This window comes from Zhongshania sp., assembly GCF_047636175.1.
Classification (GTDB): domain Bacteria; phylum Pseudomonadota; class Gammaproteobacteria; order Pseudomonadales; family Spongiibacteraceae; genus Spongiibacter.
Genome location: NZ_JBLIKC010000004.1, coordinates 1 through 181,878, shown reverse-complemented (window position 1 = coordinate 181,878; position 181,878 = coordinate 1). Strand labels below are relative to the sequence as shown.

The 181,878-nt window shown below is 48.8% G+C and carries 147 protein-coding genes, 1 tRNA gene and 3 pseudogenes; 111 read left to right on the top strand and 40 right to left on the bottom strand.

The genetic code is table 11. The annotated features are described in order from the left end of the window. Window positions 1-152 precede the first annotated feature (152 nt). The 3 genes from ACI955_RS03665 to ACI955_RS03655 all read left to right on the top strand — a co-directional run bounded on the left by ACI955_RS03665 (window position 153) and on the right by ACI955_RS03655 (window position 2,089). Entirely contained in the window at window positions 153-467 is a 315-nt protein-coding gene (locus tag ACI955_RS03665) for an Arm DNA-binding domain-containing protein (protein ID WP_415242385.1), read from the top strand. 46 nt (window positions 468-513) lie between these two features. Further along, complete coding sequence (locus ACI955_RS03660; RefSeq protein ID WP_415242376.1) at window positions 514-1,314, top strand: tyrosine-type recombinase/integrase; 801 nt, start codon at window positions 514-516, stop codon at window positions 1,312-1,314. Window positions 1,315-1,420: 106 nt separating this feature from the next. After that, window positions 1,421-2,089 carry a TraI domain-containing protein gene (locus ACI955_RS03655; protein ID WP_415242375.1) on the top strand — a complete coding sequence of 223 codons (669 nt, stop codon included), beginning with the start codon at window positions 1,421-1,423 and terminating at the stop codon, window positions 2,087-2,089. 561 nt (window positions 2,090-2,650) lie between these two features. Here ACI955_RS03655 and ACI955_RS03650 read toward each other — a convergent pair. Continuing rightward, on the bottom strand, window positions 2,651-3,673 hold the full coding sequence (locus tag ACI955_RS03650; protein ID WP_415242374.1) for a HupE/UreJ family protein: 1,023 nt from the start codon (window positions 3,671-3,673) through the stop codon (window positions 2,651-2,653). Continuing rightward, window positions 3,670-4,629, bottom strand: coding sequence for a peptidyl-prolyl cis-trans isomerase (locus tag ACI955_RS03645; protein ID WP_415242373.1), 960 nt, complete (start codon window positions 4,627-4,629; stop codon window positions 3,670-3,672). Before ACI955_RS03645 ends, ACI955_RS03650 begins: the two co-directional genes overlap by 4 nt. Window positions 4,630-5,055: 426 nt before the next feature. Between ACI955_RS03645 and ACI955_RS03640 the strand changes: the two genes are divergently transcribed. The 7 genes from ACI955_RS03640 (at window position 5,056) to ACI955_RS03610 (ending at window position 16,732) form a co-directional block, all read left to right on the top strand. Next, window positions 5,056-7,347 carry a TonB-dependent receptor gene (locus ACI955_RS03640; RefSeq protein WP_415242372.1) on the top strand — a complete coding sequence of 764 codons (2,292 nt, stop codon included), beginning with the start codon at window positions 5,056-5,058 and terminating at the stop codon, window positions 7,345-7,347. A 24-nt stretch (window positions 7,348-7,371) separates the two neighbouring features. Beyond that, entirely contained in the window at window positions 7,372-9,405 is a 2,034-nt protein-coding gene (locus ACI955_RS03635) for a DUF3604 domain-containing protein (RefSeq protein ID WP_415242371.1), read from the top strand. A 35-nt stretch (window positions 9,406-9,440) separates the two neighbouring features. Then, a complete protein-coding gene (locus ACI955_RS03630) occupies window positions 9,441-11,480 on the top strand; it encodes a DUF3604 domain-containing protein (protein WP_415242370.1) in 2,040 nt (679 codons plus the stop codon). Window positions 11,481-11,491: 11 nt separating this feature from the next. Continuing rightward, window positions 11,492-12,946: a flavin-containing monooxygenase gene (locus tag ACI955_RS03625; protein ID WP_415242369.1), complete on the top strand. Its 1,455-nt coding sequence runs from the start codon at window positions 11,492-11,494 to the stop codon at window positions 12,944-12,946. 81 nt (window positions 12,947-13,027) lie between these two features. Then, window positions 13,028-13,993 carry an alpha/beta hydrolase gene (locus ACI955_RS03620; RefSeq protein ID WP_415242368.1) on the top strand — a complete coding sequence of 322 codons (966 nt, stop codon included), beginning with the start codon at window positions 13,028-13,030 and terminating at the stop codon, window positions 13,991-13,993. 42 nt (window positions 13,994-14,035) lie between these two features. Beyond that, the gene (locus tag ACI955_RS03615) at window positions 14,036-15,073 is read left to right on the top strand and encodes a glutathione S-transferase family protein (RefSeq protein WP_415242367.1); all 1,038 of its coding nucleotides are present in this window, start codon (window positions 14,036-14,038) and stop codon (window positions 15,071-15,073) included. Between the two features lie 324 nt (window positions 15,074-15,397). Then, the gene (locus ACI955_RS03610) at window positions 15,398-16,732 is read left to right on the top strand and encodes a spinster family MFS transporter (protein WP_415242366.1); all 1,335 of its coding nucleotides are present in this window, start codon (window positions 15,398-15,400) and stop codon (window positions 16,730-16,732) included. 318 nt (window positions 16,733-17,050) lie between these two features. Here the strand turns inward: ACI955_RS03610 and ACI955_RS03605 are convergent, their stop codons facing one another. Then, window positions 17,051-18,691 (bottom strand): AMP-binding protein, encoded by a 1,641-nt coding sequence (locus ACI955_RS03605; protein ID WP_415242365.1) that lies wholly within the window; start codon window positions 18,689-18,691, stop codon window positions 17,051-17,053. A 305-nt stretch (window positions 18,692-18,996) separates the two neighbouring features. Here ACI955_RS03605 and ACI955_RS03600 point away from each other — a divergent pair, with 305 nt between their 5' ends. From ACI955_RS03600 to ACI955_RS03575, 6 genes are all read left to right on the top strand, one after another. Next, on the top strand, window positions 18,997-21,114 hold the full coding sequence (locus ACI955_RS03600) for a 3-hydroxyacyl-CoA dehydrogenase NAD-binding domain-containing protein (protein WP_415242364.1): 2,118 nt from the start codon (window positions 18,997-18,999) through the stop codon (window positions 21,112-21,114). Window positions 21,115-21,180: 66 nt separating this feature from the next. Next, the gene (locus ACI955_RS03595) at window positions 21,181-22,362 is read left to right on the top strand and encodes an acetyl-CoA C-acyltransferase (RefSeq protein WP_415242363.1); all 1,182 of its coding nucleotides are present in this window, start codon (window positions 21,181-21,183) and stop codon (window positions 22,360-22,362) included. 74 nt (window positions 22,363-22,436) lie between these two features. Beyond that, a complete protein-coding gene (locus ACI955_RS03590) occupies window positions 22,437-24,221 on the top strand; it encodes an acyl-CoA dehydrogenase C-terminal domain-containing protein (RefSeq protein WP_415242362.1) in 1,785 nt (594 codons plus the stop codon). Window positions 24,222-24,262: 41 nt separating this feature from the next. Further along, entirely contained in the window at window positions 24,263-24,919 is a 657-nt protein-coding gene (locus ACI955_RS03585) for an enoyl-CoA hydratase-related protein (RefSeq protein WP_415242361.1), read from the top strand. A gap of 163 nt (window positions 24,920-25,082) precedes the next feature. Then, complete coding sequence (locus ACI955_RS03580) at window positions 25,083-25,340, top strand: NAD(P)H-dependent oxidoreductase (protein ID WP_415242360.1); 258 nt, start codon at window positions 25,083-25,085, stop codon at window positions 25,338-25,340. 10 nt (window positions 25,341-25,350) lie between these two features. After that, complete coding sequence (locus ACI955_RS03575) at window positions 25,351-25,686, top strand: NAD(P)H-dependent oxidoreductase (protein WP_415242359.1); 336 nt, start codon at window positions 25,351-25,353, stop codon at window positions 25,684-25,686. An 89-nt stretch (window positions 25,687-25,775) separates the two neighbouring features. Here ACI955_RS03575 and ACI955_RS03570 read toward each other — a convergent pair whose 3' ends face one another. After that, complete coding sequence (locus ACI955_RS03570; protein ID WP_415242358.1) at window positions 25,776-26,783, bottom strand: AraC family transcriptional regulator ligand-binding domain-containing protein; 1,008 nt, start codon at window positions 26,781-26,783, stop codon at window positions 25,776-25,778. A gap of 138 nt (window positions 26,784-26,921) precedes the next feature. Between ACI955_RS03570 and ACI955_RS03565 the strand changes: the two genes are divergently transcribed. From ACI955_RS03565 to ACI955_RS03535, 7 genes are all read left to right on the top strand, one after another. Continuing rightward, window positions 26,922-28,871 (top strand): PQQ-binding-like beta-propeller repeat protein, encoded by a 1,950-nt coding sequence (locus ACI955_RS03565; protein WP_415242357.1) that lies wholly within the window; start codon window positions 26,922-26,924, stop codon window positions 28,869-28,871. A gap of 4 nt (window positions 28,872-28,875) precedes the next feature. Continuing rightward, entirely contained in the window at window positions 28,876-30,252 is a 1,377-nt protein-coding gene (locus ACI955_RS03560) for a DsbA family protein (RefSeq protein ID WP_415242356.1), read from the top strand. A gap of 33 nt (window positions 30,253-30,285) precedes the next feature. Beyond that, window positions 30,286-30,537, top strand: coding sequence for a DUF1145 domain-containing protein (locus ACI955_RS03555; protein WP_415242384.1), 252 nt, complete (start codon window positions 30,286-30,288; stop codon window positions 30,535-30,537). After that, complete coding sequence (locus tag ACI955_RS03550; RefSeq protein WP_415242355.1) at window positions 30,534-30,698, top strand: hypothetical protein; 165 nt, start codon at window positions 30,534-30,536, stop codon at window positions 30,696-30,698. Before ACI955_RS03555 ends, ACI955_RS03550 begins: the two co-directional genes overlap by 4 nt. A gap of 14 nt (window positions 30,699-30,712) precedes the next feature. Continuing rightward, window positions 30,713-30,979 (top strand): hypothetical protein, encoded by a 267-nt coding sequence (locus tag ACI955_RS03545; protein ID WP_415242354.1) that lies wholly within the window; start codon window positions 30,713-30,715, stop codon window positions 30,977-30,979. Further along, a complete protein-coding gene (locus tag ACI955_RS03540) occupies window positions 30,918-31,583 on the top strand; it encodes a hypothetical protein (RefSeq protein ID WP_415242353.1) in 666 nt (221 codons plus the stop codon). Before ACI955_RS03545 ends, ACI955_RS03540 begins: the two co-directional genes overlap by 62 nt. 264 nt (window positions 31,584-31,847) lie before the next feature. Then, window positions 31,848-34,178, top strand: a complete 2,331-nt coding sequence (locus ACI955_RS03535) for a TonB-dependent receptor (RefSeq protein ID WP_415242352.1) — start codon at window positions 31,848-31,850, stop codon at window positions 34,176-34,178. Between the two features lie 368 nt (window positions 34,179-34,546). On the opposite strand, the gene ACI955_RS03530 is transcribed toward ACI955_RS03535, so the two are convergent. Further along, window positions 34,547-35,344 carry an SDR family oxidoreductase gene (locus ACI955_RS03530; RefSeq protein WP_415242383.1) on the bottom strand — a complete coding sequence of 266 codons (798 nt, stop codon included), beginning with the start codon at window positions 35,342-35,344 and terminating at the stop codon, window positions 34,547-34,549. 298 nt (window positions 35,345-35,642) lie between these two features. On the opposite strand from ACI955_RS03530, the gene ACI955_RS03525 reads away from it, so the two are divergent. The 16 genes and pseudogenes from ACI955_RS03525 (at window position 35,643) to ACI955_RS03450 (ending at window position 52,851) form a co-directional block, all read left to right on the top strand. Beyond that, window positions 35,643-36,713: an MBL fold metallo-hydrolase gene (locus ACI955_RS03525; protein WP_415242351.1), complete on the top strand. Its 1,071-nt coding sequence runs from the start codon at window positions 35,643-35,645 to the stop codon at window positions 36,711-36,713. Window positions 36,714-36,757: 44 nt separating this feature from the next. Further along, on the top strand, window positions 36,758-37,615 hold the full coding sequence (locus ACI955_RS03520; protein ID WP_415242350.1) for a type 1 glutamine amidotransferase domain-containing protein: 858 nt from the start codon (window positions 36,758-36,760) through the stop codon (window positions 37,613-37,615). 2 nt (window positions 37,616-37,617) lie between these two features. Continuing rightward, window positions 37,618-37,995, top strand: a complete 378-nt coding sequence (locus ACI955_RS03515) for a hypothetical protein (protein ID WP_415242349.1) — start codon at window positions 37,618-37,620, stop codon at window positions 37,993-37,995. 1 nt (window position 37,996) lies between these two features. Then, the gene (locus tag ACI955_RS03510) at window positions 37,997-39,808 is read left to right on the top strand and encodes an arylsulfatase (RefSeq protein WP_415242348.1); all 1,812 of its coding nucleotides are present in this window, start codon (window positions 37,997-37,999) and stop codon (window positions 39,806-39,808) included. A 65-nt stretch (window positions 39,809-39,873) separates the two neighbouring features. Then, window positions 39,874-40,245 (top strand): DUF2147 domain-containing protein, encoded by a 372-nt coding sequence (locus tag ACI955_RS03505; RefSeq protein WP_415242347.1) that lies wholly within the window; start codon window positions 39,874-39,876, stop codon window positions 40,243-40,245. A 137-nt stretch (window positions 40,246-40,382) separates the two neighbouring features. Next, a complete protein-coding gene (locus tag ACI955_RS03500; RefSeq protein WP_415242346.1) occupies window positions 40,383-41,159 on the top strand; it encodes an enoyl-CoA hydratase/isomerase family protein in 777 nt (258 codons plus the stop codon). An 87-nt stretch (window positions 41,160-41,246) separates the two neighbouring features. Continuing rightward, the gene (locus tag ACI955_RS03495) at window positions 41,247-41,924 is read left to right on the top strand and encodes an acyl-CoA dehydrogenase family protein (RefSeq protein WP_415242345.1); all 678 of its coding nucleotides are present in this window, start codon (window positions 41,247-41,249) and stop codon (window positions 41,922-41,924) included. Next, window positions 41,867-42,361, top strand: a pseudogene (locus ACI955_RS03490) (acyl-CoA dehydrogenase family protein). Before ACI955_RS03495 ends, ACI955_RS03490 begins: the two are co-directional and overlap by 58 nt. 708 nt (window positions 42,362-43,069) lie before the next feature. Beyond that, window positions 43,070-43,567, top strand: a complete 498-nt coding sequence (locus tag ACI955_RS03485; protein WP_415242344.1) for a spore coat protein U domain-containing protein — start codon at window positions 43,070-43,072, stop codon at window positions 43,565-43,567. A 532-nt stretch (window positions 43,568-44,099) separates the two neighbouring features. After that, window positions 44,100-44,591, top strand: a complete 492-nt coding sequence (locus ACI955_RS03480; RefSeq protein WP_415242343.1) for a spore coat protein U domain-containing protein — start codon at window positions 44,100-44,102, stop codon at window positions 44,589-44,591. A gap of 82 nt (window positions 44,592-44,673) precedes the next feature. Beyond that, window positions 44,674-45,354, top strand: a complete 681-nt coding sequence (locus ACI955_RS03475; protein ID WP_415242342.1) for a molecular chaperone — start codon at window positions 44,674-44,676, stop codon at window positions 45,352-45,354. 19 nt (window positions 45,355-45,373) lie between these two features. Further along, window positions 45,374-47,716 carry a fimbria/pilus outer membrane usher protein gene (locus ACI955_RS03470; RefSeq protein ID WP_415242341.1) on the top strand — a complete coding sequence of 781 codons (2,343 nt, stop codon included), beginning with the start codon at window positions 45,374-45,376 and terminating at the stop codon, window positions 47,714-47,716. Further along, the gene (locus ACI955_RS03465) at window positions 47,713-48,180 is read left to right on the top strand and encodes a spore coat U domain-containing protein (protein WP_415242340.1); all 468 of its coding nucleotides are present in this window, start codon (window positions 47,713-47,715) and stop codon (window positions 48,178-48,180) included. The genes ACI955_RS03470 and ACI955_RS03465 overlap by 4 nt, the downstream gene beginning before the upstream one ends. Before the next feature lie 876 nt (window positions 48,181-49,056). Beyond that, a complete protein-coding gene (locus tag ACI955_RS03460; RefSeq protein ID WP_415242339.1) occupies window positions 49,057-51,333 on the top strand; it encodes a hypothetical protein in 2,277 nt (758 codons plus the stop codon). Window positions 51,334-52,266: 933 nt separating this feature from the next. After that, complete coding sequence (locus ACI955_RS03455) at window positions 52,267-52,401, top strand: hypothetical protein (RefSeq protein ID WP_415242338.1); 135 nt, start codon at window positions 52,267-52,269, stop codon at window positions 52,399-52,401. 60 nt (window positions 52,402-52,461) lie between these two features. Beyond that, on the top strand, window positions 52,462-52,851 hold the full coding sequence (locus ACI955_RS03450; RefSeq protein WP_415242382.1) for an aldehyde dehydrogenase family protein: 390 nt from the start codon (window positions 52,462-52,464) through the stop codon (window positions 52,849-52,851). 372 nt (window positions 52,852-53,223) lie between these two features. Here ACI955_RS03450 and ACI955_RS03445 read toward each other — a convergent pair whose 3' ends face one another. Together ACI955_RS03445 and ACI955_RS03440 are read right to left on the bottom strand one after the other, a co-directional pair. Continuing rightward, window positions 53,224-53,763, bottom strand: coding sequence for an FMN-binding protein (locus tag ACI955_RS03445; RefSeq protein ID WP_415242337.1), 540 nt, complete (start codon window positions 53,761-53,763; stop codon window positions 53,224-53,226). 22 nt (window positions 53,764-53,785) lie between these two features. Then, window positions 53,786-54,685, bottom strand: a complete 900-nt coding sequence (locus ACI955_RS03440) for a DUF6662 family protein (protein ID WP_415242336.1) — start codon at window positions 54,683-54,685, stop codon at window positions 53,786-53,788. 436 nt (window positions 54,686-55,121) lie between these two features. On the opposite strand from ACI955_RS03440, the gene ACI955_RS03435 reads away from it, so the two are divergent. The 6 genes from ACI955_RS03435 to ACI955_RS03410 all read left to right on the top strand — a co-directional run bounded on the left by ACI955_RS03435 (window position 55,122) and on the right by ACI955_RS03410 (window position 61,918). Beyond that, window positions 55,122-55,925 carry an enoyl-CoA hydratase/isomerase family protein gene (locus tag ACI955_RS03435; protein ID WP_415242335.1) on the top strand — a complete coding sequence of 268 codons (804 nt, stop codon included), beginning with the start codon at window positions 55,122-55,124 and terminating at the stop codon, window positions 55,923-55,925. Window positions 55,926-55,951: 26 nt separating this feature from the next. Next, a complete protein-coding gene (locus tag ACI955_RS03430; RefSeq protein ID WP_415242334.1) occupies window positions 55,952-56,824 on the top strand; it encodes a crotonase/enoyl-CoA hydratase family protein in 873 nt (290 codons plus the stop codon). Window positions 56,825-57,082: 258 nt separating this feature from the next. Then, the gene (locus ACI955_RS03425; protein ID WP_415242333.1) at window positions 57,083-58,660 is read left to right on the top strand and encodes an acyl-CoA carboxylase subunit beta; all 1,578 of its coding nucleotides are present in this window, start codon (window positions 57,083-57,085) and stop codon (window positions 58,658-58,660) included. Window positions 58,661-58,695: 35 nt separating this feature from the next. Next, window positions 58,696-59,847: an acyl-CoA dehydrogenase family protein gene (locus ACI955_RS03420; protein WP_415242332.1), complete on the top strand. Its 1,152-nt coding sequence runs from the start codon at window positions 58,696-58,698 to the stop codon at window positions 59,845-59,847. A 265-nt stretch (window positions 59,848-60,112) separates the two neighbouring features. Beyond that, a complete protein-coding gene (locus tag ACI955_RS03415; RefSeq protein ID WP_415242331.1) occupies window positions 60,113-61,129 on the top strand; it encodes a nucleoid-associated protein in 1,017 nt (338 codons plus the stop codon). 129 nt (window positions 61,130-61,258) lie between these two features. After that, window positions 61,259-61,918 carry an alpha/beta hydrolase gene (locus ACI955_RS03410; RefSeq protein ID WP_415242330.1) on the top strand — a complete coding sequence of 220 codons (660 nt, stop codon included), beginning with the start codon at window positions 61,259-61,261 and terminating at the stop codon, window positions 61,916-61,918. A 103-nt stretch (window positions 61,919-62,021) separates the two neighbouring features. Here ACI955_RS03410 and ACI955_RS03405 read toward each other — a convergent pair whose 3' ends face one another. Continuing rightward, window positions 62,022-63,899 carry an N-acyl-D-amino-acid deacylase family protein gene (locus tag ACI955_RS03405; protein WP_415242329.1) on the bottom strand — a complete coding sequence of 626 codons (1,878 nt, stop codon included), beginning with the start codon at window positions 63,897-63,899 and terminating at the stop codon, window positions 62,022-62,024. Between the two features lie 18 nt (window positions 63,900-63,917). Beyond that, entirely contained in the window at window positions 63,918-64,535 is a 618-nt protein-coding gene (locus ACI955_RS03400) for a TetR/AcrR family transcriptional regulator (protein ID WP_415242328.1), read from the bottom strand. 149 nt (window positions 64,536-64,684) lie between these two features. On the opposite strand from ACI955_RS03400, the gene ACI955_RS03395 reads away from it, so the two are divergent. After that, entirely contained in the window at window positions 64,685-65,581 is an 897-nt protein-coding gene (locus ACI955_RS03395; RefSeq protein ID WP_415242327.1) for an alpha/beta fold hydrolase, read from the top strand. 66 nt (window positions 65,582-65,647) lie between these two features. Here the strand turns inward: ACI955_RS03395 and ACI955_RS03390 are convergent, their stop codons facing one another. The 4 genes from ACI955_RS03390 to ACI955_RS03375 form a co-directional block, all read right to left on the bottom strand. Continuing rightward, a complete protein-coding gene (locus ACI955_RS03390) occupies window positions 65,648-66,589 on the bottom strand; it encodes a DMT family transporter (protein ID WP_415242326.1) in 942 nt (313 codons plus the stop codon). Window positions 66,590-66,724: 135 nt separating this feature from the next. Next, window positions 66,725-69,028: a helicase C-terminal domain-containing protein gene (locus ACI955_RS03385; protein ID WP_415242325.1), complete on the bottom strand. Its 2,304-nt coding sequence runs from the start codon at window positions 69,026-69,028 to the stop codon at window positions 66,725-66,727. Next, the gene (locus ACI955_RS03380) at window positions 69,025-70,707 is read right to left on the bottom strand and encodes a VRR-NUC domain-containing protein (protein ID WP_415242324.1); all 1,683 of its coding nucleotides are present in this window, start codon (window positions 70,705-70,707) and stop codon (window positions 69,025-69,027) included. Before ACI955_RS03380 ends, ACI955_RS03385 begins: the two co-directional genes overlap by 4 nt. Before the next feature lie 267 nt (window positions 70,708-70,974). Further along, entirely contained in the window at window positions 70,975-71,979 is a 1,005-nt protein-coding gene (locus ACI955_RS03375; RefSeq protein ID WP_415242323.1) for an AraC family transcriptional regulator, read from the bottom strand. A 124-nt stretch (window positions 71,980-72,103) separates the two neighbouring features. Between ACI955_RS03375 and ACI955_RS03370 the strand changes: the two genes are divergently transcribed. From ACI955_RS03370 to ACI955_RS03360, 3 genes are all read left to right on the top strand, one after another. After that, on the top strand, window positions 72,104-73,324 hold the full coding sequence (locus tag ACI955_RS03370) for an acetyl-CoA C-acetyltransferase (protein ID WP_415242322.1): 1,221 nt from the start codon (window positions 72,104-72,106) through the stop codon (window positions 73,322-73,324). Between the two features lie 82 nt (window positions 73,325-73,406). Continuing rightward, window positions 73,407-75,548: a 3-hydroxyacyl-CoA dehydrogenase NAD-binding domain-containing protein gene (locus ACI955_RS03365; protein WP_415242321.1), complete on the top strand. Its 2,142-nt coding sequence runs from the start codon at window positions 73,407-73,409 to the stop codon at window positions 75,546-75,548. Window positions 75,549-75,794: 246 nt separating this feature from the next. Then, window positions 75,795-76,931 carry a CaiB/BaiF CoA transferase family protein gene (locus ACI955_RS03360; RefSeq protein WP_415242320.1) on the top strand — a complete coding sequence of 379 codons (1,137 nt, stop codon included), beginning with the start codon at window positions 75,795-75,797 and terminating at the stop codon, window positions 76,929-76,931. 180 nt (window positions 76,932-77,111) lie between these two features. On the opposite strand, the gene ACI955_RS03355 is transcribed toward ACI955_RS03360, so the two are convergent. Further along, window positions 77,112-78,764: an AMP-binding protein gene (locus tag ACI955_RS03355; RefSeq protein WP_415242319.1), complete on the bottom strand. Its 1,653-nt coding sequence runs from the start codon at window positions 78,762-78,764 to the stop codon at window positions 77,112-77,114. Between the two features lie 1,033 nt (window positions 78,765-79,797). Here ACI955_RS03355 and ACI955_RS03350 point away from each other — a divergent pair. The 3 genes from ACI955_RS03350 to ACI955_RS03340 all read left to right on the top strand — a co-directional run bounded on the left by ACI955_RS03350 (window position 79,798) and on the right by ACI955_RS03340 (window position 84,559). Continuing rightward, a tRNA-Arg gene (locus ACI955_RS03350) sits at window positions 79,798-79,883 on the top strand. 675 nt (window positions 79,884-80,558) lie between these two features. Beyond that, the gene (locus ACI955_RS03345; protein ID WP_415242318.1) at window positions 80,559-81,611 is read left to right on the top strand and encodes a metallophosphoesterase; all 1,053 of its coding nucleotides are present in this window, start codon (window positions 80,559-80,561) and stop codon (window positions 81,609-81,611) included. A 1,355-nt stretch (window positions 81,612-82,966) separates the two neighbouring features. Continuing rightward, the gene (locus ACI955_RS03340) at window positions 82,967-84,559 is read left to right on the top strand and encodes a lysyl oxidase family protein (RefSeq protein ID WP_415242317.1); all 1,593 of its coding nucleotides are present in this window, start codon (window positions 82,967-82,969) and stop codon (window positions 84,557-84,559) included. Window positions 84,560-84,748: 189 nt separating this feature from the next. On the opposite strand, the pseudogene ACI955_RS03335 reads toward ACI955_RS03340, so the two are convergent. After that, window positions 84,749-84,817, bottom strand: a pseudogene (locus ACI955_RS03335) (hypothetical protein); the annotation flags it as partial. Window positions 84,818-85,385: 568 nt separating this feature from the next. Here ACI955_RS03335 and ACI955_RS03330 point away from each other — a divergent pair. Next, the gene (locus ACI955_RS03330) at window positions 85,386-86,426 is read left to right on the top strand and encodes a medium chain dehydrogenase/reductase family protein (RefSeq protein WP_415242316.1); all 1,041 of its coding nucleotides are present in this window, start codon (window positions 85,386-85,388) and stop codon (window positions 86,424-86,426) included. Between the two features lie 102 nt (window positions 86,427-86,528). On the opposite strand, the gene ACI955_RS03325 is transcribed toward ACI955_RS03330, so the two are convergent. The 5 genes from ACI955_RS03325 to ACI955_RS03305 all read right to left on the bottom strand — a co-directional run bounded on the left by ACI955_RS03325 (window position 86,529) and on the right by ACI955_RS03305 (window position 90,700). Next, on the bottom strand, window positions 86,529-87,200 hold the full coding sequence (locus ACI955_RS03325) for an RluA family pseudouridine synthase (RefSeq protein WP_415242315.1): 672 nt from the start codon (window positions 87,198-87,200) through the stop codon (window positions 86,529-86,531). 158 nt (window positions 87,201-87,358) lie between these two features. Then, window positions 87,359-87,583, bottom strand: coding sequence for a DUF3820 family protein (locus tag ACI955_RS03320; protein ID WP_415242314.1), 225 nt, complete (start codon window positions 87,581-87,583; stop codon window positions 87,359-87,361). Further along, entirely contained in the window at window positions 87,573-88,229 is a 657-nt protein-coding gene (locus ACI955_RS03315; RefSeq protein ID WP_415242313.1) for a TetR family transcriptional regulator, read from the bottom strand. The genes ACI955_RS03320 and ACI955_RS03315 overlap by 11 nt, the downstream gene beginning before the upstream one ends. Before the next feature lie 165 nt (window positions 88,230-88,394). Beyond that, window positions 88,395-89,519: a fatty acid desaturase family protein gene (locus ACI955_RS03310; protein WP_415242312.1), complete on the bottom strand. Its 1,125-nt coding sequence runs from the start codon at window positions 89,517-89,519 to the stop codon at window positions 88,395-88,397. Window positions 89,520-89,563: 44 nt separating this feature from the next. Further along, window positions 89,564-90,700: a ferredoxin reductase gene (locus tag ACI955_RS03305; protein ID WP_415242311.1), complete on the bottom strand. Its 1,137-nt coding sequence runs from the start codon at window positions 90,698-90,700 to the stop codon at window positions 89,564-89,566. Window positions 90,701-91,103: 403 nt separating this feature from the next. On the opposite strand from ACI955_RS03305, the gene nadA reads away from it, so the two are divergent. Then, complete coding sequence (gene nadA / locus ACI955_RS03300; RefSeq protein ID WP_415242310.1) at window positions 91,104-92,147, top strand: quinolinate synthase NadA; 1,044 nt, start codon at window positions 91,104-91,106, stop codon at window positions 92,145-92,147. 107 nt (window positions 92,148-92,254) lie between these two features. On the opposite strand, the gene ACI955_RS03295 is transcribed toward nadA, so the two are convergent. Next, complete coding sequence (locus ACI955_RS03295; protein ID WP_415242381.1) at window positions 92,255-93,688, bottom strand: M48 family metalloprotease; 1,434 nt, start codon at window positions 93,686-93,688, stop codon at window positions 92,255-92,257. Between the two features lie 159 nt (window positions 93,689-93,847). On the opposite strand from ACI955_RS03295, the gene ACI955_RS03290 reads away from it, so the two are divergent. The 5 genes from ACI955_RS03290 to aceF all read left to right on the top strand — a co-directional run bounded on the left by ACI955_RS03290 (window position 93,848) and on the right by aceF (window position 102,843). Beyond that, window positions 93,848-94,078, top strand: coding sequence for a sulfurtransferase TusA family protein (locus ACI955_RS03290; protein WP_415242309.1), 231 nt, complete (start codon window positions 93,848-93,850; stop codon window positions 94,076-94,078). A 42-nt stretch (window positions 94,079-94,120) separates the two neighbouring features. After that, complete coding sequence (locus ACI955_RS03285; RefSeq protein ID WP_415242308.1) at window positions 94,121-95,218, top strand: AI-2E family transporter; 1,098 nt, start codon at window positions 94,121-94,123, stop codon at window positions 95,216-95,218. Between the two features lie 26 nt (window positions 95,219-95,244). Continuing rightward, on the top strand, window positions 95,245-98,094 hold the full coding sequence (locus ACI955_RS03280) for an insulinase family protein (protein WP_415242307.1): 2,850 nt from the start codon (window positions 95,245-95,247) through the stop codon (window positions 98,092-98,094). A gap of 381 nt (window positions 98,095-98,475) precedes the next feature. Continuing rightward, on the top strand, window positions 98,476-101,121 hold the full coding sequence (gene aceE, locus ACI955_RS03275) for a pyruvate dehydrogenase (acetyl-transferring), homodimeric type (RefSeq protein WP_415242380.1): 2,646 nt from the start codon (window positions 98,476-98,478) through the stop codon (window positions 101,119-101,121). A gap of 21 nt (window positions 101,122-101,142) precedes the next feature. After that, window positions 101,143-102,843, top strand: a complete 1,701-nt coding sequence (gene aceF, locus ACI955_RS03270) for a dihydrolipoyllysine-residue acetyltransferase (RefSeq protein ID WP_415242306.1) — start codon at window positions 101,143-101,145, stop codon at window positions 102,841-102,843. A 145-nt stretch (window positions 102,844-102,988) separates the two neighbouring features. Here aceF and ACI955_RS03265 read toward each other — a convergent pair whose 3' ends face one another. Then, window positions 102,989-103,465 (bottom strand): Lrp/AsnC family transcriptional regulator, encoded by a 477-nt coding sequence (locus ACI955_RS03265; protein WP_415242305.1) that lies wholly within the window; start codon window positions 103,463-103,465, stop codon window positions 102,989-102,991. Window positions 103,466-104,134: 669 nt separating this feature from the next. On the opposite strand from ACI955_RS03265, the gene ACI955_RS03260 reads away from it, so the two are divergent. The 9 genes from ACI955_RS03260 (at window position 104,135) to ACI955_RS03220 (ending at window position 116,988) form a co-directional block, all read left to right on the top strand. Continuing rightward, window positions 104,135-104,389: a hypothetical protein gene (locus tag ACI955_RS03260; RefSeq protein ID WP_415242304.1), complete on the top strand. Its 255-nt coding sequence runs from the start codon at window positions 104,135-104,137 to the stop codon at window positions 104,387-104,389. A 444-nt stretch (window positions 104,390-104,833) separates the two neighbouring features. Continuing rightward, the gene (locus ACI955_RS03255; protein WP_415242303.1) at window positions 104,834-105,034 is read left to right on the top strand and encodes a hypothetical protein; all 201 of its coding nucleotides are present in this window, start codon (window positions 104,834-104,836) and stop codon (window positions 105,032-105,034) included. 201 nt (window positions 105,035-105,235) lie between these two features. After that, the gene (locus tag ACI955_RS03250; RefSeq protein ID WP_415242302.1) at window positions 105,236-108,712 is read left to right on the top strand and encodes an indolepyruvate ferredoxin oxidoreductase family protein; all 3,477 of its coding nucleotides are present in this window, start codon (window positions 105,236-105,238) and stop codon (window positions 108,710-108,712) included. Window positions 108,713-108,744: 32 nt separating this feature from the next. Continuing rightward, the gene (locus tag ACI955_RS03245) at window positions 108,745-109,800 is read left to right on the top strand and encodes a Glu/Leu/Phe/Val family dehydrogenase (RefSeq protein WP_415242301.1); all 1,056 of its coding nucleotides are present in this window, start codon (window positions 108,745-108,747) and stop codon (window positions 109,798-109,800) included. 538 nt (window positions 109,801-110,338) lie between these two features. After that, entirely contained in the window at window positions 110,339-111,748 is a 1,410-nt protein-coding gene (locus ACI955_RS03240; RefSeq protein ID WP_415242379.1) for a circularly permuted type 2 ATP-grasp protein, read from the top strand. Beyond that, window positions 111,748-112,680, top strand: a complete 933-nt coding sequence (locus ACI955_RS03235) for an alpha-E domain-containing protein (protein WP_415242300.1) — start codon at window positions 111,748-111,750, stop codon at window positions 112,678-112,680. Before ACI955_RS03240 ends, ACI955_RS03235 begins: the two co-directional genes overlap by 1 nt. 224 nt (window positions 112,681-112,904) lie before the next feature. Continuing rightward, window positions 112,905-115,430, top strand: coding sequence for a circularly permuted type 2 ATP-grasp protein (locus ACI955_RS03230; protein ID WP_415242299.1), 2,526 nt, complete (start codon window positions 112,905-112,907; stop codon window positions 115,428-115,430). Then, window positions 115,427-116,377 carry a transglutaminase family protein gene (locus tag ACI955_RS03225; RefSeq protein WP_415242298.1) on the top strand — a complete coding sequence of 317 codons (951 nt, stop codon included), beginning with the start codon at window positions 115,427-115,429 and terminating at the stop codon, window positions 116,375-116,377. The genes ACI955_RS03230 and ACI955_RS03225 overlap by 4 nt, the downstream gene beginning before the upstream one ends. Window positions 116,378-116,643: 266 nt before the next feature. Beyond that, the gene (locus ACI955_RS03220; protein WP_415242297.1) at window positions 116,644-116,988 is read left to right on the top strand and encodes a PBPRA1643 family SWIM/SEC-C metal-binding motif protein; all 345 of its coding nucleotides are present in this window, start codon (window positions 116,644-116,646) and stop codon (window positions 116,986-116,988) included. Window positions 116,989-117,054: 66 nt separating this feature from the next. Here the strand turns inward: ACI955_RS03220 and ACI955_RS03215 are convergent, their stop codons facing one another. Next, window positions 117,055-117,420: a DUF3703 domain-containing protein gene (locus tag ACI955_RS03215; protein WP_415242296.1), complete on the bottom strand. Its 366-nt coding sequence runs from the start codon at window positions 117,418-117,420 to the stop codon at window positions 117,055-117,057. A 240-nt stretch (window positions 117,421-117,660) separates the two neighbouring features. On the opposite strand from ACI955_RS03215, the gene ACI955_RS03210 reads away from it, so the two are divergent. From ACI955_RS03210 to ACI955_RS03170, 9 genes are all read left to right on the top strand, one after another. Continuing rightward, a complete protein-coding gene (locus ACI955_RS03210; protein WP_415242295.1) occupies window positions 117,661-118,521 on the top strand; it encodes an SDR family NAD(P)-dependent oxidoreductase in 861 nt (286 codons plus the stop codon). A gap of 153 nt (window positions 118,522-118,674) precedes the next feature. Continuing rightward, on the top strand, window positions 118,675-119,508 hold the full coding sequence (locus ACI955_RS03205; RefSeq protein ID WP_415242294.1) for an alpha/beta fold hydrolase: 834 nt from the start codon (window positions 118,675-118,677) through the stop codon (window positions 119,506-119,508). A 2-nt stretch (window positions 119,509-119,510) separates the two neighbouring features. Next, window positions 119,511-120,299 (top strand): fumarylacetoacetate hydrolase family protein, encoded by a 789-nt coding sequence (locus ACI955_RS03200; protein WP_415242378.1) that lies wholly within the window; start codon window positions 119,511-119,513, stop codon window positions 120,297-120,299. 45 nt (window positions 120,300-120,344) lie between these two features. Next, a complete protein-coding gene (locus ACI955_RS03195) occupies window positions 120,345-121,262 on the top strand; it encodes an acetaldehyde dehydrogenase (acetylating) (protein WP_415242293.1) in 918 nt (305 codons plus the stop codon). A 12-nt stretch (window positions 121,263-121,274) separates the two neighbouring features. Then, a complete protein-coding gene (gene dmpG, locus ACI955_RS03190; RefSeq protein ID WP_415242292.1) occupies window positions 121,275-122,303 on the top strand; it encodes a 4-hydroxy-2-oxovalerate aldolase in 1,029 nt (342 codons plus the stop codon). A gap of 129 nt (window positions 122,304-122,432) precedes the next feature. Continuing rightward, window positions 122,433-123,554: a helix-turn-helix transcriptional regulator gene (locus ACI955_RS03185; RefSeq protein WP_415242291.1), complete on the top strand. Its 1,122-nt coding sequence runs from the start codon at window positions 122,433-122,435 to the stop codon at window positions 123,552-123,554. Window positions 123,555-123,595: 41 nt separating this feature from the next. Continuing rightward, the gene (locus ACI955_RS03180; protein ID WP_415242290.1) at window positions 123,596-124,351 is read left to right on the top strand and encodes an SDR family NAD(P)-dependent oxidoreductase; all 756 of its coding nucleotides are present in this window, start codon (window positions 123,596-123,598) and stop codon (window positions 124,349-124,351) included. Between the two features lie 156 nt (window positions 124,352-124,507). Further along, window positions 124,508-125,230: a YebC/PmpR family DNA-binding transcriptional regulator gene (locus tag ACI955_RS03175; RefSeq protein WP_415242289.1), complete on the top strand. Its 723-nt coding sequence runs from the start codon at window positions 124,508-124,510 to the stop codon at window positions 125,228-125,230. Between the two features lie 352 nt (window positions 125,231-125,582). After that, window positions 125,583-126,374, top strand: coding sequence for a PhzF family phenazine biosynthesis protein (locus ACI955_RS03170; RefSeq protein WP_415242288.1), 792 nt, complete (start codon window positions 125,583-125,585; stop codon window positions 126,372-126,374). 9 nt (window positions 126,375-126,383) lie between these two features. Here the strand turns inward: ACI955_RS03170 and ACI955_RS03165 are convergent, their stop codons facing one another. Next, window positions 126,384-127,259, bottom strand: a complete 876-nt coding sequence (locus tag ACI955_RS03165; protein ID WP_415242287.1) for an AraC family transcriptional regulator — start codon at window positions 127,257-127,259, stop codon at window positions 126,384-126,386. Between the two features lie 205 nt (window positions 127,260-127,464). Between ACI955_RS03165 and ACI955_RS03160 the strand changes: the two genes are divergently transcribed. From ACI955_RS03160 to ACI955_RS03110, 11 genes are all read left to right on the top strand, one after another. After that, window positions 127,465-128,883 carry an aldehyde dehydrogenase family protein gene (locus ACI955_RS03160; RefSeq protein ID WP_415242286.1) on the top strand — a complete coding sequence of 473 codons (1,419 nt, stop codon included), beginning with the start codon at window positions 127,465-127,467 and terminating at the stop codon, window positions 128,881-128,883. 71 nt (window positions 128,884-128,954) lie between these two features. Then, a complete protein-coding gene (locus ACI955_RS03155; RefSeq protein ID WP_415242285.1) occupies window positions 128,955-130,115 on the top strand; it encodes an acyl-CoA dehydrogenase family protein in 1,161 nt (386 codons plus the stop codon). Continuing rightward, window positions 130,112-130,903: an enoyl-CoA hydratase gene (locus ACI955_RS03150; protein ID WP_415242284.1), complete on the top strand. Its 792-nt coding sequence runs from the start codon at window positions 130,112-130,114 to the stop codon at window positions 130,901-130,903. The genes ACI955_RS03155 and ACI955_RS03150 overlap by 4 nt, the downstream gene beginning before the upstream one ends. Then, entirely contained in the window at window positions 130,903-132,024 is a 1,122-nt protein-coding gene (locus ACI955_RS03145) for an enoyl-CoA hydratase/isomerase family protein (protein ID WP_415242283.1), read from the top strand. Before ACI955_RS03150 ends, ACI955_RS03145 begins: the two co-directional genes overlap by 1 nt. Window positions 132,025-132,139: 115 nt before the next feature. After that, the gene (gene mmsB, locus ACI955_RS03140) at window positions 132,140-133,024 is read left to right on the top strand and encodes a 3-hydroxyisobutyrate dehydrogenase (RefSeq protein ID WP_415242282.1); all 885 of its coding nucleotides are present in this window, start codon (window positions 132,140-132,142) and stop codon (window positions 133,022-133,024) included. A 198-nt stretch (window positions 133,025-133,222) separates the two neighbouring features. Beyond that, window positions 133,223-133,753, top strand: a complete 531-nt coding sequence (locus ACI955_RS03135) for a shikimate kinase (protein WP_415242281.1) — start codon at window positions 133,223-133,225, stop codon at window positions 133,751-133,753. 123 nt (window positions 133,754-133,876) lie between these two features. Then, a complete protein-coding gene (locus tag ACI955_RS03130) occupies window positions 133,877-134,374 on the top strand; it encodes a 6-pyruvoyl trahydropterin synthase family protein (protein WP_415242280.1) in 498 nt (165 codons plus the stop codon). 135 nt (window positions 134,375-134,509) lie between these two features. Continuing rightward, a complete protein-coding gene (locus tag ACI955_RS03125) occupies window positions 134,510-135,214 on the top strand; it encodes an SDR family NAD(P)-dependent oxidoreductase (protein WP_415242279.1) in 705 nt (234 codons plus the stop codon). A 363-nt stretch (window positions 135,215-135,577) separates the two neighbouring features. After that, entirely contained in the window at window positions 135,578-137,500 is a 1,923-nt protein-coding gene (locus ACI955_RS03120) for a PrkA family serine protein kinase (RefSeq protein ID WP_415242278.1), read from the top strand. A gap of 31 nt (window positions 137,501-137,531) precedes the next feature. After that, a complete protein-coding gene (locus ACI955_RS03115; RefSeq protein ID WP_415242277.1) occupies window positions 137,532-138,755 on the top strand; it encodes a YeaH/YhbH family protein in 1,224 nt (407 codons plus the stop codon). Continuing rightward, window positions 138,752-140,269: a SpoVR family protein gene (locus tag ACI955_RS03110; RefSeq protein WP_415242276.1), complete on the top strand. Its 1,518-nt coding sequence runs from the start codon at window positions 138,752-138,754 to the stop codon at window positions 140,267-140,269. Before ACI955_RS03115 ends, ACI955_RS03110 begins: the two co-directional genes overlap by 4 nt. A 71-nt stretch (window positions 140,270-140,340) precedes the next feature. Here ACI955_RS03110 and ACI955_RS03105 read toward each other — a convergent pair whose 3' ends face one another. After that, window positions 140,341-141,156 (bottom strand): enoyl-CoA hydratase-related protein, encoded by an 816-nt coding sequence (locus tag ACI955_RS03105; protein WP_415242275.1) that lies wholly within the window; start codon window positions 141,154-141,156, stop codon window positions 140,341-140,343. Window positions 141,157-141,423: 267 nt separating this feature from the next. Here ACI955_RS03105 and ACI955_RS03100 point away from each other — a divergent pair, with 267 nt between their 5' ends. Then, complete coding sequence (locus tag ACI955_RS03100) at window positions 141,424-141,714, top strand: DUF6482 family protein (protein ID WP_415242274.1); 291 nt, start codon at window positions 141,424-141,426, stop codon at window positions 141,712-141,714. Between the two features lie 751 nt (window positions 141,715-142,465). Next, window positions 142,466-143,599, top strand: coding sequence for a CaiB/BaiF CoA transferase family protein (locus tag ACI955_RS03095; protein WP_415242273.1), 1,134 nt, complete (start codon window positions 142,466-142,468; stop codon window positions 143,597-143,599). 202 nt (window positions 143,600-143,801) lie between these two features. Here ACI955_RS03095 and ACI955_RS03090 read toward each other — a convergent pair whose 3' ends face one another. Further along, entirely contained in the window at window positions 143,802-145,109 is a 1,308-nt protein-coding gene (locus ACI955_RS03090; protein WP_415242272.1) for a DEAD/DEAH box helicase, read from the bottom strand. Window positions 145,110-145,382: 273 nt separating this feature from the next. Between ACI955_RS03090 and ACI955_RS03085 the strand changes: the two genes are divergently transcribed. The 6 genes from ACI955_RS03085 (at window position 145,383) to ACI955_RS03060 (ending at window position 151,412) form a co-directional block, all read left to right on the top strand. Next, window positions 145,383-146,747, top strand: a complete 1,365-nt coding sequence (locus tag ACI955_RS03085) for a wax ester/triacylglycerol synthase domain-containing protein (RefSeq protein WP_415242271.1) — start codon at window positions 145,383-145,385, stop codon at window positions 146,745-146,747. Continuing rightward, window positions 146,744-147,934, top strand: a complete 1,191-nt coding sequence (locus ACI955_RS03080) for an alpha/beta fold hydrolase (RefSeq protein WP_415242270.1) — start codon at window positions 146,744-146,746, stop codon at window positions 147,932-147,934. Before ACI955_RS03085 ends, ACI955_RS03080 begins: the two co-directional genes overlap by 4 nt. A gap of 745 nt (window positions 147,935-148,679) precedes the next feature. After that, window positions 148,680-149,117, top strand: a complete 438-nt coding sequence (locus ACI955_RS03075; protein ID WP_415242269.1) for a hypothetical protein — start codon at window positions 148,680-148,682, stop codon at window positions 149,115-149,117. Continuing rightward, a complete protein-coding gene (locus ACI955_RS03070; RefSeq protein WP_415242268.1) occupies window positions 149,102-149,758 on the top strand; it encodes a hypothetical protein in 657 nt (218 codons plus the stop codon). Before ACI955_RS03075 ends, ACI955_RS03070 begins: the two co-directional genes overlap by 16 nt. Window positions 149,759-149,921: 163 nt before the next feature. After that, window positions 149,922-150,131 (top strand): penicillin-binding protein, encoded by a 210-nt coding sequence (locus ACI955_RS03065; protein WP_415242267.1) that lies wholly within the window; start codon window positions 149,922-149,924, stop codon window positions 150,129-150,131. A 354-nt stretch (window positions 150,132-150,485) separates the two neighbouring features. Then, entirely contained in the window at window positions 150,486-151,412 is a 927-nt protein-coding gene (locus ACI955_RS03060) for an SDR family oxidoreductase (protein ID WP_415242266.1), read from the top strand. Between the two features lie 208 nt (window positions 151,413-151,620). On the opposite strand, the pseudogene ACI955_RS03055 reads toward ACI955_RS03060, so the two are convergent. Both ACI955_RS03055 and ACI955_RS03050 read right to left on the bottom strand, forming a co-directional pair. Then, window positions 151,621-151,881: pseudogene (locus tag ACI955_RS03055) on the bottom strand (integrase core domain-containing protein); the annotation flags it as partial. A 299-nt stretch (window positions 151,882-152,180) separates the two neighbouring features. Continuing rightward, complete coding sequence (locus ACI955_RS03050; protein ID WP_415242265.1) at window positions 152,181-152,321, bottom strand: transposase; 141 nt, start codon at window positions 152,319-152,321, stop codon at window positions 152,181-152,183. A 347-nt stretch (window positions 152,322-152,668) separates the two neighbouring features. Between ACI955_RS03050 and ACI955_RS03045 the strand changes: the two genes are divergently transcribed. The 3 genes from ACI955_RS03045 to ACI955_RS03035 all read left to right on the top strand — a co-directional run bounded on the left by ACI955_RS03045 (window position 152,669) and on the right by ACI955_RS03035 (window position 156,707). After that, window positions 152,669-155,332 (top strand): TonB-dependent receptor, encoded by a 2,664-nt coding sequence (locus ACI955_RS03045; RefSeq protein WP_415242264.1) that lies wholly within the window; start codon window positions 152,669-152,671, stop codon window positions 155,330-155,332. Between the two features lie 230 nt (window positions 155,333-155,562). After that, window positions 155,563-155,874: a thiamine pyrophosphate-dependent enzyme gene (locus ACI955_RS03040; RefSeq protein ID WP_415242263.1), complete on the top strand. Its 312-nt coding sequence runs from the start codon at window positions 155,563-155,565 to the stop codon at window positions 155,872-155,874. 116 nt (window positions 155,875-155,990) lie between these two features. Beyond that, window positions 155,991-156,707, top strand: a complete 717-nt coding sequence (locus ACI955_RS03035) for a GDSL-type esterase/lipase family protein (protein ID WP_415242262.1) — start codon at window positions 155,991-155,993, stop codon at window positions 156,705-156,707. A 502-nt stretch (window positions 156,708-157,209) separates the two neighbouring features. On the opposite strand, the gene ACI955_RS03030 is transcribed toward ACI955_RS03035, so the two are convergent. Both ACI955_RS03030 and ACI955_RS03025 read right to left on the bottom strand, forming a co-directional pair. Continuing rightward, a complete protein-coding gene (locus tag ACI955_RS03030; protein ID WP_415242261.1) occupies window positions 157,210-159,342 on the bottom strand; it encodes a pyridoxamine 5'-phosphate oxidase family protein in 2,133 nt (710 codons plus the stop codon). Between the two features lie 134 nt (window positions 159,343-159,476). Further along, window positions 159,477-160,097 (bottom strand): glutathione S-transferase family protein, encoded by a 621-nt coding sequence (locus ACI955_RS03025; RefSeq protein ID WP_415242260.1) that lies wholly within the window; start codon window positions 160,095-160,097, stop codon window positions 159,477-159,479. Between the two features lie 136 nt (window positions 160,098-160,233). Here ACI955_RS03025 and ACI955_RS03020 point away from each other — a divergent pair, with 136 nt between their 5' ends. The 4 genes from ACI955_RS03020 to ACI955_RS03005 all read left to right on the top strand — a co-directional run bounded on the left by ACI955_RS03020 (window position 160,234) and on the right by ACI955_RS03005 (window position 163,548). After that, window positions 160,234-161,115, top strand: coding sequence for a LysR family transcriptional regulator (locus tag ACI955_RS03020; RefSeq protein ID WP_415242259.1), 882 nt, complete (start codon window positions 160,234-160,236; stop codon window positions 161,113-161,115). Between the two features lie 425 nt (window positions 161,116-161,540). Beyond that, window positions 161,541-161,822, top strand: coding sequence for a hypothetical protein (locus ACI955_RS03015; RefSeq protein WP_415242258.1), 282 nt, complete (start codon window positions 161,541-161,543; stop codon window positions 161,820-161,822). A 29-nt stretch (window positions 161,823-161,851) separates the two neighbouring features. Then, window positions 161,852-162,247: a hypothetical protein gene (locus tag ACI955_RS03010; protein WP_415242257.1), complete on the top strand. Its 396-nt coding sequence runs from the start codon at window positions 161,852-161,854 to the stop codon at window positions 162,245-162,247. A gap of 122 nt (window positions 162,248-162,369) precedes the next feature. Continuing rightward, entirely contained in the window at window positions 162,370-163,548 is a 1,179-nt protein-coding gene (locus ACI955_RS03005; protein ID WP_415242256.1) for a saccharopine dehydrogenase family protein, read from the top strand. A gap of 383 nt (window positions 163,549-163,931) precedes the next feature. Here ACI955_RS03005 and ACI955_RS03000 read toward each other — a convergent pair whose 3' ends face one another. Both ACI955_RS03000 and ACI955_RS02995 read right to left on the bottom strand, forming a co-directional pair. Then, window positions 163,932-164,699 carry an SDR family oxidoreductase gene (locus ACI955_RS03000; RefSeq protein ID WP_415242255.1) on the bottom strand — a complete coding sequence of 256 codons (768 nt, stop codon included), beginning with the start codon at window positions 164,697-164,699 and terminating at the stop codon, window positions 163,932-163,934. Continuing rightward, window positions 164,696-165,319: an aldehyde dehydrogenase family protein gene (locus ACI955_RS02995; RefSeq protein ID WP_415242254.1), complete on the bottom strand. Its 624-nt coding sequence runs from the start codon at window positions 165,317-165,319 to the stop codon at window positions 164,696-164,698. The genes ACI955_RS03000 and ACI955_RS02995 overlap by 4 nt, the downstream gene beginning before the upstream one ends. Before the next feature lie 118 nt (window positions 165,320-165,437). Here ACI955_RS02995 and ACI955_RS02990 point away from each other — a divergent pair, with 118 nt between their 5' ends. From ACI955_RS02990 to ACI955_RS02980, 3 genes are all read left to right on the top strand, one after another. Further along, the gene (locus ACI955_RS02990; RefSeq protein ID WP_415242253.1) at window positions 165,438-166,460 is read left to right on the top strand and encodes a MarR family winged helix-turn-helix transcriptional regulator; all 1,023 of its coding nucleotides are present in this window, start codon (window positions 165,438-165,440) and stop codon (window positions 166,458-166,460) included. Between the two features lie 15 nt (window positions 166,461-166,475). Further along, the gene (locus tag ACI955_RS02985; protein WP_415242252.1) at window positions 166,476-167,201 is read left to right on the top strand and encodes a sterol desaturase family protein; all 726 of its coding nucleotides are present in this window, start codon (window positions 166,476-166,478) and stop codon (window positions 167,199-167,201) included. A gap of 183 nt (window positions 167,202-167,384) precedes the next feature. Beyond that, a complete protein-coding gene (locus tag ACI955_RS02980; RefSeq protein ID WP_415242251.1) occupies window positions 167,385-167,651 on the top strand; it encodes a hypothetical protein in 267 nt (88 codons plus the stop codon). A gap of 48 nt (window positions 167,652-167,699) precedes the next feature. Here the strand turns inward: ACI955_RS02980 and ACI955_RS02975 are convergent, their stop codons facing one another. The 4 genes from ACI955_RS02975 to ACI955_RS02960 form a co-directional block, all read right to left on the bottom strand. Further along, the gene (locus tag ACI955_RS02975) at window positions 167,700-168,524 is read right to left on the bottom strand and encodes an SDR family oxidoreductase (protein WP_415242250.1); all 825 of its coding nucleotides are present in this window, start codon (window positions 168,522-168,524) and stop codon (window positions 167,700-167,702) included. Between the two features lie 134 nt (window positions 168,525-168,658). Next, window positions 168,659-170,131: an aldehyde dehydrogenase family protein gene (locus ACI955_RS02970; protein ID WP_415242249.1), complete on the bottom strand. Its 1,473-nt coding sequence runs from the start codon at window positions 170,129-170,131 to the stop codon at window positions 168,659-168,661. Further along, complete coding sequence (locus ACI955_RS02965; protein ID WP_415242248.1) at window positions 170,128-171,027, bottom strand: NAD(P)-dependent oxidoreductase; 900 nt, start codon at window positions 171,025-171,027, stop codon at window positions 170,128-170,130. Before ACI955_RS02965 ends, ACI955_RS02970 begins: the two co-directional genes overlap by 4 nt. A 159-nt stretch (window positions 171,028-171,186) precedes the next feature. Beyond that, entirely contained in the window at window positions 171,187-171,567 is a 381-nt protein-coding gene (locus ACI955_RS02960) for a cytochrome P450 (RefSeq protein ID WP_415242247.1), read from the bottom strand. Between the two features lie 1,185 nt (window positions 171,568-172,752). On the opposite strand from ACI955_RS02960, the gene ACI955_RS02955 reads away from it, so the two are divergent. The 3 genes from ACI955_RS02955 to ACI955_RS02945 all read left to right on the top strand — a co-directional run bounded on the left by ACI955_RS02955 (window position 172,753) and on the right by ACI955_RS02945 (window position 175,799). After that, a complete protein-coding gene (locus tag ACI955_RS02955) occupies window positions 172,753-172,995 on the top strand; it encodes a nuclear transport factor 2 family protein (protein WP_415242377.1) in 243 nt (80 codons plus the stop codon). A 594-nt stretch (window positions 172,996-173,589) separates the two neighbouring features. Next, window positions 173,590-173,769: a DDE-type integrase/transposase/recombinase gene (locus ACI955_RS02950; protein ID WP_415242246.1), complete on the top strand. Its 180-nt coding sequence runs from the start codon at window positions 173,590-173,592 to the stop codon at window positions 173,767-173,769. A gap of 470 nt (window positions 173,770-174,239) precedes the next feature. Next, window positions 174,240-175,799: a CotH kinase family protein gene (locus tag ACI955_RS02945; RefSeq protein ID WP_415242245.1), complete on the top strand. Its 1,560-nt coding sequence runs from the start codon at window positions 174,240-174,242 to the stop codon at window positions 175,797-175,799. A 469-nt stretch (window positions 175,800-176,268) separates the two neighbouring features. On the opposite strand, the gene ACI955_RS02940 is transcribed toward ACI955_RS02945, so the two are convergent. Next, window positions 176,269-176,571 carry a tyrosine-type recombinase/integrase gene (locus ACI955_RS02940; RefSeq protein ID WP_415242244.1) on the bottom strand — a complete coding sequence of 101 codons (303 nt, stop codon included), beginning with the start codon at window positions 176,569-176,571 and terminating at the stop codon, window positions 176,269-176,271. Window positions 176,572-176,895: 324 nt separating this feature from the next. Between ACI955_RS02940 and ACI955_RS02935 the strand changes: the two genes are divergently transcribed. Both ACI955_RS02935 and ACI955_RS02930 read left to right on the top strand, forming a co-directional pair. After that, on the top strand, window positions 176,896-177,417 hold the full coding sequence (locus ACI955_RS02935; protein ID WP_415242243.1) for a GNAT family N-acetyltransferase: 522 nt from the start codon (window positions 176,896-176,898) through the stop codon (window positions 177,415-177,417). Between the two features lie 309 nt (window positions 177,418-177,726). Next, window positions 177,727-178,203, top strand: coding sequence for a nuclear transport factor 2 family protein (locus ACI955_RS02930; protein WP_415242242.1), 477 nt, complete (start codon window positions 177,727-177,729; stop codon window positions 178,201-178,203). 1,233 nt (window positions 178,204-179,436) lie between these two features. Here ACI955_RS02930 and ACI955_RS02925 read toward each other — a convergent pair. The 3 genes from ACI955_RS02925 to ACI955_RS02915 all read right to left on the bottom strand — a co-directional run. Continuing rightward, entirely contained in the window at window positions 179,437-179,922 is a 486-nt protein-coding gene (locus ACI955_RS02925) for an acyl-CoA thioesterase (protein ID WP_415242241.1), read from the bottom strand. A gap of 329 nt (window positions 179,923-180,251) precedes the next feature. Then, the gene (locus tag ACI955_RS02920; protein ID WP_415242240.1) at window positions 180,252-180,899 is read right to left on the bottom strand and encodes an alternative oxidase; all 648 of its coding nucleotides are present in this window, start codon (window positions 180,897-180,899) and stop codon (window positions 180,252-180,254) included. Between the two features lie 416 nt (window positions 180,900-181,315). Then, a partial coding sequence (locus ACI955_RS02915; protein ID WP_415242239.1) for an ATP-binding cassette domain-containing protein occupies window positions 181,316-181,878 on the bottom strand: 563 nt, incomplete at its 5' end.

The window sequence follows — 181,878 nt, the reverse complement described above, 5'->3', positions numbered from 1 at the left end:
TATCGAAAGAGACATAGGTTTGCCGGAGGATGACTGCATTGCCATTCCTTTAGCCTCGGGAGGTAAGTCCTATGGGTAAGGTCAGAGCTCGTGAATAAAATGGATGTTTATTTTTCGATTTTAGAGTCAACGGTGCTCGCTGTCGCGAGTAGATCACTCTCCACGACACTAACGCGAATCGTCGTAAGGTGGAAAAAGTCCTCGAGCGTATTGAGCGTGAAATCGTGGCGGGGACATTTGATTACGGTACGTTCTTTCCAGGTAGCGGCAGGGCAAGCCAGTTCGGAAGCCGCCCATCGACTCCCTCAGTCGGTGTAATACCTGGTGTTGGTCGCGGTGATATAGCTGCGGCTCTAGTTCCACCAGCGGTAATGGAGCGTGCTACTCCAACATTTTCTGAGTTCACTGAAGTTTGGTTAACGGAAAATGACGCTGTCTGGCGCAGGAACACCATGATCTCCACATAAGGTACATGTTAATGGTTATCTGCTGCCGCGTTTTGCTGAAAAGCAGATGCACCAGATTCTGAAAGCAGACTGGTTAGCGTTTCGGGCTGATATCGCTAAAACCGGTGGCAGTATGAAGAAGCGAACGCTTTCAGCAAAAACCGTCAATGAGATTATGCAGATACTAGGAGCGATTCTTGCTGAGGGAGCGGATCGTTACGAATTCCCTAATCCTATGCAAAACGTAAAACGACTTAAGACGCAGAAAGTCCATATCGATCCACTGTCGTTTGATGAAGTGGAAAAATTCATCTCCAGCGTCCGTGTGGATTATAGGCAGTACTTTATTGTGCGCTTTTATACCGGACTGCGAACAGGAGAAGTCCATGGTCTCCAGTGGCGCTATATAGATTTTGAGCGCCGTGAAATCTTGGTGCGAGAAACCTACAGTCACTTAGGTCGTGCATACGCCAAAAATGACGGCTCACAGCGCAAAGTCCATATGTCAGAACCGGTCTATCAGGCTTTAAAAACGCAATATGAAGCGTCTGGTCATCTCAGTGAATACGTGTTCTGCACGCGCATAGGTACGCCTATAGATCCGCTTAATGTGAATAAACGGATTTGGAAGCCAACCCTAAAATTATTGGGAATGAAAGACCGACGTTTTTATCAAACCCGCCATACCGCGGCAACGCTCTGGCTAGCTTCTGGTGAGGCGCCAGAGTGGATTGCCAAGCAGATGGGCCATACCAGTACCGAGATACTGTTTAAAGTCTACTCACGCTACGTTCCAAACCTAACCCGACAAGATGGGTCAGCCTTTGAGCGGCTGCTGCTTCAACGAATGGTAGGGGTGGCGCAATGAAGAGATCCTAACGACTACAGGGCAGCAAGTAGCTAATAACGACAGGGTACGGTCCCGCGAATGCTCTCGTGCTGAGAGAAGTTCTTTAATAGAAGAGGCACGCCGGTTGAAGGGGATTCAATTCAGAGTAATACGCCGCACCGACAAACTTGATCGTGCGGGTCGAGCTTGCTTGCGTCTAGAGCTAGGAAACTTATCAGGAACAGCAACGGCGTTCATTCGCCATGATGAGTTTGCGGCGCATCAACGTAATGTACATCATGGCGATATTGTATTAATAACCGGTGAGCTACAAGAGATGGCTGATCGATTTTTGATTCGCATCGATGAAATTTGTAGGGCTCACTATAGTTGCATACGACCAACGGCGCTGTTGCCTAAAGAGTGGGTACTGCCAAACTTTACACCACAGCTTCGTACCGTCATTCGGCATTGGCTTGGTATATCCAGTCCCGCATTAAAACGTTTCATGGCTGATGTGTTTCTGGATGCTAGCAATGCACTGGGGTTTCTCAATGTGCCCGCAAGTAAGCGCTGTCATCATGTGTATCAAGGCGGGTTACTAGATCACACTGCGGACATGCTTTTAAAACTTGAGGAGACAACATGGTTTCAGGAGCGAGTATTTCAGCGTGATCTAGCGACGGTGTTGGTCGTTCTGCATGACATAGGTAAAACCGTCACGTTCTTTGGGAGAAATCATTCGAGCAGGGCAGAACATCAGTCCGTGAAATGGCTGCACTGGAAATGTTGGCTGCGCCTCTTGCGACGTTAGAAATGACAGATCCGATCGCAGCCAATTTAATTCGTGGCTTTTTCAAGCCTCGTGATTGGTATCCCAAAAAGCGCGATCCGATTTACAAGCTCGTCAGTTCGTTTGATCGCGAGAGTGCTAATTTCTTAACTGGTGGGCCGTTATGAAAAGTACGCCTATACCGTTAAGCCGATTTAAACGAGAGTTAAATCAGGTTATGCGTAACTTAGAAAGCGGGTTCGTTAGTAGCTACGTCGTTATACGGAAAGGTAAGCGGGTAGCTTATGTTATTAAATATGAGATATATCAAGAGTGGTTGTCTATGATTGAGCCTATTGAGGATCGTCTAAAATGATGGGCTTGTCTTGGTAGGTCATACTGAAGCTGCTGCTTCATACTTCCTCCGATGGTTAATTTTTACCATGCGGAGTGTCTACAGTGATAGGGGCTATTTAGTATTCATTGCGCACCGGAAGATTTGCGTGAATGGCGGTGACTTCTTCTTCGCGATAGATGTTTCGCTGTGATATTGCTGTATGAGAAATCTTGTCAAATTTAAACTGAAATTCGACACTCTGATGCTTAAAATACGTTACTTACAATCTCTGAACCGCGATCCAAGCACCAATAAACTGAGACGCCACCTATGGCGGTAATAGTTGCTAATTCAGTGTAATTGTATATTTGTTCAGATTGTTGTCGCACCAAATAAAAAGTAATAGAAACGACGCCAACAAATGCGAGTTGTCCAAGTTCTATGCCCACATTAAATGCGAGCAGCGCCGATACCACATCACTAGCCGGTATACCTATTTCTTGCAATGCGCCGGCAAAGCCGAGGCCGTGTATTAGGCCAAAAAGACTAGCGACTAACCACGGGTGTCGTTTAATGTAGGGCTGCTTATCACTAAGCCTAGGTCGGCTTAATTCCAGCGCTAGAATCAAAATAGTTGCTGCTATAGACAGTTCAACGAGTGGGGGCCAAACCGTTATTAACTCAAAGCTTACCAAGGCTAAGGTTACGCTGTGCCCCAAAGTGAAAGCGCTTACGGTTTTCACTACCCCTAGCCATGAGCCTGCAAGTAATAATAGCGCAGTAACAAAGAATAAATGGTCGGTGCCTCCCAGAATGTGCTCGAATCCCAAACCAATATACTGAATAAATACTGACTCATCGTTATTCGTTTTTGGCACACTATACTTTGGAACCTCGGGGGTGAGCACAACTTGCTGTAAGTTTCCGGTTAAAGGCTGAAAGCGCAGCATTGCAATAGTTTGACTCGCGGCTAGTGCGTTCACTGCGAGGGTTTTACCATTAAGTCCACCGTCACAAGTTGCAAACCAGCGCCGCTCTAGCTTGGTATTTTCCTGAGCTATACTGGGGGTGTCACTTTGGCAAGACTCTGGAAGTATAGGCTCTGGTGAGACTTTCGCACCCATAGGGGTCCGCCATAGTACTTGATAATGATCGGCTTGAACTTCATCGATCTGTAATAGTGACGGTGCTAGTTTATCGGCAAGGGAACTTGCACTAAATAAAACAAAATAAATAGCGAGTGTTAGCGTAGCGGTAAAACCGCTTACACGTTTCCGGTTGGCTGTCACTGGGTTTCAACCTCATACTTATTTATTAGTGCTGCTGTGTATTTTTTTAGCGCCTCATCTTCCGCATCGCGGATATAGTCGTTCTCGAGTATATTTTTTACGTCGCTAAAACTTCTGTAGGACGCTTCCTCTAAGTTAATGACTTTGACGAGATGCGCACCATAGGCTGAATTTAGTGGACCAAACCAGTCGTCTTGAGTCTGGCCAGACCTTAGAGTCGTCGCGAGGGATTGCGCAAATGATTCGCCGAAAATACTCTGCAGCTTGGCTAAACTCATCAAAGGCTGCTTATTGCCGAGCATAAAGTAGTCGCCAAGGGCGAATGCTTGCTCATCAGTAATTGATTCTTCGGTTAACTGCTTTTGGACTGAAACTACGCGTGCCCCAATGGTCGCAGTGTCGGCGCGATCTTTGCTGAAATAAAGATGGGAAATTGCAATGCGCGGCTCGAGTCTCCATCGCTCTGGGGATTCGCGATAGCGGGTTTCTAACTCAGCTTCGTTAATTTTTATCATGGGGTAGGCGAGCCCGCGGCCAATTGTTTCCATTTTTTGCACCAGGGCTTGACGGATGAGCGTGTCATTTGTGTGTAAATTAAGGTTGAAAGCGGTGCTGATTTTTTCTGAATCACTACCATCAACGCCAAGAAAATTTGCACTCATCAGCAAGTGCTGTCGCACAACTGAGTCGCTCAAGTGCAGTTTATGGCGTAAAGCTTCAGCGAAAAGCACGCGCTCGGTGAGCTCGCGCTTAGCGATCACTGCGCGCTGTTGATCGTTAGGGTAGGAGCCATAGCGACTTGCCCAGTCAGCATAGCTCGCGTTCAGTGCGGTTTCGCTAGGCGCTGCAATACGATAAGAATCCTGCCAAGCGAAGTAATAGTCGCCCAGCCAAAGTACTAGCCCCAGCACGCAAAACCTAAGTAGGGGAGCGCGCGCCACTAAGCATTTAGACATTCATTACCACACTTCTTGGTATTTGGGTTTATACGTGTTTGCGTTGTAATAGGAATCTTATCAAGCAATGAAACGCTTATAGAGCTTGCCGGCGTTTTGTCCATAAGAAATTTTCTCGCGGAGCCTTGACTCATGCTGAGTGCCCCGAATACTTGCAATGGCTGAAGGCCGTTGCTGATTGCCGCTTACATATATAGAAGCACGGTAGGGCAGCGTATAGCTTTAAATCCACGTTTAGTGGCAATGTACACTACGACTTCGACTGTCTAAGGATCATAATCGGCCAAGCAGAGATGACCGATTATGATCCCCTTGGTCGTTTGGCGTTAACTTATACTTCATCGCAATCAGGGGTGTTATGAACTCCCTTTTAAATTGGCGAGGCCTGATTTCGCTTGTATAAAGTTGTTGTTGAGGACCTAAATAATGAAAATATTTCGCCATTCAATACCGAAAATTGCCTTTTCCACTGCGTATTTATCCATAGCAGCGCTGCCTGTAGCTGCACAGGATACTGATAGCGCGAACGCAGGTAAAGAAACACGATATGCGCTAGAAGAAGTTATGGTAACGGCGCAGAAACGTTCAGAAAATCTTCAGGATGTCCCCCTTTCGGTATCTGTCATGAGCGGTGATGAAGTCCGCGAGAAAGGTTTGAAGAACCTCAATGAAGTGTCGTTGTACGCCCCAAATACCCGTATAACTGCGGGTGGAAACGGCGGCTCGGTGAAAATGCGGGGCTTGGGGTCAGGTAATAACTCCGGGTTCGAGCAGGCGGTTGCCTTCGTCATCGATGGCGTTTATTACGGCCGAATCAATTACATGCGCAGCGGGCTGGTAGATTTAGGCGGCATTGAAATTTTACGAGGGCCTCAGGGCACCTTAATGGGCAAGAACGCGATTGCGGGTGCGGTCAATATGAGTACCCAGAACCCACATCAGGAATGGGAGCTCGATTTGGCGTACGGTGTAGGCGATCGCAATCGTAAAGTCACTACCGCTATTGTGAATGCCCCACTCATTGATGATGCCTTAAGTCTGCGATTGGTCGCAAAGACTGAGCGTCAGGAAGGTTACTACGAAAATGCCACCCTCGATCGCGACTCCCAGGGCTTAGACAGCGAATTATACCGAGTGAAGATTGGCTTTGATGCCATCGAAAACCTCAGTGTGGTCGCCAACTACGAAGAATCTAGCTATAGCATTTTCGGCGCTTCACTGGAAATGCTCAAAGCTACCGAAGGGACGCTTCGAATCAATCGGGAGTATGAACCGGATTTTGAAGCAGAGGCTGACTACCGGAATTGGGGTAATAGTGACAGCCCGTCGATCAATGAAATTCGTATCGGCACCATAAAAGTCGACTACGATTGGGGCGACTATATTCTGACATCCATCAGCGGGTGGTCTGATCTGTTTAATACATCGACTATTGATGCCGATGCCGGCCCAATCCCTTTCATCTCCAGTGCCAGTGATGACGACTACGAGCAGTACAGCCAGGAATTTCGAATCACCTCCCCTGCAGACGGAGCTTTCGACTATGTCGCTGGGCTGTTTCTGTTTGGCACCGAGTTTGAAAATGACTCTGATCTGGGACTTAACTCTAGCTTAGCGCCCATTGTTTTGGCGTCACAGCGCAATCCTAATTTGGTTTTGCCTGGTTTCAGTAACAGCCCCACTTTCTCCCGTACTATAGATGATCACTCCATTGGGGTCTTTGTGCAGGAAACCACATCCGCAGCCTTATTCGGTCAGATGCGTTGGCGCATATTCGATTCCAGAATGACGCTCATGGCTGGGCTTCGCTATTCTTATGAAGAAAAGGAAGCCTCCATGGCCAGGCGTTTTGAGGGCAACTCCACCTTCTTCACGAGTGTCCAAGGGCATGAAGAGTTTGAGACCGACGCCAAGCGCATTGAGCGCGATTTCTCTCCGAAGCTTTCGGTAAGCTATGCCCTTAGTGATGACGTCAATGTCTATACCACCTATGCCAAAGCCTTTAAGGGTGGTGGCTATAATGCCGCCGCCAACACTGCTGATGAGTTTGAGTTTGATGAAGAGCAAGCCGACACCTACGAACTTGGCATTAAGGGACAGCTGCTCGATGGCATGCTCCGCCTCAACTTTGCCACCTTTTATACAGAGTTCACGGGCTTGCAGGTATCCAGCTTTAACGGTGACAGTTTTATCGTGAAAAATGCTGCCAACGCCACAACTCAAGGTATCGAGCTTGACACTACTCTACTTGCCGCAGCCGGGCTCATCGTCAAGTTTTCCGCTGGCTACACCGATGCACGCTACGACAGTTTCACTAACGCATCGTGCCCCGTGGGACAAAACCCGCCCTGCGATTTATCCGGTGAGCGGCTGGATAAAGCGCCCGAGTGGACTGGCACCCTCGGTTTTAATTACAACCTACCCCTAGGTGACCTCCCAATTGAGTTCATGCTAGGTGCTGACGCCACTTATCAGAGCAGCCAATTTACCGCTGGCGACAATGATCCGGAGTCAATCGAGCCCAAGTACGTGAAGTACAATGCCCGCCTTGGCATACAGGCAAGCAATGGTAGCTGGCAACTGCTGCTTGATGGCAAAAACCTGTCGGATGAAAAAACACTGATCTCCACGGCAGACGTACCCGTCCAGCCCGGTAGCTATATGGGTGTATACAACGAGCCCAAGGCTGTGTCCCTTGATTTCCGTATTCGTTACTAAACACCTTTGAGTAGGCCGCTTCTTATGTTGAAGAAAATCGTATTCACTTTTCTGGTACTACTGCTAGTTGCTACCGGTTTTGTCTGGGTCAAGTTTATCGGGCCATTGCAAGATGGTGCCGATCGCTTTGGCCCAGCCACGGCCCCTCGTGATGCCGCTTTGCAGGACGACAGCAAAATAAATATACCGGCGCCACAGACAGCGCAAACACAGCCAGTGCCAAACCCCAATATGAATTTGTATTGGGGTGAGCTACATGTCCATACCAGCGAGAGTTTCGATGCAACGCTGTTTGGTAATACCTTTGGTATTGAAGATGCTTACCGCTTTGCAAAAGGTGAGCCGCTGACCAACGCCGGTGGCGAGCTCATGCAGCTTGCTCGGCCCTTGGATTTTGTCGCGATCACCGATCACGCTGAGGGCTTTGGTACCCGCACTCACTGCGGTAATCCCGGACTGTCGTTAATCGATCGTGGCCTCTGCTGGTTTTTTAATCTGCCTAATCCGAGAATTTTTCAGATCTTTGCTGGCGCCGCTCGTGGTACTGCAGAGCTTGGTGACACCTCAAAGCCGGCCGGTGTTTATCAACAAACGGCACGGACACCGCTCAGTTCCGGTGCATTTCCTACCTGCAAATTAGGCGATGGTACGCCCGAGCGATGCTATGAAAATGCCAAAACCGACTGGGCGCGTTATATCGAACTCGCTGACCGCTACTATGAACCGGGCACATTGACCACGTTCGTTGCCTATGAATTTTCACCGGGTATGCCTGATCAGGGTAAGCATCACCGCAATGTAGTATTTCGCTCTAGCGTAGTCCCAGAACGGGCCACTTCTAGTCTAGATGTACCCAACGCCATCGAACTTTGGAAGGCACTGGAAGCCGACTGCGGTGTTGGCTGTGACTTTTTGACAATGCCGCATAACCCCAACAAAGCGTGGGGCCTGACTTATTCCCGCTACACCTGGGATGGCAAAGAGTACGGTGAAGCAGATTGGCGCTTGCGCCAGCGACGCGAACCGCTGGCAGAAATATTCCAGGTCAAGGGTGCGCAAGAATGTGCCCTCGGCGTGGGTGCCACCGACGAAGAGTGCGCCTTCGCGCAGGTGTTTGATCCGTGCTTGCCCGGCGAAACTACCGGCTGCGCTTTCCAGACGGGCTTTGTCCGTCAGGGGCTCAAAGTCGGCTTGGAATTAGAGAAGGAACTCGGCTTTAATCCCCTGCAAGTGGGTTTCATTGCGGCTACCGACAGCCATAATTCCAATCCCGGTGATGTCGAAGAGTGGGATTTTCGCGGCGCTGTCGGTGCCGTTACCTCATCGGCGTATCGTCGCCTGAGAGACGACGCCCCCGAAGGCGAAAAAGCCTACAAATCCACGCTTAAAATTAATACCTCGGGTGGTCTCGCTGCGGTCTGGGCGCCGGAAAATACCCGTGAAGCAATTTTCGACGCACTTGCCCGTCGGGAAACCTACGCTACTTCGGGACCGCGCATGGGTATCCGTTTCTACGCGGGCTGGAACATCGACCAACAGATTCTTGACAGCTCAGACCCGGTTCCGCTGCTGCTGAAAAGGGGTGTACCAATGGGCGGCGTGCTAACAAGTAATGCAACGCAAACTGACTCGCCTGGTTTCTTTGTCTCGGCAAACAGAGACCCCCTCGACGCGCCGTTACAGCGTATCCAAATGATCAAGGGATGGATCGATGATAATGGCCAAACCCATGAGAAGGTAGTGGATATTGCCTGCGCCGATGGCCTGGCGGTTGATCCTTTAAGCGGTCGCTGCCCAGATAACGGTGCTAGCGTCGATCTGGAAACGTGTAAATTCAGCGAAGGCTCCGGGGCCAATACACTGAGCGCGGTCTGGCATGACCCCGACTACGAGCCGAGCCAGAGTGCCTTTTATTATACTCGTGTGCTAATGAACCCGACCTGTCGTTGGTCGAGCTATGACGCTATCCGCTTAGGTCAAACGCCGGACCCGCGCGTACCGACCACTATCCGCGAGCGCGCTTGGACGAGTCCGATCTGGCTTAGCCCCAATAAATAAGAACGTAAACCGAAAAAATAATTGAGACCACACTGATGATTTTTCGTACTGCTCTGATCTCTGCTACTGTACTGCTTGCGGCTTGCTCGGGTGATTCACCGAGCGCTGAAGAGCGGGCAGCGGCGCAGGAATACTATCGCACCACCAATACGGTAATACCTGCGGTGGATAAAATAATGAATTTTCCACCAGCCCCGCAGGCTAGCGCTGAGCGGCCCCCTGCAAATCCCGATCGCAATGCCTATTTCGGCGACTTGCATGTGCATACCACGTATTCCTTTGATGCCTCTGCGTTTGGTACCACGGCGACTCCTGCCGACGCCTATCGCTATGCTCGGGGTGAGATGATACTCCACCCGAGCGGCTTTGAGCTTCAACTGAAGCAGCCGCTGGATTTTTACGCGGTTACCGATCACGCGGTTTTTCTCGGCCTCATCAACGAGGCGGCGGATACCAGTACTGCGTTTTCAACGCAGGATGTCGCAAAGCCCTACCACGATATTAATGCCTCGGTCGGCGGCGGTCTGTTGGACCTATCAAAGCGATCAAAAATCTTTTTTAACTTTATCAGTGACGTGATAATTCAGGTGCGTGACGGCAGCATAAAAGATGCCGAAATAAACAATATCAGCGGTAATGCTTGGCAGGAAACCGTCAAGGCGGCCAATGCGGCCTACGAGCCCGGTACCTTTACCACCTTTGCGGGTTATGAATTTACCACCTCCACTGCAGTGCAAGCCAACCTGCACCGCAATGTTATTTTTCGTGGTACTGATCGTCTTCCTGCAGTGCCTTTTTCACGGTTGAACAGTATAAATCCGGAAGGCTTGTGGGACTGGATGGACGGCTTGCGCGCGCAGGGTATTGAGAGTCTGGCTATTCCCCACAACAGTAACGGCTCCGACGGCGCAATGTTCGAACTCATTGACTGGGCTAGAAATCCCATAGACGCTGACTATGCTCAGCAGCGCATTCGCAACGAACCCTTGGTGGAAATCACCCAGATTAAAGGTACATCAGACACTCATCCATTACTTTCGGAAACCGACGAGTGGGCTAGTTTTGAAATTCTAACATCTCAGCCAGCCACTAAACTGCCCAGCGCGCCCCCTGGTAGCTATGTGCGCGATGCCTGGTTACGGGGTTTGGCACTGGAAGAAAAGGGTGCCGGTAACCCCTATAAATTTGGGGTGGTGGGGTCAACTGATACGCATATCGGCGCTGCTTCAATAGACGAGAGTAATCACTTTGGCAAGGTTGGTATTTTTGATTCAACAGCGGAAAAACGTGGCTCTGTGCCCGCCAGCTGGTTATATGGCACTGCGCTGAAACTGGCCGCTCCAAATATGCTGACTGAGGTCGAAGGTGAAACCTATTTGGCAATGCAATCCTACGAGCAGTGGTCAGCTTCGGGTCTGGCTGGCGTGTGGGCCGAGGAAAATACGCGGGAATCGATATATGCGGCGCTGCGTCGTAAGGAAACCTTTGCCACCAGTGGGCCCCGGATCCGGGTGCGGTTCTTTGCTGGCTATGAACTGAGCGATTTGTCACTGGATAGTCACACGCTTATTGGTGATGCCTATCGTAGCGCCGAGGCCATGGGTGGCAATCTGCAGGCAAAGGGCGAGCAGCAGCCGACATTTTTGGCATGGGCCGTGGCCGATGCCAATACACAACCACTGCAGCGCTTACAGATCATTAAAGGCTGGCTGGAAAACGGTGAGCACCGCGAGCGGGTATATGACGTTGCTTGCCCGGCCGGGCTAAAGATCGACCCCAATACCCAGCGCTGTCCTGATAATGGCGCTCGCGTTGATCTCAGCGATTGCTCAACCACCGCTGGGGTCGGCGCGGCAGAACTGAAAACACTTTGGCGCGACCCTGATTTTACGCCTGGGGAAGACGCCTTCTATTACGTACGGACACTGGAAAATCCAGTGTGTCGCTGGTCAACTTGGGATGCCATTCGAAGTGGCAACAAACCACGACCAGACTTGCCGTCAACTATTCAAGAGCGCGCTTGGTCATCGCCCATCTGGTATAGCCAGACTGCCGCGCTTTCACAAATTAAATAGGACATAACACCATGAACGAGCCAAACGACTTCGTCGATGTTCTCATCATCGGCGCGGGTCTGTCGGGGGTGGGTGCTGCTTGCCAGTTGCGTCGCCTCTGCCCAGAGCGAAGCCTGCGAGTTTTTGAATCTCGTGCTGCCAGTGGCGGCACATGGGACCTATTCCGCTACCCTGGCATACGTTCCGACAGTGATATGTACACCTTTAGTTATGGTTTTAAACCTTGGCTAGATGACTCAGCCATTGCCGATGGCGATAAAATCCGCGCCTACATTCGCGAAGCCGCGGCCGAGTTCGATGTTGAAACCCATACCCGCTACCTACACAAAGTAGTGTCTGCCAATTGGTCTTCTTCCGACAAGCGCTGGTTGGTCACCGCTGAGCGTAGCGATACCGGCGAGCGGGTAAGCGTTAGCTGTCGGTTTGTATTTAATTGCTCGGGCTATTACGATTACGATGAGGGTTACACACCGGAATTCGATGGCACTAAGGACTTCTCCGGACAAATAATTCATGCCCAACAATGGCCAGAGGAGCTGGACTACCGCGGCAAACGGGTCGTCGTTATCGGCAGTGGTGCCACAGCCATTACCTTGGTGCCCACCATGGCCAAAGACACGGCCAGCATTACCATGTTGCAGCGCAGCCCAACCTATATAGCGCATGTTCCGTCGGAAGATCCGACCGCCAGAAAGCTAAAAAAATGGCTACCGAAATCTTGGGTTTTTCGATTAATGCGTTGGAAAAAAGTGGCATTTCAACTCTATATTTACCGCTTGTCCCGCAAAAATCCCGAGATGCTGCGTAAATTTTTGCTCGGTCTGCTGCGTAAAGAGCTGGGGCCAGACTATGACATCGGCACCCATTTTACACCGCACTACAACCCTTGGGATCAGCGTCTGTGCGCGTCTCGCGATGGCGATTTATTTGCGGCCATTCGCGAGGGGCGTGCCGAGGTGGTTACCGATCACATAGACCATTTTAATGAACAGGGCATTGCCTTGAAATCAGGTGCACAGCTAGAGGCCGATATCGTGGTGATGGCAACCGGCCTCAATTTGAAGTTTGCCGGCGGTATCGCCTACAGCATTGATGACAAGATACTCGATTTTAAAGAGCATTTTATTTACCGCGGCATGATGTTTTCGGATGTGCCGAACATGGCGTTTACCGTCGGTTATACCAATTCGTCATGGACGCTGAAGGCCGATCTTGTTAGCGCCTATGTATGCCGGCTGCTCAATAAAATGAAAAGCACCGGCAAAGACTCGGCGACACCGCGCATCAATGGATCTCTAGAAGAAGCGCCCCTACTTGATTTTGATGCAGGTTACGTAGTGCGCAGCAGATCCGAGATGCCCAAGCAAGGTGATCGCTTTCCGTGGAAAATGTACCAGAATTACATCAAAGATTTTATCAGCATGCGCTTGGGTAGATTGGATAAGAACGAAATCGAATTGCGGTAGTGGCTCAATGGTTTGCGGCATTAGAAAAATGTCGCTTACTCACTCGCGCTCCACACACTTTGTTACAGCTTTGGAATAAGTATGTCGATATTGCTTTGGATTGTCTTGCTGCTTTTACTATTGCTTCATGGCTACCGTGAATATTGGTGCAGACGCGATCTGCCACAGATCCATAAGGGTGAATTTGACGGCGCACTGATGAAAGTGGGTAGCACTTTCATCGCAAGGCGCCCAGCGAAAAATGGCAGCACTCGTACTCTTATTTGTTTTCCTGGTTTTTTGGAAGATATGCGTTATTTTCAAGATGTCTACAAAGATAGCGACGCTGAACTGATTCTACTTAATAATGCGAATTATCATTGTCCGTTTTCTATGGACGATATTACCGAACTCGATTGGCCTAAAAATCCCTATACGCTTGGCACTATCGAACACGATGCATTCTACATGGGTAATGCTCTTGAGCGACTGGCTTCCGGCCACGAGATTTGTCTACACGGTCATTCCCGCGGCGGCGCTGTGGTCTTGGAAACGGGTCGTCAGTTCCCAGAGCTGACGAATTCGAAAACGCGGTTAGTCCGAGCACTTCTCGAAGCCGCAGTTCTTCCTCAGGCTCGTACCGTAGGTAACGGTTCTGAGCCTTTGCCTCATAAGCTTCAATGTTATTTTATTCCGATTTATTTCGGCTTATCTCGCAATATTAGCGCAGAAAAACTACTCAAGTTGCCAATGATGCGGCCTACAACCACACTGAAAACAGATCTTTGTCTTTCCGTCTTCAGTGTTTCCCGCAGCTATGCGACCTGTGTGGCTAACGTGCGATCGATTTTTGCATGGCAACGTTCGACGCAATTTGATGTGTATGAAAATTATAAATTCTTGACGGTGGTATTGGGTGAACGAGATACCACTTTAGATTTAAAAAGCATGAAGGCCAGCGCCTTGCAGGGCCAGCAGCGCAATAGCGGCCTTAGTATTCTTCAAACGGAAGGCACAAACCATTTTGTTAGTCTCGAGCGGCCAGAGCTAATCCGGGCGATTCACTGACAACATTGGCCGACGCGCCGTTGGAAATAGAGGATTAATCTCATGGTTACTCAAAAGCCGATTCAGTTGATAGGCGGCACCGGGTCCCCTTACACACAAAAGATGGTGGCCCTGCTGCGCTACCGGCGCTTGCCTTATGCCGTGCGGTGGGGAATGCCCTCGGAGGTTTGTGAATCGCTGGGCGTGGCGAAGCCCAAGCCAATCTTTGAACCGACGTTTTTTTTCGAAGAAAGCGGAGCCACAATAGCCGTATGTGATTCAACGCCGATTATCCGCCGTTTAGAGGCTAGCTACAGTGGTCGATCGGTACTGCCCACTGACCCTGCCGTGGCCTTTCTCGATTATTTGATTGAAGACTTCGCCGATGAATGGTGTACCAAGTACATGTTTCATTATCGTTGGCACGCAGCGCAGGACGCGGACAATGCGGGCATACTATTGCCGCTTAGTATGAGCGTTAGTATGCCAGAAGAGTCTCACCAAGAGTTCAAAAAGTGGGTTGTAGATCGCCAGGTCAGTCGCCTTTACGTTGTGGGTTCTAATGACATTACCGCACCGGTGATCGACGCCAGCTACCGGCGCTTTCTTGCCGCCATGGAAAGCCATTTGGCCAATCAAAATTTTATGCTGGGTAAGCGTCCTGGCGCTGGTGACTTTGGGCTGTTCGGTCAGTTAAGCCAATTGATTGGTTTCGATCCCACGCCAAGGGCGATTGCTCATGAGGTTTCGCCACGCACAGTTGCTTGGGTCGATCTCATGCGCGATCAGAGTGGCCTGGAGCCCACAGAGCAGGATTGGATCCGGCTGGAGGATCAGGTCGATACATTGCGCGAGCTGTTAAAAGAAATCGGTCGCATGTACGCCCCAGCGCAATTGGCCAACGCCCGCGCCGTGCAGGCAGGAGAAAAAACCTGGGAGTGCGAGATCGATGGCGTAGTCTGGACTCAACAGTCTTTTCCTTATCAAGCGAAGTGCTTGCGCTGGACTAACGAGCTCTACCGGAGTGTGAGCGACAAAGATCGCGCAAGAATCGACTTCCTACTTGAGGGTACTGGTGTTGAGACTATGTTGTCACTCTGAATTCACAACGCGGCTTTGCTTAATCAACTTCGACTAAGCCGTGTCGGTTGACAGAGTGGGGCTAAGTAACCAGAGCTAAGCAACCAGGCTCAACCTAGTTACGAAAAAAGTCTACATGGGAAAATACCCATGGCTAATATGGCCGAATATGATTCTGTAATAATTTGGCTCAACCCTATACTTGTCTGCATTGATCTGTCCAAGTTTAAAAGTAGGGAAGCCTAGATAAATAATCGTTCACGAGGCTGCTTCTAGCATAGACAAACTTCGTGAGGCTTGTTTGATAAGCGAAAAGATTGGAATGACTCAGCCGGACATTGAACGATGAATGAGGCTGATTGGAATCAAAAAATAGGATGGACCATGAATAATCAGACAGGCAGTGCAGGGGCATCCGGCGCTGGTATATTGACTACTGGCCAACCCTTGGCGGGTCACCGCACAGCGCTGACTTTACTCGTTCTGGCTTACACCCTGTCGATGTGCGACCGGATGATTCTATCAATTCTTTTTCCGGATATAAAAGCAGAATTTGGTTTAAGCGATAGCCAATTGGGTTTGCTGGGAGGGCTTTCCTTCGCCCTGTTTTACGCCATCATGGGGCTGCCAATTGCGCGCTTGTCTGACACACACAGTCGGAAGCGCATCATTATTATCAGCCTCGTTATTTTCTCTTTGATGACAGCCTTGAGCGGCCTGGCCGCCGGCTTCATCAGTCTTCTTTTAATGCGGATCGGTGTCGGAGTGGGTGAAGCAGGCGTAAACCCTGCCAGCCATTCTATTGTTGCTGATTATTTCCCGCCGAAGCGCCGTGCTTTCGCTATGGCCACCTTAATGCTGGGCGGTAGTTTCGGCATGATTCTTGGTTTTGTTGGCGGTGGTTTTATTGCCGAGGCCTATGGTTGGCGCATTGCCTTGGTATCGGTAGGCGTTCCTGGTTTGTTGTTGGCATTTTTTATGGCCAGATTTCTGCAAGAACCTGCTAGGGGGAGTTTCGAAGCAGAAACGCCGCCACCGCCACCGCCCATCCTCACCACAGCCGCACACCTGTGGGCCAACCCCGCTATGCGCCACCTAATGGCTGGGGGGGTCGTGGCTGGGCTGATGTCCTATGGTCTTACCCAGTGGTTACCAACGTTCTTCATAAGAACCCATGAGCTCAGTCTATCCCAAGCCGGTATGATGATTGCTGGCGTGTTTGGCATTTCAGGTGCTATCGGTGCGCTGGCCGTGGGCAAATTTTTTGATCGACTTTCCACCCGTGGTTTTCAATACGGCCTGTGGATGCTTGCCCTCGTTCCGTTCGTTTCCATACCACTATTCATCTTGGGACTTTTCGCTGACAACCTGACCATTGCAATACTGCTATTCATCATTCCGGGCTTTTTCGCGAACAGTTTTATGGGGCCGTCGCTGGCCATGGTGCAAACCCTGTCGCCGGTGCACATGCGTGCTGTTTCCTCTGCGATCATGATGCTGTGCCTCAATCTCATTGGTCTCGGCTTGGGCCCGCTGCTGGTAGGTGTGCTCAGCGATATGCTCAGCACCGTCTATGGTGAACGCTCGTTGGGTGTTGCGCTGGCCTGTTTTGGGCTCTTTGCTTTCTGGGGCTCTGTGCACTTTTGGCTTTGCGGTCGGGCCATAGCTAAGCAGCTGTGAGCACAAATTAGTTTAGTAACGCTGATCAATGGTCAGTATTATCATGCGGGTGCGCGTGAAGACATGCTCAGCAGCAATGCTATTCAGCTAATTGAGACGCGCTAAAAATAATTAGTGAATTTATGAAACGTAAAAATAATTATCTTGTACTGGCGATTATCAGCTACGCTGACGTCTGCAGTATTCGGTGCTGGTTAATTACGCCGCAAAAATATAAAAATAGGGCCGCACTCTACAATAGTGAAAATAAGGCAAAGCGCTCCGAATGCAGGGCGGGCTGATAAAGCCCTGTATTTTCCTTTCGTGGATTTGTCAGGCTTAGCGCAATTCACGCCGTAAAATTTTACCGACATTTGATTTAGGCAACTCATCGCGAAACTCGATAAACTTAGGCACTTTGTAGGCGGTGAGATCTTGACGACAAAATTCTCTAAGCGCGGATTCCGTTAAGCCAGTATTTCTGTATACCACAAAGGCTTTTACGGCTTCGCCTGAACGCTCATCCTTAACACCTACTACCGCGCATTCCAGTACATCGGGATGACTGCACAAGACGTTCTCAATTTCATTGGGGTAGACATTAAAACCGGACACCAAAATCATATCTTTAATACGATCGACGATTTTATAGAAACCGTCATCAAGTTCCACGGCAACATCGCCGGTTTTAAAGAAGCCTTCGGTGTCGATCGCCTCATTAGTCGCTTCCGGACGTCCCCAGTAGCCCATCATGACTTGAGAGCCGCGTACCCAAATTTCACCTTCCTCACCTTGGGCCACCTCATTGCCAGAGGCGTCCATGAGTTTTACTTCCTGAAAACCCACGGCTTTACCCGCACTGCCAATGCGGCGGGTGGAGGGTGTGTTCAGGGTTAGGTTGGCCGTGGTTTCAGAGAGGCCGTAACCCTCAACCAGTTTGGAGTCTGTTCTGCTTTCCCATTGTTGGGCAACGTCAGGCACCAGCGCCGCGCCACCGGCAATGGTCCACTTTAGGTGTGACCAGTCGACATCATCAAACTTTTCATTGGCCATTAGGCCAACCAGCATGGTGTTCACGGCGGCAAAGCCATTGAATGGCACAGACTTCATGGTATCCAGTAAACCATCAAGATCACGCGGATTGGGGATAATGACCGAGCGGCCGCCAGAGGCAAAATTACCGCATAGATACACGCTAAAGCCGAAGATATGGTACATCGGCAGTGGCGCAATCAGCAGGCCAGTGAAAGGTTCATCGCCATCTTTCTCAAGGTGCTTTTTAGACTGCGCAACGCAGGCAATAATATTGCCATGAGTGAGCATGGCGCCCTTGGCAACACCCGTTGTACCGCCGGTATATTGCAGTACCGCTAAATCATTCAGTGTGGGGCGAACCTGGGGTAATGCTTTACCTGCGCCTAGATCGATGGCGGTTGCTAAGCTGAGTGATGTCACCGAGTCGTCGAGATTATTGGCTGTTACGGATGCTGCGTTTTGCTGCGTGTTTATCATGTCGAACGCGTGGGTAGTGATGAGTAACTTGATGTCGGTGTCTGGAATAACCTTTTTTGCCGCTGCAATAAAATCACTGAGCATCACCACTGCTTTGGCGCCACTGTCTTGAAACTGGTGGCGCAACTCTCTTTCGGTATAAAGCGGATTGGTATTCACCAGCACCAAGCCCGCGCGCAGAATGCCCCATGCAGCGACGGGGTACTGAATCAGGTTAGGCAGTTGAATGGCTACCCGGTCGCCATGCTCTAAACCCCCATCACCGCGCAGATAAGCCGCAAACTTAGCTGACTTCTCATCTATCTCACGAAAAGTGACGTCTTGCCCCAAGCAGGTAAAGGCGATCCTGTCGGAGAATTCAGTACAAGCCCTCTCGAACAGATCCAGCACCGATGTGTAATTTTCATCATTGATTGCGTTAATTTGCTGGCGGGCGAAATCGAAGCGAGGGTCGACGGAAAAACTCATAGTATGGCGCTCTTTCGGTTTGTCTAATTTATGGAATTATTAAAATTATTTACTTTATAGCTAGCATAGCAAGGTAATTCAATAACGGGCATTTTAGGGAATCATATTCAGCCAAACCATTGCTTGGCTCGTTACTAATATCAGCCCTATATTAGATTAGCTGGCCGAATATGATTCCTATATTTTGCTTAGCCCAAGGTAATCTTTTCGTTATAGCAAGAAGCTTATAGCGGAGGAGCCCCATGACAATCCTCCAGTAGTAAAGTCTGACGTAATCCATCATCGATTTTTATAAAGGACCATCCATGAATACGGTTGTTAGCTACCAAACCAAAGACGCTATTGCCATCCTTACTTTGAATAGTCCACCCGTAAATGGCTTGGCTCAGACAGTACGTCAGGGTATTAAAGACGCTTTTGAAAAAGCAACGGCCGACGATGACGTTAAGGCGATGGTCATTACCTCGTCTGGAAAAATATTCTGTGGCGGCGCAGATGTAACTGAGTTTGGTTCGCCGTTGGCCACTGCGAGGCCGATACTACCCGAGCTTTTTAATCAATTAGAATCATCATCCAAACCTATTGTTGCGGCCATTAATAGCCTGGCGCTCGGCGGCGGCTGTGAGCTTGCTCTGGCCTGCGACTACCGAGTTGCCCACGCCAACGCCAAAATCGGCCTACCGGAAGTTAAATTAGGATTGATTCCCGGTGCGGGCGGCACCCAGCGTTTGCCGCGTATAGCCGGTGTTGAAATGGCCTTGCAAATGATTGTTTCGGGGGAGTCTGTCAATGCCGAGCAAGCCTTAGCCAGCGGTATCGTTGACGCCATTATTGATGCAGACATTCATTTCTTAGATGCCGTAATTGATTATGCCAAATCCTTGGTGGCCAATGGTGCAGCCATTAAAAGCTGCGCTGATTTACGTATTGATACAAGTAAGGTAGATGATAATTTCTTCAACGACTTTCGTAAAAGTATCGCCCGTAAAACGCGTGGCTTCTATGCGCCAGAGTGTGCAATTAAAGCGGTAGAAGGCGGTTGTGAGTTGTCATTAAATGAGGGGCTCGCTTTAGAAAAGGCACTGTTTATACAGTGTTTGGAATCTACACAGGCTCGCGCTCAACAGCATCTATTCTTTGCCGAGCGTGCAGCCACCAAAATCCCCGGCATCAATGCCGCAATACCAGCTCGTGCTATCAGCAAAGTTGCGATTATTGGCTCCGGTACCATGGGTGGCGGTATTGCCATGAACTTCGCCAATGCCGGTATCGAGACCACTATTTTGGATTTAAATGCCGAAGCATTAGAACGCGGCATGGGTGTTATTCGAAAAAACTACGAAGTTTCTGCCAAGCGAGGTCGATTGAGCGCTGCGCAAGTTGAAGAGCGTATGGCATTGTTGAAATCGACCTGCGATTACAGTGATCTTGGCGATATGGATCTCGTGATCGAGGCTGTTTTTGAAAATATGGACGTTAAGAAAAAGGTCTTTAGCGCGCTGGATTCGGTTTGTAAGCCCGGTGCGATCCTGGCGACGAATACCTCTACGCTTGATGTTAACGAAATCGCCGCTATTACGTCCCGTCCTAATGATGTAATCGGCCTGCACTTTTTCAGTCCCGCCAACGTAATGAAACTGCTGGAAATTGTTCGCGGCGCCGACACCGCTGACGATGTGTTAATTACTGCTATTAATCTAGCGAAAACGATCCATAAAGTGCCCGTTGTTGCTGGTGTTTGTTGGGGATTTATCGGTAATCGCATATTAGAACCCTATGCTCGTGAGGCAATGCGTCTAATGCTAGAAGGCGCCAGCCCGGCACAAATCGATAGAGTACTTTACGACTTTGGTTTGGCCATGGGCCTACCCAGCATGATTGATCTCGCGGGTATCGATGTTGGGTATCTTGTCAGGCAGGGCAACGTACAAGCTTGTTATGGTCGTGATCCCAGCTACGCAATAGTATGTGATGAATTGTACAAATTAGGTCGTTATGGACAGAAAACTGGCCGAGGTATGTATATCTATGAGGGGCGAGATAAAAAAGAAGATCCCGAGGTTGTTGCGCTGGCAACACGACTTGCGAAGGAGCACGGCATAAGCCAGCGCGAGATCTCTGATCAAGAGATATTGGAACGCACGATTTACATGCTGATTAACGAAGGGGCTCAAGTACTCGAAGACGGTATTTCCTACCGCTCGGGCGATATCGACACGGTTTACTGCAATGGCTATGGCTTTCCCGCGCACCGTGGAGGCCCCATGCAATACGCCGATGAAATTGGCCTGCAAACCGTGGTTGATGCCCTCGAAAAATACCGTGTTTCACTCGGAGAGTATGGGGAAGAGTGGTTTAAGTCCGCACCTTTACTGAAAAAACTGGCTGCTGAGGGAAAGTCGTTCAAAGAATTCTCACAATAAGTTTTTGTCATCCGCTGAAGACGTTAGCACTAGTATTTAGACCACTAACATATAGAGAGAAAAAAAATGAAAGAAGCTGTCATTGTTTCCGTAGCACGCACCCCGATCGGCAAAGCCTATCGCGGTGCATTCAATAATTTAGAAGCGCCAAGTTTGTCGTCCTATGCGGTTGAAGCTGCTGTTAACCGCGCGGGGATTGATCCAGCTGAAATTGATGATTGTGTTTGGGGCGCTGCGATTCAACAGGGTACTCAAGCCTCTAACTTAGGCCGTAATGTCGCTATGGCTTCTGGTTTACCCCTGAGTGTGCCCGGCGTGACTATTGATAGACAGTGCTCGTCAGGATTGATGGCCATTGCGACCGCCGCCAAACAAATTATTTGCGACGGTATGTCAGTGGTGGTTGCGGGTGGTTGTGAATCGATAAGTCTAGTACAAAACCAAAAGATGAATTTGGAACGTGTGCTTGACCCAAAGGCCGTCGTCCACGCACCTAACTTGTTTATGCCGATGCTGGATACCGCAGAAACTGTCGCCAAGCGTTACAACATATCTCGTGAGGCGCAGGACGAATACGCCTTACAATCGCAGCAGCGTACTGCAGCCGCTCAAGAAGCGGGTAAGTTCGACGACGAAATCGTCGCGGTAAGCGCAACTAAAGCGGTTTTTAACAAAGAAACCAAAGAGACCACGTTCGAACAAGTCACGTTAACAAAAGATGAAGGCAACCGTCCCGACACCAATATTGAAGGCCTTAATAAGCTCAATACAGTGCTTGAAAACGGCACCATTACCGGTGGCAACGCGTCACAACTTTCAGATGGCGCGGCTGCCCTGGTAGTAATGGACCGTGCTCTGGCCGAAGAACGTAATCTCAAACCACTCGGTGTTTACCGTGGTATGAGTGTTGCGGGTTGTGAGCCTGATGAAATGGGTATTGGTCCCGTATTTGCTATTCCTAAATTGCTTAAGGCCAATGGCTTGACCATGGACGATATTGGTCTCTGGGAGCTGAATGAAGCCTTCGCTGTGCAGGTTATTTATTGTCGCGATACCTTGAGTATTCCTAATGATCGTCTCAATGTAAACGGCGGTGCAATTTCAATTGGTCATCCCTACGGCATGAGTGGCGCGCGTATGGTGATGCACGCCTTAATTGAAGGTAAGCGTCGTGGTGTTAAATATGTGATTGTGACTATGTGTGTCGGTGGCGGTATGGGCGCAGCAGGCTTGTTTGAGGTCTTATAAGCTAAGTTAAGTTCTTAGTAAATGGAGGCGAAAGCCTCCATTTTATTATTGCGTAAACACAAGGTATTGCAACGATGACATACAAAGCGCCGCTCAGAGATATTCAATTTGTCATGAATGAAGTATTGGACTATCCCGCTCATTACCAAACCTTTGCTGAAGGTCAGAATGCGACCCCGGATTTGGTAGAAGCTATTCTTGGGGAGGCAGCCAAATTTGCCGAGCAGGTCTTGTCGCCACTTAACGTAGTGGGAGATCGTGAAGGATGCCGAAACAACGACGGACAAATTACCACTCCCCCCGGTTTTAAAGAGGCTTATCAGCAAAATATTGAAAGTGGCTGGCCTTCATTGGCTTTTCCCGAAGTCTATGGCGGACAGGCCCTGCCATCCTCTTTGGGTCAAGTGGTTTCTGAAATGCCGGCGGCAGCAAATCATGCTTTTTCCATGTATACGGGTCTGACCCTGGGGGCGATTGCGACCATTACTGCCCATGCCAGTGATGACTTGAAACAACGTTTTATACCGACAATGGTAACAGGCCAGTGGTCTGGCACCATGTGTTTAACCGAAGCCCATGCCGGCTCTGACCTTGGCTTGCTGCGAACTAAAGCCGAGCCCAATGCCGACGGCACATATAGTATTACCGGCAGCAAGATATTTATTTCCTCTGGGGATCACGACCTAACCGACAACATCATTCATATTGTATTGGCACGTTTGCCTGACGCACCCAAGGGTGTTACAGGGATCTCGCTGTTCGTCGTGCCAAAATTCAAAGTGGATGCTGATGGTAATGTAGGTGAATTCAATAATGTGCGCTGTGGTGCCATTGAAGAAAAGATGGGCATTCATGGCAACGCCACCTGTGTCATGAATTTTGATGGCGCTGAAGCTTACTTGATAGGTAAGCCCAACAAGGGTATGGCGTGCATGTTTACCTTTATTAATGAATCCCGATTGGGCGTTGCTGTTTCAGCTCAGGCACATATCTATGCATCATTTCAGAAGGCCTTGAATTACGCCAGAGAGCGCCTGCAAATGCGTGCCCCCCAGCGCAAGTTTTCTGAAAAAGCCGCGGACCCCATCGTTGTGCATCCCGATGTGCGCAGAATGTTACTGACTCAAAAAGCATTTGCTGAAGGGGGTAGATTACTGAACTATCGCTGTGCGCAATTACTTGATATTACCCATGGTGCGGGTAGTGAAGAAGAAAAGCAGCTTGCCAATACCTTGCTCGCGGTTTTCACGCCGATCGCTAAAGGTTTCTTAAGTGAAGTCAGCTTGGAAGCAACCAGCTACGGCATACAAATTCTTGGCGGTCATGGTTTTATCAAAGAGTCCGGGCTGGAGCAGGAATACCGGGACACTCGTATCACCGCTATCTATGAAGGGACTACCGGGATTCAGGGCTTAGACCTACTGGGTCGTAAAATTCTCGGTTCTGGCGGAAAAATACTAGAGCCATTTGTTGAAGAAATTCGCAGTTTTTGTACGAACAATGTAAAGAGCGCTTATGTTACTGAAACCGAGGCCAGTTTAAATCAGTTGCTAGATTTAACCGATATTATTGGCGCCGCCGCAGCTGAAAATCCGGATGAGGTTAATGCGGCGGGTGTCGATTACTTGATGTTTGCCGGTTACGTCACCCTGGCATACTGTTGGGCACGAATCGCAAAATCTGCCAAGACCGCTATCGACAGTGGCGGTGCCGACAGCGGCTTTTATCACGCTAAGCTGCACACCGCACGTTTCTATTTTGAGCGAATTTTGCCTCGTACACAGACGCTGGCGACCACTATTCAGTCCGGTGCTAGTAATCTGATGGCGATTGACGAGCAATACTTTGGCGACTGTTAGCGATTCAATTTGGGAGTCTCTGATTAATTGGGAGAGAACATATGATAAACCTCTGTAAAGATGGGGATATTTATACCCTTAGGATGAACAACGACGCCAATACCATTTGTCTGGATTGGCAGGCACAGATGCTGGATGCGCTGATTGAGGTAGAGAATAACTGCGCTAAGGGAAGCGCTTTAATCATGACTGGCGAAGGCAAGTTCTTCAGTAATGGTGTGAATATTGACGCCATGAGAAAATTTAATAAAGCCGAAATGGAAAAATTCGCTCAGGCAATGCTCGAAATTCATCGGCGCATGGTGATGCTTCCCTGTCCTACGGTGGCGGCAATTAACGGCCACGCTTTTGCTGGTGGGGCCTTTCTGGCGATGTCCTTGGATTACCGCATAATGCGAGAAGATCGCGGTTGGATCAGCATTTCGGAAGTTGACGCAGGCGTTGCCATACCCTCGGCAATGATGGCTATCCTGCACGCCAAACTTCCGCCCGCCACAGTGCGTGATGCTGCGCTGACCGGTAAGCGCTATACGGCTGACGAGGCAATTGTGGCGGGGTTGGTTGACAGTAAATCCAGCTCTGAAAGCTTACTGGATTCTGCAGCAGAACTGGCGACTAACCTGGCATGTAAAGACCCAGGTATTTTCAAAGAAATTAAACAGACATTGTACGGGGAGCTCGCTGCACAGATGGTATAGCTAATAGTGACGTTGGGATTGTGTAGTTTTAATCCATATTATTAGAAAAGATAAGTTGGTAATTATGGCTGTATTGATTGTTCACGCCCACCCAGAACCGAAATCTTTTTCAAGTGACTTGTACTTAGACGCAAAACGTTTCTTTGAATAAAAGGGTGACTCGGTGCAGGCTTCGGATCTGTATGAGATGAATTTTAATCCCGTTGCCTCGTCAGAAGTTTTTGCTGAGCGTGCGGATCCTGATTGTTTTAACTACGCGCTTGAACAGCGAAAGTCCGTACCTGTAGGCACTATTTCGACGGATGTCAAAATTGAAATCGATAAAGTCGAGGCTGCCGATTTGTTGATGTTCAATTTTCCACTGTATTGGTTCTTCACACCGGCAATTCTAAAAGGCTGTATTGACCGCGTGTTTGTGTAGGGCAAGTTTTATGTCGTCAAGCGCATTTATGGCAATGGTGGTATGGCAGGTAAAAAAAGCACTGGTCTCGGTAAGCACCGGTGGTCGTGACGATATGCTCAGTGAAGGTGGTATCCATAGCGATATCAACGAGATCTTAAAACCGTTGTCGCATGGGTCGCTTGGCTACGTGGGCATAGATGTACTTAAGCCCTTTCATGCTTTCCATGCTCCTTATGTCAGTGCTGAAGCATGCCTTGAAATTTTAGATAAATGGCGCAGTGAGCTAGCCAATCTTGACGAGCGGAAATGCTTGGCTAGGCCGGACTTCTCGAAATTTGATGAATATTTTTTCCCAATTACATGACAGCTTAAAGTTTCTAATTACCTTAAAATAGCTAATAAGGTCCACTATTAAAATAAAGATAAAAATATAAAAATCTTACTAATATCGTTTTACGACGCGAGTTGTTCTCGGAACTGGCTTGGTGTTAGCTTGTTCCAACGCACAAAGGCGCGACGAAAATTGACTGTTTCGCCATAGCCTAGTAGATGGGCTATTTCTGCTACCGCCAGCGGTGTCGCTGATAAATATTCTTTTGCAAGCAAGTTGCGAATGTCGTCGACAATTGCTCTGAAGGTGCTTGATTCTGCCTCTAATTGACGTCGTAGAGTGCGTTCACTCATATGTAAGCTCGTGGCCACTTGCGAGATTTCGAGGAATTCCCCCGCGGATTTTATTAACAACAGCCGCACCGCCGTAGTGATTTCTTCTGCACTCTCCAAGCTGCGCAGCATCTCCTCGCATTGTTGATGAAAAATAACATGGCCGGCGATGTTGGCGCTTCTAATCGGTTTGTCGAGTATCGCGCCCGGTATAAAGAGTTGAGTATATTCACAATTAAATTTAACCGGAGTGTTGAACGTGTTTCGATAGCAGGCGTGGTGAGCAGGTTGAGGATAATCCAAATGTATTTCGGCGCCCTCAGGTGCGCCTCGGTAAAGCAGATTTGCAACCCTAGTCAAGGTAGACAGATACAGTTCTTTAATGATTTGTTGCTGCGACTGTGTGCCCACATCAAAATTTAATCTAAGCAAGATATCATCGCCCCGCTCGTGAGCCTCCCAACGATTTGAAAATTGCAGTTTGCCGTAGCGGAGTAACAGCTTAGTCGATGTTCTCATATTAGCGCAGCTCATTAGCGCGAAGCCTAAGGTACCGTACAAATCCAAGTTGACACCCTCGCTGAGCTGTAAGGCCAAGCACGGGTTTTTTGTTAGTTTGGTGGCCGCCTCTAGCAAGGGCAAAGCATCGGGTCCTGATAGTGCTGCTACCAGTTGTCCCGCTGTGCTGATGTCTGGAAAGCCTGCTTCAATGAAGAGTGCTCCAGGTGGCACCTGAGCGCGCTCTAGTTGATTCAATATTTGTGTTAATAGGTGATTCTGCAAACGGTTCGTTGTCATAGCCATCATTCTGTTTTTAGCTTTATTTAAGATGGAAGCAAGCGGCGGCGATTATGTACATGGCCGAATATGATACCTCTGGTGTTGAGCTTATCACTATAATCAAATGATTAAAAAGTTTACAAGGTATGCAGCGCAATGAAATCGAAAGTGAAAAAAATCCTCGGGCTGGCGGTATTGCTCCTTGTTACATTTTTCGCGGTAAAGGCCTACCTGGACAATAACCGCCCGCACAACCCCAAGGTATTTGGTCCACCTGAAAAAACCCAGTGGAAACCGGTGGGCGCTCGCGCTGCGGGACAGCACGGCTACGACGTTATCCCCGAGCCTGATACCTTTAATGCCATACATGTTGATGTGGCTAATTCGGATAGTGTCTGGGGCGTGGCCGCGCCGATGTTTGAGCTCGACTGGGTTGCCGAGCCAGCCTACTTTGTAGGTAATGGCCCCCTCTTTGACAATGCCGGCAATCTTTACCTTAGCCCGCAGTTCTACCACGGTGAGCGCGTGGTGTTGGTTTCACTCGATGCCCAAACCGGCAAGCGGCGTTGGGCGATACCCGCCGACAACGATATACAAGCAAGTAGCCCAGCGTTCATATTAAATGACCCTGAAAATCCGGGCTCGCAGATTATTTATATCGTTGGCTATAACCGCGTCATGGCCCTAAGGCCCGACGGCTCAACGGTATGGAGTAAAGCCACTGGCTTAAGCCTCCCTCCCTCGAAGGACGGGAAAAAAACTATCGTTAAGTTTCATAGCTTCAACTATCACCCGGCGACCGATTCACTGATATCCATTACCAAGGACGGCGCTTTATTTGCCTTCAGTCGCAAGAGCGGAGAGTTGATCGCAGCTATTGGACAAGTACCCGGCGCGCCAGCTATCAGTGGCAACGGCACGAACATTCCAACGTTCGTCCTTAAGAAGGTTGATCCGCTGATGGATAAAGCCTTTGGCAAAACTGATGACGGCTTAAGTTTGTTCTCTGCCGCAGTGAGTTATATCTATGGCGGCGGCGGTGTGGTGACCAACTTCTTTAGTATTGACCCAGACAGCAGCCGTATCTTTATGGCTGCTACGGCGGAAGATAAAGAAGATGGAACCGAAGACGGCAGATCTGAAATCGGCGCAATTTACGCCCTCGACCTGGTCGATGACGGCAACGGTGGCTTGATGTTCCAAATATTAAACCGCAAGACTTTTCATGGCGGCACTGGATCAACACCGGCGCTCAGCGCAGACGGTCAGCGTCTGTATGTGTCGGACAACGCGGGTAATGTCATCGCGCTGGATAGCGAATTAAACGAAGTGTGGCGGGTAGATGTGGGCGAGCCACTGGTGGGGTCTATCTCCGTGGCGCCAGATAACCATGAATTATATGCCGTGACCTCAAGTGACGTGATCAAGCTGTTCGACAATGGCGACAGCGGCTCAGTGTCATGGAAGGGCGAGCTTAATGGTTTTGATGGTTATGCCAATGTCGATGTGCAGTCTAACGCCCTGACGGCAACAGTAACGGCCAACGGTGTCGTTGTTATGATCGGTGGTGGCAAAACCTTGCTGGGCAGGACATTGATGCTGCATATGGGCATGGGTCTGCTAGATAGAGAAACTGGAAAACTGCGCTACTTTGCCGAAGGCCGGGAAGATTCCCTTGCCATGAGCGTCGTTGCTGCCGATGGCAGTATTTATGTCGCCCACTCACCCTTACGGCGCGCCGTCGGTAAGGCGATGTATCCGGAGTTAACCCAAGATGTTATAGGTGGTATTGCGCGTTTCAAGCCGATTCGTTTGGATCTGCTGGCGCGTGATGCTATTTGTGCTGCTGAGGCGCGAGCCGCCAATGCCAGTACCCTAAATAAAACAACTGAGTTGGCCGCTATCAATACCGACATACGTCAGATCAAGGTGCTGATGAAGCAGGCCGGAAACGCCATCACTAAGGCGGTTAAAGACGGCGATATCATCGCTGAAAAAGCGAGCGCCTTGAATAATCTGCTCGAAAAAACTGCACCGAACCTAAGCCCGGCCAACTTGCCGCAAGCGACGCCTGATCTGGCTGCTGCCTGCACTCAGTTCGATTAGCGTCATGACTGAACCTAGCCAGAGCAAAAGTCAGGGCGGGGCATCTGAATCAGATCCCAATGTCGTCGTTCGCTGGGTGACTTCGGCCATGATGACCCGGCTGTTCAGCGAGCGACGTATGGACGCCAAGCGCGCGAAGGCAGAATCCCGAATTAAAAAAGCGGGACAGCCCTATCGCGTTGAGTATTTTCATCAGCTGGACGATGGCTATAGTCATTTGGCAGCGCAGGTGCTTAAACCGCTGGCTGAGCGCTACGATGTCGAAGTGATTTGTCACCTGGTAAAGGGCACGGAAGGCGATAACATCCCCGAACCGGATCTGTTATCGCGTCTTTCTCGTTACGATGCTTCCCAGGTGGCACCTGAATACGGTCTTGAATTTCCACAGCATGAGGCACCTCTGCCGACAGAGTTGGAAAAAAAAGCGGCTGCCATTCTGGCGGGGCAGGACACAAAAGGCTTTATTGACTGTGCGGCGGCTGTCGGCAAGGCGATGTGGGCTGGCGATAAGGCCGCGCTCGATCAGCTTTCTGAGAAATATGGCGAAGCATCGCCGGAAGCAGCAGAGCAAAAGCTACTTAGAGGAACCCAGCGCCGCGCTGAGCTCAAACATTATTCCGGTGCAATGTTTTACTTTGGCGACGAATGGTATTGGGGTGTAGATCGTCTCTACCATTTGGAAAAACGGCTTGCGATGCTGGGTGTCGACCGCAAACCGGGCCAAGCTTTACTTGTGGATCGACCTTCCTTGGGCGCGGGGAAATTGCAAGATCAGGGGAGCCTCACTTTAGAGGTCTATCCCTCCCTGCGCAGCCCTTATACCGCCATTTCATTTGATCGAGCGGTGAAGCTGGCTAGAGATACTGGGGTAAAGCTGGTGGTGCGCCCGGTGTTGCCAATGATTATGCGTGGTGTGCCGGCTACCCGTGAAAAGGGCATGTATATTTTTATGGATGCGGCTCGGGAAGCCCGTGCCGTGGGCGTGCCATATGGCAATTTTAGCGACCCCATTGGTAATCCGGTGCGCAAGGCTTACTCCTTGTACCCCTGGGCAGAGGAGCAGGGCAAGGGCATTGAATTTATCTCCAGTTTTCTCAGTTGCGCCTTCGCACAAGGAGTAAATACCAATCGAGAGTCAGGCCTGAAAAAAGTGGTCGAGCAAGCCGGATTAGATTGGATTGTTGCGAAGGATCGGGTCGGCCAGCCGGGATGGGAAACCACTCTGGAAGAAAATCGTGTGGCGATGTACGAGGCGGGTTTATGGGGTGTGCCGAGCTTTCGTTTGTTAGATGAAAACGGCAAGCAAGTCCTTGCCTTGTGGGGGCAGGATCGCCTCTGGCTATTTGCCCGCGCAATTCAAGGAATATTAGCTTCGGACTAGGGACGCACTGTATTACTAATTGGAGAATTTGTGATGGACGTAAGTTTTCGCTTAAAGATTGGCAAGGGACTTGTCTCGATTGTTTGGTTGTTGATTGTCGCCTCGGTGATAGCTCCTTCGCAAGTGCCATTTCCTCTTGTATTTCAGGGTATCGGCATCTTTCTTGTTGTTGCTCATATTATTGAGATTGCGGTGTTTAAAAAAAGAATGCGCGGACCTGGGGATTACCTGTTAACGATGTTGTTTGGTTCCTTGCAGTTGAAGACGATTAGGATTGCAGCATGAAATCACAATGGATGATCTATGGCGCTAATTTCTACAGCGCTCAATTAGCGATAGCAAAAGCAGTCGAGCAGGGCAAAAAACCCATTCTGGCGGGTCGTAATCAAACTGCGATAGCGGCGCTTGGCGAGAAATTTGATTTCCTGTTCGCGTCTTCGATTTAGGTCGTATCGATAAAGTGGCAGAGCAGTTGGCCGATGTCATTGTTGTGAGTCAATGCGCTGGGCCTTTCTCGGCCACCGCCGAGCCAATGATGAAAGCCTGTATCAAAGCTGGCACCCATTATACTGATATTACTGGTGAAGGGCCTGTCTTCCGCATTGGTCAGAGCTTACATGAGCAAGCAAAAAACGCCGGTGTGATGTTGATGGGCGACGTCGGTTTTGATGTTATCGCTACCGATTGCTTGGCCATTTTTTTGGCATCAGCAATTACCCGATGCTAATGAGCTGGTTTTGGGTTTTGATGGCGATATGGCGCTTAGTCCCGGCACCAGTAAAACCCTGTGGGAAAATATTCATCTGGGCATGGCGGTACGCCGCAAGGGTGAAATGAAGTTTGTCGGGCGCGGTTTTCAAATGCGCACCATTGATTATGGTCGCGGCCCAAAGTTGTCATCGGTGATTCCCTGGGGCGATCTTAATACCGCCTACTGGCAAACCAATATTCCTAATATTTGCGTTTATATACCCTTTAGTGGAAGCAAGCTGGAAATACTGCTGTTTCCGTTGGTCAAGTTAGTGATGTCCATTCCCTTTGTTCCTAAGCGTATCGTTGCCAAAGCTGCGAAAATCCAAGGGCCAAACGCTGGAAAACGCGCTAATAAAGGTGTGCAGGTATGGTGTGAAATTAAAAATGCCAGTGGCAAGGTAGTGACCGCCAGTATTGAAGTGCCAAACGGTTATACCGTCGCTATGGACGGCATTATTATGACCGCCGATTATTTGCGAGATTATCAGGGGAAGGGTGGGTGCTTTACGCCGTCGCAGTTGATGGAACATACACTCGCAGAACAACTTCCCGGCGCAGCCTCCTTCAAGGTTTTGTAATGTGACGAGCCAAGTTTTCCTCTGAAAAATAATAATCGACAAGGGCGCGAGAATTAAGATGCTTCTCGTGCCGAAGAAATAACGCGACAGTATCTAAGCGAAACTCCAGCGAAAAATTAGGCCGCAGTTGACCGGATATGATTCCCTTAGAACGATTGGCTCGTGGGTACAATAGCCCGTAATCCCAAACGTGAGTCTTTAACTGCTGTATTGCCAGCGGAGATAGCTCTACAAATAAAAATAGTGCTTACCTGGATTGATATCATGAGAAAGCCTAACCGATCAGCTGTTCTGCCTATTCATCCAGAATCGTGCTACGAAAGCGTGTCGCGAATCCGCTCTATTCCGAGGGTCATTGTTTCGGCGATGATTATTTCTGCCGCCGCCCTGCCAGCTACCGCACAGGAAAACCTGGGAAAAAGAGAATTCGCGCTGGAGGAAGTTTTCGTTACCGCCCAAAAACGTTCTGAAAATTTGAAAGACGTACCCCTATCAGTATCCTCCGTCAGCGGCGATGACATAAGAGAACAGAACCTTATCAATTTTAATGAGGTTGGCCTGAAAACACCTAACACGCGTATTACAGTGGGCGGCGGAGGCGGTGGCACGGCCAAAATGCGTGGTCTTGGCTCCGGCGACAACCCCGCTTTTGAACAGGCTGTTGGCTTACTGGTTGATGGCGTTTACTACGGTCGTATCAGCTATTTGAACAGCGGACTGGCAGATTTGGACCGCATTGAAATTCTGAGAGGCCCACAGGGCACCTTGATGGGTAAAAACACCATTGCAGGTGCGATTAATATGACGACAAAAGACCCCAGCCAGGAATGGGAGTTAGACCTTGGCTATGGCATCGGCACTCGCAACAGGCGTTACACGACGTTGATAGCTAATGCACCGATTATCGAAGATGCGCTCAGCATGCGGCTAGTGGTCAAGCGGGAGCGCCAGGACGGTCGGATTGAAAATACCTTCGTTAATGAGGACCAGTTCAACATTCATAAGAATCTCTACCGTGTGAAGTTCGGGTTGAGCGCCATAGACAATCTCAATGTTGTGGCGACCTACGAAGAAAACGATAGCCAAATGAACTTGCGTGGATTGGAGATCTATAAAGCCACTGATCAAACAAAAACTCAGTACGGGCAATATGATCCTAACTTTGAGACCGAGGCCAACTACAAAAACCAGACTGACGGTGACATAACGGCCTTCATCGATACAAAACTCGCCACCCTGAAAATGGAATACAAATTAGGCGAATATATACTGTCTTCTGTATCCGGCTGGACCGAGCAGTTGCTGAACGACGGCCTTGATGGCGATGCTGGCCCCATCCCCTTTATCACAACGCGACAGGTCAATGATTATCAGCAATACAGCCAGGAATTCCGTATTACGTCGCCGGTGGGTGTGACGGATTACATCGCGGGGCTTTACTTATTTGGATCCGACTTTAGTAATCTGGCAGACACAGGCCTGGCGCAAGAGCAAGGTCCCGCTATTTTATTATCCGGGCAGTACCCGAACGGGGCACCGTTGATCGCATTCCCCGGCATTGGTGTACTCCCGGAAGACCACTCGATTAGTGACTTCAATCAGGAAGTTGCCTCTGCCGCGCTGTTCGGTCAGTTTCGTTGGCGCTTGCTGGACGAAGACCTGACTCTGATGGCCGGACTTCGCTACTCCTACGAGAAAAAAGAAGCCATCATGACTCGTGAATTTACCGACAGCGGGATTTTCTTCACGCAGTTTCAGAACCAAGAAGAGTTTGCCACCCCAAAAACGAAGCGCGTTGAAAAAGAGTACTCCCCCAAGTTGTCGGCAACATATCGATTGACTTCCAACGTCAACGCTTACGCCACCTTTGCCAAAGCCTTTAAAGGTGGCGGTTTTAATGCTGCGGCCGACAGGGCCGAACAATTCCAGTATGACGAAGAACAGGCCGACACCTACGAACTTGGCCTGAAAGGCGATTTCCTCGATGGCTTATTACGCATCAACGCGGCAACGTTTCATACTGAATTCAGTGGCCTGCAGGTCTCGGTTTTTGATGGCACTACTTATATTGTTCAAAATGCTGCCGACGCGATCACCAAAGGCGTGGAAATTGATGCCACCCTGCTCGCGGCACGCGGGCTCATCACAACCCTATCTGTGGGTTATACCGATGCCACTTACACGAGTTTTCCCGGCGGCCCCTGCCCTGTTGGTCAGACCTCTCCCTGCGACCTATCCGGCGGTGATCTAGATCGGGCACCAATGTGGAATGGCAATCTGGGCTTCAATTACAAGCTGCCCTTCGAAAATCTAGGATTTGACGTTGTTCTCGGTGGCGATGCCAACTATCAGGGTCGCCAGTTCACCAGTGCGGATCTGGACCCGGTAACCGTGCAGGATGGGGTCGTTAAATACAACGCACGCATTGCGATTCAGGCTCCCGATCTGAACTGGCAGGTGCAGCTAGTTGGCAAAAACCTTAGCGATGAAATGACAATGGCAGTTTCTGTAGACGTGCCGGTACAGCCTGGGAGCCATATGGGTGTCTTTGAAGAACCAAAACAATGGGCGCTTGATGTTCGCTATCGTTACTAACCAGCCCGGCTCACTCGATGTTAAAAATCCGGCCTGGCTGTGCTGGTGTTGCTGCTCGACATCACCGGATTGATCTAAGGCAAGTCCATCGGGCAGGCCAGATAGGTGCCGGCTACTACGTTCGCGTGCTGATGGACCCGACGTGCCGCAGGTCAAGCTACGACGCTATTCGCTAGGGGCGCGAGCCCGACCCCCCGCGTCCCGGCGACAACACCGGAGCGTGAATGAACAAGCCCAATCGGGCTTGCTCCCTAAAGCTAACTCAAGAGACTACCTAGAAAAAATAGCCCGACAAGATAGGCTGAATCGGTCAATGTGCCATTGCCGTAAACAGCGTAGCAAAACTATTCCGCCGAAGGTTGTTTCCCTTATTTACTTACAATTTTATGAACCAATTTTTTCATAAAAATATAATAAAGGCCCGGAAAGTAACGCTTAAGTTTCCACAATAGGGATTCGCGGCGAGTCGGAATAATAATATGCTTGCCCTTTCTGGATCCGTCGTAAACCATGCTCGCAATATCGTCAGCGTTAACGGGTGATCTGTTCATGAGTTTTTTGGCCGTGTTCACGCCACCACTACTACTACTGCGTATAGTTTTCAAAAGATTGCTTGGAAAAGAGGCTGGGCATACGACCGACACTTTCACTCCAAATGGGTCTAATTCACTTAACAGAGTCTCCGACAAGGCCACTACCCCTGCTTTAGATACGGCATAGGCCGACATATTTCTCATGTGAATTAAGCCTGCCATAGACGCCACATTGATTAGCGCTCCGCTACTTTCCTTCAGAAGAGGCACAAAATAATAACAGCCCTTAACAGCACCCATTAAATTTATATCTACTGTCCACTGAAAATCTTTTAGTGACAAGGTATCGATCGTCCCACCCGATGCCACACCTGCATTATTGATTAGGGCATCCAACCCCGACCAGCGCTCAGAAATTATATTAACCAATGCCTGCCATTGATCTTCATTGGTAATATCTAGGTGTTGGAAAAAACAATCGCTACCATGTTGGCTTTTTAGCTGTGAAGCGATCTTTTGGCCTTCTTTATCTTGAAGGTCAGCAATACAAACAGCCCAGCCTTCGCCGGCATATTTTTTTGCCAGAGCCAAGCCCAAACCACTGGCAGCTCCTGTAATAAGGATGCGCTTCATCTTCAAACCTCTGTTTGTATTTAGTAGTACGGACTTTAGATTCGTCATCTTTTGGTTGGAGGGTCATAATCGGCCAATAAAGCTATTTTATTAGAGTGATATTTCCGCCAGTGACTTTGGTTATGTCATTCGCTAGACGTTTTATTATTTTATTATTTGGGGATCGGAGATCTTGAAAAGTTTGGGCGGGAGTTGAGCCATACGCACCACACTGTAAACGGTTGGCCGGATATGATTCCCGAAGTCCATCTGCCTTTGACTATGCTGTCTCTTTATATAAAGACAACTTGATATCGCTATGAAAAAATCACCATTGATAATTATCGCTGTTGTCGCGATTGCACTGTTTGCCTATAGTCAGCGTGCTACCGTTCTTTCAGCATTGGCCGACCGCGTGCTTCAAGCACGTATGGGGGCAGACGCGATAGTAGAGCTGAAAGATGGTTTGCATCTGGCGCTGTGTGGTGCAGGTAGCCCTATGGGGGCACCAGATTACTCCGGTCCCTGCGTGGCCGTGGTCGCCGGCGAACGTTTATTTATTGTGGATGCCGGTACCAATGGCCGCCGTAATCTCAACCGCATGAACTATGGCCCGGGCGGCATCGAAGCGGTATTTCTGACGCACTTCCATTCAGACCATATCGACGGCCTAGGTGAAATGAGTGTGTCGCGCTGGGCCGGTGGTGATTTCCTCGGACCACTTCCGGTGTATGGGCCGGAAGGTGTGGAGCGGGTGGTGAACGGATTTAATGAAGCCTATGCCCTAGATGTAATCTACCGCCACGCACATCACGGCGATCTTGTTACGCCAGTAGCCAGTGCTGGCATGCAGGCGATGCGCTTTGCGACGCCCGCCGAGGGCGAGTTAGTCACGGTTTATAACGATGGTGGTCTTATTGTTGAGGCGCTGTTGGTTGATCATTCGCCGATTAAACCCGCTGTGGCTTATCGCTTTAGTTACAAGGGCCGTTCGATATTAATTTCTGGCGATACGGTTAAATCCGCAAATCTGCAAAAGTTTGCCGAAGGCGTTGATATTCTGGTGCACGAGGCGCTGGGGATGAAGATCACCGCGATGATGCAAGCGGCTTCTGAGCGCAACGGTAACACCACTGGCGCAAAGATTATGCATGACATCCAGGATTACCATACCAGCCCGGTTGAGGCCGCTGAGATCGCTCGCGACGCCCATGTGGGCCACTTACTCTACTATCATATTGTGCCGCCGCTGATGATTCCCGGGCAGAAAGCGCTGTTCCTAGATGGTGCCGAGGATATCTTTCCTGACTACACCATTGGCGTTGACGGCGTGGCTTTTTCACTGCCAGCGAACTCCGATGAAATCATCCAGACCCGGAAAGGGCTGTAGTCACATTTAAGCATTTAAAAGAATTTATATAGGGTTGAGTCGAAATGAAAAAGAAGCTGCTAATAGGTTTGGCCAGTATTGTTGTACTGACGTTTATAGTTGTACTGGCGTTGCCGACAATAATGCACAAGGCGGGTTTACACCCTGAGTACACTGGGGCTACGGTTGAATTGCCAGGTAAACGCGCCTTAATTGTCACCACCAGTCACAATGTGTTGGCGGCTGTTGGTGAGACTGAAGGCCCCGCGACCGGTGTGGCGGCCTCGGAACTGACCAACCCCTACTACGCCTTTCTGGATGGCGGCATGGAAGTACATGTGGCCAGCATTAAGGGCGGGGCCGTTCCCATCGCTCCCGATTCGCTTGGGCGACTCACGGCAACACCAGAAACTCGACGCTATCTTGAAGACCCGATTTTTAAAGCCAAAGTCGAAAACTCCATCCAGATCGACGAGATAGATTTTACGGACTACGACATTATTTTTTTGGCAGGCGGCTGGGGCGCCGCCTACGACATGGGCTACTCCCCATTGTTGGCAAGGGAGGTGAGCAGAGCCTACTATGCTGAACACGAGCCGGTAATTGGTGGTGTCTGCCACGGGGTGCTGGGCCTGATCAATGCCAAAGACAAGAGCGGTAAGCTGTTGATCGCTGGTCGTGCCATGACTGGCGTCAGCGACAAGCAGATCAAGGAACTGAAAATCGAAATCACCCCGCAGCACCCAGAAACTGAGCTGCGTAAAGCCGGTGCCTTGTTTGAAAGCCAAACCGCGTTCCGTGACCTGTTTGCCACTCATGTTGTGGTGGATAAGGAACGGCGTTTTGTTACTGGCCAGAATCAGAATTCCGCGACTGAAACTGCGCACAAGATGATGCTAGTGATCGCCGAGCAAGGGAAATAGCAATGAATCGTGTTCTGAAACTATTTGTACTATTGCCGGCAGTTTTGTTTGTCGTCATGGGTGTTCGCTGGTTGGTTGCACCTGTCGGCATCGCCTCGAACTTTGGCCTTGAGCTGGGTAGAGGTCTCGCCCTTAGCAGCCAAATAGGCGATATGTCTGCCTACTTTTTGACCGCGGGATTCTGCATGCTGATCGCACTGATCAGTGAGCGCCGCAGTTGGTATTACCCGCCTATGATGTTGTTAGCCATTACCGCCGTAGGGCGGGTTCTCGCTTGGCTGGTGCATGATGCCACCTTCGCCGTGAGCCAGATCGTGGTCGAAATTGCAGTGGCATTGATACTACTGTTGGCTTCCCGTCGCCTTGCGCAGGGTGATTGAGTTGAGCCATAGCGACAGCAAAAGGTTTTCAATTTTCCGGCTGCTTAAGGGCGTGGTTCTCAGCCTGGTTTGTGTGAGCGCTGCAGCGCAAACATTGGCTGTACCGCCCGCGAACAAACCACCCAATATTGTCTTTATTCTTGCTGATGATCTGGGCTATACCGATATTGCGCCCTACGGTAGCGAGGTAAATACCCCGAGTCTGGCGGCGCTGGCAGATCAAGGCGTGAGCTTTACCAATTACCACACCGCAGCCAATTGCGCGCCAGCACGGGCGATGCTGCTCACTGGGGTAGACAGCCATTTGGCGGGGGTGCCGAATATTCCGGAAATGCTCGCACCCGAGCAGCGTGTGCATGATAACTACCAAGGCGTGCTGGGCGACGATGTGGTGACCGTAGCAAGCTTATTGGAGGACGCCGGTTACCACACTTATATGGCGGGCAAATGGCATTTGGGCATGGCGCCCGAGAAACAACCGAGTCGACGCGGTTTTCAGCGCACTATGGCAATGATGGATTCCGGTGCCGACAACTGGGAACAGCGCCCCTACCTAGCGCTGTATGATCAAGCCAATTGGTTTGCCGACGGGGAGCGTTACACTTTGCCGGAGGATTTCTATTCTTCGCGGTTTTTGGTCGACAAGATGATTGAGTTCATCGACGGTAATCGGCAAGACGGTAAACCCTTTTTAGCGTATCTGCCCTTTATGGCCGTTCACTCGCCAGTACAGGCGCCGCAGGAATACATTGATCGCTACATGGGGGTGTACGATTCCGGCTGGGATGCGCTTCGGCAACAGCGCAAGGAGCGGGCAACGGCGCTCGGTATTGTGCCAGCAGGTATCCCGATGGTTCGCATGCCGACTACAGATGAATGGGATAATCTAACGAACGAAGAGAGGCGTTATCAGTCAAAGCGCATGGCAGTCTACGCGGGCATGATCGAGGCCATGGACTTTCATATTGGTCGCTTGATCGAGTATCTAAAAGAAACCGGTCTGTACGACAATACGGTTTTCATTTTCACCTCAGACAATGGCGCTGAAGCCAGCGGCCCAGCGGAACCCCGCGCGTTTCCAAAGCGCCTGACTCCCGAGAATCTTGGTTATAATCTGGACTACGACACCCTTGGGCTGAAGGGTAGCTTCAGCACTATTGGCCCCAGCTTCGCTAGCGCTGCGGTCAGCCCCTTGGCTTACTACAAGTTTTACGCTGGGGAAGGGGGGATGCGGGTGCCGCTCATTATTGCCGGTAAGCCAATTGCCCGCCAAAAAGAATTAACACGGGCCTTTGCGTGGGCAACAGATATTAGCCCCACTATTTTATCCTTGGCCGGTGTGGCGCAACCGGGGCCGCGCTACGCTGGTCGACCAGTGCAAGCCATGACTGGCCGTAACCTCGCGCCTCTGGTGTCGGGAGCGGCTGAGCGGGTCTATGGTTCCGAAGACTCGGTGGGCTACGAATTGACCGACCACGGTGTTTTGTTTCAGGGTGATCACAAGTTAGTGGTAAACCAGCCACCTGCTGGCGATGGCCAGTGGCGCCTGTTTAATATCGTCGATGACCCCGGTGAGACGGTGGATTTGGCTGCAACACAAGCGCTGCGCCTCCAGCGGATGTTAAGTCGCTACGAACAGTATCGTCGCGATAACCTAGTGGTACCGTCGCCTCCGGGTTATAACCAGATAAAACAGGTGTTGTTCAATATCTTGCTACAGTACCGCAACGGCACACTAGTCTTTTTGTTAACACTACTGCTGTTGCTGCCATTTTATGTAGCCTATCGAATGAAGAGGACACCTAAGCCATGATCAGTCATTGCTGTTACAGAAATTCCCGCCGCGTCGGTTTAGTCCGCACAGCTTCAACGACAGTAATGTTTAAATACGTACTCCTTTTGTGCGCCTTGATGTTCGCACCGCTGGCCGTCAGTGGTGAAATTTCTGGTATTTGGAAAGCTACAGAGGGACCGGTATGGATCGAAATAAAATTAGCGGAAGGTAATGGTACAGTGATCCGCAATGATAAATACCCTGAACGCGTGGGTAGTGTGATACTGAAAAATCTTAAAGCTGACAAATCTAAACAGCATCTTTGGCACGGCTTAATCTACGTTGAAAAAATGGGCGAGTTTAAAAATGTGGAAGTTACTGCGCCCAAGCAGGAGCGAATGATTACCAAGGGTAAGGTGGGTTTTTTGAGCAAAAGCGTTGAATGGCAGCGTACCGATAAGATTCCAGTACGCTAAACAATAAAAGCTAACCTGCTTAATCAAGCGACTTGGTAACGCTTTTTTTGACGTGGCAATGAGTCACTGCCAGCCAGCCGCTGAATATGCTTTAAACCACCAACAGATTTCGTAACCATATAATTGGAATAAATATTATGAGCACACATTATCAAGCAGCTACTGAAAAGTTGTTAACCGAATTGAATAATGGCGTACTAACCATCAGCTTTAATCGGCCAGAAGCGATGAATGCCTTGCATCCGGAAATGCTCACTGGTGTTGCGGCGTTAGTGGATGAAGCCAGTGCCGATGAGTCAGTTTCAGTGATTGTATTGCAGGGGGCGGGGCGCGCATTCTCTGCCGGGGTGGACCTTAAGGTACTGCAGGATATTGAACCCGCTTTTGGTCGCATTGGCGATCTGTTTGACGGCCCGGCCAAGCAAGCCTATCAAGCTATTCGCAATAGCCGAGTGCCGGTGATTGCCAAAGTCCACGGTGCCTGTTTTACCGGTGCATTAGAGCTGGCGCTGCACTGTGATTTTATCTATACCACCGATACCACAAAATTTGGCGATACCCACACTCGATTTGGTCTACGGCCGACTTGGGGAATGTCCCAGACCTTGTCACAAGCCATCGGTATTCGCAAAGCTAAAGAGCTTTCATATACTGCTCGAGTGGTTAAAGGAGATGAAGCCGTGCAGCTCGGCATCGCGAATAGTTCCGTTGCCGGACCTGAAGAGTTGGACGAGTTAGTGACTGCTCGCGCTGCTCAAATTGCCGGAAATTCCCGCGCTGCTGTCGCTGCTATGAAAGACCTGTATAAGAAGGCACAACAGGGATACCCGATTGACGAGGCGCTAGACAAGGAGTTGTCGGCGGAGTACACCGATATTCTCGATACTGCAGAGCGTCTTGCCGAGTTTCGCTAGCCGGTTTACTGCTAGTGCGTGCTTTTGATGGTTATAAAAAATACTGAAGGGGAAATAATGGCCGCTGTAAATAGTTAAGAGCTTGAGATGTTTCGTAACATGGTATTGTGCTTCCTGAAACAAGAAGTGGTGCCTGTCTATGATGACTGGGAACGCGAACATATCATGCCCAAAGCGTTTTGGCGGGCCATGGGTGAGGCGGGCCTTCTACTGGTCGATATGCCGGAGCAGTATGGCACTGCCGGTGCAGAAGTAGACGTTTGCATGATGATTCAGGAAGAAATGGCCAAGCTGGGTTTTTTTTCACTCGCCAGTGGTTACGGCATCCACAGCAATATCGTAGCGCCCTACATCAACAATATTGCCACTGAGCAGCAAAAGGAGCAGTCGCTACCAAGAATGGCCAGTGGCGAAATTGTCGCGGCGATTGCGATGACCGAGCCGTGCGCAGGCAGTGATTCAGCTGGTATGCGCACGAGTGCAGTAAATGATGGCGATGAGTATATTCTCAACGGTTCTAAAACTTTTATTACTAACGGCGTACACGCTGACCTCGTGATTGTATGCGCAAAGACTGACCCTAGTGCGGGCTCAAAAGGAATATCCCTATTCCTAGTCGACACATCATTGCTTGAATTTTCTCGTGGTAAAAAGATCGAAAAAATGGGCAGCATTGCAGCGATACCGCTGAGTTGTTTTTCTCTGATATGCGCATCCCAGCAAATGCATTGCTCGGCGAGGAGGGCAAAGGCTTCGTCTACCTAATGGAGGAACTGCCAAGAGAGCTCTTGGGCTGCGCCATTCAAGCGGTTTATTTGGCCGAATGCGCGCTAAGTCTAGCCGCCGGCTACGTGACTGAACGTAAAGCCTTTGGGCAAGCAGTGAGCCAATTTCAAAATACCCGATTTAAGTTAGCGTCATGCAAAACAGAAATAGAATTATCGAAAGCCTTATTAGAGAAGTACATTGGTCTATTTAAACAAGGCAAAATGACCGCCGAGCACGCGTCGATTATAAAACTGGCATCTACGGAAATGTGTTTAAAAGTCATTGACGAATACCTGCAGCTACACAGCTGATAAGGCTATACTGACGAGTACCCTATTTCGCGCATATACCGCGACGCACGCGTACAGACCATTTATGCCGGCACATCAGAAATAATGCGTGAAGTTATTGCTCGCTCTGTGGTTGGTCGGTAAATTAATCAGTTTCCTGTTTATAAGCCGAAATATTTATATTTAGCACTGAGTAAGTGGTAGCAGGGTAACCATCGAAATAGTCTGAAAATTGGTCGAGTGCTGCGCTGATCTCGCTTGCCATATCGGTGGCATAGAGCACCTTTTTTCGGAGATCCCAGTCCAGCAGTATTGTTATTCTTGGCTCGTCCGCAAGGGGTGGCGAGTTGGCACTACAAAAATTGATGGAGCAGGATTCCGTCGAAATTGGCCAACTGGTCGCGACGATTTACATTATTTAAATGCATATATTTTTACATTAATTTGAAAGACGAGTTTTGCGATATGATCAATATATAATTTTATAATATTAGAAATTATATAAGGGTAATACGTTATAAAATGAGTAATCCGCTTTTAACCAATTGGTGATGTTCATTATGGTAATATCGCCATTATCAGGGGCGTTTTCTAAAAGTGTTAGAGACTGTGTTAAGTAAAAAGCAGGTTTTCTTAGCCGGAATTAATTGCTATTTCTAACGTTATGTGCTTCTATTTAGCTGTAGTAATGCGAAACGCATTGAGGTTTATTTGAAGGTCGCCGTTTTTCGTCGGCGTTAAATTTAATCTCGGAAGTAACTCCGCGAGTCCAATACTGCCTCGGTGGTCCTGTCCGCCCAGATATGGAAATCAGCTATCAGGGCTCGTCCAATACTGGACAGGAGAAGAGCTATGAATAGCAAGCTGACTACCTTAGCGGTGATCGCCGCTGCGTTGAGCATGAATAATACGGCGATGGCCACCACTGCCACCGGAACAATGACCGTTTCGGCGACCATGGGCGAAGCGTGCTCCGTGAGCTCGGCAACCATGACATTCCCTCCAATTTCCCCATTTGCCACTGACAATATCGTCGCGGATACGGCGGGGTCACTTTTGATCGCGTGCACCGCATTGACCACACCGTTGATCTGGTCGGACTCGCCTCGGGTTCTAACCGGCCCTGGCGCAGGCACCGCAGAAATTCCCTTTAGCCTGGGTCAAACGACCGCTACTGCATTGACCGATGCGCTGCCCATAATATCCACAGGCCAAGCTATTGCCGCTCCGTTCGTTGCCAATGGAACAGAGCAGTCGGTGGCACTGCACGGGCTGATAAAAGCTGCAGATTACTCTGGGAAAGCGCCCGGTCTTTATACAGCATCCATCACGATGAATGTTAACTACTAATAGTCGCAGGTCCTTAACCAAAGATATGGACGGTTCACCTGATTTCAGCTCGAACTGGGGCCAGTCATACTGGCTGGCGTTTATGGCTGTTGGCGGTCACCGTTGCGGAACGCGTCTGGTACCGGATGATGTCAACGCGACTGTGCTTTAGGGCGAGGTTAACGGTGTCAACGTGGTTTTCTCGCACCGTCTTCCGGTATTTGTCGCGGGAACTGTAAAGAACGGCCCGAAGCGGCATTTAAAAAGTGCCAGAAGTCCGTTGAATAATCGTGGTTTAAGACTAAATTCAGCTGGGGGGCAGTACTGAATTAGCCACTAAACCGTGGCCAGTTTTACTTAACCACTACATGGTCATCCCCCACCCCGGTAGGTAAATGCCCTAATTTTTCTCTAAACCCAATGTCTCTATCGTGTCTAAGAACAGGAGGTGTGCCGCAGAGCGCACCCCAAAAAGATAAGGATGGGACGCATCATGAAAAACTCAGAAACACAGAATCAAGGCTTTTCACTTATTGATGTAATGAGAAGAGCCGTGAACAAGAAACTGACTACTTTGACGGTAATCGGAGTTGCGTTAAGCATAAGCAACGTGGCGATGGCAACGACTGGACCCGGAACAATGACTGTTTCGGCGACTTTGGCCGAAGCGTGCTCCGTGAGCTCGGCAACGATGATATTTCCTCCGTTTTCTCGATTTACCGGCACCGATATAGCCGCAGATTCGGCGGGTACGCTTCTGATTACGTGCTCCGCGTCGACCACACCGTTGATCTGGTCGGACTCGACTCGGGTTCTGAGCGGCCCTGGCGCCGCCGAAATCCCCTTTAGCCTGAGTCAAAGGACTGCTACGGCATCGACCGACGCGCTGCCCACAATTTCCACAGGCCAAGCTATAGCCGCCCCGTTCGTAGCTAATGGAACAGAACAGTCGGTGGCGCTGCACGGTTTGATAAAGGCCGCAGATTACATGGGGAAAGCGCCCGGTCTCTATACAACATCGATTAAGATGAATGTTGACTACTAATAGTCGCAGGCCCTTCACCAAAGATATGGACGTTTCACCTGAGTCTAGGTCGAGCGGGGGCAGGTTTTACCGGCTGGCGGTTATGGCTGTTGGTGGCCTCCTGACCAGTGCTGCCGTGGCCGTGACAATAACTCCGGTGAAAGTGGAGTTGTCGAGCGCCAATCCTGTGGTGACCATCACTGTCACCAATGACGCAGACTTGCCATTGACCTTGCAGCAGCAAGTCCTTGCATGGACCCAGGTCAATGGCGAAGTCCACCTCGAGGAAAGTACTGATTTGCTGGTCGCTCCTGCAATCGCCAAAATCGAGCCTCGAGGAACTCAGATATTCCGCGTCACCCAGAGACGTCCAACGGTCGCCGTTACGGAGCGCGCCTATCGTCTGGTGCTGGATGATGTCAGCGCGATTGAGCGTCAGAGCGAGGTAAACGGCGTCAACGTGGTTTTCTCGCACCGTCTTCCGGTATTTGTCGCGGGAACTGGAAAGATCGGCCCGAAGCTGCATCTTGGAAAGTGCCCGAATTCCGCTGAACCGGACTGCGTGCGTCTGGAGAACGACGGCGACCAATATGTGCAGGTGCGTACCCTAATTGTGAATGGCAGGAATTGGCAACAGGATCTGGGGGCAGGTAACCGCATCCTGGCAGGTGCCTGGATGCAGTGGACGTTTGCTCCACCGCCAGTGTCTGCCGGTCGATTGACCATCACTGCCGTGACTTCAGCCGGCCGGATGAGTTTCAAATTGCCGAGTCCCGGCCTGTAACCAACAGGATCAGTCTCTCATGAGCCATGTTGAACTTCGTCGGTGGCTCCAGAAATTTGTCCTGCTAGCTGTCACCCTACTTGCCTTCGGTGTATCGGCAGCTGATGAAGGCAAGGACATCGGGCGCCCTGAAACCCTGTTGCTCAATGTCACCATCAATACTCAACTGCTGCCCGAGGTTGTGCGCGTGGAGAAATTGGTTGACGGCCGGCTCGCCCTCGAGCTTGCTACCTGGAACTTGTCCCGTCTGCGATTGCCAGATCGGGAGCCCTTGCAGCTACCGTACGACCAATATGGCTACGCACTGGAATCGGTTGCCGACCTAACTTACAAGCTCGACTATGGACAGTTGACCCTGACGATTACGGCACCGGCATCTGCTTTCACAGGTAGTGAGATCAACCGACATAGTGTGGTGGCTTCACTGCCAGACACGGTTCGGCCTGGTTTCTATCTCGACTATGATTCCAGCGTAAGCAGCGGCGATCGTGGCTACCAGAGTCACGGTCTTCTGCTTGAAGGCATAGCCTTCGGCAGATGGGGGTCGGTTGTATCCAGCCTTGTATTTACCGGTAACCGGCAGCGCAATCAAGTCGTGCGCACGGAAAGCTACTGGCGCAAGGATCTCCCCGGTCCGATGGAAACGTTGGTGCTGGGAGACACCATTGGCGATGGTGGTGCCTGGAGCCGGCCGGCGCGCTATACAGGCATTCGCTGGGCTCGTGACTTCTCCCTGCGGCCGGGATTCATTTCCATGCCCATGCCCACTCTCTCTGGTACGGCGGCCTTGCCTTCCACGATTGATGTATTGATCAACAATCGGCGGCAAAAGACCGAACAGGTCAATCCGGGCCCATTCGAGCTGACCAACGTGCCCGTTACGAACGGCGCAGGGGAAATCAATCTGATCGTGCGCGATCTGCTCGGGCGCGAGAGTATCATCAACCAGAGTTATTATTCCTCTCCTCGCCTGCTGGCAAAGGGCCTGTCTGATTTTTCTGTCGAGGCGGGGTTCCTGCGGGAGAGCTACGGCAGACTAAGCAATGATTATGGCAGTGCCTTTCTTGCCGTCACCCGGCGGTATGGTCTGACCTCGGCACTGACGGGAGAGACTCGCCTAGAGATTCAGCCTCACAGGCAGGCAGTCGGGGGTGATGTCGTGGCGCTGCTTGGCTCGTTCGCTACGGTCGAAGTCTCGGTTGCAACTGCCAGTACAGAACACATCCGCGGCAACCACTATCTGTTCGGTCTGGAGCGCCGCGCCTCAAGGGGAAGTGGTTCTCTGCGTTGGGAGTACTTCGATCGTGATTTCGTTCAGTTCGCAGCTTTTCCGAACGAAATCAGGCCACGCGAACGCCTCAGTGCAGGCTTGGGCACATTGCTACCGGGGAATGTCTCGGCGGCCATCAACTACACGGCTCAGAAGTCCTGGGACGATGACCGCCTGGATCTACTCACCGTAAACGTGGGTGTGACGCTGTCAAAGGGTATCTATCTGAGCAGCTATGTAAGTCAGGACCTTGACCTTGAGCGTGGCTGGAGCGCTGGTATCACCCTCAACCTGTCGCGCGGGGGGCGGCGTACAGCAAGTGCCAGTACCAGCCGTGGTAGCAACCGCAACACGGTCAACCGGGCAGAGCTGAGCCAGTCAAAGCCGGGGGGCGGCACCGGATCTGGCTGGCGACTGAGTGTCAGTGACGATCCCGATCAACGGTGGCGCGGGGGGCTCACCCGAAATACCAGCGGCGGGAGCTTCAGCGCCGAAGCCTCCGGTACGGCCAACGGTCGGGCTTTTCGCCTGGGTGCCAGTGGCTCCGTCGGCTGGTTGGGCGGGCACGCTTTCGCCGCCCGCAGTATCGGTGCCGGTAGTTTTGCCGTGGTCAAGGTCGGTAGCATTGAAGATGTTCCGATCTACCGAAGCAATCAGCTGATCGCTATTACCAACGGCAGCGGCATGGCCTTGGTTCCCGACCTGCTGCCTTATCAGACGAACCAGCTCACCATTGACCCGGTCGAACTGCCATTCGATATCAAGATTCAGAGCGTCAAGGAGATCGCCGTGCCGTTTGCACGCAGTGGCCTGCTGGTTGACTTCCCTGTGCATCGTTCACGCAATGCACTTGTGCTACTACGCCAGGCCGATGGCACGGTGGTGCCTGCCGGGGCCCGCGTGACCGTGCCGCCAGGTGAGAAGGATTTTCTCGTCGGCAAGCGTGGAGAGGTCTATCTGATGAACCTTTCTGATAGCAATAACCTAAGCGTGCAATGGAAGGAGGGGGCCTGCCACCTGATCCTCCAACTGGACCCCGCCGGACCGCGCGAGCCGCGTATCGGACCGATGACTTGCGGAGAGCGGCCATGAAGGCAACTTCATCATGGCGAGGTGGCATGCTGGTGTACGTGGCTGGTCTGATGATGGCATCTGGTGTGGAGGCGGCTAGCTGTCAAGTAAGCGCCGCGGTTGTCAGCTTCGGCAGCTTCAATCCGCTGACTCTGAGCTATGTAGATAGTACCGGCAGCATCACGGTGAACTGCACCGATGTTGCGGGCTACTCGATCGCCCTCTCAGCGGGAAATGGCAGTTATAGTCAACGCAGTATGGTTTCTGGTATTCATGCTCTCGATTACAACCTCTATCGTGACGCCGCTCATCAACAGGTCTGGGGGGACGGAAGTTCCGGCGATAATTACGCTGTCACCGCTGCAAATCCGGTAAATGGCCAAAACTATGTTTATACGGTATACGGCCGTCTTCCTCTGACGATGAGTCGTGGTGGGCATGTCGGCACATACACTGACACCATAAGCATTATCGTAAACTACTAGCCACCCGGGGTATCTACTAGCTTTTTTAGATCAAACGAACGTGGATATCCATCGCTCAGTAAGGCCAGACAAACTTAGTTACCGCGATATTGTGGCCCGCATTAGCGGCAGAAATGAGTCGGGGAGAAAGGCCGTTGGGGTTATGTCAAAAACTTCTGTAGATGACTTTTACCAGCTCTTTAAATCTGAGCAGGGAGATCGGCAGTTATGTTGAAGCATGCCTTCAGCTCAAACGAATATTTAATGCTAACGACAATGAGAAAGCCATACCCTCTAATGCGAAAGAGGGGCTCAAACGGATTGGTAAAGAGAGTGAAATCAATAGGAGGCGTGTTTCTAGTTATGTGATAGAGATCGACGTAACATAACAAGAAAAGGCAGAGCGATGACAAAAATTGAGGGCTTACTTTTAGCATTGAGGCTGCAGTAAGACTTACAGAATCCGCGCAATAAGAAACCAGATTAATCTTTATTATTTACAATAATTGCCTGTAAATTTTTTTCATAGCAACTTATTTAAGATTTCTCTTAGTTCTTGAATAAGTTCTTGAATAAGTTTTGTAGTGATCGTGCCTGCGTGAAGACATGCGCGGTACAAACATTGATATTTGCAGCGTTTCACCTGCGCCGACATCGTCGCCATCCAGAGAGAACCGCGACAGCACTCAGCAGTCACTAATACCAGCGGACGAAGTGGGCGCGTCTTTTGGAATATATACGCCATGGACCGCAACGTCGTTAGTGAAGACATCATTCTTCGCACTCAATAGGGTAATACCATTAGCTGAGCCACTCATCCGTTTGGGTTTTGCCGTCGGGCCACCGAGGAGTGTAATATCACACTAATAACAATAATGTGACATAAGGACATTGCCTATGTGCGCCCGCGTATTGGTGCTTGCTGCGCTGCTGATCAGTCTTGCCGCTTGCGGCGGCCAATCTTCCTCGTCGATCGATCCTTCCTCGCTGGAGGGGGGGATTGTTCAAACTCGTGGTGCTGTGCCCAGTGGCGCTCCGCCAGCGGCATTCGGTGAACTGCCTTTGCGGGCTCGCCCAGCGAGTTGGCCATTCGATGATGGCGCGCCGCGCACCTCGGGAACCGGGCGCTATGCCTATGGAGCCTATTATTGGACCGACTTTATTTACGATGCCAATGGTGCAAAAGGGCCCAATGTCCCGTTTTATCGCATAGGCACGCCCACCGGTGGCAGCCTTAACTATCCGCAGGCGAGTATGGCCGGCAACGGTGCTGACCTGTTCGTTGTGGCGCTGGGCCGTCGTAACGGCGAGCTATTTTTACGAGTGGACTGGCAGACGTTGATCGATCACAGCGTGCCGGTGGCGGCATTTGCGGTTGATAACCAGCCAGGCGGCAGCGACAGCTGGCCTGGCATCGCTGGCCTTCGCAGTCCGGGAGTAGATGCACTGGTGTTACTCTCCGCGAACGGCGCATTTATCGATTACAAAGATGGCAATGGTCCGCAGCTGTTCGCACCGGTGACGGTAGATATGGAGGCGCGCACCTTTGTAGCGGCACTGCCAGAAGACAGCTTGGCGACAGATACGCCTTGGACCCTCTATGTTGCCTCCGGCATTAATGATGGCGAGGGCGGTTTTCTCAATGACAACGCTGGCTTTCGCAGTCTCCCTAATCAGCCGCCGGTGTTTAACTTGGCGTTTCGCGACTACGACGATGAGCCAGCATTATTTAATTTCTGGTTTGATGAAAGTCAGTCAACGGCATTAAACACCGGGGATGTATCGGCGTTTTCTCAACAAATTGACTGGACGCGAATGGGTGAGACCGAGCCTGAGCCGCTGCGTTATGGTTACAGTAACCGCTGGTATATATCGTCGGTATCTGGTTCAGAACTGGGTGATGGCAGCTTTGCCGGCGGTTTAGATCGCAGTGAGGCTGGCGTAGTTGCCGACCCCGGTTACTACGATGCTGTTCAGCCCTACGGGATTTATATTCCCAGCAGTTACTTGCCATCCTCGGCGGCGCCGAGTCTCTACACTTGGTTATTGCACAGTTTTACTCAAAATCACAATCAATACAGCGCCAGCGTACCTAACTTCTTGCTTGCAGCCTGTGAGACTTTACGTCAGTCGGTATGTGTCTCGCCGCTTGGTCGCGGTTCTGCCGGTTACTATGAGGCTGCGGCGGAGCTCGACTTTTGGGAAGTATGGCGAGATGTGGCTGCCCATTTCAATATTGATAGCGAGGCGGTTTTTACTGCCGGTTATTCCATGGGCGCGATAGGCTCCATTAACTTGATGGTGAAATACCCGGAGGTCTTTTTCGGCGGGGTGATCCTAGCAGGCTCACATGCCGACGCTCAGCTGTTGCCCTGTTCCTTGGATAATAACGGCTGCGTTGAATCCAAGGGCCCCGAGCTAATGGAAAACCTTAAGTGGAATGGCTACTACCAAGCCCATGGCACCTTCGACCAACTGGTGCCATTTCCCGACGCGCGAGCTACGGCGGACGGTATGCGCGACTTTGGCTATCGCTATGTTTTTGACCACTACTTGGCGGAAGACCATATTGTGTGGACGCTCAAAGATGCGGGCTACTCCGCTTTTCAAAAAGCGGCACAGTGGATGGTGCAATGGCAGTCCTCTGAAGAGCAGCGGCGCTCTGCTCCCGGTGAATTAGTCTACCGCTGGGAACCACACATGGTGAATTTAGACTGGGGACTGGGGCCTCGTGGCGCTTGGTGGCTTGAGGACGTACAGGCCGCTGATGGCGCTGAGTATGCGGAAATTCGCGCCCAGTCCGGTGCTCTGCCAGAGCCAGAGATGCTGACTAAAGCCAATGTCGGTGAACTTATTTTCCCCGACGCGACCACCCTTAGCCCAGCGGTGCGCGATAGCCTGAGTTGGGAACTGGGGAGTTTAGAAAATGCGACAGGGGAGCTTCGTGCCAGCCTGACTCAGGTTGCCGCGCTAACGATTAATTTGCAGGAAGCCGCCATTGCCGAGCGCGCAGAAAAGCGCATTGAGTTAGATAGTGATGGTCCTTATCAACTGCGCTTAATTGGACTGCCCACGGGGCAACGCGTGCAGGCGGCGGGTCAAAGTCTACAGGCCAGTAATGGCAGCGTGGTGCTGACTATGCCGGCGGGTGAGTCAACGGTGGTTTTCCCTTGACGGGCTATCGGCGCATTAAGAATTTGGCGTTCGCCCTAAGCAGCGCTATGTTGTGCGCTCACTGTCGGCAGCTGCGCGCGCGGAATTATTAGTCGCTGCGATATCTGCCTAAAACCATTAAAGGCAAACTCTAGGGCCACATATCGAGGGCGATATTATAAGTTGTGGAGCTTGTGCATGCTCCGCTGTGTATATGAAGCTTTTAACGGAGCCGCCAGCCTACAAAATAGTTAACTATCCTAATCGATGATAGCTACAAGGAAAGATAGTTTCAGCTCCTGATTTTAGAAAATTCGTCATCCATACGCATAAACATCTAAAGGCCCATTTTATTTTCGTCGTCAGAAAATTCTCAATAATACGCTTAATCACGTTGCAGGCACTCTCGATCATTTCATTGCAGTGGTGCTGTCCTGCCGGGGTGAGTGTGATGAGTTTTTCACGTCCAGAATTTGGATCTTCTTCCAGCTCTATATAGTTCAGTGGGGCTTTGGAAACACTGCTGCTGGTGATGTCATACTAGCTTGTCATTAATCTCACGATATCTTTGCGCCTGATAGCCTTCTTACCGCTGCGAGCTGTTTCTGAGCGAAGTATCCACATGATCACAGTTTGGTGGCGATCTAAGCGGCCGCACTCCAATAATCCGGCTTCAATCTTCATCCCAATAGAAACGTGAATGGGATAAAAACAGTCCAAAAACATATTTGGTGCGGTCTCTTGATTGACGGGCACGTCGTCGTGTTTTTTCCAGCGGTTATTCAGCTTGCTTCCCAATATATTGATTTTTATCTGAACTTAGGATCGATTGGGAGCACTGTCAAGATCTTTGGTTTTTGACATTGTCATGAAAAGAAATAGCGTCAGGTTAACGCTATTTCTTTTGGCGTATATTCTTGCTCGAAATGATAATGATTAGAGCAGGTTGTGGATGTGAGTAGTCATCTTGAGCGCCAATTAGATTCTTTGCGCAGTGCCTACCATTTTAAGCGTTTTCCTTCGCTTTCTATAAGGCTGGATCGCCTGCGTCGTGTTAAAGCTATGCTGGCTGAGAATGAAACTGCATAGTGCGAGGCATTATCACATTATTTTGGCTGTCGCTCAGTAGATCAGAGCTCCTTTGCCGACATCAATACGAGTATTAAGTCAGTAAATCATGCCTTAAAGAATTTAAAGTTCTGGATGAAAGCGGAACGCCGCACACCTGATTTAAGTTTGAAAATGAGTGTTGCTAAGACCTATGTTGAGGCCTTTCCAAAAGGTGTTGTGGGTATTCTAAGCCCATGGAACTTCCCTATAAATTTAGCACTTTCGCCCTTGGTTTCGATACTTGCGGCAGGTAACCGCGCGTTTATAAAGCCTTCAGAGGCAACGCCAGCAACATCGGCGTTACTGGAATGCGTAATTGCCAAATATTTTTCCGAGGGTGAAGTGTCGTTGGCTTGTGGGGACGTCGATGTTACTCAGGCCTTCGTTAAACTGCCGTTTGATCATAGTAACGATGCGCGAATAAGATGAGGGGCAATATAAGACCCAGGATAAAATGAACATCTGCCGACCAAGTCCTAAGTACTTTGTCTCCTAGGTAATATAGGAAATATCCGCTAAAGCTTAAGATTATTAATACAGCCAGCATGCTGAGCCCGCTGTATAAACGTTGTTGTCCACGTAAACGACCTTGAATATGGCAGCGGGTCAAATAGCCGAATATATATAAGAATACAAAGGCAGCTAGGCCGTGAAATGCCATTAAAGTAGAGCCGGAAAATGGTGAGTCGATGTCGATAAATAGGTAGCGATCCAAGTATCTAGGTACGGCATAGGTAATACCGGTGACCAGTAGTAACAATAGATCAGCATATAATGAGTGTTTCAATAACGGCCGCACTGCTATGCCCCTCTTAACAAGCGATCGTGGACAATCAGTAGGCCATGAATGCCGTCTACTAGATGCCGGCAAGATAATGTGGCGCCACTAATATTGTCAATATTGGTGCCCAGCTTAAGTCGATTGGAGAGGTTCTTGCCAAACATTTGCGCACGCCACAGTTCGCTAGTAACCTCCCCGCCATGAGTTTCGTGATATTCCATTATCTCCAGATTAGTGATGGTACCGGCAGTGTTTATCGCTAGCGCGTATAAAATATTTTCATGTTTTCCCAAGACTTCTGCATTGAATAGCCAGCCCGTCAGCTGGCTTCGCTGACGAACTTCCCAGACCTTGATACTTTTAGATATTAAACGCGCAGATGTCGCGTTCTTAATCTCTTTTAGGAGACTACGTTCAATCTGTACTGGGTGCGCTATTAATTCCGCAGAGGGAAATAGGGTCTTCTTGAGTTGCAGCTCAGTGAAAAACACTTCTGCAATCGCCGGGGATACTGACGTGAATAGTAATATCAGACATAGTGTTTTGAAAAAATGCGTCATAGTGAGTTTGGCCTATTGTGGATTAAAAATTCAGGCCAATCTGAAGCAATATTTCGCTCTCGGTCTTTTCAATAAGGTGGAGGTTCTGATCAGGCTGATTGTCGTACTTCTCGCCGCCGCCTCGTAACTGTTCCATCCAGCTAAGGTTTACCCAGTAGTCCTTGTTGCCGTAGTGAATACTCGGTCCTGTAAACCAGCTCCAGCGTTCGCGATTAACTTCGGTTTCATATTCTTCCTGATATTGAACTTCGACCCCGGCGAACCAGTTTTTTGTAAAGCGGTAGCTAAGGCCAGTGCTGTAACTGAGTTCAATTTCTACTTCAGGGTCGGTGGGCCATTCAAAGTCGGCAGGTAGATTATTGATATGGGCACGATCCGCCCAGGTGGTCTCCAAGTTGATATTGCCTCCCCAGATTAACTGGCCATCCATTAAGTACTTCTGCAGTTGTAGCCCAAGCTCAACGCTAATGGTGGTTTTGTCTTGGCCCGAGTGAGGGTCTAACCAGTCATAATCTAAGGAGACCGACGTAGATAAACCGAAGTTATCTAAAGCGGATTTTAGGAAGTTATAAGAGAGCTCTACTTCGGCGCCGCTAGATTTAAGGCCAATGTTGTTTTCCTTGGGTAAGTAGCCCTCTATTAATAGACCGGAGGTATCTAGTGACAAAGCTTTTAAGGCACCGGCCAAGGTAAACCGATCAGTGACACCGTATTCATATTCCACGGTGTAATCATAAGCAGTGTAGTGACCTGTGCCTTTTCCATCTCGCTGCATCACTTTTAGATAGAGCTCGGATGCGCCATTGGGCAATGGCTCGGCTGATTTCACATTGGCAAAGAGCAATTCTCCTGCTGACGACAGGGTGGGCACTAAAGTGAGTGCGCTGGCAATGACATAGATTCTGGATGACTTTAAGTTCACGATATTAATTCTCACTGGTTATCGATGGCGGGATGATATATATATGCAAATCGTAATGCAAATGATTATCATTATTATCGTTATGACTGAGTCATCGTGACTGAATCTTCGTGACTGTGTTCGAAGCGTGGGGAAGTAGCGGCAGGAGAGTGAGATATGGGCTTTATTTACCACGGCGATTTAGACGTGGAGTTGCTTCTAAGTAGCGAAAAAGTGACTATGTAGCGCCCCAGCATTATGGCAGCTGATAATACGGTGGTTTACGTCGCGCTCATACTGAATAGGGTGTCGACCGAAGATTTATAGATAAAAGTATAACAAGCTAGGCTAGGTTTATAGCTACAGTTTGCACGGGGATTGCAGGTGCTGGCCCGATGCAGCAACCATGCCCAGGCTTTATTGAAAAGGCTTGATAGAAAGTCAGGAGGAGGGAGCGATGAGTGACACGCAGTGGCAATACCTAAGTTTGCACCGGCAAGGCCGGGTGCTAGAAGTCACGTTCCGTTCGGCCGACAAGGTTAATAGCCTGAATAATGCGCTGATGCGGGAGCTGACACGTCTCGCCCAGGAATTACAATTCGACAGCGAGTTGAGCGCGATCATCCTGACCGGTGACGCCGCTATTTTTAGTGCAGGTATGGATCTTAAAGATCCCGAAGCCGCTAAGGCCCCTAGCCTGACCGTGGCGGAGCGTCGCCAACTGGTGAAGGTGGGTCCTGCCATGTGTGCGGCGTGGGAATCGCTGGAGCCGGTCACTATTGCGGCCATTGAAGGTTGGTGTATCGGCGGCGGTGCGGCCTTGGCGGTGGCTTGCGACTGGCGCGTTGCGGCGGATAATGCCTGCTTCTATGTGCCAGAGCTTAAGCTGGGTATGAATATGAGTTGGCAAAGTGTACCGCGCTTCACCCACCTTATCGGCCCAGCCAAAACCAAGCAGTTACTCATTTTAGCTGAGCCATTGGATGCCACCACGGCTGAGCGTTGGGGTCTATTCGACTACCTTTGCGCGCCTGGCGAGGCATTAACACGAGCTCGTGAGTTGGCCGCTCAGGTTGCGGCCATGCCACCGATACCGGTGCGCATGGTAAAGCGCGCGATCAATGTGAGCGTCACGGCTTTAGATAACGCGGTTAGCTATATGGATGCCGATCAGTTTTTGCTCACTCAAGGCACAGAGGATGCATTAGAAGGCGCCACGGCGTTTTTCGAAAAGCGGCCACCCCAATTTAGCGGTAATTAATTTTTTTTCAAACTATGGAATTCACTATGTCTTACAGCACCCTGCGCTACGACGTCGCCGATAATATTTTGACCCTCACGCTGAGTCGTCCCGACCATCTGAATGCCTTCACCGTAGAGATGGCCGATGAGTTGATTGAGGCCTTTAACCGTGCGAGCGATGACGACGAAGTCCGTGCGGTGGTGGTAACCGGCGAAGGTCGAGCATTCTGTGCGGGCATGGATCTGTCTGCGAGCGGCAACGTCTTCGGTCTGAACGAAAGCTTGAAGCCGACCATGGATGATATGGAGAACCGTCTCGAGGATCCTGAAATTATCGCCGGCGTGCGCGACACGGGCGGGCGCGTGACGCTGGCAATCTACGACTGCAATAAACCCGTGATCGCCGCCATTAATGGCGCGGCTGTGGGGATTGGCGCTACCATGACCTGTGCCATGGATATCCGCTTGGCCTCCGAGCACGCGCGTATTGGCTTTGTATTCAATAAAATTGGCATCACCCCGGAAGCCTGTTCCAGTTGGTTTCTGCCGCGTATCGTGGGTATTTCACAAGCGCTGGAATGGGTCTACAGCGGCGAGATATTGAAGCCTGAGCAAGCTTTAGCCGGGCGATTTGTGACCGCAGTGGTCCCCGCCGATCAACTGCTGGAAGAAGCCTATAAAATTGCGCGACGCATTGCCCAACACAGTCCGGTAGCCATCGCGATGACGCGACAGATGATGTACCGGTGTTCTGCGCAGGCGCATCCTCTTGAAGCGCATAAAGTGGATTCATTGGCGATCTATTATGCCAGCCAGACGAGTGGCAAAGAGGGGGTTCAATCTTTCCTCGAGAAGCGGGCGCCGGTGTTTAAGGATCGAACGTCTACAGATATGCCGGCGTTTTATCCCTGGTGGTAACGGGTCTAGTGCCTGATACAGCTGGCTAGAATATTGGAGAGCAGAGACAACTAGTCTGGGCTCGTCAGGTATTACTCGCAAGCTTTGGTAGTTCTTTTGGATAAAGGCGAGGTAGATAAAATACCGTTTGCCGAGTCTTACTCCAAGACCCACAATAGCGTCAAATTTAATAAAGACGACTTGGCGAGATCCGCTTCGCCAACTCAAAATCATTAAGCCGCTTATTCCGGCAACTGTATCTCTAAGGATTCAATCGTAGTGACCTCTAAAGATAGTAAACACGATCGTGCTGAGTTACAGCAGTTACATAAGCGTCATCACAACACCCTAGATGAAGGTCGTTCCGAGGCAGCAGCTAAGCGGCATAATAAAGGCTATCGCACTGCCCGCGAGAATCTGAGTGATTTGTGCGACGAGGGATCATTTATAGAGTATGGTCAGCTTGCCGTTGCTGCGCAGCGTGGCCGCATTGAAGAGCAAGAGCTAAGAACTAGTACGGCAGCAGACGGTGTTATTACCGGCACCGCCACAATCAATAGTGAGTTACACCCCGAAAGCTGTGACGTCGCCGTTATTATTAATGACTACTCGGTGCTCGCCGGTAGCCAAGGCTTTTTTCATCACCAGAAGCTCGATCGGATTTTAACCGTCGCCAAAGAGCAGCAATTGCCGGTGCTTATGTTCACAGAAGGCGGTGGCGGACGCCCCGGTGATACCGATGTCACCACCCAAATCGCAGGATTAAATATACTTTCCTTTGCCTTGTGGGCTGGTCTTAGTGGTGTGGTGCCGCGCATAGCGGTAGCCAATGGCTATTGTTTTGCTGGCAATGCGGCCCTGTTTGGCTGTGCCGATATTACTATAGCCACTCAAACCAGTTGGATCGGTATGGCCGGTCCTGCGATGATCGAAGGCGGGGGGCTTGGTGTCTTTAAGCCCACAGAAATTGGTCCTATCGAAGTACAGAGTAAAAACGGCGTAGTAGATATTGTCGTTAAAGACGAAGCCGAAGCCACGGCAATGGCAAAAAAAGTATTAGGTGTTTTTCAGGGCAGCATCGCGGACTGGCGCTGTGCGGATCAGCATACGCTGCAGCATTTATTGCCTGAAGATCGTCGCTACGCCTATCCGGTGCGCAATATTATTAATACCATCGCAGATACTGACTCTTTTATTGAGCTGCGAGAAAAGGATGGCCGCGGTATTGTTACCGGCTTTATTCGCATTGAAGGCAAGCCTATCGGCTTAATAGCTAACGACTGCAAAGTACTGGGAGGTGCTATTGATTCTGATGCCTCAGAAAAAGCCGCTCGTTTTATGCAGCTATGTAATGCGTATTCCGTCCCATTAGTCTCGCTTTGTGACACTCCCGGATTTATGGTGGGCCCCCGTAATGAAGAAGCCGCCGCGGTCAGAAGAATGTCACGTCTTTTTGTTGCTGGCGCAGCTATTGATGTACCTCTAGTTACCATTTTTCTACGAAAAGGATACGGTCTTGGAGCGATGGCCATGGCTGGCGGGAGTTTCGCCAAACCTAGTTACAGTGCGGCATGGCCCACTGGTGAATTTGGTGGTATGGGTTTAGAAGGTGCGGTGACCTTAGGCTTTAAAAAAGAACTCGACGCGGAACAAGATCCGGTGGCGAAAAAAGAGCTATTCAATAAACTTGTCGAAGAAATGTATGATGGGGGCAAAGCCACTGAAGCTGCCTCGTTCTTAGAGATCGATGCAGTGATTGACCCATCTCATACCCGAAAAGTCATTGCCAAGGCTATTAAGGCCGCTAGTAGGAAAATGCGGCCTCGTCTAGAGCGACGCTTTGTCGATACCTGGTAAACCGATTTTAATCACATATATTAAAAGGAATAACTATGAACGCGTCTCATGAAAATGATGAAGAACTTAGTCTATATCGCGATATGGTACAGCGCTTCTTAAATCAAGAAGTTCTCCCACACTACGAGCAGTGGGAAAAAGATCACATCATGCCCCGTGAGTTTTGGCGCACCATGGGCCAAGCGGGTATGTTGTTAGTAGATATGCCCCCAGAGTATGGGGCAGCTGGTGCCAGCTTTGCTGTCAGCCAGATGATTCAAGATGAAATGGGTTTATTGGGGCTGGCGGGCTTAGCCACTGGCTACAATATTCATGCGAATATTGTCGGGCCTTATATCTATAACTTGGGTACCACCGAGCAGCAAGAACAATGGCTGCCTCGTATGATTAGCGGTGATGTGGTTGGTGCACTGGCGATGACAGAGCCAGGAGCTGGCAGTGATTTGGCCGCACTGCGCACTAGCGCTATTCGCGACGGTGATGAGTATATTATTAATGGGTCAAAGATATTCATCAGCAACGGCATCCATGCCGACCTCGTTGTAGTGGCCGCTAAAACCGATCCTAAGGCTGGTGCTAAAGGCGTCTCTCTATTCCTTGTTGACGCTAGTCTACCCGGCTTTTCACGGGGCAGTAAAATCGAGAAAATTGGCCAACACAGCAGCGACACTGCCGAGTTATTCTTTAGTGATTTACGTGTGCCCGCCTCAGCGCTACTAGGCCAAGAAGGCAAGGGCTTTGCTCACATGATGCAAGAGCTGCCCAGAGAGCGCTTGGGTTGCGCCGTACTCGCCATAGGTAGCGCGCAAGGTGCACTTAATCTTACCTGCGACTATGTCAAAGAGCGCAAAGCCTTTGGTCAGAGCATTAGTCAGTTTCAAAATACGCGGTTTAAATTAGCTGAATTGAAAACCGAGTTGGAGCTGTGTAAAGCGATGTTTGATCAGCATATGGCGAAGTTTGCTGCCGGTACTATGACTGTCGAAGATGCCGCCATGATCAAGTATGCGACGACTGAAATGCAGGTGAAAATGGTGAACGAATGCCTGCAGTTATTTGGTGGCTATGGCTATACCGACGAATATCCTATCTCGCGTTTCTATCGCGATGCCCGCATTCAAACCATCTATGCTGGCACCTCAGAAATCATGAAGGAAGTAATAGCCCGTGGTATTTTGGGTCGTTAAAATTTCCCGGTTATATCTGAAGAGCGGTGGGTGCTGAGCTCGGGTCTTTGATAAGCGCAATGGGACAGCGATTTGTCGCTGTCCCATTGCCTGACATGCCGCTGTCATTTGCGTATTAAAGCGCTAGTAAGCGTTCCGACTTTGACGTTCCTTCGGCATGTGCAATTGGCGAAAGCGTATTGCCACAATACCAATAATGTAGACGTTTTTTGTGTCGATTCAGCAAATAATCGATATCAATAATAAATGATCAGTGGAGTAATCAATGTTGGATGTAAGTTCTGCGCGACTAACAAATGTTGCAGTACATCGAGTAGGCAGCAAAATACGCGAAGAAGGTATCAGCCTTGCAAATGAAGAATCAAATGTCAGTGATTCATTAGTTGAACTACTTTTTCAGAACTATCTTATCCCGCTTTCGAAGCAGCAAGAAATATATGACTTCTTCCACGAGTCTGATTTGTCTCTGAACGCGATGGCGGCTATCTCTGCAAAGATATTTGCCGAGCCAAGTACCTTTATTGAGCAGACCCAGGCTGTTGCAAAACATCTATATGCAAACTCAATGCATCAAAATATATCAGCTGGTGATCTTGTCTTCTTGCTTTTTTCGGGGGTGGAGATAGACGGAGTGGCGTCTAGTGCGTTTGCCGTTCTTAAAATCGAGAGCAAAGATGATTTTATTGAAATCACGGAATCTTCGAATTCTTTTGACATAATAGAGCGAAGTGGTATTTCCCTTAATAAGATACAAAAGGGAGTATTAATTTTGCCAAATTCGCAGGGGGTATTTGTCGTTGATAACCTTGGCAAGAAAACCAAGTACTGGATAGACTCTTTCCTTAAAGTCTCGCCAAGAGCAACATCAAAATCTTATGCCAAAATATGCGGTTCAATTTTAAAGGGCGTAAGCTCGAAACTTGATGATGCTCAAGATATTGCCGGATTGAATGAAAAAATCACTGAAAAGATTAACTCATCAGAGCTAACCTCAATCGCTGAGATAAAGGAAATATCTTCTCAATATATTGACAATGAATCGCTGGCAGAAGTGATGTCTGGCGTAGTAAGTGGCACCGGTATTGATATTTCAGATGACTATGAAATAAAGTCAAAAGATTTTGCTCGACAAGCAAAACCAATCACCCGCCGAGTTCGGGTCAGAGACGGCGTGGGAATGGTGATTAGTGATGCCAAGTATTCGGTGTCAGGGGTAACTATTCAAGATAACGACGACGGATTTCAGGCCATAGTCGACATAAAGGCGCGTAAAGAAAAATGAGGGCAGGTCTGCGCTAATAGATTGGCCTATAAGGGTGGTCCATAGCAATGTGGGCTATCCAAGTACAGGTTTGAATAGTCTGACCGTGATATTCTACCCGTAACTTAATTAACGCTCAGGAGCTACACTTTGCTCAAATTTGAAGTAATAGAACCGAAAGGCACAGCAGATGCGGCTGTGATTTGGCTGCACGGATTGGGTGCCAGCGGCCATGATTTTGTTCCAGTAGTGCCTCACCTCGGTTTGCCAGATAATCATGGTGTTCGTTTCGTTTTCCCCCATGCACCGGAGATACCCGTCACCATAAACGGCGGCATGGTGATGCCCGCATGGTACGACATACTCGCTATGTCGATAGAGCGCGAGATTGACATAGTGCAGATAGAATCATCTTCTGCTGCGGTGGGAGAATTAATTCAACGCGAACTGGATGCGGGTATAGCGAGTGAACGCATCGTGTTAGCGGGCTTTAGTCAGGGCGGTGCCGTGGTGTATCACGCCGCGCTTTCTTACCCCAAGACCTTGGCGGGTTTACTGACTATGTCTACGTATTTCGCTACCGCCAAGGAAGTAAAACTGGCGGAAGCGAACAAGGCCCTGCCTATTCACATCTTTCATGGCAGCCAGGACCCCATGGTTCCAGAAACGATGGGTCATACGGCTAATCAAATTCTGCAAAGCATGGGATTTAAACCCAACTATCGTAGTTATCCCATGCAGCACGAAGTCTGCGGTGAGGAGATTTCCGATATTGGAAACAGTCTTAAAGAGTGGTTGCAGCTGGCTTGAGCGAATGGCTAGACTGCGGTTGCAGAGAGCGCGGTTGCGGTAAAATGTAATCCGCTCTCTGTCGAATCGATCGTCAAATTACTGTTATTCAGTGCACTTCTAACTATGCCGCAGAGGCTTTTAGTAGTCGCCCCATCGGCTTAGTGGCAAGTTCGCTGCTAAAGGTATCGTTTTCCCAAGCGATATGACCGCCAATCATCACCAGCGGTACCACGCCGTCAGAGCGATTAACTAATTGCTCGTGATTATATTCCGTGCGGTGCTGGCGAATAACATTGGCCTCGCCGTCATAGTTGGCAAGCTGCGCCGGGTCTACCAGTATTAAATCAGCAATATCACCTTGGTTAATGGTGCCCGCTTTAACCCCAAATAAATCCGCAGCATCTTTCGTTAAGCGCTTCACGATATAAGTGATGTCTTGGTCGCCGCCGCTGGATGCTAACTTCAGGCTGCGCAAATTAACATCATAGAAGGCCATATTGGTTAGGTGCGCACCGCAGTCGTTAAAGCCCGGCATAAGTAAGGGGTTCATAAGCAATTCGCGGGTGGTCTCAGGATTGCGATTCGCGGTGACCGTGCTCCAGCTCAAATCAAGGTCGAAGGTCCTCAATAGCTGCAGCATAAAGTCTGCTTCATCGCTTACCCAAAAGAAGTCGCGGTTAATGATGTCTTGTTCTTGCTCACTAATGTCACTGGGGATATTACCGCTTTTAATTGCAATGATACGATCCAGCAAGTCTTGCATATTGAGACCAACCCAATGGTGAATCGGGCAGCCTTCTACGGTCATATCACTGAGCTTGCGGTTAAAGGCATAATCTTCAATATTCAGAATGCGTTTTAGTTTTGCTAAACCCCAGCCCTGCTTGCCTTTTAGCCACATCGCTCTAAAACGTTTGATGTATTCAGGATTGTTAAGAATACTAAGTCTGGCTGAACGATCTTCTAAATTGGTTTCGTTCAGCTGTCTCAGCTCGGGAATTTCTTCCGATAGTGGCGTTACTGCGCCGTCTGACCAAACCTTAAAGGGCGCACCCAGGGCTTGGAGGTGGAAGTCACCTTGGACCAGTTTGGAATTTAAAACCTTAGCCAGCAATTTTGCTAAACGTAATATTTTCCAGTTATTGGCAACGTCTAATGCCGCTACTACGGTGGTCCGCAATGGCCTTTTATGAAGCCGACCACTGGTTAATAAAAACGTTTTGATGGTGTTAATGGCGCTGTCTTTAGGTGGTGTTGCCTGCCATACGGCGCCGTGTTCACGCACCACTTGGGTGAGCTTTTTAATCTCGCCGTATTTAGCGAATTGAGTCGGTATGGTTTTTTCGCAATTGGGTTGATTGGCGAGATAGTGGAAGGGCAGGGCATCGGTCGAAAAGCCGGCGTAGCCTAGTTTGAGTGCGTCGCCGAGCTTGGTTTGCATGGTATGTAGCTCATTGTCACTGGGATTGCGGCTAATGCTGTTGTCAAAACCCATGGCGTCAATTCGAAGCATAGAGTGGGGGACTAAGGCGATCACGTTGGGTCCAAGGTTAAGCTGTTCCAAATGTTCCAAATAGGCTTTTGGTGAGTCCCAGGTGACCTTCTCTGCACAGCTGCGCAGAAAGGACTTAGGCAGATTTTCTACTCTAGCAAAGCAATCGACAATAGGGTCTATATCGCCACTGCGCTGATTCCCAAAAGCTAGGCCTAAACTGCAGTTAGCAATGACCACGCTGGTTGTGCCATGCCGTAGGGACTCGGGCAAGCCGGGAGCGAATTCCAGCTCTAGATCGTAGTGAGTATGAATATCGAAGAATCCCGGCATTAGCCATTTGCCAGTGCCATCAATCACTCGTCCCGCGTTTTCTGTGTCGAGATTATTGCCACGAGCAATTATTTTGCCGTCGGCAATGGCGATGTCTTCAATAATGGCGGGCTCACCATTATTGAAAATTTTGGCATTTTTTATCACGATATTGACTAGTGGTAATGAGCTCATGATTTGCTACCTATTATTTTATAAGTGGTCGAAATAGCTGGCGAGCATGACTGCACCTAATTGCAGGGTGGTCGCTTTCGATTGGCTGGGATTGCCAAAAACGTGGCGATGTACCAAACCTTCGGCCATGGCAAATAAATTAAACGCAACGCCGTTTGCATTTTTAATATTGAAGCTTTGTACGAATAATAATACGCGCTCGTCCAATAAGGTTTCTCCTTGGCCTAGAATTTCCGCCAGCCTTGGATCCAATGCCTTGCGCTGCTCTAATACTTGATGCAGCTCGGGCGCTTCCTCGTGGAAGGCGTAGATCAGCTCCAGCACATAGAGAAAAATAGCTTGGGTAGCGTCGGCTTTCACGCTGTTTTTTTGCGCTTTTTCACTCAGGGTAAATAATTCTTTTGCTGACGGCACTTGTTGGTAGAGATCTTCGATGCGCTGCTGTGCGATGACGCACAATATGTCTTCTTTATTATCGAAATACTGATAAAAGGTGCCGGTAGCCACGCCGGCGCAGTTAGCTATTGATTTGGCCGTGGTGTTGTCATAGCCGTATTCAACAAAGCACTTTTTTGCCGCGGCAATTAAAGCGGCGCGTTTTTGTTTGGCTCTAGTTTGGATAGGAAGTGCTTTCATCGCTAAGCTCAAATTGGATTATTTTGCCGTCTATTTAGCGTCTGCTGTTACCAATATAGCCAAAACTTGAACTGGAGGTCAAGTTCAGTTTTAATTGCCGTGCTTTAATATTGTTGTCAGTCATACATCATGGTGAGTCTGGAGTAGCGATGAGTTTCGAGAATGCAGGTAACTTACAAAACGATCTTGCCAGCTGGAAGGCCGGTGGAGAGTGGCTGAATTTATGTGGCCATCAAATATTTGTCAGATACACGGGCGATAGTCAATTGCCGGTGTTGCTGCTTATTCACGGGTTTCCAACCTCAAGTTGGGATTGGTCTGGTATTTGGGATGAGTTGAAACTTCGCTTTCGCTTGGTTGCCCTCGATATGTTGGGTTTTGGCTACTCTGACAAACCTAATGTGAGTACTTACTCTATTCACGGCCAGGCCGATATTGTAGAGGCGCTGGTGGCGGCTAAGTCCTTGGGCGAGTTCCATGTATTGGCCCATGATTACGGCGATACCGTCGCACAAGAGCTATTGGCCAGACAGCAAGAAGGCGTGGGTGCAGGGTGCTGGTTGTCGTGCTGTTTTTTAAATGGGGGCTTATTTCCAGAGACTCACCATGCCTTATTGACGCAAAAATTATTGCTAAGTCCGCTGGGTCCGCTGGTGAATAAATTGGCTGGTTTTAAGCAGTTTAGTGCCAATTTTAGCTCGGTATTTGGTCAGCAAACGAAACCGACGGCAGAGGAGTTGGCGATATTCTGGCAGCTAATTAACGAGAAAGACGGCAAACATATATTTCATAATTTAATTACCTATATGCGAGATCGTAAATTACATCGCGAGCGCTGGGTCACTGGCTTGCAAAAATCGACTATCCCTCTGGCGCTCATTAATGGCTCGGTCGACCCGGTTTCTGGCGCCCATATGGTCGCGCGTTATAAAGAGCTTAACTGCCGATTGGACTATCTTGGGGTGTTGGCGGAGATAGGGCATTATCCGCAGGTAGAGGATCCAGCGGGGGTCGCTATGCACTACAGCCGTTTTATCGATGCATAAATGATCATCAAAGTGACTGCTTGATAGAAACTAAAATGACGCGTTTCGTGCTGATCTCAGCATTGCTTATCTCGGCCGTACAAGCTTAATAATTGCTTTGAAGCGATTTACGATTAGCGACAATAAAATGAAAAAGCAGCCTACTAATTGGCTTGTGTTCATGGTTTCACTAAACCAAGCTATGGCAATTAGGGTCGTCCACAGTGGTTCCAATACCATAATAACGACGCCATGACTGTTGGCGGTGAGACTTTGCGCGTAGGTCTGAAGTAAGAAGCGCAGGGCCGTGCCAATAGTGGCTGAGAGCACAACCCAGCCCACTAATTCGGGCTGGAGATTGACGAAGGTGGGATGCCAGGGCTCAAGTATCGCCGATACAAGGCCAGTAATTATACCCGTGGTGGCTAGCACAATCGTCGTTAAGGCGAGCACCGGAACCTTGGTCTCTTTGATGCTTTCGCCATTTTTCCGTATCGACGATGGAACGTTGGTGACTCTGGTATTCAGGTTGAAATACAGAGCGAAGAAGGTGGCTGATGTCAGTAGTAGAATATGCGCAGTTTCTAACTTTAGAGCGCGATCCATGGGCGCGCTGAGCGACAGGAAACCAAGACCAAGCACGGCTACCGGCATTGCGAGCCAGGTGCTGCGGGGAATTGCTTCGCGAAATAGCACGCGAGCAATAATGGGAACCATCACCACACCTAAGCTGGCTAGAAAAGCGGCTTCCCCTACATGGCTTGCTTTGGCGAGCCCCGTGACCCAAAAGCACATAGCAACGCCAAACACCAAGCCCACCCGGGCGCTGTGAAGGCAGCCGGATAAGGCTAGCTTACCAAGCGCTTTGTAAGAGACACAGGCAAGTAACAAGCCTGCCAGAAAAAACCGCACTGACATAAATAATAGAGGTGGCATCTGTAATACGGCCTCCTTTGAAAACATCCAACTGATGGCGGCCAACAGGGTCACGAGCACAAGTATTAGGTCGGCTTTATAGGCGTTATTCAAAATTCTGGCCAGCTTGAAATGGGCCGCTAGTATAATCGTTTTCGAGGCTAATGTGCCTGAAAGGACTATGCTTTACCTTTGCCGAGCTAGCCGATGACTTAACTTAGTTGTGTCACTGCCTATTGTTTTCACCTGTCAATCGTCTGACTGCCGCCACCATTTCGGCAGCAACTGTTTTAATGCGGGCTTTCTATAGCGATCATCAATCAGTTCGATCACGCCGCGATCCTGTGGGGTGCGGATTAATCGCCCAGCTGCCTGTATCACCTTTTGTAGCCCGGGATACAGGTAGGTGTAACCGTATCCGTCGCCATAGCGCTGCTGTAGGCGCTCGCGCAAGACTTCATGCAGGTCGTCGTGTGGCGGCAGTCCCAGGGTGGCGACAAAGACGCCAATGAGCTTGTCACCAGGTAAGTCGATTCCCTCCGAGAATACCCCGCCGAGAACGGCAAAGCCGACGCTCGGCGTATTGTCGCTTACATCGGCAATAAATTGTTCGCGCGCGTCGGGCGTCATACCGGGTCTTTGCCTGAACGTTCTGATGTGGGCATGCTGTTTTGCAAAGCAATCATGAATTGCGTTTAGGTATTCAAAGCTGCTTAGGTAGACTAGGTAATTGCCTGGCGCGGTATGAAATTGTTTGCCAATACGTTCGCTAATCGGTGACAAGGAGTTTTGCCGCTGGCTTTGGCGGGTGCTGATACTGGTAATGATACGCAGATCAATTTGATCTTTGTGGAAGGGGCTTTCAATGTCCTTAAACACCGTATTTTCAGGCATGCCGAGCAAGTCACAATGATAGCCAGGAGGCGATAGCGTCGCCGAGAACAATACCGTGCTGCAGGCGTCGGTAAACCGGTCTTTAAGGTGGTCAGCCGGAATAAGATTGTCGATGCTGAGAATGGCGCTACCCGCTTTGACGCGGCCACCGGAACTGGCGAGTGAGTACTCCAATGTGCACAGCGAGTGTTCGCCAAATTTCTCTGCGAGTCTAAGAAAACGCAGAGCAGTAAATAGAACGTGCTGAACATCTGCGGCGGTGGGGTGGTCGCTAAGGTAGTCGGTGATCGCCGCAATTAGGCTATACAAGGCATTGTTAAGATCTTCCGGTACCGCGGGTAAAAAATAGCGACGCTTTTGCTCCCCATCTGCGCTTATGTCTGATTCTAAAAACGGTTTAATCATGTCTGACCATGCACTTTCTAAATCCGAAAGTGGCTTAAGCAAGGGCGCCGGCGCCTTGCTCATGGTGTAGAGCATTTCAGCTTCGCTGAGTGCGATGCTGTACATCCCTCGGGCGCGGTCTATTAGATTGTGGGCCTCGTCTACTAGTGGCATCACTCGCCATTCATTCTGTAGAGTCAGGCTGTAAAGAAGGGCGAAGTGATCGTAGTAGTGATTAACATCGCCAACTACGATGTCGCTCCATCGGGCCATTTCTTGGGCCAGGAAATACCGACAAATAGCGTGTCGGCGGGCGATCTCGCGCAGTGTCTGGTGATCCAGGAAACCCATCTCAACGGCTTCTTGGCGAGCACCATCTAAGCGGTCGAAAAAGCCCTTGGCCAAGGGACAAGAATCGCCGTGGCAGGCTTTGTCTGGGTGATCGCAAGCCGCCTCGCGCGATGACAACTCTAAAATACGAATAGGGATACTTTTGCTGCGTTTAGCGAGAATGACTCGAAGCCCCTCAAGACCGAGCTTTCTGCCGGTGTTGCGGCAGGTTAGAAAAAACAGACGATCCAGTTTGGCGTCTGGCATGGCGCGCATAGCCGGAAAAAGAACGCCGACCGTTTTGCCGATGCCAGTGGGCGCCTGCAGCAGCAGTGGTTTTTGGGACTTGGCGGCCTTGTATACCGTCTCAGATAAATCCCGCTGGCCAGTGCGGTAATTGTCGTGGGGGAATTCAAGAGTCGTCAGTGCTAGGTCTCGTTGCTGGCGATGTTGCTCTTCTTTATCTGCCCACAGTAGGTAGCGTTTGCAGAGCGCGCTTAGATAGTCCCAGAGCGTGTCTGCACTAAAGGTGCGATCGTCCGCCGTTTCAGTTTCGTCGCGGACCTCAAAATAAGTCAGTCGCAGGGTGATCGCGTCGCGCTTGTCGCGACGGCAGAGCAGGGCGCCATACACTTTAAGTTGAGCCCAGTGTAAGGCTCGGCGGCCCGGGCCAATACGATCGACATGGCCTCGATGGGTTTTTATTTCCTCCAAGAAGCAGTCTTGCTGGTGGGCATAGTAGCCATCGACTCGGCCACTGACCGCCACGTTTTCGCATAGCCCTTTCAGGGCGTACTCTGCGACATAGGGATCTGGCCGTCGTTGCTGCACCGTCATATGCCCGATGATGCCTTCTTCAGCGCTGGGCGCAGGCGTGTAGCGAAACTCTAGGCTCCCTGTTCGCGCGGCAAACTCGCATAGTGATCTAGCAGAAATATGCTTCATGAGCCCGGCTCCCAGACTACTTCGGCAATAGAGACTGGGAGCCCGGCCTCTAGCATGCTTTCAATCCACAAGCGCTGATGGTCTTGCAGCCGGTCGCCAGGACCTTTGACTTCGATAAGCTCATAGCTGCGTTGGTACTGGTCGAAAAATATCAGGTCGGGCATGCCCCTGCGATGATGTCGCAGGTCAGTGAGTAAATGCTGGAAGACGGTCTTCAGGTGGTCGGCAGGTATTAAATCTAGGGCTAGCTCAATCAGCTCTTGTTTTAATGCCGACCAGTGAATTAGGTTGCAGGCGATGCCCTGCTTTTCTTGCCAGCATTGCATAATCAGGGAGCGGTATTCCCTAGTGTCTAAGCTAGCCAGGCGTTGCTTAATTTGCGCGCTGCGCCGCCGGCCAAAATCGGGCCTGTATAGATCGGCCGGTCCCGATTGAAAGGGGTGAAAAAAGGCGCCAGGCAGTGGGGTGTAAAGTACGGGCCAGAACAGTAGTCCGAAAAGACCGGTAAATAGCCAGTTTTCGGTGTAAAAGCCGGTCACTGCAGGGCGGCTCGCCAGTGACTTTAGAACTGCAGCTTCCACCCGCAGGCCTGTATTTGCCAGTGTTAGTGTCTGACTGGGAATAGCCCTTTTGAGTGGCGCTTTACTAGCTATTCCCGACTTGCGGCGCAAGCGATGAGCGATACGAGCCAGATGTAATTGCGCCTCTGGGCGCTTGAGCAGCGCCGCCGCGTTTTCAAGTGTGTCTAGGGTGGCGCAGGTGTTGTCGTGGTCCTTTTCCAGTAAGCGAAAATACCGAACCTGAGCCTCATCAAGTGAGCTTTGCGCATAGAGAGCCATTGCTAGTGTGTTCTGGCCGCTGCGCTCGGCATTTTGTGCCAGCTGAAAGAGCAGACGCTGGCGACGATGTTCTAGCCATGAATTGTCTAGAGCGTCGGAGCAGAGTGGCAGAATGTCAGGTATAGCGACTTCATTGGCGAGATGCGAGTAGCAAGTGTGAATGGTGAGATACTGATCCACTTCTTGTCGATATCGAAAAGCTCGAGACTCGGGCTTAAATGCCACGGTCTCGTAGACCTGATGTCCCAGCTCTGCAAGTACAAACTCAGACCAGTCCTGATGCAGATTGCCAAAGAACATAAGTCGCACGCGGTCCATTAACGCGCCGCACTTTATGGCCACTAGGGTAAATGAGGCCTGAGGCCACCATTGTTTTAAAGACCGCGATAGCTCTTCCCTCGCCATCTCTAAAAGCTGGGGCAGCAGGTCGGTCTTGCGAGCCGATTTGGCGGGCGGGTGTTGTGTCGCAGTCAATAGTACTTGTAGCTCTTTGTGGCGGCTGTGTTGATACAGCTGCTGAACGTCAAGGCTAGGGGATTGATCGACGAAGCCTGCTGCTTCAAGCGCGTCTAGCGCCTCGTCCGTCGACGGAATTTCGTCATATTGAAGTGTATCCACCCGAAAAATATCGCCTTTGCGCATCACCATCCTTGCCAGTAGTGCTTGTGCGCTTAATGGCATACCCATTAGCGTGCTGAGGTGGTTGAGCTCTTCGGGCTGAAGTAAGTCGCAGTGATGACGGCTCACCCAGTGAATGACCGTGTGCAGATTTTCAAGATAGTACAGTGGGTTTTCCAGGGAGGCCCGGTTCAAAATAGAAGGTTGTGTATCGGCTTGCATTGAATATCCATCCGCAGTAGCGCGGAATAGGTACGATATATTGATCCATCAATAGATCGTTGCTAGAGCTGTTTGTGGAGTAAGAAAAGCGTTTATGGTGGATAAACACTGCCTACGAATAGTGGGTCAGTTTTGGATGCAAATCAACTTCCTTTTTGGCTGCGATCCATAGATATAATTCGGCCTTGGGCAGTGATTGCAATAGCAAAGTCCAATACAGTTACATAGCTTAGAAATTACCAGCACTGTGTGAGTTGTGGCTATACATCACATTTTTCTATAAGCCATAGGCGTCATGCCCATCCAGCCTTTAAATGCCCGAACAAAGGCGCTTGACTCCGAAAAGTCCAGTTGTGTTGAAATATCCTCGATGCGATATTGCGGCTTACTAAGCATATAAATAGCGACATCACGTCGCGCCTGTGTCCGTACCACGGTGAAATCGGTAGATTCATCACGCAGACGGCGGCGCAATGTTTGCGGGTGCATAGCTAATTTTGCAGCAACCTCTTCCATGCTCGGAATACCTTCCTTATTTTTAATGCTACGCAGAATTTCACCGCGAATTTGGCTGCTATAACTGAGATTTTTTTCGGGAACAAAAATATTGCGGGGTGCGCGTGCAAGATAGCTTTTAAGACTGCCGGCGTCTTGCCGGTTGGGGAGCGCCATATGATCTTGATCAAAGTTTAACTCTATATACTTTTGATTAAATTTCACCGGGAAACCGTAGAAAATATATCGATATTCTGAGGCCCACTCTGGAGGAGGGAAATCAAGGTGAACACTTGCTAAAGGCACGCGGGTAACGCTTGCCCAACATAAAAACCGATGGATCGTCATGACGATAGAGGTCGCAATATAATTGTTTTTTACCGCGCCGGGGTGGCGGCGCTGGAGTCGGTAAATAAGCTGGGTACCGTTTTCTTCCACGGTATGAATAAAGCCGACTTCAAATAAATTATTGTAGTGACACATGCGCCTAAGTATGTCGCCGACATTGGTACAGTGCATCATCGCATGAGCTATTAGGTCAAATGTGCCTAGGCGTACAGGCCTATCAAATAAGCCCAGACCCTCGTCGTTCATGATCTTCATGACACGTTGTTGCAGCAGTATAAAGTTATCTAGGGCGATACGAGCTTGGCTCTGCTCCAGCAGGGCAGGGGGAATACCACATTCCTTTAATATGCGTTTAGTGTCGTAGCCTGCAGCGGCGGCGCCTTCCAGCGACTGGCTCAAAAAGGGCGTGGCAATGGTGATGTCTGTCATGACAGGAGTTTAGCATTCTGGGGTCACCTAGTGTCTGTTTTTGTTGGCGGGCGTCATTGCCTAAATACCTCTCAGGTTAAACACTAGCGACCTTGAAAAAGTTTACCCATCACATGAGGTTAATATGAGTACACAAGCTGCCAATCCGGCATATATATTTGACGCCGTGCGTACACCGCGTTCTAAAGGTAAAGCTGACGGCACACTGCATGAAGTCAAAGCTATCGACTTAGGCGCCGGCTTGTTGAAAGGGCTTCAGCAGCGTCATGACCTTGATACCAGTTACGTAGATGATGTGATTTTAGGTTGTGTGGCGCCGGTTAATGAGCAGGGAGCCGATATCGCCAAGATGATTGTGCAAAATGCTGATTGGGATGAATCGGTTGCCGGTGTGCAGCTTAATCGCTTTTGTGCTTCTGGATTAGAAGCGGTAAACACTGCTGCGCAGAAAATCGCCTCGGGTTGGGAACATCTCATTGTCGCGGGTGGTGTTGAGAGTATGTCACGGGTACCAATGGGTGCCGACGGCGGAGCCATGGGGCAAGATCCCGGCTTTATGCTAAAGGTGGGCTTTGTGCCTCAGGGCATTGGCGCCGATACCATTGCCACCCTTGATGGCTATAGCCGTCAAGATGTTGATGCCTTTGCAGTAGAGTCTCAGCGCCGCGCTGCGCATGCGCGTGACAATGGCTACTTCGATAAGTCTGTGCTGCCAGTGCGGGACAAAAATGGCCTAATGATTCTTGAGCGCGATGACTTCATTAAGCCCGGTACCACTATTGAAACCCTAGGTAAGCTGCGGGCTTCATTCGAGGCCATGGGCAGTCTTGGCTTTAACGACACAATGCTCCAAAAATACAATCAATTAGACAAAATCAACCATGTTCATACCCCAGGTAACTCATCGGGGATTGTCGATGGTGCGTCTGCGGTATTGATTGGCTCTGAGAAGGCGGGTAAGGATTTGGGCTTAACGCCACGCGGGCGCATTGTCGCTACAGCGGTGCTATCTACCGATCCTATCATTATGCTAACTGGCCCCGGCCCAGCGGCAATGAAGTGCCTAAAAGTAGCGGGCCTAACCGTCGCCGATGTCGATCTTTGGGAGATCAATGAAGCCTTTGCCTCAGTGGCCATGCGCTATATGAAAGACCTAGGTATCGATCACGAAATTACCAATGTAAATGGCGGCGCGATTGCTATGGGGCACCCCCTGGGAGCGACGGGCGGTATGTTGGTATCGGTGATGCTTGACGAGCTGGAGCGCCGCAACTTGAAACGCGCAATGCTATCACTGTGTGTTGGCGGTGGCATGGGTATTAGCACCCTTATAGAAAGACTGTAGAGCGCCGCGAGCGACTTGCTATCCTGCGATTTATAGACAGCGTTCTAAATCGCATACAGAAGACAAATTTGAGAGAAGTGACATGAGCGTATTTAAGTACGAAAGAGATGCCGACGGTATTGTTACCGTGACGATGGACATGACTGGCCCCGTTAACTCAATGAACGAAGAGTATGACTTGGCGATGGGCGAGACCATTGAAAAACTAGAAGCAGAGCGGGGCCTGACGGGCGTGGTATTCGCTTCGGCCAAAAAGGTGTTTTTTGCTGGCGGTAATATTAAAGACCTATTGGCTATAGAAAAGGGCCAAGAAGGCGTGATGATGGATCGCTTAGACGTGGTTAAAGGTCAGCTGCGTCGCCTAGAGAAGTTACCCGTCCCCGTGGTTGCTGCAATCAATGGCGCTGCTCTGGGTGGCGGTTTTGAAATATGCCTAGCCTGTAATCACCGTATTGCCTACAACCATAAGTCGGTGCAAATAGGTTTGCCAGAAGTTAGCTTGGGCCTTTTGCCTGGCGGCGGTGGCATTGTCCGTATGGTAAGTTTGCTGGGGCTGCAGTCTGCCTTGCCACTGCTGGTAGAGGGCAAAAAGCTGGTTCCAGAAAAAGCGCTGGCGGCGGGTATGATTCACGAAGTGGTCGCCAGCGTAGAAGAGTTGGTCCCGCGTGCCAAGGCTTATATCCTGTCTGTGAAGGGCGACGAAAGTGCCGCTGTTCAGCCATGGGATGTTAAGGGTTTTAAAATTCCCGGCGGCAAGGCGAGTGATCCTGCCAACTCACAGATTCTGCCTGTTGCAACTACCATGCTGTTTAAGCAAACCCGTGGTTTGATGCCTGCGCCAGCTGAAATACTGGATTGCGCGGTACAGGCCGCCACTGTTGGTTTCGATGCTGCGATGAAGATAGAAAGTCGCGGACTTGCGCACCTGGTCACTACGCCAGAGGCGAAGAACCTAATTACCACCTTCTTTTTTGGCTTGAATAAAATCAATGCTGGATCTAGCCGCCCTGAAGGTCAGGAAAAAAATCTGACGAAGAAAGTCGGTATTCTTGGCGCCGGTATGATGGGGCAGGGCATCGCCTATGTTTCAGCCATGGCCGGTATCGCTGTTGTCCTCAAAGATATCTCGCAGGAAAGCGCCGATAAGGGTAAGGCCTACTCGCAAAAACTTTTGGATAAAAGTGTTGCCAAGGGCCGCATGACGCAGGAAAAACGTGATCAAGTATTGGCACTGATTAAGCCCACTGCTGAAAATGAAGACCTGCGTGGCTGTGACCTGATCATTGAGGCTGTGTTTGAAAATGTTGAGCTTAAGCACAAAATTACTCAAGAGTTAGAGCCCTTCTTGGCAGAGAACGGCGTATGGGGTTCCAATACCTCAACCTTGCCCATCACCATATTGGCTGAAGGCAGTAGAAAACCTGATAATTTTATCGGTGTTCACTTCTTCTCGCCGGTCGACAAAATGCCCTTGGTAGAAATAATTTGCGGCGAAAAAACCAGTGATGAAGCGCTTGCTAAAGCCTTCGATTTCACTCAGCAAATTCGCAAAATTCCGATTGTTGTTAACGACTCGGTTGGCTTCTTCACCTCCCGTACATTTGGTACTTACCTAGATGAGGGCGCCAGACTTATTCACGAAGGCCTGCACCCGATTAAAATCGATAACTTAGGGAAGGCCATTGGCATGCCCGTAGGGCCGTTGACGATTACTGATGAAACCAGTCAGCAATTGCAGTACAAGGCGAATGCCACGTGGGAAGAGATGGGCCTAGATATGGGTGATCGCAGCCTGACTATGGAAATCATCAATTTAATGGTGGAAGAGCACGATCGTGGTGGTCGTCATCACGGCGGTGGTTACTATGACTGGAGTGAGTCTGGCAAAACCGTATGGCCGGTTATTTTAGAGAAATACTATAAGTCAGAGGTTGTTCTCCCAGACCAAGATGTCAAAGATCGCCTATTGTTCCGTCAAGTCATTGAGTCGTTGAAGTGCCTTGAAGAAGGCGTTTTGCGCACAGTGGTCGACGGTAATATCGGCTCGGTCATGGGTATCGGAGCGCCAATGTGGACTGGTGGCTTTATTCAGTTTGTTAACACATACGGCATACAGCGCTTTAGTGATCGCTGCGCGGAACTTGAAGCTAGCTATGGCGAACGCTTTAAAGCGCCAGCAATAGTGGCTGCGAAATTAGCCGCGGGCGAAACCTTCGCCTCATAATAAGATCGAGATAGTCAGTTAACGTTGCAAAAATTACGGTGGTCTGTGCAAATGAGCCACCGTTTTTTATGTCAATAATAAATAAATTGGCAGGGTAATGAGTGATGCGCAATTTTACGGAAGAAAAATTATTTTCGCGATGGACTAAGCAATTTTTTTAATTTGTGTTCGTATAATAGTGATCAACTTTTAGGTGTTTCATCGCCGTTGATTTTTTACTAATTAGTGATTTTAGGAGTGTGTGAAATGGGTCCCTTAGCTGGCGTTAAAATAATAGAAATGAAGGGCATCGGCCCCGGGCCCTACGCGGGGATGCTGCTGGCAGATATGGGCGCAGAGATCACCGTCGTTGAACGCTCATCACGGGCCAACGGCATTGGTCTACCCTCTGACCTTGACTGCCATTCCCGTGGTAAGAAATCTATTGCTCTTAATTTGAAGACTGAGCAGGGTGTTGAAGCGCTACTTAAGCTCGTTGAGCAATCCGATGCTATTTTTGAGGGCTTTCGTCCCGGTGTTGCTGAACGTTTAGGTTTTGGTCCGGATGTCTGTTTGCAGCGCAATCCGAAAATAGTCTATGGCCGCATAACGGGCTGGGGGCAAACCGGTCCTTTGGCGCAGGCGGCAGGTCACGATATTAACTATATCTCACTCACTGGTTCCCTCGCCGCCATTGGTAGACAAGATTCCCCAGTGCCACCCCTTAATTTAGTGGGTGACTATGCGGGCGGTAGTCATTTTCTAGTAATGGGAATACTCGCGGCGCTACTGGAGGCAAAAAACTCTGGACTGGGTCAGGTTATCGACACTGCGATAACTGATGGCTCTGCCAGCTTGATGTCTATGTTCTACAGTATGGACAAGCTTGGTATTTGGGGGCCAAAGCGTGCTAGCAATATGCTTGACGGCGCAGCCCATTTTTACGATGTGTATGAAACTATCGATGGTGAATTTGTTTCTATCGGATCGATCGAGCCGCAATTTTATGCACTACTCATAGAGAAGCTGGAGCTTGATCCTGCGGCTTTTGCGAATCAGGTCAATGCCGGTGAGTGGCCGCTTTTGAAGGCGAAAATAGCGGCCGCGCTCAAGACTAAAACCCAGGCGCAGTGGTGTGAAATTATGGAGGGTAGTGACGTGTGTTTCGCCCCGGTACTAGACTACCGAGAAGCCCCAAAGCATCCCCATAATATTGCACGTAATACCTATATAGAAATTGCTGATCAAGTTCAGCCAGCGCCGGCGCCACGCTTTAGTCGCACCGTGTCTGAAGTGCAGTTCTCGCCACGTAAAGCTGGTGCGGACACGAAGACCGTATTAACGGAGCTAGGCTATGGCGAAGCTGAACTCGCCGAGCTTAATAGTCGGGGCGTCTTGAGCTAACTGTAATGGCCATGCCCTTAGGCACAGTTTCAGTCGTGGTGTTTGTAGTAACAAGTGCAATGACAGTTGAAGCGAGGAGCTTGCTAAAGAGTTTTGTAAAATTTTACTGAGCGATTAGCGATAAGATCGATGGTAAGCGCGGCGCACTAGAATTTTTTCTAGCGCGCCGCGCTAGCAGTTTTAGCTCCAGCCCACCAGCTCCTTGGTTTCGCCTTCAATAATATGGCGATACTTTGCCTCGAGTATATCGCGCTTTAGTTTCATTGTCGGAGTCAGCATATTATTTTCAATAGTCCACGCTTCATCGCATATATGTATGTGATCAATACGGCAATGTGACTCTAAGCCCGCGTTCAGTTCAGCAACCGCGCTGGAAATGATGTTGCGAACGTCATCCTTGTTGATATTTCCTAAGTCGGCGAGCACAGCTAGCGCCATTGGCTGCCCGCGACCAGACCCCACCACACAAACTTGTTCGATAAGAGGGACAGCGCCAATTAGGCATTCAATAGGAACGGGCGCCACATATTTACCCTTGCCAGTTTTGAATTGTTCTTTCACGCGGCCAATAATACTAAAGGAGCCGTCGTCATTCTGGATGCCCTTGTCGCCGGTGTGCATCCAGTCATCAATAAAGGTTTCGGCGGTGGCTTCAGGATTCTTGTAATACTCTTTAAATATTGCGGTGCCACGAATAAGGATTTCGCCCTCGTCGGAAATCTTCATATCTGTGCAGGGTAGCGGCACGCCAATGCTTCCTATTCGTTCGGCGTGGTAGGGCAGGTTGGAGCATGCTGGGCCAGATGTCTCTGTCATGCCCCAGCCTTCCCCGATATCAATGCCGATGCCCCGAAACCACTTGAGTAGGCCCGGGGGAATGGGCGCAGTGCCGGAGCCGAAGGCCGAACATTCGCTAAGACCTAACTTTGCGCGGATGCCGGCGGCTACCGCTTCTCCGCCTTCGCCCTTAAGCATCTCTTGGAGTTGCTCGTCGGGGATGACTGACAGCACCTGAGATTGGAACTTTGCCCATAGGCGCGGCACGGTCATAAAAAAGCTTGGCTTAGCTATATTTAGATCTTCAACGAAGCTAGCGAGATCTTCGTTAAAGTAAATGGTGAGACGCTTGTACAAGGAGTGCATGGTCACTATTGAGCGTTCGGTGATGTGTGCCATTGGTAGGTAAGAAAGTACGCGTCGTTCACTATCGCCCTCTCCTAGTAGGTCTGCGGTGTCATGGCCGGCGGCGGCAAGATTTATGTGAGATAGAACTACCCCCTTGGGCTTGCCGGTGCTGCCTGAGGTGTAAGCGATAGTAAGCGTATCATCCGCCGCCGCCTGATGAATATCTGTTAGTGGCTCACAGCGGAGCAGCCAATCATGCCAGTGATGATCTGGAACGCGACTTTCTAAATTATAGTCAGGAAGAGCAATGACGTTAGTAGCGTTTAATACGGCATCCGCTGCCGTGCCATCATCTAATTTACCGACGAAAATCGCTTTGCTATCACTGTGCTCCATCACGTAGCTAATGGTGTCCTCACCTGCAGTGGCGTAAATCGGCACACTAATAAAGCCCCCCAGCATGCAGGCAAAATCCGCGATCATCCAGTAGGCGCTATTTTTGGCAAGAATTGCGACGCGATCGCCACTGTTGATGCCTTGCGCTTTAAGTCCACTGGCAATACGCAGCGCTGAATCATAGACCTCGTTAAAAGTGTACTGGGCCCAGACTCGACTTGTCGGCTGGTGTAGCCAGACTTCATCGCCGTGCTCGCGCACGAGTATTTTCAAGCGTTCAAGTGGGAGTTGGTAATGCTTTTTTTTAGTCATCATTGTGCCTTTTTATTGTTGTGTATTTAATGCTCAAAACTGCTTGTTGTTGCGTTTGTTATTCCTGATATTCTTACTAAAAATTAGTTTGATCGCTCTGAGGTCGATGCTTTGCTGGGTAAAGCGTATTGATACGTGATCGATACTAGCAAAATTTGTTTACTAATAATGTAATGCGGGCAATAAAATGTATGAATACATGTCGCGACGTGTTGATGGCACAGCACCGGAACCGTATTTACTGCACAGTATCTTCATGATGGCTCAAATATAACTATGGAATAACTCAATACCAGTAATATAGCGCTGGATAGTCACAGCGAGTCAAGTCGCTTCGACTTACGGGGTGTTGTGGCGTCCAATACGTAAAATCTAGCTATTTTGTCATTTTGTTAGGGTTATAGCTGTATTAATAGAGCGATATATAAGGCGCCACTTAATTGCACCAGCAAAGTGCGCGGGGCCTTATGGGGAGCTAGATAGGCAGATGGATTTTCTACGTAACGTCGAAATTTAGCTGTATTTTAAGGCGCACGATAGTGGGCTGAGTCTGGTCTGTACAATTCTCTATTCATTGCGAGCAGAAAAGTATTCATTTCATTGAACTGGGTATGCATAGTCAGTCGGTTTAAATATGTTCACCTTATACTTATAAGGGGTAACTAATGAGTAGTACCAAAATAAAAATAGTTGTGGATATAAGGTATTCGGGATAAAAGCAAAATTTCTAGCTTGCTGCAGCGCCTAAGATCGGGCTAGTCAAACACACTGCTGCCTCTGTGATTAGCCAATCAAGCAATTTGCTGTTTACAAATCACGCGCTATTAATAAGTAGTTGGATTCTGCTGTGGCGGTGCCTGCCCTAGTTGCCGCTTCCCGGATCTAAAAAACAATCACAAGCTCAGTCTAATATTTATATCTCGGCGAGTTTGTGTGCGTATTTCATTACCCGATGCTCTGCCCGACATCAGAGCGCCGACACAAGTTAAATCGTATGACTGATCCCAAGATAGTTTATAGCCTCACCAATGGAGTCTCAGTAGCTCAGCTGGATAAAGTAGTCGCGTTCTAAGCGGCAATTCTTATATATAGTTAAATCAAATCCTCTTTGGGACGCCATTCTCAAGGAAAATGTACATAAACGTTGCGGCCTTAGACGCATATTTTTTCATTATTGAAATGCCGCTTTCTTAATGCTAGATGGATGTTTTTAATCAGCTTATCCACGTGGTCTAATTTCGCTTGTTTGCAGATGCACGCATCGGCTATTTAGAACGGATTCAATACTTACACAGAGTTGAAAGGACTGACGTTGGTGCCATTCTAGTGGATAGCGATCGCAAAATTTAAAATACCGGTGGTCTTTGTCGACACGGTAGTCATTGGCGCTAGAGTTAGTGAACGGCGCGACGACGACTGAAGCATGCAATATTTGGTGTAGAGCAAAAATTCGGAGCAGCTAGCGTTAGGAGGTACCGGCAGAGCTGTGAATTATGACTAGTGCAACAATTGTCTTGCCAAGATTCCTGATACGGTACGCTAAAGTAGTATCAAGCTCGAGTGCCGCTCTTACGGAAATTTGGGGTATTTAAATAGTGGCTTCCATAAGAGGCTTGGCGCGCGATAATGAGCTTTACCTTACAGATTGAAAATTTCCGGCAAAAAGCGCCGTATCTTGGAGTTCCGCCAAAAGCTGCGCAAATAATTTTTTCTGTTTCATGAGAATGCAATATCTTTGCTACATTATCACTAGATAACTTTTACACCGTTCACTATTTGTATTGGGTATTTTTGATGAGTAAGCTTCCAATTTCGTTCGCGCTACTACTTTCCCTCGCTGCTTGCGGAGGCGGGAAAGACGGCTTGGTGCCGTCAACCGGCCCTAGTTCTTTAACTAAAGATAATATTGGAGAGACCGTACAGTTTCTTCTGATTGGTGATCAAGGGACTCAGCAACAAGATCAGCTTGACGCAGCTCAAGCCATGCTCAAAACCTGCAACGAGTTGAGTTGCGACTTCGTCGTGGCGTTGGGTGACAACATCTACAACGTTGGTCCGCTTATTGGCACAGATGACCCGCAGTTTGAGCTTGCATTTGAAGGACCGTACGCGGACTTCGATATTCCGTTTTACATGACGCTTGGAAACCATGATAACGGGGCAAGTGGACATATCGTAGTCAATGGCGATCACGAAGTAGAATACACCTACAAAAAAGGGACCAGCGGTAAATGGAATATTCCAAGCCGCTATTACAACGTAAAGTTCGGTGATGGACTGGTCGAGATGTGGAGTTTGGATACCGACACCCTGACAGCTGGTGACAGCGTGAGTGGACTTCGGCTGGGACCTGATTTGATGTATTCGCGTGACGAACAGGTAGCGTGGATGAAGGATTCTATCGAATCAAGCAGTGCTAATTGGAAAATTGCATTTGGTCACTACCAATATGCAAGCGAGGGCTACAAGGGGGATGGCAACAAGTTTCAGAAGGAAGCGCAACAGGAATTCATGTGCGACAAAGTGCAGTTTTACTTCTATGGGCATCAGCATCAATTGCGCTGGGAGGCACCTCAAGAATCTTGTGGTCGTACAGCGTTCATTAATAGCGGGGCAGGAGCGCGAGGTGTGCATGAACCTGGGTTTCCTGAAGATCTAGGCATCGTCGAAGAATTTACTTACGAAGACGAGACGGCCGCGTATTGGTGGATGGAATTTACAGCGACGGAAATGACCGCCATCGCTTACGCCACGAGCGCAGATGATCCGTCTATTGCGACCGAGATATGGCGAACCACCAGGACTCTAAACGAGCTAGGTTGGGATTCTGCCGAACAAGCTGACTAAATGCCAAGTGGTATTCAGTTCCACGAAAAACAGCCGGCACTTTGCCGGCTGTTTTTTTGGTTTCAACGGTAAAGCCTAGGTTTTGAGCTCTGTCATAGGTTCTCTATGGTCGCGATAAGTACTTTTTTAGTATTGACTTTGCCCCCTCATTTTTTAGATTGGCGGTCGTGCTAGATCTGCGATGGTAGATTAAGTTTTGGCTAAGGGTGGTTTCTAGGCCATGAAACAACATACTGCCTGAGGTTTCATATTCAGCCGCTTGCTGATGAAGCGTCAAGTCAATCTTGGGCCTGCCCTAAATCCAATCTTGGCAATTTTGAAAAAACGCCAAGCCCTGCCTCAAGCTACAACGCAACGGTAGTGCTGAATGGACACTGGCGGCTCCACATACGGTTACCGGCAGATACTCATGGGCAAGGGGGAAGAGCGAGTGGTCAAGACAAAGCATTAGTTTAGCGTGGTAAAGCCATGACCGGGGTGCAGTGGTTGAAATGAGTATTAGGCACTGATGTAAACACCTGTGCTGATCGCGGCGACACCAGTGAAGGTTTTCGCCTGTATCGAGGATTAGTAAGGTATAGACAAGATTCTGTCTCACCTTAAGAAAAAGGACAGCCTTCTACCATCCCTCAATACACTAACCGAGCGCCGCCTAAAATTAGTTTTTTGGGCTGAGGCAGGGACAGGTTGATAATGTTATTAGCGGATATCAATAGGCGGCAGGGCATCGCTTCTATTTTATGACGACTCCTCCTTGAGGAGAACTATAAATGCTTGAGAAATAATTAGAATTGCTTGGAATCTGACTAACAAGAACAGGGTTTATTGAATATTGGCGATGATTTTGAACGTCGACAATCAGTGGCTAGATCTTATATTCTTCCTGTCTTTTTGAGGTTGTATGGTTAACCAGAGTGAGCCAGAATACTGAGGTAGATTTTTGTCTTCCTCAGCGTGGCTTATCGCCGAAAAATAGTCATACACCGCCCCCAGCATTTCATGCTGTGGCCAAAGTTGCGCTACTCCTTGTTAATATTCCGACTTTTTTTGGGCCTCTGGCGCACTTAAATGAAACATGTCTGCGCCCGCATGGCCGTCAATAATACAACACGGCTTGTCTTTTCAGATGAGCTGCAACCGCACTAGCGGCCAAGCCCAATGTTGAACGACATCGGCATAGACGGCGTGTGGATAGCTAAGCATGACGGCATTCTACCCTGCACAGCAACGAATAAGCTGCTTGCTGTAATATCAAAATTCATCGTTATAAATCCATGTTGCTAAATTACCTTGCGTTAATTGGCATATATGTTGCGTTCTCCTTATTGCCACTTTTACTTGCGAAGAACAGCAATATGAAAACTTTATACCTACTTACCGGCATTAGCTTGGCTACTATGAGCTTGAACGGTTTTGCTCACAACGGGGACCAACACCAACCAACACCTCGCGATCTAATCACTTTTGAGCTCAGCGGTAACAGCTATGCAAGCAGCGAGCGCACAGACTTAGAAACGAATATTTCGGATGATAATATTTTAGCGGCCGACGAAGCCGTATTCTGGCAGGGCACAGAAACTTTAGACGGCACGGTGGCAGATGCCGCTTGTACCGAAAGCACATGTCCAGAATACTTAATTGAGTTGACCGAAACAGGTGCGCGATTGCGCGTTGGTATCTCAACCCCGGTTCGCACAAACTCACTTACGGTTGAGATATTTAATCCCGCGGGAAACTTGGTAGCCAGTGATGAAACCACTAACCAATTCAACTCGGAAGCTTTAGTAGACGACCCTGAACCGGGGCTTTGGAGTATACGCGTGCGACCCAGTGGTGCGGAAAAAGCCTCCTACCGTTTACGTGCAAAATTAGAATCGGTAACCCCCGAGCAGTTGCGATCCGAAGGCGAAGTGCGTGCACTTTATCCCAATCTTAGAACCGTGCCACCTTACGAACTGACCTTTACTGCACCAATCAATCCGCTTAATGGTGTTTACCCACCAGACAGCGTCAATCCGCCTGCCTCAGTTTTGGGGGAGTCATTAATTAGTTGTTCTGCGGATGAAGCCGCACCCAAAGCATTGGGCGGCGCTGACGCTGAGGTATGTTTGCGTTTAACCTCGGGGCCCATAAATATCGGTGAAGGTATTTATGACATGCGCTTTCGATTAACCGAAGACCTGCAAGACGGCGATGCCGAACTAAACCCAGAAGAAGCGATGTCGCGTATTGTGGTCGGCCCTATGGAACAGGCATTACATTACTCTGATGGCAGCATTGAGTTTTTAGATGCCGGCACCTATTCCTATCATCCGACCCACGCTCATTTTCATGATGACTTTATTCTGAGCTATTACCTATACAAGGTCATGGACAGTGATACGGGTTCAATGGAAAAAGCCGGTGCGGGCAGTAAATCGGGATTTTGTCCAGCAGACCAACTTTGGGGTAATTGGTACAAATTTGAGCAAGGAAGTGAAATCCCAGGTGGCGACAGCCCCGGCGGTGGTTGCTTTTCGTTTAATAACGGGGTCGTTGGATTGTCTGTTGGCTGGGGCGATGTTTATCGCTGGCAGCGACCTGGTCAGTACGTTGAGTTTTCTGGTCAAGGCAATGGCAAATACATCGTGCATGCCATGGTTGACGAATATAACAACGTCGTTGAAAGCGATGAAACCGATAATGTTTCTTATGCCTACATTGATATTCAAGGCGAAGAAATTAGTATTTTGGAGCGTGGCTGGGGTATCTCACCATGGGACACAAATAAAGTAGTATTTAGTGGTCCTCATCCCAGTCAACGTAACATTAATGCCTTAAATGAAAGTGTTCCGTCAGCACCACCTGAACAAATTAGTAGTAATGGCGGTGGCGGCGCGATGCTGCAAATGCTGTGGCTGTTATTAGGCTTTACTGTGCTGGGCCAATATTTACGTCGCCGGGTTTAGGCCCGACTAGCGCTAAAGCAATATAAGCGCAGTACCATGCTGCTTTAACTACGCCTCTGCTTGGAGATATTCTGGGCAGAGGCGTTTTACTATCTGCCAAAAGGCTTTGCTGTGATTCATCTACTGCAAATGTGAGAACTTATGCGCCATGACATAATAGCCGACCGAAACAGGCATTAACGCTAGTCGTCAATTTAACGGGATATTGCCTTTGCAGGAACAGCTTCCCCAGCGGCTGCGTTGATCACGAATACTGACTTTTTTCGGTTCAAGCTATAAACGAGCCGGTTCCGATTGCACAAGTAAACGTAGGTCTTGTGTGGCCAAATTACACCATACTCGAAGTCGAGCCGCAGAACTTTTGGAAGCCTTCATATTCAGCCACCCGCTGATGTTAGCTCAACGCAATCTCGCGCTTGCTCTAAATTCAATATTGGCGACTTTGAAAAAATGCCAAGCCCTGCTTCAATCTACAACGGCAGGGCAGCACCAAATTTATACTGCTGTCTCACTTAACGTTACTTAGGCGCTTCATCTGTATGGCGATCGCACTATGTGGGTCTATTAATAAGCGGGGTTATGGCGCTTATATTTGCCGCTCGCGTGTTCGGTCGGGCTTTTTATTTTGACTGCGGCTGCTATGTTTGCAGAAACTGAAACAAATCGCACCGCCGCTAATAGTGTTGTTCTGGTGGGCGATTCTGAGGCGTCATTTAATTAAGAACGGTTTGGCTAGGCTCGCATCATGGCACGGTGGTAATGGTTAAGCGTTTTTTAAGTCGCCATCAGGGTATTATCAAAGCTTTATATCGTTAGGTAGTGCGCTATGGTCAATAATAAATCTTATCACTATATTGAGGTCGCCGAATTTGGTGGGCCTGAGGTTCTAAAGTTAAGGGTAGAAGAATCCTTGCCGCTGCCAAAGCGTGGCGAAGTGCGCGTAAAAGTGCTGACTGCTGGAACTGGGTTTACAGATACCATCATTCGTCAGGGTCAGTACTACGCTATCAAGGATAAACCACCGTTTACTCTTGGTTATGATTGGTTTGGCGTTGTTGATGCTTTGGGTGAGGGGGTTAATGATTTTAAGCTAGGGCAGTACGTGGCGGATATGCCCGTTATTGGTGGCTATTCCCAGTATCTTTGTGTGTCTACAGAGTCATTGATTGCCGCGCCGGATGGCTTGGACCCCGCTGCGGCGGTGGCGATGATATTGTCATATACCACGGCCTACCAAATGCTGACACGGATTCGAGAACTGCCAGCGGGTTCAACGTGCCTAGTTCATGCGGCAGCGGGCGCAGTAGGCACCGGATTGCTGGAGCTAGGGCGGCTGCAAGGTCTTAAAATGTATGGTACGGCCTCAAAGGGTAAGCATGACACAGTGCGCGCATTGGGGGCGGAGCCCATCGATTACCGAGCAGACGAATTTGTTGCTGAGATAGAGCGCCTCACTGCTGGTGAGGGTGTCGACGTGGTGTTTGACACGATTGGCGGTCGCAATTGGACAAGATCTTATCGCTGCCTCAAGCGTGGTGGCTTATTGGTTGGCTTTGGTGCTTTGCAGCTAACCACCGGCGAAGAGAAAGTGCCGTCCTTACTATGGGGCTTTTTTAAGTTGCTACTAGGGTGGCGGATGATACCCGATGGCAAAGAGAGTCAGTTTTACAATATCCATAGCCGACGTAAAAAACACCCCCAGCAGTTTAAAGAGGATGTGAGTCACTTGTTCGCTTTGTTAAAGCAAGGGCATTTGCAGCCCAAGATTGACGCCATCGTTGATCTAGATCAAGCCCAGGCGGTGCATAAGCGCATCGATAGCGCGGCGATTACTGGTAAGGTCGTGCTGCGCTGTAATCCCTATTAGGGTGGCTAGCCATTTAAACGGGGAGCTGTCTTTGCTTTTAGTGCATGGCAGCGAGCTGGTGTTTCTTGCTAGTAGTTAAATGATCTGAATGTACAAACAATACTAAAAAGAACATGGACAATGTAGAGACATTCTTTCGCCTGTTATCGGGTGATCAAACGCCAGCGAGTCGGCGTGTAATAGCAATCTTGATGCTAACTTTTCTGAATGTTGGTTTTTATACAAATCGCAGCCCAGAATAGGGTGGCCAATGGCAAGGCTATGAATTCTTAGTTGATGAGTGCGACCGGTTATTGGGGTGAAGAGTACGCGACTGCGAGTTGGATTCCTCAGTCTTGCGATCACTTGGAAGTGACTTTGGGCGAGCTTACCCGATTGTTCACAGATTTTGACGATAGGAAAGTTTTCAGAGTCTTTTGCAATCGGCGCATCTATGACGCCGCTGTCTTCCTCAATATGGCCGAATAATTCGCTTAGATAGGTTTTCTGCACACTGCGGCATTGGAACTGCTTAGTCAGCTTGGCGTTTATGGCTTTGTTCAATGCCAAAATCATGATCCCCGAGGTGCCAAAATCTAAGCGATGCACCAAGGTGATTTCTGGGAAGATCTTGCGCATACGGAAGTGCACCGAATCTTGGTTCAAGGGATTCTTTCCGGAGAGACTCAGCAAGCCAGTGGGCTTATTTATAAGTAGTATGTGCTCATCCTGATAAAGAATATCAATACTCTCGTGGCAGAGTGGGGCGATAAAATCATCGATTTTTTCTTTCAATGCGCAGCCTGTCTTACTATCAAGAGTCGAGTGATCTTGGCGTGTTATATCCAAAAAAAGCGAAGTGTGTTCGTGTAGGCCTTATTGGCTCATTATGGGAGCACAATGCAAATACCTTTTATAAACTCACCGCCAGTGGGTTTATAAAATTTGCGGACTTAACGCAGCAATGGTCTTAGCATGTTTTCAAGGCCATTGAGTTTAATCTCGTACATCAACGCCAGTTGATTACCGAGTTTGCCAGCCGGAAAACCCTGTTTATGGAACCACACCAAATACGGTTCTGGGAGTTCCAGTAATTTTCGGCCATGGTATTTTCCAAAGGGCATGATCTGATTTACGGCATCGATCAACAGCTGGGGATCTTGGTTATCAAGCGTCATTCTTGCTGCTCGTGCTGTGCCAGGCATTTGCACCCAAGGCGATAAGCCGCAGTTGTTTCTCGGCTTTGAGAATTAATTCGGCGTCGTCTTCACCGCGTGGACGTCCCATGAGCTGTTGGGTGACGATTTGAATCATCGACCCAATCATCAAGCTAGCCAGCATTTGTAAGTCTTCTTCGCTCCAGCTCTCACTACTCACTAACCTCGATAAATCGCTTGCGAGTTCGACTTCGAGTTGTTTGAATTCGTCATTGATTGCATTGCGAATAATGGCAACGCCACCGAAGGCTTCTCTGCTAATAAATTGAAACTGACGCCGATGTGCACGCACATAGGTTATAAAGGTTTCGACCGACCGGCGGATAATTAATTCTTCCGGGATGGGATTGGCACGTACCGTGATTAGCATAGTACGCAAGGTACTGAACGACGATGTGACCAATTCTAAACCGAGGCTGTCCATGTCGGGAAAATGTCGGTAAAACGCACCGGGAGTAATGCCTACTTCACGGGTAACTTCACGCAGGCTGATGCCGTCGAAGCTCTTGTCGCGATTTATCAGCTCTAAAACCGCTTCTAACAATGCCTGTCGAGTATTAATTAGCGTATCGCCGTGGCTGCGATGACGCTTTTGGGGACGACTCATAGTGTTACCGGATTCTTGGTCGAGAAGGATACTTTCGCCAAACTTACTTACGCCTATACAGTTTTGCTATTGGCGGGTATTGGCGACGCTCAGAAGCTAGAAGCTAAGTTTACAATCCTCTGCTGGATGTGACCAGCAGAGGATTTATCAGGGTGGGGTTCTGGCTTACGCGGTAATGGCAGCAGCTGTGCTGTGCCTGGGTAGCGAAAGTTTGAATATCTTTGCCCAAACCGAGGCGTACTGGCTCCACAGTGGGCCAGTGTTATAGGGTATGTCGTACTTCGTGCACACTTTGCGAACCTGTACAGAAAGCTCTGCATAGCGATGTGCGGGCACATCTGGAAACAGGTGGTGCTCAATTTGATGAGACAAATTGCCGCTCATGATATGGAAGAGCTTGCCACCTTCAAGGTTGGCTGAGCCAAGCAGTTGACGGTAATACCAGTGACCTTGTGTTTCATTTTCGCAGACATGTTCCGGGAATGTATGCACTTCGGCAGGAAAGTGACCACAAAATATAATGGTAAAGGTCCAAATGTTACGAATTAGGTTGGCCGCTGCATTCGCCGCCATTACGATGGGAAACAGCGGGCCAGCCAGGGCGGGAAAAAGAATAAAATCTTTGCTAAAGATTCTTGCGGTTTTGCGTAGTGACTGTTTTAGTTTTGGCCAGATTTCACGAAATGTCTTTTTCCCTGAGCGTAGGCTATCTATTTCCACATCGTGAAGGGCAACACCCGTATCGAAAAACAACATTAAAAGTGTGGCGTAGATAGGGTTAGCCAAATAGGCCGGATGCCACTTTTGGCTGGGATCCATGCGTAATATTCCATAGCCAATGTCACGATCTTTGCCAAGCACGTTGGTGAAGGTGTGGTGTTCATAATTATGAGAGTGTGCCCACTGATCACTTGGGCAGTTTGTATCCCAGTCGTAGTGCTGGGAGTGGAAGCGTGGATCGCCCATCCAGTCGTATTGGCCGTGAATAATATTGTGGCCAATTTCCATATTATCTAGAATTTTGGCCACGCCCAGACCGATACTGCCCGCGCAAATCAGTACCCAGAACAGAGGCCAGCTAGCGACCGATAAGCCCAGTGAAGGTAAAAGTGGCAATGCAGCATAAATACTGATTCTAGAACCGATAGCCAGCGCACGTTGAATCCATACAATTCGTTTTATGTACGTTGCATCTCTTTGACCGCGTTGCTTTAACGCGGCCTGCTTTATGGCGTCTATCTCTTTGCCAAAGGCAGCGAGTTGATCCTCATTAAGTGTGATTTTAGTCATGGGTTTACCCCTTAAATAGCTGCTATTAGTATTTGTTGTTGTCATTAAATCGACAGGACGACATCGCCAAGTGCCTGCGAAACACACAGTCTTATATGCTCTTCGCCGTGGCTTAATTCGCCGGTGCTAATATTGCGGACGGTGCCCCTGATTTTAAGGCAGGTGCAGGTATGGCAAATACCCATGCGACAGCCTGATTGTAGGTTTAAGCCGGCTTCCTCAGCCTGGTCTAATAGCGCGCGGCCATCGTTATCAATGATGTGCTGACTTTGTTTGAAGGCAATACTGCCGCTTGCTTCGCCGCGGGCCTGCGAGGTTGGCGCCTTGAATCGCTCACTGCGCAGCTTATCGCTATGTCCCAAAAGTTCGTATTCGGCGCTTACTTTGTCAATTAGGGCTTCAGGACCGCAGACATACGTTAGCGGTAATGTGATAGCGCCGGTGTGCTCTGCAAGACCATTCTCTGAATTGATTGCACTAAGCAAATGGCTCTGACTGAAATGGCCACGCAATGTCTGCGGTGTTGAGATAGTGCTATACACCAAAAATAATGAAAAGTTGGTGTGCTTCTTTGCCAAGTCTTCTAAGCGCCGGCGGAATATGCAGCGTGCATTATTTCGGCTGTAGTAGAGCAGGGTGATGGCGCCGCTGTGGTGGTGCTCTAAAAGTGTTTCTAACATCGCCATCATTGGCGTAATACCGCTGCCGGCGGCAATAAATAGCAGGGCCGAAGGTATCTGCTGGGGAAGTACAAATTCACCCAGCGCGGGGGACAGGCTAATACGGTCGCCCACTTTCAAATGGCTGTTGATGTATTTAGAAACAAAGCCGTCATCGTGCGCCTTGACAGTGATTCGCGGTTTGCGGCTATAGGCGCTATTGCTAAGAGAGTAGCTGCGGCTGTGTTGGCGACCATCAATCTCAATGAAGACTTGAACAAATTGTCCCGGCAAGAAGTGTGTCCACTCGCCGTTGGGTGATAGCTCGATGCTCACACTATCGTCAGTTTCTGCAGTAATGGCGCTTATGCGTGCGGGAATTCGGCTTTTATCTAGTGACCACATCGGATTGATCACCTCGAGATAGCGACCAATGCCGTGGGGCGCTGCAAGCGCGTTAATGATTGGCGTATCGATAATACGACGCCATGCGCTGCGGGATGTTGTAGTGGCAAGGCTCATATCTTCCCCTTTAACTGTGTTGATTGCGCGTTTTGGCAGTTGCGACACAGTGGTTTTAAGGTGTTAGTAAACGTATGTGCACACTTTAGTGAACAGGTGTGCACAATAGTTGCGACACATCTGTTTGTCAACAGTTGTTTACTTAAATTTAATGGTAGTGTTGTGCGTGTTTTTTTTGATTTTGGTTGTGTAGTTAATTGATATTTATAGGTTTTAAATGGTTTTTGCTTTGATATTGTGGTGCTGGGAGCTTGGCCAAAATAAAAAATTATGCATTTTAACCATCCCTAACTTGCGGTCTTGATAGCAGAGAGTGCTATTTGTATGGGCCTTATCGCTGGGACTGCCGTAATCAAATCTGTTAAACTCCGCGTCCGAGTATCCGTGACAAAGAGATGGATTTATGGAGGAACTAGCTTCAGCGCAACAGGTGGTTCGCGAACATTTGGCGCAGTTGCATGACCGACCCCGGGTACCTGCTGACGAACGGGCGGCTTTGCGTGAAAAAATTAAACGTCTTCTTGTTGAGCGAAATGCCGTTCTGGTGGCGCATTACTACACCGATCCCGACATTCAGGCTCTAGCTGAAGAAACCGGTGGCTGTGTGTCTGACTCCCTTGAAATGGCGCGATTTGGTCGCGATCATGAAGCATCTACATTGGTGGTTGCCGGTGTAAAGTTTATGGGCGAAACCGCAAAGATATTGTCGCCAGAAAAAAGAGTATTAATGCCAACTTTGGAGGCCACCTGCTCTTTGGATATTGGTTGCCCTATTGAGGAGTTCGCTGCTTTCTGTGATGCCCATCCCGACCGCACGGTGGTGGTATACGCTAATACCTCGGCGGCAGTAAAAGCTCGCGCTGACTGGGTTGTCACTTCCAGTATTGCCCTGGATGTCGTTGATTACTTGGACGGCGAAGGTCAGAAAATTTTGTGGGCACCGGATAAGCATCTAGGTGACTATGTTCGCCGAGAGACGGGCGCCGATGTGTTGCTATGGAATGGTGCTTGTATCGTTCACGAAGAGTTTAAGGCGCAGGGTATTTTAGACCTTAAACAGGTCTATCCAGATGCAGCGGTATTGGTGCATCCGGAGTCACCTGCCAGCGTGGCTGCATTAGGTGACATGGTGGGATCGACTACGCAAATTATTAATGCCGCTCGCGACCTGCCAAATAAGCAAATGATTGTGGCAACGGACCAGGGTATTTTTTATAAACTGCAGCAGTTGGTGCCAGACAAAGAATTTATTATTGCACCTACCGCAGGTAGCGGGGCAACGTGTCGTAGCTGTGCAAATTGTCCGTGGATGGCAATGAATGCCTTGGATAACTTAGCAGCGGCATTGGAAAGTGGTTCAAATGAGGTGTTTATAGATCCAGAGTTAGGTGTGCAGGCCATGAAGCCTCTCACCCGGATGTTGAATTTCGCCGCCGGTCAGCGTTAATCTTCGCAAGTACCCAGCGCCAAATTAAATTTAACGCCGCTGAATTAAGCGGCGTTTTTGTTTCAGCTGATAGCTATCGTGGACTCCATTTATAATGTGCCGGGTATTTATAGCTTCTTCAGCTTTTCTTCCATATCGGCAATATCTTTTAGTCTCTGCCTGATTCGGCTCTGTTCAATATGATTGCTAGCTGTGCGCTCATAAGCGTAGCGCAGCTGTTGGTTTGCGCGCTCAAATTGACCGACAAGAATAAAGTACTCAGCGCGGGCGACATGCACCCCCAGAATGTTACCGGCTAAGCCACGAACTTCTGCTAGCTGATACCATAGATCGGGATCTTCTGATCGCTCGCGTGTTTGTTTGCTGAGCAGTAGGTCGGCCTCATCGTAGCGATTGGCGGCTTGCAAAGCATCGGCAAGCGCCATGGTGTAAGGATGGTTGCCTGGGGTGATGGCTAACAAGCCACTGAGCAGAACGATTGCCTTGTCGATCTCTTTTTTCCCGATAAGGATATTAGCTTCGGCAATACGATAGGCAATTCGATTGCCGCCATCTTGTAGCAGGGGTTCGAGCTTTTCTCTGGCTTCGTCCCAGCGCTCTAACTTTATTAAAGCAATGACGACGCCGTAGCGATGGGCTTCGCCGTTAACGCTCTGAGGTTCGGACCAGTTTTTAAGCTGATCCTCAGCATTATTGCTGTGAAATAACGTGGCCCGCATTTTCATTAGCTGGTAATTGAGATTGTCGACGTACACCCTTCTTGGATACTGACGAGCGCGATTTTTGCTGTCGCTGACGCGACTTTCAGTGAGTGGGTGAGTTAGCAGAAACTCCGGTGGCTTGGATCGGGCATAGCGCAGGTTCTTGCCCATATTTTCAAACATGGCTGGAACAGCGCTGGGGTCCATGCCGGACTTAGCGAGTGTCTCCATACCTAAGCGGTCGGCTTCTTGCTCGTTTTGACGACTAAAGCGAAGCTGGCTATCCAGGGCCGCGGCCTGCGTGGCGGTAATGGCGGCGATACCGGCATCAGCACCGGCTGTTGCCGCAAGTATGATGCCCGCGAGTAAGCCTGCCAGAGTTGGAATAGTGCTTTGTGCAGATTTGTCTAGCGAGCGGGTAAAGTGCCGCTGACTAATATGGGCAATTTCGTGGGCGAGAACGCCGGCAAGCTGTGCTTCGTTGTCGGTATTGAGAAATAAACCGCTGTGCACACCAATGACCCCACCAGGTACCGCGAATGCGTTGATAGTGGGATTGTCGACCACCACAGTTTCAAGGCGCCGGTCTTTTAACTCGCTGTTCGAGACCAATTGGTACAGCAGTGACTCGATATAGTCCTGCATGAGAGGATCATTTATAGTTTTCACGCTATTGCGGAACATTTTTAGCCACATCCTGCCTAAGTCGTGCTCTTGTTGGGCAGAGAAGCGCGATGCGGTAACGTCCCCGAGATCAGGTAAATTATCTGATGGGCTGTTATCGGCTAGGCTGAAGCTTGCGCTCAGCAACAAAACAATACCGAGTAGATGTTTAAACACTGTCAATCGTATATCCCTTACATCGCTAAAATCAGGATTGGTTCTTGATCATACAAGAGCGTACTAGCGTATGACCTTGTTATTCGGTAAAAGTGCTAGCTTGGGGCTGGTGACGTGGCGAGCTATACTAGCGTTTTTATCCGGTTATGCACGGGGATTATGACTGATATTAATGTTTTTTTAGATGCAGTAGGGCTAGATTGCCCTCTGCCATTGTTAAAAGCCAAGCAGGCACTCAATCGAATGGCCTGCGGCGAAGTGCTTGAGGTATTGGCGACAGACGTCGGGTCCGTTAAAGATTTCGAGGTATTTGCTAAGCAAAGTGGTCATGCCTTGCTGCTCCGTGAAGATAATGCCGGTACTTATCGCTATCTATTTAAAAAGAAGTAACACTGCCCAATTCACATCACCAACCCAATAGGAACCTCAGTCATGCTGGGTATCGTTCGTTCATGGTTTGATCGCCTGTTTGCAGAAGAAGAGACGGTTGTTCTGCTATTGCTGATTGTCGCCTGCTTGCTGCTAATGCTGACCTTGGGAAATGTCTTGGTGCCGATTATGGCGAGCATTGTGCTGGCATTTATGATGCAAGGCCTGATGGCCCGACTCAGTGGTATGGGTGTTTCTCGGTGGCTGACCATTGCCATTACATATACGGTTTTTGTGACTATTTTCTTTGGGGTGTTGGTGGTCTTACTGCCCCTAGTTTGGCAGCAGTTAACCAACTTGTTTGAGGAGTTGCCGGTCATGCTGCGTCAATTGCAGCATTTATTGCTGCTGTTGCCGCAGCGCTCGGAAATGTTTACCGAGCAACAGATTCGAGATTGGATGGCCTTGGCGACCAAGGAGCTGGGTTCGGTTGGGCAGTATTTATTGTCTTTCTCTATCGCTCAGTTGCCCAATGTCTTGGGATTAATGATCAATATCGTTCTCATACCCATACTGGTGTTTTTCTTTCTGAAAGACAAAGAAACGATACTGGGTTGGTTGGCAAGTTTTCTTCCGGGTAGGCGGCCATTATTAAAAGCAGTCTGGGCGGAAGCAAATGTGCAGGTGGCCAACTACGTGCGCGGTAAAGCGGTTGAAATTGTAATTGTTGGGGTGGTTTCCTATATCGCTTTTATTGTCATTGGTTTGAATTACCCCGCCTTGCTAGCCCTTGTTGTCGGCCTTTCAGTTGTCATTCCCTACATCGGTGCGGCGGTGGTGACTCTGCCGGTATTGTTGGTGGGTTTCATTCAATGGGGTTGGGGTGGGGAGTTTTTAACCTTGTTCATTGTCTACAGTGTGATTCAGGCCCTAGACGGAAATGTCTTAGTGCCATTATTGTTTTCCGAGGCGGTGAATATGCACCCGGTGGCAATTATTGTGGCCGTGCTGGCATTTGGAGGTATTTGGGGTGTTTGGGGGGTGTTTTTTGCTATCCCCTTGGCAACCCTAGTAAAAGCGATTTTATATGCTTGGCCCCGGCCAAAAGCGCCAGAGTTTTATCCTAACGACATGCTGCTAGGCGAATCAAACGATATCTAATACTCAAATGAGGCAAAGGAAGGATTGTGAGATATTTAAAATCAGTGGGTTTGATCGTCATTTTCTTTCAGTTGGCGGCGTGTAGCTGGCTGGGCTCTGACTGGCTTGATAGTCGAGATACTAGCGCAGTATTAAAGCCTGTTAGTGATCAGCGAGAATATCGCTACACTGAATTGGAAAATGGCCTAAAAGTCGTGCTGATCTCAGACTCTGCCGCCGATAAGGCAGCAGCCTCGCTAGACGTCAATGTTGGCAGTCGGCAAGATCCTAAGGACTACCAAGGTTTAGCCCACTTCCTAGAACATATGTTGTTTCTCGGTACTGAAAAATACCCGGAGGCCGGCGCATATCAAGCGTATATAACCGCCAATGGTGGCAGTCATAATGCCTTTACCTCTTTTGAACATACCAATTATTTTTTTGATATTAGTGCGGATTCATTAGAGCCGGCTCTAGATCAGTTCGCACAATTTTTCGTCGGACCTTTGTTTAATGCCGAATATGTTCAGCGTGAAGTGAATGCGGTGAACTCAGAGTACCGGGCTCGTATACGTGATGATGGGCGCAGAGAGTTGGCTGTGTTTAAGGCGCAGCTAAATCAAGATCATCCCTTTGCTAAATTTTCAGTCGGCAATCTCGAGACCTTGCGCAGTGATAATGAAGTCGCGTTGCGCGAACAGTTACTCGCGTTTTACGGCAAGAATTATTCAGCCAATATCATGACTCTAACGGTGATCGGTCGTGAATCACTCGATCAATTAGAGGCCATGGTACTGCCTAAGTTTGCTGGGGTGAAAAATCGCGGCCGTGATCTTGCGCCCATTGAGCAAGCTTTGTTCACAGCGGGTACCTTGCCTCGCTGGATAAACATTCAGCCAGTACAAAATCGCCGCTCCTTGTCGATAAATTTTCCCGTGCCAGACGCTGAGCGTTACTGGCATGTTAAACCCTTGAATTATATTGGCAATATTCTGGGTCACGAAGGCAGTGGTAGCTTGTTATCGGTGCTTAAAGCTCGGGGCTGGGCAGATAGCCTGCGTGCTGGACAGAGTTTTGATTATCAGGGTGGTGCTTTGTTTGGCGTTGACGTTGCGTTGACGGAGTCCGGTCTTAAACATGTGGATGAGATTGCCGGCCTTATTTATGAGGGCATTGAGCTGCTGCGGGCCAAGGGTATTGAAGAGTGGCGCTTTAACGAGCAGTCGGGTTTGGCAAATCAGGAGTTTATGTTCCGTGCGCAGCCAGCTGCTATTAATGAGGTCGTGCAGTTGTCGATGGGCCTTCAAAAATTTCCCGCGCGGGAGTTATTGCGCGGTCCTTATTTAATGGATGAGTATCGCCCTGGCTTGTTAACAGAATTTCTCGAAGTCATGACGCCAGAGAATAGTTTTATTAGTTTGGTTGCACCGGGCGTGGAAACCGAGTTCGAGATATCGCGCTATCAGGTTTCCTATGGTGTGCGCGACATCACTGCAGATCAATTGAGCGGGTGGACCTCTGCGAATACCGCAGGTCTAGGCCTGCCAATTAAAAATAATTTTGTTGCCTCAGATTTTAGTCTCAAGAAAGGCGATAGTTCTGCCATCCCTAAATTGCTTACCGATACGCCAGTAGAGCTATGGCTGAATACTGATGACACCTTTGAATTGCCAAAGGGCCGAGTGTATTTGCTACTTGAATCCGAGGAAGTGGCAGCGGATGCTGAGCGGCGGGCAAAAAGCGATTTGTGGCTGCAGATGGTGAAGGATCAGCTCAACGAGCTTTCCTACCCCGCACAGCTTGCGGGCTTGGACTTTAATGTGTCGGTAGGCTGGCGTGGTGTTCAAGTTAGTGTTGGTGGATTTAACCAAAAACAGGGTGAATTATTGCGCGAGCTGCTGCTGGTGTTGAAAAGCCCGGAATGGCAGCAAGCGCGGTTTAGTCGCTTGAAGGCGCAGCGTCTGCGGCAGTTTGAAAACGCTAGTAGGCAGTCACCTTACCAACAAGTGATTGCTGAGTTGCCGCGCATGTTGAGCCGGGAAACGCCGGGTTTGAGCGCACACGAGGCGGCAACCCAAAAGGCGGAAATGTCTGCGGTGGCCAGCCATGTGGCGAGCGTGATGAAAGATCTACATATACGCATGCTGGTAGACGGTAACTTTAGTGAGGCAGACGCAAGATCCTTAGCTGGGTTGGTGGACGCGGCGCTGCCCATGACGCTAGAAACACGTTCACCGGCGCAATTTATTACTCACCTTCCAGTGGGTACTTCGGTGAGAAAAATACCGGCAGAACACGACGATAGCGCGGTGTTGATGTATTTACAGAGTGCAGCTAGTGGTCTGCAAGCGAGGGTGGCGATGGGCTTAACGGCGCAAATGTTAAGCGCCGACTTCTATCATCAGCTGCGGACTACCAAGCAGTTGGGCTATGTTGTTAGCGCCAGCGTATATCCTCAGCGCGACGTGGCAGGGCTGATATTTTTGGTGCAATCTCCAGTGCTAGATCCCGCGTCTGTGCAAGGCGAAATTACGGCGTATATCCAGCAGTGGCTGAAGGCTGGCGTTGACGAGGCAAGCTTTGAAAAACATAAGGCTAGCCTGTCGCTGCGCCTTGCCGAGCAGCCGGAAAATTTGTGGGATGCGGCTGGACGTCACTGGCAGGATTTACTGGATAACTATCCAGAATTTAATAGCCGAGATCAATTAGTCGAGGCGCTAGGTGATTTACAGTATGCCGACTGGTTGGCACTGACCCAGAGTGATCTTGGTGAGACCGGGCAGCGCGCGCTGTTGGTCTATAATAGTGGCAAGTGGCCGCAGGCCGTGCCCATGGGTAAAGCCAGTGGAGAACCCGGCCAATTTAAGGCTGCGTTGCCAGCGTATCGTTTTGAGTGATACCTTGGAGATGGGCTATAGTGGGGCGTAAGCCCTTGTTTTTGATACAATCTACCATAATGATGCGATAAGTTATTCATATAAAAAATAGTAGCATTCAGTTGATTTATGGCTTAAAAGCTGTGAGAATTTACGTCGCCCAAACGCTGAAAGCCAGAGTTTGAGGCTAGCTAATAACTTCTGTATTCGGGTGCTCGCCTGCTCAAAAGGCTCGCGTTTCACCCAGCTAGGCCAGGTGATAACCGTCACTCACAGGCTGATCGCGGAGCTGATCGCTCTTCGGCTAATCAGTTGTAAGCGGAACACATTCAAGCACAATGCTTGCTGGTCTGGGCAGCCCACTGTATTTGTAAAGGACGGTGTATGTACCAAGATCATGATTTGCGCGAAGATCTAGACCCCCAAGAAACCCAAGAGTGGTTAGAAGCCCTTGATGGTGTATTAAAAAATGGGGGGCGCGCGCGCACGGCATTTTTGATGAAAAGACTGGCCAAGCACGCAGCGCGTGCAGGCACTGAACTTCCCTCTGCAATTACCACTTCTTTTCGTAACACCATTGAGCCCGGCAATGAGCGCCGTATGCCCGGCGACTTATTTATGGAACGTAAAATTCGCTCTATGATCCGCTGGAACGCCCTGGCCATGGTGATGCGCGCCAATGATAATAACGAGGGCTTGGGTGGTCATATTTCGAGTTTTTCGTCGTCTGCGACCTTGTACGATGTGGGGTTTAACTACTTTTTTCGTGGGGGCGAACAGGCTGACTTAATTTACTACCAAGGTCATAGCTCGCCGGGTATGTATGCGCGCTCTTACCTTGAGGGTCGTATTGATGAAGCGCAGTTGGACAGTTTCCGGCGTGAAGTCGATGGTGAGGGCTTGTCGTCTTATCCCCATCCATGGCTGATGCCTGATTACTGGCAATTTCCTACTGTTAGTATGGGCTTGGGTCCCATTCAAGCGATATACCAAGCGCACGTAATGAAATACCAGCAAAGTCGCGGGCTGGTCGATCATGGTGATCGCAAGGTGTGGTGCTTTATGGGGGATGGTGAGAGTGATGAACCCGAATCGCTGGGGTCTATCGCGCTAGCTGGTCGCGAAAGTCTGGATAATCTCATTTTTGTCGTTAACTGTAATTTACAGCGCCTTGATGGGCCGGTGCGTGGCAACGGCAAAATTATTCAGGAATTAGAAGGTGTCTTCCGCGGCGCTGGTTGGAATGTCGTTAAAGTTATTTGGGGTCGGCACTGGGACAAATTATTAGAAAAAGATACCACTGGTTTATTGCGTCGGCGCATGAACGAAGTGGTTGATGGTGAGCTCCAAAATTACAAGGCCAATGGGGGTGCTTACACTCGTAAACATTTCTTTGGCAAATATCCAGAGTTGCTGGAGTTGGTGAAAGACCTGTCAGACGAAGATATTATGTATCTTAATCGTGGTGGTCATGATCCTTATAAAGTCTATGCTGCTTACGCCCAGGCCATGGAAACTAAAGGTCGGCCGACCGTTGTTTTAGCTATGACCGTTAAGGGTTACGGCTTGGGCGACGGCGGTGAAGCACAGAACGAAGCACATTCGGTTAAGAAGCTCGATTTAGAAGAATTGAAAAAATTCCGTGACCGTTTTGGCGTGCCAATTAGTGACGATAACTTAAAATCAGTACCCTATTATCGTCCGGCCACAGATAGCCCTGAAATGGTGTATATGCGTAAGCGTCGTGAACAGCTTGGCGGCTTTTTACCGGCTAGACAGGCAGACTTTGAGGCTTTAACAACGCCTGCGATCGATACCTTTAGCGCCCAACTCAAGTCCACTGGTAAGCGCGAAGTGTCGTCTACCATGGCCTTTGTGCGCATGCTGTCCACTTTGGTAAAAAATAAAGAAGTGGGCTCTCGTATCGTGCCCATTGTGCCGGATGAAGCGCGCACTTTTGGTATGGAAGGCATGTTCCGTCAGTTAGGTATTTACTCCTCCCAAGGCCAGCGCTATATACCCCATGATTCAGATCAGGTCATGTTTTACAAGGAAGATAAACAAGGCCAGATACTCGAAGAAGGTATTACTGAGGCGGGTGCATTCTCGGCGTGGCTGGCGGCAGCGACCTCTTATAGTAATCATCATTATCCGATGATTCCGTTTTATATTTTTTATTCTATGTTCGGTTTTCAGCGGATTATGGATCTGGCATGGGCTGCCGGAGACTCTCAAGCGCGGGGCTTTTTAATTGGCGCGACCGCAGGGCGTACCACACTTAATGGAGAGGGCTTGCAGCATCAGGATGGCCACAGTCATTTAATGGCCAATATGATTCCTAACTGTGTGTCTTACGACCCGACATACTCATATGAGCTGGCTGTTATCCTTCAAGATGGTATGCGGCGGATGTATCAAGACAAGGAAAATATTTTCTATTACGTGACCGTCATGAACGAAAATTACAGTCACCCAGATATGCCTGAAGATAGCGCCGAAGGCATTATTAAGGGCTTGTACTGCCTTGCACCATCGGCGCTTAAAAAGCCTAAATTGAAAGTGCAATTGATGGGTAGTGGCACTATTTTACGGGAAGTAGAGGCTGCCGCAAAAATACTCAAAGCAGATTATAACGTTGACGCCGATGTCTGGAGTGCAACCAGTATTAATCTGCTGCGCCGTGATGGTTTAGATTGCGAGCGTTGGAATATGCTACACCCAGAAAGTGAGCCTCGGCTTCCGTATGTGACCGAGCAGCTGCGTGGCAAGCAGGGACCATTGATTTGCGCTACAGACTATATTAAGTCCTATGGCGAGCAGTTGCGGCCTTATATTGAGTCTCGCTATGTGGTGCTGGGTACTGATGGCTACGGTCGCTCTGATACCCGCGCGAAGTTGCGTCAGCACTTTGAAGTAGATCGCCAGTATATTGTGGTGGCGGCATTAAAAGCCTTAGCTGACGACGGTCAGCTGGCTCTAAGCGAAGTGACAAAAGCCATTAAGACTTTTGGTTTAGACATGGATAAACCCAATCCGCTGTGCAGCTAATTGTTTAAGAAGGATTTATTTGTGGCTAAAGAAACGATAAAAATTCCTGATCTAGGTGGCGGTGAGGTTGATGTCATTGAGATCTGTGTAAAAGTTGGCGATGTCATCGCGAAAGAAGACTCTTTGGTGGTAGTGGAGTCTGATAAAGCATCGATGGAAATTCCTTCGCCACAGGCCGGGAAAGTACTGAGCATTAGTATTAAGGACGGCAGCACGGTTAGCGAAGGAGATGTGATCCTCGAGCTTGAGGTAGAGGCGGACGCCGCTGTCGATAATTCCGAGGCACTACCTGCTGGCAAGACTGATGCTACTGAAACCTCAGAGCTTGAAGCCTCAGAACCAGAAACCCCAGAATCGGAAATCACAGAATCAGAAATCACAGATAAGGCTGAGCCAGTTTCGGCAAAAGATGAACCGGAAGTATCTGCGGGTCTTAAGCGTGAAACCATCGAAGTGCCTGATATTGGCGGCAGTGGGGATATCGAGGTTATAGAAGTTTGTATCGCTGAGGGTGATAAGATTAGCGAAGGTGATTCACTGGTGGTGTTAGAGTCCGACAAAGCCTCTATGGAAATTCCGTCCCCGCATAGCGGTAAGATTTTGTCGGTAGCGATTAAAGTCGGTGACAGCGCCAAGCAAGGCACCATCATTGCGGAAATTGAGTGTCAATCTGCCGCTGAACAGCTTGAGCCTGAAAAAACTGTCGCAGTAGCGCCAGTAAAACCTGCTCAAACCGCAGAGAAATCAGTGCCCCCGGCCGCTTCGCCGACGCCTGCAGTGAGTAAGTCAGAGCCGGCCGGGACGACCATCGTTAGCCACGCCGATATTTACGCCGGACCTGCGGTTAGAAAGTTGGCACGGGAATTCGGTTTAGAGTTAGAGCAGGTGACGGGTACCGGCCCGCGTGGACGTATTCTCAAAGAAGATTTACAACAATTTGTTAAAGATCTAGCTAGCGGCAAGTCTGCTGCAGCTGCAGGCGGCGCCGGTATTCTTGCTATCCCCGATATCGACTTCAGCCAGTTTGGTGAGATCGATGTGCAGGCCACAACTAAGCTAGCCAAGCTGACCGCGGCGAATATGCACCGTAGCTGGTTGAACTTGCCGCATGTGACTCAGTTCGATGATGTGGATATTAGCGAGTTAGAAGACTTTCGCGCCAGTGTTAAGAGAGAGAGTGAGCTGCGTGGAGTTAAGCTCACGCCGCTGCCGTTTTTGCTTAAAGCCGCTGCCCTCGCTTTGCGCACCTACCCAAAATTCAATGCGTCTCTGAGTAGTGACGGCGAGAGTATGATTTTCAAGAAATACGTCAATATTGGTATTGCCGTCGATACGCCTGTTGGTTTAGTGGTACCGGTGATTCGCGATGTCGATAAAAAATCCTTATGGGAGCTGGCGGCGGAATCCGCAGAGCTGGCACAAAAGGCCAAGAGCCGCAAACTCAAGCCTGCAGAGATACAGGGCGGCTGTTTTACTATTTCTAGCCTTGGCAATATTGGCGGTACGGGCTTTACGCCGATTATTAATGCCCCAGAGGTGGCTATTCTGGGGGTCTCCAAACTCGCAGTAAAACCGCAGTGGAATGGCAGCGAGTTTATGCCACGTAAAATGTTGCCAGTGTCTTTATCTTATGATCACCGCGCTATCAATGGTGTTGATGCAGGGCAGTTTTTTACCTTTATGGGTGAATTGCTAAAGGACATACGACGTCTGTTACTGTAGTTTTTCTTGCCCTGATTTTGGCTGGATGCTATTGGCTGTACGGGGGGATACTTGCAGAAGAGGTGTAGGCCAATGTGTTTTGGTTTACACCCAAAGTGGGTCCTTGAAAATTATGTCTTATCAGTCATAGGCGGAAATCCAGACATTAAAGCTGGGTTTTTAACGGTAATTCGGTGGTGTTTTTGATTTCTGTTACCGCAATGTGCGAGTGAATTTCGCGAATCATAGGTAGTCTTAATAGGCGGTCGCGGACAAAGCTTTCGTAATTTCGAATATCTTTTACAATAATTTTTAACATGTAATCCCAAATGCCAGTCATGGTGTAGCACTCAACAACTTCATCAAAGTTTTCAACTGAAAACTCAAATTCTTCCAGATTTTGGCGACCTGATGCAGTGAGATTAATGGTGGCGAATACCACCAAATCCATGCCCAAGATATGACGATCTAGCAACGCGACTTTTTTGCGAATCAGACCATCTTGCTCAATCCGGTTGATGCGCCGCCAACAGGGTGATTGCGACATACCCACCATATCCGCGACGTCGCTTGATGTTTTGCTAGCGTCGGTTTGAAGGATGGCGAGAATACTAAGGTCTTGCTTGCTTAGTTCAATGCTCATAATGCAAACCTTATTCAAATGTGAATTAGTTTGTGGCAAATATTATGCAAATACTAGCGCGTTTCAGGTCTATTTAATATACGTTTTCGTTATCTTTCATGCTAGATATTCTCATTTTATGGACACTAATTACTTTCGATGCCGCTCAAACATAGAGCAGTTGCTGGCCGCAAATTTTGGGCTGCTGATAATTCCATGACGCATTTTGATGCGCCTTATTACTTATCTTAAGTAGAGGTCGGCTAGTCAGAAATGACCGTTACTCTAATGTTATTTATTTCAGCCAGACGTCAAAAAGTCAGTTGATTTTTTTGAAATCATGGCCGATATGTTAGTGTTATAAGTAGATATTAGTTTTCTTATTTTATGAGTACATCTATTAATGCCAATATTGCGGCGCTCGACAGTGCTCGTAATCTGCAGATATCGGAGAGTCAATTAGTCTAGGCGTAGCAGCGTTTGTCGACTCGTCTGCGACGCATAGGGCACGCGGTGATGCTATGTATGGTCCACTCTTTGTTTTACTTAATGATTTAAAACGGTATTTGCGATGATGAAATATTCATTGCAGAGTCTAGTGATTTTTGTCAGTTTTAATGGATACACGCAAATGTTTTGCAGAATGGTGGGGATGGAAGACAAAAAGATGTTCACTATCACGGTGGCCGTGTGAACAGAGACGAAAACACCGGAGATTATCATTCCAGCGTCTTTGAGAATCTGCCAGATGTTCGCGACGGCTTAAATAAAAAGGAACGCGCCATCCTGTATTGCCTGCATGAAACCCAAAAAGAATTAGGTGGCAGAAATGTGCCTACCATTATGCTCTATGGTCGAGTGCTGGAGATGGTGGACATTAGCAAAGGTGAGTTTCAATCGATACTATCGCGTTTTGTTGGCTTAACTAAGCTCCGCGAAGAGTAGCGCAGCTATCCCTTCCTGATGACGGCGCATGAGCTTGCTTTTAAGTATACCTATAGCCGGCCTGCGGAAATTATGGCTGAGGAGCAATAAAATCTGGCTAGGCTAGAATCACAAAAATCGCTATTTGGCGGTGGATTTGCAAACCACTAGATTGAAACCCGACGACGGCGAGGCGGTAGGTATTGCCTAGCTTCTCCGTGAAAATAGCCAGATTGATATGCTCCGGACCGGCCCATATCTATTGCGCACTAATAATAGTGTTGGCCACAGTGCGCTCTTTCATCATCTTCGTGACGGTGATTCGGGCGACGCTCTCTCCGTAGTTGCGTGATGTCATTTTTCTTCGAGGTCTTAAAAGTGCGGGTGCTCATCCTTTATTGTGCTGTGAGCGATATGGCATTTTTGGATTAATGATGTGTTCATTTTCACGGCACGAGATTGCTAATGCCGTTTGTCGATATTCTCGCATTTGAAACAAAGCGACTGAATTCTCGGTATTTGATAATCCGTTCCGGTGACCTGCGCCAAGAGCAATACTGGCAGCGCTATAATCTACCAGAATATCCTCCTTATAATGCCATGAGCGATGCGCTGGCAACGGCGGCATTGTTTCTGACGATGATGGCATCAAAGCGCGGAACATAGAGTATTGCTGCGCGGGGATAAGTCAGTGGTAATAGCCATATAATTCATGACTTTGTAGTAAATTATGCGTTTTAGATGTTTATTTATCATAATAAATGCATCTTATTACCTATTTCCTGCATGAATAAAATAATAAATTCCGCGTGTAAAACATAAGCTGGTGGTTAGACGTTTACTAGCCATTGTCGGAGAATAAAACCTATGCCTCTGTCAGAGCACGCCTTTAAAATCTCATTGGACGACAAGTATAGTTTGGATCATACCCGTGCTTACATGACGGGTATTGAGGCCTTAGTGCGTCTGCCTATGCTCCAGCATCAACGCGACGTAGAGCGTGGTTTAAACACCGCGGGCTTTATTTCAGGGTATCGGGGTTCTCCCTTAGGCAGTGTCGATCAGGCCATGTGGAAAGCCAAGAAATACCTCGATAAACACAATATTCAATTTGTTCCGGGCGTGAATGAGGACTTGGCGGCTACGGCCGTGCGCGGTAGTCAGGAGGTGGGTCTGTTTCCCAATGCCAAATACGATGGCGTATTTGGTATGTGGTATGGCAAGGGTCCCGGGGTGGATCGCAGTATGGATGTGATCAAACATGCCAATGCGGTTGGGACCTCAAAATTTGGTGGTGTGTTAGCGGTTGCTGGCGATGATCATGCCGCCAAGTCATCTACATTGCCGCATCAGTCTGAACATATGTTTATAGGGGCATCTATTCCTGTACTTGCGCCTGCTAATGTCCAAGAGGTCTTGGACTTGGGTATTTACGGCTGGGAGCTTTCTCGTTACGCCGGTTGTTGGGTAGCACTTAAAGCGATAACCGAAAATATGGATTCGGCGATTTCCGCCGAGATAGATGCCCGCCGCGTTAAAATTGTCCTGCCAGAGGACTTTGAGATGCCGCCTGATGGCGTGCATGCGCGCTGGCCCGATTCGCCTTTAGCGCAAGAGCTGAGACTGAATAAATATAAAATTTATGCCGCGCGTGCTTTTGCGCGTGCGAACAATTTGAATCGCATTGTTATCGATAGCCCCAAGGCGCGCTTGGGTATTGTGACCAGCGGCAAGGCTTATCTCGACGTCTTGCAGGCCTTGGAAGACCTAGGAATAGATCAGCGTCAAGCGGCGGCAATTGGTTTGCGGGTTTATAAAGTCGGTATGCCCTGGCCCTTAGAGCCATTAACAACCCATGAATTTGCTGCCGGTTTAGAAGAGATTCTGGTGGTAGAAGAGAAGCGCTCCATCATCGAAGACCAGATTACAGGGCAACTCTATAACTGGCCGGTAGCAGATCGCCCCCGTGTTATTGGTGAGTTTGATGAACAGGGCAAAGAGCTGCTTCCTAACCTCAGTGAATTGACGCCGGCGATGGTGGCGCGGGCCATCGCCTCGCGTATTCGCCGCTTTTATAAAAGTGATGAAATAGAAAAGCGTCTTAGGTTTTACGATCAAAAAGAGCAATCTATCGCCAATAAGCATGGTGTTATAAATCGTAGCCCGCATTACTGTTCTGGTTGCCCGCACAACACTTCAACAGTCGTGCCCGAAGGCAGCGTGGTGATGGGTGGTATTGGTTGTCACTATATGAGCACGTGGATGCCAAGCCGCCCAGCAACTACTTTTAGCCAAATGGGCGGCGAAGGCGTGAACTGGGTGGGACAAGCCGCATTTACTGACAATAAACATGTATTTCAAAATTTAGGAGATGGCACATATTTCCACTCCGGTAGTATGGCCATCCGTCAGGTCGTTGCAGCCGGCGTCAATATCACTTATAAAATTCTCTATAATGACGCCGTGGCGATGACAGGCGGGCAGCCGCTCGATGGTTCATTAACGATTGAACAGCTTATTATGCAACTGCGTGGCGAGGGCATTAAACGTATTGCCTTGGTATCAGATCATCCTGAAAACTATGCTTGGCCACAAAAGAATGGCCTAACTATTAGTCATCGCGATGACCTACTGACGATTGAAACCGAGTTGCAAGGCGTGGCCGGTGCCTCGATTCTAATATTTGAGCAAACCTGCGCGGCAGAAAAACGTCGCCGTCGTAAAAAAGGCACAATGATTGATCCCAATCGCCGTATTTTTATCAATGAAGCGGTGTGCGAAGGTTGTGGCGACTGTGGCAAGAAATCTAATTGTTTGTCGGTATTACCCAAGGAGACCGAGCTTGGCCGTAAACGTCAAATAGACCAAAGTGCGTGTAATAAAGACTACTCCTGTGTGAATGGCTTTTGCCCCAGCTTTGTATCAGTCATTGGCGGTAAGCCTAAAAAGAATACCGCGGTCGCTGCCGACAGCTTTGGCCTTATTCCCATGCCGGTGTTGCCGGTAATAATTAGGCCATGGAATTTGGTGGTTACCGGTGTTGGTGGAACGGGAGTGCTTACCATTACCGCCGTCCTGGGCATGGCGGCGCACATTGAGGGCAAGGGCTGCGCCACTATGAATCAAACCGGCTTGGCGCAGAAGTTTGGCCCGGTAGTAAGTCATTTGCGGGTGGCAAATAAGCAGGATGACATTAATGCAGTAAGAATCCCGGCCGGCGATGCTGATTTGTTATTGGGTTGTGATTTGGTGGTGTCGGTATCTGACGAAGCCATTGCCAAGGTCAATGTCGAGCGCACAGTTGCGGTCATCAACGACACCGAAATGACCACCGCAGAGTTTATCTACAACCGCGATGCCGAGTTTCCAGCGGACTCTATGAAGCAATTGATTGTTGACGAGGTGGGTGAGGGCAAGGTGAGCTTTGTCGATGCCACCGAACTAGCCCGTCATCTTCTCGGCGACACCTTGGCGAGCAATTTTTTTATGTTGGGCTACGCATTTCAAAAGGGCTATGTGCCGGTGAGCTTCGATGCTATTGATCACGCGATAGACTTAAATGGTGTGGCGGTAGATTTTAATAAGCAGGCATTTTTATGGGGGCGCCACGCTGCACATAATATTGATGGGGTACGTCAAGCAGCTGGCATCGAAGCGGAGCATTGGTCGCCGCTGGGTGAGGTCGAGGATATTATTCAGTATCGCTACCAACACTTGCTGAAATACCAAGACAAACAGTATGCCGACAACTATATAGAGCTATTGAACGCGGTTAGGGCTAAGGACGAAGCTATTAACGGCGTTGCGGCCGAGCTAACGTCCGTGGTTGCTAAGTCTTTACATAAATTACTGGCATACAAAGACGAATATGAAGTGGCACGCTTATACACTGATGGCGAATTTTTGAAGACGCTCAACAACGCTTTTGAAGGTGACTATAAATTACAGTTCCATTTGGCGCCGCCTTTACTTTCGACGATCGGCGCGGATGGCTTCCCGGTGAAGCGAGTTTTTTCAACTTGGGTGCTAGTGGCCTTCAAGGGACTAGCTAGGCTTAAAGGCCTGCGCGGAACAAGATGGGATATATTTGGCTACAGCGCGGAACGCAGAGCAGAGCGGGCCTTATCTCATGAGTTTATTGCCCAGCTTGATACCGTCTTACCCAAAATTAGCAGAGACAATGTGAGTATCGCCATTGAGCTATTCCAGCTGATTGATGATGTTCGTGGTTTTGGCCATGTGAAGGTGGAAGCTATTGCTCAGTATCGTGTGCGCCGCGATCAACTTATTAAGCGTTTGACTGGCGATATTGTGCAGCTAGTCGATATTCATAATGCCGCCTGATTATCATAATAGCTGGCTAACAGGAGAGCGGAGTGACAGTATTTAACTCGCCATATTTTGACGGTCATGAGCTTGTTGCGTTTAAGCATGATGCGCGCAGTGGTCTGCGGGCGATCGTGGCGGTGCATAACTCCAATTTGGGGCCGGCCATGGGTGGCTGCCGAATGTATCCCTATGTAAATGATGACTGCGCACTTGATGATGTGCTGCGATTGTCTAAGAGCATGACCTATAAGTCGGCTTTGGCGGGGCTGCCCTTGGGTGGAGGGAAGGCGGTCATCATTGGCGATCCAAGTAAAAATAAATCCCGCGATTTACTGCTGGCGATGGGCGGCTTTATTGAGGATCTTGGCGGTCGTTATATCACCGCAGAAGATTCTGGCACCACCGTGGCTGATTTAAAAATTATCGCGGAGTCTAGCTCCTATGTGTCGGGTGTTCTTGACGGTGGTCGCCATGGTGGTGATCCCTCACCCTATACCGCCGAGGGAATATTTCATGGCATAAAGGCGGCTTTAAAGTTTAAGCATGGAAGCGCTGATTTGACTGGTGTTCGCGTTGCCATACAAGGCGCGGGGGCAGTTGGTCGGCATTTAATATCGCTGCTGATTTTGGAGGGTGCGAGGGTTTTCGCCGCCGATATTAATACTCGTAACTGTGAGTTGGCTCGCCTTGCTGGGGCCAATATTATCGCCTGTGATGAGGTACTCGGTTTTGCTGCGGATGTATTAGCGCCCTGTGCGATGGGAGCCGTAATCAATGCGGATACCGTGGAGACCATTCAAGCAGGTATTGTGGCTGGCGCGGCCAATAATCAATTGGCCAATACTGCGCAAGGCGAGCGTTTGCGGCAGCGAGATATTTTATACGCGCCTGATTTTATGATTAATGCGGGTGGGATTATCGATGTTTACTATCAGCGCGCGGAGGGGAGTTCTGCAAGTACATCTGCACATATAGCGACTATTGCGGCATCCTTGACTGAAGTGTTTGGACGTTCTGTGGCAAGAGGCGTCTCTACTGCCGCGGTTGCTGAAGGCATGGCGGAAGAGCGGTTTTTACTCGGTAAACACGCGAAAGTGGCTTAATTTTCATAATTGAGTAATACCGTCAGCCTGCACCCTGCTGCATCAAACTTTGGCTCTATCATCACAATCTAAGATAGATTGATTCGCGAGTTCGGCAATAGTCGGCTAATGTCTAAGCCGGAGCTATTGACGGTCTTAGCCCTAGGCCCTAACGGCTATTTAGTTTTTCTGATACAAACCAGAGTTGCAGCTATTTTAGCTGCTGTTGGGTGTGAAAGCCGCGTATGCTATAACGATAAATAAAAGTGATGATGGGAATAAATATTAGCTAAAGCTTGTCGAATGTTGTGCAAGTTGGCCTGTCTATTGCTGCAGTGGGTCCTAAGGTATGAGGTTATTGGGGGCATAGCTGCTATATAAAAACGATTATGCACTAACACAACGCGAGACTCAGAACTGCCCCGCGCTATTTTGGTGCGCAATGGATTTGGAATAAAATAATTTTCAGCAAGGTGCTTTATAAATGACTAAAGGTGCAGACAAGGAATCTGGCGGTATCGATTGGAGTCAGTATCAGGGCAGTGATTTTTTTGATGAAATGATAACGCCTAAAGGAGTTGCCCGCCTGGCGAGCCGACGCGTCGTGAAATATCTAGGAGGCCTGAGTCGCGAAGAACTTGAGAGCCGACGGGTAGCAGCAGAGAGCACCGTCCGCGATATGGGCGTGAGTTTTACGGTTTATTCCGATGGCGAAAATATAGATCGCTCATGGCCTTTTGATCTTATTCCCCGAGTTATTAGCGCCAAGGAATGGGAGCAGACCGCCGAGGGCCTTAAGCAGCGCGTACGGGCACTGAATCTGTTTATAAATGATGTGTACCACGAGCAAAAAATATTTAAAGACGGTGTAGTACCGGCTCATCTTATTAAAGATTCTAAAAATTTTCGTCCTGAGTGTGTGGGAATTACGCCGCCAAAAGGCGTGTGGGCGCATATCTGCGGCTGTGATTTGGTACGTGACTCTGACGGCAAATTTTATGTCTTGGAGGATAATTTACGGGTGCCGTCAGGCGTGGCTTACATGCTGGAGAACCGCGAGATAAGTAAGCGCGTTTTGCCTGAATTATTTGAGACCAATAGTATATTACCCGTCGATGACTACCCGGCGAAATTGTTCAATATGCTGGCATCGGTGTCACCTCGCAAAGTGCGTCAGCCTGCAATTGTCATCTTGACCCCCGGTATTTATAACTCGGCTTATTTCGAGCACGCTTATTTGGCGCAGCAGTTGGGTGTTGAATTAGTAGAAGGCAGTGATTTATTTGTTGGTGAAGATGACTGCGTTTATATGAAAACCATTTCCGGCCTCGAGCGGGTTGATGTGGTTTATCGCCGGATAGATGATTTATTTCTCGATCCAGAGGCTTTTCATCCTGATTCAATTTTGGGTGTGCCGGGTATTATTCGCGCTTGGCAGGCAGGTAATGTGACTTTGGTAAATGCGCCGGGCGCGGGGGTGGCCGATGACAAAGTGGTCTACGCCTACGTGCCAAAAATGATTGAATACTATTTAGGTGAAAAAGCGATTCTGCCCAATGTTGAAACCTATCTTTGCGATGATCCTGAACAGCTAAAATACGTTCTTGAAAATATTGAAAAGTTGGTGGTAAAACCCGCGAATGAGTCTGGTGGCTACGGCATGATGGTGGGGCCGCATGCGACCAAAAAAGAACATGAAGAGTTTCGTAAACTCGTGCAGGAAAACCCTCGAAACTATATTGCCCAGCCGACCTTAAAGCTTTCGACCGCGCCTGTGGTCACGGGCGTGGGCGAAGCGGAACCTCGCCATTTAGACCTGCGGCCCTTTGTGTTGCAGGGTACTGACTTGGCGGTGACGACGGGTGGTTTAACACGGGTGGCTTTGAAAAAAGGCTCACTTGTTGTTAATTCCTCACAGGGTGGTGGCAGTAAAGATACTTGGATCGTGGCGGAAGGGGACGCAAAATAATGATGTTATCGCGAGTGGCAGAGCGAGTTTATTGGTTTGCGCGCTACCTTGAACGGGTGGAAAGTATGGCGCGCTTAATACAAGTCTATACCGGTTTGCTATTCGATTTACCCAGAGATACGGGGATCAGTTGGCACAATCTGGTTATTGCCAGTGGTAGTCACGCCGAATATAACCGGCGCTTCACAGTGCAAGATGAAAAGCGGGTGGTGAAATTTTTACTTGAGGACCTCAGTAATCCAAGTTCTTTGGCGTCATCGCTGAAAATGGTAAGGGAAAATATCCGCACCACTCGCGACATGGTGCCCCAGGAAAGCTGGGAGTTGGTCAATGAATTCCAAATCTTTGTGTCAGAAAACATCTCCCAGGGTTTAGGCCGCCGTTACCGGCATGAGTTTCTGGAAGAGATCATTAAGACCTGCCAGCAGATTAATGGCTTGATTGCCGACACCATGCGGCGAGATGCGGCCTGGCATTTCTTGAATATGGGGCGCAGCTTGGAACGGGCAGATATGACTCTCCGTATTCTGGAGGCGGGCGCCAGCATGTCCAGCGATCTTATTGAAAGTGACTCCAATCATGTGCTGGATGCGGTCTGGGGTAGTGTGTTGGGGACGTTAAACGCCACCATGCCCTATCGTCGCACCATGAAAGTAGCGATAAATGGCGATGACTCTGCGCGGTTTTTACTGGAAGATACTCTGTTTCCCCGCTCTGTGGCCTGCGGCCTGTTGCGGATGCAGGACTCGGCAAGGCAATTGCCGTCCAGTGACCTGGTGGTTACCGGCTTAAATCAATTTTCGAAAACCGTGACCGATGGCAGTGATTATAGCGACGTTTCGACTAGCTTCCCTGCCTATCTCACCAAGCTTGAAAAAAATTCCATGGTGGTACATCAGACCATTCAAGATACTTGGTTTAAGCCAGCATAAGGGCCCTTATTAGGCATATCTCGGTCAAGCAAGTGTTTGCCCAGGTATGGGACTTACGGTAATCTTCCCGCTCGTGATTTGCTGTCGGTGGTGGTCGCGATTCCTGCTCTAATATGGTGCATAATCATTGCTTTGCAATTAGGGAATTGCGACTAGGACCGTGGTGATGTTCCTTTTACCTAGGGTAATCCTGTTACTCGACGCACGCTTCTGGCACCACATCCATGTCAACTGAACGTTTTGTTTATAAACCGCAGCATGACCAATATGACGAGGTCATTGGGGCAGACGGCAATGTTCGCGAACATTGGCACTACCCCATGCGGGTCCTTAATGCCATGGGAATGGATGCCCTGCTTGAGCGACAACGCACTGCCAAGCGAATACTCCGTGATGACGGCGCCAGCTACAGTCCTGGCGACCAGCAAAATGTAAGCCATACGTGGAGCTTAGATTTACTGCCCATGATTCTATCGAGTCAGGAGTGGGAATCTATTGAGAATGCGCTGCGTGAGCGCTCTGAGCTACTCAATCTTATTCTTAGTGATCTCTACGGTGAACGGACGCTCATTCATAACAAAGTTATCCCGCCCGCCGCCATTTTTAGTCATCCCGGCTTTCTTCGCGCCTGTGATGGTATTCGTCTGCCAGGAGAGCATCAGCTTATATTCCATGCCGCAGATTTAGTGCGCTCTGCTAGCGGTGAGTGGTTGGTGATTGGTGATCGTACCCAAGCACCCTCGGGCACGGGTTATGCCTTAGAGAACAGAACAGTATTGCGACGGGTCATGCCGAGTTTGTTCCGTGATGCTCATGTTCATCGGCTGTCTAATTTCTTTCTGCAGTGGCGTCGCAAATTAGCCGAGCTTAGTCCAACCAAAGACGCACCTTTAGTTGTGTATCTTACCCAGGGTGCGTTTAAAGAAAACTCATTTGAAGACGCCTACCTCGCCAATTACCTTGGTTATCCTCTGGTGCAGGGGCGAGATTTGACGGTTCGCAAGGGCGCACTGTGGTTAAAGTCCTTAGACGGTCTCCGCAAAGTGGATGTTGTACTGCGTCGAATAGACGACAGCATGGCCGATCCTGTGGCGTCGCGGAATAGTTTTGGTCAGGGCGTTCCCGGTTTAACCGAGGTGGCTCGCGCCGGTGGTGTGATCATTGCCAATCCGCTGGGTAGTGGGATTTTAGAAAGTCCGGTTTTAGCTAAATATATGCCGGCGATTGCTCGTCACTTTCTCGGTCGTGATCTGCGCTTGAACTCGGTACCAACGTGGTGGTGTGGTGACAAGGCAGATTTAGAGTATGTGAAGGCCCATTTTGACGAGCTGCTTATCCGGCATACTTGCCGTGTGCCCGGTCGTCACAGCCTGTTCGTGGCTGAGTTAAATGCCCAGGAACGCGTTGATTTGTTGGCGAAGGTGTTGGCAAATCCAATAGATTATGTGGCGCAAAGTGCAGTGCGTCCGTCTCAGACTCCAGCATTAGATGGCAAAGTGTTTAGTAGCCGGCCTTTAGTGATGCGCGGATTCACCGTGGCCAGTGGCAATTCCTATAGTGTTATGCCGGGGGGGCTTACGCATATTGGCACCCATACCGACACCCAGCATATTGTTAGCCAATATGGTGGCGGCAGCAAAGACACTTGGATCTTAGCGTCTGAGCCGGAAGTAGAAGACAGCGTTTTTGAGCCTGAAAAATTAATGCGACAAAAGATGGATCGCAATTTCAGTTTACCAAGTCGCGTTATTGATAATTTGTTTTGGTTTGGTCGCTATGCCGAGCGGGCCGAGTCGGGCTTACGTTTGGTGCGTACTGCTTTTGAAGAGCTTAATAGTATTGAACCACTATCGCCAGATAATCGCCGCGTATTATTGCGCTCAGTCACAAAGGTCACCGGCACCTTCCCAGGCTTTACTGCCAAAGATGCCGATTTTGACGCGCCGGAGCACGAGTTACTCGATATTGTATCCAATCGATCTCGGCCCGGGAGTATCGCGCACTGCCTGGAAGCTATTTTGCACTCTGCCGACGGGGTTAAGGAGTTGCTGTCAAATGACATGCTGCGCTTAATTAACGATATTCGCGATGGCATGGAATACCTCAATAAAAATCTTGAAAGTAGCCTGCAGGCTGCGCCAGAAGAATTACTCGACCCACTTATTACTAGCTTGCTGGCGCTGTGTGGTTTAAGCCAAGAAAGCATGGTGCGAGGTCGCGCCTGGCGATTTATGGAAATGGGTCGTCGTCTAGAGCGCGCGCAAAAAACAGTTGAATTACTTAGTCATATTTTGGTCACAGACAAAGGCGATGGCCAGGGCGTGCCTTTGTTAAAGCCAGTACTGGCAAGCTTAGAGTCACGTATTGTGTATAAGCGTTACTACCGCAGTGGATATCGCTTAGATAAGGGCATGGAGCTGTTGTTGTTTGATCGTCAAAACCCTCGGTCAGTCATCTTTCAGTTGGAAAGCCTTCGCAACCACTTGGAAGATGTGGAAGGTCACAGTCAAAGCGTCCAGCTAAGCGAAGATATGCGCTGCATTTTACGCGCGACAAATAATTTATTACTCACGCCATTGGAAGAAATCGCGACGCGAGATGAGGAAGCTGGAGAGTATTTGAATTTAGGTAAATTACTAACGCAGTTAGACGGGGATCTCAAGGCGGCCTCACAGGCACTCGCAGATCGCTATTTCGATCATACATCGGGACCACAACCCGTTGAGATGAGCGGTAGAGGTGTTTCATGAAATATCGGGTAAAGCACTCGACTCGTTACGAATACGCCGGCCAGGTGAATCAGGGTTATAACGTGGCCTATTTAATCCCCCGTGAATGTAATGGTCAGCGGGTCAATTACAGTGATATTCGTATCATTCCCGCGCCGACAAGTAGAATCAAACGGGTTGATTATTTTGGCAACGTGGTGTGTCACTTTACCGTGGAAAAACCGCATCACTCATTGGAAGTGATAGTAGATAGTGAAGTCGAAATAGCGCCATCTGAGCCGCGCTTGCTGAGTGGTGGGATTACCTGCGCAGAGGTTTTACTCGCCTTAAGTGCCGGTGCTGGGCAAGAGGATATGTGTGCCTCTGAGTTTTGCTTCAATTCGCCGATGATTGCTGTTGCTCCCCAGTTGGCCGATTTCGGCTGCGACTTGTTTCGCCCTAACCGGCCTTTTATCGAGGCGGTGAGTGCTTTAAATTCCCGTATTTTTAAAGATTTTAAATACGACCCAGGTTTTTCTACGGTTGCCACTCCGCTCGATGAAGTCTTAAAAAATCGTCGTGGGGTTTGCCAAGACTTTGCTCATTTGGCGATTGGCGTCTTACGTAGTCTTGGTTACGCCGCGCGCTACGTTAGTGGCTACCTTGAAACGCTGCCGCCTCCTGGACAAGTGAAAATGCAGGGTGCAGACGCCTCTCACGCTTGGTTTGCAGTCTATATTCCCGGCGATGAATGGCAGGATTTTGATCCTACCAATGATGTTATGGCGGCAGATCAGCATATTACGACAGCCTGGGGACGAGACTATTCGGACGTGACGCCCTTAAAAGGCGTTGTGTTTGGCGGGGGCGGCAAGCAGACATTATCCGTAGCGGTAGATGTTTCTAGGGTTGAGCTAGGCACTGCCATTGGATTCGCTGCCACTCCAAGTTCGAATGCGCCGCCGTCACAGACTCAGTCGCAGTCATAGCTAGATATAGCAATCGATTACTTATAATGCGGTCGACTACTATTATGGTGATCTTGCGATGCGCTATTTTCTTTTGCGCCGCCTGTACTCAAACACATCGGGATCATGACGCAACACAGGTCTTTACAGGCAATTATTTTTAGAAGGCGCGGCAGGTTTATAGCGACAAATAAGCGCGTTCGACGTATTGTGCTGGCCACAATTGTTGCGTGGTGGGCTTGTTCCTTTCAATCCCTAAACGTTTGATCATTCATAGGTAAGTGAACGTGTCGAAGTTTTTCTTTAAAGGTCGCACCGATCCGCGACAAAACCATATTAATCATGGTTACCAGACTAAGGCTATGACGAAAGCCGGTAGTAAAAAATATCCTCTGAGCCTGCTGGTCACGAGTGAGGCTCGTAAACAAGAAGTTGTGGTGATGTTGTCAGAGGCTGATTTGCACGGCGTAATTTCTGTCGATCTCAGCGATGCGGCAGTTGAAGATATCAGTGCGCTGACTGTCTTATTAAGTAAGACCGGCACTCAGGTGGTTGAAAAAATACCTGCTAGAAATGATCCCTGTCAGTGCGGAAGCGGTAGAAAGTACAAGAAATGCTGCGGCATGGCCTAAGCGAAATACCCGTTTGCTGAGCTCGCTCGCTTCCCTGTGGTTGCTGCGACAACAATAGCGATTCAATTACAGATCTTGCTTGGCCCTTAAAATGATTTCGCTATATTCCTGCGACAGCGCGTGTGGTGCAAATAGGCTGATATTGCTGCCGCCGTTATTAACAGGTGGTACCAGGCCAATGGCTGTTGTGCTCAAGACCCCTATAATTCTAAAAAGCTGCCCCAAAACCGCGCGCCAACGGCGCTGACGTAATCCCCACACCAACATTAAGCAGTGTAATTTGCTGTGCTGGTAGGTCGACTCTTGGCCTAGCACGTGGGCAATTTCTAGGTGTTTGAACTCAATCCCAGCATGGTTGCGACGTCTGGCGCTGGCAGCTAGGGCTAATTCTTTGTCGACATGCGGCGCGATGTTTCGGGTAAATGTCAGCATAATTACTATCCGCGATGATGTTCTTATCTGAATGCCACGATATTTCAATCTTATTGCGATCGCAATCCCTCAGGTTTCCGCGCCCACTATCTCGTCTATCCGTGCGAGGGTGATTAATGGCGATAGCTATTATTATCACCTGTTAGAACTTTGGGCGCCGGTTTTGGCGCTATCAATGTTATTTCAAGTCTTGAATACCGATAATAAGACGCATAAAAAAGTATAAGAAAAGGAGTGCTGATGTTTTTAGGTGACGATTGTATTGCGCTGGTGACTGGCGCTAGTCGTGGTGCAGGTAAAGGTATTGCCGAGGCGCTGGGCGATGCGGGCGCGACCGTCTATGTGACTGGTCGCAGTCAAACCGAGGGCGATTCAATATTGCCGGGAACGATTTACGCAACAGCAGAAGAAATTACCCGGCGAGGCGGCAAGGGTGTCGCGGTGGTGTGTGATCACGGCAATGATGATGAGGTTGCTGCGCTGTTTGCGCAGATTGCGCGCGATCACGGCAAACTTGATATTTTAGTGAATAACGCCCTGTGTGTGCCTGATGGTTTAACCTTATCCGGTCCCTTTTGGGAGAAGCCTTTAAACCTACAAGATATTTTGAATGTCGGTTTCCGGTCCAGCTATGTCGCCTCGTATTACGCGGCGCCGCTACTGATAAAATATGGTGGCCTAGTGATTAATACCTCGTCTCCCGGTGGGCGTTGTTATATGCATGGCCCGGCTTACGGTGCTGGCAAAGCAGCAGTTGATAAAATGGCTCACGATATGGCGGTAGATTTTAAGCCGCATCAGGTCGCGGTTGTTTCCCTGTGGATGGGATTGTTAAAAACTGAGCGCACGCAGGCGGTATTTGCTGCCGAACCGGAGTTGTATGGCCATTTACTAGATATGGTGGAATCACCTGAATTTACCGGTCGTGTTATTGCCTCTTTAGCCGTGGATAAGGCCCGTATGGCGCGTACCGGAAAGATTTGGTTTGCTGCAGAGCTTGGCGCTGAGTATGGTTTGGTAGATATAGACAGTCGCCTGCCGCCATCGCCAAGATTGATATTTGGTGATGAAACCCAGTTCAGCGATATCGTCATTCAGTAGTTGGCAGTAGCTAGCTGCAGCAGCTGTCATCCATTTGAGGTATTAGGGTGTTTGGCCCAAACCGTTACCATTGCGGCACTTATAAAGTGTTGATGGGTGTGCAGTTTGGCGCCGATTCAGACACCTGAAATCTGCTACTGGAGAACGATAATAATGGCAGCGATAGTCGCGGGATTACCCGAGCAAAACTATGCGGATCTGCCTAATGGTCAGCGCGTGCATTATTTAGATAATGGCAGTGGACCGGTAGTGGTGTTTTTACATGGTAGCGGCAGTGGCGCTAGTGGCCATAGTAATTTTAAGTACAACTACCCGTATTTGCTTGAGCAGGGATATCGGGTGATTGTGCCAGATTTAATTGGCTACGGTTATTCTGACAAGCCCGCAGATGTGCAGTACCACCTTGATCTTTTTGTTGAATGCATTAAGCAACTTCTTGATCAATTAGATGTGAATTCCTGCTCTTTAATTGGCAATTCTTTGGGTGGTGCTATCGCCATTAAGTTTACCTTGGATAATCCCTCCCAAGTCGAAAAGTTAGTGCTAATGGCGCCTGGTGGTATTGAGGAGCAGGCCGATTATTTTCATATGCCGGGTATGCAGGTGATGAAGGAGGTGTTTACCTCTGGGCCGATGGCACCCGAGCGCTTGGAAGATTTTATTCGGCGCGGACTCGTGTACGACGAGAGCGTGGTTGACGAGCAATTGATCAATGAGCGCTGGGGTATTTTTCAGCAGCAGAATAGCCAAGTTATAACCTCGATGGTTGTACCGAATATGGCGACGCGGTTGTCAGAAATTAGCTGCCCGATACTGGCTTTTTGGGGCGTTAATGAAAAAATGATGCCGGAAACAGGTATCCAAACCCTCGCTAAAAACTGTTCAAATATTCGCTTAACACTGGTTTCTCAGTGCGGGCATTGGGTGATGGTAGAACACCGCGATATGTTCAACCGCAATACCAACGATTTTTTGAGAAATAGCTAATGATGCAGAAAGACCAGATAAAAATCTTCGGCGATAACTTGTACGAGGCCATGCGTGATTTTAACCCCCTGCAACCTCTTATCGAGCAAGCTCCTGAGATCACCTTGGATGATGCTTACTATATTTCATTGCAGATGCTTAAACGTCGTGTCGAAGACGACGGTGAGGTGGTAGTCGGTAAAAAGATTGGTGTGACCAGCAAGGTAGTGCAAGACATGTTAGGTGTACATCAACCTGACTTCGGTTTTTTGACCGATGCAATGGCCTATCCTAATGGCGCTGACGTTACGGTGCTCGGTAACTTAATTCAGCCCCGCGCAGAAGCTGAGATTGGTTTTAAGTTAAAAGCAGATTTGCAGGGCCCCGGTGTAACTGAGGCCGATGTATTGGCCGCTACCGAATGCATAATGCCGTGCTTTGAAATAGTCGATTCGCGAATTAAAGATTGGAATATTCGCATTCAAGATACCGTTGCCGATAACGCCTCCTGCGGGGTGTATGTCTTGGGCGACGCAAGCGCTGATCCGCGCGATCATGATTTACCGAGTTTGAAAATTACAGTTTGGAAAAACGGCGTGCTGCTTAGCGAAGGCTTAGGAAGCGCTGTGCAAGGGAATCCACTTACTGCGGTAGCTTGGTTGGCCAATACCTTGGGGCGCTTTGGCATTCCCTTTAAGGCTGGCGAAGTGATTTTATCCGGTTCACTGGTACCTCTGGAACCGGTGATTGCCGGCGACAAAATGGAAATGGAATTACACGGTATTGGCCGCGCGTCAGTCCAATTTGTATAAGGCGGGTCCCCCTGTCTCAGCTTAATATTTAGAGAGTGCAACACCATGGCGGAAAAGATTAAGGCAGCAATTATCGGTCCCGGCAATATCGGTACCGATTTGCTAATGAAGGCATTACGCTCTGAACTGATTGAGCCAGTGTGGATGGTGGGGGTTGATCCAGAATCCCCAGGTTTGTTGCGTGCCAAAGAGATGGGTTTGAAAGTGACCGCAGACGGTGTCGACGGCATGTTGCCCACAATGAAAGCAGACGGTGTGCAAATTTGTTTCGACGCCACCTCTGCTTATGTTCACGCCGAAAATTCTCGCAAAGTGAATGAGCAGGGCGCGTTAATGATCGATCTAACGCCCGCGGCTATTGGACCTTATTGCGTGCCGCCGGTAAATCTTAAGGACGCATTAGCTGCGGGCAGCAGCAACGTCAATATGGTGACTTGTGGTGGGCAGGCGACCATTCCAATGGTGGCAGCGGTATCTCGGGTGCAGTCAGTGAGTTACGGCGAAATTGTCGCAACCGTGAGCTCTAAATCAGTGGGTCCGGGCACGCGTAAGAATATTGATGAATTCACCCGCACCACAGCCGGTGCTGTTGAGAAAGTCGGCGGCGCCCGTCAAGGCAAGGCGATAATTGTTATTAATCCTGCAGAGCCACCGCTGATTATGCGCGATACCATTCACTGTCTCACCGACGAAGAGCCTGATCAGGACGCGATCCGCAGGTCAGTCAATGACATGGTTGCCGAGGTGCAAAAATATGTGCCGGGTTATCGGCTGAAAAATGGCCCGGTGTTTGATGGCAATCGGGTGTCGATCTTTATGGAAGTTGAAGGTTTAGGCGATTTTCTACCCAAGTACGCGGGTAACTTAGACATTATGACTGCTGCCGGGCTGCGCACCGCAGAAATGTTTGCAGTGGAAATGCTGGCGGGACGCTTTTCGCTTCCATCATTGGCGTCGGTCTAAGGGGACAGGAACATGGATTTACGCGGTAAAAAAGTTGTATTACACGATATGTGCTTGCGTGATGGCATGCACGCCAAACAGCATCAAATTTCACTAGATGAAATGAAGTCTATTGCCCAGGGCTTAGATGAGGCGGGAATACCGCTGATCGAGGTGACCCACGGCGATGGACTCGGCGGCTCCTCAGTGAATTACGGGTTTCCAGCGCACAGCGACGAGGACTACCTGAAAGCAGTGGTTGGCGTAGTTAAAAATGCAAAAATTTCAGCGCTGCTGCTACCTGGTATTGGCACGGTTGATCACCTTAAGATGGCGGCGGATTTAGGTGTGACCACTATCAGAGTTGCCACTCACTGCACTGAAGCTGATGTGTCAGAACAGCACATCGGTATGGCAGCGCAAATGGGCTTAGATACCGTCGGGTTTTTAATGATGACCCATATGATCGAGGCTGAGCAGATTGTTGAGCAGGCCAAACTCATGGAGTCTTTCGGCGCAAACTGTATTTATTGCACGGATTCAGCGGGTTACCTGCTGCCAGATCAAGTGAAAGAGCGCATTGCTTTACTGCGTCGTGAACTCAAACCGGAAACCGAATTAGGATTTCATGCACATCACAATCTCAGCCTTGGGGTGATGAACTCTCTGGTTGCGATTGAGGCCGGCGCCAATCGTATTGATGGCTCGGTGGCAGGTTTGGGTGCGGGCGCAGGCAATACACCGCTCGAAGTATTGGTTGCGGTGATGGATCGTATGGAAGTCAATCACGGTATTGATCTTTATAAAATCATGGATGTTGCTGAAGATTTGGTCACGCCGATTATGGACAGTCCGATTCGGATTGACCGCGACTCCCTAACCTTGGGTTATGCCGGTGTATATTCCTCCTTCCTGCTGTTTGCTAAACGCGCGGCGGCGAAGTACGGCGTGTCATCGCGTGACATTTTGGTTGAACTAGGCCGCCGCCGCACGGTGGGTGGTCAGGAAGACATGATTGAAGATCTGGCAATAGACATGGCTAAGGCCAGAGGTCTTATCTAAATAGTTAGTTTGAGCTAGTAGTTTATATCAAGCCATCTTGATGGGCCTTCGCTCGAAGGCCTTACGTCTGCGTGTTTCTCAGTTATACTGGCGACCCTAATAAATAAATAAGGCCTGGCTGGCGCCGATATGCTTATTAATCCCGCCTTTGACGAATTAATTGCCACTATTTACCAAGGTCCATTAGAAGAGGAACCTTGGCAAGATTTCCTGTCAGTGCTGCGCAAAATGATGGACGCGGTATCAGTAACCTTGGTTCTAAATAAACCGTCTGAGAAAGGACGAGGTGTGCTGCGGGTTGTGGGTGGCAATCTTGAGGGCATAGCCCGGTACCAAGAGCGCCTGTTCGCTATGGATCCCTTTCAGTCGCTGCGTCCCGGCGAAGTGAAAAGCCTGATGGAAATGGTGCCCGGTGAAGGCTGGCTGGACAGTGAACTCTACAAATTATGCATGCAACCTGCGGGCTTATACGACTCTCTGGGGGTGGATATTGTTGTCCCCGGCGAGATGAATGCCGGACTGCGGGTTGCTCGCGGCCAGCACTCGGCGAGCTTTGATCAAGCAGATCGCGATTTGATTTATGCCCTAGTTCCCCACTTGGAGCGGGCACTGCGATTTCATGTGAGATTGAACAAAGTTGAATCTGAACGCGATTTATATGCCGGTGCAGTGGAAAGTTTGTCATTGGCGACTATTATTCTGGATGAGAATGGTCGTGTGCTTAGTTGTAACCGCATGGCTGAGTATTTGATTATTCGCGAACCGGATGTTCGTGTTGAAGATGGCCAGCTGCTATTAGGTGACCAAGCGACTACCAAGAAATTGCAGCGTTTGATTAACCGTATATTGGAACATCGCATTGGTGATGAGCCGACGGTTGTTGAAGCGATGCGAGTGCCGCGCGACGGCGATTTTGCTGATTTAGGCGTTATTGCCCGCCCGGTGCCGGTAACCGAATGGTCTGAAGGCAAATCGGTGCCGACAGTAGCCATTTTTATCAGTGACCCTGAATACGGCGCAGAGGCGCCGGTTGCGGTTATTATTCAATTATTTGGATTTACGCCAACCGAGGCGCAGCTCTCCTTGCTGCTGTCTGATGGCCTAAGTCTTGACGAAGCTTCTGCGGCACTTGGTATGAGCCGCAATACCGCACGCACACATCTGCGGTCGATTTTTTCAAAAACCGGTGTCAGCAGACAAACTCTGTTGGTGCGGTTAATTCTGAAAAGCGTGGCGCAGCTGGCAGAATAAACTCAGTTGGCTGGTCACATTCGTCGCTAGGAGTGTGTGTAATGGCTATTCTGCAAGGTAAAGTTGCGGTGGTAACAGGTGGTGGGCAAGGCGTTGGCGCTGGTATTGCGTTTGCTTTAGCCGCTGAAGGTGCGACGGTGGCGGTGCTGGGCCGAACGCTTGCCACCTTAGAAGCCACCTGTGCAGAAATTCACCGTCGCGGCGGTGATGCCCAGGCCTTTGTTTGCGATGTTACCGAGGCCGACGATATCGACGCTGCCGTACTGGAAATTGTCGATGAATTCGGTGGCGTCGATATTCTAGTCAATAACGCTCAGATTGTGCCGCTCGGCAATATCCTCGAAATAAACGAAGACGAATACCTCGATGGCATGGATTCCGGTCCTTTAGCCACTCTCCGCTTTATGAAGGCCTGCTACCCCTTTTTGCGGGGCGAAGGCAGTGTAGTTAATCTCGCCAGTTCTGCGGCTATGCGTTCTGACTCTGCAGGTTTTGGTGCTTATGCCGCCGCTAAAGAAGCAACCCGCGCACTGAGTCGCGCCGCCGCCTGTGAATGGGGTGAAGATAATATCCGCGTCAATTGTGTTATGCCGCTAGCTATGTCGCCGGCCATGAGTCGCTGGGTAGAGAGTGGTGGCGATGATGTCGAGGATTTTCTGTGTACCGTGCCGCTCGGGCGAGTCGGTGATTGTGAGGAAGATGTAGGCAGGGTGGTGGTGTTTTTGTGTGGGCCGGATGCAGCCTATATTACCGGTCATACCCTGCCGGTGGATGGCGGTCAGGCGTTTTTGCGTTGATATACTCTAGGGTGACAAACTGGACTTGTCTGCAGATCTCGCTCTAACAAGGCAGTTTAGCAGGCGAGTTATTGGCAGGAATGTGACGAAAAGTTTCCCTATCTGAATACCTGACTGTAAAATCCGGGTTTTTGTTATTTTAAGCGGAGCAGCGCAATGGGCAGAGCCTACCAAAACCGCAAAGATTCGATGGCCAAAACCTCAGATGCCAAGGCCAAGGTCTACAGTAAATACGGACGTGAAATTTACGTCTGCGCCAAGGCTGGGGGCTTTGATCCCACGGGGAATTTGGCGCTGCGGGGGATGATCGAGCGCGCTAAGAAAGATCAGGTGCCGACCCACGTTATCGAAAAAGCCATTGAAAAAGCCAAAGGTGGCGCGGGTGAAGACTTCTCGCTGGCGCGCTACGAGGGCTATGGTCCTGGTAATTGCATGGTTATTGTTGAGTGTCTTACCGATAATCCAAACCGCACTTTCGGTGATGTCCGTCTTTGCTTTAATAAAACCAAGAGTAAAATTGGCACTCAGGGCAGTGTCAGTCATATGTTTGATCACTCGGCGATTTTTGTCTTCGATGGTGACGACGAAGAGGCGACCCTGGAAGCCTTAATGGAAGCCGATGTTGACGTCAGTGATATCGAGAAGGAAGCTGGCAAAGTGTCGGTTTTTGCACCCAACACAGAATACTTTAAAGCGAAGCAGGCTTTGATTGAAATGGGTGTGGCTGATTTTGACGTTGATGAAATTCAGTTCCTCGCCCAAAATACCTCTCCGGTTGAAGGCGATGACGTGACCATGTTTGAAAAATTCATGGACATGCTTAATGACTTGGATGATGTGCAGAATATTTATCATAACGCAGAACTGCCTGAGTCATAGTTATCAGAAGATTAAAAAACAGTGATTACAAAGAGAGTCACTAGAAAAACAGTCACTAGAAAAATAGTCACTAGAAAAACAGCCACTAGAAAAATAGTCGCTTGAGAAAGCAGCGACTTGAGGTATCCCCCCGTAATTCGGCATTTGCTGAGTTACGGAATAAAGCCCAGCAATTCTCGTTGCTGGGCTTTATTCGTTTAAATATCCCAAAAGAGCTAGTCTTAAAGCCGTCACTGAAAGCACAAGCGCTGTGTTCTGCTTGGGGGAAGTGCTGGCGATAGAGATAAGTCTAGTGAAGTATTATGCTTTGCGGTAGGACGACATGGACATACCTTGATTTTAAGGAGCTAAGATGAAATATCGGGTGGTAGATGCTTTTACCCAGCAGAAATTTTGCGGCAACTCGGCGGCGGTTTGTCTATTAGAGGCGGGCTTCACTGACGAGGAGCTGCAAGGGATCGCCGCTGAATTTAATCTCTCAGAAACAGCCTATTTAGAAGCCTTGGCCGATGGGCGGTGGTCTTTGCGCTGGTTTACACCCGCAATGGAGGTCAACTTGTGCGGTCACGCGACATTGGCGGCGGCGCATGCACTATGGACAGAGTTTGGTGTTAACGATGAGGTTCTGCGGTTTATAACGCGCAGTGGCGAGCTTACCGTCACTCGGAATAATGATGTTATGGCGATGCGCTTTCCCCTCACAATGACCTCTCAGGTAGATGCCGGTGGCTGGGCGCATAGCGTGGTTGACTCAAGATTGCTGCGCGGCGCAGCTGAGGCGGGGGAAGATCTTTTGATTGAACTCCAAAGTGCGGATGCAGTGCAGCGCTTTGTACCAGATTTGGTGAGTATTTCATCCTTAAAGAGTCGCGGTTTGATCGTTACCGCTGCGGCGGACAGCGCTTCACCTATAGATTTTGTGTCGCGATTTTTTGCACCTAATGCAGGGATTAATGAAGACCCTGTCACGGGTTCAGCGCATTGCGCCTTGGCACACTATTGGTCACTTAAAACCGGCAAGAACACCTTTTCTGCTCGGCAGGTATCTAGCCGTGGTGGCGCGCTCGATATTTGCATAGACGGTGATGTGGTAGTTTTGTCGGGATATGCAGTAACGACCATGAAGGGAGAATTACTGATTTAGTATTAGGGCCTAGCTTCGACGATGATGACGGTAATCGCTGGGCGCCAAGCCAATGGTTTTTTTAAACAGACGAGAAAAATAATAAGGGTCGTCATAGCCGACGGCCGAGGCAACTTGCTTTACCGATTGGCTGGTGCTGTCTAGCAAATAACAGGCGCGCTGAATTTTCATATTAATAAAATACTGTATAGGTGATTGCCCGGTATGCGCCTTAAACTTTTTAGTGAAATGGTATTTTGACAGTTTTGCACTGGCGGCCAATTCATCTAGATTAAGTTGGCCGTGGATGTGTTCCTGCATCGTCGCACGCAATCTTTCCCAGTTCAGCGCCGTTCCGCTTTGCGGGCGCTGCTGTTTTACCAGCAGGGCGATGTAGCTGAGAAGCGCCTGAAGTTGATGGCCCCCTTGAATATATTCTGCGAATTGATATCCGCTGCGTCTCAGCTCAGACAGGCCGTCAAATATCCTTACGACTCGCGGTTGCACGCCAATATTAAATGATGGCGAACTCAGTTGAATGTGCCGGTAAAAATGATCGGCCAAGCCACCATTGAAATGCAGCCAATAGATTGTCCAGGGGTCTTTGGAGTCTGCTTTGTAGGCATGGTGGTGCTTAGGTGGCAGTAGAATAATATCGCCGCTATTAATGCGGTAGCGCTTGTCGTCACACATCAAGGTGCCTTTGCCATCAATGCAGTAAATTAGAAGATAGCTGTCCTGCTGCTGGCGGTGCATACGATGACCAAAGGCCGCGGGGTAGTAGCCCATGGCAATCGGAAATAGTCCTTCGGTGAGGGGGTGGCCGGCGAGTTGAGTTTGCACAAATTGCGGTGTAAGAAAGCGAATTCCTAGTGGAGGGAGTGGCCAGTCAGAGGTGATTTTCATATTAAGCCTCTGTTAAATATCAACTTATTGAATTTAACTGGATGTGAAGTGTACTTAATTGCATGCGCAATATAGTCCATTAAGTCGGCAATATAGTCAATCCTCCCCGCTGTGGGTATGTGTTTATATAGAGCCTTGTTCATGCGCGGGCAGCAAAAGTCTGGGCGCGCTATTGTTAGTCATAAAAATAACCCGGAGAAATACCATGGCTGCTGAAACCGCCATAGCGACAAGCGAAGAGGCAGTATTAGTAAAGTCTCTAGTTGCGCGTTCACGTAAAGCCCAGGCTCAGATTGAGAACTACAGCCAAGAGCAAGTCGATGAGTTGATTACCGCTATGGTGTGGTCGGTTGCACGTCAGGACGTGGCAGAGAAAATTGCCAAGTTCACCGTAGAAGAAACGCAGCTCGGTAATTACGACGGTAAGTTTCTCAAGATTTTCAAGAAAACCCGCGCAGCACTTTTCGATATTATCGATGACAAGTCGGTAGGTATTCTGGAAGACGACAAAGAGCGCAATATCGTTAAAATAGCCAAGCCTGTTGGTGTTATTGGTGCGTTAACGCCCTGCACTAATCCAGAGGCGACGCCGGTGATTAAGGCAATTTCTGCCGTCAAGGGTCGTAACTCCATCATCATTGCGCCACATCCGCGCTCTAAGCTAACCAATAAGATGATCTGCGATTTGATGCGCGAAGCACTCAAGGCTTGTGGCGCGCCAGAGGATTTGGTTATTTCTATGGATAGCCCCTCTATGGAGGGTACTGCCGAGCTGATGAAGCAGTGCGACCGTATTTTGGCTACTGGCGGCGCCCCAATGGTCACGTCGGCATATTCCAGCGGCACACCTGCTCTGGGTGTGGGTGCCGGTAACGCCGTTATTACCGTCGATGACACCGCAGATTTAGATGAAGCGGCTGAAAAAATTCGCATCTCTAAAACCTTAGACTTGGCGGCATCGTGTTCTTCAGACAACGCCGTTATCGCCTTTGAATCAAATGTAGAAGCGCTGCTTGAAAAGCTTCAGGCAAAGGGCGGTTATATTTGTAACGCTGAAGAAAAAGCCAAATTACAGCGTATTATTTGGGAAGATGGTCATATTGCGCCCCGGATCGTTGCGCAACCGGCAAGCGTCTTGGCGGAAATGGCGGGTATCGATCTACCTGACGAGAAAACCTTCTTTATCGTGCCTGAAACCGGTACCGGCCCAGAGCATCCTTTCTCAGGTGAAAAAATGTCTGTAGTGATGGCGTTCTACACGGTGAAAGATATTGAAGGCGCTATCGCCATGACGAATGCAATTCAAGCGTATCAAGGTCAAGGTCACTCATGCGGTATCTACTCGTATAGCGATGAAAATATCATGAAGTTCGCCTATGCGACCAAAACATCGCGAGTGATGGTTAATCAGCCGCAGGCCGCCTCTAACAGCGGCAATCTGTGGAATGGTATGCGTCAGACCTTCTCGCTGGGCTGCGGCTCATGGGGCGGCAATAGCACCAACAACAATATTACCTGGCGTGACTTGATCAATGAAACCTGGGTGTCTAAGCCATTGGCAGTTACAAAAGTGATTCCGTCCGATGATGTGCTATTTGGCAAAGTTATGGCCAAGTTTAAGTAATTGCATGTATCAAATCGCCGCTGGAATTGCGACGTTTTGCTTTATCTACGTCTAAATAAAAAGAGAACAATATGGACTTTAACCTTTCCGACGATCAAAAAGCGTTCGCCGAAAGTGCGCGGTCATTTTCCGAGGGTGTATTCAAGCCTAATGCCGCCAAGTGGGATGCTGAACATATTTTCCCCAAAGACGCGCTGAAACAGGCTGGTGAGCTGGGTTTTATGGGTATGTACACCCCCGAAGACGCTGGCGGCTTGGGTATGAGTCGGCTTGATACCAGTGTGATTGTGGAAGAGCTGGCGCGGGGCTGCACGTCTACCGCCGCATTTTTAACCATCCACAATATGGCAACGAGCATGATCGGTAGCTATGGCAAACCGGCTCTGATAGCGGAGTATTGTGGCGATTTGGTGATAGGCGAGAAGCTGGCTTCGTATTGTTTAACTGAGCCTGGTGCAGGTTCAGACGCCGGCAATTTGCGCAGCACGGCGCGTGCCGACGGTGACAACTATATCGTTAACGGTAGCAAAATGTTTATTTCCGGTGCTGGCTCAACTGACATGCTCGTGGTGATGTTGCGCACTGGTGGCAATGGTGCCAAGGGCATTAGCGCCTTTGCTATTCCGGCTGACGCGGCGGGTGTGAGCTACGGCAAGAAAGAAGAAAAAATGGGCTGGAATAGTCAGCCAACGCGCGCCGTAATTTTCGAAGATGTGGTGGTTCCCGCTGCTAATATGCTGGGCAGTGAAGGGGAGGGGTTTAAGATTGCCATGAAGGGTTTGGATGGCGGTCGTATTAATATCGCGACCTGCTCGATTGGCACGGCGCAAGCTGCCATAGAGACAACCATTGACTACGTGAAAGAGCGTAAGCAATTTGGTCAGGCCATTGCAAACTTCCAAAATACCCAGTTTAAATTGGCTGATATGACTACCGATTTGGTGGCGGCGCGGCAGATGGTGCGCTTGGCGGCCTTCAAATTAGACAGCGGCAATGCGGAAGCCAGTATTTACTGCGCGATGGCAAAACGCTTTGCAACGGATGTGTGTTTTAACATTTGTAACGACGCGCTGCAGCTGCATGGCGGCTATGGCTATATCAAAGAATACCCGCTGGAACGGCATGTGCGCGACAGTCGCGTGCATCAAATTCTGGAAGGGACAAATGAAATTATGCGGGTCATTATTGGCCGGCGTTTATTATTAGATGGTGCCTTGGAGGTGATTAAGTGAGCAACTACAGTCCCACGGAAAAACTAAAAGTTGAGATTATTGACCATACGGCATTGATCACTATCGACAATCCTGGTGGGAATACGTGGGATGCCGAATCATTAAGTGGTATGCGTGAACTGATCGCTAATTTGAATGCCGACAAAAACATATACAGCTTGGTGATCACCGGCGCTGGCGAGAAGTTTTTCTCGGCGGGCGCAGATCTAAAAATGTTTGCCAGCGGCGACAAAGCAGTTGCCCAGGATATCGGTTTGAAATTTGGTCAGGCTTTTGAAGCCTTGGCAGATTTCCGCGGTGTGTCTATTGCGGCCGTGAATGGTTTTGCTATGGGTGGTGGTCTGGAGTGTGCTTTGGCCTGCGATATACGTATTGCAGAAGCTCACGCCCAAATGGCGCTGCCGGAAGCAAAAGTGGGTTTGCTGCCCTGCGCCGGTGGTACGCAGCGTTTGACCGCCTTGGTTGGTCCAGGTTGGGCTAAGCGCATTATATTGTGCGGCGAACGGATTAAAGCAGACAGGGCATTGAGCTTGGGTCTGGTTGAAGAAGTGGTTGAGTCAGGCAAGTCTAAAGAAGCTGCCTTGGCTTTGGCCGCGCAGGTTGCTCAGCAAAGCCCGGTTTCAGTCACCTTCTGTAAAGAATTGATTCACAGTCCACGCGAAGCAGTAATGCCACAGGGTTTACTGCTGGAGCGTGAGCGTTTCATTCAGTTGTTTGACACCTTGGATCAAAAAGAAGGTGTAAACGCATTCCTTGAAAAACGCAGCCCGGCATGGAAGAACGCTTAATGACAGATCGTATAGAAGAAGTTTTATTTGAAGAGCAACGTTCGCTCAGTGGTCCTTCGGTCGGTGTTATCACGCTGAACGTAGAAAAAACTCTAAACGCACTAACTTTGAATATGGTTGAGTTGATGCTGGTAAAGCTCCGTGAGTGGCGCGAGCGCAGCGATATCGCCTGTGTCTTTATTCATGGCTCAGGTCAAAAGGCCCTATGTGCTGGCGGCGACGTCCAGGCTTTATATAAGTCCTCTATTGAGCAGCCTGGCGGTCCGTGCGAGTACGCGGAAGCATTTTTTGAGCAGGAGTACCGCGTTGACTATTTGCTCCACCAATTCGACAAGCCGGTCATTGTTTGGGGCCACGGTATTGTAATGGGTGGCGGCATGGGTGTCTTTGCGTCAGGCAGCTATCGCGTTGTTACGGAAAAGACCAGATTGGCGATGCCAGAGATCACGATTGGTTTATATCCTGATGTTGGCGGCAGCTACTTTTTGAACCGTATGCCCGGTCATACAGGTTTGTTCCTGGCCTTAACGGGTGCGTCGTTTAATGCGGCTGATGCTGTGTATCTAGGTTTAGCCGAAGGCTTTGTTGAGCATCAATACGCGGGTGATGTTCTTAATGCCTTAACGGAAACACTGTGGTCAACGGGTGTGGCGGAAAACCACGAGCGTGTCTTTGATTTAATGGCGACCTTTGTTGCGCGCTCTAAAGCGGTTCTGCCCGGCGGTAATGTCGAAGCGGCTGCTTCTGAAATTGCAGCGCTGTGTTCGGCGGATGACGACCTTGGGGTAATTAACAATATTATTGCCGCTCAGTCTGAGAATCCTTGGCTGCAGAAAGCTACAGCGACACTTACATCGGGTTCGCCTTTAAGTGCACGCTTAATTGCCGAACAGATTCGTCGCTGCAAGGGCCTGAGTTTAAAGGCGGCATTTCAAGCTGAAATGCTGCTGTCTACGGCGATAATTCGTCAGCCAGAGTTTGCCGAGGGTGTTCGAGCTTTGTTAATCGACAAAGACCGTAACCCGGCTTGGCAGCACTCATCACCGGCTGATGTATCGCAAGATTTGATTGAGCAGCATTTCACTGCGCCGTGGATAGAAAATCCCTTGCTCGATCTTTAACGGCGTGTGTGATCATTACTTCTAGAAGGTTTTGAGGCGGTTTCATCCGTCTCATTTTTTGAATAATAAAAGGTGTTCATTTGGACATCTTAGATCTAATAAACAGGTGGGTATTATGGCTAAGGTAGCGTTTATCGGTTTGGGTAATATGGGCGGGCCAATGGCTGCCAATTTGGTCAAAGCCGGTCACCAAGTGACAGTGTTTGATTTGGTGACAGCTGCTATGGATGCTGTTGTGGCACAGGGTGCATCAAAAGCTGCGACCGCCCTTGAGGCCTTAGCCGGAGCCTATACGGTTATTACCATGCTGCCTGCTGGCAAACATGTCGCTGGCTTGTATCTCGGTGACGAAGGTCTTGTGGCCAAAGCTGCTGACGGCACCCTGTTTATAGATTGCAGTACCATTGACGCAGAGACCGCCCGCCGTGTCGGTGAGGCAGCTGCGGCACGTGGTCTAGAAATGATTGATGCACCGGTTTCTGGTGGCGTGAAGGCGGCGCAAGCGGGCACGTTGGCCTTTATGTGTGGTGGTAGCGCCGAGGGCTTTGCTCGAGGCAAATTGGTCTTGCAAGGCATGGGTAAAAATATCTTTCATGCCGGTGATCACGGCGCCGGCCAAATAGCCAAGATTTGCAATAATATGCTGTTAGCTGTGCATATGGTTGGCACGGCTGAAGCCTTGCAGCTAGGCGCGAACAACGGCCTAGATCCCAAAGTGTTGTCAGAGATTATGCTGAACAGTTCAGGTAAGAATTGGTCACTAGAGAACTACAACCCGTATCCAAATGTTATGCCGACCGCGCCAGCTTCAAACGACTATCAGCCGGGCTTTATGGTTCAGCTGATGTTGAAGGACTTGGGCTTGGCCATGGAAAATAGTCTTGCCACCCAGAGTTCAGTACCTATGGGCGCCTTGGCCCGCAGTCTTTATGCTTCATTTTCCACCAAGGGCAATGCTCAGCGTGATTTTTCCTCAATTTTAGAAATGTTTCAGTCCTAACATCGTGGCGCGATGGGGTGATTTTTCCCCCTCATCGTTGTTCCCATTTAGCTCTCTTTGAATGAAAACCTTGGCGGTAGCTATTTCCATAGCTGCTGTTTTTTGTTTTTACGTCTGTATTTTGCTTGCTGAGCTTTTGTGGCACTGTGACCACTTATTGAGCGTTCGTTTGGTATTTACTAGGTGTTGTTTCCGTCTATGTCTGAAATTACGTCGTCCAGTGTCGTCCTTATCGGTATGCCAGGTGCCGGCAAGTCCACTATTGGCGAGGCATTGGCACTTCGCCGCGGTGTCCAATTCGTGGATACCGATCGCCTTATAGCCCACCGCGAAGGCTTGAGTTTACAAGCGTTGCTGGATGCCAACGGCTATGAGTATTTGCGCGCTATTGAGGCAGAGGTACTATTGGCAGGTAAATTTATAAACCAAGTGGTCGCAACAGGTGGAAGCGCCGTATACAGTTCGGCGGCAATGGCACATTTGCGCCAATTTGGTATCTGCGTTTTTATTGATATTCCTTTGCCTGAAATTGTTCGGAGGGTGCAGAATTTTACTCGGCGAGGCATTGCCGGTCCGCTTGGTCAGGATTTACAGGGCGTTTTTATTGAGCGCCTCCCTCTATACCGTCGCTATGCCGACATTACCGTCGATGGTGACGGCCTAGGTGAGTCTGAGCTGCTGGCGGCGGTTGAGTCAGCCTTAGCTAATTACGATGACTCAGGGGTGTAAGCCCTGCTTGGCTGAGTTAAGCTAATGAAGCGCCGCATTTTTTAAGTGGATGACGCAGATAGCTAGTAAAAACTAAGAAGTAAAAATAAGTCGCCTTACAACCAATAAGGAATCGTGAGTGTAATGTCTGTAAAAGCCTATACCAGTATTGAAATCAGCAAAGAAGATCTAAAATTCTCTGGCGCCCACTTTACTATTTTTTCTGCCACAGACCGAGAGCGCTTACACGGCCATAACTTTAAAGTCAGCCTAGACCTCACTGCAGACGTTGGCGACAATGGTATGTGCTTCAGCTATGTCGAAATAAAGTCCCGTTTGCGTAAGTTGTGCTCGCGCCTTGATGAGTACACTTTATTGCCCGCCGAGTCGCCGTATATGCGCGTGGTAGAGCGCGGTGAATTCTATATTGCTGAGTTTAACGGCGAAGAAATCCCCTTTTTGAAAACCGACACACTAGTGCTGCCAGTCCGCAATACCACAGTAGAGGAATTTGCTCGCTATCTATTAGAGCTATTACTCACTGACGCGCCATTCATAGAAGGCAATGAAATTGCCGAACTGGTGATGAAGGTGTCATCTGGGCCGGGGCAGTGGGGCTCAGCGAGCTGGACTCGCGACTAATCAGGCCTTGCGCCTAGAGTAGTGACGTGGAAGTCAAAAGAATCCAAAATGGTGCGCTGCGGACGTATTGACGGTTGCTTGCCGGCCATCAATGCTGTTCTGACCCCTAAATATCACACGACATGAGATGGTGTTATGAGCAAGGTTTTGATACTAAGCGGCGGCAGCCAAGGTATTGGTTTCGCAACCGCGAAACGCTTTCTGGCTGAGGGTTACAGGGTAATTAATCTGTCTCGCCGTCCTATCGACTTAGCGGGTGCTGAGCAACTCTGCGTCGATATGCAAAAACGTGATTGGCTGGATACTTGCATTGATGATTTACAAGCCGTCGTGAAGCAAGCCGACAAATTAGTGCTACTTCACAATGCGGCGCGTCATGATGGCGATTCGGTTAGGGATTTGGAGCCAGAAAATTTCGCGGATGTCTTGCAGGTCAATCTGGTGGCGCCGCAGCAATTGAATGCCGCACTGATACCATTGATGAAGGCGGGTTCGGTAATTTTATATATGGGCTCGACACTTAGCGAGAAAGCAGTAGCAGGCTGTGCGTCTTATATTGCCAGTAAACACGGCGTTATTGGTTTGATGCGGGCTACCACGCAGGACTTGGCCGGTTTGGGTATTCACACTGCTTGTATCTGTCCCGGTTTTACTGACACCGCGATGTTGCGAGGCAATATTGGTGATGATCCAGAGGTGATGGCAGCGATCACTGGTATGGTCAGTTATGGTCGCTTGATAGACCCTGCCGAGATAGTTGAAACGCTATTCTTCTGTGCACAAAACCCGGTGATTAATGGCAGTGTGTTGCATGCCAATCTCGGTCAGATAGAGCGCTGACACCTGTTTAACTCAACATCTTGGCGTTGATGCGGCGTGTAGAGATATTAGAGCGCCAATATCCATTTATAGTGCGTTTACAGCTGTGCGTGTTCATACATATATAGCGGCTTAAAAGCTAGTATCGAAGATAGAGAATTATTGTTGCTTAGGTAATGATTTTTTCATGATTCGACACTTTTCGGGTTCGAGATATTGTTATTTTCTATTAATAATTTTATCTATTTATTGATAAACCAACTGGATGAGAGTTTCGTAACAGAGTACAGTCAATGTGTTTTCACACTTCTAAGGCGTTGATATTTGGCAAGCTAAATAGCTAATGATTGGCGTCAAAGTGCAGTACAGAAGGAGATTGCAAAGATGGGCATACTTGATAATGTTCGTGAGCAATACCTGAAGGGTCGTGACGAAGAAATGTCCCTTGAGGCCTACCTTGACCTATGTCGTCAAGATCCACTTGCTTACGCAACCTCAGCCGAACGTATGCTTGCCGCCATTGGTAAGCCTGAGCTGATTGATACCCGCAACGACCCGCGTTTATCCCGTATTTTTTCTAATCGCCTTATTCCTCTTTACCCCGCTTTCGAAGAATTCTACGGACTTGAAGACGTTATTGCGCAAATTGTCGCCTTTTTCAGACATGCTGCTCAGGGTTTAGAAGAGCGTAAGCAGGTGCTTTATTTGTTGGGCCCTGTGGGCGGCGGTAAGTCGTCGATTGCTGAGCGTTTGAAAAAGCTAATGGAAGCATCGCCTATTTACGCCATTAAAGGCTCGCCGATTAATGAGTCGCCACTGGGTCTATTCGATCCGCTGCGCGATGGCAAACAGCTGCAAGAAGAATACGGTATACCTCAGCGCTATCTCACCGGTTTATCCTCCCCCTGGGCGATTAAACGGTTGGAAGAGTACGAAGGTGATTTGACAAAGTTCCGCGTGGTGAGAATATATCCCTCGGTATTGAAGCAAGTTGCGGTCACAAAAACTGAACCGGGCGACGAAAACAATCAAGATATTTCTACTCTGGTTGGCAAGGTAGATATCCGTAAGTTAGAGGCCTTCGCGCAGGATGATCCAGATGCTTATTCTTACTCCGGTGGTTTATGTCTGGCAAATCAGGGCTTGCTTGAATTTGTAGAGATGTTCAAAGCGCCCATTAAAATGCTGCATCCCTTATTAACAGCTACCCAAGAGGGTAATTACAAAGGTACTGAAGGCTTTTCGGCTATTCCTTTTAATGGAATAATTCTCGCCCACTCTAATGAATCTGAATGGCAAACCTTCCGCAACGACAAGCACAATGAAGCTTTTCTTGACCGCGTATACATAGTCAAGGTGCCGTATTGTTTGCAGGTTTCTGAAGAGGTAAAAATTTACCAGAAGTTACTTCGGCACAGCTCGCTACATGCGGCACCATGCGCCCCGGGAACATTAGAAATGCTAGCTCAGTTTTCGGTATTGTCTCGTCTGCGCGAACCGGAGAATTCAAACATCTATTCTAAGATGCGGGTCTACGACGGTGAGTCTTTGAAAGATACTGACCCGGCGGCCAAATCTTTCCAAGAGTATCGAGATTACGCCGGTATTGATGAGGGTATGAACGGCATGTCAACGCGCTTTGCTTTTAAAGTGTTGTCGGCAGTATTTAATTATGACAATGCGGAGATTGCCGCCAACCCAGTGTATTTAATGTTTGTGCTGGAGCAACGTATTCTTCGCGAGCAACTACCAGAAGACACACAGCGAGCGTATCTGGAGTTTATTAAAGGATGGCTGGCGGTACGTTATGCGGAATATGTGGGTAAAGAGATTCAAACCTCCTACTTGGAATCGTATTCAGAATATGGTCAAAATATCTTTGACCGTTATGTGACGTTTGCAGATTACTGGATCCAAGATGAAGATTATCGCGATCCTGAAACTGGCGCTATTTTTGATCGCGGCACCTTAAATGGTGAACTTGAGAAAATTGAGAAGCCTGCGGGGATAGCCAATCCGAAAGACTTCCGGAATGAGATTGTTAACTTCGTACTCCGCGCTAGAGCGCAAAATGAAGGTCGCAATCCAAGTTGGACCAGCTACGAGAAACTCCGTGAAGTCATAGAGAAGAAAATGTTCTCTAGCACTGAGGAACTGCTACCCGTTATATCCTTCAATGCCAAAGCTTCTGTCGAAGATAAACAGAAACATGAGAACTTTGTTACCCGAATGGTAGAAAAAGGATATACGCCTAAACAGGTGCGTTTGTTGTCTGAGTGGTATCTGCGGGTTAGAAAATCAGGGTAGTTAATGATACGGCCAATCAAAGGGGCGCACCATGTCAATGATTATTGACCGCCGCCTGAATGATCGCAACAAAAACGCAACTAATCGTCAGCGTTTCATCAAGCGGTATAAGGCACAGTTGCAACGTTCAGTGGCAGACGTTGTGGCAGACCGATCTATCACCGATATCTCACGCGGTGGTGAGGTCGGTATTCCAGCCAAGAATATTTCTGAACCGAAATTCCGCATTGGTCGTGGCGGCGACCGAGAAATGGTACACCCCGGTAATAAGGAATTTAACACCGGTGATACGATCGCCAAGCCCAAGTCTGGTGGCGGAGGTGGCAGCGGATCTGGTGGTGAAGGCCAGGGAGAGGAGGGACAGGATAACTTCATGTTTACTCTTTCCAAAGAAGAGTTCATGAACCTTTTTTTTGATGATCTTGAGCTGCCGCGTTTAGCACGCACTGTGCTGGGCGATTCTGACCAATTTACCTACCGCCGCGCCGGCTATACGCCAAGTGGTGTGCCTGCCAATTTGTCGGTGCCGCGCTCCGTGAAAAATGCCATGGCGCGTCGGATAGCGCTCAAGGCTCCGCTAAAACGCGAGCTGGAAGAATTAAAGGGCGCTGGTGGCGATCAAGAAGAGATCGATGCTCTTGAGAAGCGAATCACCGGGATTCCATTTCTAGACGAATACGATTTGCGATTTCGTCATCGCGTCAAAGAGCCGAAACCTATCAGTAGAGCCGTGATGTTTTGCTTGATGGATGTGTCAGCCTCAATGTCAGAGGAAAAGAAGGATCTCGCTAAGCGGTTTTATACTCTGCTATATCTTTTCCTTAGCCGTAAGTACAAGAAGGTTGAGCTGGTTTTTATTAGGCATACATCCAATGCCGAGGAAGTCGACGAGCACAATTTTTTTTACGGTCTACAGACCGGTGGCACGGTGGTGATGTCGGCGTTAAATTTGATGCTTGAGGTTCAGCAGGAGCGCTATTCCCCGAACGAGTGGAATATATATGGTGCTCAAGTGTCGGATGGCGATGCGTTTGGTAGTGATCCCCAGCGCAGCGCAATGAGACTCAGCAAGGATATCTTGCCGCTGTGTAAATATTTCGCCTATGTTGAAGTACCGGACAGTCCCTCCAGTATTACGCCGCTTGCGGCTGCTTATGGTCAGATTCGAAATCAAACCTTTGCGATGAGTACCGTGATGGATCGCAGCGATGTGTACCCGGTACTGCGCGAGCTGTTTCACAAGGAGTCGGTATGAGCTCAGTAAAACCAAAGAAGACCATACTCTCCCATGGTGGTGATTGGGATTTTGATCTTTTAAAGCGCTACGACGCGGAAATTGGCATTATTGCTAAAGAGTACGGCCTTGATACCTACCCTAATCAGATTGAAGTGATTGCCTCGGAGCAGATGCTAGATGCCTACGCATCGGTTGGTTTGCCCATTAGCTACAGCCACTGGAGTTACGGTAAGGAGTTTATCCAAAACGAGGAGGCTTACCGGCGGGGTCAGCGGGGCCTAGCTTACGAGCTGGTGATTAACTCTGAACCCTGTATAGCTTATTTGATGGAAGACAATAGTATGCCTATGCAGGCGCTGGTCATTGCGCACGCTTGCTATGGGCACAACTCATTTTTTAAAGGCAATTATTTATTTAAGCAATGGACCAGTGCCGATGCGATTGTCGATTACATGGTGTTTGCTCGCAAGTATATCTTTGACTGTGAGCAGCGTTATGGCGACGCGCGTGTCGAGGAGACAATCGACGCTTGCCACGCATTGATGGATCATGGTGTTGATCGTTTTCATCGGCCGTCACCGCTGTCGGCCGAGGACGAGCTTCATCGTCAGCATGATCGAGAAGAGCACGCCTACAAACAATACGATGATATCTGGCGAACCCTGCCCCAAAAAGCCGTGGACAAAGCTGGTGCACAAAAGAAAAAGCGCACTTTTCCTCCTGAGCCTCAGGAGAATCTATTGTATTTTATTGAGAAATATTCGCCTTCATTAGAACCTTGGCAGCGTGAAATTGTGCGAATTGTCCGCAAGCTCGCCCAGTATTTTTACCCTCAGGGCCTAACCAAAGTAATGAACGAGGGCTGGGCTACCTTCTGGCATTACACTTTGTTGAACACCCTGTATGACCGAGGTATGGTTGACGACGGCTTTATGTTTGAAATATTGCAGTCGCACACTAACGTGGTTATGCAGCCTGGTTTTGATCATCCTGGGTATTCAGGTATTAATCCTTACGCATTGGGTTTTGCAATGATGCGCGATATACGGCGAATCTGTGAAGAGCCCGATGACGAAGATCGTGCCTGGTTCCCCGACATTGTCGACAAAGACTGGCGTGAAGTTCTCGACTTCGCCATGCGCAATTACAAGGATGAATCATTTATTGGCCAATATTTATCTCCTAAGTTGATCCGCGAATTCCATTTATTTGCCATTGCCGACGTACATTCAGCGGATCATTTGCGGGTTGAAGCGATTCACAACGAGGCTGGATACCGTGAGGTCAGACGTTTGCTTTCCAAACAGTATAATCGCGACGTGCTCACTCCCGATATCCAGATACTCCGGTATGAGCATATGGGGGATCGTTCATTGGTTCTCCGCTATAACCAGCTTCGTGATCGGCCGTTAACAGATGACGCCACCGAAGTGTTGAAGCACCTTAGTCGTTTGTGGGGCTTTAAGGTCACAATGGAAATATTTGAAGAAGGTCGCGGCGTAGTTGATAAAGTGGAAGTGAATCCTGGCTAAACCGCTGCGGGACACCTCGCCACATGGTGGGAGGTGGCTGCTTTGATTAAGACCTGGAGGCGCGGGCTAAATTAATTGCCCTCAAATTGCGCAGTGGTCTTGTTGAGGAACGCATCTAGTGCGCGTTGGTGGTCTTCAGTTTGATGACATTGGCTTTGGACATCTGCACATACATCCAAAAAGTCTGTTAACTCTTGGCGCTGCGCAAGTTTCATCAGGCGTTTTGCCGCCCTTAATGCCTGCGGTGGTTTACTTGCGTATTCACTGGCGTAGCGCTCGGCGGTCGCAACAAGTGTGTCTTTTGGTACACATTCAAGTAACAGTCCTAGACTTAGCGCCTCAGCACTGTCGATGATGCGTCCGCTGAATGTCAGTTCTGCCGCTCGTTGGTAGCCAAGTAGACGCTGTAGGAACCATGCGCCGCCATCACCTGGGATGATGCCAAGATTAATAAAGGTTTCACCGAAGCGGGTGTTTTCGCAGCCGATGCGAATGTCAGCCATGCAGCAGAGATCAAAACCGGCGCCTATCGCGGCGCCATTTACAGCCGCAATAGTGACAATTTCAGCACTATGCATGACCCGAGAAATACGTTGTATTCCATTTTTGTAGCTCTGGCTAATTTCGTGCGAACTGCCGCCAAACATACCTACCTTGTCCCGCATATCCTTTACATTGCCACCCGAGCTAAACGCCGAGCCACTGCCAGTAATGATCAAGCAGGAAATCTGTTCATTGGCATTCGCCCACTCTATGGTAGCGCAGATATCGTCAATCAGTGTGGTACCTGTAAGCGCATTACGAACGTCGTCGCGCTCAAAGCGTAGTGTGGCGTAACGATTAGTGACAGTTAGTGTTGCGTCACTAAGTGCAGGCTTGATTGACATAGGGCTGGGTTTCCGCTGTTTGAATCAAAGTCAAAATTATATCAAATTTATTGAAAACGAGTGCGCTGCTAACTAAGAATAAAATATCTAGCGTAAAAATATTTAATTTGGCCTCTTTCTTGCTGTCCAAAAGTATCAGGGCGGCTTTAAATATCAGGGCGTATTAGATCGACCTTTAGATTGCATCCGCTACGGCAGGATTAACGTATAATTGATATTAATTATGCCCTGGAGCATCTCATGCACAGATAATAATAGGTGATAAAAATGACAAGAGTTTATACCGATCAATTAGCAGCGCTGCCAATTACTGAAATTGTAGTAATGTCCTTGCAAGGTGGTATTTATGTCGCTTTTGTAGCTTTAGAAGGCAAGTTATTGAGAATTTATGAGCTGGATAACAAGCCTTTAAGTCGTCGTAGCATTGGCGAAATTAAGTCAGCGTTACATAAAAGCCGCTGTGATATTAAATCTTATTTGGTTCATCATTCAGCGTACGATGAAATGATTGGTACTGATTCTGCAGTTGAGCCAGGGATGAAAATTCCTTTGGTGTAATGAGTGGTTGGTACCAGCCGGCTGTGGGTTTAGTGTCGCAGTCGCTGCTGTCTATCGATAATGAACGTATCCACAACTCCGTAGAATAAACGCTGATATTAGTGCTGGCATAACAATGCAGCTTGGCATCATCCGGTGTTTCGAATAAAACAGCCTTAGAGTTAGTTGATGCCCGATATATCCACAATCCGTTTTCCAGTCTAAGTTTTACTTTAAAACACAATAGGCCTCTCAGTAGCTGTGTGCATGCCCTGGCGCTTTAAGGAGCTTGCTGCGAGCTTCCTGTATCAACGCTATAAGACACCAAATCGACTAATACCGTGGCATGTGGAATGTGACGTGATCGTTAACGCTACCTGGGTGTGGGTTATCTGGCAGTGTCGGGTGTATAGAAGCTATAAAGATATAGTGGGCACATTGCAGTGGGTTAATGCTCATATCTTAAATCCTTTATGTTCCCTCGTTTTACCTTTATGGCAGCCAACTAGGTCCTTTCTCAGCATTTGCCAAAAGCGGCAGGGTAAGTTTGGTTAAGTTAGTCATAATGTAATATGTATAAAGCCACATCAGAATACAAAACGGTGTTTCCAGCGGTTCCCTAAGTCAGTGCCAGCATGCAAAATAGGGGGCTTTTTGTTACGAGAGGACAGAGTTCTCTCTCTGGTTATTGCCGCAGTGACTTGGTAAATACTAACAAACAATAATCAGCGTAGAGCTGAACCTCATAGATAATAAATACATAGGAATAAGCATGGGACCGTTGACTGGAATACGAATTATAGAAATTGAAGGCCTGGGACCTGCCCCGTTCGCGGGAATGATGTTTGCTGATATGGGTGCGGAAGTCATCTCCATTTCCAGAAAGTCGGCCGCAGCCGACGCTCCAGTAGCTAATGTGATTAGTGAGCGTGGCAAAAAATCTGTTGCCCTGAATTTAAAAGACCCGCGCGGCGTAGAAGCCTTGCTCAAGCTATGTGAGTCGGCAGATGCCTTAATTGAAGGTTTTAGGCCCGGTGTGGCCGAACGCTTAGGAATCGGTCCAGATGACTGCGCGGCGCGGAATCCAAAACTGGTATATGGCCGCATGACTGGCTGGGGGCAAACTGGGCCAATGGCGAGCGCTGCAGGTCACGATATTAATTATATCTCGCTCTCCGGCGCATTGCATGCCATGGGCCGCGACGGTGACAAACCCGTTCCCCCGCTTAATTTGGTGGGTGATTTTGGCGGCGGTGGTATGTTCTTGGCTTTCGGTGTTGTGTCTGCATTGTTAGAGGCGACTCGAAGCGGTAAAGGCCAAGTGGTCGACACTTCAATGGTAGAGGGCTCGGCAGCCTTAATGCATATGATGTATTGCTTCTTTAATCAGAAGCTATGGGCTGATAAGCGCGGTGTAAACCTACTTGATAGCGGTGCTCACTTCTATGAAACCTATGAAACAAGTGATGCTAAGCATGTTTCTATCGGCCCAATCGAGCCTCAGTTCTACCACATTCTGAAAGAAAAGTTAGCGCTAGACGAAAGTTTTGAGGTGCAATTAGATCCGGCGCGCTGGCCTGAACTGAAGGAAAAGCTCACCGTTATTTTTAAAACTAAGACTCGCGATCAGTGGTGTGAATTGCTTGAAGGAACCGATGTATGCTTCGCACCAATATTGTCGATGACAGAAGCGCCGCACCATCCGCACAATGTGGCTCGCAACTCCTTCATTGAAATAAATGGTGAAACTCAACCTGGTCCCGCACCTAAGTTCAGCCGTACCGTGCCTTCTGTGCAATCGGGAGCGCCGCGGCCGGGAAGCCACACTGATCAAGTGCTAAGTGAACTGGCTGGCTATGATGTTGAAACGCTAGCGGCTTTGCGTGCAGATGGGGTTTTAAGCTAAGGCTTAGCTAGCGTCTGTTTAATCAATAAGGGCCGTTTAACGGCCCTTATTTCTTTCAGTAAGGTTTGATTGATTACTAGCTTTGGGCGCAGCATCTTCAGATTTAAAAAACACCTGATCGCTTTCCCAGTTAGTTATATTCTAAAAACTGAATGCCTTATGGGGTCTTCAAGACGCCATTCGTTTTATACGGCTTTTTGATTCAACTCCTAGTGGGTGGCTTGCTTTTGCGAACATGATTCAAAACCGAAACTGGAACGATTTTTCTGACCCGAAAGCCTTCAATCTCTCTACGTTCGATTATACGATCTAAGCGGCGTTCAATAGCGCATAGATTCTTAAAATCGTTCAAAGCAACAAATGAGACGGCTTCACCGGTGGCGCCGGCGCGACCCGTGCGGCCTATGCGATGGATATAGTCTTCTGGTTTAAAGGGTAGGTCGTAATTAACAACGCGACTAAGCTCGCCAATATCTAGACCGCGGGCGGCAACTCCCGTGGCCACTAAATATTTTAGTTCACCGGATTTGAAATCTGCCAAAATCTTCTCACGCATGGCCTGGCTTTTGCCACCATGAATGGCATCTGCTTCAATGTCGCGTTTTGCAAGCTGAGCGACGAGTTTAGCCGCGCCATGTTTTGTCTCGATAAAAATCAGCGCTTGGTCCCATTTCTGATCGTTAATTAAATGACTCAGCAATGCTGACTTGGTGTCTTTATCTACAGTGATTAACCACTGATCTATATTGGCTGCGGTTGATGCCCGCGATGAAACCGTTATCTCGACGGCTGCATAGCTCATTTTGCTATCAGAAAATTCATCGGCGAGGCCGCGAACGTCATGGGTCATGGTAGCCGAAAACAATAGATTCTGACGGGTGTCAGGTAAGCGCGCGATGATCTTGTAGATATCATCAATAAAGCCCATATCCACCATTCTATCCGCTTCATCTAATACCAACACTTCAAGCTCATCAAAATACAGTGCACGCTGATGCGCTAGGTCGAGCAACCTGCCTGGGGTGGCCACCAAAACATCAATGCCTTCCATTAAGCGCTGCTTTTGCGGTTCAGAATCAACGCCGCCGTAAACAGCCAGAGAGCTTAGGTTTAGATATTTACTGTAATTAGCGACATTCTCGGCCACCTGAACCGCTAATTCACGAGTAGGGGTAAGAATAAGCGCACGTATGCGTTTACCACGCAATTTACGCTCTTTATTAAAGGTCTCTAGAATCGGTAGAACAAACGCCGCGGTTTTGCCGGTGCCGGTTTGAGCGGTGGCAATTAGGTCTTTACCAGAAAGAATAATGGGAATGGCTTGTTGCTGGATGGGGGTAGGACTTGTATAAGCCAAGTCTGCAATAGCTTGTAGAATGGGATTACTTAATCCAAGGTTTGAAAATGGCATAGTGGCCCGAATAGTTTGTCGTAAAGTGAGTGCCGCGCAGTATAGCTTAAGGTCTTGGCCTGCAGTGCGTTCATTATCGCCAGTGAGGTATTGTGCCAATTATATTACCTTAGAACCCGAATGACGTTTTACTCGCCGACCTAGGGACTAGTCGCTTTTCGCGGGGGATGCTCTTTAAATGAAGTGGCTGAAGGTTCAGGATAGAGTGATGGCTTACTTTTTATGCGCTGCACGATCTTGATTTTGCTGGGAATTGTTTGCTGTCCTAACGCATTAGTCTTTAATATTTTGGTACTTAGTGAACTGTAAGATTCAATCAAAGCTTGATACGCTGCCTTCGAATATGCGAATAAATCCAGGAAACTTAGTGATATGAGTCCGCAGAATCTCGTTTGGTTGAAGATGGAGACCAATGATACGCCAATGCATTTAGGCGTCTTGGCGACCTTTAAAATACCCGCTAAAGCGGATAAAGACTATCTGAGCGATCTAGCGACGTCTTTGCGCGAGGCCGGCGAGGCTGTCGCGCCTTGGAATCAGCGGCTTAGTTTTTCTGGTGAAGGTATTCTTGGCTCGCGCTTCCTTAAGGATGACCATTTTAGTCTAGATCATCATTTTCGTCACTCGGCATTACCTCAGCCCGGTGGTGAGAAAGAGCTGGGCATCTTGGTATCTAGGTTGCACAGTAATCCTATCGTTAGGGATGGTCCGCTGTGGGAACTGCATTTAATTGAGGGCATAGCGGGTCGTCGCTACGCCTTTTATTTAAAGGTTCATCATGCGCTGATAGGAGACGTAAATCTCCTCGAGACCTTTATGGCCAGCCTGTCAACGACGGCTAGGCAGCGAGATGTAAGGCCTATCTGGACACTGCCATTACCCAGTAAACAGGGTGAGGAAGATGAGGCTAGCGCTAGCGATGGTATTGATCAGTTCAAGAGCGCAATAAAACCTTATACATTTGACGCGCTAAAAAATTCAGTTTTTCAACTGCCAGCCCTCAGTGCGCAGTTTTCAAAGAATGCACCTCGCTCAACGCTGAATAGAAAGATCAACGGTCAGCGCCGATTTTCGACCTTTCATATTGAACTCGCTCGCATTCAAACTCTGGCAGACGCCACCCAAAGTGATAGGAAGCAGATACTCATCTACCTCTGCGGTACAGCGTTGCGGCGGTTTTTCAAAGAATATAATTCACTGCCGGACGAGTCACTGATTGCCATGGCACCAGTGTCAGTATCTGCTCTTGGTGATACTGAGTCCGTCAGAGTGTTAAAACTTCTACGGCTGCCATTGGCAACGAATGTTGGTGACCCTCTTTCACGACTTGAAGTGGTAAAGGCGTCTTTGAGCAAGGCGCGACAAGTGGCTAGAACTCTGCCTACTCCGCTTTCAGACGGCTATAACATTGTGCAATCGCTCAATATGTTTTCCAAGCAGCTTATGGGTGTTGGTCGGTTTGTACCAAAAGGCTTTAACCTGACGATTTCTAGCACCGACGGTTGCGACTCTGCTTTATTTTTGAAAGGCGCGCGCCTGGAAACAATTTATCCAGTGAATCATTTAATGCAGTTCAACGCTCTTAGTATTGATTGCGTGAACTATGGGGGGGCTTTAAATGTTGGTGTGGTGGGCGCGCATGACACCCTGCCACATTTGCAGCGGATTGCAGTCTATCTAGGCACGGCGCTGAATGAATTAGAAGAGCTGGTGCTTGGGAATGAGGTTGTGTCATGAATAAAATAAGTAGCACTATATTGCGAAGAGTCTTGCTACTGAATAAGCGTTTAGCAGAATCAACTTCCATTGGCATTGACTGGTTGTTTAATCGCGACACCTTGATTCAATCAGGACGTACCTGGTTCGAACTTGTTCATGACGGTGACTTAATGGCGGTGCGCTATTACGAGTTGCCCGGTGAAACTGAGATTAAAATGAGCGATGGCACCATAATGCCAATTCGGCGGCGTAAACACGCAGTGCCTCTAGTGCTCGTACCCCCGCTTGGGGTTACCACCGAGACCTTTGATCTGTTGCCCGAGCGCAGCTTGGTTCGCTATATGGTAGCAGCGGGATTTAAAGTATATCTAATCGATTGGGGCAAGCCGGGGCATCAGCATGCCCACTTAGGCTTAGTTGAATATTCCTTCGATATGATGGGCTTGGCTTTATCCAAAATCAGAAAGCACTCAGGTAGCGAGGATATCTCGCTGATGGGCTGGTGTATGGGCGGGCTATTAAGTTTGCTATACCAAGGACAGGCTAAAGATCCCCATGTACGAAATATAGTCACCGTTGCAAGCCCCATTGATTTAGGCACCGGTAGCGGCGTGCTTGGCGCCGTCGCATCGGTGGCTCAAGCCTTGGATGGCCCCGCACAATTACTAGGTAGCTATTCAAAGTTGCGATTGAATACCCTGGATCCAGCATTGCTGTCGCTGCCGGATTGGGCGACTACCTTGGCCTTTAAAGCGACCGATCCGATTGGTAGTGTGACGGCTTACTGGGATTTAGTGACGCGGTTATGGGATAGAGAGTTCGTGAAATCCCATTCAACCACCTCTGATTATCTTAATAATATGCGTCGTTACCCTGGCGGCGTAGTCAAGGATATGATTAAAGGGGCTGCGATCGAAAACCTATTGGCAAAAGGTAAGATGCCGATAGGGGAGAAAATCGCAGAACTCGATAGCATTGAATCTAATTTGCTGGCTTTTGCTGGTGAATCTGACTATTTAGTCCCCTTAGATGCGGCAGAAAAAATCATTGATGTGGTTGCCTCTAAAGACGCAAGTTTTAGAGCGGCGCCTGGTGGTCACATGGGTGTCATTATTGGTAGTACTGCACCCGCAGTTGTTTGGCAGCAATCAGCCGACTGGCTCAAAAAACGCTCAGGCGTAGCAAAACTGATCGCAGAAAAATAACGATGTAAAGATCAGCCGATCCCAGCAAAAAGGGTGATGCCCGGCCGGGTTTGGGGACTCTGCGCCACCGCACATAAACTCCCGCCGACTTTACTCGGCGATAGGCGAAACCTCTGAACTTAAATTTAGCAGATGTATTTCTTCGCGAAGCCCTGTAGTTGTTCAATTTTAGCTTCCACGGTTTCCGTGTCCGGCTTGCGGTCATAGGGGTTGCGAAAGCCGATATGACATTCGCCCACGTTTTTCTCAAGGCACGTGGCAGGCTTCAGAATCTTCCGGCCAAGGGCTTAGACCCACAGCAAAATCGAAGCGATTATTGCTGAGTATAGCGAGGGTGGATGTTTGCTATGCCACCACCACCACTGGCTGGCGCACAGCGAGTTTTTAAATGCCGGTATTAAAGCGAACGCGACTGGTGAGAGCTGCTAAAAAAGGAATCGCGACCATGGGCTCAGCAAAGGGTAGGTCCTTTAAAAGCTCTCTGGAACCATCGCCGTTATAGGGGTATTCGCTGGATGAGTGCTCTGGATAACAGAGGCTGTCTGGAAACGAAATACTGCTGAACCCGGCCTCTTCCGCTCATGATCCTTCCCCGAGCTGGAAATAATTTTGGCTAAATACTCCAGAAGATAATCCTGAAGTGGCGGCTCCTACACCCATTGACGAATTCTTAAATACCCTGCGCCGGGGTACGCCTGCAACAAAAATTAGGGTTCGATAAATACAGCCGCCAAAAGACAGAAATATGTCAGTTTTTGAAAATTCAACATTATTAAGCTCAGTGAAATTGGGGCGTATTGAGCTTGCTAATCGCGTTGTGATGGCGCCGATGCCCCGTTCCCTCGCCGACGTAATGGGTGACATCTTTAATGCCTTAATAAAGGAATACTATCGTCAGCGCGTCGGTGCCGGCCTGATTATTACCGAAGGCACTCACCCTAATGCTGAGGGCAAAGGATACTGTCGCACCCCTGGTTTGTATAACGATGCCCAGCAAGAGGCCTGGGCTGATATTTGCGCGGCAGTTCACGGCGAAGATGGCAAAATTGGTCTGCAGTTAATGCACTGCGGTCGCTTGGCCCACCCAGCGAATAAAATTGCTTTAGATGGCAGTATTGCTCGCGGCCTTGCGCCCTCAGCAGTGGCAGTTAAAGGTAAGGTGAGGGCATGCAGGACTTTGTGATGCCAGAGGCCATGACCCAGAGGGACATTGAACAAACTATTGCTAACTCGGTGGCCGCGCCCGGTCGAGCCTTCGCCGATAGTTTTGACGGTGTGGAGCTGCACTGCACCAGTGGCTACCTACCCGCTCAGGTTTTATCCACTGGCACTAACCAGCGAACTGACCAATATGATGCTAGCCTGCAAAATCGCCTGCGTTTTGTATTGGAGTTGGTGGCCGCAATAGCGGCGGTTGATGGTGCGGATCGGCTGGGTATACTTACCTGTCCTGGCAATCCCTTTAATGATCTGGCGGACGACAATAATCAGGAAACCTTTGCTGCCATACTTCAAGTGCTCGATCCACTGGGTCTAGCGTATTTATACGTTATTCGTGTGCCAAAAATCCAAGACAATGTGGCTCTGGGCAAGGCCAACTTTAGTGGTCCGTTAATACTGAACGAAAGTTATAATCAGCAAGAGGCTGCAGCAGCGCTCGTTACTCCCCAGATTGCCGGGAGATCCTTCGGCCGTGCATTTATCGCCAATCTGGATCTAGTGCATCGCTTTCGGCATGCCTTGCCGCTGAGTAATATCGATCCGGCTACACTGTATACATTCGGTGCTAAAGGCTACTGCGATTATCCCGTGTCCCTAGCATAGTGGTGTTGGAGACGATGCTTGGCATCCTTGCTTACGAGATATAGCTGATTTGAGCAACACTGGCTCCGTTGCTTTGCACTGAATTCAACTGGCGAAGCCCATTTTAAGTCGGTAACATCGTCAGACAATGCATTAAAAAATGAGTATTCACATGAGTGAAAAAATGAATGAGTCTGATTTAAACGCACTGAAAATTGCGTTTACTTATATGCCCAAAGCCATTGAAGTCACTAAATACGAGTATGGCGATAGTCACCAAAAAGTACTTGATCATATTGAGGCGGTCAGAGAAGTCTTGCTTATTAATGACGTTGACCCTGACGAGGTTTATGGTGAAGTAAATCCTGAGACTACGCCTAATTCAACATATTAATTTATTGGTTTTAAGCGCTGTTTTTTGAACTATATTGTAGATGTTTGCGTATGCTAGCTCTAACTTTAAGGTGGTGAGCGCTGCTAATAAGTAATGCAGTCTAGATCTTGATTCCCGTGTGGCCGAAGGCAGTGGTAAATTCCTTAAGGCGATTAATATCCTCGGGATAATATTGGCAGTCATCCAGATTTTAATTTGAAGGTGCTCATTCACTAGTGAATGAGCACTTTAGTCGTGCTTAGCCACTCCGTATATTACATTGCATCCACAAATAGGCATGCTTACTCGTCTCGGGTATGCTATAGGGTATTGCAGTCGCCCGTTAATCCCCCGCTAATAATAAAGAGTAGTATTATGAGAAAAAAGATTTTTACAAAAAAAGCTGATGCCGAGGCTGTCACCGAGGGTAGAGATCTCCGCGGTAAGACTATTGTTATCACCGGTATCAATTCAGGGATTGGCCATGAAACCATGCGGGTATTGGCATTGCGTGGCGCCCATATCATTGCCTGCGCTCGCAGTATGGAGAAAGCCCAAAAAGCCTGCGACAGCGTCATTGGTAAAACGACTCCGGTGGTCTGCGAGCTAAGCGACATGGCGTCGGTAAAAAATTGTGCCGAAACTATTCAGGCCCTAAAGATTCCTATCGATGTCATCATCTGCAACGCCGGTATTATGGCCTTGCCGACACCACAGGTAAAAGACGGCCTAGAGCTGCAATTTTTAACCAACCATATGGGCCATTTCCTGCTGGTATATTCGCTTCAGGAGCAGCTAAAGTCAGCTGATAAAGCACGTATTGTTATGCTTTCGAGCGCCGGACACATGGCTGCTAGTAAACACGGCATTGATTTTGATAATCTTGATGCCGCTAAGAGCTATGGCGCGTGGCAATTTTATGGGCAGGCAAAGCTCGCTAATCTATTAACCGCCATTGCCTTTAATCGACATCTAGGCGAGGCCGGCGTTACTGCCAATGCCATCCATCCTGGTGTTATTAACACCAACCTTGGTCGCGATGTCGGCGGTCTAATTGGTATCGCCATGAAAACTGCGCTGGTTAGACGACTACTCGATATGTCTATTGCCAAGTCAATTCCGCAAGGTGCTTCAACGAGCTGCTTCGTTGCCACCCACCCCTCACTGGATGGTATTGGCGGCCGTTATTTTGCTAATAATTCCGAAGCAAAGCCGACTAAACTCGGTCGCGATGAAGAATTAGCGGAGAAGTTGTGGGCTTACTCGGTTGATTATCTGGCACCATATATTAAAGTCGCGTAATTTTAATCGGTCTGCAAGTGGGCTCGCCATGCGGCGATAAGTCGCGGTGGGCCAATATCAATCTGTTCGTTAGTTAGCATCTTTGACAAGAGCCCCTTCATCAAATTTGCTGTCAGGGCCGAATTGGCAAGGAGGGGTTTCAACTATAAAGAAACCGAGACCAAAGCTCTTAGTTTCCTTATGCAAGTCAGAGACTTATTTGTAGTGGTCAACTATTTCCGGACAGTTTTTTAAGTTGTTTTTCCTTCATCACCGGCGTTAACCCATTGTTGTGCCAATGAGGCCCCTGCTCGTTGTAGTGCGTCATCAGATAATAGCTGATTTCTTTCATCGCTTGATCTAAGTTCTGGTAACCGAACTCAGGTACCCATTCACTTTTTAAACTCCGAAACACACGTTCCATTAGCGCATTGTCCCAGCAATTGCCGCGACGACTCATACTCTGAATCATCCGATACTGCCATAAACGCTAGATGGTACTCTAGGCTGCTGTATTGATCCTGTTACTCAGTTTCTGGCGCTTGTAATACGTTGAGGCAGATAACTCAAACAGCGCGCATAATAGAGTGACTGGCCATTGCTTACTTAACGAGACAATCAGCGCTTATATTTGAACTCGTCCGTTACTAAGAGCGCCGTAGCCTTTTTTAAAATCTCTTTCTCTATTTTCAGACGTTGAATGCGTTTTTACAGCTCTTGAATCTGACGCTGATCTGGCGTCATAGCCTTGCTATCAATTGGCGTAATGCCTTCTCTTTCTTGGCTGAGCTACTTTACCCAGCGCCGCATCGCAGTCGCCCCAACCCCCAGTGCCTGACAGGCTTCGGATAGGGAATAACGTTTGTCGGTTACTAGTGATACAGCTTCCAGCTTGAATTCTGGCGTAAAGGGCGGGCGTTTCTTGCTCATAGACACCTCGTTGCTGGCGTTAGTCTAACGCCTTGTAGAGTGTCCGGAATCATTAAATCACTACACTAAGTCATGGTCAGTTTTACTTGGCCGCTACAATGGTGTCTCCTCGGCTTTCGGGTTATGATTCGACCGTTCATGTGTGTGTTTTTATTCATAGTTAATGATAGATAAATACTATTTTTGTATGGTTTTTGCTTGTCTTTTTAAGTTATGAGACAGGTAGTTAAGTGACTGCGGGGCACGTCACTGGCCTTGTTGCTAAAGTTGTTTCTGCGTTGGCGTTAACCAAGATAGTGCACCCATAATAATAACAGTCCCTACGAAGGGCATAGAAAAGGTTTCCTATGTATATACTCGGCTTAGCCTCGTTTTTTAAAAATTACTCCACTGTCATCAACGCTTCTCATTGTGCTGGCAGATCACGCTCTATTAATACCAGTGTTTCCTTGCTGCTTTTGTCTGCGCTGGTCTCGTCGCCGATTAATGCCGCTCAACTGGAGGAGGTAGTGGTGACTGCGACCATGCGCTCCGAAAGCCTGCAAGACGTTCCAGTGTCGGTTAATGCCGTGGGTGGTGAGAAGTTATTTGAAGCGGGCATCGACAGAATTGAAGACTTGGCGGCCTATGTGCCCAATCTCACCATGTCGGAAACTGCTATCGGTACCAATATTTATATTCGCGGCATTGGCTCGGGCATAAACCAAGGCTTTGAACAGTCGGTGGGTATGTATTTTGATGGCGTCTCCTATGGTCGCGCCCAGCTGTCGCGATCGCCGTTTATGGACCTGGCGCGTGTAGAAGTATTGCGAGGTCCCCAAAATATTCTGCAGGGCAAGAACAGTATTGCTGGCTCACTTAATCTTATTAGCGCAAAGCCCGGACAGGAATTCGAGGCCCTGGTCTCGGTTGTTCATGAGCCCAGTCACGGGGAGGAGGTCTACGATTTCATGGTGTCGACGCCAGTCTCTGACACTTTTGGGCTGCGGGCCTCTGCGCGAGTAAAGCGTTTAGACGGTTATATGGAAAATCTCACTTTGAATCGCAATGAACCAAATCGTGACGAGATGACCCTGCGACTGGTACTTGATTGGACCCTCGGTGATAACACCAGCGTGATGTTTAAAACTGAGCAGAGTATTTTTGATGGTACCGGGAGACAGATAGAAATTGTTAACGACCGGCCTTCAGTGCGCCCGGTAACACCGGGTGCTCAGGGCGATGACTTTAACGGTCGCACCTATGCAGAGATGTTGGATGAAACCAATTTGGTGATCGGCGGTGTGGTGATTGGTGGTCAACCTGTTGGCGCAGTGGTGATTCAAATTGACGAAGACAGTTCGGTGCTGAATAACTACCAAGATTTAAAGCGTTCCAATAATGGTGACTTCAGCAATAACAAAGTGGGCGCCCATATTCTAAAGATACAGAGCCGCGTGAATGACCATGAGTTCACGTCAATATCGGCTTTTTTGAACTACGAGTTCACTGAAACCTGCGATTGCGATTTTACTGGTGGTAATTTGTTCAAGTTAGATTTGGCAGAAGACTATGAACAGTACAGCCAAGAGTTTCGTTGGATCTCACCGCCCGCTGAAAATTTTGAGTTTATTGGTGGCCTGTATTTGCACAAAAGTTCACTAACTTTTAAAGACGGCTTTTATATTGATCGCAGCTGGACTGCTATCCCTGAGTTGCTAAATGCCCTGGATTATTCCGATGCCTTGGCGGCCCTACAGGCGGGCAACCTAGAGGGTCTCGGTGGTAGAGGGTCATTTCCACCGGGCGATGCAGGAGATATTGTTGCCGGTTTGCACGCCAAGCGAGACTTCACCACAGAGGCGTTCTTGGCATCCACGTTTCTACAAACTACCTGGCACATCGCTGACACGCTGCGCTTAACATTCGGCGGTCGCTATTCCTATGAAGAAAAAGAAGGCGGTCGTTACTTCGACTTTTTTGACCTCGATACTGGCCAGCGTCGCCCCGAGGGCGAGTTGGACGTGATCACCAGCAGGACCTTTCTCAGCGAACGCCACGATTTGAGCGGCGAACGTACAGAAGACTTCTTCTCGCCTATTTTAACGGTGCAGTGGGAGGCGACTGATGAATCCATGGTTTACGCCACACTGACGCGAGGCTTCAAATCTGGTGGCTACGATGCACGCTCGAATTCATCCCCGTCACCCGACGATGCAATTAAAGACCACGACAATAACCCGCTGACGCCGGACTTAAATACGCGCAATATTGTGGGTAGCTTTGAATTCGATCGCGAGGTGGCCAATAGTTTTGAAATGGGTGCCAAGAACACCCTGTTCGACGGTGTGATGGAGCTCAATGTGGCATTTTTCTACACCGAATACACCGATCTGCAGGTCAGTGTATTTGATGGCACGCTGGGCTTTAATGTCGGCAATGCCGGTGAGGCGCGGACAATGGGGATTGAATTGGATGGTCGTGCCGCGCTGTCTGAAAACTTGCTGGTCAGCTTTTCCATGGCCTGGTTGGACTTCGAATTCACTGACTACGAAAATGGTCAGTGCTACCAAGACCGGGTGAATGCCGGCCGTGGCTATTCAAATAATGCGCCGCTTCCCGACTCCTATGTCGATGGCGTGCCGTTCTGTGATTTTAAAGGTAAGACCAACCAGTATGCTGCGGATATCAGCGGTAACCTCGGTTTTGTCTACAGTCTTGAGTTGGGCCGTAGTTGGGAGATGCGCAGCGGCTTGGATTTCGTGTTTACCTCGGCGTACAACCCCACGCCGAATCTCGACCCGAGTATGGAGCAAGACGGCTATGTAAAAGTAAACGGTCGTTTGGGATTCGCACATATAGATCGGGGATGGGATATCGCTCTTGTGGCTAAAAACTTGACCGACGAGCGCACCATTGGCTACGCCAGTGATACGCCTCTAGCGAATAGTAATCTCGGCACGGTGGGTCACTATGCTTTCGCCGACCGTTCGCGCAGTGTGGGCCTACAGATATCCAAGCGCTGGCGCTAGGGGCTTTTGACTGCGCCTGCTGAAGTTCAGGGTCGGTGAGTCCCATTATTGCTCCTACTTGGGGGTAACGTGTTTTGGATGCGGTAGTTGCCCCCAAATATGCCCCTAAGTATGCGTGGTGGTTGTTCTTGGGTGACGTGGTTCTGTACGCTGCCATTAAGCACTTTAATAGGTGCTTTTTTATCAGCAGGCTCAGTCATAGCGCGTCCGCTAGTTTTTAGGAAGGCAAAATGAGTAGAGGATTGCGAGTGTTGTTCGATTCTAGGTGTCGAATAGCAGTCAAAATGGGTTCACGGATTTCATGCGTAAATGACATTTTTAATTTCAAATTTGGCCTGGATTATGCTGGCCCGGATTTTGTTACCTATGCCCAAAGTTTCGGTGCCCATGGATATCGAATACAAACCGATGCACACTTTCAACAAACCTTGGATACCTGTTTAACGAGGTCCGGTGTCCACCTTATTGAATTGCCCGTGGATTACTCACTCAATCACGAAATCCTCAACGTCTTGCTTAAGGAGAAAACATGTCAACTGTAAAGACAAGAAACATCCTGAAGGTACTACGACCTTATGATCTAAGCGTCATTCGTGAATTTCCTATGGATTCGACCTAAACGGTCAGATGATTAAATCCAAATTTGTGTGGAGTAAATATGTCGACGGTGTTGTCAGTGTTTCATCCAGAGGGGTGGCCAGTTAACTTGATTCTTATTTCCGTAGGTTTTAATCTTTTAATAGTCGGATTTGGAATCTGGGTATGGTGGCGCGGCGCCGGCCAGCTGTCACTTGCAAAACACATCGGGCTTGCGCATGAGCGTTGCGTAACGCAATTTGAAAAATTACCAATCAAACAGGGCGATATTGTATTTCTTGGTGATTCGATTACTGAAGGCGGCGCCTGGCAAGAAATGTTTCCAAATGCTTCGGTGCGAAACCGAGGTATCGGCGGAGACACTAGTGACGGCGTACTAGCGCGTGTGCATCAGATTAGCTCGGGAAAGCCGGCGCAAGTGTTTTTGATGATAGGTAGCAACGATCTTGATGTCGCTGATAGATCAGAATCAGAGATTGTAGCGAATATTGTAGAAATTGTTGAAAAGCTAAAAAGCGCATCGCCGAAGCCGATGGTTTATGTGCAAAGCGTACTGCCGCGCGAAAAAGATTTTCGGGTGAGGGTGGAATCACTGAACATTGCCATAAAGACCGCTATAGCTGGCAATGCGGTGTGGATTAATTTGCATCAGCTTTTTTTGGATAAATCAGACGGCGCAATCCTGAATGAATTTAGCAACGATAAGCTTCACCTGACCGGTGAGGGTTATATGGTGTGGCGTGAAGCAATTATGGGTAGCATTGCGGGACACCCCTGAACATATCTATGTGCGATGTCGCAGACTGCGGTCTGCAGCCGGCCTCACTCGATTGGCCAGCAACTCCAAGCTATTCATTTGGCCGTCGCCGACGGCTCATTCCAGAATGTCTTTTCGACTTTTGTTCGCGCGTTAATTTTCTGTCTTGTGGCCCTCAATGCGGTCAAGAGTGAAATCTTCTAGACAGCAGCCGAGGCGCTGAAGCGTGCACAAAGTGTGCTGCATTTGGAGGAAAACTGTATGACTTTTCGCTTGTATTGCATTTTCCTGTCGACGGATCTCTAAATATTTTTAGCCGATCGGGGCGTCTTGGTGTAGTGCCGAACAGACTCGTTGCCGAGCTGACAATGGGCTCAATATATTACTAGCGCTTGGTTTACCTAGATGCCCAACCGCAGACCACTAAGGTGGTTTGCTCTAGCGTCACATTAGCGTTCAGTCCCTGAATTTCAAATCATCAGCTATCTAGCAAACCCTGGGAAGTCCACATCGAAATCTGCCCTTATAAATCTATTTCAATAATGCTGCTTAGATTTATACCTTGTTGTTCATGGCTTTCTTTTTTAGGTACAGCACAACAGATTAAAATCTCACCGACTGCTGGAATGGCTTTTGGCTTAGTACGGTATGTCACATCTCCAGACACTAATTTCACGGCGCAAGAGCCGCAGGCGCCGGTACGGCATCCGAAGTTGGGGCTTAGTCCGTGCTGTTCTGCGACTTCCAGTAATGTCGCATCTCCCGCAGTCCACCTTTGCTCAAAACCTGCCTTCGAGAACTTAATAATTGCTTCCTCTGCTTCAGTATCTAGTGGCGGCAAAACGACGTCGACATCGAGCCGACGAGTCAATGCGGCTGGACCAAACTCTTCGGCAAAAATACGTTCATCAATAACCCCTAAGCTGCGGATGTCATCATATATCACCTGCATAAACGCTGGCGGCCCGCAGAGGTAAAAATCGTAGTCATCAATCGCTAGTACTTGGCGAAGAACGTCAGCTGTAATATAGCCACTTCCACTAAAATCAATACCGGCATCATCACTCACTGTGGGTTTAGTGATAAATGAGTGATAGCGAATACCGCCACCCGACTGCGCTTCTATTTCTTTAAAAGCGTCACTAAAAGCGCGTTCGCTAGTGGTTCGCGACACCTGCAGTATGGTGGTTTTTCGTAAGCTACGGGTTCGCAATCCCTCATGTAATAGGTGTGCTGCCATCGAAATCATGGGTGTAATACCCACACCGGCACCGATTAAAACGACAGGGCGAGCTTCACTGGCGTCAATAAAAAAATCGCCTCTAGGTGCCTTAAGTTCAACTATGGAACCTATGCTTAAGGTGTCATGCAACACTCGCGATAGGTGGCCTTCTGCTTCGCGCTTAACGGAGATTCTATAGTAGTCCTCGCCAGGTGCGGATGATGCAGTGTAGGTTCTAATAATTGGCTTCTTCTCGCCCGGTGGCGTTATACGGATTGTTAAAAATTGCCCGGCTTTAAACGGTAAAACGCCATCCTTGTCTGCGGGCTTAAAATAAAACGAGCGAATTAGACTACTTTCATCTTCGACTCTCGTCAGCGTAAAAGGACGCCACGCCTCACGCTTTGCTTCGGCATTTAATGTCGCATGAGCTTGACTCCAATCACCGGTCATCAACGAGTTAGGTGAACAGCCCTTCATAGACGCTCTAAATGGTAAGGCATCTTTTAACCTTAGCCCATGATTCACGGTGAACCGCCATCCCCGTTCCGCACCTTTAAAAGCTCGGACTTGCGCGTCATTTTCCCACAATAACTCGACGACGCCGGTTAACATTAAAATGTCACCGCTTGCGAAATCGATAAAAACTAAACCAGCTTTTGGATTTACTAAAAAATTTCCAAGGGTATTGAAATGATAATTGCCAGGAAAATCAGGAATTGTTAGCGTATTTCCGTCTACTTTCACAAAGCCCGAGCGGCCACCGCGATGCGAGACATCGACACCTTCAATCTCAGGACGTTGTTTTGTTTGTATATAACTCGATACAAAGAATGTATCCGCATTGCTGATCATATCGCGTGCTTCATCATCGAGCGCAAGCAATGATGTGGTGTTTTTCGAATCGACCGTATGAGAATTGATGATGCGTGGGTCGCGAACAAAATTAATATCCCAATTTTGTATATATTGTGGGCAGTTACCAAAAGACTGATCAACCTTTATCGAAAATCCTGAGCTATCCGCATGTTCAATACGACCGTTTAAACGGTTTCGGCGCCGAGCCATCATTTCGATACCCAGTAAGCCTATCGGAGAACCTACTGTTTTTAAAACCGGAGCCAGTGGGTTAGCTGATGACAAGGCTGCGTCAACAGCCAATGTGGTCGAATCAGGTGACCGCATAAACCCGGGATTACCCGATAATAAAGTAGCCCATGGCCACCCGCTATCATCTACCCCGCCGACAACTATAAAAGGTAACTTTTCGTAAAACTGGCGATGCTGGTCCGGTATGAAAGAACGAATAACGCGCCGCCCAAAGTCTTTCATCGCATCGAGCTTACCTACGCGGCTTTGTATTTCCTGCTCTCCATAATGAAATGGTGATAGCACCGCTGTTTGATTAATTTCACCGACAGCTCCCTTTTGCATAATAACGACCTCTCAGTACCTATTTGGAGTGAGCAGAGAATTTATTAGCTCAATATTGCTTACCACTAGCTCATCACAAATACCCATCTTGAAGCCCGAGCTAGCAGTAAGAGACGTACTAGGTAAGTGGGCAGCTATGCTGCCAATCCTATTTTGGTGGCTTGCATGGGGACAAAACCTTTTAAGCTCTCCATGTTTTTTAACCAGCGTCGGACGTTTGGATAAGGCGCCAAAGAAACGTCGCCTTCTGGCGCATGAGCAACGTAGCTGTATATAGCAAAATCAGCCAGAGTGATTTTATTAGCCACCAAAAAGTCGACTCTAATGAGATGCGTTTCTAGTTTACCCAACACTTTTTCCGCAGTAGCTTTAGCAAACACTGGATCGATTTTGGCTTTAAACACATTAATTAATCTTGCAGCGCCTGGGCCATAAGAAATTTCACCGGAAGCCATAGAAAGAAATCGATGCATCTCTGCTTCTTGCTGGGGATTTTGCGGAATGAACGACGGCGCATATCGCCGGGCAAGATATACAAGAATCGATATTGAATCGTGTACAACAATATCGCCGTCCTCTATAACAGGGACTACACCCAATGGATTAAGGGCAAGAAAAGGTGCCTGCTTATGCTCTCCTGCTGGAAGATCAACATGGACAATTTCGTGCGCAATACCGGCGACGCTAGCGAATAACTGTACTCGATGTGCGTGGCCAGAAAGTGGGAAGCTGTGAATTTTTATAGCATTAGACATGATGTATTCCTCATAACAATGGTTTGGTGTGCGAGGAAATAATAGGGCGACCCGTAACTGGATACAATATTGCATATTATGGAAACATTATATCCATTACGAGTACAATAGCGGTTACTAACGACGGAGCGGACTAGTGGATACGATTGAAAGTATGCGTATTTTTATTGCCGTAGCGGGGCAAAAATCATTTACAGCAGGTGCGAAACAATTAGGTATTAGCACTAATCTGGCGAGCAAGCATGTACGGCAGTTAGAGACGCGCCTGAATGCGCAGCTATTTCATCGCACCACTCGGCGCGTAACCTTGAGTGATACCGGTGTCGCATATTTTGATCGCTGCGTGCTACTAATTGATCAATTTGATGAGCTCGAAGGAATAGTACAGGAGCGACAATCCGAATTAGCCGGGCCTATTCGCATTACGGCGCCGACAGGGTTTGGAGCTGGGGAATTAGTTGAAGCGATTGTCCCTTTCCAAAGGGCGCATCCTAAAGTTGCTATTAATCTCTACCTCTCAGATCAAAATGTCGACATTCTAAATGGCGGCTTTGATCTCGCCATTCGCTTTGGCCCACTGCAAAGCTCAACGCTTATTGCTCGTAAGTTACTAACGATGCCATTGGTGGTGTTTGCATCACCGGATTATATTAGTAATTATGGGGAGCCGGCACATCCCAGCGCGCTATCAACCCATAATTGCTTATTACAAACATCGTCAGCGGATCCAGAGCATTGGGAGTTCACACTTCAAGGGAAAGTAGAGAAGTTTTGCGTTGGCGGATCTTTTACTGCAAATTCTCCGCGAGCAGTCGTAAATATGGCTGTCGGGGGCCTAGGTATTGGCCGCTGCCCATTTTATGCTGCGGAACCATTTCTTAAGAGTGGTAAGCTGATATTGTTGTTTGAGGATAAGATTACCAGCGAATTTAATTTGTACGCGGTGTATCCCTCGGCTCGTCATTTAACGGCTCGTATTAGAGCACTAATAGATCATCTGGTGACTGTGCTTGGGTGATTCCAGCTCAGCATGAAGTCGCAGATTTATCGCAATTTGGTAATCAATCCAATCAACGCTTGAGATATAGCCCTTAGCCTAACTCAACTTAGTGATTCTTTATCGGCACCAAAATCCAATAATCGGAGTAAGTCAGTGGAAATAGATGAAAAGAATTCCATAAAGCTACTGACAGAGTGACTTCGCCATTCAGTAGAGTGACTTTTTTTCCAGTAAATTCTATATGGTTCATTTCGCGCCCTCTTTTTTAACTGAATATTTACAATATAATTGATCGCTAATAATTTGCTGTCGACACATTAAAAAGAGTGTCCGACCCGTTAACAACCAAGCCAAGGCTTGCCAGCCGCTCAAAGGCGTTGGGTATGATCAACGTTCCAAACTGTATTGCCAAGTTAACTCACAGTTTCTGCTAATGTAGGGGTATGAGCATATACAAGCGTCACCGGTTTCCCCGCGATATCATTGCTTATGCAGTATGGCTTTATCATCGTTTCAATTTGAGTCACCGCGATATAGATGATTTACTGGCCGAGCGCGGGATCATTGGTAGTCGTGAGGCTATCAGGCTCTGGTGCATCACATTCGGCACTATTTACACGCGCCTATTGCGACGGAATCACCGGGGCTATGGTGATACGTTTTACATTGACGAAGTTTTTATATCGATCAATTGGACTTCCCGGCGTTTACTAGAAGTGGGCTGATTCCACTATGATAGACTGAGGAAAATGTAATGCCTGAAATTACCTTGCTTGGCTGGATACACACAGTAATTGCAATCGTTGTCCTGCTCGCCGGGTTTTACACCTTGGCTGTTCACAAAGTGATAACGCCCACACAAATAATAGGCCAAGTGTATCCGGTCTGCACAACAATCGCGGCGGTCACTGCGCTAATGATCTACAAGGACGAAGGGTTTGGTACTGCGCATTTTCTGGCTATACTAACCTTGTTGGCTTTGGTTGCGGGATTTCTCGTTACAAAAATTACGGCGCGTTCTGCGATGGCAGATTATTTTCGAGATTTCCGGTTCTCGAGTACTTTGCTTTTCCATATGATTCCCGCTTTCACCGATGGGCTACTCCGCCGTCCCGTTTTGACTAATGCTGAAGATCCTTTACTGAAATAATTTTATTTGAGTTTTGTGGTGATTTTTCTAGTTGGCTACATTTGTCAGTTTGTCTGACTTAAAAATCGCAAGCAATCAGACGCCGTCTAAAGCGGCATTCATCATTAAGGATATTTATCACTATGAAAAAAGACCGTGAATTAGACATCGTTGTATATGGCGCAACCGGTTATACCGGAAAACTGGTCGCTGAATATCTCAGCACCCAATATGGCGTCGGGGGGGACGTATCTTGGGCTATGGCTGGGCGCAGCCAGGAAAAGCTCGAAGCTGTGCGTGCCGACCTGGGCATATCCGCCAGCCTACCCTTGATAGTGGCCGATGCGAGTGACCCGGCATCTATTGCCGCTATGGTCGATCGTGCGGCAGTAGTGCTGACCACAGTCGGGCCCTACCAGCTTTACGGTTCTGATCTGGTTGCTGCTTGCGTCAAAGCTGGCACAGACTATGTCGATCTATGTGGCGAGCCCAACTGGATGAACGAAATGATCGCCGAACATAACGAAGCAGCCCAAAAGAGCGGTGCAAGAATCGTTTTCTCCTGCGGCTTCGATTCGATCCCTTTCGACCTAGGCGTATTCTTTCTTCAAGAGAAGGCCAAGGCGCAATTAGGTAAAGCCCTTCCCCGAGTCAGAGGCAGAGTCCGCAGCATGAAAGGTGTGTGGTCAGGCGGCACATTAGCCAGCTTCAAAGCAACCATGGCGGCAGCGTCGAAAAATCCTGAGCTGATAGCGGTCCTAACAAACCCGTTCGCCCTTACCCCCGGCTTTACCGGAGCAGAGCAGCCCACCGGGACGAAGCCCATGTACGACGACGTTCTGGGAAGCTGGGTTGCCCCCTTCATGATGGCGACCATCAACACCAAGAATATCCATCGCACCAATTTTCTGCAAAACCATGATTACGGTGAGGGTTTTGTCTACGACGAAATGTTGATAACAGGTCCCGGCGAGGAAGGTGAAGCTATGGCTAAAGCTGTGGCCGGAGATACTTCAATGGCCACTGACCAAACGCAACCCGGCGACGGTCCGACTAAAGAGCAGCGGGAAACAGGCTACTACGACATATTATTTGTCGGCGAAACACACGATGGGAAAATATTACGTGCAGCCGTTAAAGGCGACATGGATCCCGGGTACGGCTCAACCTCTAAAATGATAACGGAAGCAGCCGTATGCCTTGTGAAAAATCCAACGCTTGGCTCGGGCGGTATTTTGACACCCGCTGCTGCCTTGGGTGGGCATCTCATTGAGCGACTGCAAACCAATGCAGGGCTCACTTTTCAACTAGAGGAAAATTGATCGCGAATAGAACTAACTGCGGTAAGGCCTTGCTTGTGGTATCGAGCTGAGCGGATGAAGAACACTTTAGCAAGCCTTACCGCTGTCTCGCTTTGACCCAAAGAATACTTGATCGCCGTGATATCTTCGATGCTCTGATAACTGGCTGTGTTACAGATTCTTGAATCATTGCCAATAACGAGTCAGAGGGTGGGCCCGACGATTGTCTTGCCGAGGTGTCCGTCAACAGGATACCTCGGTTAGGATGGTATGGCTGCGAGGACCAGTGCGGTCGTGTCAATGCCTTTGTTGGCCGAACCAAGTGAGTCGTGGAGCTACAGTGTTGGGTTCGATATCCTCGGTGATCTGGTGTATCCCTTGGGGATTTTCTTGTTCAAAATTCGCTATAAAGTAAATTTATCCATCAGCGCGTTAGGGCGGATCTCCATTAGATCTACTGCAACCCCTGGCGGGTAGGCCAAGCAATCTGCGACGGCGATGCCAATGTGCTCCGCCTGCATGCCCACATCCATTGTCGGGCCCATGTTGTGCCAGGCGTTCAAGGCCTTGGCGAAGATTTTTTGATCCCAACCTTGGGAGAAATTGGTACCTGCGGCACCGGGACGCAGACAGGTTACGGCTATACCATCGGCCTGAACTTCCTCACGAAAATCTCTGGTGAAGCGCTCAACCGCAGCCTTAGTCGCCGCGTAGATGGAAAGGTGAACCATCTCATCGTAATGCCATGCGCTGGCCGAAGAAATATTGATCAAACGCGGATTATCTTCTCCACGTAAGAGCGGTATGGCCGCCTGACACGCGAACACCACCCCGAGAAAATTAGTATTGATCTGCGAGATAACTTCATCTTCTTTGAGATGCTCGATCGCTCCAGGCTTCGCCATGCCAGCATTATTGATAACGCCATTAAGCTGGCCGAAGTGGCTTTTCACTTTAGCGAAAGCTTGCTTGATGCTGTGACTACTACTCACATCACCGACAGCAATGCAGGTATTCTCGGTGCCTAAGTCCTGAGCGGCTTGCTGCAATGCCGATTCAGTTCGCCCAACCAAACCCACTTTCGCGCCGCGCGCCAACAACACGCGCGCTATAGCCAATCCGAATCCACTGGAAGCGCCGGTAACGATGTAAACCTTACTCTCGATGCTCATACGCCACCGACCGCAATCGATTTAGTTTCGAGATACTCCTCAAAACCGTCGGCGCCCATCTCGCGACCAATACCGCTTTGTTTGTAGCCACTAAAAGGTATATCCGCCGCGAAGAAGTTACCGCCATTGACATTCACTGTGCCGGTGCGCACGCGCTTAGCTACGCGCAGGGCGCGCTCTTCGTCAGCCGACCATACGGAACCGGACTGCCCATAATCAGAATCGTTGGCTATGCGAATCGCATCTTCTTCATCGTCGTAGGCAAACACTGCCAAGACCGGCCCGAAGATTTCTTCGCGAGCTATTGTCATGTCGCTGGTAATATCCATGAATACGTTAGGTTCAACGTAATAACCTTTCGGTAAGTGTGCTGGCCTGCCGCCGTACAGTAATTCATCCACTTGGGCGTCGTCGCGAACGCAAATGCCGATGTACTCACATTTTGCAGCCAGCTCGGCCACACTGGCGCAGCCAATTGCGCCTCTTTCTTCGAGTTCATCAACCCCCGGTTGATAGACATCAAAAACGTCGGCATTAAATATCTCACAGACTAGGTGTTCCGCCGAAGGCTTGCCGGTATTACCTAGGCCTACATAGCCGATATTTTTCTTATTAGTCATCGATTCTCCTCGTGCCATTATGGACACTCGAATCTGCCAGTCGACAGATACTAGGCTTTGCTAAAATTTAAGTCAAGGGTGGTTGACTTAGAGACAATCTATATTTACCTTGTTAGCGATGAAACTTGCAACCCCAAACGCTATCAACGATATCTGGCCCGCATACCAGAGTAATTTTGCGCGCCATGTATTGGGCGTTGCCCGGTTTTTGCAGAGCGACACCATGGCCACGCTGCGTAACGAACAAGGTCATACCGCACTGAAACTTAGCTATGAGCCCTATATATCGCTCATAGGAGAGCATGGCGTCAGCCTTACCGAAGTCGCGGATGCGCTCGGCATCAGTAAGCAGGCGGCTAATCAGACCGCCAATCAGATTGAAAAAGCCGGCTACATCCACAGGGTTTCGTCCGATACCGACAAACGCTCAAAGTTGCTACAACTGACCGACAGGGGTCTCAACCTGTTGGCGGACGGTGCAGCCGCCTACAAACTAACGGAGTCAAAGATTCTCTCAGCGGCGCCGCGCTGTGATGTCAAAGAACTCGCAAGCGCTCTCGATCAACTGGTGAGCCAACTTAACTTGTCTCCGATCGACACGCGGCAAGTTAAATTTGGCGCTCAGCTCTCTCGCCTTTCTGACCATATCAACGTGCGGCTTATGACCTTAACCAGCGAATTTGGCCACCCGAATCTGAGGCTGTCCTTCGCCCATATACTTCTTCATATAGGGCCTCGCGGCACCCGTATGCAAGACGTGGCAAAAGTCAGGCAGGTCAGCAAGCAAGCAATCAGCGCGATAGCCTCAGAGCTGGAAGAACTTGGATTTATTTATCGCGATGCTGAAGTCGGCAACAAACGGCAGCAGATACTTCGATTTACAGCGCAGGGCGTGCAATTAATCGGTGATTCAGTCACGGCTGTAGGGCGCCTGAAACAAGAATTTTCTGAATATCTCGGCACGGAAAAAATGCAAAGGCTGGAATCGGAGTTTTACTACCTTTACCAGCAGCTAGGTCTTAAGCATGAAGAATTCGGTGATCTTTATCAGCCTGAACTTCACAAACTCGCCAGCGAACTTCGCAAGCAGTTGGGCAAAGATAAAGCCCATGACCTTGCTCGAATATTACTGTCTCAATGATCTGGAACTAACGCTATGAATGAATTTATCGAATCAATAACGCAATCGTACAACTGGCAAGCGGCTCTTATCTCGCTGGTCGGTATTGTGCTCATTGTTAAAATCGGAAAATATATAGCCTTCCTCGTACCCGCTTTGGCGCAGGCTCGTAAAATAAATCTTGCCGAAGATGCCAAGAAGATTGCGAAACCCAAGTATCTACCCGTAATTAAATCTTCAGAAAAGATTGGCGTAATCAGCAATATCGCTTTTTTTGTCGCTATTTTACCTTTCGTTGCAACCCTAGATAGCCAGCCCGCCTGGATGATCGCATTGCATGTTTTCGCTATTATTATGGTTTACGATTTTTTATACTATTTCTGCCACCGCTTCTGGTTTCATGGTCAGGGGAAGATGCGTCAGATCCATGCGATTCACCATCAGGCGCGCAACCCAACCCATATTGATGCCTACTATGTGCATCCGACTGAAACATTCATCGGCATCATGCTGTATATGTGCTCGATTCCGTTACTAGCAGCCTTCTTGGGCCCATTTCATGTCAGCACGATCATCCTGAGTTTCGTGATTTTCACGCAGGTCAATACTCTCAACCATACCCTTGTTGAGCTACCGTACTTCCCTTTTAAAACCCTGAACTGGTTTACCGCGAAACATCATGTGCACCATGAAAATATGCACAAGGGAAATTACGCAAGTATTACGCCCCTCTACGACAAACTATTTGGCACTTTGGATTGATAGGGGGCACTCGGATGTAATCCGAAAATTGTGCAGTTTAAGTGGATCCAGAGTCATTCTCGCAGACTGTATAAATCGGCTGTCCGCCTCATTGTATGAAATAGTCCAGCATCCACACTATCAGCACCAGTCCTAACTCGGCTCAGAAATAAATCCCCGCGATAAATAAGCAAGGTAGAATAAATGAAGGGATTTTCATTAGCTCTCCCTGTATTGGCGGTGGCCGCTGCCACACCCGCCGTCGCGCAAGTGGTGGACAAACGTTCTGCCGCGATAGAAGAAGTCATAGTGACTGCGCGCAAGATTGAAGAATCCCTGCAAGACACACCAGTTTCGGTGGCGGTCTTTTCCAGTGCCGATCTTGAGCAGATGGGTGTCAACGAGGCTCGAGATATACCCCCAGCCTCCAAATGCAAAAACAAAGTGGCAGTCAGGATAAGTACGCAATAGCCATACGGGGAGTTTCCTCGGGCGATTGCTTGGCGTGAACCCTTGTCTTTACAGTGAAATCTCCAGCATATTATTGCGCTGGCCCATAGTGACCTCGGCAACATAGCCGTAGTCCACCGGGATATTGCAACCACTGATAAAACCAGCCAGCTTGCTGTTCAGGATCACCACAGCGTTGCCCATATCTGCGCCGGTGGCAAAATCGCCGTTGCTAGGGCAAAACAGGGCGGTGACATCCTTGCCAATGCCCGCAGTGGCAAGGCTGTCCATAAAGGCTGAATCGGTTGGTGAAGGCGCGATGCAGTTAATGCGTTTGTGGTGCTTGGCCAGTTCGCCGGCCATCTGCATGGTATAAACAATAATGCATTGCTTTGAAAAACCGTAGGCGTCCGCCTGTTGTCCTAATTCATTGCCGGCTTTAAGCCAGTCAGATGCAGCTTCAAAACCGTCGAGGGCTAAAAACTCCTGAACCCTTTCAAGATTGACGCGCCATGCCATACCCGCAGTAGACGCTATAGAAATGATAGCGCCGCCCTCACAGATGCGGGGTAAAAGCTGTTCTGTTAGGTAGCGTAGGCCGACAAAGTTGATCATTATTGTTTCGTAAACTGGAGTCGGTGGGTGCGGCACGCCGGCACAATTGAACAGGCTGTAGATTGTGTCGGGCAGTTCTGTCAGGGCGGCATCGATAGAGGCCTTGTCCATAATGTTTACTTTGAGAGCTTTGGTGACTGGCGCTGTGACATCGCCTATGTCCAGTGCATAAACATTCGCGCCAGCTTCTATTAGCAGCGCTGTCGCAGCAGCACCCATTCCCGAGGCTGCTCCAGTAATGACGACGTTTTGATTTTTATAGCCGAGGATATTATCCATTTTATTTTCCTTATCGGTGGTCTATATGGCTCAGTTTAACCTTGTTGTTCTGGCCGTTGGACGCGCATGCTGAACGCCTTGTAAATATTGACTGGGTCAAATTCTTGCTCGGCCAGTCGGATCCTGTTGGCATCTTAGACGGCAACACCCAAAGTTTTCGTTTCCAGATATTCTTCAAAGCCTTCTGAGCCCATTTCACGGCCGATGCCACTTTGTTTGTAGCCGCCAAAGGGCGCGTCAGGGCCGAAGAAATTACCACCATTTATGTTCAGTGTTCCGGTGCGTACGCGTCGTGCAAATGCAATGGCGCGTTCATCAGTGGCCGCGTAAACCGCTCCCGACAAGCCGTAGTCTGAATCGTTGGCAATGCGCAGAGCATCGGCTTCGTTGTTGTAAGGAATGACGACCAGTACCGGGCCAAAAATTTCTTCTCGTGCAATGATCATGTCGTTGGTGACTTCGCTGAATACAGTGGGCTCGACAAAGTAGCCTTTGTCGAGATGCGCTGGGCGGCCGCCACCGCAAATTAATTTGGCACCTTCGGCTTTTCCTTTTTCAATGTAGGCGAGCACGCGGTCATATTGGCGCTTGTTGATTAGTGGTCCGCCCATTTCACCGCTGGTGTCTGCGCTGCCTATGGTGATGCTGTTAAAAATAGTTTTTAGCGTTGCTTCGGCTTCGGCAAGTTTGCTACGAGGGACCAAGCAGCGTGTGGTAATCGCGCAGCCTTGGCCGGAGTGTGCGCACACGGCAATGGCGCCAAAAAGGGCGCTGCTGAGATCGGCGTCTTCCAATATCACCATGGCTGATTTTCCGCCAAGTTCAAGAAATACCTTTTTGACGGTGTCGGTAGCATTACGCATAACGTGCTTGCCAATGGCGGTAGAGCCGGTAAACGACACGACATCAACACGTGGATCCCAGCTAAGGAAATTGCCAATTTCCGCTGGGTCGGAAGCGGTTAGCACATTGAATACGCCGGCTGGCATCTCAGTTTCAGCTGCAATACGGCCTAGTAGTGACGCTGTCCAGGGGGTGTCCGGTGCTGACTTAAGCACCACAGTGCAACCCGCTGCCAGAGCGGGAACGCACTTGGCCAGATTGATTTGAATAGGAAAATTCCAAGGTGAAATGGCGGCGACAACACCGGCAGCTTCCTTGAAGACTAGGCGCTTGCTCTTAATGCCCATGACGTCGTATTCACCAATTTCGCGGTCCCATTGAAACTGCTCTAAAAAGTCGATTGGCCAACGGGCCATAGCAACGGGGCCGTCACACTGGGGGCCGTTGACAAAAAACTGAGTTGCGCCGGTTTCGGCAGCGGTTGCGTCGCGCAACTCATCAATGTGCTTATTGAGACCATCGACAAACTGACGCAGGCATTTCGCCCTAAATGCGTGATCGCGTGACCACTCGGTATTGTCGAAGGCCTCACGTGCTGCAACCAAGGCGGCTTCTGCATCGGCTAAGCTGGCATCGGCTGCAACGCCTACCTTCTCTTCGGTTTTGGGGCTGAAGTTATCGTAAACACGACCGCCTTGGGCCGAGCGCAGTTCGCCATTGATAAATAGGCGCTGTTCACCATAGCTCGGTTGTTGATGGTTCATACCGGTGCTCCTGTACTTGCGTTTAATGTTGATGTGACGCCCTCGAGAAAAGTCTTACGAATACCTTCCCGAACTTTTTGGGTTGCAGGTAGTTCAATATTCAACTGTGTCGCGAGGTCTAGCGCGTGATCCAGATCTTTTTCTCCCAAACCCGCGAAGGGGCCAAAAAATTCGTTCATTTGCTCGGGAGTACAACCCGCCAGTAAAGCTTCACGTCCAGAAATAAACTGCTGGCCGGAGGGTGTGATAACGCCGTTAGCTTTGCCTACTTCGTAGAGGCGGTCCGGCTCCAGCCCGGAGTGTTTGATCAGCGCGATGGCCTCGCTGCAAGCCGTGAAGGCTGCATAGGTGATCATATTGTTGGCGAGTTTTAAGACAGCGCCTGCGCCGATGTCACCGGCGTGAACAACGGCTTTACTTGTACCGGCAAACATAGGTTTAGCGCGCTCTATTACGCTGGCGTCACCACCGACCATAATGCAAAGGCTGCCGTCTGCGGCGCCGGAAGCGCCACCAGTAATTGGCGCGTCTATTACGTGAACATTATATTTTTCAGCGTCTTTGCCCCAGCGAAGAATGCTGTCGCGGGTGACGGTGCTGTGAATGGCGATAATGGTGCCTTTGGTGGCGTTGGCAAATATGCCGTTATCGCCGTAGAAGAGATTATCGATATCGTCGTCATTGCGTACACACAGGCCAATCAGCGTACATTTTTCGGCAATTTCTCGGCCACTCTGAGTAGCAATTGCGCCCAGCTCTACCATTTCTTGTATGGGGTCGGCCATTACGTCGTAGACGTAAACCTGCAGCCCGTTCTTGCTCCGGTTTTTGACGAGGTTGCTGCACATGGGTTTGCCAATGTTGCCTAGGCCAATATATCCCGTTGCGATTGTCATGAGTTTGTCCTTTTTATTATTTAAAATTGAGTTTGTTGCCAATCAGTTATTAACAGATGCAAAGCTTGCGGGCAGCGTGGTGTAGCCGCCTACATTGGAGTTATGGGTGCGATCTGAGGCGGCAATATTCCGCTCATACTCAGGCATCACTTTCAGAATTCATTCGAAACATATACGCGCTTCTAGTTTGGCTAGTGCCGCGCCGAGACAGGAATGCAAACCCAGACAAAAAGCGATGTGGTCGCGCGCTCCTCGGCTAACGTCGTGGCTGTCAGCGTTTTCATAATGACCTTTATCCTGGCTGGCGGCAATAATGCACAGTCCTACGCCGTCACCTTTCTCAGATTTTTTACCTAGAACCTCAGGGTCTTGCATAACCGTTCGGTCAATCAGCTGAGTGGAGCCGTCAAAGCGTAATGTCACTTCCCAGGCATCGGCAACAAGCGAAGGATTGGCCACCAACAGTTCACGCACAATATTGTTCAAATCAAACGTGGTCTGCTTCTCGTAGAATGAGCTGCCCGAGTCCACTGAGTTCATGATTTGGTACTTCTGTTTCCTGCAACCCACAGGCATTCAATTGATTTTTTTATACGGGTGCATTAATTATGATTTATTAGCTGCAAATCTCAAGAAAATCGCGATTTACAGCTAATAAAATGGATATCGAAGATCACCTTAATGAACAGGCCTAACACCCTCTGCTTTCGATACAGCGTCAAATCACTTCAACGACAACATTTTTTTGATAAAAGCAATCGAAGCTCTAAGGCATAGTCTTGATTGGTGTTGCCACCTCTTCTCAATTCAATACTGTTCACTTCTGCTGATGGCCTTTATGGCATGATCTTGGCTGGCTGGCACCTCAAACACCTGTTTGCGTGCGGTGGGAGATTTTTTGTAACAAAAAAGTGACAGCTTACCCACGTCCGAGTGTTTTCACTTGTGTACGCCCAAACTAATGAGTTGATAATCCTCTGTAGGAAGATAGCCATCCTTATATTCGGCCAGATATTCCTTTCTCAGATCATAACGTATGTTTTATTAGTTTCAATGCGTTAAGTAGGTCCCCAATGAGGTAATTGGAACGGCGGTATTGTTCAAATGGATTGAAGGCGTGGAAAAAGCGGACAGATCTCTAGCGCTTATAATCGATCAAATGCGGTTAAATTAATGCCCTGACGACTTGCGCCGTATATTACTTTGGTCCTCTTATCAAAGAAAAGACTCCAGCATTGATTTAAAAAATAAGGAAATTCAATGAGATGGAGGCTTCGCTATTAGCGAGTGCCGGTCCTAGGTATTAATAGGCATGGCTCTACTATTCACACCGCAGGACGGCGCAAAACGAGTATTAAAAGGACGAATTTCATGACGAGAAAACCGATGTTGTTAATGGTTAAGCTAACAAGCGACTGACTGCTAATGTGCTGGGATTCAATCAATAGCGCCTATAAAGATTTGAGTCCTGCAGTTTACATGCAAATTTTGACATCACACCAACGCCAGAGAGAGATCGATTTAAGCGGGCAACTTAAAGATTATGGCAGAGCTTAATGCTCGAAATTTTTTTGACTAAACCACTGGCTGTTACCCTTAGTTTCGCCAGTGTATATGACCCATTTCAACACCGTATCAATAACAAAAGAGAAAACCTATGTCTGATCTGGATGCTAGGGTGAGAAGCCTCGAAGCCCTTGTTTCAACGTTAAACACCGAGAAGCCATTAAGGACCTACGTCATACCTACTGGTACAGTATTCTCGACAAGAATGTGGACGCTTTGGTGGACTGTTTTAGTGACGACGCCGAGTTGGAGTACGGTTTCAATATCACTTTGAGTGGGCGCGACAATATTCGTGATTTCTTCACGAAATTGATGGAAAATGATAACTTTTTTCGGCAGATACCCGTCGGCGCCAATCCGCTGATAGAATTTATCAATGACAATAGCGCTAACGGCCGTTGAACTGTTGAGGTCTCTACCATGGCCGTGTCGGATGCGCCTTCGCATCGTATTGGCGTCCAATAGTTCGAGAGTTACCGGCGGGACATGGAGGGCTGGAAAATCTGCCACATGAAGAACGACTCTCTCTACTTCGAGAAGCCGATATTTGATGCGGAGATGACTTAAGAAGTCATTGCGGCACGGACTACATTCGGAGCTAACGCCCGCGGTTTATTTAGGCCCGTGGGCTTCGCTGCAGACCTCGACACTTCAAAGTCTGACCCTAGCCCGCGAAAAGGTATTGCCAAGTTAATTCACAGTTTCTGCTGATGTAGGGGTATGAATATATACAAGCGCCACCGATTTCCCCGCGATATAATTGCTTATGCAATATGGCTTTATCATCGCTGCAATTTGAATCACCATGATATAGAGGATTTACTGGCTGATGCGCTGGGCATTGTTAGTCGTGAGGCTATCCGGCTCTGGTGCATCAAATTCGGCGCTATTTACGCACGCCGATTACGACGGAATCACCGGGGCTATGGTGATACGGTCTACATTGACGAAGTTTTTATATCTATCAATGGGAAACGGCAGTAGCTTTGGCGAGCCGTGGATCAAGACGGCGAAGTTGTCGATGTCTACCTTCAGGTAAAAAGAGATGGAGAGATAGCTAAGCGCCTTTTTCGCAAATTATTGAAGCGCCATGGCGAGGGACCGAGGAAGTTTTTGACAGATAAATTGCGGAGCTACGGTGTTGCTCATCAGGAATTGAGAAGGGCAGTTGCCTGAGTTGGCGCAGTGTCATTCAACGCAACTCAGAAAGTCAACTTGTCAGTACCTAGCTGATTGTTAATCGGGAGGGCTCTGTTCGAGATGCTGCAGAAGCGATGTGTGTGGATAAATCTACCATGTATAAATGGGTTCGTCAGATTAGAGCGTTGCGTTGACCATTTTAAACCGCACACATTTGTGGTCAGTCAATGTTTCTGCATCGACGAGAAATGTGAACAAGAGAGTACGTGCCATTAAGATATTGGTGAATCACTTATCTTATTGAAATTTATAAAATAGGCGATATGATCAAGGGAAAAGAATATTTGGCAGAGATAAAGGGAACTAGTCGTCATTTGATCGTCGCTCGCTATCGGCGAGGCATACATCTTATTGAGTTCCCTTGTATTTTTTAATTCATGCTGTAGCCCCGACTTTAACAAAGGGGTCAAAGTGATATGTGGCGCAAGCCGTCTGAATAAAACCCTATGAAAGCACAGATAATGAAGCTTACTGATAAATATTTTTTATGCGGAAGAATTTTTCTTATGTGCCGTAAATTTTTACAACCCTTTATTGTGGTTTTATTTAGTTTATCTTTGCTCGCCTGTGGTGGCTCTGGTTCGTCAGTAATTGTCCAACCAAGAATTAGCCAATTCTCCTTTTTAACGAAGAATAATCCCAGTCTTAGTTCAGATCTAAGTTTATCAATATCTGGCAATACTATTATTGGAAAATTCCCAGCCACAGCAAATTGGCAAAGCATGATCGCGACAGTTCAACATAATGGTATTTTATTAATTGTTAATGATACCGCTCAGATAAATGGTGTATCGGAGCAGGACTTTAGTGATGTGCAGTCTTACACTGTTATGATGTCGGACGGACGTGAACAAAGTTATTCTGTAGATGTTGTAGCTTTTACTGGGTTGCCTATCATTTATTTAACGACATCTGATAATGATGCCATTGACTCAAAAGAAGATTACATTGAAGGCATTGTGACTATTAAAGGCGGACGTAACTTTGCAGACGTACCTGCCGCCGTTATGAAAATTCGAGGGCGAGGTAATTCGACTTGGACTCACCCGAAAAAGCCTTTTCAAATGAAGCTTGATGACGAGTCGACATTTTTAGATATGCCATCCAAAAAGAAGTGGATATTTTTGGCCGAATATTCTGATAAAACCATGTTGAGAAACACCATCGCTTTTGAGATGGGATATTTGAGTAACCTCGAGTGGACACCTAAAAGTACTTTTGCCGAGGTGTATATTAACGACAAATATAACGGTACCTATAACATTACTGAAAAGGTGGAAGAAGGCAGTAATCGAGTGGATATTGGTGATAATGGTTTTTTACTTGAAATAGATGGGCGTGCCGGCTCAGATGATGTGTACTTCAGTACGAATAAATTTCAAAAAGTGGTAATAAAAGAGCCCAGTCTAGATCAAGATGATGAGCAATACACCTACATTAAAACACACATCAATGAATTTGAAGCTGCGTTATTTGCTTCAAATTTTGCCGACCCCACCAGTGGTTATGCCAAATATATAGACGTTGATAGTTTTATTGATTGGTATCTAATCAGTGAGATTACCAAGAATATTGATTCTCGAAATTTCAGCAGCATCTATTTTACCCTCGTGCCAGGTGAAAAAATCAAGATGGGGCCATTATGGGATTTTGATTTATCTTTTGGAAATATAAATTATTCTGACCCCCAGTATTTCGATGGCTTTTGGATAAAAGACCATAAATGGATTTCGAGATTATTTGAGGACGATGTCTTCGTCGAAAAAATTAAAGCCCGCTTTATATACTTTAAAAGCAACCAAAACCTCATTATGGGTAAGATTGATGCTTACGCCATCAAGTTAAACCTGGCACAACAAGAGAATGACAGTAAGTGGGGAACCTTGGGTGAATATGTGTGGCCAAACCCCGTCGTGTTTGATACTTATAATGAAGAAGTGACTTATCTAAAAACGTGGTATTCACAAAGAATGACTTGGTTAGATAGCGCTTTGAAAAATCTTTAGCAGGTCAATATTACGTATCGAGATAAGTTCTGTCTTGCATTAATTTGTCAGATACAACTGAAGTAATCTAAAATATATCTCTAAAGGGCACGTTAAAAATGAACAGCCTTGAGCGCAGGCTAATTAGCGTCTGCATTAATGGGGAGCGCCTTAGTCGTAAAATTGAAAGCTGGAGACTCTTTCATTGATACAGATCCAAGAAAACCTGGTAAAACTAAACCAGGCGCTTAACAAGTTGCTGTACTCGCAAAAACTACTCGCTGCGCTCCCAGTTTTCCGGTGAGTAAGGCGGTGAAGCTGTATAAAAACTTAAGGTATTCATCAAAATACGCATTTTTGACGGTCCACTTATTACCAGACCAGACCAGACCAGACCAGACCAGACCAGACCAGACCAGACCAGTATATGCGGCATGAAAAGCTATTACGAAAGTCTCCGGCGTCGCATTAGCGGTCAGTTGCTGAATTTCTAATCTTCAACGCAACTGCTCGAAGATAGGCGATCGGTCGAGCTTAAAACGCCTTTTCCTCCGCGATTTACAATATGAGTATAAATTTCCGCTATGGAAATGTCAGAATGCCCAAACAATGCCTCAATGGTACGCAAATCGCAACCGGCTTCCAAAAGATGTGTTGTAAAGCTATGTCTAAAGCTTTTGGCTCGCTCATGCTTCCTAGTTACCGCTGCTCGTCCAGCATGACGAATATCGCGCCGCAAGTGGTAAATAAAAGCTGCGGGACGTTCTGGCGTATGGTGCCTGATGTCATTCATAACAACACCTCTCAATACGGATCATATATTCAGTAGGCAATATTAAAGCTGTTAAACCGGTATTCAGCAGCGTTGAGCTCCCTGATTTTAGTGGAACTCATCTAAGAAATTTGATTTTTATTGAGACGTGATTAAGCTCAGCACTAAGGGATGCCACGTCAAATACAGGATGCACGCAAATGGAAAAAATCATTTCAGGCTTACTGCCACCCTGACTGAAATAGAATTATCCTGCTTAACCACCTTAAAGCTTGGACTTGCTATGTGCAGTAGTTATAAAGCGCAAGGCATTTGAATTTACTGTTAGCCTTCATGGAGAATTCGATGAAATTTATAACCTGTACATATGAGGAACACGCATGCGCAATACTTGAAATATTAAATGAGGCGATCATTAACTCGACTGCTATCTATGACTATGATGCGCGCACAATCGAAAGTATGGTTAACTGGTTTCAACACAAAGAAATAGGAAATTTCCCTGTTGTTGGCGTAGTAAATAACGAAAGAAAATTAATCGGGTTTGCCACTTATGGCACCTTTAGGGCATGGCAAGCATATAAATACTCAGTGGAACACTCTGTTTATATTCATAAAGATCACAGAGGGAAAGGTCATGGTCTATCGCTTCTGAAAAAATTAATTGCTGCGGCGAAGCAACAGGAGTACCACACCATGATTGGTGGTATAGATATTACTAATATTAGCAGTGTTATCCTTCATGAGAAATTGGGCTTTACTCATGTAGGCACTGTTAGAGAAGCTGCATTCAAATTCAATCGCTGGCTTGATTTGGGAATGTATCAGTTGCTTCTTAAAACACCTAACAATCCTGTAAATAGCTAGCAAGACCTTCAAACCGCAAAAATATCGTTGGTTGTTTTCGCTCTGGTCATCATTTTAGCCAACTATCTTTTTCAGCTTAGTGCTTGGATTCAATCCGTCGCGCTTATAAAGATTTTTGTCCTGCAGTTTATATGCGGATTTTGACATCACACCAACGCCATAGCGAGATGGATTTAGGCGAGCAACTTAGAGATTATGACAGAGCTTAATGTCCGAAAGTTTTTTGACTGAATTACTGACTTTTAGCCTTGGTTTCGCTAGTGTGTATGACGCATTTCAACACCGTATCAATAATAAAAGAGAAATCCTATGTCAGATCTGGATGCCAGGTTGAGCAGCCTCGAGGCCCTTGTTTCAACGTTACAACACCGAGAAGCCATTAAGGACCTGCGTCATACCTACTGGTACAGTATTCTCGACAAGAATGTGGACGCTTTGGTGAACTGTTTTAGTAACGACGCCGAGTTGGAGTACGGTTTCAATATCACTTTGAGTGGGCGCGACAATATTCGCGATTTCTTCACAAAATTGATGGAAAATGATGACTTGTTGCGGCAGATACCCGTCGGCGCCAATCCGCTGATAGATATTATCAATGACAACAGCGCTAACGGCCGTTGGACTGTTGAGGTCTCTACCTTGGCCGTGTCGGATGCGCCTTCGCGTCGTATTGGCGTCCAGTACTTCGAAAGTTACCGGCGGGACACGGAGGGCTGGAAAATCTGTCGCATGAAGAACGACTATCTCTACTTCGAGAAGCCGATACTTGACGCAGAGATGACTTAAGTCGTTATTGCGGCAGGAACTTAATTCTTATCTAACGCCCGCGGCTTATTTAGGTCTGCGGGCTCCACTGCAGATCCCAGGGATCTGCAGTCTGATCCCAGCCAGGGAAAATGCGTACAACGACGGACGGCCAATACAATTTCCTTAAGAATCCTCTAATTCTAAGGCTCTAGGCTAGCAATATCGAGATTCTCACTGCGTGCAATGTATGGCCACTACATACGCTGGCCAAATCCAACCCGAGGCTTTGCCTCGACTACGCCGTATGGCGCTACCCTCAGGAAGTCTAAATATTAAATATATAGTCCTAAATTCTTGGTAAAAGCCAGTAAGAGGGGGGTTAACAATGGTTTTTTTAAAAACATAACTATAGATTTACTGCAGAAAAGACACAGTCATTTACGGATAAGATCTGCATGTTTATTAAGGTGGTTTGTTGAGCAGTTATTGTTTCTGATAACTTAACTTTGTCAGATGTAAGTGATTTTATTATCGGGTCTAGATAACTATTTTTTTGCAAGTATGAACGCACCATTCCTGAGGTCACGATGGTGTGTCGGCCGACACTAAATATCGTCCGAAATTGAACAGCTTGGAAATCGGATCATAGATTTTTACGGAGCACTGAGCATGATTGACGGATTTGAACTGTCACATCACTCGCGCCCTTGATCAACCGCTCGCCATAGACAATGTTATTTGCTGCTAATTTTCATAAAATTCCATTAAGAAAAACGAGATCTTCATAAGCTTGGTGCCCGCATCTTAATCGCTGTGCGAAGAGATTCCCAAACTTGATGCACCCTAGTCTGATTGATTTGTCGCTAACCTTGATGCCACGTTCAGCGAATAAATCTTTGATATCCCGGTGGCTGAGATTAAATTTATAATAAATTTAGGCGGCGTAGTTGATTTTATTGGGAAGGAATCGATGGTGTTTGTAAGTATTCACTATCAAGCTAGGCTTTTCAGACGTTTAACTCGTCAGCATCCTTGCCATATCTGAATTTGTTAGATACAGAAACTATTTAGTGAGCTGTTTTGGCTTTTTCAGCTAGTTGATAGCCAAGCAAATAGTGGCAGAAAGCAAAAAATTAATATGGCTGCCTCGTTAAATTTCAGCCGTGTAACGAAGGCTATACTCAAGTTTCATATTGAGTTTAGCATCAACAAGTCAGCGGTCTTTTTCTAACTCATTTTCAATGATGGCCAAAATTTGTCCAGCGAGTGCGGCTATTTGCCTGAGCGACGAAGTGCCTTATAGCGCTCCGCTAACTCACTACGAATCTCACGGCGTTCCTGGCCGTTTGCAAATCGCCTGATTTGAACATCAGTAACGGGTACCATTTTGGGCACTTCTACGGGCTTCCCATTGTCATCAACTGCCACCATCGTGAAAAAGCAGCTATTGGTGTGCCTGACCAGCTTTTCACGGATATTCTCCGTGACCACCTTAATGCCGACCTCCATGGACGTGCGCCCGGTATAGTTAACGCTGGCTAGAAAGGTCACCAGTTCACCTACATGAACGGGTTGAAGAAACATAACCTGGTCGACAGAAATAGTAACAACATAAGCACCTGCATATCGGCTGGCGCAGGCGTAAGCCACCTCATCAAGATGCTTAAGCAAGGTTCCACCGTGCACATTGCCGGAAAAGTTGGCAACATCCGGCGTCATCAAAACAGTCATTGTCAATGTTGCCGATCCGGGTTCCATAGCGTTCTCTGTTATCGAGCATTTCAGTGTATATGTAGAATGAAATATCTACGATTTCATTAATGTGCTTTTCTTTTGGTGTTATCGAGAAATCAATCGATATGCTTGAATGCAAGTCGGCAGAAGTCGCAGACTAAACGCTTTTTTAAGTGCCCATGCAACTGTGTGCATTTCAATTAATCTAGGGCACACCTCAGTGTCAGTAGAAACTTACTGGCATTTCCGGCTACAGGTTTTTACATCTTGAGTGAAGGCAGTGGCTGTCTAAGAAGGCCTAACCGGAATTTCTTCAATTGCGGTAACTAACTTGTCATTAGTAAATACCGTGTTCAAACATCATAGCTATTAGCTAATCGATGATTAACATCTCGATGACCCGCTTCATCTTGTCTGATCACTAAGATGACATCACGCAGCCTTGCGTTAGCAGGTAATTGCCAATAATCAATTGCAATTTTCGGAGCAGCGACATTTTCCAAGCGACCGCTGTCCACCTCGGCTAGATATTCGCCATAGCTATATACTGCCTCTTCCTCGAAATACCCTACTAGGCGATGTGCAGTGCGGCCAGAAACAACATAAAGAATTAAAAAGCTGGTGAAAAAAATACCTTGGGCAAGCAAAATTAAGAGACGCTCAAAGGCACTGGGTCGTGAAATTTCGACAAACGTCATCAAATGCATACGTTCGTTCTCGGCCTCCTCCAGCAGTGTGCGAATCGTTGCTCGGTCGTCTTCCATCCGACGGAGTGAACGCATGTGCCGCACCATTCCAGCAACCATTCCAGGCACTGCGGCGACGGTTTCCAATACCACTGCACGATGGCCATAGCGCTTGGCAAAAAAAAGGTCTGCTAAAAAGCGCAACATTCTGGTTAAGCGAAATGCCACGCGGTCAGAAATGCCGGAAGGAGTGTGATGTTTACCCAGCGGGTCGTTGTTGTCGGCGGATAAAAAATATTCAGATGTTTCGTTCATATCAACGATGTCCAAAATGAAAATGCTAGAATTTGAGCCAGATCGCTGCTCATTCAAGAGCTTGTCGTGGACGGGTGATACGACATTTACCATACGCTCAGATCACATACGCCAACAAACTAAAGCCTGAGGCTTTCAAGTTCCGCACCATATTAGTGTCTACGGTCGTGCTTTAAACCAAGGTTTCTTTGGTAGTGATCAGGCCGCGTTTACAATCAACTAGCTCTCAGCTAAGCCGATCGATTCCGCCGGTACGTACGCCCGAGTAAAAGCGCATCGCATAATAGTGACGATTATCTTCGCGGGCAGATTGGATGATGCGGTTAACCTCGATTAACGAAAACGACTCAACATGGCTACGCTGGAGCTTGGGAGGTTTGATTCTGAAGACCAGACCTATCCCGTTTTTAGTTCTTTCAATAATGCGAGCGGGTGTCATCTTCCGGGCTTTCAGTCGGCACCAGAGCCGTGAACAGGTCTTGGACTTCCAGAACCCCGACCTGCTTACCTTTGCGTACCACGCGATAGGTGAGGCTGGTATCCCCTCCAGACAGCGCAATCACCGATTCTAGGTTATCTCTTTCACTGATATCGCCGGCCACGTTGTCAGGTACTTCTGTGGTGTTCTTCATGATGGACCGAACCCGCAGTACCCGGGCACGATTGATGTCGCTGATAAAGTTGACGATATATGGATCGTTCGGGTGCATCAGTATTTCTTGCGGTTCACCCTGTTGAACAATATAACCTTCTTTAAGTATGACCAGGTGGTCTGCCAGTTTCAGTGACTCATCCAGATCGTGGGTGATGAAAACGATGGTCTTTTGCAGCTCATCCTGAAGCTCTAGAAGTAGGTCTTGCATGTCTGACCGTATCAGTGGATCCAGCGCCGAAAAGGCCTCATCCATCAGCATGATCGGTGAGTTAGAGGCCAGTGCCCGAGCGATACCAACGCGCTGTTGCATGCCACCAGACAATT

Bases quoted from the DNA above. Each gene is read 5' to 3' on its own strand.
- ACI955_RS03660 (WP_415242376.1), top strand. From the start codon at position 514: ATGCACCAGATTCTGAAAGCAGACTGGTTAGCGTTTCGGGCTGATATC.
- ACI955_RS03645 (WP_415242373.1), bottom strand. From the start codon at position 4,629: ATGTCTAAATGCTTAGTGGCGCGCGCTCCCCTACTTAGGTTTTGCGTG.
- ACI955_RS03640 (WP_415242372.1), top strand. From the start codon at position 5,056: ATGAAAATATTTCGCCATTCAATACCGAAAATTGCCTTTTCCACTGCG.
- ACI955_RS03635 (WP_415242371.1), top strand. From the start codon at position 7,372: ATGTTGAAGAAAATCGTATTCACTTTTCTGGTACTACTGCTAGTTGCT.
- ACI955_RS03630 (WP_415242370.1), top strand. From the start codon at position 9,441: ATGATTTTTCGTACTGCTCTGATCTCTGCTACTGTACTGCTTGCGGCT.
- ACI955_RS03625 (WP_415242369.1), top strand. From the start codon at position 11,492: ATGAACGAGCCAAACGACTTCGTCGATGTTCTCATCATCGGCGCGGGT.
- ACI955_RS03620 (WP_415242368.1), top strand. From the start codon at position 13,028: ATGTCGATATTGCTTTGGATTGTCTTGCTGCTTTTACTATTGCTTCAT.
- ACI955_RS03615 (WP_415242367.1), top strand. From the start codon at position 14,036: ATGGTTACTCAAAAGCCGATTCAGTTGATAGGCGGCACCGGGTCCCCT.
- ACI955_RS03610 (WP_415242366.1), top strand. From the start codon at position 15,398: ATGAATGAGGCTGATTGGAATCAAAAAATAGGATGGACCATGAATAAT.
- ACI955_RS03605 (WP_415242365.1), bottom strand. From the start codon at position 18,691: ATGAGTTTTTCCGTCGACCCTCGCTTCGATTTCGCCCGCCAGCAAATT.
- ACI955_RS03600 (WP_415242364.1), top strand. From the start codon at position 18,997: ATGAATACGGTTGTTAGCTACCAAACCAAAGACGCTATTGCCATCCTT.
- ACI955_RS03595 (WP_415242363.1), top strand. From the start codon at position 21,181: ATGAAAGAAGCTGTCATTGTTTCCGTAGCACGCACCCCGATCGGCAAA.
- ACI955_RS03590 (WP_415242362.1), top strand. From the start codon at position 22,437: ATGACATACAAAGCGCCGCTCAGAGATATTCAATTTGTCATGAATGAA.
- ACI955_RS03585 (WP_415242361.1), top strand. From the start codon at position 24,263: ATGATAAACCTCTGTAAAGATGGGGATATTTATACCCTTAGGATGAAC.
- ACI955_RS03575 (WP_415242359.1), top strand. From the start codon at position 25,351: ATGTCGTCAAGCGCATTTATGGCAATGGTGGTATGGCAGGTAAAAAAA.
- ACI955_RS03570 (WP_415242358.1), bottom strand. From the start codon at position 26,783: ATGACAACGAACCGTTTGCAGAATCACCTATTAACACAAATATTGAAT.
- ACI955_RS03565 (WP_415242357.1), top strand. From the start codon at position 26,922: ATGAAATCGAAAGTGAAAAAAATCCTCGGGCTGGCGGTATTGCTCCTT.
- ACI955_RS03560 (WP_415242356.1), top strand. From the start codon at position 28,876: ATGACTGAACCTAGCCAGAGCAAAAGTCAGGGCGGGGCATCTGAATCA.
- ACI955_RS03555 (WP_415242384.1), top strand. From the start codon at position 30,286: ATGGACGTAAGTTTTCGCTTAAAGATTGGCAAGGGACTTGTCTCGATT.
- ACI955_RS03550 (WP_415242355.1), top strand. From the start codon at position 30,534: ATGAAATCACAATGGATGATCTATGGCGCTAATTTCTACAGCGCTCAA.
- ACI955_RS03535 (WP_415242352.1), top strand. From the start codon at position 31,848: ATGAGAAAGCCTAACCGATCAGCTGTTCTGCCTATTCATCCAGAATCG.
- ACI955_RS03530 (WP_415242383.1), bottom strand. From the start codon at position 35,344: ATGAAGCGCATCCTTATTACAGGAGCTGCCAGTGGTTTGGGCTTGGCT.
- ACI955_RS03525 (WP_415242351.1), top strand. From the start codon at position 35,643: ATGAAAAAATCACCATTGATAATTATCGCTGTTGTCGCGATTGCACTG.
- ACI955_RS03520 (WP_415242350.1), top strand. From the start codon at position 36,758: ATGAAAAAGAAGCTGCTAATAGGTTTGGCCAGTATTGTTGTACTGACG.
- ACI955_RS03515 (WP_415242349.1), top strand. From the start codon at position 37,618: ATGAATCGTGTTCTGAAACTATTTGTACTATTGCCGGCAGTTTTGTTT.
- ACI955_RS03505 (WP_415242347.1), top strand. From the start codon at position 39,874: ATGTTTAAATACGTACTCCTTTTGTGCGCCTTGATGTTCGCACCGCTG.
- ACI955_RS03500 (WP_415242346.1), top strand. From the start codon at position 40,383: ATGAGCACACATTATCAAGCAGCTACTGAAAAGTTGTTAACCGAATTG.
- ACI955_RS03495 (WP_415242345.1), top strand. From the start codon at position 41,247: ATGTTTCGTAACATGGTATTGTGCTTCCTGAAACAAGAAGTGGTGCCT.
- ACI955_RS03485 (WP_415242344.1), top strand. From the start codon at position 43,070: ATGAATAGCAAGCTGACTACCTTAGCGGTGATCGCCGCTGCGTTGAGC.
- ACI955_RS03475 (WP_415242342.1), top strand. From the start codon at position 44,674: ATGGCTGTTGGTGGCCTCCTGACCAGTGCTGCCGTGGCCGTGACAATA.
- ACI955_RS03470 (WP_415242341.1), top strand. From the start codon at position 45,374: ATGAGCCATGTTGAACTTCGTCGGTGGCTCCAGAAATTTGTCCTGCTA.
- ACI955_RS03465 (WP_415242340.1), top strand. From the start codon at position 47,713: ATGAAGGCAACTTCATCATGGCGAGGTGGCATGCTGGTGTACGTGGCT.
- ACI955_RS03460 (WP_415242339.1), top strand. From the start codon at position 49,057: ATGTGCGCCCGCGTATTGGTGCTTGCTGCGCTGCTGATCAGTCTTGCC.
- ACI955_RS03445 (WP_415242337.1), bottom strand. From the start codon at position 53,763: ATGACGCATTTTTTCAAAACACTATGTCTGATATTACTATTCACGTCA.
- ACI955_RS03435 (WP_415242335.1), top strand. From the start codon at position 55,122: ATGAGTGACACGCAGTGGCAATACCTAAGTTTGCACCGGCAAGGCCGG.
- ACI955_RS03430 (WP_415242334.1), top strand. From the start codon at position 55,952: ATGTCTTACAGCACCCTGCGCTACGACGTCGCCGATAATATTTTGACC.
- ACI955_RS03420 (WP_415242332.1), top strand. From the start codon at position 58,696: ATGAACGCGTCTCATGAAAATGATGAAGAACTTAGTCTATATCGCGAT.
- ACI955_RS03415 (WP_415242331.1), top strand. From the start codon at position 60,113: ATGTTGGATGTAAGTTCTGCGCGACTAACAAATGTTGCAGTACATCGA.
- ACI955_RS03405 (WP_415242329.1), bottom strand. From the start codon at position 63,899: ATGAGCTCATTACCACTAGTCAATATCGTGATAAAAAATGCCAAAATT.
- ACI955_RS03400 (WP_415242328.1), bottom strand. From the start codon at position 64,535: ATGAAAGCACTTCCTATCCAAACTAGAGCCAAACAAAAACGCGCCGCT.
- ACI955_RS03395 (WP_415242327.1), top strand. From the start codon at position 64,685: ATGAGTTTCGAGAATGCAGGTAACTTACAAAACGATCTTGCCAGCTGG.
- ACI955_RS03385 (WP_415242325.1), bottom strand. From the start codon at position 69,028: ATGAAGCATATTTCTGCTAGATCACTATGCGAGTTTGCCGCGCGAACA.
- ACI955_RS03380 (WP_415242324.1), bottom strand. From the start codon at position 70,707: ATGCAAGCCGATACACAACCTTCTATTTTGAACCGGGCCTCCCTGGAA.
- ACI955_RS03375 (WP_415242323.1), bottom strand. From the start codon at position 71,979: ATGACAGACATCACCATTGCCACGCCCTTTTTGAGCCAGTCGCTGGAA.
- ACI955_RS03370 (WP_415242322.1), top strand. From the start codon at position 72,104: ATGAGTACACAAGCTGCCAATCCGGCATATATATTTGACGCCGTGCGT.
- ACI955_RS03365 (WP_415242321.1), top strand. From the start codon at position 73,407: ATGAGCGTATTTAAGTACGAAAGAGATGCCGACGGTATTGTTACCGTG.
- ACI955_RS03360 (WP_415242320.1), top strand. From the start codon at position 75,795: ATGGGTCCCTTAGCTGGCGTTAAAATAATAGAAATGAAGGGCATCGGC.
- ACI955_RS03355 (WP_415242319.1), bottom strand. From the start codon at position 78,764: ATGACTAAAAAAAAGCATTACCAACTCCCACTTGAACGCTTGAAAATA.
- ACI955_RS03345 (WP_415242318.1), top strand. From the start codon at position 80,559: ATGAGTAAGCTTCCAATTTCGTTCGCGCTACTACTTTCCCTCGCTGCT.
- ACI955_RS03340 (WP_415242317.1), top strand. From the start codon at position 82,967: ATGAAAACTTTATACCTACTTACCGGCATTAGCTTGGCTACTATGAGC.
- ACI955_RS03330 (WP_415242316.1), top strand. From the start codon at position 85,386: ATGGTCAATAATAAATCTTATCACTATATTGAGGTCGCCGAATTTGGT.
- ACI955_RS03320 (WP_415242314.1), bottom strand. From the start codon at position 87,583: ATGACGCTTGATAACCAAGATCCCCAGCTGTTGATCGATGCCGTAAAT.
- ACI955_RS03315 (WP_415242313.1), bottom strand. From the start codon at position 88,229: ATGAGTCGTCCCCAAAAGCGTCATCGCAGCCACGGCGATACGCTAATT.
- ACI955_RS03310 (WP_415242312.1), bottom strand. From the start codon at position 89,519: ATGACTAAAATCACACTTAATGAGGATCAACTCGCTGCCTTTGGCAAA.
- ACI955_RS03305 (WP_415242311.1), bottom strand. From the start codon at position 90,700: ATGAGCCTTGCCACTACAACATCCCGCAGCGCATGGCGTCGTATTATC.
- nadA (WP_415242310.1), top strand. From the start codon at position 91,104: ATGGAGGAACTAGCTTCAGCGCAACAGGTGGTTCGCGAACATTTGGCG.
- ACI955_RS03290 (WP_415242309.1), top strand. From the start codon at position 93,848: ATGACTGATATTAATGTTTTTTTAGATGCAGTAGGGCTAGATTGCCCT.
- ACI955_RS03285 (WP_415242308.1), top strand. From the start codon at position 94,121: ATGCTGGGTATCGTTCGTTCATGGTTTGATCGCCTGTTTGCAGAAGAA.
- ACI955_RS03265 (WP_415242305.1), bottom strand. From the start codon at position 103,465: ATGAGCATTGAACTAAGCAAGCAAGACCTTAGTATTCTCGCCATCCTT.
- ACI955_RS03255 (WP_415242303.1), top strand. From the start codon at position 104,834: ATGCCGTTTGTCGATATTCTCGCATTTGAAACAAAGCGACTGAATTCT.
- ACI955_RS03250 (WP_415242302.1), top strand. From the start codon at position 105,236: ATGCCTCTGTCAGAGCACGCCTTTAAAATCTCATTGGACGACAAGTAT.
- ACI955_RS03240 (WP_415242379.1), top strand. From the start codon at position 110,339: ATGATAACGCCTAAAGGAGTTGCCCGCCTGGCGAGCCGACGCGTCGTG.
- ACI955_RS03235 (WP_415242300.1), top strand. From the start codon at position 111,748: ATGATGTTATCGCGAGTGGCAGAGCGAGTTTATTGGTTTGCGCGCTAC.
- ACI955_RS03230 (WP_415242299.1), top strand. From the start codon at position 112,905: ATGTCAACTGAACGTTTTGTTTATAAACCGCAGCATGACCAATATGAC.
- ACI955_RS03225 (WP_415242298.1), top strand. From the start codon at position 115,427: ATGAAATATCGGGTAAAGCACTCGACTCGTTACGAATACGCCGGCCAG.
- ACI955_RS03215 (WP_415242296.1), bottom strand. From the start codon at position 117,420: ATGCTGACATTTACCCGAAACATCGCGCCGCATGTCGACAAAGAATTA.
- ACI955_RS03210 (WP_415242295.1), top strand. From the start codon at position 117,661: ATGTTTTTAGGTGACGATTGTATTGCGCTGGTGACTGGCGCTAGTCGT.
- ACI955_RS03205 (WP_415242294.1), top strand. From the start codon at position 118,675: ATGGCAGCGATAGTCGCGGGATTACCCGAGCAAAACTATGCGGATCTG.
- ACI955_RS03200 (WP_415242378.1), top strand. From the start codon at position 119,511: ATGCAGAAAGACCAGATAAAAATCTTCGGCGATAACTTGTACGAGGCC.
- ACI955_RS03195 (WP_415242293.1), top strand. From the start codon at position 120,345: ATGGCGGAAAAGATTAAGGCAGCAATTATCGGTCCCGGCAATATCGGT.
- dmpG (WP_415242292.1), top strand. From the start codon at position 121,275: ATGGATTTACGCGGTAAAAAAGTTGTATTACACGATATGTGCTTGCGT.
- ACI955_RS03185 (WP_415242291.1), top strand. From the start codon at position 122,433: ATGCTTATTAATCCCGCCTTTGACGAATTAATTGCCACTATTTACCAA.
- ACI955_RS03180 (WP_415242290.1), top strand. From the start codon at position 123,596: ATGGCTATTCTGCAAGGTAAAGTTGCGGTGGTAACAGGTGGTGGGCAA.
- ACI955_RS03175 (WP_415242289.1), top strand. From the start codon at position 124,508: ATGGGCAGAGCCTACCAAAACCGCAAAGATTCGATGGCCAAAACCTCA.
- ACI955_RS03170 (WP_415242288.1), top strand. From the start codon at position 125,583: ATGAAATATCGGGTGGTAGATGCTTTTACCCAGCAGAAATTTTGCGGC.
- ACI955_RS03165 (WP_415242287.1), bottom strand. From the start codon at position 127,259: ATGAAAATCACCTCTGACTGGCCACTCCCTCCACTAGGAATTCGCTTT.
- ACI955_RS03160 (WP_415242286.1), top strand. From the start codon at position 127,465: ATGGCTGCTGAAACCGCCATAGCGACAAGCGAAGAGGCAGTATTAGTA.
- ACI955_RS03155 (WP_415242285.1), top strand. From the start codon at position 128,955: ATGGACTTTAACCTTTCCGACGATCAAAAAGCGTTCGCCGAAAGTGCG.
- ACI955_RS03145 (WP_415242283.1), top strand. From the start codon at position 130,903: ATGACAGATCGTATAGAAGAAGTTTTATTTGAAGAGCAACGTTCGCTC.
- mmsB (WP_415242282.1), top strand. From the start codon at position 132,140: ATGGCTAAGGTAGCGTTTATCGGTTTGGGTAATATGGGCGGGCCAATG.
- ACI955_RS03135 (WP_415242281.1), top strand. From the start codon at position 133,223: ATGTCTGAAATTACGTCGTCCAGTGTCGTCCTTATCGGTATGCCAGGT.
- ACI955_RS03130 (WP_415242280.1), top strand. From the start codon at position 133,877: ATGTCTGTAAAAGCCTATACCAGTATTGAAATCAGCAAAGAAGATCTA.
- ACI955_RS03125 (WP_415242279.1), top strand. From the start codon at position 134,510: ATGAGCAAGGTTTTGATACTAAGCGGCGGCAGCCAAGGTATTGGTTTC.
- ACI955_RS03120 (WP_415242278.1), top strand. From the start codon at position 135,578: ATGGGCATACTTGATAATGTTCGTGAGCAATACCTGAAGGGTCGTGAC.
- ACI955_RS03115 (WP_415242277.1), top strand. From the start codon at position 137,532: ATGTCAATGATTATTGACCGCCGCCTGAATGATCGCAACAAAAACGCA.
- ACI955_RS03110 (WP_415242276.1), top strand. From the start codon at position 138,752: ATGAGCTCAGTAAAACCAAAGAAGACCATACTCTCCCATGGTGGTGAT.
- ACI955_RS03105 (WP_415242275.1), bottom strand. From the start codon at position 141,156: ATGTCAATCAAGCCTGCACTTAGTGACGCAACACTAACTGTCACTAAT.
- ACI955_RS03100 (WP_415242274.1), top strand. From the start codon at position 141,424: ATGACAAGAGTTTATACCGATCAATTAGCAGCGCTGCCAATTACTGAA.
- ACI955_RS03095 (WP_415242273.1), top strand. From the start codon at position 142,466: ATGGGACCGTTGACTGGAATACGAATTATAGAAATTGAAGGCCTGGGA.
- ACI955_RS03085 (WP_415242271.1), top strand. From the start codon at position 145,383: ATGAGTCCGCAGAATCTCGTTTGGTTGAAGATGGAGACCAATGATACG.
- ACI955_RS03080 (WP_415242270.1), top strand. From the start codon at position 146,744: ATGAATAAAATAAGTAGCACTATATTGCGAAGAGTCTTGCTACTGAAT.
- ACI955_RS03075 (WP_415242269.1), top strand. From the start codon at position 148,680: ATGTCAGTTTTTGAAAATTCAACATTATTAAGCTCAGTGAAATTGGGG.
- ACI955_RS03070 (WP_415242268.1), top strand. From the start codon at position 149,102: ATGCAGGACTTTGTGATGCCAGAGGCCATGACCCAGAGGGACATTGAA.
- ACI955_RS03065 (WP_415242267.1), top strand. From the start codon at position 149,922: ATGAATGAGTCTGATTTAAACGCACTGAAAATTGCGTTTACTTATATG.
- ACI955_RS03060 (WP_415242266.1), top strand. From the start codon at position 150,486: ATGAGAAAAAAGATTTTTACAAAAAAAGCTGATGCCGAGGCTGTCACC.
- ACI955_RS03050 (WP_415242265.1), bottom strand. From the start codon at position 152,321: ATGAGCAAGAAACGCCCGCCCTTTACGCCAGAATTCAAGCTGGAAGCT.
- ACI955_RS03045 (WP_415242264.1), top strand. From the start codon at position 152,669: ATGTATATACTCGGCTTAGCCTCGTTTTTTAAAAATTACTCCACTGTC.
- ACI955_RS03040 (WP_415242263.1), top strand. From the start codon at position 155,563: ATGAGTAGAGGATTGCGAGTGTTGTTCGATTCTAGGTGTCGAATAGCA.
- ACI955_RS03035 (WP_415242262.1), top strand. From the start codon at position 155,991: ATGTCGACGGTGTTGTCAGTGTTTCATCCAGAGGGGTGGCCAGTTAAC.
- ACI955_RS03030 (WP_415242261.1), bottom strand. From the start codon at position 159,342: ATGCAAAAGGGAGCTGTCGGTGAAATTAATCAAACAGCGGTGCTATCA.
- ACI955_RS03025 (WP_415242260.1), bottom strand. From the start codon at position 160,097: ATGTCTAATGCTATAAAAATTCACAGCTTCCCACTTTCTGGCCACGCA.
- ACI955_RS03015 (WP_415242258.1), top strand. From the start codon at position 161,541: ATGAGCATATACAAGCGTCACCGGTTTCCCCGCGATATCATTGCTTAT.
- ACI955_RS03010 (WP_415242257.1), top strand. From the start codon at position 161,852: ATGCCTGAAATTACCTTGCTTGGCTGGATACACACAGTAATTGCAATC.
- ACI955_RS03005 (WP_415242256.1), top strand. From the start codon at position 162,370: ATGAAAAAAGACCGTGAATTAGACATCGTTGTATATGGCGCAACCGGT.
- ACI955_RS03000 (WP_415242255.1), bottom strand. From the start codon at position 164,699: ATGAGCATCGAGAGTAAGGTTTACATCGTTACCGGCGCTTCCAGTGGA.
- ACI955_RS02995 (WP_415242254.1), bottom strand. From the start codon at position 165,319: ATGACTAATAAGAAAAATATCGGCTATGTAGGCCTAGGTAATACCGGC.
- ACI955_RS02990 (WP_415242253.1), top strand. From the start codon at position 165,438: ATGAAACTTGCAACCCCAAACGCTATCAACGATATCTGGCCCGCATAC.
- ACI955_RS02985 (WP_415242252.1), top strand. From the start codon at position 166,476: ATGAATGAATTTATCGAATCAATAACGCAATCGTACAACTGGCAAGCG.
- ACI955_RS02980 (WP_415242251.1), top strand. From the start codon at position 167,385: ATGAAGGGATTTTCATTAGCTCTCCCTGTATTGGCGGTGGCCGCTGCC.
- ACI955_RS02975 (WP_415242250.1), bottom strand. From the start codon at position 168,524: ATGGATAATATCCTCGGCTATAAAAATCAAAACGTCGTCATTACTGGA.
- ACI955_RS02970 (WP_415242249.1), bottom strand. From the start codon at position 170,131: ATGAACCATCAACAACCGAGCTATGGTGAACAGCGCCTATTTATCAAT.
- ACI955_RS02965 (WP_415242248.1), bottom strand. From the start codon at position 171,027: ATGACAATCGCAACGGGATATATTGGCCTAGGCAACATTGGCAAACCC.
- ACI955_RS02960 (WP_415242247.1), bottom strand. From the start codon at position 171,567: ATGAACTCAGTGGACTCGGGCAGCTCATTCTACGAGAAGCAGACCACG.
- ACI955_RS02945 (WP_415242245.1), top strand. From the start codon at position 174,240: ATGAAAGCACAGATAATGAAGCTTACTGATAAATATTTTTTATGCGGA.
- ACI955_RS02940 (WP_415242244.1), bottom strand. From the start codon at position 176,571: ATGAATGACATCAGGCACCATACGCCAGAACGTCCCGCAGCTTTTATT.
- ACI955_RS02935 (WP_415242243.1), top strand. From the start codon at position 176,896: ATGAAATTTATAACCTGTACATATGAGGAACACGCATGCGCAATACTT.
- ACI955_RS02930 (WP_415242242.1), top strand. From the start codon at position 177,727: ATGTCAGATCTGGATGCCAGGTTGAGCAGCCTCGAGGCCCTTGTTTCA.
- ACI955_RS02925 (WP_415242241.1), bottom strand. From the start codon at position 179,922: ATGGAACCCGGATCGGCAACATTGACAATGACTGTTTTGATGACGCCG.
- ACI955_RS02920 (WP_415242240.1), bottom strand. From the start codon at position 180,899: ATGAACGAAACATCTGAATATTTTTTATCCGCCGACAACAACGACCCG.